Annotated in this window: 210 protein-coding genes, 3 pseudogenes and 2 riboswitches (1 of these 215 cut by a window edge); of the genes and pseudogenes, 96 read left to right on the plus strand and 117 right to left on the minus strand. The window is 54.7% G+C overall.

Annotated elements, in window-relative coordinates; genetic code table 11:
- The 10 genes from ACXKZD_RS21970 to ACXKZD_RS22015 form a co-directional block, all read right to left on the minus strand.
- Positions 1–445: the 5' end (the start) of a putative FMN-dependent luciferase-like monooxygenase gene (locus ACXKZD_RS21970; protein WP_033787062.1), read on the minus strand. It extends 563 nt beyond the left edge of the window; only the first 445 of its 1008 coding nucleotides appear in the window; the start codon lies at positions 443–445; its stop codon lies off the left edge, out of view.
- Positions 442–2061, minus strand: a complete 1620-nt coding sequence (locus ACXKZD_RS21975; RefSeq protein ID WP_033787060.1) for a dipeptide ABC transporter ATP-binding protein — start codon at positions 2059–2061, stop codon at positions 442–444. Before ACXKZD_RS21975 ends, ACXKZD_RS21970 begins: the two co-directional genes overlap by 4 nt.
- Positions 2058–2909 (minus strand): ABC transporter permease, encoded by an 852-nt coding sequence (locus ACXKZD_RS21980; RefSeq protein ID WP_033768940.1) that lies wholly within the window; start codon positions 2907–2909, stop codon positions 2058–2060. Before ACXKZD_RS21980 ends, ACXKZD_RS21975 begins: the two co-directional genes overlap by 4 nt.
- The gene (locus tag ACXKZD_RS21985) at positions 2906–3847 is read right to left on the minus strand and encodes an ABC transporter permease (protein ID WP_052270707.1); all 942 of its coding nucleotides are present in this window, start codon (positions 3845–3847) and stop codon (positions 2906–2908) included. Before ACXKZD_RS21985 ends, ACXKZD_RS21980 begins: the two co-directional genes overlap by 4 nt.
- A gap of 12 nt (positions 3848–3859) precedes the next feature.
- Positions 3860–5494 carry a TIGR04028 family ABC transporter substrate-binding protein gene (locus tag ACXKZD_RS21990; protein ID WP_052270706.1) on the minus strand — a complete coding sequence of 545 codons (1635 nt, stop codon included), beginning with the start codon at positions 5492–5494 and terminating at the stop codon, positions 3860–3862.
- Positions 5495–5841: 347 nt separating this feature from the next.
- Positions 5842–6267, minus strand: coding sequence for a nucleoside triphosphatase NudI (gene nudI / locus ACXKZD_RS21995; protein ID WP_022624355.1), 426 nt, complete (start codon positions 6265–6267; stop codon positions 5842–5844).
- Positions 6268–6585: 318 nt separating this feature from the next.
- Positions 6586–7812: an MFS transporter gene (locus tag ACXKZD_RS22000; protein WP_488982330.1), complete on the minus strand. Its 1227-nt coding sequence runs from the start codon at positions 7810–7812 to the stop codon at positions 6586–6588.
- Positions 7813–7889: 77 nt separating this feature from the next.
- Positions 7890–10244, minus strand: a complete 2355-nt coding sequence (locus ACXKZD_RS22005) for a GNAT family N-acetyltransferase (protein WP_488982331.1) — start codon at positions 10242–10244, stop codon at positions 7890–7892.
- 1 nt (position 10245) lies between these two features.
- Entirely contained in the window at positions 10246–11538 is a 1293-nt protein-coding gene (locus tag ACXKZD_RS22010) for a lysine N(6)-hydroxylase/L-ornithine N(5)-oxygenase family protein (protein ID WP_010247061.1), read from the minus strand.
- Positions 11539–11548: 10 nt separating this feature from the next.
- The gene (locus ACXKZD_RS22015) at positions 11549–13102 is read right to left on the minus strand and encodes a pyridoxal phosphate-dependent decarboxylase family protein (RefSeq protein ID WP_488982332.1); all 1554 of its coding nucleotides are present in this window, start codon (positions 13100–13102) and stop codon (positions 11549–11551) included.
- A gap of 440 nt (positions 13103–13542) precedes the next feature.
- Between ACXKZD_RS22015 and ACXKZD_RS22020 the strand changes: the two genes are divergently transcribed.
- On the plus strand, positions 13543–13854 hold the full coding sequence (locus tag ACXKZD_RS22020) for a type II toxin-antitoxin system HigB family toxin (protein ID WP_010247063.1): 312 nt from the start codon (positions 13543–13545) through the stop codon (positions 13852–13854).
- Positions 13851–14264, plus strand: coding sequence for a helix-turn-helix domain-containing protein (locus tag ACXKZD_RS22025; protein ID WP_010247064.1), 414 nt, complete (start codon positions 13851–13853; stop codon positions 14262–14264). Before ACXKZD_RS22020 ends, ACXKZD_RS22025 begins: the two co-directional genes overlap by 4 nt.
- A gap of 115 nt (positions 14265–14379) precedes the next feature.
- Here ACXKZD_RS22025 and ulaA read toward each other — a convergent pair whose 3' ends face one another.
- The 4 genes from ulaA to ACXKZD_RS22045 are packed head-to-tail and all read right to left on the minus strand — an operon-like array spanning position 14380 to position 16838.
- Complete coding sequence (gene ulaA / locus ACXKZD_RS22030; protein WP_033760509.1) at positions 14380–15753, minus strand: PTS ascorbate transporter subunit IIC; 1374 nt, start codon at positions 15751–15753, stop codon at positions 14380–14382.
- A 39-nt stretch (positions 15754–15792) separates the two neighbouring features.
- Complete coding sequence (locus tag ACXKZD_RS22035; protein WP_010247066.1) at positions 15793–16065, minus strand: PTS sugar transporter subunit IIB; 273 nt, start codon at positions 16063–16065, stop codon at positions 15793–15795.
- A gap of 48 nt (positions 16066–16113) precedes the next feature.
- Positions 16114–16563 (minus strand): PTS sugar transporter subunit IIA, encoded by a 450-nt coding sequence (locus ACXKZD_RS22040; RefSeq protein ID WP_010247067.1) that lies wholly within the window; start codon positions 16561–16563, stop codon positions 16114–16116.
- A 35-nt stretch (positions 16564–16598) separates the two neighbouring features.
- Positions 16599–16838 (minus strand): hypothetical protein, encoded by a 240-nt coding sequence (locus ACXKZD_RS22045; RefSeq protein ID WP_139016400.1) that lies wholly within the window; start codon positions 16836–16838, stop codon positions 16599–16601.
- Positions 16839–17138: 300 nt separating this feature from the next.
- Here ACXKZD_RS22045 and ACXKZD_RS22050 point away from each other — a divergent pair, with 300 nt between their 5' ends.
- The 15 genes from ACXKZD_RS22050 to ACXKZD_RS22120 all read left to right on the plus strand — a co-directional run bounded on the left by ACXKZD_RS22050 (position 17139) and on the right by ACXKZD_RS22120 (position 32953).
- Positions 17139–17873 carry a GntR family transcriptional regulator gene (locus tag ACXKZD_RS22050; protein WP_010247068.1) on the plus strand — a complete coding sequence of 245 codons (735 nt, stop codon included), beginning with the start codon at positions 17139–17141 and terminating at the stop codon, positions 17871–17873.
- 553 nt (positions 17874–18426) lie between these two features.
- Positions 18427–19425 carry an MsnO8 family LLM class oxidoreductase gene (locus tag ACXKZD_RS22055; RefSeq protein WP_033780263.1) on the plus strand — a complete coding sequence of 333 codons (999 nt, stop codon included), beginning with the start codon at positions 18427–18429 and terminating at the stop codon, positions 19423–19425.
- Between the two features lie 23 nt (positions 19426–19448).
- Positions 19449–20600 (plus strand): amidohydrolase, encoded by a 1152-nt coding sequence (locus ACXKZD_RS22060; RefSeq protein ID WP_488982333.1) that lies wholly within the window; start codon positions 19449–19451, stop codon positions 20598–20600.
- Between the two features lie 80 nt (positions 20601–20680).
- The gene (locus ACXKZD_RS22065) at positions 20681–21994 is read left to right on the plus strand and encodes an LLM class flavin-dependent oxidoreductase (RefSeq protein ID WP_022624348.1); all 1314 of its coding nucleotides are present in this window, start codon (positions 20681–20683) and stop codon (positions 21992–21994) included.
- A gap of 11 nt (positions 21995–22005) precedes the next feature.
- A complete protein-coding gene (locus ACXKZD_RS22070; RefSeq protein WP_488982334.1) occupies positions 22006–22947 on the plus strand; it encodes an ABC transporter substrate-binding protein in 942 nt (313 codons plus the stop codon).
- Positions 22948–22957: 10 nt separating this feature from the next.
- The gene (locus ACXKZD_RS22075) at positions 22958–23476 is read left to right on the plus strand and encodes a GNAT family N-acetyltransferase (RefSeq protein WP_010247073.1); all 519 of its coding nucleotides are present in this window, start codon (positions 22958–22960) and stop codon (positions 23474–23476) included.
- Positions 23477–23485: 9 nt separating this feature from the next.
- Positions 23486–24412 (plus strand): amino acid ABC transporter permease, encoded by a 927-nt coding sequence (locus ACXKZD_RS22080; protein WP_010247074.1) that lies wholly within the window; start codon positions 23486–23488, stop codon positions 24410–24412.
- The gene (locus ACXKZD_RS22085; RefSeq protein ID WP_010247075.1) at positions 24396–25190 is read left to right on the plus strand and encodes an amino acid ABC transporter ATP-binding protein; all 795 of its coding nucleotides are present in this window, start codon (positions 24396–24398) and stop codon (positions 25188–25190) included. The genes ACXKZD_RS22080 and ACXKZD_RS22085 overlap by 17 nt, the downstream gene beginning before the upstream one ends.
- Positions 25187–26086, plus strand: coding sequence for an ABC transporter substrate-binding protein (locus ACXKZD_RS22090; RefSeq protein WP_488982335.1), 900 nt, complete (start codon positions 25187–25189; stop codon positions 26084–26086). The genes ACXKZD_RS22085 and ACXKZD_RS22090 overlap by 4 nt, the downstream gene beginning before the upstream one ends.
- Before the next feature lie 156 nt (positions 26087–26242).
- Positions 26243–26803, plus strand: coding sequence for a non-canonical purine NTP pyrophosphatase (locus tag ACXKZD_RS22095; RefSeq protein WP_010247077.1), 561 nt, complete (start codon positions 26243–26245; stop codon positions 26801–26803).
- Complete coding sequence (locus ACXKZD_RS22100) at positions 26800–27594, plus strand: SIR2 family protein (RefSeq protein WP_010247078.1); 795 nt, start codon at positions 26800–26802, stop codon at positions 27592–27594. Before ACXKZD_RS22095 ends, ACXKZD_RS22100 begins: the two co-directional genes overlap by 4 nt.
- 158 nt (positions 27595–27752) lie before the next feature.
- On the plus strand, positions 27753–28097 hold the full coding sequence (locus ACXKZD_RS22105) for a YebG family protein (RefSeq protein WP_022624344.1): 345 nt from the start codon (positions 27753–27755) through the stop codon (positions 28095–28097).
- Positions 28098–28712: 615 nt separating this feature from the next.
- A complete protein-coding gene (gene licT / locus ACXKZD_RS22110; protein ID WP_158132327.1) occupies positions 28713–29546 on the plus strand; it encodes a BglG family transcription antiterminator LicT in 834 nt (277 codons plus the stop codon).
- A gap of 137 nt (positions 29547–29683) precedes the next feature.
- Positions 29684–31546 carry a PTS beta-glucoside transporter subunit IIABC gene (bglF, locus tag ACXKZD_RS22115; protein WP_488982336.1) on the plus strand — a complete coding sequence of 621 codons (1863 nt, stop codon included), beginning with the start codon at positions 29684–29686 and terminating at the stop codon, positions 31544–31546.
- 12 nt (positions 31547–31558) lie between these two features.
- On the plus strand, positions 31559–32953 hold the full coding sequence (locus ACXKZD_RS22120; RefSeq protein WP_488982337.1) for a glycoside hydrolase family 1 protein: 1395 nt from the start codon (positions 31559–31561) through the stop codon (positions 32951–32953).
- Positions 32954–33021: 68 nt separating this feature from the next.
- Here the strand turns inward: ACXKZD_RS22120 and ACXKZD_RS22125 are convergent, their stop codons facing one another.
- Entirely contained in the window at positions 33022–34149 is a 1128-nt protein-coding gene (locus ACXKZD_RS22125) for a Fic family protein (RefSeq protein ID WP_250328182.1), read from the minus strand.
- Positions 34150–34671: 522 nt separating this feature from the next.
- Here ACXKZD_RS22125 and ACXKZD_RS22130 point away from each other — a divergent pair.
- Entirely contained in the window at positions 34672–36612 is a 1941-nt protein-coding gene (locus ACXKZD_RS22130) for a methyl-accepting chemotaxis protein (RefSeq protein WP_163799892.1), read from the plus strand.
- A gap of 330 nt (positions 36613–36942) precedes the next feature.
- On the opposite strand, the gene ACXKZD_RS22135 is transcribed toward ACXKZD_RS22130, so the two are convergent.
- From ACXKZD_RS22135 to ACXKZD_RS22155, 5 genes are read right to left on the minus strand one after another with little or no spacing between them, the layout of a single operon-like run.
- Positions 36943–38025, minus strand: coding sequence for an ABC transporter ATP-binding protein (locus ACXKZD_RS22135; RefSeq protein ID WP_033760468.1), 1083 nt, complete (start codon positions 38023–38025; stop codon positions 36943–36945).
- Positions 38026–38027: 2 nt separating this feature from the next.
- Entirely contained in the window at positions 38028–38975 is a 948-nt protein-coding gene (locus tag ACXKZD_RS22140) for a carbohydrate kinase family protein (protein WP_488982338.1), read from the minus strand.
- Between the two features lie 2 nt (positions 38976–38977).
- Entirely contained in the window at positions 38978–39817 is an 840-nt protein-coding gene (locus ACXKZD_RS22145; protein ID WP_033760458.1) for a carbohydrate ABC transporter permease, read from the minus strand.
- A complete protein-coding gene (locus tag ACXKZD_RS22150) occupies positions 39807–40715 on the minus strand; it encodes a carbohydrate ABC transporter permease (protein WP_061703478.1) in 909 nt (302 codons plus the stop codon). The genes ACXKZD_RS22145 and ACXKZD_RS22150 overlap by 11 nt, the downstream gene beginning before the upstream one ends.
- Positions 40716–40724: 9 nt before the next feature.
- Complete coding sequence (locus ACXKZD_RS22155; RefSeq protein ID WP_346546017.1) at positions 40725–41972, minus strand: extracellular solute-binding protein; 1248 nt, start codon at positions 41970–41972, stop codon at positions 40725–40727.
- A 297-nt stretch (positions 41973–42269) separates the two neighbouring features.
- Here ACXKZD_RS22155 and ACXKZD_RS22160 point away from each other — a divergent pair, with 297 nt between their 5' ends.
- Positions 42270–43439, plus strand: a complete 1170-nt coding sequence (locus tag ACXKZD_RS22160; RefSeq protein WP_033787030.1) for an ROK family transcriptional regulator — start codon at positions 42270–42272, stop codon at positions 43437–43439.
- Positions 43440–43481: 42 nt separating this feature from the next.
- Here the strand turns inward: ACXKZD_RS22160 and ACXKZD_RS22165 are convergent, their stop codons facing one another.
- The 3 genes from ACXKZD_RS22165 to ACXKZD_RS22175 all read right to left on the minus strand — a co-directional run bounded on the left by ACXKZD_RS22165 (position 43482) and on the right by ACXKZD_RS22175 (position 46504).
- Positions 43482–44756, minus strand: a complete 1275-nt coding sequence (locus tag ACXKZD_RS22165) for a Glu/Leu/Phe/Val family dehydrogenase (protein ID WP_010247095.1) — start codon at positions 44754–44756, stop codon at positions 43482–43484.
- Positions 44757–45221: 465 nt separating this feature from the next.
- Positions 45222–45611, minus strand: a complete 390-nt coding sequence (locus ACXKZD_RS22170) for a DUF1090 domain-containing protein (RefSeq protein WP_010247098.1) — start codon at positions 45609–45611, stop codon at positions 45222–45224.
- 122 nt (positions 45612–45733) lie between these two features.
- Positions 45734–46504 (minus strand): MerR family transcriptional regulator, encoded by a 771-nt coding sequence (locus tag ACXKZD_RS22175; protein WP_488982339.1) that lies wholly within the window; start codon positions 46502–46504, stop codon positions 45734–45736.
- Positions 46505–46865: 361 nt separating this feature from the next.
- Here ACXKZD_RS22175 and ACXKZD_RS22180 point away from each other — a divergent pair, with 361 nt between their 5' ends.
- Entirely contained in the window at positions 46866–47261 is a 396-nt protein-coding gene (locus ACXKZD_RS22180; RefSeq protein ID WP_010247102.1) for a hypothetical protein, read from the plus strand.
- Positions 47262–47306: 45 nt separating this feature from the next.
- Here the strand turns inward: ACXKZD_RS22180 and ACXKZD_RS22185 are convergent, their stop codons facing one another.
- Both ACXKZD_RS22185 and ACXKZD_RS22190 read right to left on the minus strand, forming a co-directional pair.
- Positions 47307–47780 carry a nuclear transport factor 2 family protein gene (locus ACXKZD_RS22185; protein WP_022624329.1) on the minus strand — a complete coding sequence of 158 codons (474 nt, stop codon included), beginning with the start codon at positions 47778–47780 and terminating at the stop codon, positions 47307–47309.
- 55 nt (positions 47781–47835) lie between these two features.
- Positions 47836–48270 (minus strand): 6,7-dimethyl-8-ribityllumazine synthase, encoded by a 435-nt coding sequence (locus ACXKZD_RS22190; protein ID WP_010247107.1) that lies wholly within the window; start codon positions 48268–48270, stop codon positions 47836–47838.
- A gap of 389 nt (positions 48271–48659) precedes the next feature.
- Between ACXKZD_RS22190 and ACXKZD_RS22195 the strand changes: the two genes are divergently transcribed.
- On the plus strand, positions 48660–49367 hold the full coding sequence (locus ACXKZD_RS22195; RefSeq protein WP_010247108.1) for a phage antirepressor KilAC domain-containing protein: 708 nt from the start codon (positions 48660–48662) through the stop codon (positions 49365–49367).
- Between the two features lie 132 nt (positions 49368–49499).
- Here the strand turns inward: ACXKZD_RS22195 and ACXKZD_RS22200 are convergent, their stop codons facing one another.
- The gene (locus ACXKZD_RS22200) at positions 49500–50297 is read right to left on the minus strand and encodes a MetQ/NlpA family ABC transporter substrate-binding protein (RefSeq protein ID WP_010247110.1); all 798 of its coding nucleotides are present in this window, start codon (positions 50295–50297) and stop codon (positions 49500–49502) included.
- Positions 50298–50581: 284 nt separating this feature from the next.
- Between ACXKZD_RS22200 and ACXKZD_RS22205 the strand changes: the two genes are divergently transcribed.
- Positions 50582–50965, plus strand: coding sequence for a cupin domain-containing protein (locus ACXKZD_RS22205; RefSeq protein WP_010247112.1), 384 nt, complete (start codon positions 50582–50584; stop codon positions 50963–50965).
- A 151-nt stretch (positions 50966–51116) separates the two neighbouring features.
- Positions 51117–51698, plus strand: coding sequence for a DJ-1/PfpI family protein (locus tag ACXKZD_RS22210; protein ID WP_022624327.1), 582 nt, complete (start codon positions 51117–51119; stop codon positions 51696–51698).
- Between the two features lie 70 nt (positions 51699–51768).
- Here the strand turns inward: ACXKZD_RS22210 and ACXKZD_RS22215 are convergent, their stop codons facing one another.
- Entirely contained in the window at positions 51769–52455 is a 687-nt protein-coding gene (locus ACXKZD_RS22215; protein WP_425031243.1) for a molybdate ABC transporter substrate-binding protein, read from the minus strand.
- A complete protein-coding gene (locus ACXKZD_RS22220; RefSeq protein WP_488982340.1) occupies positions 52455–53504 on the minus strand; it encodes an ABC transporter substrate-binding protein in 1050 nt (349 codons plus the stop codon). Before ACXKZD_RS22220 ends, ACXKZD_RS22215 begins: the two co-directional genes overlap by 1 nt.
- 274 nt (positions 53505–53778) lie before the next feature.
- Between ACXKZD_RS22220 and ACXKZD_RS22225 the strand changes: the two genes are divergently transcribed.
- The 8 genes from ACXKZD_RS22225 to uca all read left to right on the plus strand — a co-directional run bounded on the left by ACXKZD_RS22225 (position 53779) and on the right by uca (position 64996).
- Complete coding sequence (locus tag ACXKZD_RS22225) at positions 53779–56022, plus strand: M23 family metallopeptidase (protein ID WP_192033756.1); 2244 nt, start codon at positions 53779–53781, stop codon at positions 56020–56022.
- The gene (locus ACXKZD_RS22230; RefSeq protein WP_033760429.1) at positions 56022–56690 is read left to right on the plus strand and encodes a hypothetical protein; all 669 of its coding nucleotides are present in this window, start codon (positions 56022–56024) and stop codon (positions 56688–56690) included. Before ACXKZD_RS22225 ends, ACXKZD_RS22230 begins: the two co-directional genes overlap by 1 nt.
- 322 nt (positions 56691–57012) lie before the next feature.
- A riboswitch (guanidine-I (ykkC/yxkD leader) is annotated at positions 57013–57111 on the plus strand.
- A gap of 60 nt (positions 57112–57171) precedes the next feature.
- Entirely contained in the window at positions 57172–58227 is a 1056-nt protein-coding gene (locus tag ACXKZD_RS22235) for a putative urea ABC transporter substrate-binding protein (RefSeq protein WP_488982341.1), read from the plus strand.
- Between the two features lie 24 nt (positions 58228–58251).
- Complete coding sequence (locus tag ACXKZD_RS22240) at positions 58252–59067, plus strand: ABC transporter permease (protein WP_010247123.1); 816 nt, start codon at positions 58252–58254, stop codon at positions 59065–59067.
- Positions 59064–59849, plus strand: coding sequence for an ABC transporter ATP-binding protein (locus ACXKZD_RS22245; RefSeq protein WP_033760427.1), 786 nt, complete (start codon positions 59064–59066; stop codon positions 59847–59849). Before ACXKZD_RS22240 ends, ACXKZD_RS22245 begins: the two co-directional genes overlap by 4 nt.
- Complete coding sequence (locus tag ACXKZD_RS22250; RefSeq protein ID WP_033760420.1) at positions 59846–60574, plus strand: urea amidolyase associated protein UAAP1; 729 nt, start codon at positions 59846–59848, stop codon at positions 60572–60574. The genes ACXKZD_RS22245 and ACXKZD_RS22250 overlap by 4 nt, the downstream gene beginning before the upstream one ends.
- Before the next feature lie 10 nt (positions 60575–60584).
- Entirely contained in the window at positions 60585–61220 is a 636-nt protein-coding gene (locus tag ACXKZD_RS22255) for an urea amidolyase associated protein UAAP2 (RefSeq protein WP_033760417.1), read from the plus strand.
- Between the two features lie 164 nt (positions 61221–61384).
- Positions 61385–64996 carry an urea carboxylase gene (uca, locus tag ACXKZD_RS22260; RefSeq protein ID WP_488982342.1) on the plus strand — a complete coding sequence of 1204 codons (3612 nt, stop codon included), beginning with the start codon at positions 61385–61387 and terminating at the stop codon, positions 64994–64996.
- 98 nt (positions 64997–65094) lie between these two features.
- On the opposite strand, the gene ACXKZD_RS22265 is transcribed toward uca, so the two are convergent.
- Positions 65095–66003, minus strand: coding sequence for a LysR substrate-binding domain-containing protein (locus ACXKZD_RS22265; RefSeq protein WP_400369056.1), 909 nt, complete (start codon positions 66001–66003; stop codon positions 65095–65097).
- Between the two features lie 99 nt (positions 66004–66102).
- On the opposite strand from ACXKZD_RS22265, the gene ACXKZD_RS22270 reads away from it, so the two are divergent.
- A complete protein-coding gene (locus ACXKZD_RS22270; protein WP_033760407.1) occupies positions 66103–66876 on the plus strand; it encodes a HalD/BesD family halogenase in 774 nt (257 codons plus the stop codon).
- Between the two features lie 2 nt (positions 66877–66878).
- Here the strand turns inward: ACXKZD_RS22270 and ACXKZD_RS22275 are convergent, their stop codons facing one another.
- From ACXKZD_RS22275 to ACXKZD_RS22295, 5 genes and pseudogenes are all read right to left on the minus strand, one after another.
- Positions 66879–67733 (minus strand): DUF2817 domain-containing protein, encoded by an 855-nt coding sequence (locus ACXKZD_RS22275; RefSeq protein ID WP_244638581.1) that lies wholly within the window; start codon positions 67731–67733, stop codon positions 66879–66881.
- An 841-nt stretch (positions 67734–68574) separates the two neighbouring features.
- Positions 68575–69084: a hypothetical protein gene (locus tag ACXKZD_RS22280; RefSeq protein ID WP_033760404.1), complete on the minus strand. Its 510-nt coding sequence runs from the start codon at positions 69082–69084 to the stop codon at positions 68575–68577.
- A complete protein-coding gene (locus tag ACXKZD_RS22285) occupies positions 69081–69440 on the minus strand; it encodes a tlde1 domain-containing protein (protein ID WP_072014617.1) in 360 nt (119 codons plus the stop codon). Before ACXKZD_RS22285 ends, ACXKZD_RS22280 begins: the two co-directional genes overlap by 4 nt.
- A gap of 16 nt (positions 69441–69456) precedes the next feature.
- Positions 69457–69945, minus strand: a complete 489-nt coding sequence (gene tssD, locus ACXKZD_RS22290) for a type VI secretion system tube protein TssD (protein WP_033760401.1) — start codon at positions 69943–69945, stop codon at positions 69457–69459.
- A gap of 204 nt (positions 69946–70149) precedes the next feature.
- Positions 70150–70350 (minus strand): annotated as a pseudogene (locus ACXKZD_RS22295) (recombinase family protein); the annotation flags it as partial.
- Between ACXKZD_RS22295 and ACXKZD_RS22300 the strand changes: the two are divergent.
- Positions 70343–70480, plus strand: a pseudogene (locus tag ACXKZD_RS22300) (DUF4158 domain-containing protein); the annotation flags it as partial. The pseudogenes ACXKZD_RS22295 and ACXKZD_RS22300 overlap by 8 nt on opposite strands.
- 29 nt (positions 70481–70509) lie before the next feature.
- On the opposite strand, the pseudogene ACXKZD_RS22305 reads toward ACXKZD_RS22300, so the two are convergent.
- From ACXKZD_RS22305 to ACXKZD_RS22315, 3 genes and pseudogenes are all read right to left on the minus strand, one after another.
- Positions 70510–70704: pseudogene (locus ACXKZD_RS22305) on the minus strand (type II toxin-antitoxin system RelE/ParE family toxin); the annotation flags it as partial.
- The gene (locus tag ACXKZD_RS22310) at positions 70704–70964 is read right to left on the minus strand and encodes a type II toxin-antitoxin system ParD family antitoxin (protein WP_010670343.1); all 261 of its coding nucleotides are present in this window, start codon (positions 70962–70964) and stop codon (positions 70704–70706) included. The gene ACXKZD_RS22310 and the pseudogene ACXKZD_RS22305, both read right to left, overlap by 1 nt.
- 272 nt (positions 70965–71236) lie before the next feature.
- Positions 71237–72445, minus strand: coding sequence for an aldose 1-epimerase family protein (locus ACXKZD_RS22315; protein WP_033760398.1), 1209 nt, complete (start codon positions 72443–72445; stop codon positions 71237–71239).
- A gap of 366 nt (positions 72446–72811) precedes the next feature.
- Here ACXKZD_RS22315 and ACXKZD_RS22320 point away from each other — a divergent pair, with 366 nt between their 5' ends.
- From ACXKZD_RS22320 to ACXKZD_RS22335, 4 genes are all read left to right on the plus strand, one after another.
- Positions 72812–73369 carry a peroxiredoxin gene (locus ACXKZD_RS22320; RefSeq protein WP_010247149.1) on the plus strand — a complete coding sequence of 186 codons (558 nt, stop codon included), beginning with the start codon at positions 72812–72814 and terminating at the stop codon, positions 73367–73369.
- Between the two features lie 24 nt (positions 73370–73393).
- Positions 73394–74635, plus strand: a complete 1242-nt coding sequence (locus ACXKZD_RS22325; protein ID WP_061902190.1) for a protein-disulfide reductase DsbD family protein — start codon at positions 73394–73396, stop codon at positions 74633–74635.
- 71 nt (positions 74636–74706) lie between these two features.
- Positions 74707–75261 (plus strand): sigma-70 family RNA polymerase sigma factor, encoded by a 555-nt coding sequence (locus ACXKZD_RS22330; protein ID WP_022624309.1) that lies wholly within the window; start codon positions 74707–74709, stop codon positions 75259–75261.
- Entirely contained in the window at positions 75248–75889 is a 642-nt protein-coding gene (locus ACXKZD_RS22335; protein WP_010247152.1) for an NrsF family protein, read from the plus strand. Before ACXKZD_RS22330 ends, ACXKZD_RS22335 begins: the two co-directional genes overlap by 14 nt.
- An 82-nt stretch (positions 75890–75971) precedes the next feature.
- On the opposite strand, the gene ACXKZD_RS22340 is transcribed toward ACXKZD_RS22335, so the two are convergent.
- Positions 75972–77123, minus strand: coding sequence for an MFS transporter (locus ACXKZD_RS22340; protein ID WP_182505388.1), 1152 nt, complete (start codon positions 77121–77123; stop codon positions 75972–75974).
- Positions 77124–77243: 120 nt separating this feature from the next.
- On the opposite strand from ACXKZD_RS22340, the gene ACXKZD_RS22345 reads away from it, so the two are divergent.
- Together ACXKZD_RS22345 and ACXKZD_RS22350 are read left to right on the plus strand one after the other, a co-directional pair.
- Positions 77244–78014: a DeoR/GlpR family DNA-binding transcription regulator gene (locus ACXKZD_RS22345; RefSeq protein ID WP_488982343.1), complete on the plus strand. Its 771-nt coding sequence runs from the start codon at positions 77244–77246 to the stop codon at positions 78012–78014.
- Positions 78015–78170: 156 nt separating this feature from the next.
- Positions 78171–78581 carry a GFA family protein gene (locus ACXKZD_RS22350; protein WP_157353072.1) on the plus strand — a complete coding sequence of 137 codons (411 nt, stop codon included), beginning with the start codon at positions 78171–78173 and terminating at the stop codon, positions 78579–78581.
- 16 nt (positions 78582–78597) lie between these two features.
- Here ACXKZD_RS22350 and ACXKZD_RS22355 read toward each other — a convergent pair whose 3' ends face one another.
- Entirely contained in the window at positions 78598–79083 is a 486-nt protein-coding gene (locus ACXKZD_RS22355; RefSeq protein ID WP_488982344.1) for a helical membrane plugin domain-containing protein, read from the minus strand.
- Positions 79083–82055 (minus strand): formate dehydrogenase subunit alpha, encoded by a 2973-nt coding sequence (gene fdhF, locus ACXKZD_RS22360; RefSeq protein WP_488982345.1) that lies wholly within the window; start codon positions 82053–82055, stop codon positions 79083–79085. The genes ACXKZD_RS22355 and fdhF overlap by 1 nt, the downstream gene beginning before the upstream one ends.
- A gap of 821 nt (positions 82056–82876) precedes the next feature.
- Between fdhF and ACXKZD_RS22365 the strand changes: the two genes are divergently transcribed.
- Positions 82877–83497: a response regulator transcription factor gene (locus ACXKZD_RS22365; protein WP_033760375.1), complete on the plus strand. Its 621-nt coding sequence runs from the start codon at positions 82877–82879 to the stop codon at positions 83495–83497.
- A 29-nt stretch (positions 83498–83526) separates the two neighbouring features.
- Here ACXKZD_RS22365 and ACXKZD_RS22370 read toward each other — a convergent pair whose 3' ends face one another.
- The 5 genes from ACXKZD_RS22370 to ACXKZD_RS22390 are packed head-to-tail and all read right to left on the minus strand — an operon-like array spanning position 83527 to position 90724.
- Positions 83527–89067 carry an AAA family ATPase gene (locus ACXKZD_RS22370; protein WP_488982346.1) on the minus strand — a complete coding sequence of 1847 codons (5541 nt, stop codon included), beginning with the start codon at positions 89065–89067 and terminating at the stop codon, positions 83527–83529.
- The gene (locus ACXKZD_RS22375) at positions 89067–89450 is read right to left on the minus strand and encodes a response regulator transcription factor (RefSeq protein ID WP_010670332.1); all 384 of its coding nucleotides are present in this window, start codon (positions 89448–89450) and stop codon (positions 89067–89069) included. Before ACXKZD_RS22375 ends, ACXKZD_RS22370 begins: the two co-directional genes overlap by 1 nt.
- A 43-nt stretch (positions 89451–89493) precedes the next feature.
- A complete protein-coding gene (locus ACXKZD_RS22380) occupies positions 89494–89748 on the minus strand; it encodes a XapX domain-containing protein (RefSeq protein WP_010247172.1) in 255 nt (84 codons plus the stop codon).
- A gap of 2 nt (positions 89749–89750) precedes the next feature.
- A complete protein-coding gene (locus ACXKZD_RS22385; protein WP_033773924.1) occupies positions 89751–89972 on the minus strand; it encodes a XapX domain-containing protein in 222 nt (73 codons plus the stop codon).
- A gap of 59 nt (positions 89973–90031) precedes the next feature.
- Positions 90032–90724 carry a hydrolase gene (locus tag ACXKZD_RS22390; protein ID WP_010247179.1) on the minus strand — a complete coding sequence of 231 codons (693 nt, stop codon included), beginning with the start codon at positions 90722–90724 and terminating at the stop codon, positions 90032–90034.
- A gap of 287 nt (positions 90725–91011) precedes the next feature.
- Between ACXKZD_RS22390 and ACXKZD_RS22395 the strand changes: the two genes are divergently transcribed.
- Genes ACXKZD_RS22395 through ACXKZD_RS22410 form a run of 4 tightly spaced genes read left to right on the plus strand, consistent with a single transcriptional unit; the run spans position 91012 to position 95798 of the window.
- Positions 91012–92889 carry an amidohydrolase gene (locus tag ACXKZD_RS22395; RefSeq protein ID WP_163638737.1) on the plus strand — a complete coding sequence of 626 codons (1878 nt, stop codon included), beginning with the start codon at positions 91012–91014 and terminating at the stop codon, positions 92887–92889.
- A gap of 2 nt (positions 92890–92891) precedes the next feature.
- Positions 92892–93314, plus strand: coding sequence for a DoxX family protein (locus ACXKZD_RS22400; RefSeq protein ID WP_010670329.1), 423 nt, complete (start codon positions 92892–92894; stop codon positions 93312–93314).
- A complete protein-coding gene (locus ACXKZD_RS22405; protein WP_488982347.1) occupies positions 93301–94929 on the plus strand; it encodes an MFS transporter in 1629 nt (542 codons plus the stop codon). The genes ACXKZD_RS22400 and ACXKZD_RS22405 overlap by 14 nt, the downstream gene beginning before the upstream one ends.
- 47 nt (positions 94930–94976) lie before the next feature.
- Positions 94977–95798 carry an alpha/beta fold hydrolase gene (locus tag ACXKZD_RS22410; RefSeq protein ID WP_010247190.1) on the plus strand — a complete coding sequence of 274 codons (822 nt, stop codon included), beginning with the start codon at positions 94977–94979 and terminating at the stop codon, positions 95796–95798.
- A gap of 40 nt (positions 95799–95838) precedes the next feature.
- Here the strand turns inward: ACXKZD_RS22410 and ACXKZD_RS22415 are convergent, their stop codons facing one another.
- The 5 genes from ACXKZD_RS22415 to ACXKZD_RS22435 all read right to left on the minus strand — a co-directional run bounded on the left by ACXKZD_RS22415 (position 95839) and on the right by ACXKZD_RS22435 (position 101138).
- Positions 95839–96564, minus strand: coding sequence for a pirin family protein (locus ACXKZD_RS22415; RefSeq protein WP_050679368.1), 726 nt, complete (start codon positions 96562–96564; stop codon positions 95839–95841).
- Positions 96565–96728: 164 nt separating this feature from the next.
- On the minus strand, positions 96729–97709 hold the full coding sequence (locus ACXKZD_RS22420) for a LacI family DNA-binding transcriptional regulator (RefSeq protein WP_422882162.1): 981 nt from the start codon (positions 97707–97709) through the stop codon (positions 96729–96731).
- A gap of 55 nt (positions 97710–97764) precedes the next feature.
- The gene (locus tag ACXKZD_RS22425; protein ID WP_307595127.1) at positions 97765–98826 is read right to left on the minus strand and encodes a sugar phosphate isomerase/epimerase family protein; all 1062 of its coding nucleotides are present in this window, start codon (positions 98824–98826) and stop codon (positions 97765–97767) included.
- Positions 98827–98852: 26 nt separating this feature from the next.
- Complete coding sequence (locus ACXKZD_RS22430) at positions 98853–100082, minus strand: MFS transporter (protein ID WP_192073100.1); 1230 nt, start codon at positions 100080–100082, stop codon at positions 98853–98855.
- Between the two features lie 144 nt (positions 100083–100226).
- The gene (locus ACXKZD_RS22435; protein WP_191914101.1) at positions 100227–101138 is read right to left on the minus strand and encodes a DMT family transporter; all 912 of its coding nucleotides are present in this window, start codon (positions 101136–101138) and stop codon (positions 100227–100229) included.
- A 231-nt stretch (positions 101139–101369) separates the two neighbouring features.
- Here ACXKZD_RS22435 and lplA point away from each other — a divergent pair, with 231 nt between their 5' ends.
- The gene (lplA, locus tag ACXKZD_RS22440) at positions 101370–102386 is read left to right on the plus strand and encodes a lipoate--protein ligase (RefSeq protein ID WP_061703449.1); all 1017 of its coding nucleotides are present in this window, start codon (positions 101370–101372) and stop codon (positions 102384–102386) included.
- Positions 102387–102565: 179 nt separating this feature from the next.
- On the opposite strand, the gene cspE is transcribed toward lplA, so the two are convergent.
- Together cspE and ACXKZD_RS22450 are read right to left on the minus strand one after the other, a co-directional pair.
- Positions 102566–102778 carry a transcription antiterminator/RNA stability regulator CspE gene (gene cspE / locus ACXKZD_RS22445; RefSeq protein ID WP_003855207.1) on the minus strand — a complete coding sequence of 71 codons (213 nt, stop codon included), beginning with the start codon at positions 102776–102778 and terminating at the stop codon, positions 102566–102568.
- A gap of 424 nt (positions 102779–103202) precedes the next feature.
- Positions 103203–104399 (minus strand): MFS transporter, encoded by a 1197-nt coding sequence (locus ACXKZD_RS22450; protein WP_033760352.1) that lies wholly within the window; start codon positions 104397–104399, stop codon positions 103203–103205.
- A 293-nt stretch (positions 104400–104692) separates the two neighbouring features.
- On the opposite strand from ACXKZD_RS22450, the gene ACXKZD_RS22455 reads away from it, so the two are divergent.
- Positions 104693–105442: an NAD-dependent epimerase/dehydratase family protein gene (locus ACXKZD_RS22455; protein WP_033760350.1), complete on the plus strand. Its 750-nt coding sequence runs from the start codon at positions 104693–104695 to the stop codon at positions 105440–105442.
- Positions 105443–105583: 141 nt separating this feature from the next.
- Here ACXKZD_RS22455 and ACXKZD_RS22460 read toward each other — a convergent pair whose 3' ends face one another.
- On the minus strand, positions 105584–106477 hold the full coding sequence (locus ACXKZD_RS22460) for an ABC transporter six-transmembrane domain-containing protein (RefSeq protein WP_033760348.1): 894 nt from the start codon (positions 106475–106477) through the stop codon (positions 105584–105586).
- A gap of 104 nt (positions 106478–106581) precedes the next feature.
- Between ACXKZD_RS22460 and ACXKZD_RS22465 the strand changes: the two genes are divergently transcribed.
- The 3 genes from ACXKZD_RS22465 (at position 106582) to ACXKZD_RS22475 (ending at position 110496) form a co-directional block, all read left to right on the plus strand.
- Positions 106582–107157 carry a TetR/AcrR family transcriptional regulator gene (locus tag ACXKZD_RS22465; protein WP_010670320.1) on the plus strand — a complete coding sequence of 192 codons (576 nt, stop codon included), beginning with the start codon at positions 106582–106584 and terminating at the stop codon, positions 107155–107157.
- Positions 107158–107629: 472 nt separating this feature from the next.
- Complete coding sequence (locus ACXKZD_RS22470) at positions 107630–109015, plus strand: diaminobutyrate--2-oxoglutarate transaminase (RefSeq protein WP_010247239.1); 1386 nt, start codon at positions 107630–107632, stop codon at positions 109013–109015.
- Positions 109016–109029: 14 nt separating this feature from the next.
- A complete protein-coding gene (locus ACXKZD_RS22475; RefSeq protein ID WP_050679376.1) occupies positions 109030–110496 on the plus strand; it encodes a pyridoxal phosphate-dependent decarboxylase family protein in 1467 nt (488 codons plus the stop codon).
- A gap of 143 nt (positions 110497–110639) precedes the next feature.
- On the opposite strand, the gene ACXKZD_RS22480 is transcribed toward ACXKZD_RS22475, so the two are convergent.
- Positions 110640–111515: a LysR family transcriptional regulator gene (locus ACXKZD_RS22480; RefSeq protein WP_052271584.1), complete on the minus strand. Its 876-nt coding sequence runs from the start codon at positions 111513–111515 to the stop codon at positions 110640–110642.
- Positions 111516–111683: 168 nt separating this feature from the next.
- Here ACXKZD_RS22480 and ACXKZD_RS22485 point away from each other — a divergent pair, with 168 nt between their 5' ends.
- Positions 111684–112688, plus strand: coding sequence for an NAD(P)H-dependent flavin oxidoreductase (locus ACXKZD_RS22485; protein WP_488982252.1), 1005 nt, complete (start codon positions 111684–111686; stop codon positions 112686–112688).
- A 389-nt stretch (positions 112689–113077) separates the two neighbouring features.
- Positions 113078–113212, plus strand: a complete 135-nt coding sequence (locus ACXKZD_RS22490; RefSeq protein ID WP_488982253.1) for a hypothetical protein — start codon at positions 113078–113080, stop codon at positions 113210–113212.
- Positions 113213–113489: 277 nt separating this feature from the next.
- Here the strand turns inward: ACXKZD_RS22490 and ACXKZD_RS22495 are convergent, their stop codons facing one another.
- The gene (locus ACXKZD_RS22495) at positions 113490–114803 is read right to left on the minus strand and encodes an MFS transporter (protein WP_010247251.1); all 1314 of its coding nucleotides are present in this window, start codon (positions 114801–114803) and stop codon (positions 113490–113492) included.
- 207 nt (positions 114804–115010) lie between these two features.
- Here ACXKZD_RS22495 and ACXKZD_RS22500 point away from each other — a divergent pair, with 207 nt between their 5' ends.
- Positions 115011–115322, plus strand: coding sequence for a VF530 family protein (locus ACXKZD_RS22500; protein WP_033761066.1), 312 nt, complete (start codon positions 115011–115013; stop codon positions 115320–115322).
- Between the two features lie 73 nt (positions 115323–115395).
- Here ACXKZD_RS22500 and mqo read toward each other — a convergent pair whose 3' ends face one another.
- On the minus strand, positions 115396–117045 hold the full coding sequence (mqo, locus tag ACXKZD_RS22505) for a malate dehydrogenase (quinone) (protein ID WP_033760335.1): 1650 nt from the start codon (positions 117043–117045) through the stop codon (positions 115396–115398).
- Between the two features lie 306 nt (positions 117046–117351).
- Between mqo and ACXKZD_RS22510 the strand changes: the two genes are divergently transcribed.
- Positions 117352–118986 (plus strand): sensor histidine kinase, encoded by a 1635-nt coding sequence (locus tag ACXKZD_RS22510; RefSeq protein WP_029519181.1) that lies wholly within the window; start codon positions 117352–117354, stop codon positions 118984–118986.
- Complete coding sequence (gene dcuR / locus ACXKZD_RS22515; RefSeq protein WP_009093030.1) at positions 118983–119702, plus strand: two-component system response regulator DcuR; 720 nt, start codon at positions 118983–118985, stop codon at positions 119700–119702. Before ACXKZD_RS22510 ends, dcuR begins: the two co-directional genes overlap by 4 nt.
- On the opposite strand, the gene ACXKZD_RS22520 is transcribed toward dcuR, so the two are convergent.
- Together ACXKZD_RS22520 and ACXKZD_RS22525 are read right to left on the minus strand one after the other, a co-directional pair.
- The gene (locus tag ACXKZD_RS22520) at positions 119696–120658 is read right to left on the minus strand and encodes an FAD:protein FMN transferase (protein WP_488982254.1); all 963 of its coding nucleotides are present in this window, start codon (positions 120656–120658) and stop codon (positions 119696–119698) included. The genes dcuR and ACXKZD_RS22520 overlap by 7 nt on opposite strands.
- Positions 120659–120721: 63 nt before the next feature.
- Entirely contained in the window at positions 120722–123502 is a 2781-nt protein-coding gene (locus ACXKZD_RS22525) for a flavocytochrome c (protein WP_031592419.1), read from the minus strand.
- Positions 123503–124090: 588 nt separating this feature from the next.
- On the opposite strand from ACXKZD_RS22525, the gene ACXKZD_RS22530 reads away from it, so the two are divergent.
- A complete protein-coding gene (locus tag ACXKZD_RS22530; RefSeq protein WP_010247273.1) occupies positions 124091–125599 on the plus strand; it encodes an anion permease in 1509 nt (502 codons plus the stop codon).
- A gap of 156 nt (positions 125600–125755) precedes the next feature.
- Positions 125756–127402, plus strand: a complete 1647-nt coding sequence (gene fumA, locus ACXKZD_RS22535) for a class I fumarate hydratase FumA (protein WP_010670309.1) — start codon at positions 125756–125758, stop codon at positions 127400–127402.
- 154 nt (positions 127403–127556) lie between these two features.
- Here fumA and ACXKZD_RS22540 read toward each other — a convergent pair whose 3' ends face one another.
- The 5 genes from ACXKZD_RS22540 to ACXKZD_RS22560 all read right to left on the minus strand — a co-directional run bounded on the left by ACXKZD_RS22540 (position 127557) and on the right by ACXKZD_RS22560 (position 131665).
- Positions 127557–127988 (minus strand): hypothetical protein, encoded by a 432-nt coding sequence (locus tag ACXKZD_RS22540; protein WP_050679380.1) that lies wholly within the window; start codon positions 127986–127988, stop codon positions 127557–127559.
- The gene (locus tag ACXKZD_RS22545; protein ID WP_033768483.1) at positions 127985–128353 is read right to left on the minus strand and encodes a DUF2778 domain-containing protein; all 369 of its coding nucleotides are present in this window, start codon (positions 128351–128353) and stop codon (positions 127985–127987) included. Before ACXKZD_RS22545 ends, ACXKZD_RS22540 begins: the two co-directional genes overlap by 4 nt.
- Positions 128354–128363: 10 nt before the next feature.
- The gene (tssD, locus tag ACXKZD_RS22550) at positions 128364–128855 is read right to left on the minus strand and encodes a type VI secretion system tube protein TssD (protein ID WP_050679381.1); all 492 of its coding nucleotides are present in this window, start codon (positions 128853–128855) and stop codon (positions 128364–128366) included.
- Between the two features lie 997 nt (positions 128856–129852).
- A complete protein-coding gene (locus ACXKZD_RS22555; protein WP_488982255.1) occupies positions 129853–130509 on the minus strand; it encodes an NAD(P)H-binding protein in 657 nt (218 codons plus the stop codon).
- Between the two features lie 88 nt (positions 130510–130597).
- The gene (locus ACXKZD_RS22560; RefSeq protein WP_050679383.1) at positions 130598–131665 is read right to left on the minus strand and encodes an SDR family oxidoreductase; all 1068 of its coding nucleotides are present in this window, start codon (positions 131663–131665) and stop codon (positions 130598–130600) included.
- Positions 131666–131765: 100 nt separating this feature from the next.
- On the opposite strand from ACXKZD_RS22560, the gene ACXKZD_RS22565 reads away from it, so the two are divergent.
- From ACXKZD_RS22565 to iolG, 4 genes are all read left to right on the plus strand, one after another.
- A complete protein-coding gene (locus ACXKZD_RS22565; protein WP_287060670.1) occupies positions 131766–132668 on the plus strand; it encodes a LysR family transcriptional regulator in 903 nt (300 codons plus the stop codon).
- A gap of 321 nt (positions 132669–132989) precedes the next feature.
- Positions 132990–134438 carry a sugar porter family MFS transporter gene (locus tag ACXKZD_RS22570; protein ID WP_010670306.1) on the plus strand — a complete coding sequence of 483 codons (1449 nt, stop codon included), beginning with the start codon at positions 132990–132992 and terminating at the stop codon, positions 134436–134438.
- A 99-nt stretch (positions 134439–134537) separates the two neighbouring features.
- Positions 134538–135365: a TIM barrel protein gene (locus ACXKZD_RS22575; RefSeq protein WP_488982256.1), complete on the plus strand. Its 828-nt coding sequence runs from the start codon at positions 134538–134540 to the stop codon at positions 135363–135365.
- A gap of 9 nt (positions 135366–135374) precedes the next feature.
- The gene (iolG, locus tag ACXKZD_RS22580; protein ID WP_010247281.1) at positions 135375–136385 is read left to right on the plus strand and encodes a bifunctional inositol 2-dehydrogenase/D-chiro-inositol 1-dehydrogenase; all 1011 of its coding nucleotides are present in this window, start codon (positions 135375–135377) and stop codon (positions 136383–136385) included.
- Positions 136386–136543: 158 nt separating this feature from the next.
- Here the strand turns inward: iolG and yfiB are convergent, their stop codons facing one another.
- The 4 genes from yfiB to ACXKZD_RS22600 all read right to left on the minus strand — a co-directional run bounded on the left by yfiB (position 136544) and on the right by ACXKZD_RS22600 (position 139843).
- The gene (gene yfiB, locus ACXKZD_RS22585) at positions 136544–137017 is read right to left on the minus strand and encodes an outer membrane lipoprotein YfiB (RefSeq protein ID WP_050679385.1); all 474 of its coding nucleotides are present in this window, start codon (positions 137015–137017) and stop codon (positions 136544–136546) included.
- Between the two features lie 2 nt (positions 137018–137019).
- Complete coding sequence (dgcN, locus tag ACXKZD_RS22590) at positions 137020–138228, minus strand: diguanylate cyclase DgcN/YfiN (protein ID WP_488982257.1); 1209 nt, start codon at positions 138226–138228, stop codon at positions 137020–137022.
- 1 nt (position 138229) lies between these two features.
- Positions 138230–138790, minus strand: coding sequence for a regulatory sequestration protein YfiR (yfiR, locus tag ACXKZD_RS22595; RefSeq protein WP_010670301.1), 561 nt, complete (start codon positions 138788–138790; stop codon positions 138230–138232).
- Between the two features lie 147 nt (positions 138791–138937).
- A complete protein-coding gene (locus ACXKZD_RS22600; RefSeq protein ID WP_050679387.1) occupies positions 138938–139843 on the minus strand; it encodes a LysR family transcriptional regulator in 906 nt (301 codons plus the stop codon).
- A 379-nt stretch (positions 139844–140222) separates the two neighbouring features.
- On the opposite strand from ACXKZD_RS22600, the gene ACXKZD_RS22605 reads away from it, so the two are divergent.
- Entirely contained in the window at positions 140223–140516 is a 294-nt protein-coding gene (locus ACXKZD_RS22605) for a DUF1330 domain-containing protein (RefSeq protein ID WP_010670299.1), read from the plus strand.
- 252 nt (positions 140517–140768) lie between these two features.
- Here ACXKZD_RS22605 and ACXKZD_RS22610 read toward each other — a convergent pair whose 3' ends face one another.
- Both ACXKZD_RS22610 and hprR read right to left on the minus strand, forming a co-directional pair.
- Positions 140769–142127: a heavy metal sensor histidine kinase gene (locus tag ACXKZD_RS22610; protein WP_340278745.1), complete on the minus strand. Its 1359-nt coding sequence runs from the start codon at positions 142125–142127 to the stop codon at positions 140769–140771.
- Positions 142120–142800 (minus strand): response regulator transcription factor HprR, encoded by a 681-nt coding sequence (hprR, locus tag ACXKZD_RS22615; RefSeq protein WP_488982258.1) that lies wholly within the window; start codon positions 142798–142800, stop codon positions 142120–142122. Before hprR ends, ACXKZD_RS22610 begins: the two co-directional genes overlap by 8 nt.
- Positions 142801–142936: 136 nt before the next feature.
- On the opposite strand from hprR, the gene uraH reads away from it, so the two are divergent.
- Positions 142937–143347, plus strand: coding sequence for a hydroxyisourate hydrolase (gene uraH, locus ACXKZD_RS22620; protein WP_061703437.1), 411 nt, complete (start codon positions 142937–142939; stop codon positions 143345–143347).
- A 5-nt stretch (positions 143348–143352) separates the two neighbouring features.
- A complete protein-coding gene (locus tag ACXKZD_RS22625) occupies positions 143353–143844 on the plus strand; it encodes a GlcG/HbpS family heme-binding protein (protein ID WP_061703436.1) in 492 nt (163 codons plus the stop codon).
- Positions 143845–144032: 188 nt separating this feature from the next.
- Here the strand turns inward: ACXKZD_RS22625 and ACXKZD_RS22630 are convergent, their stop codons facing one another.
- Positions 144033–144950 carry an AraC family transcriptional regulator gene (locus tag ACXKZD_RS22630; RefSeq protein ID WP_061703435.1) on the minus strand — a complete coding sequence of 306 codons (918 nt, stop codon included), beginning with the start codon at positions 144948–144950 and terminating at the stop codon, positions 144033–144035.
- 98 nt (positions 144951–145048) lie between these two features.
- Here ACXKZD_RS22630 and ACXKZD_RS22635 point away from each other — a divergent pair, with 98 nt between their 5' ends.
- Both ACXKZD_RS22635 and ACXKZD_RS22640 read left to right on the plus strand, forming a co-directional pair.
- The gene (locus ACXKZD_RS22635) at positions 145049–146116 is read left to right on the plus strand and encodes an aldo/keto reductase (RefSeq protein ID WP_488982349.1); all 1068 of its coding nucleotides are present in this window, start codon (positions 145049–145051) and stop codon (positions 146114–146116) included.
- Between the two features lie 709 nt (positions 146117–146825).
- Positions 146826–147845 carry a LacI family DNA-binding transcriptional regulator gene (locus ACXKZD_RS22640; RefSeq protein WP_033760284.1) on the plus strand — a complete coding sequence of 340 codons (1020 nt, stop codon included), beginning with the start codon at positions 146826–146828 and terminating at the stop codon, positions 147843–147845.
- Positions 147846–148709: 864 nt separating this feature from the next.
- On the opposite strand, the gene ACXKZD_RS22645 is transcribed toward ACXKZD_RS22640, so the two are convergent.
- Both ACXKZD_RS22645 and ACXKZD_RS22650 read right to left on the minus strand, forming a co-directional pair.
- On the minus strand, positions 148710–150647 hold the full coding sequence (locus ACXKZD_RS22645; protein ID WP_172609052.1) for a methyl-accepting chemotaxis protein: 1938 nt from the start codon (positions 150645–150647) through the stop codon (positions 148710–148712).
- A gap of 345 nt (positions 150648–150992) precedes the next feature.
- Positions 150993–151883 carry a LysR family transcriptional regulator gene (locus ACXKZD_RS22650; RefSeq protein ID WP_400369008.1) on the minus strand — a complete coding sequence of 297 codons (891 nt, stop codon included), beginning with the start codon at positions 151881–151883 and terminating at the stop codon, positions 150993–150995.
- Positions 151884–152003: 120 nt separating this feature from the next.
- On the opposite strand from ACXKZD_RS22650, the gene ACXKZD_RS22655 reads away from it, so the two are divergent.
- Positions 152004–153545, plus strand: coding sequence for an MFS transporter (locus ACXKZD_RS22655; protein WP_400369006.1), 1542 nt, complete (start codon positions 152004–152006; stop codon positions 153543–153545).
- A 146-nt stretch (positions 153546–153691) separates the two neighbouring features.
- Here the strand turns inward: ACXKZD_RS22655 and arsH are convergent, their stop codons facing one another.
- On the minus strand, positions 153692–154390 hold the full coding sequence (arsH, locus tag ACXKZD_RS22660) for an arsenical resistance protein ArsH (RefSeq protein WP_033760278.1): 699 nt from the start codon (positions 154388–154390) through the stop codon (positions 153692–153694).
- 86 nt (positions 154391–154476) lie between these two features.
- Between arsH and ACXKZD_RS22665 the strand changes: the two genes are divergently transcribed.
- From ACXKZD_RS22665 to arsC, 3 genes are read left to right on the plus strand one after another with little or no spacing between them, the layout of a single operon-like run.
- The gene (locus tag ACXKZD_RS22665; protein ID WP_022624488.1) at positions 154477–154797 is read left to right on the plus strand and encodes a transcriptional regulator; all 321 of its coding nucleotides are present in this window, start codon (positions 154477–154479) and stop codon (positions 154795–154797) included.
- Between the two features lie 45 nt (positions 154798–154842).
- Positions 154843–156132 carry an arsenic transporter gene (locus ACXKZD_RS22670; RefSeq protein ID WP_033786925.1) on the plus strand — a complete coding sequence of 430 codons (1290 nt, stop codon included), beginning with the start codon at positions 154843–154845 and terminating at the stop codon, positions 156130–156132.
- 12 nt (positions 156133–156144) lie between these two features.
- Entirely contained in the window at positions 156145–156570 is a 426-nt protein-coding gene (gene arsC, locus ACXKZD_RS22675; RefSeq protein WP_033786923.1) for a glutaredoxin-dependent arsenate reductase, read from the plus strand.
- Between the two features lie 113 nt (positions 156571–156683).
- Here arsC and ACXKZD_RS22680 read toward each other — a convergent pair whose 3' ends face one another.
- Entirely contained in the window at positions 156684–157124 is a 441-nt protein-coding gene (locus ACXKZD_RS22680) for a GNAT family N-acetyltransferase (RefSeq protein WP_033760268.1), read from the minus strand.
- A 253-nt stretch (positions 157125–157377) separates the two neighbouring features.
- Entirely contained in the window at positions 157378–158604 is a 1227-nt protein-coding gene (locus tag ACXKZD_RS22685; protein WP_033760266.1) for an MFS transporter, read from the minus strand.
- 108 nt (positions 158605–158712) lie between these two features.
- Between ACXKZD_RS22685 and ACXKZD_RS22690 the strand changes: the two genes are divergently transcribed.
- On the plus strand, positions 158713–159663 hold the full coding sequence (locus tag ACXKZD_RS22690; RefSeq protein WP_201500556.1) for an AraC family transcriptional regulator: 951 nt from the start codon (positions 158713–158715) through the stop codon (positions 159661–159663).
- Positions 159664–159851: 188 nt separating this feature from the next.
- Here the strand turns inward: ACXKZD_RS22690 and ACXKZD_RS22695 are convergent, their stop codons facing one another.
- From ACXKZD_RS22695 to malT, 7 genes are all read right to left on the minus strand, one after another.
- A complete protein-coding gene (locus tag ACXKZD_RS22695) occupies positions 159852–160337 on the minus strand; it encodes a GNAT family N-acetyltransferase (RefSeq protein ID WP_223565892.1) in 486 nt (161 codons plus the stop codon).
- 331 nt (positions 160338–160668) lie between these two features.
- Positions 160669–161076: a hypothetical protein gene (locus ACXKZD_RS22700; protein ID WP_457183234.1), complete on the minus strand. Its 408-nt coding sequence runs from the start codon at positions 161074–161076 to the stop codon at positions 160669–160671.
- A 612-nt stretch (positions 161077–161688) separates the two neighbouring features.
- A complete protein-coding gene (locus ACXKZD_RS22705; RefSeq protein WP_488982259.1) occupies positions 161689–161934 on the minus strand; it encodes a hypothetical protein in 246 nt (81 codons plus the stop codon).
- 152 nt (positions 161935–162086) lie between these two features.
- On the minus strand, positions 162087–162326 hold the full coding sequence (locus ACXKZD_RS22710) for a hypothetical protein (protein WP_192073112.1): 240 nt from the start codon (positions 162324–162326) through the stop codon (positions 162087–162089).
- Positions 162327–162442: 116 nt separating this feature from the next.
- Positions 162443–162865 carry a hypothetical protein gene (locus tag ACXKZD_RS22715; protein WP_010247334.1) on the minus strand — a complete coding sequence of 141 codons (423 nt, stop codon included), beginning with the start codon at positions 162863–162865 and terminating at the stop codon, positions 162443–162445.
- A gap of 48 nt (positions 162866–162913) precedes the next feature.
- Positions 162914–163066, minus strand: a complete 153-nt coding sequence (locus ACXKZD_RS22720; RefSeq protein ID WP_223564369.1) for a hypothetical protein — start codon at positions 163064–163066, stop codon at positions 162914–162916.
- Positions 163067–163985: 919 nt separating this feature from the next.
- Entirely contained in the window at positions 163986–166688 is a 2703-nt protein-coding gene (malT, locus tag ACXKZD_RS22725) for an HTH-type transcriptional regulator MalT (RefSeq protein ID WP_033760251.1), read from the minus strand.
- A gap of 282 nt (positions 166689–166970) precedes the next feature.
- On the opposite strand from malT, the gene malP reads away from it, so the two are divergent.
- Both malP and malQ read left to right on the plus strand, forming a co-directional pair.
- Positions 166971–169373, plus strand: a complete 2403-nt coding sequence (malP, locus tag ACXKZD_RS22730; RefSeq protein ID WP_488982260.1) for a maltodextrin phosphorylase — start codon at positions 166971–166973, stop codon at positions 169371–169373.
- 8 nt (positions 169374–169381) lie between these two features.
- Positions 169382–171457: a 4-alpha-glucanotransferase gene (malQ, locus tag ACXKZD_RS22735; protein WP_488982261.1), complete on the plus strand. Its 2076-nt coding sequence runs from the start codon at positions 169382–169384 to the stop codon at positions 171455–171457.
- Between the two features lie 189 nt (positions 171458–171646).
- Here the strand turns inward: malQ and ACXKZD_RS22740 are convergent, their stop codons facing one another.
- The 6 genes from ACXKZD_RS22740 to malK all read right to left on the minus strand — a co-directional run bounded on the left by ACXKZD_RS22740 (position 171647) and on the right by malK (position 176467).
- The gene (locus tag ACXKZD_RS22740; RefSeq protein ID WP_064690735.1) at positions 171647–172117 is read right to left on the minus strand and encodes a type II toxin-antitoxin system YhaV family toxin; all 471 of its coding nucleotides are present in this window, start codon (positions 172115–172117) and stop codon (positions 171647–171649) included.
- A 6-nt stretch (positions 172118–172123) separates the two neighbouring features.
- Entirely contained in the window at positions 172124–172468 is a 345-nt protein-coding gene (locus ACXKZD_RS22745) for a type II toxin-antitoxin system PrlF family antitoxin (RefSeq protein WP_033773852.1), read from the minus strand.
- A gap of 99 nt (positions 172469–172567) precedes the next feature.
- A complete protein-coding gene (locus ACXKZD_RS22750) occupies positions 172568–172783 on the minus strand; it encodes a type II toxin-antitoxin system Phd/YefM family antitoxin (protein ID WP_488982262.1) in 216 nt (71 codons plus the stop codon).
- A gap of 188 nt (positions 172784–172971) precedes the next feature.
- The gene (gene malM, locus ACXKZD_RS22755; RefSeq protein ID WP_488982263.1) at positions 172972–173910 is read right to left on the minus strand and encodes a maltose operon protein MalM; all 939 of its coding nucleotides are present in this window, start codon (positions 173908–173910) and stop codon (positions 172972–172974) included.
- 102 nt (positions 173911–174012) lie between these two features.
- A complete protein-coding gene (locus ACXKZD_RS22760) occupies positions 174013–175314 on the minus strand; it encodes a maltoporin (RefSeq protein ID WP_033760237.1) in 1302 nt (433 codons plus the stop codon).
- Between the two features lie 43 nt (positions 175315–175357).
- The gene (malK, locus tag ACXKZD_RS22765) at positions 175358–176467 is read right to left on the minus strand and encodes a maltose/maltodextrin ABC transporter ATP-binding protein MalK (protein WP_010247360.1); all 1110 of its coding nucleotides are present in this window, start codon (positions 176465–176467) and stop codon (positions 175358–175360) included.
- A 362-nt stretch (positions 176468–176829) separates the two neighbouring features.
- Between malK and malE the strand changes: the two genes are divergently transcribed.
- The 3 genes from malE to malG all read left to right on the plus strand — a co-directional run bounded on the left by malE (position 176830) and on the right by malG (position 180642).
- Entirely contained in the window at positions 176830–178020 is a 1191-nt protein-coding gene (gene malE / locus ACXKZD_RS22770) for a maltose/maltodextrin ABC transporter substrate-binding protein MalE (RefSeq protein ID WP_010247363.1), read from the plus strand.
- Positions 178021–178077: 57 nt separating this feature from the next.
- On the plus strand, positions 178078–179601 hold the full coding sequence (gene malF, locus ACXKZD_RS22775) for a maltose ABC transporter permease MalF (RefSeq protein WP_033760231.1): 1524 nt from the start codon (positions 178078–178080) through the stop codon (positions 179599–179601).
- A 150-nt stretch (positions 179602–179751) separates the two neighbouring features.
- Positions 179752–180642 (plus strand): maltose ABC transporter permease MalG, encoded by an 891-nt coding sequence (gene malG, locus ACXKZD_RS22780; RefSeq protein WP_010247369.1) that lies wholly within the window; start codon positions 179752–179754, stop codon positions 180640–180642.
- 86 nt (positions 180643–180728) lie between these two features.
- Here malG and ACXKZD_RS22785 read toward each other — a convergent pair whose 3' ends face one another.
- The 11 genes from ACXKZD_RS22785 to ACXKZD_RS22835 all read right to left on the minus strand — a co-directional run bounded on the left by ACXKZD_RS22785 (position 180729) and on the right by ACXKZD_RS22835 (position 191335).
- On the minus strand, positions 180729–181337 hold the full coding sequence (locus ACXKZD_RS22785; protein WP_033760229.1) for a TetR/AcrR family transcriptional regulator: 609 nt from the start codon (positions 181335–181337) through the stop codon (positions 180729–180731).
- Complete coding sequence (locus tag ACXKZD_RS22790; protein ID WP_033760228.1) at positions 181327–181929, minus strand: NAD(P)H-dependent oxidoreductase; 603 nt, start codon at positions 181927–181929, stop codon at positions 181327–181329. The genes ACXKZD_RS22785 and ACXKZD_RS22790 overlap by 11 nt, the downstream gene beginning before the upstream one ends.
- A gap of 97 nt (positions 181930–182026) precedes the next feature.
- On the minus strand, positions 182027–183097 hold the full coding sequence (locus tag ACXKZD_RS22795) for an iron-containing alcohol dehydrogenase family protein (protein ID WP_033760226.1): 1071 nt from the start codon (positions 183095–183097) through the stop codon (positions 182027–182029).
- 9 nt (positions 183098–183106) lie between these two features.
- Positions 183107–183775 carry a methionine ABC transporter permease gene (locus ACXKZD_RS22800; RefSeq protein WP_022624728.1) on the minus strand — a complete coding sequence of 223 codons (669 nt, stop codon included), beginning with the start codon at positions 183773–183775 and terminating at the stop codon, positions 183107–183109.
- Positions 183763–184551, minus strand: a complete 789-nt coding sequence (locus tag ACXKZD_RS22805) for a methionine ABC transporter ATP-binding protein (RefSeq protein ID WP_050498567.1) — start codon at positions 184549–184551, stop codon at positions 183763–183765. The genes ACXKZD_RS22800 and ACXKZD_RS22805 overlap by 13 nt, the downstream gene beginning before the upstream one ends.
- On the minus strand, positions 184544–185347 hold the full coding sequence (locus ACXKZD_RS22810; RefSeq protein ID WP_010670746.1) for a MetQ/NlpA family ABC transporter substrate-binding protein: 804 nt from the start codon (positions 185345–185347) through the stop codon (positions 184544–184546). Before ACXKZD_RS22810 ends, ACXKZD_RS22805 begins: the two co-directional genes overlap by 8 nt.
- A gap of 22 nt (positions 185348–185369) precedes the next feature.
- Complete coding sequence (locus ACXKZD_RS22815) at positions 185370–186389, minus strand: isopenicillin N synthase family dioxygenase (RefSeq protein WP_033760224.1); 1020 nt, start codon at positions 186387–186389, stop codon at positions 185370–185372.
- Between the two features lie 131 nt (positions 186390–186520).
- Complete coding sequence (locus ACXKZD_RS22820) at positions 186521–188836, minus strand: molybdopterin-dependent oxidoreductase (RefSeq protein WP_488982264.1); 2316 nt, start codon at positions 188834–188836, stop codon at positions 186521–186523.
- Positions 188837–188839: 3 nt separating this feature from the next.
- Positions 188840–189508 carry a methionine ABC transporter permease gene (locus tag ACXKZD_RS22825; protein WP_427053021.1) on the minus strand — a complete coding sequence of 223 codons (669 nt, stop codon included), beginning with the start codon at positions 189506–189508 and terminating at the stop codon, positions 188840–188842.
- Positions 189492–190526: a methionine ABC transporter ATP-binding protein gene (locus tag ACXKZD_RS22830; RefSeq protein WP_010670742.1), complete on the minus strand. Its 1035-nt coding sequence runs from the start codon at positions 190524–190526 to the stop codon at positions 189492–189494. The genes ACXKZD_RS22825 and ACXKZD_RS22830 overlap by 17 nt, the downstream gene beginning before the upstream one ends.
- Positions 190523–191335 carry a MetQ/NlpA family ABC transporter substrate-binding protein gene (locus ACXKZD_RS22835; RefSeq protein WP_064690725.1) on the minus strand — a complete coding sequence of 271 codons (813 nt, stop codon included), beginning with the start codon at positions 191333–191335 and terminating at the stop codon, positions 190523–190525. The genes ACXKZD_RS22830 and ACXKZD_RS22835 overlap by 4 nt, the downstream gene beginning before the upstream one ends.
- Before the next feature lie 219 nt (positions 191336–191554).
- Here ACXKZD_RS22835 and ACXKZD_RS22840 point away from each other — a divergent pair, with 219 nt between their 5' ends.
- Complete coding sequence (locus tag ACXKZD_RS22840; RefSeq protein WP_488982265.1) at positions 191555–192733, plus strand: aminotransferase class I/II-fold pyridoxal phosphate-dependent enzyme; 1179 nt, start codon at positions 191555–191557, stop codon at positions 192731–192733.
- A 309-nt stretch (positions 192734–193042) separates the two neighbouring features.
- Positions 193043–194509, plus strand: a complete 1467-nt coding sequence (gene proP, locus ACXKZD_RS22845; protein WP_010670739.1) for a glycine betaine/L-proline transporter ProP — start codon at positions 193043–193045, stop codon at positions 194507–194509.
- Between the two features lie 53 nt (positions 194510–194562).
- On the opposite strand, the gene ACXKZD_RS22850 is transcribed toward proP, so the two are convergent.
- Complete coding sequence (locus ACXKZD_RS22850) at positions 194563–195150, minus strand: CGNR zinc finger domain-containing protein (RefSeq protein ID WP_010670738.1); 588 nt, start codon at positions 195148–195150, stop codon at positions 194563–194565.
- A 176-nt stretch (positions 195151–195326) separates the two neighbouring features.
- On the opposite strand from ACXKZD_RS22850, the gene ACXKZD_RS22855 reads away from it, so the two are divergent.
- Positions 195327–196193 (plus strand): alpha/beta fold hydrolase, encoded by an 867-nt coding sequence (locus tag ACXKZD_RS22855; protein WP_010247407.1) that lies wholly within the window; start codon positions 195327–195329, stop codon positions 196191–196193.
- 52 nt (positions 196194–196245) lie between these two features.
- On the opposite strand, the gene ACXKZD_RS22860 is transcribed toward ACXKZD_RS22855, so the two are convergent.
- The gene (locus ACXKZD_RS22860; RefSeq protein WP_010247409.1) at positions 196246–196794 is read right to left on the minus strand and encodes a YbhB/YbcL family Raf kinase inhibitor-like protein; all 549 of its coding nucleotides are present in this window, start codon (positions 196792–196794) and stop codon (positions 196246–196248) included.
- A 257-nt stretch (positions 196795–197051) separates the two neighbouring features.
- Between ACXKZD_RS22860 and ACXKZD_RS22865 the strand changes: the two genes are divergently transcribed.
- Positions 197052–197930 (plus strand): LysR family transcriptional regulator, encoded by an 879-nt coding sequence (locus tag ACXKZD_RS22865; protein ID WP_488982266.1) that lies wholly within the window; start codon positions 197052–197054, stop codon positions 197928–197930.
- A 5-nt stretch (positions 197931–197935) separates the two neighbouring features.
- On the opposite strand, the gene ACXKZD_RS22870 is transcribed toward ACXKZD_RS22865, so the two are convergent.
- Positions 197936–199573 carry a dihydroxyacetone kinase subunit DhaK gene (locus tag ACXKZD_RS22870; RefSeq protein ID WP_033760207.1) on the minus strand — a complete coding sequence of 546 codons (1638 nt, stop codon included), beginning with the start codon at positions 199571–199573 and terminating at the stop codon, positions 197936–197938.
- A 258-nt stretch (positions 199574–199831) separates the two neighbouring features.
- Here ACXKZD_RS22870 and fucO point away from each other — a divergent pair, with 258 nt between their 5' ends.
- The 5 genes from fucO to glsB all read left to right on the plus strand — a co-directional run bounded on the left by fucO (position 199832) and on the right by glsB (position 204133).
- Positions 199832–200980 carry a lactaldehyde reductase gene (gene fucO / locus ACXKZD_RS22875; protein ID WP_022624719.1) on the plus strand — a complete coding sequence of 383 codons (1149 nt, stop codon included), beginning with the start codon at positions 199832–199834 and terminating at the stop codon, positions 200978–200980.
- A 320-nt stretch (positions 200981–201300) separates the two neighbouring features.
- Complete coding sequence (locus ACXKZD_RS22880; protein ID WP_010247416.1) at positions 201301–201474, plus strand: GhoT/OrtT family toxin; 174 nt, start codon at positions 201301–201303, stop codon at positions 201472–201474.
- A 104-nt stretch (positions 201475–201578) separates the two neighbouring features.
- Positions 201579–201749, plus strand: a complete 171-nt coding sequence (locus tag ACXKZD_RS22885; protein ID WP_010247418.1) for a YdgH/BhsA/McbA family protein — start codon at positions 201579–201581, stop codon at positions 201747–201749.
- Positions 201750–201924: 175 nt separating this feature from the next.
- Positions 201925–203124 (plus strand): CynX/NimT family MFS transporter, encoded by a 1200-nt coding sequence (locus ACXKZD_RS22890; protein WP_033761055.1) that lies wholly within the window; start codon positions 201925–201927, stop codon positions 203122–203124.
- Positions 203125–203206: 82 nt separating this feature from the next.
- Positions 203207–204133: a glutaminase B gene (glsB, locus tag ACXKZD_RS22895; protein ID WP_033760203.1), complete on the plus strand. Its 927-nt coding sequence runs from the start codon at positions 203207–203209 to the stop codon at positions 204131–204133.
- A 138-nt stretch (positions 204134–204271) separates the two neighbouring features.
- On the opposite strand, the gene ACXKZD_RS22900 is transcribed toward glsB, so the two are convergent.
- Both ACXKZD_RS22900 and ACXKZD_RS22905 read right to left on the minus strand, forming a co-directional pair.
- Positions 204272–205189: an Rpn family recombination-promoting nuclease/putative transposase gene (locus ACXKZD_RS22900; protein ID WP_033760200.1), complete on the minus strand. Its 918-nt coding sequence runs from the start codon at positions 205187–205189 to the stop codon at positions 204272–204274.
- Positions 205190–205403: 214 nt separating this feature from the next.
- Positions 205404–206342, minus strand: coding sequence for a D-2-hydroxyacid dehydrogenase (locus tag ACXKZD_RS22905; RefSeq protein ID WP_033760196.1), 939 nt, complete (start codon positions 206340–206342; stop codon positions 205404–205406).
- A 221-nt stretch (positions 206343–206563) separates the two neighbouring features.
- Here ACXKZD_RS22905 and ACXKZD_RS22910 point away from each other — a divergent pair, with 221 nt between their 5' ends.
- From ACXKZD_RS22910 to ACXKZD_RS22920, 3 genes are all read left to right on the plus strand, one after another.
- Positions 206564–206983: a DUF2946 domain-containing protein gene (locus tag ACXKZD_RS22910; RefSeq protein ID WP_033760193.1), complete on the plus strand. Its 420-nt coding sequence runs from the start codon at positions 206564–206566 to the stop codon at positions 206981–206983.
- A gap of 45 nt (positions 206984–207028) precedes the next feature.
- Positions 207029–208759 (plus strand): DUF2534 family protein, encoded by a 1731-nt coding sequence (locus ACXKZD_RS22915; RefSeq protein WP_033760190.1) that lies wholly within the window; start codon positions 207029–207031, stop codon positions 208757–208759.
- Positions 208760–208885: 126 nt separating this feature from the next.
- Positions 208886–209563 (plus strand): pirin family protein, encoded by a 678-nt coding sequence (locus tag ACXKZD_RS22920; protein ID WP_488982267.1) that lies wholly within the window; start codon positions 208886–208888, stop codon positions 209561–209563.
- 45 nt (positions 209564–209608) lie between these two features.
- Here ACXKZD_RS22920 and ACXKZD_RS22925 read toward each other — a convergent pair whose 3' ends face one another.
- A complete protein-coding gene (locus ACXKZD_RS22925) occupies positions 209609–209836 on the minus strand; it encodes a hypothetical protein (protein WP_010247439.1) in 228 nt (75 codons plus the stop codon).
- Between the two features lie 172 nt (positions 209837–210008).
- Between ACXKZD_RS22925 and ACXKZD_RS22930 the strand changes: the two genes are divergently transcribed.
- The 6 genes from ACXKZD_RS22930 to crtB all read left to right on the plus strand — a co-directional run bounded on the left by ACXKZD_RS22930 (position 210009) and on the right by crtB (position 216519).
- A complete protein-coding gene (locus ACXKZD_RS22930; protein WP_010247442.1) occupies positions 210009–210539 on the plus strand; it encodes a YtfJ family protein in 531 nt (176 codons plus the stop codon).
- Positions 210540–210757: 218 nt separating this feature from the next.
- Positions 210758–211666, plus strand: a complete 909-nt coding sequence (locus tag ACXKZD_RS22935) for a polyprenyl synthetase family protein (protein ID WP_010247444.1) — start codon at positions 210758–210760, stop codon at positions 211664–211666.
- Between the two features lie 9 nt (positions 211667–211675).
- Positions 211676–212971, plus strand: a complete 1296-nt coding sequence (locus ACXKZD_RS22940; RefSeq protein ID WP_488982268.1) for a glycosyltransferase — start codon at positions 211676–211678, stop codon at positions 212969–212971.
- On the plus strand, positions 212958–214118 hold the full coding sequence (gene crtY / locus ACXKZD_RS22945; protein WP_111534358.1) for a lycopene beta-cyclase CrtY: 1161 nt from the start codon (positions 212958–212960) through the stop codon (positions 214116–214118). The genes ACXKZD_RS22940 and crtY overlap by 14 nt, the downstream gene beginning before the upstream one ends.
- Positions 214115–215593, plus strand: a complete 1479-nt coding sequence (locus ACXKZD_RS22950) for a phytoene desaturase (protein ID WP_124890518.1) — start codon at positions 214115–214117, stop codon at positions 215591–215593. The genes crtY and ACXKZD_RS22950 overlap by 4 nt, the downstream gene beginning before the upstream one ends.
- Complete coding sequence (crtB, locus tag ACXKZD_RS22955; RefSeq protein WP_033760174.1) at positions 215590–216519, plus strand: 15-cis-phytoene synthase CrtB; 930 nt, start codon at positions 215590–215592, stop codon at positions 216517–216519. Before ACXKZD_RS22950 ends, crtB begins: the two co-directional genes overlap by 4 nt.
- Here crtB and ACXKZD_RS22960 read toward each other — a convergent pair.
- Together ACXKZD_RS22960 and ACXKZD_RS22965 are read right to left on the minus strand one after the other, a co-directional pair.
- Complete coding sequence (locus tag ACXKZD_RS22960) at positions 216458–216985, minus strand: sterol desaturase family protein (protein WP_488982269.1); 528 nt, start codon at positions 216983–216985, stop codon at positions 216458–216460. The genes crtB and ACXKZD_RS22960 overlap by 62 nt on opposite strands.
- A 148-nt stretch (positions 216986–217133) precedes the next feature.
- Positions 217134–217403 (minus strand): hypothetical protein, encoded by a 270-nt coding sequence (locus tag ACXKZD_RS22965; protein WP_010247470.1) that lies wholly within the window; start codon positions 217401–217403, stop codon positions 217134–217136.
- 317 nt (positions 217404–217720) lie between these two features.
- On the opposite strand from ACXKZD_RS22965, the gene ACXKZD_RS22970 reads away from it, so the two are divergent.
- Entirely contained in the window at positions 217721–218263 is a 543-nt protein-coding gene (locus ACXKZD_RS22970) for a DsbA family protein (RefSeq protein ID WP_033768581.1), read from the plus strand.
- A gap of 252 nt (positions 218264–218515) precedes the next feature.
- A complete protein-coding gene (locus ACXKZD_RS22975; RefSeq protein ID WP_010670725.1) occupies positions 218516–218929 on the plus strand; it encodes an ASCH domain-containing protein in 414 nt (137 codons plus the stop codon).
- Between the two features lie 9 nt (positions 218930–218938).
- Here the strand turns inward: ACXKZD_RS22975 and ACXKZD_RS22980 are convergent, their stop codons facing one another.
- The 8 genes from ACXKZD_RS22980 to ACXKZD_RS23015 form a co-directional block, all read right to left on the minus strand.
- Positions 218939–219907, minus strand: a complete 969-nt coding sequence (locus ACXKZD_RS22980) for a HesA/MoeB/ThiF family protein (protein WP_187484523.1) — start codon at positions 219905–219907, stop codon at positions 218939–218941.
- 9 nt (positions 219908–219916) lie between these two features.
- Complete coding sequence (locus tag ACXKZD_RS22985) at positions 219917–220675, minus strand: thiazole synthase (protein WP_010247482.1); 759 nt, start codon at positions 220673–220675, stop codon at positions 219917–219919.
- Between the two features lie 2 nt (positions 220676–220677).
- Entirely contained in the window at positions 220678–220875 is a 198-nt protein-coding gene (thiS, locus tag ACXKZD_RS22990) for a sulfur carrier protein ThiS (RefSeq protein ID WP_187484524.1), read from the minus strand.
- Positions 220865–221803 carry an FAD-dependent oxidoreductase gene (locus ACXKZD_RS22995; RefSeq protein WP_167433109.1) on the minus strand — a complete coding sequence of 313 codons (939 nt, stop codon included), beginning with the start codon at positions 221801–221803 and terminating at the stop codon, positions 220865–220867. Before ACXKZD_RS22995 ends, thiS begins: the two co-directional genes overlap by 11 nt.
- A gap of 131 nt (positions 221804–221934) precedes the next feature.
- Positions 221935–222054, minus strand: a riboswitch (TPP riboswitch).
- Positions 222055–222117: 63 nt separating this feature from the next.
- A complete protein-coding gene (locus ACXKZD_RS23000; protein WP_167433110.1) occupies positions 222118–222663 on the minus strand; it encodes a cysteine hydrolase family protein in 546 nt (181 codons plus the stop codon).
- A gap of 244 nt (positions 222664–222907) precedes the next feature.
- On the minus strand, positions 222908–223222 hold the full coding sequence (locus tag ACXKZD_RS23005; RefSeq protein WP_010247494.1) for an ArsR/SmtB family transcription factor: 315 nt from the start codon (positions 223220–223222) through the stop codon (positions 222908–222910).
- 16 nt (positions 223223–223238) lie between these two features.
- A complete protein-coding gene (locus ACXKZD_RS23010; protein WP_488982270.1) occupies positions 223239–224357 on the minus strand; it encodes an alkene reductase in 1119 nt (372 codons plus the stop codon).
- A gap of 268 nt (positions 224358–224625) precedes the next feature.
- Positions 224626–225513 (minus strand): hypothetical protein, encoded by an 888-nt coding sequence (locus ACXKZD_RS23015; RefSeq protein ID WP_223564357.1) that lies wholly within the window; start codon positions 225511–225513, stop codon positions 224626–224628.
- Positions 225514–225788: 275 nt separating this feature from the next.
- On the opposite strand from ACXKZD_RS23015, the gene ACXKZD_RS23020 reads away from it, so the two are divergent.
- Positions 225789–226343 (plus strand): P-loop NTPase family protein, encoded by a 555-nt coding sequence (locus ACXKZD_RS23020; protein WP_223565868.1) that lies wholly within the window; start codon positions 225789–225791, stop codon positions 226341–226343.
- An 89-nt stretch (positions 226344–226432) separates the two neighbouring features.
- Here ACXKZD_RS23020 and ACXKZD_RS23025 read toward each other — a convergent pair whose 3' ends face one another.
- Complete coding sequence (locus ACXKZD_RS23025) at positions 226433–226861, minus strand: GFA family protein (RefSeq protein WP_072101266.1); 429 nt, start codon at positions 226859–226861, stop codon at positions 226433–226435.
- A 185-nt stretch (positions 226862–227046) separates the two neighbouring features.
- Complete coding sequence (locus tag ACXKZD_RS23030) at positions 227047–227676, minus strand: LysE family translocator (RefSeq protein WP_045140173.1); 630 nt, start codon at positions 227674–227676, stop codon at positions 227047–227049.
- Positions 227677–227757 lie beyond the last annotated feature (81 nt).

The raw sequence follows: 227757 nt of genomic DNA on the forward strand, positions 1-227757 counted from the left end.
CAGGATGCCCCAGTGAATCCCCGCGCCAGGCGCTGAGCAGCGTATGCAGATGGTCGGCAAAAGCGGCACCGCGCTCGGCAAAGGTCAGACCAAACGGCAAAAACGAATCCGGCGTGCCACCGGAGCCCAGCCCTATCTCCAGCCGCCCATCTGCCAGCAGATCCAGTACTGCGGCATCTTCAGCCACCCGCAGCGCATTTTCCATTGGCAGGGTGATGATGGCGGTGCCGAGCCGGATGGTGCGGGTCTGCGCGGCGACATGCGCCAGGAAGAGCAGCGGCGACGGCAGACCACCCTCATCCTGATGAAAATGGTGCTGAGCAATCCACGCATTATCAAATCCGCAGCGTTCGGCATGCTGGATCTGTTCGGTGGCCAGCTGATAGCGCTGTTTCGCCGGCACCTTATCCAGCAGCCGGGTAAAAAATCCGAGACGTCGGCTCATGCTGACTCCTTGTGGGTTAAGGGAATAAGCGGAGGAATGGCAGCCATCAATTCCCGGGTATAAGGATGCTGTGGCGCACTGAAAATCGTGACAACGTCACCTTGCTCTGCGACTTCGCCCGCTTTTAACACCGTGACGCTGTCGGCAATCTGTCGCACCGTCGCCAGGTCGTGCGTGATAAACAGATAGGTCAGACCCAGTTCGGCCTGGAGCTGTTGCAACAGGTCGAGGATTTGCGCCTGCACCGTGACATCCAGCGCCGAGGTCGCCTCATCCAGTACCAGAATCTCCGGCTTGCAGATCAGTGCCCGGGCAAGAGCCACACGCTGCCGCTGACCGCCGGAAAGTTCGTGAGGATGACGTGACAGAAGAGAGAGCGGCAGCGCCACCCGCGTGGTCATCGCTTCTACGCGCTCACGGCGCTGACTGCGGCTCAGCCGCTCAAAATTACGCAGTGGCTCTTCAATAATTGCATATAGCGTCTGACGCGGATCGAGCGAGGCAAATGGGTTCTGATAGACAAACTGGATCTTCCGCCGCAGCTGACGCAGCGCCTCGCCGCGTAATCCGTTGACCACGATGCCATCCAGCGTCACCTCGCCGCTGTCTGCGGTTTCAAAACCCATAACGATGCGCGCCAGCGTGGTTTTGCCTGAGCCGGATTCGCCTACCAGTGCATGCGTAGTGCCGCGCGCAACCTGAAAGCTGACCTGGTTCAGCGCCTGCAAACGCTGCTGTTTGCCCAGCGAAAAGCTTTTCATCACGCCGGTTGCCCGGATGGCGGGGGCAGAAAAACGGGCGGTTGCAGATTTAACTCTGGCGGGTCGCTGCGGTGCCGCATCATTCAGTAACTGACGGGTATAAGGATGAGCAGGCGCGCTGATAACCTGTTCAGTGCGGCCCGATTCCTGAATCTCGCCGTGACGAAACACGATAATACGATCTGCGCGTTGCGCCGCCAGCGCCAGGTCGTGGGTGACAAACAGCACGGCGGTGCGGGATTCCTGCCGCAGGTTGTCCAGCAGATCGAGAATGCGCTTTTGCACCGTGACATCCAGCGCGCTGGTCGGCTCATCCGCAATAATGATCTCCGGCTGCAGGGCGAGGGCAATGGCGATCAATACCCGCTGCTTCATGCCGCCCGACAGCTGATGCGGATACTGCTTAACCCGCTGTTCCGGATGGCTAAGTCCGACGCGATTCAGCAGGTCAATCACCCGCTGCTGGCGCTGCGCTGACGGTAATTTCAGGTGCAGTCGCAGGATCTCTTCCACCTGTTCGCCGACCGTTTTCACCGGGTTCAGGGAATTACCGGGATCCTGCGGTACCAGACTGATGCGCGCCCCGCGCAGCGTATCGAAACGCTTTTGCGACCACTGACTGATATCCACGCCGTTGAGCAGGATCTCTCCCCCTTCGCGACGGCCATTTTCCGCCATCAGACCCATTATCGCCTGTGCGGTGGTGGTTTTACCGGAGCCGGACTCCCCGACCAGCGCCACCATCTCACCGGGCTGCAGCTCGAAGCTGACGTTATGTACCACCGGCTGCCAACGGTTGCCGCTGCGATAGCTTAGCGTCAGATTGTTGACCGCGAGTAACGGCTGAGCGCTCATCGGCGTCCTCCTGAAAGTTGCTGGCTGATGCGGTTGGCTGCGAGCACCACAGCGACCACCACCACACCAGGAAAAGTGGTCAGCCACCAGGCGGTAGCCAGATAATTACGCCCTTCAGCGATTAACAGACCCCATTCCGGCACCGGCGGTGGGGTGCCGTAGCCGAGGAAGCTCAGAGTCGACAGCGCCAGAATCGCCTGACCAAATTGCAGGGCGGCATAGGCGATCACCGGCGTCAGCGCATTGGGCAGAATGTGACGCCACAGCACGCTGAAAAAGCGGCCGCCACTGCCGTAAGCCGCTTCGACATACTCGCTGTGACGGATGCGTACCACTTCGGCGCGTGCCAGTCGGGCGAAGCTGGCGATGGAGGCAATGCCCACTGCTAATGCGGCATTCAGGGTGCCGAAGCCGAGTAAAATCAGTACGCTCAGAGAGAGCAGCAACGCCGGAATCGCCAGCAGGACATCCACTGCGCGCATCACAATTGATTCAGTTTTGCCGCCGATAGCTCCTGCCACCAGACCCAGCGCGGTACCTGCCAGCAGTCCGATCGCCACCGCCATGACGGCGGCGGAGAGCGAATGGGACGCGCCGTAAACGATGCGGGCAAAAAGATCGCGGCCAAGCTGATCGGTGCCGAGCCAGTGTCCGGCCTGCGGTGCGAGTCGCTGTGCACCCGCAATTCCTTCAATCGGGCTGGCCTGGGTAAAGAGGGCCGGGAACAGGGCTGCCAGTACGGCCAGCAGCATGACTGAAACGGCGAGCCACAGGCCCGGCGAAAACTGTAAAGTGCGCCTCTTTGCCGCCACGGGTTGCCGCGCAGCAGCGTAATCAACCAGACTCATGTTGCACCTCGTAACAGCTGTAAGCGCGGGTCAAACAGCGGCATCAGCAGATCCACCAGCAGGTTGATCACCACAAAACCCAGCGCAGAGATCATCACCACCGCCTGCAACACCGCCACATCCTGATTGTTCACCGCCTGCTGCGTCAGCTGTCCCAGACCGCCCAGGCCAAACACCGTTTCGGTGATCAGCGCACCGGCAATCAGTTCTCCCAGCAGCAGGCCCGCCACGGTGAGCACCGGCAGCATGGCGTTGCGCAGGATGTGCCGCCACAGCACAGAGTGCTCGCTGGCCCCTTTGGCGCGCGCCACCGCCACAAAAGGCCGGGTTGAAACCTCATCGATGCTGCGCAACAGAATCTGAGCCAGCGGCGCTGAGATCGGCACGGCGACCGTAATAATGGGCAGAATCAGTCCCTGCCACGGTGAGGGATTGATTACCGGGATCCAGCGCAGCTGGAATGAGAAGAGCTGAATCAGGGCTATGCCGAGCCAGAAGGTCGGCACTGAGATAAACAGCGCGGGCAGTGACTGCAGCAGATTACGCAGGCCGCGCAGGGCAGGCAGCCGCGACAGTGTCGCCAGCACGAATGCCAGCAGTGTCGCCAGCAAAAAGCCGCACAGGGCCAGTCGCAGCGTGCCAGGCAGATTGCTGGTCAGCAGTTCACTGACCGGCACGCCCGCCTGCACCGAATAGCCGAAGTCGCCGTGCAGCATCGCCGCCAGCGTGTGCAGATATTGCTGCCACAGCGGGCTGTCCGCGCCATAGGCCTGACGCATCTCAGCAATCTGCTGCGGACTCAGGCCGAGATCCGGATTCTGAAACTTGATCAGGACCGCATCGCCTGGCAGCACCTGTAGCAGCACAAACGACAGGGTAAACGCGGCCCACAGGACCAATACACCCAGGCCAGCACGTTGCAGCAGATAATGACGCATCCTCACCTCCGGTTACTGTTTTTCCAGCCAGGCGCCATAGAGTGCCGGACGGCCTACCGCTTCAAAACTGACCCCTTTCAGCCAGGGCGCACCGGCATAGACCTGCGGCTCTTCGAAGATCGGAATCACATAGGCCTGATCCAACAGATACCGCTGAACGTCACCGGTCAGCTGTAACCGTTTTGCCGGGTCAACTTCAGCGGAGATGGCGACCAGCAGCTGGTTCAGTTTGTCATCGCGGAAGTTTTTCACTTTGTCGCTGGAGCCGCCTTTCTGCAGCAGGTTGTCGCGGTTAGCCGGGTAGAAACTGCTTTTGATCACGTCGGGATCGGCACGGCCGACTTCGGTGACGTTCAGCGGGGTCTTAAGGGGGTCGAGGTTATCCAGCGTTTTGCTGCCGGCATCGCCCGCTTTAACGCTGAGGGCGACGCCCGCCTGGCGCCACTGCTGTGCCACCAGTTGCAGCACCTCTTTGTTTTGCGGCTGCGGCAGTGATTCATAGACGGTTAGCGCCAGTCGCTGGCCTGCTTTTTCACGGATGCCATCGGCACCCGGTTGCCAGCCCGCCTGGTCCAGCAATGCCTTCGCTTTTGCCAGATCAAAAGTGAGTTTGTCCGCCAGATTGACGTAGCCGGCGGCGGTGGTCGCCACGACCGAAGTTGCCTGCGGATAGTTCGGCGAGAAGAGCGTCTCAACCACCTGTTTGGCATTGGTGGCGTGCAGCAGCGCCTGACGCACCCGGATATCGCTGACCAGCGGATTATCCGGACGGAAGCTGAGGCTGTCGTTTACACCACGGGTCGGCGCGGCATAAACCGGGAAGTTCTGATCTTTAGCCTGCTTCTCATCGTAGGCCTGTACCTGACGGATCAGGCCTGCCTGGCCCGCCAGCAGTGCACCGATACGCACGCTGTCTTCCGGCGTCACGATCACTTTTATCGCATCCAGATTGGCCGGACCTTGCTGCTGAATGTTTTTCGGTCCCCACTGATAATCTTTACGCGCTACCAGATCCACCTCCCGACCGAGTTTCTCATCACTGACCACAAACGGGCCGGAGCCGATGATGTGACGGGCATCGCCCAGCTGATCGAAACTGCGCGCCAGGGTACTCAGCGAGACCAGGCCAGAGCCAATGGTGGCGGTGCCCTGCAAAAATCCGGGTGAGGGTTTTTTGAAATAGAATTTCACCGTCAGCGGGTCGATCACTTCGCTGCGTTCATAGTTATTAATCACTTCCGATACCGGCAGGCGCAGCGCTTTATTTCCCAGCCCGTAGGTATCAAAGTTTTTCGCCACCGCGTTCGCATCTAATGGTGTGCCATCGGAAAAAGTCACGCCAGGCCGTAATTTAAAGGTGTATTCGGTTTTGTCGGCGTTGGTGGTCCAGCTTTCCGCAATCCAGGGTTCAACCTGCAGCGTTTCGGGATTCTGCCAGGTTAATTTATCGGTGATCTGATTGAGAATGCCGCCATTAGGGTAAAAGCCGCCGGCAGGCGGATAGAGGTTGGTATGTGCCTGCTGTTCAAGATAAATCAGCGTACCGCCTTTGACCGGTGCAGCCACCGCGTTAAAGGTCAGAGTCCCGGCAAGTAAAGTAAAAACCAGCGTTTGTGCGCGTGGTTTAAGGGGAAATAACGTCTTCATGGTGAATTCCTTTGTTATCAATTGCCTCAGCAGGCGGAATCATCATCGAATGACGCAACACACAGATAAAGTAACGATTTGGTCAAAGCTTATCTGAAAAAAATAAATGCGGGATTGGGTGGTTGATATTAGTCTGAATGGGATGACCTAAGATAAACGTTCAAAGTGTAAATCGGCATCCATTGCCAGAGCAGGGAACCCATGAATAGAGTGTAAGATGAGGCAGTGTTGAAACACTGGACATGCCAGAAAACGCTGAAGTTTTCCATTGCATAAGCACTGCCCCGTTTAGCTAAAATCGTACTTAAGTTATCGATAGACTTTTAAGGAGTTCCTGCAATGCATATTCAGATAAGTCCTTTTTGGCTAAACGTAATCCGGGTGGCTTCATTCAGATCAATGTTTTTTAAAGCCTCAGGTTCTACCCAGATAATCTCCTGAAACTCTTCATTGAAGGTTATTGTTCGGTTTGCGCTCAGACAATCAAAGATAAGATAGATCATATAAATTTCTTCAGTCATTCCATCAGAATAGGTTTTGATTCTGACATCATCCCGAAACGTCCAGGGTGTGATATTTGTTATCTTGAGCGCCTCGCCTAATTCTTCCCTGATTTCCCGCTTTAATGCTTCTTCGATTGTTTCACCTGGCTCCATTCCGCCGCCTGGCAAAGCCCACTGTCCAGGAAAAACACCCCTGTCAGATGCCATTTTACATAGCAAATATTTACCCTCATTTTGAATGACTGGGCACACAATGACTCTCTGTCGCATTACTTCTCCTTATTGATGTTAAAAATTCCAGATCTGAAATGGGCGGTTCAGAAGGCCGATAGTTGTTTTGTCATTTTTCTGGTCATACTTACCGCTCAACAGCTTAGCGAGACAATGCTTCTGACACCGATGTCACAAAAGTGGCATTCCTGTTATAAAAACCAGGAAGCACTCTTAAGAATCCTCAAATCAGAAAGATTATAACCATGGGAATTGTAAGGGTATGGTGCGGCGATCACGCTTTAATGATGCCGTAATCGGATTCTTTATGGTTAGCAGTGCGGGCAAGTACTATATCGCACTGCTAAATATATTCGATTATTCCGTGCACAATTTCCGCTGGCCTGCACGCAGAAAAGCGCTGACCAGAACCAGCCACAGCAGACCGCAGATCAGGTTCACCACACTGAAGCCGCCGGTGCCGTAACTAAAATAGGCGGTTTTGGCTGCTTCAATGCCCAGCGCAATAATCAGAATACTCACCATGCCGAGCATCGCCGCCACGCTGCCTTTTCCGGCGCTGCTGGAAAAAAGCGTCATGCGATAGAGTCCGGCGCTGACCAGCCCGGCACCGAAGCCGTAGAGGCTAATTCCGGCAGTCAGCCACAGATAGCTTTGCGGATTTAGCACGGTAGCGGTTACTGCGATTGCCAGCCCGCAGACCACCGGCCAGGCACCGAGCCGTAACGGCTGTTCAATGGGCAGACGGCTGGATAAGCGTCCCAGCGTCAGGTTGCCCGCAATCATGGCGGCGAAGACCGGCAGCTGTAACAACGCATAGCCGATGCGGCTGAGTCCCGCATCGTGGATTAATATCACCGGCGACAATGCGACCCATGCGATGCAGGGCACAGTGACCAGTCCGATGGCCAGCGAGCCGCGCATCACCTGACGATCCTTCAGCAACGCCGCGTAACCGCTGATAATCGATCGCAGCGACAGCGGTTTCTGCCGGTCGCCTGCGGTTTCGGGCATCGCATACCACAGACCCGCCAGCGCCAGCGCCGCGACAGCGCCAATCAGCCAGAACAGGGTGCGCCATTCACCTACGGTAAGAAAAGCCGCGCCCGCCAGCGGACCGGCCAGCGGGGCCAGCAGGGCGACGTTGGCCATCAGCGCCATCATTTTGATGCTGAGCGATTCCGTAAACGCCTCCTGCACCGCCGCGTAGCCTACCGCGCCAATAAAACAGAGGCTGACGCCCTGCAGAAAACGCAGCAGGACGAACTGCTCAATGCTTTGCACCCAGTGCGTCGCCACACACGAGAGCATAAAAAAGGCCACGCCGCTAAGTAGCACCGGACGCCGCCCGATACGGTCAGAGAGGGGGCCAAGCAGCCATTGCAGCATAATGCCACCGGCCAGATAGGCGGTGAGCGAAGTAGAGACCCACTCCGGCCCGACCTTAAATTCCTGAGTCACCAGCAGCATGCCGGGCTGGATCATGTCGTGAGCGATATAGGTAGCGAACTCAAACAACACCAGCGACAGCGGAAAAATCAGATGTCGTCGGGTCAGTTGCGCGACCGGTTCGAAAGAAACCATTACGGATACCTGCGATAAAGCCATTAAAAAAGCGGCCACCAGGGTGACCGCATAATTTCAGCGTGACGGTGTAACGCTTATCGCCAGCGGGCGATCGGGTTGTTCAGCGTTCCGGCGAACTTGAGGTTCTCAGCGGGATCGGCGAGGTTTATCATCTGCTGGTTATTCGCCAGCTGCAGGCGGTTCAGACAGGAGCGGGTAAACTCCGGCGCGAACATGTCATAGCGCGCGAACTTAGTGGCATGCTCCGGGTGCGCCTGCTGGTAATCCTTCACGCACTGCGCCACCGCCTGCCAGAACTCTTCCTCCGGCAGCGTTCCTGACTGATGCAGGATCGCGCTGATAAAGCGGAAGATGCAGTCAAACACATCGGTGAAGATTGAGAGCAGCTTCAGGTTCTCCGGCACATCCACCGCCAGACGCTGCACGCCTTCCGGCAGCACCGCATCCGGATTCATCACGGCGATCTCTTCGCCGATATCCTTCATGTATGCACTGACCGGCACGTTGTTCTCCAGCAGCATGATGAGGTTTTCACCGTGCGGCATAAACACCAGGTCATGCTGATAGAAGCAGTGCAGCAGCGGGCTGAGATAGCAGGTCAGGTAGCGTTCTATCCACTGCTTCGCGGGCAAACCAGAATCCGCTATCAGCGCAGGCAGCAATGCCTGCTGATGGTGATCGACGTGCAGGAAAGAGGCCATGGTCATCAGACGCTGGCCGGGTTGCAGGCTGGCCGCAGGATTATCCCGCCACAGCGCTGCGAACATCTTTTTATAGGCGGAGTCGCCTTTGATCGCCTGCTCATAGTAGCGGTTGTGATAGCCGACCGCCGCGACTTCGCGCAGGATGCGGAAATCACAGCGATTCAGCCACGCATCGCCAGCAACCAGTTGTTCCAGCCAGCCGTTTATCGCAGGCGTTGTCGCCATATAGTAGGGGGACAGTCCGCGCATAAAGCCCATGTTCAGCACCGACAGGGCGGTTTTCACGTAGCGCTTCGCGGGCTGGCTGCGGTTAAAGAAGGTGCGGATCGACTGCTGCGCCTGGTAAGCATCGTCTCCGGTGCCGAGATAAACAATATCGTGACTGGCGATGTCTGCCGCAAACACGGTCAGCAGCTTGTTCTGCCACTGCCACGGATGCACCGGCATCAGGATATACTCCTCAACCGCCAGCCCTTTATTCACCAGCTGCGCAGTAAACTGCTCCAGGGTGGTGTCGCCCAGTTCATCACGCATCAACTGCTCATAGCTCAGCTCGCTGAGGCTGGAGAAATGGGCGTTGCGGCGATGGACCGCGACCCAGATGAGGTGAACGGGCGCGGCGGCCTCGGGCGCATACGCCAGATAATCATGGGCATCAAAGCCAATACGCCCGTTGTTGGCAACAAAGCAGGGATGGCCTTCGGTCATCGCCGCTTCCACCGTCTGGAAATCGGCTGAGACCAGCGCCTGGCTGTCAGGATTATTCTTCTGCAGCTTATAAACGCTGCTGCACAGCGTGCTGCTGATCTCTTCCATGTAGGTCGCCAGCAGTGCCTGTGTAATACCGATCTCCCCGTTAAACTCCACGATAAATTTCAGCGCATCCAGCGGCAGATCACGACCGTTCTCCTGCTTGCGCAGTGAGCCGGCGTCGATTTCCCAGTGATCCAGCGCCAGCCGCGACGCCCGGAAATGGTAGCTCGCTTCACCGCCTGGCACCGCAAGCTGATAGCTGCCGTCGCCCGACTCCTGTGGCGTAATGATTTTCTCATGCGCGAACTCGGCAATCGCTTTCCGGATCAGCATGCGGTTTGCCTGCGCCCAGTGGTCGCCCGTCAGATGTGTACCGTTCATCAGCGAAGAGGGGGTGTTCATAGTCTGCGACTCCTGCAGTAACGCGTGTTGATAATCTTCCCGCTGACAAAAGGCCAGCCAGGCGGTTTTATGACCCATGTCGATGGTGTGCTGATAGCGGAACCCGGCACGCTTATTCAGCACGTGAATCTTCTCATTGCGCACATCTGGCTCTACCACCACGCGGCGCACCTCGGGGCGGCTGAACATATAGTCCATCACCAGCGTGAAGACCTGCCAGCTGAAGGCTCTGATCGGCTGGCTGGCGGGGGCAATCAGGATATGCATGCCGTAATCATCGGGTGCGGCAGGATAAAATTTGCCGACCTCGTCGTCGCAGGCGCGATAGCACTCAATCAGGCAGACCGGCTGGTCGTTGCAGCAGCCAATCAGCGCAGCATGGGGATCGGCAGCGGTCAGTGTCTGATAGAACTCAGCGACCTGATTCAGGCTCTGCTGCTGCATACCCCAGAAGCGGGCGTAATCGCGGGTGACCCAGCGATGAATCAGCGGCGCATCGCTGGCGAGCATGGGCCTCAGGGTGAACTGGCCTGCGGGGCGGGCGGCGCTGAACAGTGTTTGTGAACTCATCTCAGTGCTCCGATTTAGCCGGGAAGGTCTGGAAGGCAATCTGACGCTCGATCGGGTAGACCTCGCGTCCGGTCAGTTCGCGCAGCAGCACCGAGTTGCGGTAGCAGGCCATACCGAGATCCGGCGTAACAAAGCCGTGGGTGTGCAGTTCGGCGTTCTGCACGAAGATCTGATTGTGATAATCGATGCTGTAGTTGCGCTGCACGTCGTAGCGGCCTTTGTCATCCCAGCGCAGGCGGGCGTTGATGCCCTCTAAAAACATCGGTGGCTGGTAGTGATAGCCGGTCGCCATCACCAGTCCTTCGGTGCGACGAGTGAAGGTGCAATCCTGCTCCTCCTGATGCAGCGTCAGCTCGAACTCTCCCTGTGGCAGCCAGCGCATAGCGGTCAGCGCCGAGTGAGTAAACAGGTTAACGTTCAGATCGCCATCGAGCTGTTTGACATACATCAGGTCATAAATGTCGTTTATCAGGCTGCTGTTGATGCCTTTGTAGAGATTCTTGTGGCGCGCATTCAGTTCGTCCCGGGTGCTGGCGGGCAGCGCGTGGAAATAGTCGACCCACTCCGGCGAGGTCATCTCCAGCGTGAGCTTGGTGTACTCCAGCGGATAGAAGCGCGGCGCGCGGGTGATCCAGTTGAGCTGATAGCCAAAGCGGTCGATATCGGTCAGCAGGTCGTAGTAGATTTCTGCCGCGCTCTGGCCGCTGCCCAGCACGGTGATGGAACGCTTCTGCTGCAGTTCCGCTTTGTTGACCAGATAGTGGCTTGAGTGCGTCAGGCGCTGGCGGTGCGGCTGGCTGCACTCCGGCATCCAGGCTTTAGGCCCGGTGCCGAGGATCAGATGTCGTGCCAGATAGTTCTGTTTCTGACCATTCCGGGTGTCGGTCACCTGGAGTTGATAGACGCCAGCCGCCTCATCGTAGCTGACATACTCAACGTGGCTGTTCCAGCGCAGATTAGAGAGCCGCGAACTGGCCCACTGGCAGTACTGATTATACTCTTTGCGCATCAGGAAGAAGTCTTCACGGATATAAAAAGAGTATAATTTCCCCTTTTCCTTCATGTAGTTAAGCAGGCTGTAAGGGCTGGTCGGATCGGCGAGCGTCACCAGATCGGCCATAAACGGCGTCTGCAGATGGGCATTTTCCAGCATCATGCCGGTGTGCCAGTCAAAGCCCGGGTTCTCATCCAGGAAAAGACCGTTCAGTCCCTCAACCGGCTCACTCAGACAGGCCAGACTCAGGTTGAAAGGGCCGATACCGATACCAATAAAATCGTAAACGGAATTATTCATTTCAGAGCTCTCACTGTTTCGCCGCGTTCAGCGCAGACGCACGTACCTGCTCGCGGCCATAGTGCGCAATCAGGCTCAGCACATCTTCGATGTCGGCGATGGTCGTGGTGGGATTTAACAGGGTGAATTTCAGGTACTGACGCCCATCGACTTTGGTTCCGGCAATCACTGCGTTGCCGGAGCGGAAGAGCGCTTTACGGATAGCGGCGTTGATTTCGTCGATCTGTGCGTCGCTGGCGTTTTTGCCGGGCACGTAGCGGAAAATCTGGGTGGTCAGCTCAGGCGCGTGCAGCACTTCGATAGCAGGATGCGCAGTTAACCGCTCATGAGCCGCCTGTGTCAGCTCTATCAGCGTATCGAAAGCGTCACCCAGCGCCGCCGGACCCATCACGCGCAGGGTCAGCCACATTTTTAACGCATCAAATCGGCGGGTGGTCTGAATGCTTTTGTTGACCAGATTCGGTGTGCCTTCCTGCTGGGCGCTGAGCGGATTCAGGTAATCTGCATGGTGCGTGACATGCTTCAGATTGTGGCTGTCCCGCACAAAGAACGCACCGCAGCTGACGGTCTGGAAGAAAGATTTGTGATAATCGACGGTGACGGAATCAGCCCGTTCAATGCCATTCAGGCGTGAGCGATGATTTTCTGAGACCAGTAGCCCACAGCCGTAAGCGGCGTCAACGTGCATCCACAAACCATAATTGTCACAAAGACGGGCAATCTCCGGCAGCGGATCGATGCTGCCAAAGTCCGTGGTGCCGCTGGTGGCAACCACAGCAATCGGGATCAGCCCTTCACTGCGACATTTCTCGATCTCCTTAGCCAGGCACGCTGCGTCCATACGGTAGTGGGCGTCGTGATCAACGGCGATAACTGCGTCATAGCCCAGCCCTAAAATCGCCATCGATTTCTGGATGCTGAAGTGGCTGAGTTTGGAGGTAAACACTCGCCATTTCGACGCGGTCTCAGGCAGGCCGCGATGTTTAATCAGATGCCCCGGATGATGTGCCGCGCACCAGCTATCACGCGCCAGCAGCATTGCCATCAGGTTGGATTGGGTGCCGCCGCTGGTGAAGATCCCATCAGATCCGGCAGGCAGACCGATGCGGCCAAGCGTCCAGTCGATCACCTTCTGCTCAATCAGCGTACCGCCTGCGCTCTGATCCCAGGTGTCGACCGAGCTATTCACCGCCGCCATAATCTGCTCAGCCATCAGAGAGGGCAGCACGACCGGGCAGTTCAGGTGCGCCAGATATTTAGGGTGGTGAAACCACACGGCGTCACGCAGATAGAGCTGACTCAGCTCTGTCAGGGCGTCATCGTTGTTACCCAGCGGACGATCGAGATCGACCTCACTGAATTCCGCCGCCAGTTCATGGGGCAGGATACCGCTGAAAGGCTTCTCAACGCCGGTAACGGTACGGGTCATCAGCGCCAGCACCTCCTGAGTCTGCTGCGACCAGGCCGTCAGTTGCTGATCGTTAAAAATAGCCGTTTCGGCACCGCTGGCATTGGATGCTGGCGCGAGATCCTGTGCCGCCTGAGTGGATGAGCGTAAAAGCATGTTCAGTTCCTGTGCGTTAATACCAGTGACCCTGCCGACGTAAGGTCAGCAGCGTTGGATGTCCGCTCAACAACTCCAGTAAACATAAAACTAACTAACCAGATAAAAACCCTGACCATTAAATGGATTAGTGTTTTCACCTTAAAAAGAGTAAATACCGCATATTATTTGTGGATTTGGCAGCGTTAAACGCTTTGTTATATGCGGATGAGAGTGTAAATGTTAATCATTATCATTCAAATGTTTTGTTGTTAAATTTTATTTATTAGTATGTCTAATGTTGAAAGTGTGATGTTGATCACTTTTCTGGATCGGAATAGTCCTTTTTTTATGAGGTTTAGCGCCAGCAATTCATTCAGAACTCATCTGCGTGTGTTCCATGTTGGAAACATTAGCTTTGTGGGTTAGAATGTTTCCAACATGGAAAGTTTGAGAGAAAAATGCATATCATCTCAAGAGGGCCGTTCAGGGAAGCGGCAATAATTTATCCAAATCATGCCTCCGCACTGGATGCGGCTTATCTGGTCCTAAGGGACGAAAACTTTGCCACGCCAGATGCGCTGAAAATTCGCTTTCAGAGCCTTGACCGCATGAAGTACCGGGAAAAGTGGTGGGTAATCGATGTGGGCGGAAACAGCCTGAGAATCATGTTTTATGCTGACTTTGATCGCGGCAAAATTTTTATCAAACACATCGTGACGCATGCGGAATATGACAAGCTGGTGAAGAAGTACCGGGAGAGTAAAGAATGATTACCGAAGCAATCCAGGCGACCAATGACCTGGTCAGAATTGTTCCCTTTCTGGGAGGCAGTACCGATAAAAGGGACTACGAGCAGGCGCTGGAACTGGTTGAATATCTGGTTGAGCACCAGCCGGACAGCCCGTTAGTAGAGATACTGTCTGATAAGGTCGCCCGATACGAAAACAGCGCCCCTGAGTTCGCTGCGTTTAACGCGCGTACTGATGCTATTCCGCGCGGAGTGGCACTTTTGCGAGTCATCATGGATCAGCACGGCCTGACTCAATCCTCTTTTGCGGATGAAATAGGGCAGCGCTCTTATGTCAGTCGTATCCTGCGTGGTGATCGTCCTTTGACGGATAAACATAAAGCCCGACTGGCAGCGCGTTTTAACCTGCCGTTTGAAGCATTCGCTGAATAACTTAGCCTGAACTTATATGAGTGCGGTTTTTTTTCTGGAAACTGAATGATGAAGGTATTCCGCAAACAACCAGAAAGCGCTCATTGCCCTTTCTGGTTGCCATTAAGCGTTCTGATTACCCTGCATTTGTTTCTACAGGTGTCTTCTTTTTAGCCGTAAAGTTATAAATCACTAACAAGCCAAAAATGCCGGTGATAATCATGGTGATGGTTCCCTTATCCATAAAGTGAGCCATATTACCCAGCAGGATGCCGGTGACGCCGAAGTCGGTATCCGAGAAGGTGGTGTTGGTCAGCCCTATCTGTCCGAGTACCGGCAGCAGGGCGACAGGCAGGAAGGTAATTAACAGGCCATGAGCAAAGGCACCGCAAATCGCCCCACGCTTGCCGCCGGTCGCATTACCAAACACGCCAGCCGTAGCGCCACAGAAGAAGTGAGGAACCACACCCGGCAGAATCAATACCCAATGCAGCTGACCGAGAACAAACAGCCCCACCAGGCCACCGACAAAGCTGGAGATAAAGCCAACCAGCACCGCATTCGGGGCGTAGGGGAAAACAATCGGGCAATCCAGCGCCGGTCTGGCTTCCGGAACCAGTTTTTCTGAAAAGCCGGTAAAGGCAGGGACAATTTCAGCCAGGATTAAGCGCACACCCTGCAGAATGATAAAGACACCCGCCGCGAAGGTAATGGCCTGGATAAAGGAGTAAACAAGGTAGTTCTGACCATTGCTGAAATTAGCCTCTACATATTCTTTACCGGCAGACACCGACAGGATTAAGTAGATAATCATCATCGTCAGAGAGATCGAGATGGTACTGTCACGCAAAAAACTGAGGTTTTTTGGCATGTTCATCTCTTCGGTGGATTTAGATCCTTTGCCTACCAAAGAGCCGATCCAGCCTGATAAGACATAGCCAATTGTCCCGGTATGCGCCAGCGCGACATGGTCGCCACCAATGATCTTACGCATATAGGGCTGGGCGATCGCCGGGAAGGTGGCCATCAGAATGCCCAACAGCAGTGACCCGGTGTAAATAAGCTGAATACCTTCAAAACCAGCAACCGATAAAATAATCGCGATCATACAGGCCATATAGAACGTCACATGCCCTGAGAGGTAAATATATTTCAGTCGGGTGAAGCGAGCGACAACGATGTTGGCGACCATGCCGAAGGCCATGATCATCGTGGTAGGCGCACCATATTTTGCCAGAGCGATAGAGACCATTGCTTCGTTATTAGGAATGATGCCCTGAACATCAAACGCATGTTTGAAAATGTCGCCCAGTGGCGTCAGTGAACCGACCAGAACGGTCGCACCGCCTGCCAGCACCAGGAAGCCCAGAATAGTTTTTACCGTGCCCTTGATAACATCAGGAAACGGCTTCTTCTGCGCAATCAGTCCGAAAAATGCCACCAGTCCGACTAATATAGAGGGCACTTTCAGCACGTCGACGACGAACTGCAAAAGATTTTGAGTAAACATATTAACCTCGAGGGTAAGGTGTTTATCTAATTATTAGCGTCACTTTTTCTCAAAATACTCACGTATTTTCTGCTCCACTTCTTTCAGGTCAATGATGTTATTAATGATGATGACCTTCTGTTCAGGAAGGTTTGCGCTATAAGCAATGTCTTTGGCCATAACAAAAACATCCGCCACATCGGGGGTGACAGAGCCGAGATCCGAATGTTCCACTTCAGCTTCAACACCGATCGTTTTAAGCACTTTCTTGATGTTCATTTCCATCATGAAGCTGCTGCCTAAACCTGAACCACACACCGCCATAATTTTCATATCAAACCTCATTAACTAATGATTAAAAGTCGCGTTTCAACGGGCAGACTAAACGCCTGATAAAATCGTCATGAGCGCTTCTTTGCTGCTCGCATTGAATATCTGCGCCATGATCTCTTCATCGGACAGCACTTCCGCCAGCTGGGAGATCATTTCGATATGGCTATTACTGTCCGGTGCGGCAAACATGAAAATAGCCTTCACCGGGTCGTTTTCTTCGGAGTCAAATTTCACTGCTGTACCCAGCAGCACAATCGACAACCCCAGTTTGTGTGCGCCTTGTTCCGGGCGTGCGTGGGGCATGGCAATCTGCGGCGCGATGACAAAAAAGGGGCCGATCTCCTCTTTTTGCTGAATAATCGCATCAATATAATCCTGCGATATTGCGCCCTCACTGAGCAGAGGACGTCCCGCAATAACTAACGCTTCCTGCCAGTCAGTCACGCTTTCGACGTACTGGATTTTCTCGTTATTTAACCACTTAGCCAGGTGTGACATCGTCTTACTCCTCCTGTTTAAATGCGCAATAAAATTTAACTAAACGCATAAACCGTGTGGCGTTTGCCTGCTCCCGGTTGCGCATAACCCATCTCATATAAAATTTTCTCAACCGGAACAGGGCCTGTTATGCATTCCGATTTTTCATAAATTCCTGAGTATGTACAGTCAGTTTCCCTCAAAAACCCCGTTATCACTTTTTTAGATAAACTTTTTGTCAGCAGAGCGATACAAAAATCGAATGTAGAAAAGGAGGTAAAATCCTTAAAAGTCATGATTTTCATGGAGTTATTAAAAAAATATTTTCTCATTGTTCAGATGGGGTTATATTTCACAACGGTCATCACATCTGTACATGTTAAAGGTGTCTAGTCATCCTGATGATGTCCTTCGACGTGTACGGACACAACATGTAAAGTTAAAATATTGCTTATCAGGCTTAACATCAGTGCCAATTTGATAAGTTGATCACATATTCAGCTAGCGGAAGTGGTACTCATCCGGCAATGTCAGGCAGAACTGTACTGACACGGATTAGAGGGAGTCTGTCCTTCACTCAAACGGGAAGAAAGCCAATGGTTGATGGCATTACTGAAAAACAAAAAGAGGTTGTTGATTACATCCTCAATAAAATTAAGGATGATGGCCTTCGACCCGGAGAGAAACTGGATACCGAAATATCAATTGCCAAAAGTATCGGCATTACTCGCGCAACGGTGCGTGAAGCCACACGCATTCTGGTGGAGCAGCAGAGAATTTACCGGGTTAAAGGGTCGGGTATTTTTGTCGGTTCCACGGAAATGAGTAGCCAGGCGAACCGATATCATGTGCTTTCACCTTTTGATTATCAGGCGCAAAGAAATGGTCATAAAGGTGTAAGGAAAATCATATCGGTCAGCATAATCAAGGTTCCTTCTGCTGATATCGCTCAGGCGCTGCGTATTAAAAACAGCGATCAGATCTATAAAATTTTACGCCTGATGTGTTTCGATGACATCCCGGTAGCTCTGGAACATATTCACCTGCCGGTTAATATGTTTAGCAGCATGGAGTTCAGCAAGCTGGAACTGTCAAAATATGCCTACATTGAAGAAGTTACCGGTAAGAAAGTGCAGCTAAGGGACCAGCATTTAACGGCCGTCAATCTTACGGATACACAGTCGCTTACACTGCTTAATTTAGCGGAAGGGGATGCTGTCATTCAGCTTAATGAAACTGTTTATCTCGACGACGGCGTTCCATGTGAAGTCAATGTGGCGCTTATCAACACCCGATTTTTCCCGTTGAAACAAAATTCGCAACGGCCTTAGAAAAATAATCTTGTTTCTGGGCTCAATGCTTTGCTGTGCCCGGATATGACCCTATCAGACAGATTCATGCCCGGTTTACACCTCTCATTACAGTAGAGGATCTTAATTCCGGATAATGTATAAGGTCCTGTAAATCATCTGGCAGTTGCAATGAGTTATCTCTGACTCAATTGCATTCTTCATATGCTTATTTATCTATCTGGCGACCCGTGCTTCAACATCCTGTGAAGAATGTATTTCAATGCCATGAATTCAGGCTGTCTGAATTTCTGCAGTCGCGGCTAACAACAGCTGTCATCTCTCCATACGTAAGACGATTTTCTGCAAACCTTTGCCAGTTCGCCGATTTTACTCACCTGAATATCAGGCAACAAATAGCGTTATACGCAAAATATCTGCCTGATTACCTGTTTCAGAGCCCGTTTTCCCTCTTTCACTTCTCACTGTTCTCCATTATGACGAAATCAATAATACATAAAACAATATGATGTTTTACCAATGATCGACTGCGCAGCACACTGGTCTGCAACCGGAATAAACAAGGACCAGGTGAATGGCATATCGATTAAGTCTGTTAGATAAAGCGCCCGTGCTGCAGGGTGAATCACCCACTGCGGCGCTGCAGCGCACGCTGCAGATGGCGCAGCGGGCAGAGGAGTGGGGTTATCACCGCTTCTGGCTGGCGGAACATCACAACACCGCGCAGCTGGCCAGTCCTTCACCTGAGGTATTGATTGCCTGGATCATTGCCCAGACACGACATATTCGCGTCGGATCGGGCGGCGTGATGTTGCAGCACTACAGCCCTTATAAAGTGGCAGAGAATTTTAACCTGCTCGCTTCGCTGGCACCGGGCCGTATTGACCTCGGCGTGGGCAAAGCGCCGGGCGGACTTCCACTCTCCACCCATGCGCTGCAACAGGGTGTTGATGCCGCTAAAAAAGGGAGCTTTGCCGAACAGCTTCAGCTGCTTGATAGCTGGCTGAAGCCCGGTCAGGCTGATCCTGATGACGAGGGTTTAGCCGCCACGCCACTGCCGTCACGTCCGGCGAACCGTTTTCTGCTGGGTGCCAGTGAAGAGAGCGCCCGGCTGGCCGCCAGTCTGGGCTGGCAGTTTGTCTTTGCCGCTCACCTTAATGGCGACCGCCAGTTACTGGAGCATGCGCTGAGTACCTACTCCCGCCTGAGCCAGGGTCAGCGCGCCCTGGTGGCCGTGCAGGTGGTGGTGGCCGACTCACCCGCCGGGGCTGACCTGCTGGTAGCCAATCTTCGTCACTACCATGTAGCGGTGAAAGATGGCCCGAGCGTCAACGTCGCCAGCCTTGAGCAGGCGGAGCGCTATGTGCGTCAGGGTGGATACCGCGATTATCAGATTGAGCCGCGCACGCCGTCACTTCTGAAAGGCACGGCGGCGCAGGTTCATGCCCAGCTGGACGCGCTGCATCATAATTTTGACATTGATGAGTTTGTTATCGACACGCCGATTACCGAGCCGGTTGCACGTCTGCAGTCACTTGAACTGCTGGCCACGCATCATCTGGTCGCAGCCTGAATCCCCGTCAGTGGAGAGTCATCATGAACCCTGAGTCACAACTGATTGAATGGCGACGCGAACTGCACACCTGGCCGGAGCTGTCGGGTCAGGAGTTCGCCACCACCGCGCGACTGCGGGGCTGGTTGCAGGCGGCGGGCATCCGGCTGCTGGACTATCCACTGGAAACCGGCGTGGTGGCAGAAATTGGCAGCGGAGAGACGGTGATCGCGCTGCGCGCCGACATCGATGCGCTGCCGATCCATGAGGCGAGCGGGGTGCGTTTTCACTCCCGCCATCCTGGCGTGATGCACGCCTGCGGCCATGACCTGCACAGCGCGGTGATGCTGGGTGCGGCGTTACAGCTCAACGCACAAGCCGATCGGTTAGCTGGCCGGGTGCGCATCCTGTTCCAGCCCGCTGAAGAGATAGCGCGCGGGGCGCGTCAGTTCATTGAGGCAGGCGTACTGGATAAGGTGCAGGCTATCTTCGGAATGCACAACGAGCCTTCGCTGCCCGTCGGCACCTTTGCCACCCGCAGCGGGGCGTTCTACTCGAATGCTGACAAATTTATTATTCGCGTCACCGGCAAAGGCGCACATGCCGCGTATCCGGAGCAGGGTGTCGACAGCATTGTGACGGCCAGCCAGATTATCCAGGCGTTACAGGGACTCACCAGCCGCAGCTTCAGTGCCCTGGACAGTCTGGTACTGAGCATTACCCGCATCGACGGCGGCAAAAGCTGGAATGTATTACCCGGCGGCGTTGAGTTTGGCGGCACGGCCCGAACCCACGATTTACAGGTGCGCGCCGAACTGGAACAGCGGGTGCGCACGCTGGTTGAGCACTTCGCCGACGCCAATGGCGCGCAGGCAACCCTGAGCTGGCATCCTGGCCCGCCAGTACTGATCAACGATGCGCACTGGGCGACCTTCAGCAGCGAAGTGGCGCAGCAGGCAGGCTATCGGGTGCAGACCGCCGATCTCCATCTGCTGGGTGAGGATTTTGCCTTCTATCTGCAACAGGTGCCGGGGGCGTTTGTCAGCATCGGCAGCGCCAGTGACTTTGGTCTGCACCATGCCAGCTTTACCCCGGATGAGGCGCTGATTGCGCCCGCCGCCGACTACTTCGCCCGACTGGCCCGCCAGGCGCTGCAACATCTTAATGCGCGATGTCGGGAAGCCATTCTGAACTGAATTCATCTGCAACCCGCTACAGCACGACGGTTCTGACCACCGTCGTCGGGCATCGCTACGACTAAAAAAGAGAGAGCATCATGACCACAAGACAACTTCGGCTGGGCACCATTCTGCATGGCGCATCGGGAAACATGTCTGCCTGGCGCCATCCGGCGGCGCAGGCCGATGCCAGTATTAATCTGGATTACGCCAAAAAAATCGCCCGCAAGGCGGAGCAGGGCAAACTCGATTTTCTGTTTGTCGCCGACGGGTTGTTTATTAACGAAAAGTCGATCCCGCACTTTCTGAATCGCTTTGAGCCGCTGACGCTGCTCTCAGCGCTGGCGGGCGTCACTGAACATCTGGGGCTGGTTGGCACGGTATCGACCTCTTACAGCGAGCCCTTCACCGTGGCGCGTCAGTTTGCCAGCCTTGATCATCTCAGCGGCGGGCGTGCGGGCTGGAACGTGGTGACGTCACCGCTGGAAGGCTCGGCCAAAAACTTCTCGCGTCAGCAGCACCCGGAGCACGCATTGCGTTACCGCATTGCCGATGAGTATCTGCAGGTGGTGAAAGGATTGTGGGATTCGTGGGAGCAGGATGCTTTTGTGCGTGATAAGGCGAGCGGACAATTTTTCGATCCGGCGAAGCTGCACACGCTCGATCATCACGGTGATTTCTTCCAGGTACAGGGGCCGCTGAACATCGCCCGCACGCCGCAGGGTCGTCCGATTATCTTCCAGGCGGGCGCGTCCGACGACGGTAAAAAACTGGCGGCGCGTCATGCTGACGCCATCTTCACCCATCAGCCGACGCGTGAAGAGGCGCAGGCATTTTACCAGGATGTGAAACAGCAACTGGTGGCGAATGGCCGTCAGCCAGACGATTTGCACATCTTCCAGGGTGTCAGCGTGATTGTTGGCGATGATGCCGAGGACGTGGAGCGCCAGTATCAGACCACGGCGGCGCTGGTGTCGATTACCGATGCGCTTAACTACCTCGGGCGCTTCTTCGACCATCACGACTTCTCTCAGTATCCGCTGGATCAGCCGTTCCCGGATATCGGTGACATCGGTCAGAACAGCTTCCGCAGCACCACCGACGAGATCAAACGCAAAGCACAGCAGCATGGGCATACCCTGCGCCAGGCCGCGCTGGAAGCGGCAACACCACGCCCGCTGTTTCACGGCACGCCGGAAGAGGTGGCGGATGGCCTGCAGCTCTGGTTTGAAACCCAGGCTACTGACGGCTTCATCATTAATGGCGGCACGCCCGATACCTTTGAACGTTTTGTCGACCGCGTGGTGCCGATTTTGCAGGCTCGCGGCCTGACGCGCCGCGACTATCCGGGCAGCACGCTTCGTGACAGCTTCGCCCTGAAACAACCCGTTAATCAGTTCACCTCACAATAAGAGCACAAGCCATGAACAAAACATCGCGTCTTATCGCCCTGCTTATTCTGGCGGCCAGTGGTCATGCGCTGGCTGAAGATACCAGCGTCTCCTATAACGGCCAGCGCGTCAGCCTTGAAGCTAACAAAGCGCCGATCAATACCGTGAAGAATCCGGAGGCGATCGCGCAACTGCCTGCGGGTCATCGTTTTGTGGTGCCGGGTTCCTTTACCGTGGCAGTCGCAGCGCTGAACTCCCCGCCGTTAACGGTGTTTTCCGATGACAACAAAACCCTGCTTGGCAGCGAAGTGGATATTGCCCGGCTGGTGGCTGACAGCCTGGGATTAAAACTCAACGTGGTGCCAGCTTCATGGGAAGACTGGCCGCTGGGCGTGGCCTCGGGCAAGTATGACGCGGCGATCTCCAACATTACCGTGACCAAAGATCGTAAAGAGAAGTTCGACTTCGCCACCTACCGCAAAGATTCACTGGGTTTTTATGTCAAAACCAGCAGCCCGATAAAGTCACTGACCAAAGCAGAAGATATTGCCGGGCTGAGGATCATTGTGGGATCCGGCACCAATCAGGAGGCGATTCTGCTGGCGTGGGATAAAGAGAATCAGGCAAAGGGACTGAAAGCTTTTACGCCGGTTTATACCAAAGATGATGCCGCACAGACGCTGGCGCTGCAGGCTGGCCGGGCTGATGCCTACTTTGGTCCCAATGTGATTGGTGCCTGGAAAACGGCACTGACCGGTAAAACCCGTCTGGTCGGCAGCGTCGATGGCGGCTGGCCCAAAGCGGCGCACATTGCCGTTACCGTGAAGAAAGGCAGCGGCCTGGCGGAACCGATCAGCACCGCGCTGAACGGCGTGATCGGCAACGGTGACTATCAGAAGGTGCTGAACCGCTGGGGTGAAGGTGTTGAGAAGATCGATCGTTCTGAAATCAATCCCGCCGGGCTGGGCGACTAAGGAGCTGACCATGAGTGAATCCACTTTTCGCGAAGTTTCACCCGACGCGCCGGAATTGCAACCGATCCTGGGCGGCCTGTTTGGCGAATATTCCGCACGCTATGGCGACTATTTTTCCCGTCGTAACGAGCTGGAACAGGAGCTGACCGAATGGTATCTGCCGCCGCAGGGGCTGTTTATCGTGCTGGAGCGTGACGGCGAGATCATCGCGATGGGCGCTTATAAACCCTATGACCCGCAGACCGCCGAGCTGAAGCGCATCTGGACCCGCAGCGATCTGCGGCGTCAGGGGCTGGCGCTGGTGGTGTTACAGGAGCTGGAGCGTCGCGCCTTACAGGCGGGCTATCAGCGGCTGTTTCTCACCACCGGCTTCCGTCAGCCGGAGGCGGTGCGGCTCTATACCGGTCACGGTTATCAGCCACAGTTCGATCTCAGCGGGGATCTGGAGCGTTATGGCCAGCCGCCGCACGACGGACGACTGCGTTTTATCAAAGTGATCGGCGTCTATAACGTCGCCGCGGCAAGTTAAGAGGTGACCATGAGCAAACATCAACATCTGCAGGTGGTGCCGGCACGCTACCCGGCACGCACCGCAGGGGCTATCGTTGCGCTGTTTATTCTGGCAGGCGTGGTGCAGTCAGTGGCCTTTAATCCGCGCTGGGAATGGAGCGTGTTTGCCCGCTGGTTCTTTGACCCGGTGATCCTGCACGGTCTGGGTCAGACGCTGCTGCTGACGCTGCTGGGTACGATATTCAGTCTGTTTCTGGGTGGTCTGCTGGCGCTGGCACGTCTCTCCTCATCGTGGCTGCTGAGCACGCTGGCATGGGGTTATATCTGGCTGTTCAGGTCACTGCCGCTGATTGTGGTGCTGATCATTCTTTATAACTTCTCCTATCTCTACGACACCCTGTCTGTCGGCATTCCGTTTACCGGCCTCTCCTGGGGGGCATATCAGACGATTAACGTGCTGGGGCAGTTTCAGGCAGCCGTTATCGGTCTGACGCTGGTGCAGGCGGCCTACAGCGCGGAAATTATTCGCGGCGGGATCCTCGGCGTCGATCACGGTCAGGTAGAGGCCGCGTCCGCGCTGGGTCTCTCTGCCACACGCCGCACTTTCCGCATCATTCTGCCGCAGGCGCTGCGCGCCATTATCCCCACCGCGTTCAACGAGATCATCAGTCTGGCGAAAGGCACATCCGTGGTTTATGTGCTGGCGATGCCGGAGCTGTTCTACACCATCCAGATGATCTACAACCGCAATCAGGAAGTGATCCCACTGCTGATGGTCGGTGCTGCCTGGTATCTGATTATCACCACCGTGTTGTCCGTGATTCAGTACAACGCCGAACGCTGGATGGCCCGCAGCGTCACCCGTGAACCGCAACCGTCGCGCTGGCGACAATGGCGCAACCGCGTCACGCCACTTCATCCGACCGAGGAGATCAGCCATGTCCGAAGCCATTGATTACCGCACCTCACACACTACCGGTGCCATCAGCATCACCGGCGTCAGTAAACGATTTGGTAAACATAAAGCGCTGGATGATGTATCGCTGTCACTGGCACCGGGGTCCGTCACGGTGATCCTCGGGCCGTCCGGCTCCGGTAAATCCACGCTGCTGCGCACCATCAATCATCTGGAACGGGTCGACGAAGGATTTATTCAGATTGATGGCGACTACATCGGCTATCAGCAGCGCGGCAATAAGCTGTATGAACTGAAAGAGAAGGCGATTCTGCGCCAGCGCATCAACGTCGGCTACGTGTTCCAGAACTTCAACCTGTTCCCACACCTCAGCGTGCTGGATAACCTGATTGAAGCGCCGATTGCCCATCGTCAGTTAACGAAACCGGAAGCGATACAGCGTGCAGGCGAACTGCTGGATATTGTGGGCCTGCGGCATAAAGCCGATGCGTGGCCGCGTCACCTGTCGGGCGGGCAGCAACAGCGCATCGCGATTGCGCGTGCGCTGATGCTCAATCCACGGGTCATGTTGTTCGATGAGCCAACCTCGGCGCTGGATCCTGAACTGGTGGGCGAAGTGCTGGATGTAATTAAAAAGCTGGCGCGTTCCGGCACTACGCTGGTGATTGTGACGCATGAGATCGGCTTTGCCCGTGAAGTGGCGGACAACGTGGTCTTTATGGTGGATGGCCGGATTGTGGAGCAGGGCAGCACCACCCAGGTGCTCAATAATCCGCGTCATGAGCGCACCCGACGCTTTCTGGCGCGCGTGTTATGAGGGCATTAACGTTAACGGTTCTGACGCTGCTTCCGGCGCTGGGCTGTTCTGCGGCTGAGAAGCTCGATGTCCTGCAAAACGAGACGCCGATTCATGCCCCGGCCAATCCGCAGGCTATTGGTAAAATTCCGGCCAATTACCGTTTTATCGAACCGGGCACCCTGACGGTCGCTACCTCGGCGACCAACTCGCCGCCGCTGTCGCTGCTGGCGTCTGATAACGTCACGCGGATCGGCAGCGATCCCGATATCGCCCGACTCCTTGCTGATAGCCTGGGGCTGAAACTCAGGCTGGTTCCGGCTTCCTGGGAGGACTGGCCGCTGGGCATCAGCGCCGGACGCTATGATGTCGCGATGTTCAATATTGCCGTGACCGAAGAGCGCAAGAAGAAGTTCGATTTTGCGACGTATCGCGCCGACAACCACGCTTTTGCGGTGAAAAGCGACAGTCATATCAGCAAGATTAATAGTCCGGCGGATATTGCCGGTAAGCGGATTATCGTCGCCTCGGGCACCAATCAGGAGCGTATTTTACTGAGCTGGGATGAGCAGAACCGGGCTAAAGGTCTGCCTGCGGTAACGCCGATTTACCTGACTGATGATGCCTCCGCGACGCTGACGCTACTGTCGGGACGGGCAGATGCGATGTTTGGCCCTCACTCGATGGCGGCCTGGAAAGTGGCGTCACGCGGACAGACAAAGCTGGTTGGCAGCGGACCGTTTCGCGCCTGGGTCGCCGTGACCACCAAAAAGGGCAATGGCCTGGCACCCGCGCTGCAGGCTGCGCTGGATGGCACCATCGCAGGCGGGCAGTATCAGCAGGTGCTGGCACGCTGGGGCGAACAGGATGAGGCCATCACTCAGTCCACGGTGAATCCACCCGGCATTGTTTACTGAGTCTGCAGAACCGGCTCGCCTGCTGCAGCCGGTTCTGCGCACTTCAACCTGATGAGCACAGAATTGAACTACACTCTCCAGCGTTAGTGATTTATCCTGCCCGCCTGTTTCCGTAAAATCCTCACTGCGTGGCGGAGTAATTGACCTGGAAGCCCCATGAAAATCAGATTCCTTTCTGCCAATGAGCAAAAGCTGGCGGAGGTGCGCAAAATACTCGAACCTGTCGGGGTCGAAGTTCTGCCCATCGCCCGTCGCATCGAAGAAATTCAGACTGAAAACGAACTCGACCTGGTACGCGACAAACTGACCAAAGCCTTTTCGCTGATTGGGCGACCGCTATTTGTAGAGCATACCGGCCTCTATCTGGATGGCCTCAATGGCCTGCCCGCCGGTCTGACCCGCATCTTCTGGAACCGCCTGGACGCTGAGCGCTTTACCGCGCTGGTGCAGGGGCTCGACAGCCAGGCCGTGACGGCCAAAACGGTGCTGGGCTACTGCGATGGTCGCAAAATGTACCAGTTTTCGGGTGAACTGCGCGGCACCATCGCCGCGAAACCTGCCGGAACGCGTGGCTTTCAGTGGGACTGCGTCTTTATTCCTGAAGGCTATGAGCAGACGTTTGCTGAAATGGGCGAACTCAAGAATGAGATCTCGATGCGGCGCATCGCGCTGGATCGCTTCGCCACCTTTTTAAAAACCTCGCGGGGCATGGCATGAAACCTGAACTCAAACGCGCCTATGATTCCGGCAAACTGATTCTGTTTGCCGGTGCCGGTATTTCGCGCAATTTTGGCCTGCCCGAGTGGCATGAACTGATTGCGCATCTTGCTAATGAGCTGGGTTACGATCCAAAAATCTTTAATACCTATGGCACGCACCTGTCGCTGGCGGAGTATTACAAACAGAAAAAAGGTTCGCTTGGCCCGCTGCGCAGCTGGATGGATCGCGAATGGCATCGTCCCGATATTGATGTCCGCTCTTCTGAAATTCATACCATGATTACGCAGGGTAACTTCTCGCGTATCTACACCACCAATTACGATCGCTGGCTGGAAGCGGCGCATGAAGCGCACGGCGTACCCTATTATAAAGTGGCCAACGCCGCGGACCTGGTCTCTCTCACCGAAGATAAGCGTCACATCATCAAGCTGCACGGTGATTTTGATGATGACACCTCAATCGTGCTCGATGAGAGCAGCTATTTTGAACGCCTCTATTTTGATTCGCCGCTCGACATCAAACTGACTCACGATGTGATGGGCAACTCAGTGCTGTTTGTCGGCTACAGCATCAGTGATTTCAATATTCGCCTGCTGTTTTACCGTCTGACCAAGATGTGGGGCCGCACCGGGCTGGCAACCGCCCGGCCAAAATCGTACCTGTTCACTAACCGGAACAACCCGGTGGCCAAAGAGGTGCTGGGGCAGTGGGGGATCGAGGTGATCGTCTCGGAAGAGGACGATCCCCGTAAGGCATTGGCGATGTTTCTTGAAGAGCTGCTGGTGTAGCCGCCGGCCCTCGCGGCGGAGAATGCGTCAGGAAAAATGAAAAAAGCCTGTGCCAGGTTAAGGTTAGCCCGTGCACAACCGATAAACTCTATTCTCTGCTGGCAAAGCAGGATCGGCATGATATACTGTATGTATACACAGTACCTGAGGGCGAAAAGATGGCTGTTGAAACAAAATTTGTAGTAGTCAGAAAGGGTGAAGAGAAGATGACGTTTGCCAATAAGAAAGAGGCCGATGCCTACGACAAAATGCTCGATATGGCCGAAGCCTTCACCGACTGGCTGTTACAGCATCAACCTGCACTGGATGAATCTCAGGCAGAAACGCTGGGCCTGCTGATTGCAGAGCAAAAAGATGCGGTTCAGCATATTCTGCGCACCAGCAAACTGCCGGAAGCGGCAGCAGCACCCGTCTCTCAGCCAGAAGCTGTCTCAGACGATAGCGCGGATGAGCCGCAGGAAGAGCCTGCTGCAAAGAAAGTGCGCGCCGTTAAAGCCGCGTAATCTCAACAGCGCCGGAAGCGAACCTTCCGGCGTTGCTGTTTCTGAATAGCGGTTTGAGCTGTTCTCCTGCTAACTTTTTTACAGATAGTCTTCCTTCCACTCTTTTACCCTGCATAACGGGCTCTGACGCTCAACAGAACGATTTCACACATTAAGGGCTTTTCGTCCGATAAATCAAAACATTGTGATCAATGACAAAAGCGTTCAAAGCGTTGTGTTTTTAATCGCTAAATGGCAGTTAATGAACACTGCAGTCCATTAGTCGATTTTTCAGACGACCTTCCTCGCATGACTATCTTCCTCCCATAACGTGAGTTTTCATTCCACTGAGCGCCATACCCCTTTTGCTGCCCGGAACCGCACCCTGGGCTTTAATACTGGTCTCGTCCGGCGGGTATCGCCACACGCAGGATGCCTGGGTGACTGAACTCAACACGGTAGTCACTTTTTAAGTTAATAAGAGGATTTCGATCGCTGTCACGCTTTTTGCCCTGACAGATTGAGGTCATGACTAAAACTGATAGAGTTCCCGAACTGGATTGTTACTGCTTAGGCAGGCAAAACCTGACTTCTGGCCTCTGTCGGATGTCAGGTTTTTTTGTTTCTGGGGTTCCGATGAAAATCGCCAAAATTCTTAATAACAACGTGGTGATGGTTCAGGATGAGCAGGGACGCGAACAGGTCGTGATGGGGCGTGGACTGGCTTTCCAGAAGCGCATCGGTGACAGTCTCAACGCTGCGCACATTGAGAAGGTATTTGCGCTGCAAAGTGATCTGCTGGTACGTCGTCTGGAGGAGCTGTTACACCAGATCCCTCCTGAAGTGATGACCACCTGCGACCGCATTATTGATCTGGCAACACAACGTCTGGGGACATTGCAGGAGAGCCTGTATATCACATTGACCGACCACTGCTACTTTGCCATTGAAAGGCAGAAAAAAGGTCTGGCAATTAAAAATGTGTTGCTATGGGATATCAAACGCCTCTACCCCAAAGAGTTCGAACTGGGTCAGGAGGCCAGGGCTATCATTTCCCGTCGTCTGAATGTCGAACTGGCGGAGGATGAAGCCGGATTTATCGCGCTACATCTGGTGACGGCGCAGCTCAATAATGAAATGCCGGAAGTCATGCATGTCACCCGGGTTATGCAGGAGATTCTGCAACTGGTGAAGTATCAACTGCAGCTGGAGTACATCGAATCGTCGCTGAGTTACCAGCGTTTTGTCACTCATCTGAAGTTTTTTGCTCAGCGGATGCTGACGCGTACCGTGGTGAACGATGACGATGTATCGCTGCATACAGCAGTAAAAGATAACTATCCCAAAGCCTGGAAATGTGCGGTGAAAATCGCGCAGCATCTGCAACAAAGCTATCAGCGTGATCTGACTGCAGAAGAGATCATGTTTCTCGCCATTAACATCGAACGGGTGAGAAAAGAGGGGCAATAAGCTCTATAAACCGGATTGTTACTGCTTAACGCAGGCAAAACCTGAGCGCGAACTCTGAAAGGAGGACGTTCTCAGGTTTTTTTCATTTTTGGCTCAGTTAACTGATGTCCGCAGGCATCGGTTGTAAGGAAATCGAGATGGAATATCACACGCTGGCACAAGATATCCTCAGCCATATTGGTGGCCGGGAGAACATCGTAAGTCTGGTTCATTGTGCCACCCGGTTGCGCTTCAAACTGAAAGACAACTATAAAGCCGACGCTGAAGGACTAAAGAAAAATCCGGGCGTCATTATGGTCGTTGAAAGCGGCGGGCAGTTTCAGGTGGTGATTGGCAACCACGTTCATGATGTCTGGCAGGCTGTGCGTAGTGAAGCGGGGCTGGCTGATAAGCTTTCTGCAGCAACAGAAGGGGAAAAGACCGGGGGTAATGTTTTCAACCATCTGATCGACATTGTATCAGGCATTTTTACCCCGTTTATCGGCATTCTCGCCGCCTCCGGGATCCTAAAAGGTTTACTGGCGCTGGCCGTGGTCTGTGGCTGGCTTTCTGTTGAAAGTGGAACGTATAAAATCTGGTTTGCAGCCAGTGATGCCCTGTTTTTCTTCTTTCCTCTGGTGCTGGGCTACACCGCGGGCAAAAAATTTGGCGGTAATCCCTTTATTACCATGGTCATTGGCGGGGCGCTGACCCATCCGACGATGATTGCAGCTTTTAATGCCAGCCAGCAGTCCGGTGAAATGACGGACGCGTTTCTCGGCATTCCTGTGACCTGGTTTAATTACAGTGCGTCCGTTATCCCGATTATTCTCGCCGCGTGGGTAAGTTGCTGGCTGGAAAAGCAGAGCAGCCGGCGACTTCCCGCCTCCATGAAAAACTTCTTTGCGCCACTGATCTGTCTGAGCGTCACCGTGCCGCTGACCTTCCTGGTGATTGGCCCACTGGCCACGGGCTTAAGTCAGATACTGGCGAACGGTTACCAGTGGATTTATGCGCTGGCACCCTGGCTGGCTGGTGCCGCCCTGGGCGCGTTGTGGCAGGTCTGTGTGATTTTTGGTTTGCACTGGGGACTGGTGCCACTGATGATCAACAATCTTGCCGTACTGGGGCATGACTCAATGCTGCCCATGCTGTTGCCTGCTGTCATGGGCCAGGTTGGCGCGGCGCTGGGGGTGTTTCTGCGCAGTCGGGATGCACGACAGAAGATGCTGGCGGGTTCATCCGTGACCGCAGGTATCTTTGGTATCACTGAACCGGCTGTCTATGGCGTTAATCTGCCGTTGCGCCGTCCCTTTATCTTTGGCTGCGTGGCGGGCGCTATTGGCGGTGCCATTGTCGGCCTCAGCAGCACCCACGTTTATTCATTTGGTTTTGCCAACATCTTTACCATCGCACAGATGATCCCACCTGGCGGTGTGGATTCCACGTTATGGGGCGGTATTGCCGGGACGCTACTCGCGCTGATACTGGGTTGCGGCATGACGCTGGTAGCGGGCATGCCCCGAAACACGGCGCCAGACGCAGCGCTCCCGATTACCCCTGGCGAAGATGACATTCTGTCACCGATGACGGGCACCGTACTGGCGCTTGATCAGATTCCCGATCCAACCTTCGCCAGCGGCCTGCTTGGACAGGGTGTGGCCATCATCCCTTCCGACAGCAAAGTGATTGCGCCTTTTGCGGGTGAGGTGGCCTCCCTGTTTCAGACCCGACACGCCATAGGGCTGCTGAGTCACAGCGGGATTGAGCTGTTGATCCATGTGGGTATCGATACCGTCAGGCTCGACGGCAAACCTTTCACGGCACATGTAAAAGTGGGCGACGCGTTCAGGGCCGGCGATCTGCTGCTGGAGTTCGATCGTCAGGCCATTCTCGATGCCGGATATGACCTGGCAACACCGATCATTATCACTAACAGCGATGAGTATCCTGAGGTGATGACTGTTGCAGGGACCGCGGTCACTGCAGGTACGCCTTTACTCAGCGTCACTCGTCAATAAAAGGAGAACAGGATGAAAACTTTCCCGGATTCATTTTTATGGGGCGGTGCTGTTGCCGCTAATCAGGTTGAAGGCGCATGGCGAGAAGAGGGCAAAGGCCTCTCAACCTCAGACGTTCAGCCACAGGGAATCTTTGGCCCGGTATCGGAGCGCGTTGAGGGCAGCCAAAGCCTCAAAGACATCGCGATCGACTTTTACCACCGCTATCCGGACGATATCAGGCTGTTTGCAGAGATGGGGTTCAGCTGTCTGCGGGTTTCCATCGCCTGGACGCGCATCTTCCCGAACGGTGACGAGCAACAACCTAATGAGGCCGGTCTGGCCTTTTATGATCGGCTATTCGACGAGCTGGCCGCACACCACATCACCCCACTTGTTACATTGTCACATTATGAGATGCCCTGGCACCTGGTGAAGCAGTATGGTGGCTGGGGTAACCGCCAGGTGATTGGCTTCTTTGAGCATTATGCCCGTACGGTGTTTGCCCGCTACAGGAAGAAAGTCAGACTCTGGCTGACCTTTAACGAAATTAACATGTCGCTTCACGCGCCGATGACCGGGGTGGGTCTGCCGGAAACCAGCAGCAAAGCTGAGGTGTATCAGGCAATTCATCATCAACTGGTCGCCAGTGCGCTGGCGGTGAAAGCCTGTCGCGAGATTAACCCGAATGCCAGCATTGGCAATATGCTGCTGGGAGGGCTGGTCTATCCACTCAGTTGTCAGCCTGATGATGTGCTGGAAGCGCTGCAGGAGAACCGGAAATGGCAATTTTTTGGCGATGTTCAGTGCCGTGGTGTTTATCCGGGCTATATGTTGCGGTTCTTTCGTGAGAATAATATTCAGCTGGATATCACGGATACCGATCGTCAGATACTCCAGTCGACCGTCGATTTTATCTCGTTCAGCTATTACATGTCCGGCTGCGTGACCGCCGATGAAGCACTGAATCAGCAGATGCGGGGTAACATTCTGAGTATGGTGCCAAATCCTCACCTGCAGAGTTCTGAATGGGGCTGGCAGATTGACCCGGTGGGCTTGCGGACCTTACTGAATCTGCTGTGGGATCGTTATCAGAAGCCGCTTTTTATTGTTGAGAACGGACTGGGCGCCAAAGACATACCGGATGCAACGGGCGTCGTGCAGGATGATTATCGCATCAGCTACCTCAACGATCATCTGGTTCAGGTGCGTGAGGCCATTGACGATGGCGTGGAGGTCATGGGTTATACCAGCTGGGGGCCAATCGATCTTGTCAGCGCATCAAAAGCCGAATTGTCTAAGCGTTACGGTTTTATTTATGTTGACCGCGATGATACCGGGGAAGGTTCGCTGGCCCGCAGCCGGAAGAAAAGCTTTTACTGGTATAAAGAGGTCATTGCGACCAACGGGGCTTCACTTAAAGAGTAATTCCCGCACTCAGGAGTACATCACAACGATCGCGATGTACTCCCGGTTAGCAGTTAAAACAGCCCGGTTCAGGGCTTCTCGCGGGTGTTAACCTGATAGCGGGTACTCCTGCCTCCGCCTTCGAGCCGGTAAAGGCAGCCTTTTTCAACCAGATCGGTCAGATGACGGGTCGCGGTGGCTTTACTCACTTTGGCGACCTTCTGGTACTGACTGGCGCTGATCCCCAGTTCGAAACCCTGCTCGCCGCCATCCAGCAGCCGGTTCAACACTTTCACCTGTTCCGGACTCAATCCCATCCCCTGATGCCGCAGCCAGAAACGCGCTTTCATCTGAGTGCGATCGATGACGTTCATCGCCTGTTGCAGACTCTCATCCAGGATATCAAGAAACCACACCAGCCAGTGAGTGATATCCAGGCCGCCTTTCTGCGTCTGCTCAAGGATGCGGTAATAACCGGCACGCTGCGTCAGAATGGCGGGTGACATGGCATACAGCCGGATACTCTGACTGTCGGCCTGAGCCAGCGCCAGATCGGTTAACGCACGCGTGATACGACCATTACCATCATCAAAAGGGTGCAGGGTGACAAACCAGAGGTGGCAGATGGCGGCGCGCAGCAACGGGTCCAGCATCACATCATGCTGACTGCTGTTGAACCACTCAATAAACTGCGCCAGCTGCGGCTCCAGTCCCTGTCGCGGCGGCGCTTCAAAATGCACCGTGGGACGATCGATGCGACCTGAGATGACCTGCATCGGCTCACTGCCGCGCAGCGTGCCGACGCTCAGGCGCTGCACCGTCCACTCATCGGCGGGGAAAAGCCAGCGGTGCCACTGACAGAGACGCTCAGGCGTCAGCGGCTGGCTGCGGTTGTTGATGGCATCCAGCATCATGGCGGCCAGGCCTTCTGAACGATCGGAGACCGGATAGGGTTGCTCTTCCGTCACGCCTAACCGACGCGCCAGCGATGAGCGGACCGATTGCACGTTGACCCGCTCCTCTTCAATCGCGGAAGAGGAGAGGATATTGCTGAGCAGGGTATCCAGCGTCTGGGTTTCACTGTCTGAATGCAGGCTGGCACGTCCCAACAGCAATCCGCGCTGCTGCTGCAGATGGCGCAGGCGCGGTAACAGCACGGCGTCCTGCCACTGAAAATGGGGCCAGTCCGGCTGTTGCCAGATCCAGGTAACGCTCATAATCGGCTCACGCTAAGGGTGGATGAGCCGAATAAAGGAGGTTATTCGGCTCACAGAATGAGTCGATAATAGCGAATATTTGGCTCACAGGCCAACCCGGCTGACGTGAGGGCAAAAAAAAGGACCCGAAGGTCCTGTTTGCTTAGCGGGAGAACTGCATAAAGGTGTCTGAATAATAGTGAACGATCCAGGCGACATACGCCAGCCAGACAACCATCCCGACAGCTAATCCTGATTTACCGATCATTGTTCTATCTCCACTGCGATAAGGGGGCTACAGCAACTGTTGACATAAACTGACAGTAATGGCTGGCACCAGTATTGTTGCAGATCAAAAAAAGGCCGTTCATTCGCAGCGCCATAATCCCTTTGCGATCAACTTCCCGTAATAACGCGCTGTGAGACCCCCATCACGGCGGGGAAATGGCTATTAAAGTTCAAAAAAACGCCGCCGATAGATGATCTCAGGAGCACCATAACTACAAGGAGGTATTGAGCCAGGTAAATTTCAGGGGAAGCACTATGGTCAGTCAGTTAACACATAAGAAAAGAATGAGTACCCGTGCCCAGATGCTGATCATGGGTGGTTTAACGATAGTGCTGGGATTTACCGTGACGATTGGCGTTCTCAGCTGGCAATCCGGTAAAGAGCAGAAGGCGCTGGCCGAACAATATCTGCAGCAGATTGCGCAGAGCCGTGCCTTACAGGTGCAGCAGGAATTGAGCCATGCACGTGATGTCGCGAGTCACCTTGGACAAAGTCTGATTGCCTTGCCCCACGTTGGTATTACCGATCGCAAAGCGGCCGATAAGGTGATGGAGTATGCGCTGCGTGCTAACCCTGACTATCTGTCGATGTCAGTGATATTTGAACAGAATGCGTTTGATGGCCGTGATGCCGAGTTCGCTTCACAGCCGGGTCAGGCACCGCAGGGCCGTTATGCCTTTTTTGTCGATCGTGACGCATCAGGTACTTACTCGATGCATCCGCTGCTCTCCTATCTGACACCGGGTCAGGGTGATTACTATCTGATCCCGCAAAAAACACAAAAAGATACGCTCACAGAACCCTATAGCTATGCCTATAACGGCGTGCCAACATTGCTCACCTCCGTCGCCGCCGCGATTATCGATCAGGGCACCTTAAAGGCGATCGTTACCTCTGACATTTCACTGGCATCACTGCAACAGAAAGTGAATCAGATCAAACCCTGGCAGGGAAGCGGTTATGCGCTGCTGCTTTCTCACGGCGGGAATGTGGTCTCTTCGCCGGTGAAAGATGAAGCCGGGAAGCCCTGGAAAGGCGAAAAAGAGGGTTTTACGTCAAAAGTCGTCCAGCGATTTGATGCCGTGCTGGGTGAAGACGCTTTAGTCACCTGGCAGCCGGTGATGATAGGTAACAGCGACAAACCCTGGTATCTGGGCGTGGTTGCACCGGTCAGTCAGGTGATGGCCGCCTCAAACCGGCAGCTGATGTGGGCGGTGATCCTGATGGTCGTGAGCGTTCTGCTGGTCGGGACGGTGCTGGGCATGCTGTTCAGCCGTAAAGTGTTGCGTCCGATTGGTGGCGAGCCGGCTGAAGCGGCGCATATTGCGCTGGCCGTCGCCGATGGCAAGCTGGATAACGCGATTGTGGTGAAAAACGGCGATCGCAGCAGCCTCTTTTTCGCCCTGGATACCATGCAAAGCCAGCTCCGGCAGATTGTCGGGCAGATTAAAGATTCCAGTGAATCAGTACGCCAGGGGGCGGGTGAAATTGCCAGCGGAAACCTCAATCTGGCGTCACGCACCGAACAACAGGCCGCCGCGCTGGAGCAGACCGCAGCCAGCATGGAGCAGATCAGCGCCACGATTCGCCTGAATGCCGATAACGCGCAGCAGGCGACCAGCCTGACTGAAAACGCTACCCACATCGCCAGTCGGGGTGCCTCGCTGGTGGGTGAGGTGGTGCAGACCATGGCGCAGATCGATGACAGTTCGAAAAAGATCGGCGACATTACCACCATGATCAACAGCATCGCCTTCCAGACCAATATTCTGGCGCTGAACGCGGCGGTGGAGGCTGCACGTGCCGGTGAGCAGGGACGCGGTTTTGCGGTGGTGGCTTCTGAAGTGCGTAATCTGGCCCAGCGCAGCGCGAACGCGGTGAAAGAGATCGGCGCACTGATTGAAGAGTCGAGCGTGCGGGTCGAGAGCGGCGTCCGGCTGGTAAACGATGCCGGTAAAACCATGCAGGAGATGATGCAGGCGGTGAATTCGGTGCAGGGGATTATCGGTGAGATTGTTACAGCATCAAGCGAACAGGCGCGTGGCATCAGTCAGGTAACGATTGCCGTCAATGAAATGGATGGCGTCACCCAGCAGAACGCCGCGCTGGTGCAGCAGATGTCGGCTGCCGCCAGTTCGCTGGAAGATCAGGCGCAGCAGCTGTCACAGACGGTGGAGCAGTTTCATCTGGCGTAAGCAGGCGTATGTTTCCTGAGCCAGCTTCTGCTTCACAAAATAAAAAACCCGCCGCTGGCGCAATGCTGCTCAGTTAAGATTAGATTTGTAAAGGCTGTCACGGTCAAACGTGGCAGCTTTTTTTTGGGCGAGCGAGCCGCAGTACGGGCCAGCGCACCTCTGCTGCTGCCGGGCCGTCCTCGCGCCGCTCACGCGGTACCTTCGGCTTTGACGTCGTGCCGACGAACCGTTCGGGGATCGGCCCTCCCTGGCCAGCCCCTGCCCGGCACCAGACTGCGTTATCACCTGTCGCTTAACTGACTGACATTACCGCTGGCGGGTTTATTTTTATCACTGTTCCGTCAGCCGCATGCCGCTGCTGGCATCAAACAAATGCATTTTATCCGGATTAACGGTCACCGGCAGCGTGCCGCCAGGCACGGCATCGCTGCGGCCGGTCAGTTGCATATGCAGCGGGAAACCCTGCCAGTTCAGATGTAGCAGGGTCGATTCGCCGGTGATCTCAACAATGTTGACCGCCGCCGGTTGCCCGCTGGCATCAAAAATCAGATCGTGGGGTCGTACGCCAAGCGTGACCGGCTGATCGGCCTGCTGCTGTGCCGCACTGTGCCAGCGACGCGGCAGCGGCAGCCACTGCTCGCCACAGCAGACGCCAGGCAGACCATCGCGTGTCTGGAAACGGGCATCCAGCAGATTCATTGGCGGTGAACCGATAAACCGCGCCACGAAGGTGTTTACCGGGCGGTCATAAATCGCCAGCGGCGCACCCTGTTGCACAATGACCCCTTCTTTCATCACTACAATCTGATCCGCCAGCGTCATCGCCTCGACCTGATCGTGGGTAACATAGACCATGGTGGTTTTGAAACGCTGATGCAGCGACTTAATCTCGGCCCGCAGCTCCATGCGTAACTGCGCATCAAGATTAGAAAGCGGCTCATCAAACAGAAACACCTGCGGATTGCGCACCATGGCGCGGCCCATCGCCACGCGCTGCCGCTGTCCACCCGACAACGCTCTTGGATAACGCTGCAACAGCTGATCGATGCCGAGAATGCCGGCAATACGGGCGATTTTGCTTTTTTGCTCCTCGCGCTTCACCTTTTTCACCTGCATGTGAAACGCCAGATTCTCCGCGACGGTGAGATGCGGATAGAGCGCATAGCTCTGAAACACCATGGCGATATCCCGGTCAGCAGGATCGAGATCGTTAATCTGTTTTTTATCCAGCATGATCGCCCCGTCAGAGACGGTATCCAGACCGGCAAGCAGCCGCAGCAGGGTTGATTTGCCGCAGCCGGAGGGGCCAACCAGCACAGTAAAGCTGCCATCAGGGATGGTTAAATCCAGCGGGTGAAGCACGCTCTGTTTACCGTAGCGCTTCGCCACCTGTACAAGTTCAACACTGGCCATGGTCAGCGCACCTCATTTGATAGTTGGAGTTGTTGCCAGCTGGGATAGCGGCGCGGAGAGCTGCTTATCGCCTGTGATGCCACTTCAATGCCCCAGCGCAGCGCCGTGTGCGATGGCTGGTGATAGAGCAGTGCAGTAAGAAAACCGGCATTAAAACTGTCACCGGCACCAATGGTATCTACCACCGTTATCGGCTGGGCAGCAGCATACTGCACAGAGGCGGCAGACCAGAGACGTGCACCCTCTGCGCCACACTTAATCACACAGCCGCCGCGACCACTGAGCCGGGCCGCCAGCTGTTTACCGCTTTGATCCAGCAGTTCTGCGCCCGATAAGCCCAGCGCTTCCACCTCATTCAGCAGCAGCCAGTCACAGTCCGCTAACCAGTTGCCAATCTGTAAGCGAAGCCCATCGCTCCAGCCCGCAGGCGGCCAGCCGGTATCCACGGCGACACAGAAGCCACGCTGTTGCAGTGCGGCCAGCAGCGCCGGGTAGTGATCATAGAGTTCCAGACAGAGAAAGGTGCCGCACAGCAGTACGATGTCGCCCGGCGTCGCCTGCGACGGCAACTGGACCAGCACATCGTCCGCGGTCAGCACGGTAATATGGCCGTGATTGCTGAGAAACGAGCGTTCGTTATCGGGATGGGTCACGCCTACCGTCAGCGAGGTCTCACAGGCATAGCGCGGCCAGTATGCAGCGCTATGAGGAAAGTGACTGGCGAGCCAGTGACTGAAGCCATCGTCGCCCTGATTGGCAATGGCCCGATGCGGCACCTGCATCGCCTCCAGCGCCAGCGCACAGTTACCTGCGGACCCACCGGGACGTAACTCGCTGTGCTGCAGCATCACTTCCGTGCCGCGCTGCGGCCAGTCGCTGAGCGTACTCATGATTAAATCAACATTTATATTGCCCACCACATAGAGGGTGGGCGTGAGGGTAGTGACCATAATTATCCCTTACTTCCGCCGCTGGTGAGACCGCTGACCAGCGTCTTCTGCAACCAGATGGCAATAAACAGTGGCGGCACCGAAGCCAGAATGCCGATAGCCGCGATCAGCCCGTCATCGGTCGCGCGTCCAGCGGTAAAACCGGCAATGGCGACCGGCAGGGTCTGTGCCGAAATATTGCTGGTAAACAGCAGCGCGTAGAAAAACTCATCCCAGGCGAGCAGCCAGCCGAACAGCGCGGCAGCGCCCAGCACCGGCTTTGCCAGCGGCAGCGTAATGCGCAGCAGAACCTGCCAGAAGCGCAGGCCATCAAGCCGTGCTGCCTGTTCGATATCACGTGGCAGTGAGTCGAACTGGTTCTTCAGCATCCAGGTCAGAAACGGCAGGATCAGTGAGCAGTAGACCATCACCAGGCCGGGACGGGTGTTGAGCAGCCCCAGTTGTTGCAGCAGAAAGTAGAGCGGCAGCACAAACGCCACGGGCGGCACCATATAGATTGCCAGAGCGCCGGAAAGCCAGGCATCACGACCACTGTAGCGTGAGAAGCTGAACGCCGCGGGTATCGCCAGCAGCAGCGAGATCGCTGTGGCCACCGTCGCTACCAGCAAACTGTTGCCCAGCGCGTGCAGAAAAACGTTGCCGGGCTGATTCGGTGCCAGCGAAACCAGCCCCTGATAGCGGCTGAAATCCCACTGACGCGGAAGCCACTCCAGCGGCACGCGGGAGAGATCGCTGGCAGAACTGACGCTCATCAGAAACAGCCAGCCCATCGGGGCCAGAATGCTGACGGCGACCAGCAGCGCAGCCCCGTAACGCAGCACCCGTCGCAGTTTAGTTTTCATAAGCGGTACTCCGGCGGCGCTGATGCCATAACATCAGCAGATAGAGCGTGATCAGCAGGGCGCACATCAGGGTCATCAGTATCGCGTAGGCGGCACCGCTGCCGGCACGCAGATAGCTGAACGACTCCTGATAAACGAAAAAGCTCAGGGTTTTGGTGCTGTCCACCGGGCCGCCGCGCGTCATCACGTAGATGATGTCGAAGATTTTAAAGGCATCGATGGTGCGTAACACCAGCGCGACGCCGAGCGGTGCAACAATCGCCGGGAAGGTAATCGCCCGGAAACGCCGCCAGGCGGAGGCACCGTCCAGTCGTGCCGCTTCAAACAGATCCTCGGGGATCGACTGCAGCGCCGCCAGCACCAGCAGGGTGACCAGCGGATAGTTTTTCCAGATATCCGCAAACATCACCGCGTTGAGCGCCGCCTCCGGCGATCCCAGCCAGCTGCGATAGCCGTCAATGATGCCGAGCTGGCTGAGCAGGGCGTTGATGCTGCCGTAATCAGGGTTGAAGTTGAGCCGCCACATCATGGCGTTGACGATGGTCGGCAGCGCCCACGGCAGAATCACCAGCACCCGCAAAACGTTGCGCCCGATGAATTTCTGATTCAGCAGCAGCGCCACCAGCACGCCGATAATTCCTTCAATGGTGACAGACACAAGGGTGAAATAGAGTGTGCGCCAGATCGACGCCCGAAAGTCGGGATCGCTAAGCGCATAGAGATAGTTTTCCAGCCCAATCCAGGCAGGCGTTTCACCACTGCCAATCAGCGCAGCATCGGTAAAGCTGAGCCAGATGGTACGCAGCAGAGGCCAGGCGGTTAACAGCAGCATCACCAGCAACATGGGTGCCAGCAGCACCCATGCCTGACGCTGTTCGCGTTGACGCAAACTCAGCATCGTGACTCCTTAACGCAGCCGGGCGGCGCTTTTATCAACCGTCGCCATCGCGTCCTGCGCCGGGGCTTTACCCAGCAACACCTGCTGTAACTGCTGTTGCAGCTGGTTCGACAGACGGGAATAGTCAGCGGTCTCCGGACGTGACAGCATCACGTTTAGCGATTTGTCCGCCGCGGCAATCAGGCTCTCCTGATCCTTTTTCACTGCTTCATCCTGATAAGAGGATTTCCAGATCGGCAGGCTGAGCTTCGCATACTGATTCTGTACCGGCTGTGAGGTCATGTACTGAATGTACTGCCACGCCTCGTTGGCATGGGTGCTGCCTTTGGTGATCCCCAGCCCCATTGAGCCGTTTACCGCCCCCACTTTTCCTGGCGCATCGCCGGGCGCAGGCATGAGCCCAACGTCGCCCGCCACTTTGCTCTGCTTCGGATCGTTGGCCATGTTGTACATGTAGGTCCAGTTCAGCGCGAAAGCCGCATCGCCATTAGAAAACGATTTACGCACATCCTCTTCCAGATATTCACGCGACGCCGGGTTACTCAGGCCCTCATCAAGCGAGCTTTTCATCAGGTTAAGCGCCTTGAGTGAAGCCGGGCTGGAGAAGTTAAGTTTGCCGTTCTGATAGAACTGACCACCAAAGCCTGAAACAAGCGTGGTGTAGTCACACACCAGTGCCTCAGCCTGGGACCAGCTCCAGACCAGCGGCCAGGTGACAATCTTTTTATCCTTGATGATCTTCGCGTCATCCAGCACCTGCTGCCAGGTCTGTGGCGGCGTGGTGATGCCCGCTTTAGCCAGCATCGCTTTGTTGTAGTAAAGGTATTTGGTGTCGAGAATCCACGGCATACCCAGCGTTTTGCCTTTGTAAACCACGGTGTTCATCGCGCCCGGGAAGACCTTCTCTTTATCCTCTGGCGTAATGCGTGCGCTGACATCCTGCAGCAGATCGAAACGGGCGAATTCCGCCGGCCAGATGGCATCGAACAGCACCACATCATAGCCATTGCCGCCCGCGCCACGCGCCGCCACAATCTTGTCGTGCAGCGCCTCATAAGGAACAAACTCCAGATTGACGCTGACATCCGGGTGCTGCTTCTGAAAATTTTGCGTCATCGCGCGGATATCATTTTCACTATACGCCGCCTGGGTCATAAACAGGGCATTGATCTGGCTGGCCGCCGCCGCGCTGCCTGCGCTTAACATCAGTAAGGCGGCAAAACCGGCTTTTAGTTGGGGTGTGTAACGCTGTGACATGGTCTTCTCCACTGTGCAGCAACAGGCTGTCGGTTAATTAAATCAATTTGATTGATTTAATCGGGGGCGTAATTTTGGTCAGTGGGTGAACTGACCTGTCTGAATCTAAGCAAACGGCGTGCCACAGTGCCGGAGGGCATTGCAACAAAGCCGTAACAACGCTGAAACTCAGACTGCGCTTTTATGGCAAAATTGCCTATCCTGATGCGCGAGAATTGCGTGCAGCATCAAAGATATTGTTTGCCCGAATGCATTCGGAGACCAATACTGTCGGGTCCCGCTGAAATGGAAAACAACATGAAAACCTCGGGTACCAACCTTGAACATGCGCGGGCGCACAACCGACGCGTGGTGATTGAAGCCATTCGCCTGCACGGTGAACTGACCCGTGCCGAACTGGCCCGCATGACGGCGCTGACGCCGCAGACCGTCTCGAATATCGTGGCGGAACTGGAGCAGGCCGAACTGCTGACCAGCCGCCAGCCGCGCCGCAGCGGGCGTGGTCAGCCCTCAATTCCGGTTACGCTCAATCCCACCAGTGCCTGGTCGATCGGCATCCATCTTGATCACCAGACGCTGCTGCTGGTTCTGGTCGATCTCAGCGGCGAAGTGCGTTTCCGCCGCCTCGTTATGGTGCAAAAGCCCCAGCCTGCTGCCACCCTGGCGTGCATTGCCAGCGTGCTGGAGGAGATGCGCGCCTTCCTGGGTACTCAGTGGCAGAAAGTGCTGGGGATTGGCGTGGTGATGCCAGGGCCTTTTGGTGTGGAGGGCATTTCATCAGTGGGGCCGACCACGCTGAACGGCTGGGAGCAGGTCGATATCGAGGCTGAACTCGCCACCATTAGCGGTCTGCCGGTGACGCTGGAAAATGATGCTACGGTCGCCGCCATCGGCGAACGCTTTCACGGCACAGCGCGCCACCTGAACTCCTTTATCTATCTCTATATCGGCACCGGCCTGGGCGCGGGGATCTTCACCGATGGTCATATCTATACCGGCCACGCCCATAATGCGGGCGAAATCGGACACATTGTGGTCGAGCCGGGCGGTCGCGACTGCTACTGCGGAAATCAGGGCTGTCTGGAGCGTTACGTCTCGCTGCAGGCCGCTTATGAATTCTGTGGTCTCGATCCAATGCGGGCGCTGCCCGAAGATCTGTTGCAGATTGAACCCGCGCGTTTTACCGCATGGATTGAGAATGTGACGACGCCTTTGCGTCAGGCAATCAATATTCTGGAGTCGGTGTTTGATGCTGAGGCGGTAATTATTGGCGGGATGATGCCTGCGCCGCTGCTGGAGCAGATGGTGCAGCGATTGCCGCCGCTTTATCAGTCGGTGCGCGGACGTTACCTTAACGATATGCGACTAAAAATTGGCATGACCGGCAGCGATACAGCCGCTCTCGGCGCCGCCGCTTTACCGATTTTCGATGAATTTAATCCGAAGTTTCAGGTGCTGATGAAGTAGTCAGGGAAAAGGGCGCTGCTGCAGGCAACAGCGCCACAGGCATTAACCCGGGTAGATACCGCGATCTTTACGCGCCATCAGAATACGCTCACAGGCCACGATATAGGCCGCGGTGCGCAGCGAGCAATCTTTCTCCTTCGACTTTTCCCAGACGTGTACCATCGCTTCCGTCATGATCTTGTCTGAGCGACGATTGATCTCATCTTCGCTCCAGAAGAAGCTGGCCATGTCCTGAACCCACTCGAAGTAGCTGACGGTCACGCCACCGGCATTACAGACCACGTCCGGCACCACGATAATGCCGCGGGTGGCCAGCATGTCATCGGCATCCGGATAGGTCGGGCCGTTTGCGCCTTCCAGCACGATTTTGCAACTCAGGACTTCAGCACGCTCACGGGTAATCTGACCTTCCAGTGCCGCCGGGATCAGAATATCCATCCCTGTGGTCCAGAACGCCTCTTTATCAATGCTCTGCGCACCAGGGAAACCGGCAATCTGCTTATTGGCGATCTGCCATTCGGTCAGGGCAGCCATGTTGATGCCATCGGCATTAAACAGCGTCGCGGTGTGATCCTGAATCACTACCACACGAGCACCCGCCTCATCAAACAGGCGTGCCGCTTCGCTGCCGACGTTACCGAAGCCCTGGACCGCAACGCGTGCGCCTTCAATTTCAATACCTGCACGGCGTGCCACTTCGCGTCCCGTAATAAACACGCCGCGACCGGTGGCTTTTTCACGCCCCAGTGAACCGCCCAGATGAATCGGTTTGCCCGTGACAACGCCGGTAATCGTTGTGCCGTGGTTCATGGAGTAGGTATCCATCATCCACGCCATCACTTTGCTGTTGGTCCCGACGTCTGGCGCAGGAATATCTTTTTGCGGCCCGATGATGATGCCGATCTCGCTGGTGTAACGGCGGGTCAGTCGCTCAAGTTCACCGTCGGACAGTTTGAACGGATCAACGCGGATACCGCCCTTAGCGCCGCCATAAGGCAGGTTAACCGCCGCACATTTGATGGTCATCCATGCGGAGAGCGCCATCACTTCATTAAGGTCGACATCCGGATGGTAGCGAATACCGCCTTTTCCTGGGCCGCGCGAAAGGTTGTGCTGAACGCGATAGCCTTCGAAATGGCGAATTGAGCCATCATCCATCTGGAGAGGAATATCAACAATCAACGCACGTTTTGGATGACGCAAAGTATCTATCCAACGTGAAAGATCGCCCAGATAGGGCGCAACCCGGTCGATTTGCTGTAAATAGGTGGACCAGGCAGATGTGCTGCTTTCAGACGCATAAGATAACTTATCCATAAAAAACCTTTCTTAATGAAGTTATTTATTGTGTGGAGCCGTGGATGGAGAGCGCATTGCATTGCGCCGACATAATCTAACACTACTGAAACAAATAAGATGTGGCATCAGCCATGACACAACGCAGTAATGCCCTGTTTTGGGGCAGGGTAAGTGAATAGATTAGTATTGCTGGCCCCTTACAGACGAATAAAGATGCGCGTGGAGTGCGTAATTTCTGCATAGGACAGGAAATATCGCTATCTTTCAAATCTTTGAGGGCGTTCAAAAAGTTAAATAATTGATCGTAACCATGTTGACTTTACTGCACCAATTAAGTGCATGAGAATAAGTAATCAAAGGATTACATAAAGTAATGGATTGGACGTTAATAGCGCAGGCTAATCAGGTATTTAGAAAGGAGAGAGGGTCAGGGCTGGGGAAGGGAGAATAACGGGCCAGCGCAGTGGCTGGCCAGAATGAGTTTTACTGATGCAGAGCCTGCTCGGCTTCTTTCAGTTCCTGGCGAGCGTCAGCCAGTTTATCTTCGCGCTTCTGGATCTTGCTGGCGCTGCGGCCTTCTGCTTTCGCTTTAGCCAGTTCCTGTTCGCGTTCCTGTACCTTCAACTTTTTCTCTGCCACTTTTTCCTGACGCTGCTTTAGCAGACTGCTTTCGGTACAGTTCTGATTTACTTCGCTAAGCGCTTTTTCAAGGCCGGCAACCTGATGGGTATTATTGTGCTGGCGGGCAAAAGAGAGCTGGGTCTCAATCTCCTGCTTTTTGGCTGCACAACCGGTCAGGCCAGAGGCCGCGTGAGCAGCAGTAAAAGTGAGTGGTAACAGGAGAAGGCTGAAGGTCAGTAAGGTCTTTTTCATCTTAGTCTCGTCAATGAGTCAGGGTTGTGGCACCAGTATACGGAACCACCTTAAGAGATTCTTAACGAAAAAAATTATTTACTGGCGCGGAAAAACAGGGGTAAAGAAGGCGCTGCCTGCTGTCAGGCAGCGCTGGAGGCGTTGGATTGGGCAAATTGCAGGTTACAATCAGGTCCACTGAGCATTACCGGATGGCCATCCAGACTCTGCTGTTCAAAATAGTCCTGCATCTGCTGGCTGATGCCGGCACCACACCACATCACATGATGCTGATGAAGGTCGGTTTTAACGGCTGGCAGCCCGGTTGCACGCGAGTCAACCTCGACATTAAAGCCCATCGCAGTAAGACGAATGGCTTCAAGCCAGATTTCGGTTTTATCAAGTACGCTCACCGCTTCCAGAAACAGAGGAATAGAAGATTCGTTGCGCGCTGAGGCGCGCATGACTTTATCCGCCTGCTGCTGCACGCTTTGCTCAAAACGGTTGAGGCGACGTGACGCTCCCCGACGGAGATCGGCGTAAAGCCAGGCGCTCAGCGGCCGCAGCAGATTAATGACGAAATCATCACCGCTATAATGGCTGGACATCGTGTGCATCTGGCGTGAAAGCGACAGCGGTGTGCCAAATTCCAGTTGCCAGAGCAGGTCGCCTTTGCGCGCCGCCCAGCCATAGGTGGTGACCGTCGAAGCAGCCTGCTGACCTTGCCAGATTTCGTCGAGCGTCGCGCCAGTCGCTGTTAAGCCAACCAGGGTCTGGATTTCACTGAGGTGATGATCACTCCAGCGTTCCTGATACTGCTGCGGCGTCAGTAATCCCTGCTTCATCCAGCTCTTCAGGTTAGCGGGATGGGTGCCGGTTATGGCGCAAACAGTATCGGTGGTATAAGAATGCATATCGTGCCCTCTGTAGAGGGGAAGGCCGCCGGGATTAACCGGGGATGAACCACCACTATGAACCTTATAACAGTCAATTAATAGAGGCAGAGTTAAGGCAAATCGGCGCTATGTGCCTGTGACGCTACGCTTATTCGTTGTTATTCTCCGATTAAATTTATGCTGATCAGCAGGTTAAAAGCGCTGCGATCAGGCAATAAAAATACTGTGTATTTATTCAGTAAATATTCTTTACGCAAATATACCGGGAAATCGGTACTTTTAAGCCTATTTTAAGAGCATGCCGACTCTTATCCCCCTTACATCCTCCCGCTAAATTGCTAAAATAGCGGATTCTGATGATCAGGAGAAAGAGTGCCCAATGCGTTATCGTTTTAGTCTCGCCGTTGTAACGGTTGCTGCTGTACTGACTGGCTGTGCAAAACATGCCGCCAGCGATGCGCCAGATGAATTTGCTGCTGGCCCGACGCAGATTGATGTCTCACACATCAAGACCCGCGCAGATGATGGCTCCAGTGTATTCCTGACTGTAGATGGTAAAGACGCCGGCAGATTGCCTAACGGCGAAAGCATGCTGCTGCATGTTCCGGCCGGAAAACACCAGGTCGGTGGCTATGTACCCACTCTGTTTGGTATGGGTCGGGTGACCATTGCACCGGTAGAAGTGACCACGTCACCGGAAGATGTTAAAAAAGTGGCTTATACGGTCACACGCAACAAAGCGACCTTTGTTGAGAACAAGGACGAGCAGGGCTGAGTGGATGACGGCGGAGAGCTGCGCTCTCCGCTGGAAGGGCTGGCACTATAAGCCCAGTTCGCTCAGTGAAGCATGGTCGTCAGGGCGTCGGCCCTGCGGCCAGTGAAACAGCCGCTGTTCTTCACTGATTTTCAGATCGTTGATGCTGGCATAACGCTGCTGCATTAAACCCTGCTCATCAAAGGCCCAGTTCTCGTTGCCATATGAGCGATACCACTGCCGTTGCTCGTCATGCCATTCATAGGCGAACCGCACCGCAATCCGGTTCTGGTCAAAACTCCACAACTCTTTAATCAGCCGATACTGCTGCTCCCGCTGCCATTTTTGCTGCAGGAAGGCGATGATTTCTGCCCGGCCGGTCAGAAAGGTATCGCGATTGCGCCATTTACTGTCCGCTGAATAGGCTAGAGCGACTCGCTCCGCATCCCGGCTATTCCAGCCATCCTCAGCCAGCCGGACTTTTTCAATCGCCTGTGCAGCCAGGGTAAATGGCGGTAGAGGCGGACGTGTATTTTCCAACTTTCTCTCCTTAACAGCGCAGGCAAACGCATTGTCAGCATTCGTTACAGTCGTATCAGAGTTCCAGGGCGTGAATCTGGCAGACGGCACGCGCCGCTTCCTGACCTTTTTTCACGAAGTGCTGAGTATAGAAGTCGATAAACTCGGCCGATGGCTGGAAATTATGCGGCGTGAGTGACACCGAGAAGACGGGCACATTGGTTGCCAGCTGTGCCTGCATCAGACCACTTACCACAGCCTGCGCGACGAAATCATGGCGATAGATGCCGCCATCCACCACCAGTGCTGCACAGACAATCGCATCATAGTTGCCGGTCTGCGCCAGGCGTTGCGCCAGCAGCGGCATTTCAAAAGCGCCCGGAACATCCCATGTCTTAATCTCATATGAGGTACCGCGGCTTTCCAGTTCCTGTTCGAATCCTGTCAGAACCTGAGAAACGATTTCGCTGTGCCAGTTAGCTTTAATAAAGGCGACTTTCAACGGCTGCATGACTTACTCCAGTAAAAGGTGACATTCAGTGGTAACGGGCCAGATTTCGCCCCTGCACCCCGAATCAAAATAGTGAGCCCGGCAGGCCAGTAACCTGCTGACAGCCTTCACTATACTGTAATGTAAAGAGTCTGTGTCCATCATTGTGATTATATGTAAATAACTGAGCGATGGATTACCCGCTTATGCTGCCGCAAAAGTCCGCAACGCCTCCTGCAAGGCACTCAACACGCACTCTTCAGCCCGCCAAACCGCCTCACACCCTGTTGTTTGCGTAACAGCTTCCAGTTACGTTATTGCTTAAATAAAATACTGGATATTTGAACAGTTGTTTGTATAATTAATCGACTGCCCGCCGGGTATTGGTAGCGTTAGCGAGGGGTGAACCCATGATGATTTCAACTGAAAGCCTCAAATCTCTGGAACAATCGGTCACAATGAGCAGTCGTGAACTGGCTCAGATGACCGGTATTACACACGGAGAAGTGAAGCGGTTAATCAAAAGTCTGGAGACGGCTCAGCGTCTCTCCCAGCCGCTCAGCGTGAATGAGTATGAGCGGGAAGGGGAAGTGCGTCAGGAGTATCGTCTGTGCAAGCGTGACTCGCTGCTGGCCGTGGCACGCCTGTCGCCAGGCTTCACTGCAGAAGTGCTGGATCGCTGGCAGGACCGCGAGAAGACGACCCATCTGCCTGACTTTACCAATCCGGCTGAAGCCGCTCGCGCCTGGGCTGAGCAGTTTGAACAGCGTCAGGCGGCGGAGCAGCAGCTGGCTCTCTCGGCACCCAAGGCGGCGTTCTTTGATAACTTCGTTGAGGTTGATGACTCGCTGGGCTTTCGGCAGCTCTGCAAAATGCTGAAAGTGAAAGAACCGGAGTTTCGCCAGTTTCTGCTGGAGCGCAACATCATGTATCGCGCAAAAGGCACCCTGACGCCGCAGCACTACCATATGCAGGCCGGCTACTTTACGCTGCATACCGGCACGGGCGAAAATCAGCACGCTTTCTCTCAGGCACGTTTTACGTCTAAAGGGGTGAAATGGGTCGCCAGTCTGTGGGCAGGGCATCTCTCTGCTCAGCCAAAAGGCGCAGCTGCGTAACAGTTCCTGTGATCTTGCGGGCTGGCACGGATGTATAAGTGCTGGCAGATGTGCCTGTAAAAGTGCAGATATAAAAAAGGCCGCAACAGAGTGCGGCCTTTTTTGATCGTTAATGATCGATTATCAGGCGAATTACCAGCCTTTAATCGCATCACCCTTGTAAACTTCTTCGGCTTTGGCCGCGACTTCCGGTGACTGCAGCGCAGACTTCAGCTTCTGAATTTTATCGCTGTCTTTATTATCTTCTCGTGAAACCAGCGCATTGACGTAAGGCGATGAGGCACTTTCCATAAATAAGCCATCGCGGTGCGCTGATAATCCAGCCTGAGCCGAGAAATTAGTATTAATGATCGACAGGGTCACGTTGGGATCGTCTAAGGTGCGGGTCAGCTGTGGGGTGTCCACTTCAACCAGCTTCAGATTTTTTGGATTTTCGATGATATCCAGTGAGGTCGGTAAATAACCCACATCCGGTTTGAGTTTAATCAGACCCTGCGCCTGCAGCAGCAGCAGGCTGCGCCCCAGCGTGGTGGCTTCGTTAGAGATAGTGATAGTGGCACCATTCTGCAGCTCACTGATGTTCTTAATTTTGTGCGAATAGGCAGCAATCGGGAAGACGAACGTTTTACCCACCACCGCAAACTTGTAGCCGCGCTCTTTAGACTGTGATTCCAGATAAGGCAGGCTCTGGAAGGCGTTAGCATCGACTTCTTTGTTATTCAGCGCTTCATTTGGCAGTACATAGTCATTGAAGTTAAGTACTTCGACATCCAGCTTGTATTTATCCTTCGCCACCTGCTTTACCACCTGCCAGATTGCTTCATCAGGCCCGGTATTAATCGCAACTTTAACTTTGTTATCGTCATCTTTTGAGCAGGCGGATAATAGTAGAACAGAACTGGCGAGTAATGCCGTAAACAGACCTTTCATTATCAGAAATCCCTCAGGTGGTTGATGGCTTCAAAGATAATACAGAACTCACAGGTTGCGTACTGACTGAGGAATATATCTTATAACCACAATGCAAATATTGAACATTAATTAATCAGCAATTCAGCCAGTCCGCTAATGGCCGGTTTTCATCCCTCTGTTCGATGGCGGAAAATTCCTGTTAACAGGCTTATTAAAACGCAGGCGGGCATCAACACAGTTTTCTTCTAAGCTTACTTATCGGTCACTACTGGCATTCTATTGATTATTAACAGGGATTAACCATGTCGAAGCAAGATAACGGGATTAACGCGGTTGAAGTGATGCGCAGCAGCCAGGCCTGGAACGGTGACGTTCTTGAGGCCTATCCTACCGGCGAACCTGAGCTGACCGTTATGCGGCTCTCGCTACCTGCCCATACGTCATTGCCCTGGCATACCCATCCAATGCCGAATGCGGCGTTTATTCTTTCCGGCACCCTGATTGTTGAGGATAAAGAGAGCGGCGAACAGCGCACCTTCCATGCGGGTGAAGCCCTCAATGAGACGGTCAACAGTGCGCATCGCGGTTACACACTGGATGAGCCAGCCGAACTGGTGATTACCTATGCCGGTGTAAAGGGGCAGGAACTGACCGAGCCACTGCCGGGCGAGCCGGAAGAGTTTTAAGCGCACCTACTTCATGACGCACCACGGTAGTGTCGCCCGCTGCCATTTAAAAACCCTGCTCAGACTTGATTCGGATCAGTAAAGGGTGCGCCTGCACAGACCAGGATTAAACGCTCTCGGCTTCATCCACACCAATTAAAAAGGAATTTTCATGGATAAGAATGTTGCTCTGCTGCTTGCCCCTGGCTTTGAAGAAGCTGAGGCTATTATCACTCTCGACATCCTCTCACGCCTGGGCGTTCAGGTTACAACCCTGGCCTGTCAGCCCTATCGCGAAGTGAACAGTTATCATCATGTGAAGGTTGTCGCCGATGAGCTGCTGGAGGCGAATCGGGAGCGATTATTTGATGCGGTGATTGTGCCGGGTGGTCCTGACGGCAGCAAAAATCTGGCGGCAAATGCGGCAGTGATAGATTTTATTCGCCGCCATGATGAGGCGGGCCGCCTGGTCTGCCCAATTTGCTCCGCAGCGGCCAGAGTGCTGGCGCCACAGGGTCTTTTAAGGGGGCGTCGCTATGTCAGTTCTGGGACGTCATCAGAAGGTGTCACCGATGGCGTTTACGTTAATGCCTCGGTAGTGAAAGATGGCAATCTGCTGAGTGGACAGGATCTGGGCGCGGCGTTTGATTTCGCCTTCGCGATCGCTTTTATCCTGACTGGCGACGCTGATAGTGCCACCGAGCAGGCTGAACATATCAGTCACAAGCTTAAGGTGGATTTCGCTAAGCTTTAATGAGCGGTGTTTCGCGCCCTTAAAGCGAGATGCTGGCAGGGCGCAAAGTCATCCGCGACAGAAAAGGCATTTACTCCCCGCCAAACCCCGCTTCCCGCAGTACCTTTTTTGCCTGCTCCGATTCTAAAAAATCCGCCAGCCGACGCGCCTCTGGGGTAATGACTGCGCAGGCGTAGCGCGCAACAGAATTGAAAGCCGCAGGGATATCAACGACTGTCAGCCCGGCAATCTGGCTCAGGGCCGCCCGATGGCTGGCATAACCGATAAACAGATCCGCCTGATCCTCCAGGATAATCCATTCTGCCGCCAGCCTGCCTGCGGGAATGGGTGCAGAGTCGCGCCCACCCACCAGTGCCTTTGCGCGCTGGCGCACCGCTTCACCGGCTTTGCCCATCCGGGTGAAAAGGGCCTGCGCGTAGTCGCCAGAGGGATCGGCTGTGGGCGTAGAGGTCGCGATCCGCAGTGTGTCGCGGGTCACTAGCTGATACCAGTCGTCTCCCGCCTGTAGCCGATCGCTGCGAACCGTGATGCAGAGTTTATTAGTTGTGAACGGTATGACTGCCAGCGCTCGCCCAGCGTTCAGCAATTTTTGCGGATGCTCCTCACTGGCTGAAGCAAAGAGATCGCAGGGCTCACCGGCTTCAATCCGTTCGCGAAGCAAACCGGCGGGGCCAAACCGGGTTTCAACTGGCTCAGGAAAGTACGCCATCAGCGCGGGCCAGACCGCTTTCAGGCTGCCCGCCGCCAGTACGCGCATCACTCTGCTCCCTGATAAGCGGTGCGATAGAAGCGCTGATACCACTTATTGGCCAGCTTATTCATGTCCACATCCTGAAATTTCTGCGGATAGAGTTTTTTCGCCATCCACAATTCGCCAATCCCCATCGCTTCCGGCATTGGATAACCCCATGCTTTGGCGTAGTCCGGCATCAGCCAGACGCGATGATTTTTTACCGCGTCGATAGCCTGCCACTGTGGTGAACTGTTGATTTCATTCACGACGGAGGGATAACGGTCCTGCACAAAAATCACCTGTGGATCCCAGGCGATGACCTGCTCCATCGACACGGTTTTAAATCCCTTTACGGTCGCTGCGGCGACATTGACCGCGCCCACATGCAGCATCATCAGGCCGGTATATTTTCCTGAGCCGTAGGTGGTCAGTTCCGGGTTCGCCATATAGGCGCGAATGCGTTTTTCCGCCGGAACATCCTTCAGGCGGTCGCTGACGATTTTGCGGCCCTCATCGGTAGCCGTAATCAGCGCTTTTGCTTCTGCCGGTTTATTGATGATCTCGCCGATAAGCGTAATCCCTTCACGTAGTCCTTTGTCATAGGCCATTTCCTCGTCGCGGATAGAGGGGTTCATTTTTGCCTTTTCACCCGGCTCGTCATGAAGCAGTGAGATAGCCACCACCGGAATGCCCAGCGCGGTAATGCTGTCGATCATCTCCTGCGGTGCGTAGTTGGTCACAAACACCACCTGCGGATGCAGCGCCACCAGTTTTTCGGGGTCAACATGCGTCAGATCCCCCAGTGTCGCTTTCTGGTTCAGCTCAGGAGCCAGGCGGGCATAGCTGTCGCCAAGTTGCTGCTTCCAGTTCGCCATCACACCGACGATTTTATCGGTCGCGTTCATCTGCACCAGCAGGTTCAGCGTCTGATGCTGAAGCACCACAATACGATCAACACGATCAGGAATCGTGACCTGGCGGCCTGTCTGATCGGTTATCTGGCGCGATGCCTGGGAAGAGAGCGGAAGGAGTATCAGTAAACCGAGTGTGCATGCCTGCCAGAAGCGCTTCATTAACTATCCTCAAATACGTTATGCATTGGATTATATAGCGATAAGTGATGGGCTTCACGGTCCGGGGCATTATTTTGGGAAAGCAGGACGAAGGTAAAACATATTGTTACCGATAAGACTCAAGGTAGTTCAGCATTTCAACTCCACGGTCAATAAAGTCCTGAGCGACTCATAATGATTTGCCGCTTTCCCTGTCTGTGATCAACGTTCGTATAAATAAAAGTGCGTTACTCTGCGACCTCTAAGATTTCAGACCTGACAGGAAGTCAACTGCATGATAATCAGCCCGCCGTTTGTCCGTCCCCGGAACACCGGAGAAAATGACCCGTCATGGGTCAGCAGAATGATGCCCGTGGATATCAACCGGGATTTCCCGCTCAACCGGCACGCATCATGGCACGGGGGCGTGCACGTCCTCCACACCGACCGCACTGAGGAAGGCTACGAACGTATTGAGTTTGTCCGCGCGATTGCTGATGGGGAAGTTGTTTCTTTTCGGGCTCCGTCTTCCACAAACAAACGCGATGCTTTCCCGCTGAATTATGATGGCAGAACCGATGATGGGTATGTCCTGCTAAAGCATCAGACCGATATCGGTGAAAACTGCCGTGTCGTTTATTACTCCCTGTACATGCATCTCATGGACCGGCTGGACCCGGTAATCAGAGCCGGAGCAAAAGTCTGGCGCAAGGACCGTATCGGGCAGAGTGGTATGGTTAGCGAAACCAATGCCTTTCACTTTGAGGTATTCTGTGACAACGAGAACATGCTGAAGCTGACCGGACGCACCACACCTGAACTCGATATCACCCGTGACGGCAGAACCGACACGGTTTATGGCGATATCCATTTTTATCTGCCGCCCGGTACACGCTTTTACAAATCGGTGTCTGACACTACCTCACCAGGCACGGACCACCTGAATACCGTTCATACCACCACGGAACCGTTATTCGTCAGCATGACCTTCGAAAAAGGCGACTGCACGATGCTCACCCGCAGGCAGAACACCACCACGGCGGCACGTTTCGACACGGTGGGGGATCCGCTGGTGAATACTGACGTTGATCAAAACGACGATACAGCGAAGTATGAATACAACATGTATTGGACGGCTAAGCGCCTGTACCCGCAGAATCCGTCTGCCGGGCTCGAACTGCTCCATTTCGGGCGGGTCATCAGCACTGAACATGAAACCCTGACGCCTGCTGATGCGCCCTTATGGCGTACTGTCAGCTTCCCCGGCGGAACGGGCATGGTTAACCTGGCTTCACCTGACATCAAAAAATTCAGCGATGCTGATTTCCCGCACTGGACAGGGTGGCGGATGGTGGACGATGACACGGACAACAACAGTCAGTGTAATTCTCCCCTTATCGCCGGATTGCAGGACAGCGGGCATATCAGCGACCTGAGCAGCCGTCTGGTCTGCCATTTTCCGCTGGAGTGGAATGTTGCCACCTTTGACCAGCGCTATGTCTGGCTCAGAACCGGCTCTGACGATGTTCCGGCCATGTCAGAAGAAGACTATGAACGGCTGAAAAGTCATGCCTCAGCGCTGTGCTTTGAGACCGGTGAACATGGCACCGGCAGGCTGTGGCATTTCCATCCATTGGCCTTCATTACCCACTTTCGCAAATGCTGCTGGCTGAGCAAATCAGAGCTGAAGCAGCTTGTTCCACGGAACGCATTAAGAGCGGCCGGGCGAAATGATTACCGCTGGGAGGCCATAAATTACCGGGATGCTGCTGGTAGCATCCCGGACACTATCCGTACGCACATAAACAGGACGATGCAGAAATACCTGATAACTACCCCGCTGCGCATCGCCTGCTTCCTGGGGAACGGCATTCAGGAAACGGGCTGGCTGGGATCGATGGAGGAAGGGCACCGCTATACGGAAGCAGACCCGCGTACGCGTCAGGTCATCCGGCGCTACAACATCTGGTACTACCCGTGGTACGGGCGCGGCCTGTTACAGCTTACTAATCCTGAAAACTACTTAGATTATTTCGGCTTCCGGGGACGGACCTGCCCGGAAAATATCAGGAACACCCTGATAAATGAATACAGTCGTCTGTATTTACACCGCGGCATTCGCTATACCGACAATCACCTGTCTGACACCGAAAACCACGTCCCTGAAAACATTATCCGCTGGCGGAATAACATCAGCAGCGATCTGTATGAGGCGGCCAGTAGCGCAGGATTTTACTGGGTGGCAAGGGGTATGGCACTTTACGCCGACAACCCACATTTACTGGAGCGATGCAGCGTTAACGCTCGTGGGAGCGGAATAAAAGTTTACTATCGCAGCCAGGCCTTCTGGCAGGCCAGCGCCGCCGTTAATCTGCCAAACCAGGTCAATAACGAACACTATCAGGGGCTGAATGGTTTTGAAGCCCGATGTTGTGTCTACGGCAGTGCAATAGCTGTTCTCACTGAGCAGAAATTCCCGGACAGCAATAACAACCCGACCAACGAAAAACCCGAATCAGATCAGTTAAGGAGAGGATAATGGAAAGGTTTTTAATTTTTCTAACTCTGGCATTGTTATCACAAAAATCTGTGGGCTCTATTACTCCAGATATATATATACCCTCTACTTTCAACAAAGACAGGTTTATTAATTATTACAAAGGCATATCCAGTAACAGCGGAAATAGTTCATGCGATAACATTTCATTTAAAAATTTCTACCCGCCCGAATACGCAACATTAAAAATAAAACGACCTCCATTTAATACTTGGTTTTGCCTGTATTCTGCCGATGTCCTACATAATGGGTACGGACCGGGAAGAGTATTACCTGAAAAAGTCTACTTTGATACAAATGAAGGATTATGGAAAAAGAAAAATTACACATTAAGCAAAGAAAGTAGCCAGCGTTCGCTAAACGTTTATGATATTAAAAACCTGAGTGAGTTGCAGCCTGTAAAACTCTATAATATCCAGTCAGTCAATGCCCGTGGCTATGCGGTTATCGACAACAATATACCCCTGCAAGAAAAACAAAAAGGGGTCAAAAAAAACCTGTCATTCTGCCTGATACGTGATGAAGCTGCATTTTGTGGTTCAGGCTCAATGATAAACCTCGTCGACGGTAAGGAAGTCGATTTCACCCCCTATATGCTCAAATCTCTTGAGACCGTCGAAATGGGCGTACCGAAAAAATCAAATAATTGACAGTGATTAAATTCGCCATATGCCTGATTCAAATTCATATAAACAGCTAAGATGCTCACAAGCAAAAGGATCTGATAAGGATTCTTTTGCTTGTCCAGGCCTATCCTGAATTCTTACTCTAAGTTTACATTCCACAAAGTGTCAGCCGCCCTCATAGCTTACACCCGCACAGCACTGATAATGTGCAACGCCCGTTACTGACTCACCATCCCGGTGCCTTCTGGATTCCGCTCTCTCTATTTCTCTGATTTTACTTAAGTTAATTTCTGGCACGCCATTTGCTGAAGTCTGAACAGTAAGCAGCGTTCGACACAATTGATAGCAAATAGCTGGCTAGGGTTCCGGTTCACGCAGGTGAATGTCTGGTCCGAGAGCTGGCGACCTCTGTGAGGTTACACGGCGGGACAAAAGCCCGGGAGACAGCGGCACCAAATGGTGTCTTGCGCTGCTCCCGTTTTTTTGTGCCAACCAGAGGTTAACCATGAAGAAATCACCCCTCCTGACGCTTATTCTGTCGCTGACGCTGCTGGTCAGCGCGCCATCTTTCGCCGCGGTCAAAAAAGAGTTCAATATCTGCTGGACCATCTATGCGGGCTGGATGCCCTGGGGCACCATCAGCAACGAGAAAATCATCGATAAATGGGGCAGCAAATACGGCATCAAAATTCATATCACCCAGCTCAATGACTATATCGAGTCGATCAACCAGTACACCGCGGGTCAGTTCGACGGCTGCACCATGACCAACATGGATGCGCTGACCATTCCTGCTGCGGGGGGCATTGATTCCACGGCGCTGATCACCGGCAGCTTCTCCGATGGTAATGACGGAGTGGTGCTGAAAGGCGCAAACAAAAAACTTAGCGACCTGAAAGGGATGTCTGTCTATCTTCCTGCGCTGTCGGTTTCGCACTACCTGCTGGTTCGCGGTCTGGAGAAGGCCGGTTTACAGGAAAAAGACGTTAAGGTCGTGAACACCTCCGATGCCGATATCGTCTCCGCCTTTGGTACCAAGGGCGTGCAGTCGGCGGTTGCCTGGAATCCGCAGCTTTCAGTGATCAAGAAAACCCCGCAAACCACAGAAGTATTCAGCTCTTCGGCCGTGCCGGGCGAACTGATTGACATGATGGTGGTGAATACAGAAACCCTGAAAGATAACCCCGCGCTGGGTAAGGCACTGACCGGTGCCTGGTTTGAGATGATGGCGAAAATGCAGGCCGGTGATGCGCAGGCGCTGAGCGCGATGGCTGCCGATTCCGGTACTGACCTCGCCGGATACAAGGCGCAGCTGAAAACCACCCACCTGTTCTGGACCCCAGCCGAAACCCAGACATTTGTTTCTTCCCCCGATCTGGCGAAAACCATGCAGCGCGTCGCCGCGTTCTCCTTTGATAAGGGATTACTGGGCGAGGGTGCACAAAGCGCTGACTTCATCGGTATGAGCTTCCCTGGCAACATCACCGTCGGTGATACAGCGAACATCAAACTGCGCTTTGACGACAGCTATCTGAAGATGGCCGCTGCGGGCAAGCTGTAATCACCGATCTCAGGAGTATTTGCCATGCGCCACATCAACCGCTATCCCCGGCAGGGAATGCGCCTGACGCTGATGCTATTACCTTTTGTGCTGCTGATCGCCGTCTGGTTTATCAGTTCGGCGGTGCGTCTTGAAGCCAACCCACACGACAAACTGCTGCCCGGCCTGTCACAGATGATCGCCGCCATTGATCGGATGGCCTTCACGCCGGACAAGCGCAGCGGCGAATATCTGCTGTGGGCGGATACGTGGATTAGCTTAAGCCGTCTGCTGACTGGCCTGGCGATCTCTTCACTGATTGGTCTCTGCATCGGTGTTGCTGCGGGCGTCTTCCCGATGAGTCGCGCGGCGCTGTCACCCTTTATGACCGTGGTGTCGATGATCCCGCCGCTGGCGCTCCTGCCGATGCTGTTTATCGTCTTCGGGCTGGATGAGCTGTCAAAAGTGATGCTGATTGTTATCGGGATTACGCCGATGCTGGCGCGCGACCTTGAACATCGGGCGCGGGAAATCCCCGCAGAGCTGTTTATCAAAGCACAAACCCTGGGGGCGAACAGCTGGACGGTGGTGCTGCGGGTTGTGCTGCCGCAGCTCTTGTCGCGGCTGATCACCTCGCTGCGCCTGTTGCTGGGATCCGCATGGCTCTTTCTGATCTCCGCCGAGGCGATTTCCGCAACCGCCGGACTGGGCTATCGCATTTTCCTGGTTCGTCGCTATATGGCGATGGATGTGATCATTCCCTATGTCATCTGGATCACGCTGCTGGCGTGGCTGATGGATCTCGCGCTGCGTCAATTGCACAAAGCCTGTTTCCCCTGGGCGGAAGGAGGCCGGGAATGAGTTTTATCGATATCAAAAATATCTGGCAGGAGTATGGCGACCACGTGGTGCTGGAACGCATCAATCTGCAGGTCAAAGAAGGTGAATTCTGCTCGCTGGTGGGGGCGTCCGGCTGTGGTAAGTCGACGTTTTTACGCCTGCTGCTGGGTCAGGAAAAGCCGACACGGGGATCGATCACGCTGGATGGCGAACAGCTGCGCGCGGAACCCGATCGCAGCCGTGGCGTGGTGTTTCAGCGTTATTCGGTTTTTCCTCATCTCAACGTGCTGGATAACGTCGCCATTGGCCTCGAACTTCCGGCTTCACCGTTTACTGGCCGGCTGTTTGGCACCCGAAAACGCCATGCCCGTGAGCAGGCAAAACAGATGCTGGAGAAAGTCGGGCTGGGCCATTCGCTCGATAAATATCCGGCGCAGCTTTCGGGAGGGATGCAGCAGCGGCTGGCCATTGCGCAGGCTTTTGTGATGCAGCCGCGCGTACTGCTGCTGGATGAGCCCTTCGGCGCGCTGGACCCCGGCATCCGCAAAGATATGCATGCGCTGCTGCTCCAGCTCTGGAGCGAAACCCGCATGACGGTGTTTATGGTCACTCACGACCTTGCCGAAGGCTTCAATCTTGGCACCCGGCTGCTGGTTTTCGACAAAGTGCGCATCGATCCTCAGGCCCCCAATGCCTGGGGCGCGCGTATCACTTACGACATCCCGCTTAATGAAACGCGGCTGTCGCAGCTGGCAACCCGCAACAAAAACAACATTTATCCCTTCAAGGAGACCGCTCAATGACCGCACTTTTTCATTCAGCTCCGAGCCTGCGCGAAGAGCAGCTGCCTGGCGGAGGGCACACCTCGCTGATTTTGCGCAAAGGGCAAATCCTGCGCCTGACCGACATCGAGGGCGGCGCGAACGTCAGCATGATGATGCTCAATCCCCACGAGAAAAGTGAACGCCTGAATCTGCCGGATACCCTGAAAGGCCAGCATACGGCTCGCCTGACCACCGGGCACTGTTTCTACTCCGACATGGGACGCGTACTGGCCGCGATCGTGGCGGATAGCTGCGGCTGGCACGACCCGTTTGGCGGCGTTCTCAACGCGGCGGAAGCGCGCGATAAGTATGGAGCCGGACGCTATCAGGAGCTGCGCAACGGCTTCTACCGCAACGGCACAGATAATCTGCTGGTTGAGATGGGCAAATGGGATCTGGGCTTGGAGGATCTGCTGATGGTCGTCAACTTTTTCAGCAAGGTCACGGTTGATGAGAAGGGCCGCTTCCGGTTCAGCGCGTGCAACAGCCGCGCCGGCGATTTCACTGAACTGTACGCACCCATGGACGTGCTGATGGTGCTGACCGCGCTGCCACATCCGCAGGATCCCGCCGCTGACTATCTCCCGCGACCGGTTCAGCTGAGCTGGTATCAGGCCGACGATATGCAGGCCGTCAGCGAAGCGATGGTCACGCGCGGTGAAAACCAGCGCGCGCTTCATAACACCCAACTTTTTGCCCTGTAAGGAGGCTGCGATGACCCTTATTAACTCTGATCGTCGTCCTGAAGATGCCGTCTATCGCCACGTGATACCGGCAGGCGAACCGTGGCTGTTCGAAGTGAAAAAAGGGCAGACGCTGGGCCTCCTCGACCTCGAAGGGAATCAGGCAATTGATACCCTGTTTTACAACAGCGATAACCCGCGGGAACGCTACGATCCTCAGCGCACGCTGCGTCGTCAGGGAAACGTCTATCTGACCACCGGCAGCGTGCTCTATTCGAATCTCGGCAATCCGCTGCTGACTATCGTCGCCGACACCTGCGGTCGTCACGATACCCTGGGCGGAGCCTGCTCGCAGGAGAGCAACACCGTGCGCTATGCCCAGGATAAGCGCTACATGCACAGCTGTCGGGATAACTTTCTCTGCGCCTGCCTGCACGATGGCCGCCTTCACAAACGTGATATCGGTGCCAACATCAACTTTTTCATGAACGTTCCGGTCACGCCGGAAGGCGGTCTGACCTTTGAAGACGGGCTATCCGCACCCGGTAAATACGTTGAGCTGGTAGCCGAATGCAATGTGATGGTGCTGATCTCCAACTGCCCGCAGCTGAATAACCCCTGTAACGGCTGGAACCCGACGCCCGCCGAAGTGCTGGTGTGGAACTGAGCCAGCGTTGCCATGGCGACAAGCAGGGCTGAGTTTCTCAGCCTTTTGCGCCAGACCTCTCAACACATCACCGGCGCACGCCTGTTACGTGCCGGTCAGCCCCGGGGACGGCCCCAGGGAATATCGAATTTTGCGGGACGACCCGCATCCCTGAGAGTTCGCTTATGTTTGATACCTTACTGATTGCTAATCGCGGTGCTATCGCCTGTCGCATCCTGCGCACGCTGCGTGCCATGCAGGTGAAAGGGGTCGCCGTTTACTCTGAAGCCGACCTGAGCAGTTTACATATCCGCGAGGCGGATGTGGCGCTAAGCCTTGGCGAAGGCCCGGCTGCACAAACCTATCTGGTAACGGAAAAGATCATCGCCGCCGCGCAGCAGAGCGGGGCGAAAGCGATTCATCCTGGCTACGGTTTCCTTTCGGAAAACGCCGCCTTTGCTGAGGCGTGCGAGGCTGCCGGTCTGATTTTTGTCGGCCCCACACCGCAGCAGTTGCGGACTTTTGGCCTGAAACACACGGCCCGCGCGCTGGCGGAAGCCGAAGGGGTGCCGTTGCTGGAAGGCAGTGAACTGCTGGCGGATATCAGCGAAGCCCGCCGCGCCGCAGAGAGGGTCGGCTATCCGGTAATGCTCAAAAGCACCGCGGGCGGAGGTGGCATCGGTATGCGCGTCTGTCGTGATGCGAATGCGCTGTCAGAGGCGTTTGAAACGGTCCAGCGCCTCGGCCAGAACAACTTCAGCGATGCCGGAGTATTTCTCGAAAAATATATCGAACGCGCCCGTCATCTTGAAGTGCAGATTTTCGGTGACGGCAAGGGCGAGGTAATCGCGCTGGGCGTACGCGACTGCTCGGTACAGCGGCGTAACCAGAAAGTGATCGAAGAGACGCCAGCGCCGAATCTGCCCGCAGGTATGGCGGAGGCTTTATGCGCGGCGGCTATCGCGCTGGGAAAAGCGGTGAACTATCGCAGCGCCGGAACGGTTGAGTTTGTCTATGACAGCGTAGCGCAGCAGTTCTATTTTCTTGAAGTGAATACCCGGCTGCAGGTTGAACATGGCGTCACGGAGCAGGTGTGGGGTGTTGACCTGGTGCAGTGGATGATTGAGCTGGCAGCAGGCGATCTTCCTCCGCTTCACGCGTTAGCCGCCGCGCTGAATCCTCAGGGCCATGCCGTGCAGGCGCGAATTTATGCGGAAGATCCGGGGCGGCAGTTCCAGCCTTCGCCAGGGCTGTTAACCCAAGTCCTCTTTCCGGCAGCCGACGGTAAAACCCTGCGTATTGACCGCTGGGTGGAAGCCGGCTGTGAAGTCCCGCCATTCTTCGACCCGATGCTGGCAAAAGTTATCACCTGGCGCCCCACTCGCGAGGAAGCCATCGCCACCCTGGCACAGGCGCTGGCGGAGACCCGTTTCTATGGCGTCGAAACCAATCGCCTCTATCTGTTGCAGATTCTGGCCTTCTCGCCTTTTACGGCTGGCGAACCCTGGACCCGCTGCCTGGAGCAACTCGCCTATCAGGCGGCAACGGTTGAAGTGGTGAGTGCCGGAACCCAGACCAGCGTTCAGGACTATCCCGGACGTCTGGGATACTGGGCGGTAGGCGTGCCGCCATCGGGGCCGATGGACGATCGCGCACTGCGTCTGGGCAACCGTCTGCTGGGCAATGAGGAGGGTGACGCCGCGCTGGAAATCACCCTGAATGGACCCACCCTGAAATTTAACACTGAGATTCAGGCGGTGATCTCTGGCGCGCCGCTCACTGTCACATTGGATGGCGTCGGACAGTCAATGAATTCTGTTTTTACCATTCCGGCCGGGGCAACGCTGAAGCTGGGCGCGATAAGTGGCGCGGGCGTCAGAAGTTATCTCTGTCTGAGCGGCGGCATTCAGGTGCCGGACTATTTAGGCAGCAAAAGCACCTTTACCCTTGGTCAGTTTGGCGGACATGCCGGACGGGCACTGCGTAGCGGTGACGTGCTGCATCTCGCTCCGCGTTCTGCGAGCGCAACCGGATCGGAACTGCCCGTCGGACTGCAAACAGAGCTTGCCACGGTGCGCACGCTGCGCGTCATTTATGGTCCGCACGGTGCGCCTGAGTTTTTTGCGCCGGAGTATATCGAGACGTTTTTTGCCACAGAATGGGAAGTGCATTTTAACTCCAGCCGCACCGGCGTTCGCCTGATCGGGCCAAAGCCAATCTGGACCCGCGATAGCGGTGGTGAAGCAGGGCTGCACCCCTCAAACATTCATGACAACCCGTACGCGATCGGCGCGGTCGATTTTACCGGTGATATGCCGGTGATTCTGGGGCCGGATGGCCCGAGCCTTGGCGGGTTCGTCTGCCCGGTGACGGTAATCGAGGCGGACCTCTGGCAACTGGGACAGCTCAAAGCCGGTGACAAAGTACAGTTTGTCGCGGTGGATATCCCCACCGCCCGCCGACTGGCAGAGGGCCGACGCACCGAGCTGACCACGCTCCAGCCACAGGAAACAGACTGGCAGCCTGCGCCGCTGATTTCGCCCATCGTGATGACCTGCGGCGCAGAGGATAAACGCCTGGTGGCGCGCCTCTCTGGCGATACCCATCTGCTGCTGGAGGCTGGCGAGCCGGAATTGGATCTGGTGTTACGTTTTCGCATTCATGCGTTGATGCAGGCGCTGGAAGCGCAATCCCGCAACGGCATTATTGATATCACGCCGGGGATCCGCTCGCTGCAAATCCACTTTCAGCCGGAGACGCTGACGCCCGACGTGCTGCTGATGTGGGTGCGCGGTGAGTGGGAGAGGGTCTGCATGAGTGATGACCTTCAGGTTCCCACACGCGTGGTGCATCTGCCGCTCTCCTGGGACGATCCGGCCTGTCAGAAGGCCATCGAAAAATATATGACCACCGTGCGGCAGGATGCGCCGTGGTGCCCGAGTAATCTTGAATTTATCCGCCGTATAAACGATCTGCCGGATGAGCAGGCTGTCTGGAACACGGTCTTTGAAGCCAGCTATCTGGTGATGGGGCTGGGCGATGTCTACCTCGGCGCGCCGGTCGCCACGCCGCTGGATCCCCGTCATCGGCTGGTGACGACAAAATATAATCCGGCCCGCACCTGGACGGCGGAAAACTCGGTTGGCATCGGCGGTGCCTATCTGTGTGTGTATGGCATGGAGGGGCCAGGCGGCTATCAGTTTGTCGGCCGCACGCTGCAGATGTGGAACCGGTATCATGAAGTCGCTGATTTTGGCGGTAAACCCTGGCTGCTGCGCTTTTTCGATCAGATTCGTTTTTATCCGGTCCCGGCCAGTGAGCTGTTGCAGATTCGCCGCGATTTTCCCCTCGGTCGCTATCCGCTGCGCATCGAGCACAGCACGCTGCGGCTGGCGGAATATCAGGATTTCCTCGCCCGTGAAGCGCAGAGTATCGGTCGGTTTCGCGATCACCAGCAAGCCGCATTCAATGCGGAACGTGACCGCTGGATCGCCAGCGGGCAGGCCCATTTCGACAGCCAGGAAAGTGTGGCCGATGAAGGCGGCGACGCGCCGCTGCAGCCGGGCGAGCAGGGGGTTGAAAGCCCGGTTTCCGGCAATTTATGGCAGGTGCAGGCGACGGCGGGCAGCCGGGTGCGGGAAGGCGATACACTGGTGGTGCTGGAGTCGATGAAGATGGAGATCCCTCTTCTGGCGCCGTGCGACGGCATTGTTCAGCAGGTCAGCGTGCAGCCAGGCAGCGCTGTACGTGCAGGGCAACGCGTGGCGGTGATTGTTGAGGATAATGCGGAAAGATGATGACACCTGATCGCCTGGTGGCGCAGTGATAATCTGACCCTGTGCCCGCTGATGGTTTCAGACTGGCGGACGCAGGCGAGTCCGATCACGGCGAAGGGCTATTCGCAGCTCGCGCCCAGTTGGCTTAACCAGCTGATCATCGCCTCACTGCCTGGCTGGCTCAGGGTGCGTTGCGGCCAGACAAGGTAATAGGGTTTGCTCAGCGGCAGGCAAAAATCATCCACTACCACCAGATCGCCCCGTGCCAGTTCCGCCGCGATAAGGCGTCGCTGCCCCAGCAGCACACCAGCTCCCGCGACAGCCGCATCAATCGCCAGCGAGGTCAGATTAAAGCTGAACGCGGGCTGCGGCAGAGGTTCGTCCATGCCTTTAGCCTGAAACCAGCTTCGCCAGTCCGGCAGAAAGCGGCCTTCATTACCCCAGTCGAGGTGGATCAGCGGCGCCTGGCTTAAGATTGTTTCCGGCGTAAAGCGATGTAACAGAGCAGGACTGGCCACCGGCAGTACGTCATCATGAAACAACTTCAGCTTATCTGACTGCGGGTAACGATCCTCACCAAAGCAGATCACAAAATCGGCGGGCATCGCGGTGAAATCGACCTGAGAATGCGTACCGTGTAACGAGAGATCGATATTCGGGCAATGGTCGCGCCAGCTCGCCAGCTGGGGCAACAGCCATTTGGACGCCAGCGCCGGTAATGTGTAAACGGTGAGTTTTGGCGCGCTGGCCGCATGGCGGATGTTTTGCTGACCGAGATGCAGAATATCAAACGCCTCAGTGACATAGCGCAGATACTCTTTTCCGGTTTCGGTCAGCATCACGCCGCTCTGCGTACGTAAAAACAGGGCGCTGCCGAGTTGCTCCTCCAGCTGGCGAATCTGCTGACTGACTGCCGCCGGGGTTAAGGCCAGTTGAGCGGCCGCTTTTGCCAGGCTGCCCAGTTCGGCAGCCACTTTAAATGACTGTATGACACTGATCTTTGGCAACCTTGGCAATTGGGCAGGCATTAACTCTTCCTTATCAGGGCATTAAGTTTTTATCGTTACGCGGCGTTGCAGGCGACCGGTAGAGTAACATCACACCTGCTCATCATGAGAATTGTTGCTATGTCTGGTTCCCTTGTCCGTCTCGATCTTCATCCACTGGCCGATCATGGCTGGCGTCAACGTTGTCGTGAGCAGTTAAACCAGTCCGGCGCGCTGGTACTGCGTCAGTTTTTAAAACCACACGCTTTAGAGGCGATCATCGAAGAGGGCAATGCACAACGTCACCAGGCTTATCACACCCGCAGCAAGCACAATGTCTATCTGATGAAACCTGATCACGCTTTCAGTGCTGAGCATCCGCGTAACAGGGATGTGATCAGCACCAAAGGCTGCATCACTGATGATGTTATCGCTGCCGACTCGCCGCTGCGCCAGCTTTATAATGATGAGCTGTTCAAACATTTCCTGTGCGATGTGCTGGGTGAAAAAGCGCTCTATCCCTATGCTGACCCGCTTTCCTCGATCAACCTGCACTATGCATCACACGGCCAGGAGCTGGGCTGGCACTTCGACAACTCCTCATTTGCCATCACCTTACTGGTGCAGAAACCGCTGGCGGGCGGCGTGTTTCAGTATGTGAAAGATCTGCGGGATGCCGATGCCGGTGAGATGAACTTTGCCGGTGTCGACGCAGTGCTGGAAGAACGCCAGACCGTTGACGCGCTGGAGATAGATGCCGGGGATCTGGTGCTGTTTCGCGGCCGTAATTCCCTGCACCGTGTGACCCCAACTGAAGGCGAGGTCACCCGTATGCTGGCCGTGCTGGCTTACAATACGCAGCCGGATATTGCGTTGTCAGAAACCGCGCGTATGACCTTTTACGGCAGACTATGACATCATGGCGTGTCTGCAAGGGCACGCCAGCCGCGCAGAAAGATTTGCTGCGTGCGGAAAGCCACCAATGCACGCCAGTCCGCATCTTCTGGCCAGAACCCCTCGACCAGTTGCTGCTTTATCACATGGCCGCCCTCACTGGCAGGATCGCCATAGAGGTGCAGCCAGTGATCTTCACGCACCCGCTGATGCATATCCTGACCCTCGTAAGTCCCGCATTCCACCACCAGAGGCAAAATCCGGGTGTCAGCCAGCGACGTCAGCAGATAGTGCGACAGATAGCCGGTTGCCGTTGCTGTCACACCAGTTACGCTGTCACGTCCGGCGCCAGTAAATAATAAGGTCAGCCACTCACCGTAAATGACTTTGCCCCAGTCATGCGCCGGATAACGCTGCTCCGCAATAGAGAGCAGCATCGGATGCCCCCATGCGCCAGCCCCGGTATGAAGGTCAAAGCTGATGATGGTTTTCGCTACAGAGAGATGCTGGTCAACGATCGCCGCCATCGTAAGGTGTGACCAGCAGGGCTTCTCACCGCCGAAAAAAAAGCCGTCAGCAAAAGTATACTGTCCGGCTTCTGTGACACGTTTAACCGCCTGCCAGCCTGCGCCCTCGAGTGCGTCGGCCAGTTGCCGATCGGCGCTGGCACGGTCGCCATGATAAATACCGTGCCACTGTGCATAATCCGGGTTAGCAGGAGGTGGCTGACTGAAATCGATAAAGTTACGGTTCAGATCAATATTGTCTTCGTTCACGCGCCGTAAATGCGCCGCGCCCCATGGATTGAGCAGATGAATCAGCAACAGCGCGGTATCAGCGGGCAACGCTTTTTCATCCAGCGTCTCTGATGCTGGCAAGGTTTTGTGGCGACATCTGCACGAGACTTCATTGCCGCAGTGATAGAGGCTGTCGATTCGCAGTTTGTCAGGGCGCGACGGGTTGAGAGCAACAGCGTGCAGGCTGAACCGCGTTTCTTAAACCAGCGATGATCGCCGCTGTCTATCCTGAACCGATCGCCGTGAGAGATACAGTGGTGGTGAGGCGACGGCTTTATTGATCGTGAAAATTCATCACCAGAGGCCGTCATACTCATACAAGGGGCTTCAGCAGGTTGTCTGAAGCGCCCGGATAAGGTTAGATTAGAGCTTTAGCCTCTATGTTACCGCCTTGCCTTAAGTGCGCATAATCTATCTTATGTTAAATAACGTATCACACATGTACTCAGGTAGCCTAAGTAATCTCAATTCACCCTCCTTCGGATTTTCACTTCAGACACAGGAGGATGTATCGCAACTAATCTGCAAGATTATTTATTGGATGATTACTACGGACGGCACGCTCTGACGTGTACGGGAGCACCCTGCTCAGCGAGAGCTTCCCGACGCCTCCTGTTCAGAGCACAGCGTGATAATATCCCGCGAACCATGTAGCAACCTCTCTATACGGACTTGGGGTTTAACGGTCAATGATGTAAAAACCAAGTTAATGAAGTAACTGACTGATATATATAAATATGTACGGTTGGCTCTCGCCCCCCTCTGATCGGGGTTAGCTCTTCTCTCGTTCAGTCGTGGGAATAGGGGTTAAGAACTCCGGCAGGTGCGGCGTTGAAGCTGTTGCGCGTCATCGACGCGTAAACCTGAGTTTGTTCATAAACTACGTGAAGCGTAATACGAAAGCCCCTTTTGGGGCTTTTATTCAATCAAAAACGTATTTATCAACACCCCATTTCATTTTACCCTGTTTTTCTTCGTAGGTTATTTCCTCTACTGACGAATTCATTAAATCAAGACAGGACTTACCTTTACCACCAATTTTTTCAAGATTTAACCTGGCTTTTGAATAATATTTAAAAAATGACTCTCTATCATATTTGTTACTATCAATAACATAAGAACAAATAGAGTCAGTTCCGAACTTATCCCTTAAAAAAGAATGACCTTTTTCAGAAATATTTTTATCAATTACATTCAAAGCATCAAGTGTTTCAGGTGTGGATATGATAAGTGAATGAGAAAGCGCATTTCTTAAATCATTGCTTTTTTCGATGCTAATTTTTTCAGTTAATGATGGGACATCATTTAACGCTTTATGATCACCTCTACTAACACTATTAATAACAATATCTAAATTCAAAGGGTTCGTCGCCATAGCATGGCTGGCAAATGAAAATAATAATGCTAATGTAGCAGTATTAAAGCGCCTCATCTTACCACTTCCAGACGAGTATCATTTGAGTCAAGGATGCGTCTACGTGTTCCCGGCCCCATGATGATACAACCTTCAGAAGCCCACCCCGGAACACCATGAACTCTTTCACCGTGTATACGGAAAGCGCTTCTACCAAAAGTGTTACCGAATGTTTGAACAAGTATAATAGTCATTGGGCCTTTGGATCTCGATTGTCCTGAAATACGATAAGTTCCTTGAGGTAATGGTCCCAATCCTTTCACTTGTTGACGATCTGGATTATTTTTATTAGTCATGCGACCAGAATAACCCTTTTCAATAAAAGAACCATTATGAAAAAGTTCACCTGTACTTTGTTTATAAGTCCATGTCATAGCTAACTCCTTTTATTTACGCTGCTCTTTCTTTCCAGCTATCAGAGTGAATAATATTACCATCGGTGTAATGCCATGTGATTTTTTCATACCCTAAATCAACGCATTCAAGATGATTTTTGTTTTCACCGTAATTATCTTTAATATCATACATTAGAGATGTAATGGATTCGACTTTAACCTTTTCTAAAATAATAGAGAAATAGTGTTCTTCTTGACCAGAATTATTAATGCGGTAATATTTAAACTCTGCTAACTTTAGATTTTTACCAGTAGTTAATGCTTTATATAAATAAGTTGAAGAAGAGTCTATTTCTTTATCAAAACTAATTGGCTCATGAACTCTTGTTCCAGTAATTTTCCCAGTGTTATTATCAGTTGGTAGTTCTATCATATGACGCAAAGCAACAGTTTCAATGCTATGCTCACGACCAGAAACATCAACAGAACCTTTTATCAGATTTCCGGCATCATCATAGAGCCAAAGATAAACGGGTATAGCCATATAAAAACTCCTCTTAATTTAAATCCCATTAGTTATTATATGGGATAAGAGGATATGGTAAAGGAATTTGGTGCCCAACGGTATGTAACTGTACGCTAAGTGTGTTTTTTGAGCAGATCAGGCGAGTAAAGAAAACGAGGGTTTTGTTTACTCTTTCCGTTGATGCCAGTAGCCATTTTCAATATTTTCAGTTGTAAACCGTCGTGTTCGTTCCAGAATACGTTCCCGCTCGGCCTCTGCCACGGCGGCCAGAATCTGAATGACCATTTTCCTCATCGTTCCTTCCGTACTGAGGCCATTCTCCAGAAACCGGATGGCGATCCCTTTTTTATGGCAGGCGTCAACGATATGGATCATGTCAGCGGTATTGCGCCCGAGTCTATCCATTTTGGTACAAATGATGATGGGTTGTTATGCCGCCGAGCCAAATGAGGTTCAGCTGGCGAGGTATTTTCATCTTGATGAGCGCGATCTGGATTTTGTTAATCAGCGCCGGGGCAGACATAACCGCCTTGGAATTGCCCTTAAGCTCACTGATATGCTGATCCTGGACATCGCCCAGCACCCGTAAGTACAACTTCTGACGCTCTGTCCCAGTTCCGGTCTTTCTTTGTAGATAACCGGCGACTCGGCTATCAGCAAGCATTGCTGGTATAGTTCTTACGTAAAGCTCACCGCGCGCACCGGGTTATCCTGCGCGATATAATCACCGATGGCCTCCATATCCTGTTCTGCCAGAGGCGAAATACCCAGTTTCATTACGCTTTACCACCTTCGGCCTGCCGCCGATATTTTTGCGACAGGCGACCAAATACCTCTTCCGCGTTTTTGCTTTCGCCGCTGTTTATACCTGCGCTGACCGCTGTTTGCAGAGCATCAAGTTTCATCTGCTGCTCCCGTTCTTCCAGTGCCCTGAGGCCCGCACGGATCACTTCACTGGTGTTGTTATATCGCCCGCTTTCAATCTGTTCGCGGATGAACGCTTCGAAATAAGGACTGAGTGCTACGCTGGTTGGCATGATTCCTCTCCCGCTGAATTACTATCAGTTATTAACTGTTAGTATTTCAGAGTTACTCTTCTCTATCAACTTTCGGCTTAACACCCTTCCACAGGTTTGCCGGATGTTTACCTGCGTGTAACTTTGCGTTGACCAACCCCGCGACCTTATAGCATCGCCAGTATCCTGCGCAGATCTTTGCCTCTTTCCCGCATTTGTGTTGTCATCCCGTGACGGAACGCTGACCTGTAAACTAAAAACCCCAACAATTTAGCTGGGGTTATGATGGGTCGTTACTCTTTCGCTATCGGCGTCTCGCTTACATCAATCTTGGTGTCGCCCTGAATGCCCTTAATGCGTTTCTCAACGTCATTAACCTGCTCGCTGCTGTGCAGCAAGGTGTAAGTCAGATCAAATGCCGTACTGGCACCCGGTTGCAGCTGCTTCACGCGTTTTTGTTCACGTTCAATGGTGACCGGATAGGCATAACTGGTACCAGGTTCGATACCGGTCACGTAGCCCTGTTTCAGGGTGTCGGTATTTTTCCATAAGGTCAGCATCGGGAGCTGACGCGTATCGAACTGAATGGATGCGCCGCTGTTGCCCGCTTTATTTATCACCGCAGCGACGGTCTGATGATTGCTGTCTGAAAGTGGCTTGATGTTGAACACCATCTCATCGAAGTCTTTGGTCGGACCTTTATAGGTCTGCCACTCTTTTAACCCGGCTTTCGCGTAGTCATTGAACGGGCTGATGCCGGACATCGGCGCCAGGAAGCGTGCGCCCTCTTCCAGAATCGGTTTGCCGAAGTTGCTGTGATAAATGATCTGGTAATCGTGCGGATAGTCGGCGTGGTTGGTTAACACATCATGCAGGCTGAAACTGTTGCTGCCTGGCACATAACGCAGTTCGGTCATGGTCTGCAAATCAGCTTTCTTAAAGGTGCTCTCTTTAATCAGGCCGCGAATACGAATTTCGTGTGGTGCCGCATCTGCCACTTCAACTTCCAGCTGAGAAACCGGCGTATTCCCCGCTTTACCGTGCAGCGTATAGATTCGGCCTTCATCGGTGACCGGATGACCGGTCCATTCGTAGCCGCAACGCACCATCATCTCGTTGAAACCATCCAGCCAGCCCAGACCGTTGCGGCTCTCAAGATTGATGTAGGCAGGATTGACGACCTCTTTAACTGGTGAATCCCAGCCCATGCGGGTGCCAAAGCCTTCAACACGCAGTAAGTTCATGCCACGTGTCGGGCTTAGCGTAATCGTCAGGCCATCCTCACTGCGGATCGTCAGAATTTTACTGCCTTCCTGCTTGCCGCCATGCAGGACTTTCTGCTCGATGCTGAACGGTTTGCCCTGAAACTTCAGCTCACTGCTGGAAATCTTCCAGTTTCCTTGCTCAGTGCCCTGTTCAGCACTCGTCAGCACCCAGGTTTTCGCCGCTGCAGAGCCTGAAACCAGCACTGCCAGTACCGTTAACGCCAGTTTAATCTTCATAAGTCATCCCATTGGCTGAATCGTTTTTTCATTCCGTAAGGGAAATTTACTTAATGGGACTGAAGATAAACGTGATGATGCTCACCTGTTGAGAAAAGGCAGTGAGTTAGCCCTATTATTGTGGGCCAAATCACAGTGATTACGGCCAGAGAGGAATAACTACAGCGAACCAGGTGAAATTTGCTGACATTAGCTTTATACGATTCAGCTCAAAATGAGGGTTCTGATAAAGGACGGCTGGTGAAGCACCATAAAAAAAACACGAAAAAAATTCCTCAACCGCGCAACTTTTTCCATTTTTAAACGAACCTGTTATCAGGGACGTCAGACAACTCCGTCTGTTCGTCAATGGAGAGAGTAAAGCCAATGAAAAACACCCTGAAAAACCTGGCCGTCGCTACGCTGCTGGCACTGAGTGTTCCGGCAACATCTGCTTTTGCAGCGTTACAGGTCGGTGAAAAAGCGCCGGACTTTAAACTGGAAGCCGCGCTGGCCGGTAAATCGACCACCTTCTCATTGCAACAGGCGCTGCAGAAAGGCCCGGTTGTCCTCTACTTCTTCCCTGCTGCTTTCAGTGCAGGCTGTACGCTGGAAGCACACGATTTTGCTGAAGCGACCGATGAATTTAAAAAGCAGGGTGCGACCGTCATTGGCGTGACGGCGGGCAATACCGATCAGATTGCGAAATTCTCGCAGCTTGAATGCCGTGACAAATTTACCGTCGCAGCCGATCCCGGTGCCAAAGTGGCGGCAGAATATAAGAGCACTATGGAGATGAAAGGTCAGAAACTCTCAGACCGTACCTCTTACGTGATTGCGCCCGATGGCAAAATCCTGCTGAGCTTCACCGATAAAAATCCTGATACGCATATCCAGAAAGCGATGGATGCCGTTAAAAAATACCGCCAGGCCAATCCGGCATAACTTCATCTTCAGAGCAGGTACATCATGCTGACTGCGATTGCAGCCGCCTTCCTGGGCGGCATTATTCTGAACCTCATGCCCTGCGTGTTTCCGGTGATCTCGCTGAAAGCACTGAGCCTGATCCGCCATCACGAATCACCTTCCCACGCCAGAGCCGAAGGCCTGGCCTTTTTGCTGGGCGTAGTCGTGACGATGGTCGCTCTGACCGCGGTTCTGTTGCTGGCCAGGGCGGGCGGTGCCTCGGTGGGCTGGGGATTCCAGCTGCAATCGCCGCTGGTCATCGCCGCGCTGATTCTGGTGATGCTTGGGTCGGCACTGAACCTGCTCGGTCTGTTTGAAGTAGGATTATCAGTACAGCGGGTTGGCGAAGTGGGAGGCGATCGCGGTGGTTTAGTCGGTTCAGCTCTGACTGGCGCGCTGGCCATCATTGTCGCCACGCCCTGCAGCGCGCCCTTTATGGCCAGCGCGGTAGGCTATGCGCTTACCCAGCCTCCGCTAATCAGTCTGGTGATCTTTATTTCACTGGCGCTGGGCTTTGCTGCGCCCTTCACTCTCATCTCATTCTTCCCGGTGCTGGCGCGAATTTTGCCAAAACCGGGTGCCTGGATGATCACGTTAAAGCAGGGGCTGGCGTTTCCCATGCTGGGCGCGGTGGGCTGGCTGATCTGGGTACTTGAACGTCAGGCGGGATCGGCGGCGCTGGCTGCCATTCTGGCCTGCTGTTTACTGTTTAGTTTCGCCGCCTGGCTGTATGGCATGGCGCAGAAACGCCGTATGATGGGACAGCGTCATTGGGTGCTGCATGTGGCGACCGCATTCTTCCTGGCGCTGGTCGTGGCGCCGTTACTGAACCTGAACAGGTTTGCCGAGGCTCCGGCTGAAACAGCAACAGCCTCACAGGCTGCCGCCGCTGTGGCGTGGTCGCCTCAGAACGTTGATGCCATCAAAGGTCAGGGCAAGCCAATACTGGTGAACTTTACCGCATCATGGTGTATTACCTGCCAGGTTAACGATCGTACTTCACTTTCAACGCAGGCGGTAAAAGCGGCGATGGCGCGAACCAACACCATTTATATGGTCGCGGATTCCACCAAATATAATCCCGATGTTGAACAGGCGCTGAGCGATTTCGGACGCGGTGGATTACCGCTCTACGTGGTCTATCCGGCAGACGGCGGTAAACCTGAGGTACTGCCGCAGGTGCTGACGCCTGGCATTGTGATTTCAGCGCTGGATCAGGCAACAGAAAAAGGAAATAAATCCTGAGATTACTGATGAAACGATGGCCTGGCGCGTGGTCAGGGCGCGGCGACAGCGTGCTGAACTGCTGATGATCGATGCCAGAAACTGATCAACGCGCACAGCAGTGGCCAGCATTAATGGCCAGGGCGCAGGCGGGTGACAGAGCTGCCTATAACCAGTTACTGAAAGCGATGGTTCCGGCCATCCGGGCATTGGTATGCAAAAAAATACGTGATGAGGGACTGGTTGAGGATGTCATTCAGGAGACGCTGCTGGCGATTCATCGGGTGCGGCATACTTACGATCCGCAGCGTCCGATACTCCCCTGGGTTGCTGCCATCGCCTCTGCCCGGGCCATTGATGCGCTGCGCCATCGCGGCCGTCGCCAGGAAGTACAGGATGAGGAAGAGCTGCAACGACAACCCGCTGCAAGTGCAGAGTCCTCAGCCGATACGGATATCCTCTCCGGTTATCTGGATAACCTTCCGCAGCGCCAGCGGGAGATCGTCGAATCCGTGCATCTGCGTGAGCAGAGCCTGGCGCAGGCAGCAGCTGAAACCAATCAGTCGCTCTCTGCGGTTAAATCTCTGTTGCATCGCGCAATGGTCAACCTTCGTAAATATGGGCGGGGTCATCATGAGAAATCATGACCAGTTAATTAATCAGCTCAGCGCGTCTGCCCAGCCGGTGCAGCGCGTCTGGCCCACCGCCTGGCGCGTTGCGGGCTGGATTGCCCTTGCCCTGCCCTGTGGCGCGCTGACCAGCTGGGCATTTCACAGCCGTTTCACTGACTGGTCGCAGCCTGGCGCGTTTTTCGCGCTGGTTGCCCTGCTGCTGTCACTCATCATCGCGGGCAGCACGCTGGCGGCAGCCTTTACGCTGAGTATTGCAGGCAGAAAACCGATCAGCCTGCGCTGGCCGCTGCTGATGGCGATGATGTGGCTGGTTCTGAATCTGATCAATATGTCATCTTCAGCACCGCCATCGGGCGCGAACCGGTTGGGTGAAGGGATGCACTGCTATCTGTTTATGCTGTCGGCCAGTGTCCCGATGATGCTGATGTCCGTGTTCGCCCTGCAGCGCACCCGATCCCTCTATCCGGCGCGCAGTCTGGCGCTGAGCGGCTGCGGCAGTGCGTTTACCTCATCGATGCTGCTGTCGTTGTGCCACGATACCCATCTGCACGCCATCGATTTTTCTATGCATCTGGCTGCGGGCATCACCATCGTGGCGCTGACGGTGCTGGCAGGCCGCCGCTGGGTCAGGCTGGGAGAGTAATGGCACGCCGCTTCCGTTCCTCCTGAAGATGACTCCGCGCCCCGTTCAATGAAATTCTGTCAGGAGCGCGGACTGGGTAATTTTATGCATTCTCCCCCGCGCGGCTACGGCCCAGATCCAGGGTCAGAGAGACCGCACCGACAACCAGCATCAGCGCCATAATCAGTGAAAACGAGAAAGCGAGATGCGTGTAATGCGCCACGTAGCCAATCACGGCTGGCCCGCTCAGTACCCCCAGGTAACCCAGAGTAGTAATGGCAGGCACGGCGACCGCCTGCGGCATCACCGTCTGACGTCCGGCGGCGGAGAACATTACCGGCACGATATTGGCGCAGCCTGCGCCGATAAGGGTGTAGCCCAGCAACGCCAGCGGCCAGGAGGCGATAAAGGTCACCATTGCCATGCCAGCCGCGGCAACCAGTGCGCCGCCCAGCACAACCGGTAAACGTCCCAGCGATGAGATAATCCGGTCCCCGGTCAGACGCGCCACCGTCATCGCAATGGCAAAGCAGGTATAGCCCAGCCCACCCAGTGACGCCGGAATGGCCCGGACGTCGGTCAGATAGACAGCACTCCAGTCCAGCACGGTGCCTTCGGTCAGGAAGACGGCAAAGCAGATGATGCCGATAATCAGTACGCTGCCGCGCGGAACAGCAAATACCGGGCCTTCAGCGGGGTTCGCGTAGGTCAGTAAGCCCGGTGCGCTGACCAGCGTCATGATAATCACCGCCGCGACCGCCAGCAAACAGCCGGTCAGCACGCTAAAACCCATCGCCAGCAGCAGCGTCATAAAGCCCGCCCCGGCAATCCCGCCCACGCTGTACATGCCGTGAAAGCCTGACATGACTGGCTTTGCCGCCTGCTTCTCCACCAGAATCGCCTGGATGTTCATGGCGCAGTCGGTCACACCGATGCCGACGCCAAAAACCAGCAACGCCAGCGCCAGCAACAGCGGGTCGCTGAGCACCGACAGCCATGGCGTACTGATGATGACCAGCGCGACAGCGACCAGAATCACCCGGCGGCAGCCAAAGCGGCTGGTCAGCCAGCCCGTCACCGGCATCGCAATCAGCGCACCGACGCCAAGACAAAGCAGCAAGGTGCCGAGTTGCGCCTCATTAACGCCGGTATTCCCGCGGGCGAAAGGCACAATCACCGCCCAGGTCGCGGTTATAAATCCGGCTATAAAAAAGATGATGCGTGTTGCCAGCGTGGAAGAGACGTTATTAGCCATTGCATTCCTTTGAGGGATGTCGTGGAGAGCTGACAGGACTGAGAGATCGCTATTGACTCCCTGCCCGGCAGTGAACGATTATGCTCACTATAGCTCGATTGTGAATATTTTGAGGTTTATATGCTCGATTATGCAGCTTTCCCGCAGCAGCGACAAGCGCTGATTCGTGAGATATTGCAGGACAAAGGACGGGTGGTCTGCGCTGACCTTGCAAGGCAATTGGCCGTGTCAGAGCACACAATCCGCCGCGATCTCCATGAACTCAGTAAAGAGGGTTTATGTAAAAAGGTCTATGGCGGTGCGGTGTTACAGCTGCACGAAGCGGGCAGTTTTGTCAGTCGCAAATCTCACGATCACGCAGCAAAAGCCCTGATCGCGCAGCGCTGTGCCAGCCTGGTGAAAGCCAATAGCTGCATCTTTATTGATGCCGGTACAACCAATCTGGCGCTGGCACAGGCGCTATCACCAGATTTGAATATCACCGTCGTCACCAATGCACCCGATATTGCTGCGCTACTGATCAACCATCCTGCTGCGGAGGTGATTATGCTGGGCGGGCAGATACAGAAGAGCACCGGCGGCGCGGTCGGGCAAACCGCGATCAACCAGATCCAGGGGATTCTGTTTGATCAGGCGTTTATTGGCGGCTGTGCCATGAGTCCGGAGGCCGGTCTGACCGGTTTTAACTATGCGGATTGCGAATTCAAGAAAGTTGCCATGGCGCAAAGCAATCAGGTCATTGTCGGGCTGACAGCGGATAAAATCCCTGCCGTAGCGCGATTCAGCGTGGCGAAATGCCGTGAAATTTCAACGCTCGTCGTGGAAGAGAAGCTCGATAAAGAACTGCTTGAGGCGTTTGAAGCGGAAGAGATGACGCTTATTACTGTCTGATACGGGGTGATTAAATAAATCGTGTCGCAGACGAACCCGATGAACGCACCCTGCCCTGGCTGTGCTAATGGTCGACAAATCCGCACCCGATGCTGCCAAATCCCAGGCTTTGGCGTAGGCTGAAAGCTGGCTGGTTTCACTACACAGGAGATCACGATGCAAAATGAAATGACAGCACAATGCCACTGTGGCGCGGTGGCGTACCGGGTGACGCTGAAGGATGGATTTAATACGGTGCGCCGCTGCAACTGCTCGTTTTGCCGGATGCGCGGCGCGGTGGTGGTATTTGCGACAAAAGTGGAGCTGACCCGCGGTGAAGCGCAGCTCACAGAGTATCGTTTCAACAGCAAAGAGGTGGGCCACTACTTCTGTTCCGTTTGCGGCATTTACACCTTTCATCAGAGCCGCTCACAGCCCGATCAGTTCGGGGTGAATGTCGCCTGCCTTGAGGGGATTTCGCCGTTTGATTTCACCGATGTCCCGGTATCCGATGGTATCAATCATCCAAAAGATGGCGGCGCGGGCGGTGTAGCCGGTCATCTGATCTACACCCCCACGCAATCCTGAACGATCGCAGGCTGAACTACTCCCGTGTGGGCTTGCCACTGAAGCGGGTAATCGGCTTCTGCTCTTCACGGTCAATCTGTTGTGAGAAGACTTCAAGCGCCGCGAAGATGGGGCGAAGTCCGCGCCACAGATCCTCATCATTGAGTAACCGGATAATGCCGCGGATGCCCGGCGCGGCTTTATCCTGACGGGCCCCATCGCGCGCTGGTTTAACGGCCATCGCGGCATCGCGAACGGCCAACAGCAGATGATTAAACCGTTCTGGCGGCACGCTGCCCAGCGTCATCATCAGTAGCGAGAGATTCTGTAGCGCGTTCTGCGTACCCGGCTGATTAAGGCCTGAGACCAGGATTTTCCCCACCTCGCTATTTGATTTAACCAAGTCGTTCGCCAGCCGCAGAAAACCGTGCTGGTGAAGATTTTCGATTAGCTCATCCATCGCCTCCCGGGCGGTCGGCTCAGTGCGTGTTGGCGGGACCTGATATTTCATCCGTTCTGCCATTAGAATTTCTCCGGTTTTTCGACATGTTCAGGCGGTTCCCGATAGCCTGCCTGCTGCCATTTTTGCTCTATCGGCAGGTGATCCAGTGGCGTACGACTGCCGTGACGGAAATTGTGTAGTGGCACCGGATTAGGCTGAGACCGGCGATCGACACGCTTCATATTTACGGCAATCTCTTTATAAGCCGGTGTGTTGACGTCGGGATCGTGATGTTCGCCGGTCAGGGCGTTGACGCCATCTTTGCCATGATGAATCGGCATAAACAGCACGTTGCCTGCCACACGCTCAGTGATCACAACAGGCACATCCAGCGATCCGCGCCGCGAGGTAATGCGTACCCACTCTCCTTCGTTCAGCGCGCGCTCGGCGGCCAGCTCCGGTGAGATCTCAACAAAGGCATTAGGCGACAGCGACATCATGCGGCCACCCTGCCCGGTCTGATTTATCGACTGGAAATGCTCCAGCATCCGGCCATTATTCAGCAGCAGATTATACTGTGAATCCTCCTGCTCCGCGGGCGGTTGCCAGCTCAGCGGATAGAGTCGCGCTTTGCCATCCGGGAAATTAAATCGTTCTGTATAGAGAAGCGGCGTGCTTTCGCCTGCGGCGCTGACGGGCCAGAGCTGGGACTGCCAGCCGACCAGTTGCTCATAGCTGACACCCGCGAAAATCTCTGCGATGCCTGCCGCTTCCGCCATAATCGCGCCTGGGTTCGGGTAATGCCACGGATGACCGAGACGGGCGGCGAGATCGGTAAAGATCTCCCAGTCGGGCCGACAATCACCCAGCGGCTTCATAGCGGGTGAAAAGTGCTGTATCCGCCGCTCGGTGTTCACAAACGTACCCTCTTTCTCCACGCTGGGCGCACCGGGCAGCACCACATCGGCAAATTCGGCAGTGCGTGACATGAAAATGTCCTGTACCACCATAAATTCCAGCTTGCTGAAGGCGGAATGCACCGAAGTGGCATCGGCATCCGCAAACGCTGTCTCTTCACCGGTGATATACATCGCACGAATTTTGCCTTCACCGGCCTGCTGCACCATTTTAAAATTATCTGCACCAGGCTGATCGGAAAGCGCTTCAGGCGAGACGCCCCAGGCGCGCGCCCATTTTTCGCGCACCGCTGGGTCAGTGACTTTTTCATAGCCGGGATAGAGATTACTGAGGCAGCCAAAGTCGCTGGCGCCCTGTACGTTGTTGTGTCCGCGCATCGGATAACCGCCGGTGCCAGGCCGGCCATAGTTGCCGGTGACCAGCAGCAGGTTCGACAGCGCCGTACTGGTGTCTGCCCCGTGGCTGTGCTGGGTAATTCCCATCGCCCACAACACACAGGCGCTGCCCGCCTGGCCGATCATTTCCGCTGCTTCAATCAGTTCTGATTCACTCAGTCCACATGTCTCACTGGCAAAGGCCAGCGTAAAGGGAGCGAGTGAGGCGCGGTACTCATCAACCTGGTTGACCCGCTGGGCCAGAAAAGCCTCATCCGCATAACCGTGATCGAACATATATTTTGCCATCGCCGAGGCCCAGACCAGGTCAGTACCCGGTCGGATGCGCAGATAGCAGTCAGCACGTTCCGCCATTTCATGACGGCGCGGATCAACGACCAGAAGTTTCTGACCGCGATGTTTGTGGCTTTGTTTGATGTGAGAAGCAATGACCGGATGGTTCTCAGCAAGGTTGCTACCGACCAGCACAATCAAATCGGTCTGCTGCAGATCCTCAATCGTCCCGGCATCTCCGCCGTAGCCCACCGTGCGGAACAGCCCTTCTGTGGCCGGGTTCTGACAATAACGCGAGGAGTTATCAACGTTGTTGGTGCCGAAAATTAAACGGGCGATTTTTTGGGTCAGATAGGCTTCTTCATTGCTGGCCTTGCTGGAGCCGATAAAGCCAATCGCATCGCCTCCATAATTCTGAGCGATACCCTGTAATCCTTCGGCTACCCGCTGCAAAGCTTCATCCCAGCTGGCGGGCCGGAAACGACCATGCTCGCGGATCAACGGCGTAGTCAGGCGCTCCGGGCTGTTGACGAAGTCCCAGCCGAACTTACCTTTAACGCAGGTCGAGATGCCGTTGGCTGGGGCTTCGGCGACCGGCTGAACTTTCAGGATATGGCGGTCGCGGGTCCAGATCTCAAAGCTGCAGCCCACACCGCAATAGGTGCAGACGGTTTTGGTGCGTTTGATCTCAGACTGGCGCAGCGCCACATCGATTTTCGAAACGCCGGTAATCGGCTCCATGCCGATGCTGTTTTCAAGCGTTTTAACAAAGTCGATCAGCGGACGCTTCAGCCCTTCATCCATCGCAGTGAACGGACCCGCATCGGGCTGCATGGTTTTTTCGAGCAGCGCATTGCACGGGCAAACTGTGACGCAATGTCCGCAGCTGACGCAACTGGAACCGGCGATTTCCGTTCCGCCATCCCAGAGCACGCGAGGATGCGTCTGGGTGTAGTCAATCGACAGCGTCTCATTGACCTCGACATTCTGACACGCTTCGACACAGCGACCGCATAAGATGCACTGGTCAGGATCGTAGGTGTAAAACGGATTGGAATGATCTTTTGCGTAGGGCTTGGGCTCATGAGGATAGTACTGAATCGGAATGTGCATATCAGCCACGGCATTATGCAGCGTGCAGTCACCGGTATTGTGTTCACAGACGGTACAGTAAAGCTCATGACGATTGAGCAGCCGATCCATTCCCTCCTGCTGCGCGGCCTTAAGCGCACTGCCTTCACTCTGCACCTCCAGCCCCTCTTCAGTGCGGAGCGTGCAGCCGCGAACCCGCTCGCCGTTGGCATCTACCCAGCAGACATCACAACTTTGCAGTGGCGGCAACGCCGGGTGGTAACAGACATGAGGTAGTTTTTTCCCTTGAGCATCCAGAAAATCGATTAGCGGTTGATCAGCTAACCCTTTTAACCGTTCACCATTGTAGATAATGGTGCAGTAATTTTGACTCATATAAGCCTCATGACGACATTGCGACGAGCTACCGAATGGAATATCTCCCTCTATTTAAAGGGTTGCTTCACAAGCTTAGTGAGGATTAACAGCCACGCCATGAATACCGCTACGCTTATTAAGGTTACTCGCTGACAGGTAAGGCTTTTTTAAATGTAATGACTTCTTACCGGGTAAAAACGGGTCAGGTTTTACCCGGCTAATCGTCAGAATCTGGCACAGAGGCTTCGCGTTGATAAGCATTGGCCGCACAATTGTGAAGTTTGGGGTTAATAACCAAACACAATGTATGTTGTAACTATATAATCAACTAGCTTATTTCGCTATAAGACGCAGGGTAAAGATCGGCACGCTTATCAATCCGTCGTTTTGCCCTCAGGCAAATTAATTATCAGGACCGCCGCGAGTTGACAGACTACTCCCGAATTAATTACGTACCGCCACTAATTTATTCCAGTACATATCAGGCTGAAACGATTTAATCTGGATAACGGGTTTATGGATTATTTTAGCTATTAAACGGGACTATTCTCCTGCCCGTGAGTGAGCGAACAATTTATGGCATAGCTATGTCGATCAAATGACAGTTATCAGCATTGACGCCCAGAACAGTTGCGCTCCACCCCAGAGTTGACGCTCACATTTTAGTCATACCTATCAGCCATTTATCTTAATTTTAACAAGCTGATAATTATAAGATGATAATGATAACTGTTATGGTAATATCCTGTTAACCCTGCCCGACACTTTCTCATCAGGGCCTCTTTACGCGTCATGCTTAATTAAATTATCAGTAAATACCTGGCTGAAATGAGGTCCCTATGAATCCCATCGTTTATATCGTTGACGACGACGCTGCTGTGACTGCTGCACTGCGTAATCTGCTCACTGCCGACGATTACACGGTTATCTCTTTTTCTTCGGCTGATGATTTCCTGGCTCACGCTTTTACTCCCCTTCCCTGTTGCCTGATTCTGGATATTAATCTGCCTGGTGCAGATGGATTTGATGTCGCACAGGCATTGATCGATCGTGGCTACGCCATCCCCACTATCTTCTTAACCGGCTTCGGGACTATTCCGGTCACAGTGCGGGCGATGAAAACCGGTGCTTATGAGTTTCTGACTAAACCTGTCGATCCCGATCGTATTTTGCAGGCGGTTGCAGAAGCCTTACAGATCGCCGGGCAGAATATGGCCTCTTCCGAGGAGCGAAGGGAGATACTGGAGCGACATCAGACCCTGACACCGCGTGAAAGCGAGGTCATGCTGCTGGCGATTAGCGGCCTGCTGAATAAGCAGATTGCCGCCGAAATGGGCGTCAGTGAGATCACGGCAAAAGTCCACAAGCGGCGGGTGATGGAGAAGATGAAGGCACGGTCGCTCACCGATCTGGTGCGGGCGGCAGAGCGGCTCAATATTGATCATACCCGACGCCGCTAAGGCCAGGCAGACACCTGTCCTCAATACGATTATCCCAGTGGCAGAGTGAACCAGAAACGGCTGCCGCCTTCCGCCCTGTTCTCTGCGCCTAACTCACCACAATGCTTTTTGATAATCCCTTTGCTGATGGTTAATCCCATGCCCATGCCACTTTTCTTCGTGGTGTAGAACGACTCAAAAATCCGTTCACGCACGCCATCAGGTAAGCCGCAACCGCTGTCCAGCACCTCAAAACGCAGCGTGTCCGGCGTCGGGTTCTCTGACGTCAGCCGCAAAAGCGCCGCGCGTGGTAAATCGTCGGACATGGCATCGATGGCATTGATCACCAGATTCAGGAGCACCTGCTGAATCTGAACGCGGTCGCAATAAATATCCGCCTTTCCGGCCCTTAGTTTCAGCTCCAGCGAAATTCCGCGTCGCTCCAGCTCCACCCGGGAGAGTGCCAGAATATCGCGGGCGATCAGATGGAGGTTTTCCGAGGCAAAGCTTGATTCATGATTGCGGGTGAGCGCCTGCAGGCCACGAATTATCTCTCCGGCACGTTTTCCCTCTTTGATAATTTCATCCAGACTGCTGCTGGCATTCTCCAGCATCACTGGTTCACGCTTTAACCAGCGCAGACTGGCACCAGCATTGGCCACGATCGACATCAGTGGCTGGTTAATTTCGTGCGCGATTGAGGCAGTCAGTTGCCCGACTGTGGTGGCGCGGGTTACACGGGCCAGATCCGCCTGGGCCATGCGCGCGGCATCTTCTGCCTGGCGCTGCGATGTGATATCGGAAATGGTGCCGAAATACTCTTTCACCTCGGGGAAGTTTTCTACCGGCTCTCCGATGCCTTTGATATAACGGCATTCACCATCCGGCCTGAGCACACGGAACTCAGCCTGCATACTGCGCCCCTGACTGACGCTGTGGGTCACCAGTTCGCTGATGCACTCATAGTCATCGGGATGAACGCGGGTCAGAAAATCTGCCATCGACAACCCTTTTTGATGGGCTGGCAGGCCCAGAATACGGCCATACTCTTCAGACACCATCATCATGTCCTCTGCCACTTCCCAGCGCCAGGTGCCGGTATGGCTGATCTTTTCGCCGAGCATCAGCGAGGTTTTGCTGGCGCGTAGCTGCTTCTCAACCCGTCGCCGATGGTTGTTCTCCTCCAGCAGTTCAGCGTAGAGGCGCGCCGTCTCCAGCGAAACTGCCGCCTGAGCACTCAACGTTTTAACAATGTGGGAGTGCTCAGCCGTGAACGCATCGGGCATCAGGCGATTCTCCAGATAGAGCACCCCAACCATATTGGCCTGCCTGAACATAGGAACACATAACACCGCAGCGCCCGAGGCCACCAGGTAAGGATCCTGACTGAACGGACTGAACTCTTCCGGCTTGCCAGTACGTATCTCCTGACCGGTACGGATCACCGCGGCCAGTACCGATAGCGGCAGGTCAGTTGCGACGGGGCGCTCTTTGACAATCTGCACCCGCACGCCATCAGCCGTGCTTTCTGCCCAGGCCTGCGTTTCCGGAAGCGTACCATCCAGAATCCGGATAAGCCGACAGCGCTGGGCACCGGCCCGCTCCAGCAGGATGCGCATCAGGGTATGAATCAACCGATCAAGGTTGATCTCCTCCGTCAGGGCGCGCACGGCGGTCAGCACACTCTCCAGGTCGTAGAACGAGGCATCCTGCGTAAAGGGAATGGTCGCCACTGCACTGTTTTGCATCGGCGTGGTCAGATGCGGATAGTGCTGCTCAAGCTGGCGCACCATCGCCAGCGCGCCCCAGCTCTCCCAGCTTCTCATCGACGCTTTAACGTAGGCATCGGCGGCGGTATCTAGCTGTAATGCTTTGCAGTAGCGGCCAGCCAGCTGATTCGCCAGCGCATGAATGTGCAGATATCCCCCCTGGCGGGAGAGACAGATCGCATTTTCATACTGTTTCAGCGCCTCGCCCGTGTTGCCCGCAAGACGGGCACACTCTGCCCTGAGCAGGGCATATTTATCAGCAAAGAGTCCGGGATTGAGGTCGGCCCAGCCCGCAAATTTGTCCAGATCGCAGCGCAGCGTGTTGCTGTCAGCCGCACCGGGCTGCAGACTCAGCGATAGTGCGCTGTAAAAATGCATATCCATCAGGTAGATGTAAGCGGGCACTGCGCTGGTCAGCGGACGAATTTCTGCAAAACAGCGCAGCGCCTCCCGGTATTCTGCCGCAAAGAAATGCGCCATTCCCCGATACAACCCCGCCCAGAACAGCACCATCGCTTTTGGGCCAGAGATCACGCCCGGCTCGCTGCCCGCCACCATCGGCAAAGCGCCATCGCGATCGCCTGCCCTGAACCCGTTGCTGTTCCGCAGTTGCATCACCAGCTGCTTCTGCATGACCAGCACGTTCTCAACATCGGGATAAAAGGTTTTGCGGGTAAAAGCGAGTCCGCGCTCAATGGAGGTCATGACCGACTCCAGATGATCGCCGCGTGTCAGCGTGTTCATGATCTGATGACGCAACGAGAGGCAGGCAAAGGAACGGTCTCCGTGCATCACCGCGACGCGAAAACTTTCACGGGCACTTTCTACGGCGACATCCAGCGGCTGCGTCCAGATCCCCAGCTGATCCAGAGGCAGCAGCGTGCGGGCTTTATAGCGGGTAAAGTCATGCCGCTCCACCAGCTCACGGGCCACCCGACCACAGGCATAGCCAAAATGCCAGGCCTGATAGCGTTCGCTGATCAGCACGCTGAACCAGGCGAGACCAAACGCAGAGGCACCGGTCACGCCGTGATCCAGCGTCATCTCCAGCATCCGGCAGACCAGTAACAGATGCAGCTGCGGGCAGTCGTAGGCGGAGACAAAGATGGTGCTGGCCATCAGGTTCAGCACCGACTCAGTTTCCTGATCGGTGTTGCGTGGCAGTCGGGAAAAAGCCGCTTGCGGGGAATCACCAATCCGCGCCCTGATCGCCTGCCAGGCGGCGTCAATCTCCGCGTCGTCCGGATCACGCCTGAGATGCACACCAAATACTGCCAGCCAGGCGAGCGCAGTTTCCAGCGCCAGATGGTTGTCGGACTGACGCATATGAATTTCAGCAGAGAGACAGGCTGCCATCGATTTTTCACTGAGCGTGCCTGGCTCACTCAGCAGTCGGGTACAGAGCTTTTGCGCGGTCGTGAGATTACCGTGCAGAAATTCGCACTCCGCCTCATCGATGCCCAGCATAAAGTCATTGCCGGTCACCATCCGCTGGCTGAGTTGCTGGGCGCTGCGCAGATAGCGCAGCGCCGAGAGATAATCTCCGGCACGTTTCGCTCCCTGCGCAGCACGTAAACAGAGGGGATAATAGCGTTCACGATCTGCGACACTAAGCGGCAGTTCAGCAATCATGCCGATGTGATAAGCCGCGCGGAATAGAGTCTCACTGTGATCGGCATTTACCACTGCGGCCGACAGCCATGCCGCCGCCTGTTGATGAAGAGAGTGTTGCTGCCGGAGGTCGAGCAGTAAAAACGCCGCGTTATGCACCCGGTCATGGGTAAAGGCGTAGTTCCCGCCAGTCAGGGTTATAAAACGGCCGCTGACGGCAGGCTCAAGCTGCTGCTGAATCCGCGATACGGACGTCGCGTTGATATGACTTAATAAAGACAGCTCGCCGCTGGCCCCCAGGCAGGCCAGCGAACCCAGCAGCTGACGTGTTGCCTCCGGCATCCGCGCCAGCTGATTTAATACCAGCGTCGCCACATTGTCGGTGTACTGACGCGCAATCAGCGCCTGGCTGTCGTAATGCCACTTCAGCGGGTTCTGACGATAGACAATCACCCCATCATCCACCGCCTGACGGAAGAACTCCTGCATCGAGAGCGGATTACCACCGGTTTTCTCAAAGATAATCTGTGCCAGCTCACGATTGCCGCCGGGACGGGTATGCAGCATTCCCGCCAGCCAGCGGGTGATGCTTTTAACACTGAGCGGCTGCGGCGTCAGCGCCACGACACGTGCCGCTGATGCTCTGAGGCGCAGCAGAAACCCGGCAATCATCGGACAGGGCATCGACTCACCCTCCCGGAAGGCGAGCACCAGCATAAAAGGCAGATGCTCATTACGGGTAATCAGATTTTCCAGCAGTTGCAGCGTGGCATTGTCTGCCCAGTGAACATCATCAATCAGCATCACCAGCGGACGGCCCGGCGTGGCAAAGGCCTGGATAAGCGCAGACGCCATCTGATTAAACTGCTCGCGGGCGTCCGGAGCATGGCGCACCACCGGCTGCACTGTCCGGATATTCAGCAGCTGTTTTAGTTCAGGCACCAGTTCAATGGCTAAATCGGTATAGCCACCCAGCAAGCGCAACAGGCGAACCCGCCATTTGCTTAGCTCCAGGGCTGACAATCCCAGCAGATAAAGCGTGACTGTGCGAAACGCTGAGGCGACGGCGGAATAAGGTGCGGCAGGCGAATGTTGATCGGCCTTGCTGGCGGCCAGCAGAATCTGTCGGTGCTGCAGGGTTTTCAGGGCGGAAGCGATAATGGCGGACTTACCCGAGCCGGGCACACCGCTCAGCATCACCAGGCTCTGCGTGCCGGTACGGTTGACCGCATCCAGCGTCGTCAGCAGCACGCGAGCCTGCGGATGTTGCGTGAACAGTGTCTCGGGCCGGAAACTGGTGCTGAACCGCTCCTGCAGACCGGGCGTGAACGGCGCAATGGTGTTTTCTGCGGTCAGCGTCGCCTGACAGCGGCGTAAATCAGCCATCAGCCCCTGCACGGTCTGATACCCGTCAGCAGGTGACTTTGCCAGCAGACGCAGCAGAATCACAGAGAGCATCGGCGGCACATCCTCTCTGACCTGTCCGGCTGGCCGGGGTGCACTGGCGATGTGATGATGAATCCACTCCGCCTCCCCCGCATCCGGTGAGCCAAACGGCAACTTACCGGTGAGATATTCATACAGCACGACACCCAGACTGTAGAGATCGCTGAGGCTACTGACCGGATGCGGCGTGCGGCCGGTATGTTCAGGTGACATATAGGCCAGCGTACCGCCTGAGACGCGCAGGCTGTTTTTTTCCGCCGACTGCGCCGCCAGCGAGGCGAGACCAAACCCGCCCAGCCGGAACCGGCCCTCGTCGCTGATAAAAAAATGGCCCGGCTTGATATCCCCATGCACGATGCCCTGATGATGCGCCTGGCCGAGCGTGTAGCAAAGCTGCAATGCAACCTGCAGGAAGTCAGCGATTTTATCGGGAGGGGTCGCGAGGTTATTCGCCAGGCTGCGAAACGGAAACGTGGGGTAGATCAGCGCATAGCGGTTGAGGTAACGGGTGGTGCCCGTCGCGGTGATGGCCCAGCGGGGCGAAAGATAAGCGGCCAGCGCGCGCTCATTTTTCAACCGCTGCGTCGCCTGAAACGTGACGTCGTCACTCTGTCCGGTGGCGATTATCAGCGACTCACCTGAGTGACGGCGCGCCAGCATCCAGAGCAGGCAGCCATCCTGCGCCAGCGGCGTCAGCGTGTCGAAATCTTCAATCGCGATCCCTGCGTCGTCACTCTCCTGAAAATTAACCGAAAGCATGCTCATCAGCGCACCTTTCCCTGAGATAACTCGCAACGGATCAGTGTCAGCAGCGTATCAACATCAATCGGCTTACGCAAAAAAGTCACGGCACCCAAGGCAATGGCATACCACAGGGTGGTCTCTTCCAGATCTGCTGAGATAAAAATCACCGGTGGCAGACCTGCCCGCTGTTTCAAAATAGTGAACAGCTCAAAGCCGGACATGCCCTTGAGTCCGACATCAATGATCAGCATGCCCACCTCTGAAAGCGCATCGTCATCGCTCAGCAGCGCCTCACCTGACTCAAATAATCGGGTCGAATAGCCGTCTGAATGCAACAGATTGCTGAGTCCACTGCGGACCGCGCGTTCATCATCCACAATGACAATACGCTGTGACAGCGCCATGCAGTTATCCTCTGAAACGCCTCATCGTACGGCACGCGAGGACTTAAGGGTGGTCATCGCCATCGGGTGGCGGTGTCCCACTGATTTTTGGCACACACTCATGGCGAAACCACTTCAGCGTCACCGGCTGCCGGCGGAACAGACGCGTACCCAGCGGGATCAACTGCTCGCCCACCAGCATGCCAAACAGTCCCACTAAAGCAATAACCGGCGGTGCCGGAGAGTTCACGTTGATCAGGGCATAGATTACCCCGGCAAGCAGCCCCACCGTGAGAGAAATAATGTAGGATTTCAACATGTTCAGCTTACCCGCGAAACAGGTGTAACAAACGGCGCATCCGATCGCTGCAGGGTGGTCGTATGCTCTGCGGGCAAGACTGCGTGCACCAGCGCCCCACCCAGCAACATCCCCAGCAGCCCCACCAGCGCAATCGCGGGCGGAGCCGGTGAACGCACCTTTAGCAGGCCGTAAAGCAGGCCAATCAATACCCCTGCAGCCAGAGAAAGTAGTAAAGGATTCATAACCGGACTCCTGTTATGCCTGCTGACCGGCAGACGTAAGCCGATCAGCAGGACGCCCCTTAGCGGACCGGTGCGTGAACCGGTGCCAGGGTACGGTGTTCACTTTTCTGACGTGACGGCGCTTTGTGTACCATGGTGTAGGCATAATCCACACCAATGCCATAGGCACCTGAATGCTCTTTGGCGATGTTCATCACCGCATCGTAAGTGTCACGGTTGGCCCAGTCACGCTGCCACTCCAGCATGACCTGCTGCCAGGTGACCGGCACCACACCCGCCTGAATCATGCGCTGCATCGCGTAGTCGTGCGCTTCTTTGGTGGTGCCGCCTGACGCATCCGCCACCATATAGATCTCGTAATCCCCTTCCAGCATTGCGCACAGCGCAAAGCTGTTGTTACACACTTCCGTCCAGAGACCGGACACCACCACTTTTTTCTTGCCGTTCGCGGCCAGCGCATCACGCACTTTCTGGTCATCCCAGGAGTTCATTGAGCTGCGCTCCAGAATGTCCTGACCCGGAAACACATCCAGCAGTTCAGGATAGGTGTGGCCCGAGAAGCTTTCGGTTTCGACGGTGGTAATGATGGCAGGGATATTGAAGACTTTCGCCGCCTTCGCCAGCGCAACGGTGTTGTTTTTCAGCACCTGGCGGTCAATCGACTGCACGCCAAAGGCCATCTGCGGCTGCTGGTCGATGAAAATAATCTGGCTGTTATGTGGTGTGAGGACTTCAAGCTTAGCGTTGGACATGCGTTCACCCATAGAGGTTATGTAACGGAATTTTCGCCAATTGGCGCGGAGCAAAAGGACGGTCAGTGCAGGTTTAACGTCCTGCTGCTGGCTGTCTGGTCGCAGTGTAGGGCGACGGGCGAAGGCAAACTATTATCTCTGCGTATAACTATACGAAGGTATAGGTATCCCTCTGTATAACTAGACGACGCATTAACCCGCTCACCATAATCCGGCTTATTCGTGCCCTGTTATCTGCGGCACTTCCTGTCCCGCACTACGTCGGACAACCCCGTTGAGGAGGATCTATGGTTACGCTGGGTAAAGCAGAACTGATACTGACCCATGGCAAATTTCATACTGTTGACCGCAGCAATCCGGTGGCAGAAGCGGTTGCGATTCGTGATGGCAAATTCGTTGCGGTAGGCACACTGGCAGAGGCGATGGAGTATCACTGCGACGGCACCAAAGTGATCGATCTTAAAGGTCACACCGCCGTACCGGGCCTGAACGATTCCCACCTGCACCTGATACGTGGTGGTCTGAACTACAACCTTGAGCTGCGCTGGGAAGGGGTTCCGTCGGTTGCCGATGCGCTGCGAATGCTGAAAGAGCAGGCGCTGCGCACGCCGTCACCGCAGTGGGTGCGTGTGGTAGGCGGCTGGACCGAGTTCCAGTTTGCCGAGCGACGGATGCCCACGCTGGATGAGATCAACGAAGCTGCCCCCGACACGCCGGTCTTCGTGCTGCATCTTTATGACCGCGCCCTGCTCAACCGCGCAGCGCTGAAAGTCGTCGGCTACACCAAAGAGACACCGAACCCGCCGGGTGGCGAAATCCAGCGCGACAGCAACGGCAATCCCACCGGCCTGCTGATCGCCCGTCCCAATGCGATGATCCTCTACGCCACCCTGGCCAAAGGACCGAAACTGCCGCTGGAACAGCAGATCAACTCGACCCGTCAGTTTATGCGCGAGCTGAATCGACTGGGTCTGACCAGCGCCATTGATGCGGGCGGCGGCTTCCAGAACTATCCCGAAGATTACGAAGTGATCGCTGAACTGCATCAGAAAAAGCAGATGACGCTGCGTATCGCCTACAACCTCTTCACTCAGCGTCCGGGGCATGAACTGGAAGATTTTGAGAAGTGGACGGATATGCTGACGCCAGGCCAGGGCAGCGACTATTTCCGTCACAACGGCGCAGGCGAAATGCTGGTGTTCTCGGCCGCCGATTTCGAAGATTTTCTGGAGCCACGTCCGGACTTAGCGCCTGGCATGGAGGATGAACTGGAGCGCGTGGTGCGTCATCTGGTGGAACATCGCTGGCCTTTCCGTCTGCATGCAACCTATGACGAGTCGATCAGCCGGATGCTGGATGTCTTTGAGAAGGTCAACCGCGATATCCCGTTTAATGGTCTGCACTGGTTCTTTGACCACGCGGAAACCATCACTCAGCGCAATATCGATCGTATCAAAGAGCTGGGCGGTGGTATTGCGGTGCAGCATCGCATGGCATTCCAGGGCGAATACTTTGCCGAACGCTACGGCATTGAAGCCACCCGCCATACCCCACCGGTTCAGAAAATGCTGGAAACCGGCGTCCCGGTCGGACTCGGCACCGATGCAACCCGCGTCGCCAGTTATAACCCCTGGACCGCACTCTACTGGCTGGTTTCCGGTCGCACCGTGGGTGGCATGCAGATGTATGACGTCAATGCCCGCCTTGACCGTGAAACGGCGCTGATGCTCTGGACGCAGGGCAGCGCCTGGTTCTCCAGCGAACAAAATAAAAAAGGTCGGATTCAGGTAGGTCTTCTGGCAGATCTGGCCGTGCTGAGCAAAGATTTCTTCAGCGTGCCGGAAGAGGAAATTAAAGGCATTGAGTCAGTGCTGACGGTGGTGGATGGCAATATTGTCTATGCCGCCGGATCGTTCAGCGCGGATGCGCCGCCCGCTATTCCGGTTCTGCCAGAGTGGTCACCGGTGGTGAATGTGCCAGGTCACTATCGCAGCGCCCCGCCGGTTGCGCAGAGCCGTGCGGGTATGATGCCCGCCGTGCACCACTGCAGCGGCCCCTGCGGTGTTCATCGCCACTCGCATGAGATCGCCCGTGGTTCCAGCGTTCCGGTCGCCGAAGATAACGCCTTCTGGGGCGCGCTCGGCTGCAGCTGCTTCGCGTTTTAATCATGAATAACGCTATCACTCAATCGCCCCGCATCAACGCGGGGCTGTTCTTCCTGCGCCTGACCGGCAGTCTGCTGCTGTTACAGGTGCATGGACTGCCGAAAATTCTGCATTTCAGCGAAGAACTGACGCGTATAGAAGACCCGTTTGGTCTGGGACCGATGATGAGCCTGCTGCCAGCGATAGTGGCAGAAGTCATCTGCCCGATCTTTATTATTCTCGGCTGGGGTAGCCGGATTGCCTGCCTGCCGATCATCGCGGTGCTGCTGGTCGCGATGCTGGTGGTACACCCTGGCTGGTCACTGGCGGAAGGCCAGTTTGGCTGGCTGCTGCTGATTATCTTTACCACGCTGGCGCTGACCGGGCCTGGCGGCTGGCGAATCGGCGCGGTGAAACATCAGGGGGTTCGTCATGGCGCAGGTTAATGATATCCACCAGCTGGAGCAGAAGCAGCCTGAGGTCCAGGCCGCTGGCGAGATTTCGCCGTTACAGCCGCTACGCAGGCCGGTGTTCCGCATGCTGTGGATCGCCACCGTCGTCTCCAATATCGGTTCATGGATGAACGATGTGGGTGTGAACTGGAGCATGCTGACGCTGAGTGCCGATCCGCTGGCCGTGGCGCTGGTGCAGGCGGCCAGCAGTTTGCCGATGTTCCTGTTCGCGCTGCCCTCAGGCGTGATGGCGGATATCGTTGACCGCCGCAAATATCTGCTGTTTTCCCAGCTATGGACCTTTATCGCCGCCTGTGGGCTGACGGTACTCGCCTGGACCGGCCATGTCACTCCCGAGGTGCTGCTGGTGGCAGCCTTCTTGCTGAGCGCCGGTGCCGCCATGAGTTCACCGCCATTTCAGGCGGTGGTGCCGGATCTGGTGTCGAAACCGGAGCTGGGCGCGGCCATTGCCCTTAACTCACTGGGCATTAATATCAGTCGTGCCATCGGCCCGGCGCTGGGTGGCCTGATCCTCTCTTTCACTGGTCCCTGGATGGTTTTCCTGCTCAATGCGCTCTCAGTGCTGGGCGTCACCTGGGTGCTCTGGCGCTGGAAGGCGGAGCCAAGCGTGCAGCGCCTCCCGCCCGAGCACTTCTTTCCGGCGGTGCGTGCCGGACTCCGCTACGTTCACGCGGCACCGGTGTTACGTAATGTGCTGGTGCGAACCTTTGCCTTCTTCCTGTTTGGCAGCGCGGGCTGGGCATTGCTGCCGCTGGTGGCGCGTCGTGAACTCGGCCTGGGCCCTGGCGGCTACGGCATCATGCTGGCCTGTATCGGTGTTGGCGCGATTACCGGCGCGGTGCTGCTGCCACGCCTGCGTCGTCGCCTGAGCTCCGATCGCCTGATGGTACTCGCCAGTCTTGTTTTCGCCCTGACCATGCTGGCTCTGGCTTTTGTACGCCACTTCTGGCTACTGAATGCGTTTGAATTTTTTACCGGATTTGCCTGGATTGCCGTGCTCTCGACGCTGAATCTCGGCGCACAGCGCAGCGCCGCGAAATGGGTAAAAGCTCGCGCGCTGGCGGTCTATCTGACGGTGTTCTTCGGCTCCATGACCGCTGGCAGCGCACTCTGGGGACAGCTCGCCTCGCACTTCAGCATTCCGCTGTCGCTCTGCATCGCCGCACTGGGCATGGTGCTGGCCAGCAGCACCGTCTGGCGCTGGCGGCTCGACCAGGATCCCGACCTCAATCTCGATATGATTGGTGATGGCGTCAACGCGCCCGCACTGGATATTCGTCACGAACGCGGCCCGGTGATGGTGAATTACGAATACCGGATTACTATTGATGATGCACATGCCTTTACCGTCTGCATGCAGGATATGCGGCGGGTCAGGCGTCGCGGTGGCGCCATCAACTGGTCACTGTATGAAGATATTCTGCAGCCCGGCATTTTCGTTGAGACCTTTGTCGTCGGCTCCTGGGTCGAGCATCTGCGTCAGAAAGAGCGCTACACCATCAACGACAAAAAGATAGAGCGACGGGTTTTCGCTTTTCATCAGGGTGAACATTCACCCGAGGTTCGCTATCTGGTGGCGCCAGCGTGACTGGCACACCATCTTTTCATCCATCACGTCATACAGAGGGCAATACCATGAGCACCTTTAAAACGACCGACGGCACACAGATCTACTTTAAAGACTGGGGCACCGGTAAGCCGGTTCTGTTCAGCCACGGCTGGCCGCTGGATGCCGATATGTGGGACAGCCAGATGAACTTCCTGGCGGAGCACGGTTATCGGGTTATCGCCTTTGACCGTCGTGGATTTGGTCGTTCTGATCAGCCCTGGACCGGTAATAACTACGATACCTTTGCTTCTGACATCAACGATTTGATCACCCATCTTGACCTGCAGAATGTGACGCTGGTGGGTTTCTCAATGGGTGGCGGCGACGTCACGCGCTATATCGGCAGCTATGGCAGCGATCGCGTCGCGGCACTGGTGCTGCTGGGTGCCGTCACGCCAATCTTTGGCAAAACGGCAGACTACCCGCAGGGTGTCGATATGTCGGTGTTTGAAGGGATTCGTGATGGCCTGCTTAAGGATCGCGCGCAGTTTATCAAAGAGTTCGCTACGCCGTTTTATGGTACCAATGCCGGACAGACCGTTTCTGATGGCGTCATGACGCAGACGCTGAACATCGCGCTGCTCGCTTCGCTGAAGAGCACCGTTGATTGCGTCACCGCTTTTGCTGAGACCGATTTCCGTGCTGACGTAGCGAAAGTGAATGTGCCGACGCTGGTGATTCATGGCAGCAACGACCAGATCGTTCCGTTTGAATCCACCGGCAAAGTGGCGGCGGAGATGATTGAGGGTGCTGAACTCAAGGTTTATGACAATGCGCCGCACGGTTTTGCGGTGACGCATCAGGATCAACTGAATCAGGATCTGCTGGCGTTTCTTAACGCGCAGTGATGCAAAAAAACTGCGCGGTGGAAGCCGCGCAGTTTTCATTTTAACGGGTTGGATGATTCACTTCGTTGGGACGCAGATCGAATAACAACACCTCCGCTCCTTCACCGTGACTGAACGACAGCGTTTTCTCATCGCGAACCCGCGCACCGTCTCCGGCATTAAATTGCAGGCCATTTACCCTGACACTGCCGCGCGCCACATGAATATACGCATAGCGGTCGTCCGGCAGAGTGATTGTCTGCTGCTCATCCCCCTGGAACAGTCCCGCATAGATGCGAATATCCTGGCGCACCCGCAATGCCCCGTTTTCACCTTCAGGCGAAATAATCAGTCGCAGATTACCGCGTTTATCCGCTTCGCTGACGGAGACCTGCTGGTAGCCTGGCGGACTATTTTTCTCTGCCGGCACCACCCAGATTTGCAGAAAGTGAACACCCTCGGTACCCGAGTGGTTGAACTCACTGTGAGTCACACCGCTACCGGCACTCATCAACTGCACATCCCCGGGAACAATCACAGAGCCGGTGCCCATAGAGTCTTTATGCTCCAGCGCGCCCTCCAGGACATAGGAGATAATCTCCATGTTGCTGTGAGGATGGGCGCCAAAACCGCGACCTTTAGCTACCCGGTCATCATTGATCACCAGCAGATCTGAAAAGCCCGCCTGCTTTGGATCCCAGTAATTTGCAAAAGAGAAGGTGTGACGTGAATTCAGCCAGCCGTGATCGCCCACGCCGCGTTGCTCTGACAATCTTTGCTCAATCATATTCTGCCCCTTCGTTGATTCGGGAAGTGCGAATGCCCTTCGATGGAAACAGCATATAAGTAAACCAGGTAGTCACACAATGGCGTGAACTGGCAATGACTGTCGCGTTTTAGTAGACAATAAAGACGAGGTTATAGCGGGGCCAGGTTTTGCGGATTAATCCTTCAGCTACTGGCTCGCACCACCAGCTCACCCTGCATGATCACACATTGTGGCGGAGAGTCGGGCCGGATGATTTTTTGCAGCACCAGCTCACAGGCACGACGGCCAATCTCTCTGGAGGGCTGAGCCAGAGTTGTCAGCGGCGGCGATACCATGTCGGCCAGTTCACTGCCGTCAAAACCCACCACGGCAATCTCCTGAGGTATCCGCAGACCCGCCTGCTGTATCGCCGCCATGGCACCCGCTGCCAGCGTATCGGAAACCGCAAACACGGCGTCAGGTCGTGTCTCGCCCGCCAGCAGCTGATTCATCGCGGCTTTTCCGGCGCTGAAGCTTAACTCACTGGCGTAAGCGATGGCCTGCCATGCGAGTTGTTGCTCTTTGAGTTGATATGCGTAGCCCTGCTGACGCAGGCGGGCATATCGGTAGCGGAGGTCGTGATTGATCAGCGCAATGCGCTGACGTCCCTGTCCGGCCAGATAGTGCACCACTGACTGCGCAGCGACGTCATCATCAATCCCGACGCAGGAGATCTGGCCATTATCATCATGTTCGGCGCACTGAACCCAGGGTGCCGTGCCTATCAGCTGGCTCAGCTCCGGCAGCTTGCTGAATGCATCCATGGTGATAATGCCATCCACCATCTTGCCGGAGAGCAGTTGCAGGCTGGATCGCGAACGGGCAATATCGGCGCCCGAGTTACACAACAGGATGCGATAGCCATTTTTCTCCGCCTGCTCCTCAATGCCTTTGACCACCTCTGCGCAGAACGGGTTAGAGATATCGGAAACCAGAACCAGAATCATTGAGCTGCGCGCCGTGCGCAGCTGGCGCGCCAGCAGGTTAGGCTGATAGTTGCTCTCTTCGATTGCCTCAAGGACTTTCTGCCGGTTAGCCGGTTTTACGCTGTCGCTGTTATTCAACACACGGGAAACGGTGGCAACCGAAACACCCGCCATCCGGGCGATTTTCTGAATAGACATAGCGATCCCTCTGTTTTAAAACTCACCCACAGAAAACCTTTGAATCCATGCCGCCTCAGACGTCGCGATCCAGACCCAGCTGATGGCGCACCGAAGGGGCGTTCTCTGATAAAGCAAAATCATCAAAAGCGCGGTCAGCTACCGGGATGATATGCCGGCGGATAAATTCCGCCCCTTCACGCGCCCCGGTCTCGCCATCCTTCAGACAGCACTCCCACTCCAGCACCGCCCAGCCGTCATAGTCATACTGGGCCAGTTTGCTGAAAATGCGGCTGAAGTCGATCTGGCCATCGCCCGGCGAGCGAAAGCGTCCGGCGCGCGTCAGCCACGGCTGATAACCGCCATACACTCCGCTGCGTCCATTTAACTGGTACTCCGCATCCTTAACGTGAAAGGCTTTGATACGCGGATGATAGAGGTCGATGAACTGCAGATAGTCGATGTGTTGCAGAAGAAGATGGCTGGGATCGAACAGGATATTGCAGCGCGGGTGGTGATTCACCTCTGACAAAAAGCGCTCAAACGTGACACCGTCATGCAGGTCTTCGCCGGGATGTATCTCATAGCAGAGGTCCACACCGTGATGGTCAAAGCTGTCCAGCACCGGCAGCCAGCGGCGCGCCAGCTCAGCAAACGCCTCATTAAACAAGGCTTCATGGTGTGGCGGCCAGGGATAGAACCAGGGCCAGGCGAGCGAGCCGGAAAAGGTGGCATGTGCGCGCAGGCCGAGTTTTTCAGAAGCAGCAGCCGCATGCTTTAGCGTAGCGATGGCCCAGTCGGTGCGCCGGGCGGGATCGCCTCGCAGCGCGGCAGGCGCAAAATTATCAAAAGCGAGATCGTATGCGGGGTTCACGGCAACCAGTTGCCCTTCCAGATGCGTTGAAAGCTCACTGATCTCCAGCCCGAAACCGGCCAGTGTTCCCCGCACCTCGTCGCAGTAAGTCTGGCTGACCGCTGCCTGCTTAAGGTCGAAAATAGCGGGCTGGTGGCAGGGGATCTGCAATGCCCGGTATCCCAGCCCGGCGGCCCACTCCGCCAGCCCCGTCAGCGAGTTAAAAGGCGGCTGGGTGGTAATGAATTGAGACAGGAAGATGCCGGGTCCCTTAACTGTTTTCATCTGTGACTCCTGATTTCAGTTACCGCTTAATCACGGTATTTGAATGAGAAGAAGAAAATAATCGCAATCACCGCAGCAGCCACGGCAGGGATCCACCAGAATATCGCCCAGCTCTCTGCGCTGGCGTTACCCGCCACCAGCTGATTGTAGAGCGCACCGGAGATTTGCGATCCCAGCAGCATGCCGATGCCGTAGGTGAACATCACCACCATGCTCTGCGCCTGCCCCTTGACCTTTTCACCGGCGATCCGATCGGTGTAGATGAATCCCACCACAAAGAAGAAGTCATAGCAGACGCCATGCAGCAGAATGCCAAGGTAAATCAGCGTGCGCGTCTCATCACTCATGCCCAGCGCAAACAGTGCATAGCGGACAAACCACGCTGTCATGCCAATCAGCAGCATGACTTTCACGCCAAGACGGCGGAACAGCAGTGGAATGATCAGCATGAAAACAATTTCAGACATCTGACCAAGTGACATCAGGGTGCTGACTTCCCGGATACCGGCATCCGCCAGCCAGGAGGCGGTAAAAGCGTAGTAGGTGCCGAGCGGAATAGAGATTAGGGTGGCACACAGCGCAAAGACCAGGAAATGACGCAGTCGCAGCAGTGCGAAGGCATCGGCGCAGAAGAGATCGCGAACTTTTAACGGCAATCCTTTGGCCGGAGCCGGCGTATGTGGCAGCGTCAGGCTGTAGATCGCCAGCAGTACCGAACAGAGCGCCGCCAGCTGGAACACTGCCACGCTGTCAGCAATGCCCGTTACACCGATAAAGATCCCCGCCACGATCCAGCCGATGGTGCCGAAAACTCTGACAATGGGAAAGCTTTTCTCGCTGCTGGCGAGGCTGTGAAAGGCGATGTTATTTGAAAGCGCCAGCGTCGGCATAAAGCAGAGCGTATAGCCAAATAACAGAGCGATTAGTTGCGCCCCGTTCTCCGCGATTAGCGCCTGGGGCACGAACCAGAGAATCGCTGCGCCCGCCAGGTTCATCACCGCCATTACTTTCTGCGAGGGAAAAAAGCGATCCACAAGCATGCCGAGCACAAACGGCGAGAGAATTGAGGCGATGGGCCCGGCCGAAAACGCATCCCCAATCAGCAACGGCATGTTGTGACGAGTCATTACCAGCCCCAGCGTCACCGACCAGCTGCCCCAGATAAAGAACTGCATAAACATCATCAGAGAGAGGCGCGGCACCAGCAGCTTATGCTGCATCTGCTGGCCTGCTGTCTCCTGCACTGTTGCAATCATGGGAACCTCACGAATAAGTAATCGATTACATTCTGATTGCTCACAACGTAAACGAATGCAGCCCTCGGTTCCTTCGCCGCGATCACAAATTATTAACTCTGCGTTATCACTCTGTAAATAACAAGACGATGCCGGGCGGGCCGATCAGCGACTGGCATTAACGACCCGCGCTTTACGGAAGCGGTAACGCTCATACAGCACCGAGTAAAGGCCGCCTGCCACCACCAGAATCGCACCCATTACCGTAGTGGAGGTTGGCAGATTGCCGAGCAGCAGATAACCCACCGCCACTGACCAGAGTAAGGTGGTGTAGTCGAACGGGGCCAGCAACGACGCTTCAGCATAGCGCAGGCTCAGAGTCATCAGAATCTGAGTAATACCGCCCAGCAGCCCACATCCCACCAGTAACGCCAGTTGATTGCCATGCGGCACTTTCCAGCCGCCTGGCAGCGTGACCAGCGACGTTAAGGCCGTGGTGATAGCGAACCAGAAAGCGATGGCGCCCGGCTTCTCTTTGCCGTTAAGAAAGCGGATCTGCACCAGCGCACAGGCCGTACAGAAGGCTGCCATCAACGCCAGCAGAATACCCGCCGATGCAGAAAGGGAAAATGTTGCCTGGCGCGTCAGTGTGAGATGCCCGGAGAACATCACCAGAATGCCACTGAAACCGGTAAAGACCGCGACCCAGCGATGGTGACGCACTTTTTCGCGCAGAAATAGCGCCGCCAGCAGCACGGTAAACAGCGGCGCGGCATAGTTGATAGCCGTGGCGTCGGTCAGAGAAATGTAGAGCAGCGACAGATAACTGAAATAGAGACCACCGGTTCCGGCCAGCCCGCGCACAAAATGCCCGCGGATATTGCGGGTGCGAATGCCATCCAGCACGCTACCCTGCAAGCGCAACCAGATTAACAGCGGAACCAGTGCCAGCAGCGAGCGAAAAAATATTACTTCGCCGACTGGTATCGCCCCATCGAGTTCTTTTACACAGGCCAGCATCAGCGTGCTACTTAATGCAGCGGTGATCTTCATCGCTATGCCAGCGGAAGCGTTCATACGATTTTTGTTCTCTCAAAGGGAAAATAAGCAGGGGACTCAGCACACTCCTCATTCATATTGTCATAATGTCGTATACCAATCTGCCGCGATTACTCTGCAGACGGCATTTTATCTTTTTTTGCCGCAGCATCACGGCATGAAGAGGCATGTGGGCCCGCTTCACGGCTGGTACACTCTGCCTTCTGCCCTGCTTTATGGGCCTCTTCTCTTAAGGAACGGGAGTCACCGATGTCCACGCTGCGTTTACTGTTATCTGAATCCAACGATCCCTGGTTTAACCTGGCGGTAGAAGAGTGTATTTTCCGCCAGATGCCGGCCACCCAGCGGGTGCTGTTTTTGTGGCGTAATGCGGAAACGGTGGTGATCGGGCGGGCACAGAATCCGTGGAAAGAGTGCAATACCCGACGCATGGCGGAAGATGGCATCCGGCTGGCACGTCGCAGCAGCGGCGGTGGCGCGGTGTTTCACGATCTCGGCAATTGCTGTTTTACCTTTATGGCCGGCAAGCCGGAGTATGATAAAAGCGTCTCGACTGAGATCATCCTGCGCGCACTGACTTCGCTTGGCGTACCCGCGGAGGCTTCTGGCCGTAATGACTTAGTGGTGAACACCGCTGACGGGCTGCGCAAAATATCCGGTTCAGCCTACCGTGAAACGCCGGATCGCGGTTTCCATCACGGCACTATTCTGATGGATGCCGACCTCTCTCGCCTGGCGGATTACCTTAATCCGGATGTGAAGAAATTGCAGGCGAAGGGGATTACCTCAGTGCGCGCCAGAGTGACCAACCTGGCGGAGTTAACGCCGGGTATCAGCTATCAGGCGATCTGCACCGCGGTGACGGACGCATTTTTCAACTATTACGGTGAGCGCTGTGAGCCAGAGAGGATCTCTCCCGACGCCCTGCCCGATCTGCCGGGTTTCAGAGAGCAGTTCGCAAAGCAGAGTAGCTGGGAGTGGAATTTCGGTCAGGCACCCGATTTCTCGCACCTGCTGGACCAGCGTTTTGTCTGGGGCGGTGTGGAGATTCATTTCGATGTAGAACGCGGCGTGATCAGCCGCTGTCAGATTTTCAGCGACAGCCTCAACCCTGCGCCGCTAGAAGCGCTGGCGCAGCGGTTGCAGGGTGTGACCTATCGGCCCGATGCCCTTGAACCGGTGCTGAATCAGCTTATTGCGGATTTCCCTGAGCAACGCGCGGAGCTGACGGAATTGCAGCAGTGGCTGGTCGCCAGCGTGCGCTGAACATTTTTTTACTGGCCCGCGCGGATATCTGGCGCGGGCAAAAAACATCGCGTAAGCATCCGGCAAACCATAAACGCAAAAAACCCGCACAAGGCGGGTTTTAATTAATTATCAATATCAGGCTTATCTGCTCAGGCTATTGCCATAACGCGTTGATAAGCACTATTGATAATTAAGGCTTACATAGGGACAACGTTTGCCGCTGAAGGACCTTTAGCGCCGTTTTCAATAGTGAATTCGACCTGCTGACCTTCGTCCAGAGTTTTATAATCGTTGCTCTGAATTGCAGAGAAATGTACGAATACATCTTTGCTGCCATCCTGAGGAGAGATAAAACCGAAACCTTTACCAGCGTCAAACCATTTTACTAAACCAGTCATTTTATTAGACATCGATAATTCCTTAATTTATGAGCCACAAAGTGGCGAAGATGGCCTGTCTTTCAGAAGGTAACTTACCAGGCTTTTAGGAGGAGACTCATGAATAAGGGTATCTTGTGATATCGCTTGCACTGAGGACTGCTTTACTAAAACTGCTTTGATAAGGTCTGTGTTCCAAACCGATGACGCTATTAAGCCACGCCTCGCCGACATTAGCAAACATTATTTTAATTTACTTTTAACATCCAGACGTCCGGAGCGCCCTTGTTGATTTTCCGAGCATTTTGAAATATCAGGGCTGACAGAATGATAATTTTCGCTGAACGGTCAGAGAGTAAATAATAATGCGGTTAATTATTGCTGAAAAATAATACGGCGGCCCTGTACTAATAAAGCGCAGCGATAAACAGTATCGCTGCGCCCTGCTTTATAGAACTCAGGCCAGTTGAGTCTGCTGACGGGCAGCATGTCGCGCCGTGAGCACAAACACCATCAGACCGGCCACGCCCAGCGCAACACCCACCCACGCTGTTGAGATCCAGCCATAGCCCAGCGACACCGTCAGGCCCCCAAGATAAGCGCCCATCGCATTGGCAATGTTCAACGCCGAGTGATTCATCGCAGCCGCCAGGGTTTGCGACTCATTGGCGACATCCATCAGGCGAATCTGCAATGACGGCAGCAGCACTGAGCAGGTGCCGATCAGGAACGTAGCCAGCAGGCCGGTTGCCACATGCTGAACCAGCACCGGGAAGGCCAGCATCACCAGCACGTTCCATAACAGCGTCCAGCCAATAATATTCAGCACCGGGCCATCAGCCAGACGGCCACCCACCAGATTACCGATGATCATTCCCAGCCCAAACGCCACCATCGCCCAGGGGATCAGCGAGGGGGAGATGCCAGCAATGTTAATCAGCGTCGGCGCGATATAACTGAAGATGGCGAACATCCCGCCAAATCCTACCGCCCCCACCAGCAGGGTCAGCAGCACCTGTGCGTTTTTCAGCGCGCCCAGTTCCCGCAGCGGATGCGCATCCACATCGCCAGGCGTGTAAGGAACATAGCGGCCAATCAGCAGGCAGGTCAGCAGTCCTATTGCGCCCACAAAGGTGAACACCACGTGCCAGCTAAATAATTGACCTATCCAGGAGCCCAGCGGCACACCAATCAGGGTCGCCACCGTCAGTCCCAGCATCAGTGACGCCAGCGCGCGGCCACGACGTTCAATCGGCACCAGCGAGGCGGCTACCAGCGACGCCACACCAAAGTAGGCGCCGTGAGGCAGCCCGGTCAGAAAACGCGCCACGAGCAGGCCGTGATAGCTGTCGGCCATCGCGCTGGCAACATTACCGATACTGAACAGCGCCATCAGGATTAGCAGCAGCGATTTACGTGCCATTCGCGCCGCCAGCACCGCAATAAACGGCGCACCGACCACCACGCCCAGTGCGTAACTGGCGATGGCGTTGCCCGCCTGCGGCTCGGTAATCGCAAGGGAGCGTGAAACATCTGGCAGCAGGCCCATCATGATGAACTCACCGGTACCGATGCCAAATCCGCCCAGCGCGAGGGCCAGTAATGCCCAGCGGACAAAACCGGCATCGTCGGTTTTATGATTTTTTCTTAACAAAATTGATTCCCAATGGCCAGAACTGAAAAAACTGAAGTGAGGCGGAGAGAGAAAGCAGAGCGTGTTCCCGTCCGGTTGAAGCGGGCAGACTATAAAAAGTCAGGCTGCGCTTAGCAACCCATTTATGTGATCTGGCGCACAGTGAAGGCTGCGGTAACATGGGTCTTTATCCGTGCAACTCTGGCGCATAGCGACCTGTTTAAGATCACAATCCGGAAAGCTACGCAGGCCTGAGTCGTGAATCTCTGTTTAACTGACCTCTCAGCGCTTCTTTTGCATAACAGGATCAGCAGATGACGACCAGAGTTATCCTTCTTACCGGTGCCAGCGGGCGAATCGGGCGCACTTTCTTTGCGGCCAGCCAGAACAACTACCGTTTTATCCTGACCGATTTACGTGAGCCGGATTACGCGATACCCGCACCCCATCGTTTTATTGTGGCGGATCTGTCACAACCAGGTGCAGCGGAGAAATTACTGGCTGAAGAGCCTGTCGATACCGTCATCCACCTCGCCGGTATCCCGGATGCGCAGGCCAGTTTCGACGATCTGCTGCCCGCCAATATTCTCTCTACGACCTGGATACTCAGGGCAGCAGCTGAGCACCGCTGTCGTCGTCTGGTCTTTGCCAGCAGTGCGCAGACCATTGAGGGCTACCCGGCGGATGTCCAGATACATCCTGGCATGGCTGTCTCTCCCGCGAATCTGTATGGCGTCACCAAATGTTATGGTGAAGCACTTTGCGCCTTCTATGCCAGCCAGCACGGCTTGAGCTGTGTGGCATTAAGAATCGGGGCGTTTGAACCTGCACTGGATAACAGCCTGCATAATGCACGGGATTACAGCGCATGGCTGAGTCCGGAAGATGCCGTCAGATTGCTGACTGGCGCTGTCGAGGCAGAGAAGATCACCTTCTTTATTGGCTACGGCATTTCCGATAACCGCTTTAAGCGCTTTGATCTGACACAGACGCGAGAAGTGCTGGGCTATACGCCATCTGATAACGCATTCAGAGCATTTGCGCCAGGTGAGCTGGATTATTAGCCCCTCCCCTGAGCCGTGATCGCTTTCGGTCCCGAGTCGGCTCGTTATTCTTCACCTCCGTTGCCGCCGGTCCCTCCGGCGGCTGCTTGAGCCCTCAACTGAGACAACGCCCAAAAGAAGGCAGCGGCTGAATCGGCCAAATCAGTGTGTGCCGGTATTCACCCGGCGACCTATGTCTTTCAGCTGGGAATATTTTTCCAGCAGCTGTGGGCCATCATCCAGGCTCATGGCAAACATCCACATATAGGTCATCACCGAATAGATGTGACCCGCATTGGTCCCGCTACGGTTCGACATTACCGCAATGGTGACAGCAAATAGCAGCGCTGCCACGCTACCGATGGCCAGATAACCCCAGGCTTCCCGATCGGAGAGACGGATCCGCAGGCTGGCCAGCACGCCATAATGACGGTCCAGTGACGCAGCGTTAGCGTTGCTGACAAAGCTCACCTCTTTCTCCAGCCGGTTATTCAGACGACCAAACAGCACATCGTTTTTGCGGGTAAATCCCGGCAGGAAACAGGCGAAGAACAGCAGGATCGCCAGACAGCCCGCGCCGGTCCAGAACTCGATAGCCAGCAGCATCACCGCGGCGCCGGTCATAGAGGCCAGCGAGGTAATCAGCACCGGCAGATGTTTCTCAAAAAAGTCGACAAACTCGCGTGACAAGGCCACCCGCGCGGCAATGGTTGACGCGCTCTGGTTTTCGCTACGCTGTGCCACAATCACCGGCACGGCCAGCCCGGCGTAAATACGGGCAAAGGTGCGGGTATCGACGCTGCGTCGTGCCGCTCCGATGGCCCACATGGTAAACACCATCACCGCATAGAGCACCGCATGCCAGGTCCTGCCGGAGAGAATCGCATTAATAGCGAAGCCCGCCAGCAGCGGATAGAGGAGATACATGACATTTTCCGCCACCACCAGCAGCAGCGTGAGGAACAGCTTGCGGCTATGGCGACGGCCGAGCATTTTTAATGTCAGAATAGCGCTGCGGGGTTTTGCTACCGGCAGGATCGTTTTTGAGGAATGCATAGTTTCTGTTTCTGATATCATGAGTCTTGAGCGGTTGCTCAAGAACGAAAAGCAGTCTATTTGAGCAGTTGCTCAAAGTCAACGTGACACTCATTGAGAGAAAGATGAAAGAGTCAGCTGAAGCACTGAGAACCAAAATCCTGGATGCCGCGATAGTGTTATTTATCGAGAAAGGGATCGAAAAAGTGACCACTCGGGAACTCACTGAGTCGGTGGGCATTTCACGCAGTCATATTTATCACTATTTCAGCAACTGGCAGACGCTCTGCCTGGCAGCGCTTGAACGCTTTATGCACGTGGATTTAGAAAATTTTGCTGACTCCCTGACTCTACTCACACCCCGCCAGAGGTTGCTGACGCTGTTCGAAAGTCATCTGCCGAGCGCACCGGATGCAACCTGGCAACTTTATGCTTCATTCTGGCAGATGGCTGCGCATCACGAAGCCTATGCCGCGCTGGCAGAACAAATGACGGCAGCGTGGCAGGCGCTGGTGGAGGAGATAATTCGTGACGGCGTCACAGATGGAACGCTGCGTTGTGCCGATATACCGCGCACCGCCCGGCAAATCAGTGCGATGCTTAACGGCTATGCCGATTTGCTGACCATCAATCCGTCGGAGAAAAAGGCAAGCGAAGGGATGGCTGACTTAACGCAGTTTATTGATCATCTCCTGTCGTAACGTGGATCTGACGCGTTATAAAGGCTTTAACAACGCCAGATTTTAATTAAATGTTAATAAAAGGTTTATTATTTTAATTGGTCTGCGCTTTTAACCCGCTATAAATGCAGCTTCTTCAGTCAAACTGACTTATGCTTTTTCCATCTGAAAAGGCCCCTTTTTGATAGCGTTTTGCCCCGGAAACAGCTATTTACACAGATTATTATCATTGACTTAGCACGCTCCGCGCCGGGTAAGCTGGTGTTTTTACGCCACTTATTAACAACGGACTAGCGAAGCGGCAATAATGTATACGTTCACAAACTCACCAAATGATTGATTCCTATAGCAAAGAATCTGTTATCTGCCGATAAAATTAAACATTGAGTCGGACCTTAAAAACACCTATATTGGCCGCGCTTAAAACACATACCCCAATTTAAATACATTTATTCAACTGCGACGCTACGCCCGTCCCGGTTGTAGGAGAGATATGATGACGGATAAAGTCCGTATTGATAGTTTGAATGCACAGAACTTAAACGCAACCAATGAAACCTATTTAGCCCGTCAGGCTGAATTTGAATCAAACGTTCGAAGTTATCCTCGCAAATTGCCGTTCGCGATTGCGAAAGCACAGGGTGTCTGGATCACAGACGTCGAGAATAATCAGTATCTCGACTGTCTTGCAGGTGCCGGAACGCTGGCATTGGGTCATAACCATCCAGACGTTCTGCAGAGCATTCAAAATGTCATTACCAGCGGCTTGCCGTTACATACTCTTGATTTAACCACGCCGTTAAAAGACGAGTTTTCTGAGTACCTGCTCTCGTTATTACCGGGTCAGGGCAAAGAGTACTGCCTGCAGTTTACCGGCCCGTCGGGCGCGGATGCCGTTGAAGCGGCGCTGAAACTGGCGAAAAAACATACCGGTCGTTCCGGCATCATCAGCTTCTCTGGTGCGTATCACGGCATGACCCACGGCGCGCTGTCTGTTACCGGCAACCTGTCACCGAAAGAAGCGGTCGACGGCTTGATGCCGGAAGTGCAGTTCATGCCTTATCCGCACCTCTACCGCTGCCCGCTGGGCATTGGCGGTGAAGCGGGCGTGAAAGCGCTGACCTACTACTTCGAAAACCTGATCAACGACGTTGAGAGCGGCGTTCGCAAACCGGCAGCCGTCATTCTGGAAGCGGTTCAGGGCGAAGGCGGTGTTAACCCGGCTCCGGCTGAGTGGCTGCAGCGCATCCGTAAAGTGACCAAAGAGCATGGCATTCTGCTGATCATCGACGAAGTGCAGGCGGGCATTGCCCGTACCGGTAAATTCTTCGCCTTTGAGCACGCCGGTATTGAGCCGGACATCATCGTGATGTCAAAAGCGGTCGGCGGCGGTCTGCCACTGGCGGTACTGGGCATTAAGAAAGAGTTCGACGCCTGGTCTCCTGGCCACCACACCGGCACCTTCCGTGGCAACCAGCTCGCAATGGCGACCGGCCTGACTACGCTGAAACTGCTGAAAGATAACAACATCGCTGACAAAGTTGCTGCACAGGGCGAATGGCTGAAAGGCAAACTGGGCGAGCTGCAGCAGCGCTACCCGGTAATCGGCAACGTGCGTGGTCTGGGCCTGATGATCGGCATTGAGCTGGTGAAACCTGACGAAGCCGCTGATCACATGGGCAGCTTCCCGGCAGACGGCGAGCTCTCCGCGCTGGTACAGAAAAAATGTTTTGAGAACGGCCTGATTCTGGAGCGTGGCGGACGTCACGGCAGCGTATTACGTCTGCTGCCTTCCCTGCTGATCACAGATGCAGAACTGGACGTGTTTATGGATAAATTTGAAAACGCCCTGCTGTCAGCTGGCGTGAAACCAGTTTGAGTGGAGTGAATGCAATGTCCCGGTTAAACCCGATTCTGGCGGCCTCAGCACAGAGTACCGAGGCCTACCAGCAGGCGATTGCCCAGAGTAGCGCGGCCGTCGTGAAGTGGCTGGAACAACCTGAGATGTATCAGGGAAAAACCGTCGCAGAGCTGCGCGAGCGCATTAAGCTGGACTTCAATCCTCAGGGCCTGGGCAACCAGGCCGCGATTGAACGCGCCATTGAGTACTTCCTCAAAGACAGCCTGTCGGTTCATCACCCGCAGTGTGTGGCGCATCTGCACTGCCCGAGCCTGGTTATCAGCCAGGCGGCGGAAGTGCTGATTAACGCCACCAACCAGAGTATGGATTCGTGGGACCAGGCACCTTCAGCCACCCTGATTGAGATGAAGCTGATCGAGTGGCTGCGCACCCAGGTCGGTTATCAGTCCGGCGACGCGGGTGTCTTCACCAGCGGCGGCACCCAGAGCAACCTGATGGGTCTGATGCTGGCGCGTGATGCCTGGTTTGCCCGCCAGGGTCATTCTGTTCAGCAGGATGGTTTAACCGGCGATCTGAAGAAGATTAAAGTCTTCTGTTCAGAGAATGCGCACTTCTCGGTTCAGAAGAACATGGCGCTGCTGGGTCTGGGCTATCAATCCGTGACGCAGGTGAAATGCGATCGCTTTGCCCGCATGGATATGGATGACCTGCGCCACAAGCTGGCAGCCTCCAAAGCCAACGGTGAAAACATTCTGGCGATTGTTGCCACGGCGGGTACTACCGATGCCGGTGCGATCGATCCCCTGCGTGAAATCGCGGCGCTGGCGGCCGAAGAGAACATCTGGGTGCACGTCGATGCGGCCTGGGGCGGCGCGCTGCTGCTCTCAGAAAAGTATCGTGACTATCTGGATGGCATTGAGCTGGTCGATTCCATTACCCTGGACTTCCATAAGCAGTTCTTCCAGACCATCAGCTGTGGTGCTTTCCTGCTGAAGGAAGCACGCCACTATGAGCTGATGCGCTACCAGGCGGCCTATCTGAACTCTGAGTTTGATGAAGCGCAGGGTGTGCCGAATCTGGTGTCCAAATCGCTTCAGACCACCCGCCGTTTTGATGCACTGAAACTGTGGATGGGTCTGGAAGCGCTGGGTCAGAAACAGTATGCCGAAATCATCGATCACGGTGTGACACTAGCACAGCAGGTTGCACAGTACGTTGATGAGCAGCCTGCGCTGGAGCTGGTGATGAAACCGCAGCTGGCCAGCGTGCTGTTCCGCTATCGTCCGGCGCATCTGGCGCACCTCAGCAGTGCGGATATTGCGTTGCTGAATCAGCGCATCGGTGATGCCCTGCTGGAATCGGGCCGCGCCAACGTTGGCGTGACCGAGTTCGATGGCGTGACCTGCCTGAAGATGACCCTGCTGAATCCGACAGTGACGCTGGAAGATATCAAAGTGTTGCTGACATTGGTGGAAACCACGGCACAGCAGCTGGTGTAAATAGTGGCGTCAGGATCACTATCAGAGGCGCCTCCGGGCGCCTTTTCTTTTTATGTTTTTATCCCTTTCATTCATCGGTGAGGCCACAGCGCCTGTGCGCTGGTTTGCCGGACATCTTCGCCTCTGCCCCTTTTGTGTAGCCCCTAGCCGATCTTGTATTGACTTACCCATTCAGCACAAAAATCCAGATACGCGAGTGTGATGGCTGAAGGATGTTTGTGCCGGACATAGACCAGATGTAAGGGCATCGAGTGAGTCGGATAACTGGGCAGCAGCCGCACCAGCTTCCCGCTCTCCACATCAGGTTTAACTAAAAAATCAAACAACAGCGATACCCCGGCACCGCTCAGTGCATAGTGGCGCAGGCCCTGCGTGTTGTTAGAGGAAAAAAACGGCTCAAACTTTACCTTCTCGTCTCCGGATACCCACTCAAAGGAACCACTGTTAAGCCCTTCCCAGCTGGCTATCGGACACGTCGCCAGCGCCGCGAGCGTCTGCGGATGTCCAAAGCGTTCAGCCAGTTCAGGCGTGGCAACAAACCATGCCTCGACATTCATAACCGGTTTCGCAATTACATCCTCGGTATGCAACTCGCCCAGCCTGAGTGCCACGTCAATGCCATCTTCAAACAGATCCACCACTCTTTCCCCTGAGTGGCAAAACACTTTGATATCAGGATAGCGTTGCTGAAACGCATGCAGCAATTCCCACCAGATGGTGAAGTCAGGCGGCACCGATATTCGCAGCTTGCCCGCCAGTTTGTGCGCAGACCTGACCGTTTTGGTGGCCTCTTCCAGCAATTCCAGGCCAGGTCGCGATTGCTCAAAGAACTGTTGTCCTTTGTAGGTCGGCCTGACCCCTTTCTTTGATCGCTCCAGTAACTGCACACCCAGTGCCTGCTCCAGTTCGTTCACTTTCCGCACCAGCGTAGAGATGGGGATAGCCGTTCTCTCGCTTGCCGCTGAAAAGCTGCCTGCCTGAACGACTGCAATAAAGAGTTTTGTCGCGTTGAGATCCATTATCTTTCCATATCTGGCAAACACGTACCCAATTCTGACCGTTTACTTCTTATTTTCAACTATTAAACTCCCTGTTTTGGCTAAGAGAATAAAAATAAAACGGCCCGTAAAAAATTCTTATTTCTAACGAATAAGTCTGGCTACACAGTATCCGGATAAGGAAAAACCATGAAAAACCGTGTGACAGAAATTCTGAATATTCGCTATCCCATTATTCAGGCACCCATGTACTTTCTGACCAATGCAACGTTTGTTGCCGCAGTATCAAACGCAGGCGGATTAGGCATAATTGGCCCCAACGCCGGGCAGGATACAGTGCCGGACTCTCGTTTCATGGCGCTGGAGCGCATGCGTGAGCAAATCAGAAAAACCAAACAGCTGACGGATAAACCTTTTGGGGCAACCCTGATCAATGGGCCCGATATGAGTTTCTGGCGTCCAACAGCTGAAATGTTTGTTGAAGAGAAGGTAGAGGTCGTTTTAGTTAATGAAGTGCTTGATGCCGAAATATTCGATTTTCTGAAACAACATCGCATCAAAATCCTTTATCGTGCGCTGACGCCTGACGTAGCGAATTCTCAGCAGGCTGAAAAGCTTGGCGCCGATATCATTGTCGCCACCGGATTTGATGAAGGCGGCACCGTGCCATCACGCATTATCGGAACGTTCAGCATCGTGCCTATGATCGCTGACAGTGTGAAAATTCCGGTGCTGGCGGCAGGCGGCATTGGGGATGTGCGTGGCGTGCGTGCAGCCATGGCGTTAGGTGCAGAAGGCGTCTGGATAGGCAGCCTATTTTTAACCGCGCAGGAGAACCCGGCGGATGAGAAGGTTAAGCAGCTGATTGTTTCATCGAGCGCAGAAGATTTGCTACTTTTCCGCACCCTGCCCGCTTATTACCGGACATTGCCAACGCCGCTCAGCCCCAGGCTGGCAGAACTTGATGCACAGGGCGCTGACCGTGAAACGCTGTTCACTGCAATGAATGGCTACCACTCATTATGGCAGGCGATGCGACTGGGCAATTTTGACAAAGGCGTCGTTTCGACAGGCACCGGCATCTCGATGATTAAATCGGTGCGAACCGTTGCAGCCATCGTCGCCGATCTGGCACAGGATTTCATCACTCAGCCGGAGAAACAGAAATCTGACGACACCGTTCTCAGTCTGTAATCTGTTTAAAGTTAGTGATGTGACCGCCACCCTCGGGATCCGGTTGTCGGATGAGTCGTCCGGACCGGATCCAGCACGCTGCACGCTGTGTTCAACTGTGGGCCTTTATTCAGCTTTTCCTCTTCGCAGCCTGAAGCCATACAGGTTCAACTCTTTTCAGTCAAACAGACAGCAGGGAAATTAACAGATTTTATTCCCTCATTTAGATTTCGTTTATTTCATAATTTGCATGACGCCTTTATTTCAGCAGAGTCTGAAAAACCGCATCGCGATCAATATATAAAAATCTTACTTCAGCCATAATTAATCAACGCTCACGTTAAGTCACTGATAAAAGTGAATAACATATTACAGATAAGAATAGTTTAATCCCACAGGAATTAACGCTTATGCTCCTGCGTAAATTAGTTATCATTTTTCTCGGTCTGATTATGGCTGCTGTCATCGTTATTGCCGACAACCATGCTCATAAAGTTAATTGCCGTGATCAGGTTTTTAGTTTGCCATCATCGCAAAGTGAATGACCTTGTCTGAATCCTTCTCTCCAGCATCCTCTTTGACTTCAGACCTGTTGGCGGTGTTGATGACGCGAGAAGGTCAGAGACTTTGACCTGGCTGAATCGCTTACGGAATAAAACCCTGTTACATCGGCCTGAACAGAGCAGCACGTTACGCCGGTGATATTACAACTGCATTTCTGATAAGCAGGCTGGTTTGTTGCCCTTCCCGGCAGACCTGTCAAAAAAAGGCTGCATGGCACTTATGCAGCCTGAATTTTCCGCTCAGCTTGCTTGCCGACACTTAGCGCGACGGTGGCTCATCCAGCAGCCGCAGATGGTCATCTTTGTTCAGGGTCATCAACGCAACAATACTGACCAGCGCAGTCGCCATCACATACCAGGCGGGGATATCGGGATTACCGGTCTGTTTAATCAACCCGGTGATGATCAATCCGGCACAGCCGGAAAACACCGCGTTAGAAAGCGAATAGGCCAGACCCAGTCCGGTATAACGCACCCGCGTCGGGAACATCTCTGCCAGCATTGCAGGCCCCGGTCCGGCCAGCAACCCGACCACTCCGCCCGCGATAAACACCACCAGCGCTTTCAGCAGCAGTCCGGTGCTCTCTGCCTGAAGTATGTTAAGCAGCGGCAGAGAGAGCACCAGCAGCAATACCGCCGCTGTCACCATCACCGCACGGCGGCCAATCCTGTCACTCAGCATGCCGGCCGGGATGATGGTGGCAGCAAAGCCCAGGTTCGATATCACCGCAATCAGCAACGCCTGGTTAAAACCGGTGTGCAGCGATGCCTGCAGGTACGTCGGCATAATCACCAGCCAGGTGTAACCGGCCGCCGACCAGACCATCAGCCGACAGATACCGAGCAGGATCGTTTTCAGCGTATCGCCAAGGCTGGCGTCAACTTTTACAACGGGTTTTGCCTGCTGCTGAATAAACGCCGGGGTCTCCTCCATCTGAACCCGCAGCCAGAGCGCGATGACACCCAGCGGCAGGGCAATGAAGAACGGGATGCGCCAGCCCCAGCTCAGCATCTGCTCCGGCGACAGCAGCAGTGAGAGCAGCGCTACGATGCCCGCGCCAGCCAGTAATCCCAGCGCCACAGTAAAAGATTGCCACGCCCCATAAAGGCCCCGCTTACCGCGCGGTGCAAACTCGGTCATCAGCGATACCGCCCCGCCATACTCACCCCCCGCGAACAGGCCCTGCAGAATACGCAGACCGGTCACGATCAGCGGCGCCAGGATGCCCAACTGGGCATAGGTGGGCACCAGGCCGATAGCCGCCGTCGCCAGCGTCATCATGATCAACACAAAAATCAGCGTGGGTTTGCGCCCGATGCGATCACCCATCCGGCCGAAAATGATTGCACCGAGTGGACGGAAGAAAAAGGCGATGGCGAATGATGCATAGGTCAGCAGAAGCCCGGTCAGCGCTGACTCCCCTTCCAGCCGGAAAAAGTTCTGCGCTATCACGGTGGCAAGAAAGCCATAGACGGCAAACTCATACCATTCAATGAAATTACCTACCGAACCGGCTATCAGAGCACGTTTACGGCTGGCGGAGCTGAGCAGATTATCGACGGGCACAGACATGGCAGGGGATCCTTTTTGAGCATCATCAGTCGCTTATGATTAGCACAATCGCCGCACGCCTGCGCACTCTTCTGCCTGTCACGTTAACTCAGACACATAAATCTGCGCTTAACGCGCCACGGCATGCCCTTTTTCACCTTCACGCCTTGCACAACGGCTTTACGATTGTCAGGATGTGCGGCATTGAATGAATCAGGCGGATAGATGATGAACGCACAAACCTCAAAAGATCCTCTGCATGGCGTAACGCTGGAGATGCAGATAAACAGTTTAGTCGCGCAGTATGGCTGGGCGGAGCTGGGAAAACGGATCAACATTAACTGCTTTAAAAGCGATCCGAGTGTTAAATCAAGCCTGAAGTTTTTGCGGCGCACGCCCTGGGCGCGGGCTGAAGTCGAAGCGCTTTATCTCGCCTCGTTAAAAGAGAAACCGGCCTCCCGCGAAGCACCGTCTGAAGAGGCGGATCAAGCACCCGCAGAAGATCCCTGGGGCAACTGGCGCGGTAACCAGCCGGAGTAACGGGCAGACAACGCGGCAATAAAAAAGCCCGCGCAGGATAACCTGTGCGGGCTTTTTTTATGTCAGGTCGCTGTTACAGCGCCATGTCATGCTTCGCTGAAGGCGCTGCCTGCTCAGGCTGTGCTGCTGGCGCCTCGGCTGCTTTGCCATCCATGTTGATAACCGGCGGTGTGGTCAGCTGCAGAGTCGCAGCGGTGTCATTCCATACCTGCTGGAGCATCGGCACGTTGTCATTCAGTTTCTGACCGTAGCCTGGGATCATCTTGTGGATTTTGGCCTGCCATTCCGCTGACTTAAACTCTTCCGGGAACAGTTTCTGCATCACGCTTAACGCGATAGGCGCAGCGGTCGATGCACCAGGAGAAGCACCCAGCAGTGCCGCCACGGTTTTCTGCTGATCGGTCACAATTTCTGTACCCAGTTTCAGCACGCCACCTTTGTCAGCATCTTTCTTGATGATCTGTACGCGCTGACCGGCCTGAATCAGTTTCCAGTCCTCTTTCTTCGCGTCCGGGTAGTACTCTTTCAGCGCTTCGAAGCGATCTTCTTCTGTCAGCATCACCTGGCCAACCAGGTATTTCACCAGGTCGAAGTTATCCATACCCACATCGGTCATTGGCACGATGTTATGGGTAGTGGTGGTGCTCAGCAGGTCAAACAGTGAACCATTTTTCAGGAACTTGGTTGAGAAGGTCGCGAACGGTCCAAACAGCACGACGCGTTTGCCATCCAGATAACGGGTATCCAGATGCGGAACGGACATCGGTGGTGCACCGGTAGACGCCTGACCGTAGACTTTCGCCAGGTGACGATCGGCAATCGCCTTGTTTTCGGTTACCAGGAATGAACCGCCGACCGGGAAGCCTGCATAGTTTTCCGCTTCCGGAATGCCGGTTTTCTGCAGTAATTTCAGCGCGCCGCCGCCAGCACCAATAAAGACATATTTCGCGTCAACTGCACGCTCGTTGCCGTTTTTGGCATCTTTAATGGTGACGTGCCATGAGTTATCACCGTTACGTTTGAAATCGGTGACTTCAGACGAGGTTTCCAGACGGAAGTTGTCATTCTTCTTCAGGCTGCCGATTAGCTGACGGGTAATTTCACCGTAGTTTACGTCGGTGCCAACTGGCGTCCAGGTTGCGGCCACTTTCTGCTGGGGATCACGACCTTCCATCACCAGCGGTGCCCACTGCTCGATCTGCTTGTGATCGGTAGAGAACTTCATGCCCTGGAACAGCGCGGTTTTCTGTAACGCCGCATAGCGTTTAGTCAGGAAGTCGACGTTGTCGCCCCAGACGAAGCTCATGTGTGGCGTTGAGTTGATGAAAGAGCGCGGATCGTGCATCACGCCCTCTTTGACCTGCGAACTCCAGAACTGGCGTGAAACCATGAAGGCTTCGTTGATTTCCAGCGCTTTCGTCACGTCGATCGAGCCGTCTTTACGCTCTGGCGTATAGTTCAGCTCCATATTGGCAGAGTGACCGGTACCGGCGTTGTTCCAGCCGTTAGAGGATTCCAGTGCCACACCATCCAGCTTCTCAACCATGATCTGTTTCCAGCCAGGCTGCAGCTCTTCCAGCATGGTGCCCATTGAGGCGCTCATGATGCCGCCACCAATTAACAGGACGTCGGTTTTTTCTGGTGAAGTTTCAGCATGCAGTGCTGAAGAAACTAACAAGGCCGCGAGGGAAAGAGTGGGGATAACTTTCTTTGAATTCATCATTTTAATCTACAGCTCAGACGGTACTGGTTAAAAAAAGTCCTTAAAGTTTAAAATAATGTTATTTGTGAGTTAATGTGAAAATAGTTATAAAATTAAAAATAGCAATTTAGCCTTAATTTAATTACAAAAGGCTTACCGAATTGCTCACATATTTTAACCACACATTAAGGGTGTCCTTTGAATTATACAATCCCCTAACACAAATATTGTTCTCCGGCGATTGCCCGCGCGCAGACCGCTAAAACTGTACTGATGCGGTCAGTTAGCGTATGTTTCCGGGCGATCTCCCACCCGTGCTGAACGCCAATGACAAGCCAACCACAGAACCGACATGCCGTGACTAAACGACCCATGAAACTCAGTACCCTGACCACCCTGATGATGACCGCGGTTATCGTCACCGTGCTGCTCGCTGTCCATCTGCTCTATTTTGTGCAGATCGATAACTTTGCTCAGTCGCATCTTAAAGATAAGGCGATGGCAGTGGCACGCACTCTGGCAGACAGCCCTGAAGTGCAGCGTGGGTTACTGTTACCGGATGGCAGCAGCCAGATTCAGCCACTGGCTGAAGCCGCGCGCAAACGCAACGGCCTGCTGTTTGTGGTGGTGACGGATATGCGTGGCATTCGCTTTTCACACCCGAACGCGGCGGTGATTGGCAAACATTTTGTCGGCAACGATATCTATCCGGCCCTCAGCGGGCGGGAAAATGTGGCGGTAAATCACGGCGTGCTGGTAGAGGCACTGCGGGTATTTACCCCGGTCTATAACGCAGAGCATCAGCAGATTGGCGTGGTGGCAATCGGCATCGCACTAAATGATGTGGCGGCGCAGATTGCCAAAAGCCGCTGGAACATTGTCTGGACTGTCTTATTTGGCGGCCTGGTGGGTCTGCTGGGGATTCTTATTCTGGTCAGGCGCCTGAAGAGCATATTGCTCGGGCTGGAGCCGCACGAAATTTCCAGCCTGTTCGAGCAGCGTCAGGCGATCCTCAATTCTATTAAAGAGGGTGTGATTGCGGTCGATGATGAGTCACGCGTCAGCCTGATTAACCACGCGGCACAGCAGCTACTGCATGAGACCACCCGCAAGATGCCATTAAGCGGCGATCTGATTGCTGAAGAGAGCGTAATGCACCGCCATCAGCAGGATGCGCTGCATGCGGGCAAAGCCTGGCACGATCAGGAGCTGACGCTGGGTAATCGCATCCTGATCAGCAATACCGTGCCGGTTCGCAGTCGTGACCGCATTATCGGCGCGGTGACCACCTTCAGGGACAAGACCGAGATCAGCCAGCTGATGCAGCGTCTGGACGGCATGGTAAACTATGTAGACGCGTTACGTGAACGGTCCCATGAGTTCATGAATAAGCTGCATGTCATTCTGGGCCTGCTGCATATGAAAAACTATGCGCAGATGGAAGAGTACATCCTGAAAACCGCCAACGCCTATCAGACGGAGATTGGTTCGCTGCTGCAAAAGATCAAATCGCCCATCATTGCGGGTTTCCTGCTCAGCAAAATCAACCGGGTGACCGATGAAGGCCATCAGCTGATTATCGATGAGGCGAGTTTTCTGCCCGACTGCGGCAGCGAGGAGCAGAGCGCGGTACTGATTACGGTGCTGGGCAATTTAATTGAAAATGCGCTTGAGGCGCTGGATCCGGAAACCGAAGGGGAGATCCACCTCATGCTGCATTATCAGAATGGCTGGTTAGCCTGTGAAGTGAGTGATGACGGACCCGGGATCGACGGTACGCAGCTCAGCGCCATTTTTGAGCGTGGCGTCTCGTCAAAAGGCGAAGATCGCGGTGTCGGATTGTTTCTGGTTAAGCAGCAGACCGAAAGCCTGGGCGGCAGTGTCAGTGTCGAGTCGGAACCGGGTGTATTCACCCAATTCTTAGTACAACTTCCGTGGGAGAGAGGAATGATTACCCAATGATCAATGTGTTAGTTGTCGATGATGACGCCATGGTAGCCGAGCTGAATCGCTGTTATATCGGGCAGATCCCAGGCTTTACCTGCTGCGGCACCGCCTCAACCTTACAGCAGGCCAAAGAGCGGCTGGCGCAGGCCGAACCTCAGGTTGATCTGATCCTGCTGGATATCTATATGCAGCAGGAGAACGGTCTCGACCTGTTGCCGGAACTGCGCAGCGCAGGACGTCCGGTTGACGTGATTATTATCTCGTCAGCAGCAGATGCCGCCACCATCAAAACCTCACTCAACTACGGTGTGGTGGATTATCTGATCAAGCCTTTCCAGTTTGCCCGCTTTGAAGAGGCGCTGACTGGCTGGCGACAGAAAAAATCGCTGATGGATAATCATCAGTTCTATCAGCAGTCGGACGTTGATCAGTTGTTGCATGGCAATCCGCCGGGGGCCAGCGAGCAGAAGCGACTGCCGAAAGGATTAACACCGCAGACCTTGCGCACCCTGTGTCTGTGGATCGACGCCCACCCGGGTACCGAGTTCTCCACCGACGAACTGGCAACCGAGGTGAATATCTCCCGCGTCTCCTGCCGCAAGTATCTGATCTGGCTGGCGCAGATTAATATCCTGTTCACCAGTATTCATTATGGGGTTACGGGCCGTCCGGTTTATCGCTATCGCCTGCAGCCGGAGTATCACACTTTACTCAAACAATATTGTCAGTGAACCAGCCGGTAATCGGTGTCCAGTAACTGAAAAGAAAAGTGACGTTGTGACGAGCAGATCACCTGCCTGTCACGGGTCACAAACATCGCTTCAATGCCCGGTTGCTCCGCCAGGCAGGCAATGCCCTGTTCAACGCCGAGGCCGTAAAGCAGCGTGGTGTAGATGTCGCCATCCAGTGAACGGTCAGAGATCACGGTGACGCTCAGCAGGTCGTTATCCAGCGGATAACCGCTACGCGGGTCGAGGATGTGGTGATAACAGACGCCATCCAGCTCGAAATAACGCTCATAGATACCGGATGTCACCACCGAGCGATTATTCACCCCGATCACCCCGATCAGCTCATCGGCCTCACCAAATGGTTTTTTCAGGCCGATTGCCCAGCCCGCCTCTTCTGGCGGCGCACCCACCGTCTGCACATTTCCGCCCAGATTAATCAGCGCACTGCTGACCTGCTGCTGGCGCAAGAATGCCTGCACAACATCGGCGATATAGCCCTTGGCGATGGCGCCCAGATCAATCTCCATCCCCGGCCGGGCCAGCATGACACTGCGGCTTGCGTTATCAAGAATAACGTCATGCGGATTCGTCAGCGCCATGCGCGCCTGAAGTTCTGTCTCTGATGGAACACGGTGGCCCTGAAAGCCGATTTTCCAGCACTTCACCAGCGGGCCGATAGCCAGATTAAACAGGCTGTCGGGCAGCAGGCTCACCGCATGCGCGCAGGCGATCAGGTCAAACACCGGCTGACTCACGACCACCGGATGCTGCCCTGCCGCGTGATTAATCGCCATCACTTCCGACGCCCCGCGGTTAACCGTGAAGAGATTCTCCTGCTGTTTAATCAGGCGGAAGACCTGTCCGGCCAGGGTCTGATTATCGTCGAAGAGTTTGAGCAGGATGGGTGAACCCATTAAGACAGCGGAGTAAGCATAGACACGCGCATCAGTTAACATAGGCGACTCTGCTTGAAAAAGAAAAGAGCGGCATCCGCAGAGCGCGGATGCCGGAGACGACCCTTAACGTCGGGCGTAAGCGGCGGCGTTACCACCGGCCAGAATGCCGAAGATAATGATATCGGCGACTGCGTTACCGCCGATGCGGTTCGCGCCGTGAATGCCGCCAACCACTTCGCCACAGGCCCAGGCGCCGTTAATCACCTGTTTCTGGCTGTCCAGCACCGCGGTGGTGGTGTCAATGGTGACGCCGCCCATGGTGTGGTGTACGCCCGGTGCAACACGAATCGCGTAGAATGGCGCTTCACTCAGAGGATGACGCAGCGCGGTCTGGCGACCGAAGTCTTCATCTTTCTGCATGATAACGAAGTTGTTGTAACGGGCCAGCGTGGCTTCCAGCGTATGATGCTCACTCATGTTGAGCTTCACCGCCAGTTCCGCCACGGTTGGCGCGCTGACCACAAAGCCTTTGGCGATATATTCGTCAGCCGCTTTGTTATTCATCCGCACCTGCTCGTCAAACACAATCCAGGCACTCTTCTCTGGCAAGGCGATAATCTGCGCCGAGACTTTATCGCGGGTTTCCATTTCGTTGTAGAAGCGCTCACCCGCCTGACTGACCAGGATAGCACCGCCGCCACGAATGGATTCGGAGACCAGATAAGAGGTGGTCTGTTCAACCGTTGGGTGAATCTGGATTTCGCCCATATCCACGGTACCGGCACCAATTTTTTCCAGCATGGCAATACCGCTGCCGGTGGCGCCTTTGTGGTTGGTGGTGACAAAGCCATCGAGTTCAGGGCGATATTTCACTACCAGTTCACGGTTCGCACTGAATCCGCCGGTCGCCACAATCACGCTTTTCGCGTTCAGGATACGGCTGTCGTTGTACTCATCGACCACTCTCACACCCGCTACCGCGCCGTTCTCATAGAGGATTTCTGAGACTGAGGTTTCAAGCAGGACTTCGATGTTGCGGCTGTTGATGTTTTTAACCAGACCGCTGATCAGGAAGCCACCCACCGCTGAACGATCCGCCGGACGGTGGGTACGATCGATGCTCATCCCGCCGGTGATGGTGATGTCGTTAAGCTCAATGCCGTGATTCGCCAGCCACTCAATCGCCTCCGGCGCCAGCTCTACAAACTCACGCAGCAGCACCGGATTATTTTTAAACTGACCGCCTTTCAGCGTCTCCTCGTAGAACAGCTCTTTGCTGTCTTCGATGCCTTTGAGTTTCTGGAAACGGGTTTCCGCGGCGTTCATGCCCACTGAAGCTTTAATGGTGTTACCGCCGATGGTCGGCATCTTCTCGATGATGACCACGCGCGCACCTTCATCGTGCGCCTGAATCGCCGCCGCAAGACCGGCGCCGCCGCTGCCCACAATTACCACATCGTAATTCTGCGGTGCGTTAGGGTTGCCGCCCTCTTCAATCACATGCTCTTTGCTGGAGGTGGTCAGCGCGCGTGAAACCGCTTTTTTCAGCGCCTCACTCTGGGTAGTCGCCCCGGTAATCGCATCGACGTGTGGGCTGTTGGCTACCAGGATGCGGCTACGCAGGCTTTCAAAGGTGGTGGTGAAGTCCACATCCAGGGTGTCATCCGGCACCAGCGAGATGTCGGTGATACGGTCAGTATCCAGCGTGACGTTGATTTTCAGTTTCAGCGCTTCGGCTTCGACTTTTTCCTGATAGACGCCCGCTTTGTATTTACGGCCCGATTCACTCATGTCGCGGATCATCGCATCGACCAGGGAGAAGCGCCACAGCGGTTCCGGGATCTGCAGCTCTTCACGTTTGTTGCTGTCGATGTAGAGATCGAGGTGTTCGTTATTGATGATGCGGTCAGCCCAGTTCGGGTAAGCGATGCAGGCTTTACCAATCGCCACCAGATCGTAGCCTTTCTCCAACGCCAGCTCGGCATCGGCTTTATTGACGACGCCGCCAACGCCAATCACCGGCACTTTTGCCAGCACAGGCGAACGCATCGCGACGAATTTCTCAATCAGCGGCGTCGGGTCCTGGGTATCGACAATTGACGGACGCAGCAGCTGGCCTACTGAGAAATGGACGTAATCGAGTCCGCGCGCCGCCAGTTTTTCCAGCAGATAGAGCGTGTCGTCAAAGCGAATGCCGGGCACTTCGATCTCTTCCGGCGAGAAGCGATAGCCGATGATGAAAGAGTTATGGGCGAAGCGCTCGGCCATCTTGTGGGTGATTTCCAGCACTTCCAGCGGGAAGCGTGCGCGGTTATCGCGGCTGCCGCCCCACTTGTCATCGCGCTGGTTAGAGTTCGGCGAATAGAACTGCTGAATCAGGTAGGTGTTAGCACCATGAATTTCGACGCCATCGAAACCGGCCTTGATAGCGCGGTTCACCGCATCACCAAATTTGGTGATCATGGTTTCAACTTCTTCGGCGCTCAGCGCCAGGGGTTTGGTTGCCCCTTCACGCGGCGCTGCGATGGCGCTTGGCGCAACCGGCGTTTTGCCGCCAATCAGCTCCGGCTCCACCATACGGCCGCCGTGATAGATCTGCAAAATGGCCGTAGAGCCTTCAGATTTAATCGCGTCCGCAATGCGTTTCAGACCAGGGATTTTGTTGTCGCTGTCGATAGCAATGGCACCCGGAAATGCCGGGCCACGGTTGTCAATGAAGCAGCATTCAACGATCACGGTTCCGATGCTGCCTGCACGTGCGCGATAGTACTCGACCAGCTCACTGGTGACCGTACCGTCATAAAAGCCGGTACAGGTGGTCATCGGTGCCATTACCAGTCGGTTTTTCAACACAGCGCCATTAGGCAGGGTCAGTGGATTAAGGATAGGGGTGAGAGATTTCATTGCGATAAACTCCAAGATTTAAAAGTCTGGAAATTTTTTAGCGGACGCAAATTATCGCTTAATTAAGTGGTCCGATGTCATGAGACTAATATACCCTTTTCTTTGCTTTCATAAGCGATAAATTTACTTTTTTAACTTTTAAATGATTTAGAGTTTTTATTTGCCGAATGCATAAAGTGAAGTTATATTAATTGTTAACCATGGGTAACCAAAAATCAACCATTCGTTTACATAAAAAATAAATCGTTTATCATCATGCAATTAAAGCAAGGCATTCAGTTTACGTGAGCTGGTGATTTGTCGACCAGCTTCACAGAACCGTCAAAATTTCGATGCCGTAAATATAAATAAAAAATAAATGTTAAAAATGGGGAATAATGAATTAATTTCTTTGATCTGGATCAAAATCTATATTTGCAAAAATCGCATCATATTTACATGGATTTAAAAATGCAGCTCAATAGCTAAGCAGTCGATTAAAAAATCAGTGCATCGCGGTTTATTCACACTATTAAGAATAAGAAAGAAAGTCATCAGTGAAGGTCCGGGGCGCAAATCGCATTCTTCTTAACTTGCAGATAAAATACTATGAAACCACTCTCAGCTGTAACTGAACCCCCAAAAGTCGCACCTGCGGCGCCGGGTAAAAAGAAAGCTATCATGCTTGCTCTGCCGGTACTCGTTGCCGTGTTGCTGTTGCTGGTGCCCACACCAGCCGGACTCGAACCCTACGCCTGGCACTTCTTCGCCATCTTCGTCGGCGTGATTGTCGGATTGATCTTTGAACCCCTGCCAGGCGCGGTGATCGGCCTGACCGGCGTGGTAGTCATCGCGCTGTTCAGCCAGTTTCTGCTCTTCAGCCCGGCTGAACTGGCTAACCCGAAATTCAAAGTCGCCAGTGAGTCGTTCAAATGGGCGGTCAGTGGGTTCGGCAACTCCACGGTCTGGCTGATCTTCGGTGCCTTTATGTTCGCCGCAGGTTATGACAAAACCCAGTTTGGTCGCCGCCTGGCCCTGATTCTGGTGAAGTATCTGGGTCGCCGCAGTCTGACGCTGGGTTATGCTATTACCTTTGCTGACCTGCTTCTTGCGCCCTTTACGCCGTCAAACACCGCGCGCAGTGGCGGTACCATCTACCCGATTATCGCCAACCTGCCGCCGCTTTACGGCTCTAAACCTAACGACCCGAGCGCCCGAAAAATCGGTTCCTATCTGATGTGGGTAGCGATTACCGCGGCCTGTATTACCAGTTCCATGTTCCTCTCTGCGCTGGCACCTAACCTGCTGGCACTGGCACTGGTAAAAAGCATCGTCGGTTTTGATATCTCATGGGGCATGTGGTTCCTGGCCTTCCTGCCGCTGGGTGTGCTGCTGATTCTGACCATGCCGCTGCTGGCTTACTGGTTCTATCCACCTGAAGTTAAAATCAATGATGAAGTGCCGAAATGGGCCATCGCTGAACTGGAAAAACTGGGCAGACTGACCCGCAATGAAATCCTGCTGCTGGTGTTTGTGGTCTGCGCCCTGCTGATGTGGATTTTCGCCACCTCGTGGATCGAACCTGCCATGGCGGCGCTGCTGGTGGTCGTTCTGATGTTGTGGACCGGCGTACTGACCTGGAATGACATCACCAGTAATAAACCGGCCTGGAACACCTTTGCCTGGTTCGCCACCCTGGTGGCACTGGCCGATGGTCTGGCCCGCGTCGGCTTTATTACCTGGTTAGGTAAAGAGGGTGGCATGCTGCTGCAGGGTTATGACCCGCAGGTTTCGGCCGTGGTGCTGTTAATCGCCTTCTTCCTGCTGCACTACCTGTTTGCCAGTACAACCGCACACACCACCGCGCTGTTACCGGCCATGCTGACCATTGCAGCCTCCATTCCGGGCATCAATATGCCGGTCTTCTGCCTGATGTTATGTACCTCCCTGGGTGTGATGGGCATCATCACACCATACGGCACTGGTCCAAGCCCGATTTACTACGGCAGCGGTTATCTGCCTACCAAAGACTACTGGCGTCTGGGAACCATCTTCGGTGCCATCTTCTTAGGCTCCATGATGCTGATTGCCTATCCGTGGATGGTGTGGTTGTTCTGACGGATACAACATGCAGATCAACGCGTTATAAGATACCATTCCTGCACTTCCCCACCGCATCCGCGGTGGGGAAGCATAATAAACAATTAATTCGCCTATGATGTTGCGCCCCGCAGCCTGTCCGCGGAGGTTCAGCCGGTCATTAAGTGAGAAAAAATGTCGAACAAGCCTTTTGTCTATCAGAACCCTTTCCCGCTGTCCCACGAAGATACCGAATACTATCTGCTGAGTCGTGAGCATGTCTCCGTCTCCGAGTTTGAGGGTCAGGAGATCCTTAAAGTCGATCCGCAGGCACTAACGTTACTGAGCCAGCAGGCGTTCCACGACGCCTCTTTTATGCTGCGTCCGGCCCACCAGCAGCAGGTCGCCTCCATCCTTGATGACCCGGAAGCCAGCGACAATGATAAATATGTCGCCCTGCAGTTTTTAAGGAACTCTGAAATTGCCGCCAAAGGCGTGCTGCCAACCTGTCAGGATACCGGCACCGCGATCATCATGGGCAAAAAGGGCCAGCGCGTCTGGACCGGCGGCGGTGATGAAGCTGCGCTGTCACAGGGTATCTACAACACCTATATCGAAGATAACCTGCGCTATTCGCAGAATGCAGCCCTGGATATGTATAAAGAGGTGAATACCGGCACTAACCTGCCAGCGCAGATCGACCTCTACAGCGTGGATGGCGATGAGTACAAGTTCCTCTGTATCGCCAAAGGTGGCGGTTCCGCCAATAAAACCTATCTCTATCAGGAAACCAAAGCGCTGCTGAGTCCGGGCAAGCTGAAAAATTACCTGGTAGATAAGATGCGTACCCTCGGCACCGCGGCCTGTCCGCCCTACCATATTGCGTTTGTCATTGGCGGCACCTCGGCAGAAAGCACACTGAAAACCGTGAAGCTCGCCTCAACTCACTATTACGACGGGCTGCCCACTGAAGGCAACGAGCACGGTCAGGCGTTCCGCGACGTTCAGCTGGAGCAGGAACTGCTGGAAGCGGCGCAGCAGCTCGGTCTGGGTGCGCAGTTTGGCGGCAAATATTTTGCGCACGATATCCGCGTGGTGCGTCTTCCACGTCACGGCGCCTCCTGCCCGATCGGCATGGGCGTCTCCTGCTCGGCTGACCGTAACATCAAAGCGAAGATTAACCGTGAAGGTATCTGGATTGAGAAACTGGAAGCCAACCCAGGCCGCCTGATCCCGGAAGCACTGCGTCAGCAGGGCGAAGGTGAAGCGTTGCAGGTTGATCTCAACCGCCCAATGGAAGAGATTCTGGCGCAACTGTCTGCTTATCCGGTTTCAACCCGCCTGTCACTGACCGGCACTATTATCGTGGCGCGCGATATTGCACATGCAAAACTCAAAGAGCGCATCGATAACGGCGAAGGATTACCACAGTACATCAAAGATCATCCGGTCTATTACGCTGGCCCGGCGAAGACGCCTGACGGTTATGCTTCTGGTTCACTCGGCCCGACCACTGCCGGTCGTATGGATTCCTACGTGGATCTGCTTCAGGCACACGGCGGAAGTAAGATCATGCTGGCCAAGGGCAATCGCAGCCAGCAGGTGACGGATGCCTGTCATAAACATGGCGGCTTCTATCTCGGCAGCATTGGTGGACCGGCAGCGGTGCTGGCGCAGCAGAGCATTAAAAGTCTGGAATGCGTGGAGTATCCCGAGCTGGGAATGGAAGCGATCTGGAAAATCGAGGTGGAGAACTTCCCTGCCTTTATCCTGGTCGATGACAAAGGTAACGATTTCTTCCAGCACATTGAGCGCGCGCACTGCGCGAAATGCGTTAAGTAACGAAAAAGACCTTTAATCGAACAGCCTCCGAAAGGCAGGACGCAGGAGATTTTAAAAATTTCCCCGGCTAATCAATTTCAGGTTGGCCGGGGAACCCAACATAAATTCGCAACTCTTTTATCTGACAACTTATCCCGGGATAGCTAACCCCCCTTCAGAACTCACGGGAAAGTGTCAAATATCCGTTGAATCGGACAGAGCACTCATCGTTATTTAGTATACTGGAGACAATATATACATTTTTTGCGCCTTTCAGGTTGGTATAGGTGTATTTAACCGTCAGGTTCATTGCGCCGTTATTGTGGTAAATATCGAAGTAATCTTTGAGCAAGAGACCTTTACCTGTTTTAGCGTCTTTATGCGCAAACTGATGCGCTAACGCATCAGAAACGAGGGAAAGATTTAGCACTTCAACTATTGTTTTATCTCGCTCAATCCCATTAACACCTTCTTTGGTTATAGCAGATAAGAGCATCTCCTCGGCATAATGACCCCGAGCGGCGCATTCACTGCCAGGTGTATCTGCTGTGTAACCAGCGAACGGTAACAGGGCCAGGGCCAGACTCAGCACATAATGATTAATCACCGCACCACCTCCAGAATTGCGCCGTAATCTTTACTAACCAGTAAGCGTGTTGATGGTCCCATAATTATGCAGCCAGCAGAGGCAAAACCTCTGATGCCGTGGCGTTTGTCTCCGTGCATCCTGAATGTACCCATATCACGATCATAAGCGTTGACGCTGAGCGGAACCAGGGTAATTGTGAGCGGGCCTTTGCTGGTTCCGGCACTGCCGATTCTCCAGGTTCCTCGCGGGATTGGACCCATACCACGAACCTGCTCGCGGTCAGGATTATTTTTGTTTGTAAGAATACCAGAGTAGCCTGTTTCAATTAACTTGCCATCGCGATATAACTCACCCGTACTTTGTTTATAAATCCATTTAGCCATTGTGATTTCCTTATGCTGTTTTCTGCTCTTCCAGGCTATCGGTGTATTTAATATTGCCGTCTGTATAATGCCAGTCTATTAGTTCATAACGCAGCCCGACATGCTCTACGTGACCGTGCCTTTCAAAATCCGGGTCTTTGGTATCGAACATAACCGTCACGACGTGACAAACCTTCACATTCTCGAGTTTCGTTACGAAATACTTCTCTTCCTGACCGTTGTAATTGATGCGGTAGAAGCTGAACACCGCTTTTGCTAGCGTTTCCCCTGTTGTTAGCGCTTTATACAATTGCGGCGATGCGCTATCAATAGTTTTTTCAAAAGTATAAGCCTCATGTTGCCGCGTGCCTGTCACTGCACCTGTTGTGTCGTCCGTGGGAATAAATAAATTATGCTGCATCCCAGTTACCTCAATGCTTCCTTCGCGTTCAGTGACATCGACAGAGCCTTTTATTAACTTCCCTTCTTCATCGTAAAGCCACAGATATACTGGTATAGCCATTTAACACACTCCTTTGTCATATGAAGAGTGATAGTATCCTCCGCCTGCACTCCCATTATGAAATGCTGAATGATATTTAATTAATGGCAATCAATAAAAACGCATATATTTCTCCCTTTTCGGTCTGCTCACGCATCCTATCTTTGCCCTCAGGACACCCTCTTTTATTGTAATCTGAACTTAACCGGGCTGAAGCTAATGAGACGCAGACTGATGCGTTCAGAGTTATAGTGGGGAGCCCAGTGTCTATGACCTTCCTCTGCACAACTAATACTATCTGACTCCTCCAGAATGAAGTCCAGGGATTAAAGCGTGACGAAAAAGCTTTCAGCTATCGCGTTATTAAAGCAGTTTCACTTACACGAAGGACTCTGCACCACATATGCTGACCGAAGCTTTTAATGATAAGTTGTCATCTGGATCTGCAACCGCAGATTGATATGAAGCACAGGTGAATCAGCCGCTGATAGCCGCGTAAATGCCTTGACTGACATTTATTAACTCGCGCCCTGGCGGGAATTTCTGAACGACTTTCGGACATGACTTCAGTACTGAAGGGGTAAATTATCGGAGAGAGTTGACGCTTTTCGCCGCTAACATAAAATACAGCTACCTCATTGCCCTCTTTTGATTAACGCTGCCACCGGTGCAGTCACGCTGTAAAATGCCTACGACCGGCCATTTTCATGAGCGATATTTTCAGACGGGATAACTACATGGCGTATCATCGGCGTTCAGCCTTCAATTTGGCATTTGGCTGTTTTTCAGATAAATAATTGATGAGTAACGGCGTGGGATTAACAGGCTAATAATGAGCAGAGATTCGGCGACCAACAACCTTGCGCCAACGCCATAACGGGCAGCAGTTTCACGTTAGCCATCCCTCTTATTCCGGGTAATGTCTGACTACCGTAAAACGTAATTCAGGAAAAGAGCCTGACCTCTTCCCTGAACTGCATATGAATAAGTTGAGTTTCCAACTTTTTGAGGCAGATTTTTAGCCCCGCTGCAACCGCTGCAACGCCACATCAATCTGCACATCACCTTTGGTGAGTTCGATGATCTGATACTTAATTGCCGGATTTTCAATCAGGCCGACCAGTGTCGCCGCCACATCTTCGCGCGGGATCTCACCATACGGAATCGCCAGATCGGCATGAACCCGACCGGTACCGCCTTCATCGGTCAGCGTACCCGGTCGCAGGATCACCCACTCCAGCTTACTCGCTACCAGCTCCGCATCCGCCAGACGCTTCACCCGCATGTAATTCTCAAATCCCTCTGAGGGAGTTTTACCGCGGCCCGCATCCGGGAAAGCGGAAACCAGCATAAAGCGTGATACTCCCGCCTGCTCTGCTGCGGCAACCGCCAGCTTCAGCCCTTCTCCGTCAATGGCATTGGTCAGCTCGATCCCGGCACCGCCCGCACCCGCCGTGAAGGCAGCCACATCGTGACCGGTCATCAGATCTGCCAGTGCCGTCACGCTCAGCTGCTGAATATCGCCAGCCACTGGTTTGGAACCTGCGGCCTGCAGCGTCTCTGCCTGTTCCGGTTTGCGATGCAGCGCCGTTACTGTATGGCCTTTACTGCTCAGCTGACGGGTCAGCTTTTGGCCCACTTTGCCCGCTGCGCCGATAATGAAACATGTCGCCATAGAATCCAATCCTCCATTTACTGATTGAGTGCCAGAGTATAGCTAGCAGCCTGAAACAAAACAGGCGCCTGATGCGGCGCCTGCTGGGTTATTGCGGGATCACTTTTTCCGCTTTCAGCTTATCAAACAGCTGAGTAAAGGAGTCAAGCGTGCTGCGATAGCCGGTGAAGCCCGCTTTACGGCTCTTACTCATATCGGTAAAGGCTTCCATCGGACGTCCCAGGTCGGCATCGGTATGCCACCAGGAAGCCAGTCTGGTGACATCAGATTCACGCAACTGATGCTGCTCTGCAATCGCCTGCCATGCACTGGCGGCTTCCTGCATGCGATCTTCCAGCGGCATCATCTGCGCCGGGTATTCCGCTGCTTCAATGCCGAAATAGTCAGCCAGTTTTGGCCACATCCAGTTCCAGCGGAACACATCGCCGTTTACCGCATTGAAATCCTGATTAGCGGCATTAGGTGAGGTCGCCGCCCAGTGCAGCTGCTCAGCCAGCAGGCCCGCATCGGTCATATCAACGACACCGTTCCACTGCTCGGGTGAGCCAGGGAAGATAAACGGCCAGCCTTTCTCTTTACACAGCGTTGCGTAGACCGCCAGCGTCTGACCCATATTCATCGCATTGCCCACGGCATAACCGATGATGGTGTGCGGGCGATGCACACTCCAGCGGTAGTCATACTTCTCTGCACCAGCGAACACTTCATCTTCCTGCGCGTAGTAGAAGTTATCGACTGGCTGACGGCCCTGCTCTTCACGGAACGGCGTGACTGGCACAGCGCCTTTGCCGTAAGCTTCAAACGGACCCAGGTAGTGCTTCAGTCCGGTTACCAGCGCCACGTGCGAACCCTGTAAACGGTCGCCGAGTGCTTCAATCACATTCCGCACCATGCCGCCGTTAACTCGGATATTCTCTTTTTCATTTTCCTGACGCGCCCAGACGCTAAAGAACAGCGCATCCGGTTTCACTGTTTTCAGCGCGTCACGGACGGCATCCGCATCGGTCAGATCGGCCGTCAGGCTGGTAACACCTTCAGGTACCGCGCCACGTCCACGTGACAGACCGCTGACCTGCCAGCCTTCCTGCTGTAATTTATCTGCCAGTGCGCGACCAATAACGCCACTGATGCCCACAATCAAAGCATGCTTTTTCATTTGATTTCTCCTCGTTTTGCGTAATGCTAAGCCTAATAGAGAATTCAGTTCTTATCACTGGCATTTATTCACAGCATTCTCAACCTGAGTTCATTAATCGATGCACGATCATCGCCTCAAAGATATTCTGCCGTTTGTTGCCAGCGTAGAGTCTGGCAGTTTTACCGCCGCTGCGGAGCGTCTGCACGTGACGGGATCGGCGGTCAGTAAAAGCGTCAGCCGCCTGGAGACGCGATTAGGTTCGCGACTGCTGGAGCGCACCACACGGAGCCTGCACCTCACCGACGCGGGCAGCGCCTATTACCAGACCTGCCTGCGCATTCTGGAGGATCTGGCCGAAGCCGAAGCGGTGCTGGCGGCACAGCGAACCATTCCTTCCGGTCGCCTGCGCCTGGCGGTGCCCACCACCTATGGCCGCCTCAATGTGATGCCGCTGCTGATGCCCTTTTGTCAGCAACACCCGGAACTGGCTCTGAGCCTGAGTTTTTCTGACCGCTTTGTTGACCTGTTTGAAGAGGGCGTGGATGTGGCGGTACGGATCGGCGGCGCGCCCGACCTGCCTGCTTCGCTGGGCTGGCGTAATATGGGCCGCGAGCAGATGCAGTTCTGTGCCTCACCCGCTTATCTGGCACGTGAAGGACGACCTGAAGATGAGGTGGCGCTGCTGAACCACCGCGCCATCCTTTATGAGCGTGTAGACGGCAGCACCAAACCCTGGCTGTTCACCACCGAAGATGGTCAGCCGCACTGGCGCGAGGTGCCGTACCGGCTGGCACTGGGCGACGTTGATGCCCAGCTGCAGGCTGTCATCGCCGGGCTGGGCGTGGCACAAATGCCCTCGTGGCTGATTCAGCATGCCGTGAAACAGGGCGACCTGGAGATAATTTTGCCGCAGTTGCAGCCCGAGGGGCTGACGCTGAGCGTGGTGTGGCCACGCCGTAAACAGTTCCTGCCTAAGGTCGATGCGCTGTTATCGGCGCTCACCGCGCTGGAAATCCGCTAACCCGCCCTGCTATCTGTTTATCGCGGTTGGGATGTTTCATCCTGACCGCGATCATTTACTCTTTCCAGCCGCTGATTTCCCGCTGTTCCGCCCTGCCTGAACCGCCGGTAACTTATCAACCTCACCTATAACCCGCTTAAATTTAATGTTTTTATTTTTGCTCTGATGGAATCCCATCAAAATAAAAATGGCGGAAGGGTTGAGCTCACATAATGAAAACTAAGTTTCAAATATAATTTAACCCGAAATAAAAATATCAGTAGGGTGATGTCTTCTTCATGTTCTGACGTTTTGTCTTTGCCGTTATTACCAGGAGTATTCATGGAAAAAGAACTTTATATCTCGTCGAACCCGGCATCCGGTCCAAATAGCACCACCCGCACCGAGCCTTTTGTGAAGATTATTGCGCTGGTCGCCACCCTGGGTGGATTGCTGTTTGGTTATGACACCGGTGTAGTCTCAGGCGCATTACTGTTTATGCGCGGCGATTTGCATCTCACCCCATTTACTACCGGGCTGGTCACCAGCTCCCTGCTGTTTGGTGCAGCCTTCGGCGCGCTGGCAGCCGGTCATCTGGCGGATGGCCTCGGCAGACGACGCATTATCATTGCGCTGGCGCTTATCTTCGCTTTTGGCGCTGTCGGCTCGGCGCTGGCGCCTGATGTCACCTGGATGATCGCTTCTCGCCTGTTCCTGGGCTTTGCCGTGGGGGGTGCTGCCGCGACCGTGCCGGTCTACATCGCAGAAATCGCCCCCGCCAACAAACGTGGCCAACTGGTCACACTACAGGAGCTGATGATCGTCAGCGGTCAGCTGCTGGCGTACATCTCCAACGCCACCTTTAACGATATCTGGGGCGGCGAAAATACCTGGCGCTGGATGCTGGCGCTGTCGATTGTCCCTGCTGTTCTGCTCTGGATCGGCATGATTTTTATGCCTGAAACCCCGCGCTGGCACGTAATGAAAGGCCGCAGTCAGGCAGCGCGCGAGGTCCTGGAAAAAACCCGTGCCGCCGAAGATGTCGAGTGGGAGCTGGAAGAGATTGAGGAAACCATTGAAGAGAACCGTCAGCGTGGCAAAGGCCGCCTGCGCGATCTCGCCACACCCTGGCTGATGAAAATCTTCCTGCTGGGCGTGGGTATTGCCGCCATCCAGCAGCTGACCGGGGTGAATACCATTATGTATTACGCCCCCACCATGCTGACCGCCGCCGGACTGAGCAACGATGCCGCGCTGTTCGCCACCATCGCCAATGGCGTGATCTCCGTGGTGATGACGCTGGCGGGTATCTGGCTAATCGGCAAAGTGGGACGCCGTCCGCTGGTGTTAATCGGACAGATGGGCTGCACCTGCTGCCTGTTCTTTATCGGGCTGGTCTGCTGGTTGATGCCGGAATACCTCAACGGCACGGTCAACCTGCTGCGGGCTTATCTGGTGCTGGCGGGAATGCTGATGTTTCTCTGCTTCCAGCAGGGCGCATTGTCACCCGTTACCTGGCTGCTGCTGTCGGAAATCTTCCCCGCCCGGATGCGTGGCATCTGTATGGGTGGCGCTGTCTTCTCACTGTGGATCGCCAATTTCGCCATCTCCATGGCCTTCCCGCTGTTATTAGCCGCATTTGGTCTGGCCGGAGCCTTCTTTATATTCGCGGCTATCGGCATCGGCGGTTCTGTTTTTGTTGTGAAGTTTATTCCCGAGACCCGGGGAAGAAGTCTTGAGCAGGTCGAGCACTATTTCTATGCGCTTTATAACGGCAACGGCAAAAAATAGTGCCTGAAACGTCCGTATTGAATAACTCACGGCCAGTGTCATTACGCTGACTACCCGATTGCTATTAACACTGTACCCCCTACATTCAAGGAAATTATTATGAGCCTGAATATTCCCAACGCGCGCTTTTGCATCAACCGTAAAATTGCGCCCAGCCTCACCCTTCCGCAGTTCTTTAAACTGGTCAGCCAGCTCGGTATCCATAATGTCGAACTGCGTAATGATATGCCCAGCGGCCGCGTCACCGACGATCTCAGCGGCGACGAGGTAAAAGCTCTGGCGCGTGAGTCAGGCATCCGGATTGTGACCATCAATGCGCTCTATCCCTTTAATCAGCTGAATGAAGAGGTGCTGCAACGCACCCGCCAGCTGTTAAGTGATGCGCAGGCGGTCGGCGCTGAATCGCTGGTGCTCTGCCCGCTTAATGACGGCACGCCAATCAGCGCTGACGACACCGTAAGCGCGCTGAAAACCCTGGCCCCGCTGTTCGCTGAGGCAGGTATTCAGGGGCTGGTGGAACCGCTGGGCTTCCCACAAAGCTCGCTGCGTTCAGCAACTCAGGCTCAGACGCTGATCCATGAAGCGGGTGTGCCATTCAGATTGCTGATCGATACCTTCCATCATCATCTGTTTGAAGATGCGGAACAGACTTTCGAACAGGAGATCGATATTCAGCAGATCGGTCTGGTTCACCTTTCCGGCGTCACCGACCCGCGCCCGGTTAATCAGCTAACCGACGAAGAACGCATCATGCTCAGCGCGGACGACCGCTTGCGCAGCAAGCAGCAGGTCGAGCGACTGGAGAAAATGGGTTACACCGGCCTTTACGCCTTTGAGCCGTTCTCCTCAGTGATGAACAGCTGGCAGGAAGCGGACATTGCCCGCGAAATTCGCGACAGCATCCAGCTGTTAAACCACTCAGCTTAAGGAATTATCATGACTATTAATATTGGCGTCATCGGCACCGGCGCAATCGGTCGCGAACACATCCGCCGTTGCAGCACCGTGTTACAGAATGCGCGCGTGGTGGCGCTTAACGATATCAACCGTGAAAACTGCCAGCAAATCGTTAACGAGCTGACGCCGGAAGCGCGTATTTATGACAATGCTATCGATCTGATTAACGATCCGCAGGTCAATGCGGTGCTGGTCACCTCCTGGGGCCCGACGCATGAAGCCTTTGTGCTGGCCTGCATTGAGGCGGGTAAAGCGGTGTTCTGCGAAAAACCGCTGGCGGTCACCGCGCAGGGCTGCATGAACATTGTGGAAGCAGAAATTAAGGCAGGACGTCAGCTGGTGCAGGTCGGGTTTATGCGCCCTTATGACAGCGGCTATCGCGCGCTAAAAGCGGTGATCGACAGCGGCGAAATTGGCGAGCCTTTGATGCTGCACTGCGCACACCGCAACCCGGAAGTGGGCGACAGCTACACCACCGACATGGCGATCACCGACACCCTGATCCACGAACTCGATGTGCTGCGCTGGCTGCTGGATGATGATTATGCCAGCGTGCAGGTGATCTTCCCGCGTAAAACCCGTAAGGCGTCGTCACATCTGCGCGATCCGCAAATCGTGCTGCTTGAGACGACCAAAGGGGCGCGCATTGATGTCGAAATCTTCGTGAACTGTGAATATGGTTACGACATTCAGTGTGAAGTGGTGGGTGAAAGCGGCATTGCTCGTCTGCCGGAGCCAGTCTCTGTGCAGCTACGCAGCGCGGCTAAGCTCTCCACCACCATTCTGACTGACTGGAAAAAGCGTTTTATCGATGCGTATGACGTGGAGTTGCAGGCATTTATCAACAACGTCATCAGCGGTGAGATGACCGGTCCCTCCGCCTGGGATGGTTACGCCGCCGCGGTGGCCGCTGATGCCTGCGTCGCGGCCCAGACTTCCGGTGAAATTGTGCCGGTCAGTATGCCAGCAAGACCGGCGTTTTATCGCTGATAGCAACACTGCACGGCGGCTTCCGCCGTGCATTTTCCTCTGCGTTTCATCTTTTCCAGCGGCTCTTCACGCATCATCGGTAACCGGATAAAGCCCCCAGGCAGGATATTGAGTCATACCGGCCTGAGCGTGCAGCACTGCTCACTGCTAACTCATTATCACGGCGCAGTAATCACAATTGCCACACGCCGATTTTGCGCGCGTCCCTGTGCACTATTGTTACTGGTAACCGGTGCACTCATGCCTAATCCACGTGTGATAATATTTTCGCGCGGTATAGCAGCCCCTTCCGCCCACTGTGACGCGACTGCGTTAGCTCTTTTTAGCGACAGCTGTTGGTTATAATCCGGTTTGCCGTAATTATCGGTGTGCCCGTCAATTCGCACATGCTTAATACCGGTCGACGCCAGGTTTTTTGCCATCCCCTGAATGTTACTTTTGCTGGAGGGTGTAAGTTCTGATTCGTTTACACCAAACAGGATCTTGTCTGATAAGCCTAATCCCCAGCCTTCCATATTTTGAGTGAATCCCGCACGCTTCATCGCTGCGATCTGCGCCTCACTAAAACGTTCTTTAGACTGACAACCGACCAGCGCCAAAATAAGCAGCATCAGGGAAATATTTTTTTTCATCTTTAAGCCTTATTTGTTCGCTTATTTTTGTACATATTCATGTCAGCGCGTTCGAGAATAGACTCAACCGTATCGCCGCGTTGTGACCAGGCGTAGCCAATGGTAACCGAGGTATTTATCGGCGTACCTTCTGCAAGGATGATTTTTTCCATGATGAGGTCATGGATGTCCTGCATGAGTTGCTGTAATTGCTCCTCACTGACCTGACTGCTCACCAGCATGGCAAATTCATCCCCACCTAACCGGGCGACTAGATCCTGTTCAGATGCCAGTGATAACAGCCGTGCTGCTATCGCTTTTAATACCTCATCCCCGGCGGCATGGCCCCAGTTATCGTTGATGCTTTTAAAGCGATCGCCATCAAGAAAGAGTAAGGCAAAACGCTCCTCAGCATATTGCTGGTCGAGAAGCCGCGAAAGGTGAGCAGCAAACGCGCTGCGGTTTGCAAGACCGGTTAACGGGTCCTCCAGCGCTTTGGCTGCCAGCGAGCGATTATCCCGCATAAGCGAAGCCTTCAGCGATTGCATTTCCCTCAGCAACGAATTCAGATCATCTGAAAATAGCTGAAACTCACTCGTCGTGCTCTCCGGTATACGCAAGGAAAAATCACCGGAATGAATCACATAGTGAATCGAGCTGGTAATGTTGCGCAGTGTAGCGAGCATACCCCGATGCAGAAATTCACTCAGCAAAAGGGAGATAATCAGTATACATAGCATACCGCTGGTCAGAATCATGAAGGAGTATCGAATGAAACTCACCGCGCCGGTCACGGTGCCTTCCAGCGTTAATGTACCGACAGCAACGTCAGAGTGAATGATACTGACGTTAAGCGGTTTAAGATAAATCCACTCACGTAATAACCGCGAATACCAGCCCGTCTGCTCCTGCTGAGCATGCCAGTTGACCAGAACAATTTGATCTTTAGTGACCAGTTTCGCAGACGCGTACATCCCTTCATTGCCGAGCCGTGCAATTTTATTGTGCGCATCGTAACTGTCGGAAAAAACGGTCGCAGCGGTTAGCGTGGTGCTGAGGGTTGCGCCGATTAATTCAAGGTTTCGCTTCTCGTAATTTTTAATAAATAGCAGCGACGTCGAGGAGAGCAACAGCCAGCACAACAGTAATATCACCGCAGCGTTGATGGTGCTTATTTTTCGCAGTTTATTGCGTATCGATGATTTGTCATTTCTTATTTTATCGAATTTCATTTTATTCGCTTCTCTCGCGGGACAGCAAAAGCACGTCCGGACTCACCCTGACACCGCTTCTGGCAAGCGAATCAAGGTTAACGGAAAAAAGCGTGTGGCCCGGATGAAAAATCAGGCAAAACGCGGCGCCCCGCGTGCAATCCGCATTGTTCTCCGCGAGGGTAAGGACGGCTCTGCCCTTAAACTGCTGAATCAGGTCCACCTGCTGTTGTGACGTTTGATCGCCGAAATAGACGGCGTCGCATCTGTGCGACGGCAGGTCGCCTGCGCTGGCAAGATAAACAACGGTGAATGTGGCTGCCGCAGAGGAGGCATTGTCCGGCAAGGAGAGATGCCGGGCTGAAGAAAAAATACATAATTGAGGCGGTTGTTTTAAGCCCGTCCACTGGGTGAAGCTGATAATACCACTGACGATATCATTGGCTTTGCCATCTTTTATTTCGGCACTGGCAATATGAGGAATAAGCAGCAGCAAAATAAGTCCCGTATAAACGAGTTTGCAGATGTGGCGTATGAAAAGCAGCACATCGACGTCATGATGAATTTGATATTTATCGATCATACTGCGTTCCCAAAAATTCTACGCATGGCAGGACGCTTTAATAAGCGCGGAAATATTAGCATAGCGGTGATTAAATTTGTACTTCTGGTTTGGTTTGCCACATACCCTGTTGTTGTACTTTTATCTGGCGTAAGAATCACTGTGCTATCAGTCAAAATAAGGTTTTAAAATTTCTTCGGTCCAGTGCATAAAGGCTCTGACACGCCGCGACAGATTTCGTCGGTGCGCGACAACAAAAGAGGCACTGAGCGGCTCAGGACACAGATCGGTAAGGACTTCAACCAGCGCACCGCGCTCAATATAGGGCGCCAGCGTGGAGTAACCGCCCTGAATCAAGCCCAGCCCGGCCAGTCCCGCCTCATGATAGGCCGGTACGCTATTTACCCTTATGGCGCCGGGTAACATCAGCAATTGATAGCCGTCATCCGCCGGATACTCCCAGCCATCTGGCTTCGAACCAAAGCTCCGCTGGTAATGGACCATCTGGTGTCCCTGACTGAGAAGGTCATCAATCGTCTGCGGTATCCCAAAGCGCGCCAGATAGCTGGGACTGGCGGCATTAATCATGCGTAGTTTCCCCAGCGGGCGAGCAATAAGCGTGTCATCAACGATTGGCCCCAGACGAATAACACAATCAAACCCTTCATGAACTAAATCAACGCGCCGATCGGTACTTGAAAGCTCGATCTCCAGTTCAGGGTGTGCCTCCAGCAACTGAGGCAGCGCGGGGATCACCACGCCTTGTGCCAGCACGGCTGGCATATCAACGCGTATTCTTCCCCGCAGTGACATCCCCTCGTGAGAGAACATGGACTGTAACTCTTCGGCTTCCGATAGCAGATCGCGTGCGCGTGAATAAAAAGCCCGTCCATCTTCCGTTAATTGCACTGTTCGCGTGGTGCGATGCAGAAGCGTCGCGCCTGTCTCCCTTTCGAGTTCGCGCACCACTAATGAGGCGCGTCCTTTCTGAATACCCAGGCTTTCAGCTGCCTGAGTAAAACTCTTCATTTCCGCCACGCGTGCAAAAATAATCAGCGCCTCAAGGTTTTTCATTGTTCCCCTTAGGAGTAACAGTGCGTTAATTCTTACGTTATTTATCACCATATTAATGGGTAATAGACTGCTTTCACACCGCGGATATTGCAGAACGCGATCTGAACGTTATGACGGGGAATCGTCTCTCTGAAGGCTTAACGCCGTTGCGAACTGCCATGCAGGTTTATGTACATAAGCACCGGCTCAGATCACTGCCGATTCCGCGGCAAACATGGCTCAGAGTACCGGGAAGCACTCAGTGAAAAGGTGGTTACTCACCACTCAATCCGTTGACCCGAAGGAAGAGTTGAAAGCTTAACCCCCATTCCGGGTTTGGTGCACGCCAGTCGCGCTGCCTTACGCTGGATTTTACCCCCTGTCAGGAAGGAAAAGAGAAATGAACAAAGGTTATTTAATCGCTCACGTGACCGTATCGGACCCTGTCGCATACGCTGACTATGCCAGAGCTGCAGGCGAAGCCATGCAGGCGTTTAATCCGAAGATCGTTGCCTGGTCAGGGCAGTATGAAAATCTGGAGGGAGAGGCGCATGAACGGCATGTGGTATTTGAGTTCGAATCTTTTGCCGAAGCCAAAGGTTTTTATGAAAGCCCTGCGTATCAGGCTGCCAGGCTGTTGCGTGCAGGGGCTGCGCACGGGACGTTTGTGCTGGTTGAAGGGGCAAGCCTTTAAACACTTCACCGTCATGTGCCGATGCTGACTCCAGCGAACCAGGCTCCCGCAGGATGTCATCAGCATGCAAAGTGGTGCCTGAATTAACCGGAGAACGCGGCGTTTAATGTTCTGTGAATTGATGCTATGCCGGTAAGGTAACGTGCAACAGGCAAGGGGGTGACTGTGTCTGACTTTATGACTTCCGCAGATCGCTTCCATCCTCTTCTGCTTTCATTAAAGCAGCACGGATGAGGTTTTTCTTACAGACGCTCACTTTCGGGGCAGGCGCAGGCCAAAGATATTGTGCCCGTTCTCATGCCGGTAGTAAGCACTTCCGCCATGTAAAGCGGCGATGGCGCGTACCAGCGACAGTCCCAGCCCGGTTCCGACCGTATGACGGACGTTATCGCCCCGCCAGAAGCGTTCAAATAATTTTTCAGGCTCCTCCAGCGCTTCGCCCGCGTTCAACACCTCAATCTCAACGTAGTCAGCGTGATGACAGGTACTGACCTGAATCGTGTCTTTTTCTGGCGAATAACGAATGGCATTGATCAACAGATTACTCATCGCACGCTGGAACAGCATTTTATCCGCGGTGAGGCTGCCTTCGGCGCTCAGCTCAATGAGCTTCTCCTGCTCTTCCGCAACCGGTTCAAGAAAGTCGATCAGCACTTCCAGCGCGTCCTGCAGCAGGAAGTCCTGTTTATTGAGTCTGATATTGTGGTGCGTGGCGCGAGCCAGAAAGAGAATGTTTTCAGTGAGACGCGACAGACTCTCCAGCTCTTCAATGTTGCCTTCGAGCAGCGTCTGATATTCAGCGGCTGAGCGTTCATGACCCAGCGCGACCTGATTCTGGCCCAGTAACACATTAATGGGCGTGCGGATTTCGTGGGCCAGATCGTCGGCAAACTGGGTCAGACGGATAAAGTCCGTGGATAAGCGCTGACGCATAGCGTTAAGCGCATTGCCAATCGGTAGGAGCTCCTGCGGGATAGCCTGAAGCGGCACGGCCTGATTTAACCGGTCACTGGCCGTTTCTGCCACGATCTTACTTAACCGGCCGATCGCCCTTAGCCCTCTGCGAATCAACAGCGGACTGACTGCGGCGCACAGCAATATGGCCGCCAGTGAAACCAGAATGCTTTGCTGGCGATAACGCTCCAGCATCAGTGCTCGCTCCCGCGCGACCCGGGCAAGCGTAATGGTTACCGGCCCGAGCGAGGAGTTTGCCTGCAGGCTTAACGCCGACGCTTCCGTCTTGTCCGCATTGATCCAGCGGTGCAGCTGTTTCTCACTGGGTGGCGTACTGACCGGCGTGGGCGAGATCGCGGGCAACGTTATCCCGGTATGATTAATACTGACGTTTTGCTCATGCTGCGAGCGGATGCTGAGAATGTCCTGATGGATATCGACCATCCGATTGAAGTAGAGCGGCAGCGAGCTGGGATGGGCACCATCTTCAAGCAGTTGTCTTAACTGCGCCGCCCGATTAATCAGCGTTTGATCGTCCCGCCAGACCAGTTCACTGCGTAACGCTTTATACAGAATCAGGCTGATGCCGCCACAGGCCATCGCCATGATCAGCGTAAAAATTGCCGTCAGCCGCAGCGTCAGAGAAGGGCTAGTCACCCTCGCCTCCTTTTTCTGACAGGCAATATCCCATGCCCCTTACCGTAGTGATGAGCTTTTTAGGAAAGGGGTCGTCGACTTTACGGCGCAGGCGGCGGATAGCAACATCGACGATATTGGTTTCACTGTCGAAATTAACGCCCCATATTTCGCTGGCCAGCAGCGTCCGCGGCAGAATCTCACCGTGACGGCTGGCGAGCAGCCATAACAGCATGAACTCTTTGCGCGTCAGTGCAAGAGTGACACCGTCACGCAGAACCTGAAAGCGCGCTGAGTCCAGCACCAGATCGCCCACCCGTAGTACGCTACTCTGCGGCTGCTGCTGCCGTAGCTGATTTCTTACCCGAGCAAGCAACTCCGCAAAAGAGAACGGCTTAACCAGGTAATCATTGGCCCCCAGTTCCAGCCCTTTCACCCGATCATCCACCGAGTCTCTGGCGGTCAGGCAAATCACCGGAATCTGACTGGCGGTACGCAGGGTTTTCAGCACCTGCCACCCATCCATCCCCGGCAGCATAATATCCAGTATCACCAGGCTGTAGGGATGTGACAGCCCCAGATGCAGGCCATCCCGGCCGTCTGCGGCGTAATCCACGATATAGCCCGCTTCTTCCAGCCCCTTACGCACCCAGGCGCTCGCCTTCTGGTTATCTTCGATCAGCAATAGTTTCATCGGCGCAGTTTGCCATGAAATTTATGACCGCCCCAGTGTTTCAGCGCCAGATGACAATATGGTCATCTTTCTGACAGGCAGAACGAACAACCGTACAGGTATAACTGCGGGGTGATTAACACCGGAGTATTAAAAAATGAAAAAGAGTCTCACTGCCCTGGCCCTCACCACGCTGCTTGCCGTTCCCACGGTCACCTTAGCGGCCAGTAAAAATCCGCTGAGCGTTCACGTGCTGAACCAGCAGACCGGGCTGCCAGCCTCAGAGGTTGAGGTAATGCTTGAGCAGAAACAGGGAGAAAGCTGGAAAGTACTGAATACCGCCAATACTAACCAGCAGGGTCGGATAGATGCCCTGTGGCCAGCAAAGCCCTTTGAGGCGGGTGACTATCGGGTGATTTTTAAAACCGGTCACTATTTTGCGGCACATCAACAGCAGAGTTTCTTCCCCGAAATCCCGGTGGAGTTCCATATCACCAATACCACGACCACCTATCACATTCCGTTGCTGCTGAGCCAGTACGGTTATTCCACCTATCGCGGGAGCTGAAATAAATGAAACGTTTACTGCTGGCATTGATGCTGACTACCGGACCTGCCGTGGCGCTCGCTGCTGAGCCAGCCTCCGTCTATGACATGACGCAGGCGCTGAGTAATCAACTGGCAACGGAGGCCTTGTCCGTCTGCCATAACATGAATCGTCAGGGCGTGGTTGCCGTGGTGGATCGGGGTGGAAATCTGGTCACGCTGATGCGGGATGACAACGTGGGGCCGCACAATACCCAGGCGGCATGGCGTAAAGCGTTTACTGCGCTCTCCACCAAAACGCCGACCAGACAATTGACCATAAAGGCGCAATCCTCACCGGAAAGCGTCAATCTGAATACGGTTAATGAGCTATTGCTGCTTGGCGGCGGCGTGCCGGTGCAATATCGCGGCCAGTGGATCGGCGCTATCGGCATGGCGGGCACCGGCGGCGCGGAATCCGACGATCAATGTGGGACCGAAGCGATTAACAAAGTGCTGGGTAACAGCAAGCAACCGTAATCATGATGAACGCGCGGCGGGTATATTTCTGCCATACATGGGCAATAAACTGTTCCCCATGTTGTTTAGATAAGTCGCCGCCAGAACGGCTGCTTTGTGCCAGAAGCGGACATTGTATATTTGAATACTGCGGTAAATTTTTGATAATTATGCATATGCATTAAAAAGACAATTATCGGAGTGGCCTGTTAACAGTTCTTATGCAGATTACGATAGCCTCCTGGCGTTCTTCCGGTATGACGTTTGAAGGCCAGAGAAAAAGAGGGAACAGATTTATATCCGGTTAATCTGGCTATCTCAGTAATACTTAAGTGATGCTTTCTGAGTTCAGCGCATGCCAGCTCCATTCGCCATGACGTCAGATAATTCCCGGGCGTTGAACCGGTAAGCTGATGAAACCTACTGGCGAACGCACTGCGGGACATAGCCGATTTTGCAGACAGACTTGCCAGCGTCCAGTCTGCAGATGGAGAAGAATGTATCAGTGTCAGTGCGGGTCCTATTTTCCTGTCACCGAGGGCATTCAGCCAGGATGTCCCTTTCTGATTAATCTCTAAGTATTCCCTCAGCATCTGCACCAGAACAAGTATTGCCATGCTACTGGCCACAATGTCGTGTCCGGGACGAAGCGCTGATGTTTCATGCGAAAGCAAAGTGATAAGGGCGGTGAGTGCAGGAGAAGAACTTTCCTCTCGTCGTGAAACCAGCACCTGAGGCAGATGTTTTAAAAGCAGCGGGCTGGAAGCCTCCTCAAATACGAATCTCCCCCCAATCCCCTCACTGATAAGTTCTCCCTGTCCGTAGCGGACCACACCATCCGCTTCACGGTGAGAAGAGAAAATCTGCCGTCCGTCACTTACCATCAATGCCGGACTTGAGCCACAGCAGTAAGCGTCACCCGAAGTCAGAAGATAGAAGTCCCCTTTTTCAAGCAGCAGAGGCTGTATTCCGTCCATCCAAAGCCAGAATTTCCCCTCAAGCACAGTGCCGAACTTAATGTGTTTATAAGAGGGAAACCGCATTGCCCAGGGGCCACGTGCTTCCATACGGGCCGTAAGGATGGCCTCTGCCTTCAGAAGTGAAAGAATATCAGACAACGGATCCATAACTTCCTGGACGAATGAATAATAAAAAAGGGATTTCTATAATAAAAGAAAGCGTTTGTCTGCGTCATTATCATTTGAAGCTTAACGGAGAAAACAAAATGAAATACGCAGAACTGGGTAAAACTGGGATTTATGTTTCACGCATTTGTCTCGGGACGATGACATTTGGCGGGGCGGATAATGCCGCCGGTAATGCCATCGGCCGCCTGACGGGCAAAGAGGCGGACATTATCGTTGGTGAGGCGCTGGACGCCGGCATCAATTTTATTGATACCGCGGATATCTACGGTATGGGGGGCTCTGAAAGCGTGCTGGGCGAAGTGCTGGCACAGCGACGCAGTCAGGTTTTTCTTGCAACAAAAGCGCACAGCAGAATGAATGCGGGCGCAAACGATGCAGGGCAGTCGCGCTATCACCTTATGCAGGCGCTGGAAGCCAGCCTTAAAAGGCTTAAGACCGATCACATTGACCTTTATCAGGTCCACAATTTTGATACCGTAACACCGATTGAAGAGGTTCTGCGGACACTGGACGACATGGTGCGTCAGGGCAAGGTTCACTATATAGGCTGTTCGAATTATGCCGGCTGGCAGATTGCCAAAGCTTTGGGTATTTCAGGTGAACATAAGCTGGAGAAATTTGCCAGCGTACAGTCTTTTTATTCACTGGCCTGCCGCGACATTGAACATGAACTCCTTCCGGCAATTAAGGATAGCCAAACCGGACTGTTATGCTGGAGCCCTCTTGCAGGAGGCCTGCTTTCAGGCAAATTTGACCGCAGTGGTAGTCATGAGGCCTCTGCAAGACGCGCAAAAATTGAATTTCCACCCGTTGATAAAAGCCTGGCATGGGACATCGTGGATGTTCTCAAAACAATTTCTGAAAAACACCGCACTACTCCTGCCAGCATCGCAATAGCCTGGCTGCTGTCTTCTAAGCAGGTGACGAGCGTCATAGCGGGTGTGCGCAATGTGCATCAGCTCAGAGATAACCTTAGCGCGCTGTCTGTTAATCTCAGCGAGGAGGAAAAAGAAATGCTGGACAAGGTCAGTCATCCGGGTACACGTTATCCCGGATGGATTCAGTCATATAATGCCGCGAGCCGCTATCCGGCAGGCTTTCCTGATACCGGGCCTAACTGGATATTAGGTGAATCCCCTGTTTAACACGGGCTCAGAGCTATAAAAATAACTAAGCTTTTAATAACTTTGCTGAGTCCGGGTTCCTGACGGGCTCTGCTGACTCAGGCAGTGAACATTATGGTTAGCATCTATTGCTGTTAACATCTTCAATTTAACTCACTCATGCTGTTAGTTCCTTACGCCGGCTGAAAACTTTCGTAGAGAGTAAAATTTTATCCTATCAAACTATTATTAAGTATAATCTAATATAAAAGCTGATTGACATGGTAAGGCTGAATATTAATGTTCTTCATATGCATCTATTTGTTGCATGAAAAAAGGGTCTATATTTAAATCGCGTCAAAAATCCAGAGTAAATAATACTTTAAATATTGCCATTATTTATTGTGGCAAATAATTCTACTCATTGTTTAATGATATGATTCTGTTAAAAATTAAATGCCATTTTGGTCAAACTTAGAGTCGGCTGATTTGTTCGTAAGGAATGCGATGTCTCGCAGCGTTGCTTTTGAAAAAGTTCTATAAGTTCAAGTTAATTTTTATGCGAGTAAGTTTTATGTATTTCTTAAAGTAGAGTTTTGTTGGAGTGTTACTCTTAATTTTAAGTGAAATTTATTTGTCTTTTATGTGAAAAGAATATAAATTGAAGTTAAGATTGTAACGCTGGCAGTGTTATAGATTACTTACTATAGTTTGATAGTGACGAAACCTGTTAAAGTAAATATGATAAAATATGAAAAAATTAACTATTACTGAGTTTGCAAAGAAAATAGGTGTAGGTGTTGCAACAGTTGATCGGGTGCTTAATGATCGGGGTGGAGTATCGCCGGCCATGGAGAATCTAATACTCAAGGCCGCCCGTGATGCGGGACTTAAGCGTATTCTGCCGGAAAAGCATAGACCCTCCTGGCAGCTTGAGGTCCTGTTGAGCAGTAATAAATCTTTTTTTTTCGAACAGCTTGCTAAAGATTTTTCCATGCTGGCGGATAACTTAGGCTATCGCAGAATAACACTTCATAAAACTTTATTCTCTGAAGCTTCTCCGGAAAAAATGGCAAAACACATTGAAGCCAGCAGTAAAAAAATGGACGCTTTGATTATATTTGCACATGAGAGCCCACTTATTTATGAAATGCTGACCCTGTGTAAATCTCGCGGTGTCCCGGTAATAACCCTTGTGGCAGATTTACCAGGATCTGATAGATTGTGCCACGTAGGAATTGATCAATATAGCGCAGGCCGTACATCAGGCTTTGTACTTGGTGGTATGCTACCATCACATGGGGACGTGGTGATAATTAGCGGCCGTACGCAATACGCAGTCCATCGTCAGCGTGTCGATGGCTTTATTTCAGTAATGCAGAAATTTTATCCTAAAATCAATGTGCGCGAACCTATTTACAGTCAGGATGAACGGGAGCTTATCAGTCTTTTATTAAACCGAACCCTTGCATCTGATAAAGATATTGTCGGAATTTATAATACAGGCATGGGTAACACTCAGGTTAGTGAGATTTTGAATGATTATAATCTTAGAGGTAAAGTAGTTTACGTCACTCATGAACTTTACAATACAACACGGCAATTACTCGAACAACGAGTGCTGACATTGACCATAGATCAAAATACGTTGAGGCATGCTCAGCTGGCAATAACACTGGCGCTACATTATCTTGAAATGGGTGAGCAGCCTGATGAATACAAGTCAGGAAAGGTTGATTTTATGCTGTACACTCCTGAAAATTATAGGTGATATAAAATTGGTTACGATTGATTCAGAATAATGGCCCCCTCATTAGTACTCTTAATCTTCCGCTGGTTGGTAAAACCCCTATAACTCTGAATGTCGGACCGCAACGAGCTGTCGCAGATACAATATGTTGTAGTTTTCTAAGCTACTATCGATACTACACATAGTAGATTCAAGATAAGCGGCAAGCCAACACCAGGCCAGGGATTCAGGAGTTTTCAGCCACTGCACGTCTTCGGCCCCCTGCGGTTTTTTTTTGCCTAAAGCGGGTTATTTATCCTACAAATACCGTGGGATCCGTCCGGAACGCGGCCCGAGATACGCTTGCTATCTTGCCGATGCCTTTTATCATTAAGCTCAAACGGCGGCTGCTCCGACCGGCCACGATAAGAGCAAAAGCCACTGAATACCTCTTTGAACCGCCTGCACGGCGGTTTTTTTATTCTTCTCTCGGCGTTACGTGATCGGCAGCACATGGTTTGTGCCGTTCGCTTTTTTTTAGCAAGGCTTACAGGTGACAGCGTTCGCTGAACGCCGGATTTTCCGGGATGCATAACCTTTTCTCCCCGGCTGCTTCCGCAGCTGACCCACTCAGATGGCGGTTTTTTGCCTGTCGCCTGCATGTGCGATAGGTATGTTATGTCTATTTTGGCAAAACTACACTGTCATCGTACATTTGACGGCCGCTTTTCGCTCAAAGCGGACCTTGCAGCACGTATGTCCGCTTTGTGCCAAAGTTACGTAAGGAAGGAATTAAGCCATCCCGTAGGATGGCTTATGAGATACTGTTACTGAGATGACAGACCTCAGAAATGCGCCGACAGCACGCCGTTTACAGACATATAAAAGAAGCACTTAACGGAAATTTTAACCAGCGTTTGTGCGGAACACGCTAACAGCGTCCCTCAGATTAGCGGCTCGACTTGCAAGTTCATCAGCAGACGATGCTGACTCTTCAACGAGCACGGCATTCTGCTGTGTGACCTGATCCATCTGAGTAACGGCAATATTTATCTGCGATACGCCTGCACTTTGCTCTTCTGAAGAAGATGAAATTTCTCTCACCAGCTGTGCTGTCTGTTCAATCGCATCCATACTCTCCTTCACTTTTTCACCTGCATCCCGGGCCATCGAAATGCCCTGCTCAGCATTCTCCACAGACTTTTCGATCAGTCCTTTAATTTCTTTCGCCGCGCCAGCCGAGCGCTGTGCCAGCGACCTGACTTCCGCCGCAACAACGGCAAAGCCTTTACCGTGCTCACCGGCCCGGGCAGCTTCAACAGCCGCGTTTAACGCGAGAATATTCGTCTGAAACGCAATCCCATCAATGACAGAAATGATTTCCTTAATCTGCCCTGCACTGCTGCTGATTTTCTCCATGGAACCCAGCACTGATTCCATTGCCTGACCGCCACGCAATGCCGCGCTGGTAGCCGAGCTGGCCATTTCTGCAGCATGGCGGGTGTTTTCAGCATTGTTGCCGATGATCGAAGAGAGCTGTTCCATACTGGCGGCTGTTTCAGCCAGTGATGCAGCCTGTTCTTCCGTCCTCGCAGAAAGATCGCCGTTACCGCGGGCAATCTCCTCAGATGAGGTGGCAATGGTGACGGCATTAGATTTAATGTTTTCTACCGTCACCGTCAGGCGCTGACTCATCTGCAGTAATGCCTTAAGCAGACCGGCTGTTTCATTGCGTCCTGTCACGGAAAAAGATGCTGTCAGATCGCCTTCTGCTACTTCAAGCGCAAGCTTTGACGCGGCACCGATAGGTCGTGTAACAGAACGGATAATGATCAATGCGAAAAAGACAGAAAGCAGGACCATAAAGAGAAGAACGCTCAGCAAACCATACTGTGCATTCCGGTGGTCCGTAATCTGCTGGTTCAGCATGTCATTCAGTTCATTACCGCCCGCAATCGCGTAGGTACTGAATCTGTTAATCGCGCTGGTAAAAATTGCGGCATAGTCCTGAGGATTCTGATTCGTCATACTGCGGCTAATAAATAACGCCCCTGCAGTTTTCAGGGCATTTTGGGCTTCCTGCACGGCCGCGTCTGCATCGGCACTGAATTTCTGCTTCAGCCCTGTATCAGACGAAAAAAGCTTCTCTGAGTCCTGAGCAAACATATCCAGATTATAGGCACCCGTGCTGATTAATGATTCCATACGGACAGAGTCAGCCTCACTAACGGCTTCTTTCCTGGCAAGCAGTGAAGTCCCGAACGCACGAATTTTACCCAGACTTTCGGTAAGCTCAGGCAATGATGAGAAATTGCTGATAATCAGGCGGTACGTACTGATATCTGAATCAAGCGACAAACCGTAAAAATCCAGCACGTCGCGGTTTGTGTTAAGAAGTTTGCGGATGAGTTGCGCATGTGCGTCAAGACTGGTCGTTTGATTCAGTTTCGAAGCATCAATGTCCTGCTGCAGCGCGTCCCACTGTGCACGCACCCCATTGATTTTTTCGATTAAACCCGCACTGCCTTCTGTCTGCGCCATCTCTTTCTTGATGGCATCGGTGATAGTAACAATGTCATCTCTAACACTTAGACGCGATGAGGTGGCAGGATTTTTTTGCGCAATAGCGAGGGCTGTTTCAGCGCGATGGCGCTGTATCAGATTCAACAGGGCAAGGATTTTGTTTTCAGCAGGCACTCCTGTTACTTCTTTCTGCTTGTCCTGAATATATTTATTACCTTCTGACACAAAAAGCACGGTAGGAACTGAAAAAAGAACAAGGCAAAACAAGCCCATAATTGCAAACTTAGCGGTAAGATTAATATTGTTAAGAATATTACTCATTTTTACACCCTGCTGAATTAATTTTTATAAGAACACAAATAATGCAGATTAAAAGCATCTTAATCATCATTATCGGTTAACTATTCTTTAACTTTATAGCAGGCGTAAGAAAGAGAATATTTAGGTTGAATCGCAACAAGGTCTAACCTGTTACCCAGTAATTAGACAATACTGATGTTAACAATTACCTCATAAGAGGTAGGAAAGATTGTTAATATCAACTTCTCTCTTAACGAATTTTATACATGATTCATGTCCACTTTGTGCCAGGAGCGGACGTTCATGATTTTGAGATAAGCATAAAAGTGCATACGATTTCAGAAAGCATTAACTGCCTGGTACAGATTACAGAGACAGGCCGGACTCACCAATAAAATCGACAAAGCAGCGTATTCTCGGTGAAAGATACCGGCTAGCCGGCCAGAGTGCCGAGAAAACCCCCTGCCTGGTACAGCTACCTGGCAATACCTCTTTCAGTTGCCCCGTGTTCAAAGATTCGCGAACGACAAAACCGGGCACATAGCAAATCCCCATACCTGACAGGCTCAGGCGAACAGAAGCCTCTATATTATTTACGGTCAGTACAGGGGCTGTCCTCAAGTCAGTACCCGGGCACATACCGCGCAGTTCCCAGGGCTGGAGCAGCCCAGTTGAAGGAAAACGTAAAGAAATGCACCTGTGCATCGTTAAATCCGCTGGCGAGCCGGGCACGCCATACTCATTCAAATAGTCAGGGCTGGCGCAGAGCACAAAACGAAAATCACCAACCTTTTTAGATTTCAGTCGGGAGTCCGTCAGTTCACCGCTTCGTATGGCTATATCAAATCCTTCATCAATGATGTTTACCAGCCGGTCGCTGAAATCGAGATCGAGTTCTACATGAGGATAACGGCGGGAAAAGTCCGGCAGAATAGGAAGGATCAACCTGTAGCCAATGACAGGAAGTGAAACCCTGAGCCTCCCGGCAGGCTGCGCTAAGCTGCTCGTCAGTTCTGACTCCGCCTCCTGTAATTGCTCAAGGATATGCTGGCAGCGGATTAATAAAGCAGCCCCCTCCGCTGTCAGACTCACGTTTCTTGTACTGCGGTATAAGAGACGTACGCCCAGTTTATGCTCAAGTCTGGCGACATTCTTCCCGACCGCTGAGGCAGAAATCCCAAGCAACCTTGCGGCCTGTACAAAACTTAGCGTCTCCGCTGTCCGGACAAACGAAGTAAGAGAGGTCAGACTGTCCATTGATTATAAACTTAATGTCCGTTAATAAGAGATTTTCAGTGTATTTATTCACTCTGATGTCTGCAATAACATTACTGAAGTTGTTAACCCATCCGCTTTTCGGAAACATAAGGTCACCCAATGGCAACTTCAGCCAGAACACCCAGTCCATATGCCAGGAATATGGCAGCCTTTTCTGTCTATCTGGCAGCTATATTGCTGCCGTTAAGCTTTACCGGTGGTGTAATCTCCACGCCGGCAATACAACAGGCGCTTGGCGGCTCGCCTGCCGCGCTGTCATGGCTGACGAATGGATTTATGCTGACTTTCGGCAGTTTTTTGTTGTCAGCCGGTGTTGCTGCGGATGTTACTGGCAGAAAGCGCATTTTTACCGCAGGCTCAGCCCTGTTTTGCCTGAGCAGCGTTATGATCTGCCTGACACAGGATATCTTTATGGCTGGGTTGTTCAGGTCACTGCAGGGTCTTGCGGCGGCCTTGATATTGGCCAGCGGCAGCGCCGCACTGGCCCGTCTCTATGAAGGTCCGGACAGGACTCGGGCCTTCAGCGTACTTGGCACTATGTTTGGCGTGGGCCTGGCGTTCGGCCCTGTGTTGATGGGTTTCATTACGGATGCTTTGGGCTGGAGATGGTTGTATGCCATGTTAGCTCTGCTTTCAGGCATTGTAATTTTGACTGGTGCTGCGTTTCTGCCAGCATCAGAGGAGAGCGGACATCAGAAACCAGACGGCACAGGATTAATCATGTTTACTGCAGCCCTGATGTTATTTACATCAGCGGTGATGCTTATACCTGCCTTTGGGTTTTTATCGTTTCCCACACTCGCCCTTTTCATTTCCGCCATGCTGCTTTTCAGCGGGTTTGTAGTGCGTTGCCTGGGGGTTGAAAATCCTGTTCTGGATATCTCTCTGCTGCTGCGCCCGCGCTTTGCCGGCGTTCTGCTACTGCCGATAGCAACATGCTATTGCTATGTTGTGCTGCTGATTATTATTCCGCTGCATTTTATGGGCGGTGACGGGATGAGTGAGTCCCGGAGCGCTTTTTATCTTATGGCGCTGACGTCTCCAATGCTGGTTTTCCCTTCCATTGCCGCACTGCTGACAAGGTGGTTTTCTCCAGGAACCGTTTCAGCTGCAGGACTTATTATTGCATCAGTCGGGCTGCTTTTCCTCGGATACGCACTACCGGGTAACAGCAGTAATTTTCTTGTGCTTTCACTGATTATGACCGGTACCGGCGCTGCGCTTCCATGGGGACTGATGGATGGTCTGGCACTTTCAGCTGTATCTGTGGAGAAAGCGGGCATGGCCGCAGGCCTCTTTAATACCGTTCGCGTTGCCGGAGAAGGGATCGCTCTGGCGATGGCGTCAGCATTTTTAAAAGAAATGAATGATTTGAATCTGAAAAACACCGTTCACGGGTATGCGCCAGAGGTCATTCACCAGGCTGCCGCATGGCTGGGGGGCGGCAGTACTGAGCAGGCCGCTGCGATGTTACCCGGTATTTCACGATTATTGCTTCAGGACAGTTATGACACTGCGTATACGTTTCTTTTTAGAGTTCTGGCTGCTGTCACGCTGATTTGCGCGCTGATGGTCTGGATCACGCTGGGTCGGCAGAGGCAAGGCTGTGCTGCAGGCAATACGCTGGCCAGAGATGAGTGAAAAATCGTGATCGAATAAGGTCGTAAGCGTTCATTTCATCGCATCCGCTTTTCGCTCATAGCGCGCATTATCCGATGTCAGACCACTCTATGCCAGGAGCGGACGTTGTTGAGTTCACACAGCATGAATTCATGAAAACAGGAACGTCATATTTTGTCTTGATTAACGCGGGATGAAAGCTCCTCATGGCTCTCTTTTCGTTCACTGTAGCGATCGGCAAGGTAACCGGTCTGTCCCTTGAGTATAAGGGTGATTTTAAACAACTCTTCGGCGACATCGACGATACGATCATACCAGGACGAGGGTTTCATTCTCCCGTTCTCATCAAATTCCTGCCATGCTTTGGCCACTGAAGACTGGTTGGGGATCGTAAACATCCGCATCCAACGTCCCAGAATTCGCATCTGGTTCACGGCATTGAAAGATTGCGAACCGCCGCATACCTGCATGACCGCCAGAGTTTTTCCCTGGGATGGGCGAACGGCCCCTTCGCTTAAGGGAATCCAGTCGATTTGTGCCTTCATCACGGCACTCATTGCCCCATGCCGCTCCGGGGAACTCCACACCATCCCGTCACACCACCTGACCAACCCGCGCAACTCGGTGACTTTTGGGTGCGTATCCGGGGCGTCGTCCGGCAGGGGTAAACCTGAAGGGTTAAACAGTCTGACCTCCGCTCCCATCGCCTCCAGCAGGCGACCTGCTTCCTCTGCTGTAAAACGACTGTAAGAACGCTCTCTTACCGAGCCATACAGAATCAGAATGCGTGGCGGCTCATGGAGCTGCAGACGTTCAGCAATATGATGATCGAAGCAATCAGCGTTCAGGGCAGGAAAGTGCTCCATTTTTTCTCCTTCGGGTGGCTCTGGTGATTTCAAAATAAACACATATGATTTAACATATATGTATTCTAAAGGGAATGGAGTAATAAATGCTACAGCCTGTTCAGCTTTTTAAGATCCTGTCGGATGAAACCCGGCTCGCAATTGTCATGCTTCTCCGGGAATCGGGCGAACTGTGCGTATGCGATATATGTGCGGCTACCACTGAATCACAGCCTAAAATTTCCCGTCACATGGCTATCCTGCGTGAGGCTGAACTGGTACTGGACCGTCGGGAAGGGAAATGGATTCACTACCGTCTCTCACCCCACATGCCCGCATGGGCCGGCGAGACGATAACGACGGCATGGCACTGCCTGCGCGATGATGTGCGTGAACGACTGGAAAAATCCGCATGTACTTCCTGCTGACAAGCTTAATCACATACACATAAGCATATATAAAGGAGTCGGAAAATGTTTCTGGCAGGAAGTATCTTTATACTCACGCTGGTCCTGGTCATCTGGCAGCCCAGAGGCCTCAGCATTGGCTGGAGCGCAAGTATCGGAGCCGTGCTGGCGCTGGGAATGGGAGTCATCCACTTTGAAGATATCCCTGTCGTCTGGAATATCGTCTGGAATGCAACAGCGGCGTTCATTGCGGTAATCGTCATCAGCCTGCTGCTTGATGAGTCTGGGTTCTTTGAATGGGCCGCACTGCATGTTTCCCGCTGGGGTAACGGGCGCGGTCGCCTGTTGTTTACGTGGATAGTACTGCTTGGCGCTGCTGTTGCTGCGCTGTTTGCTAACGACGGTGCAGCACTGATACTGACACCGATTGTGATTGCGATGCTGCTCGCTCTGGGGTTCAGCCAGGGAACGACACTGGCATTTGTCATGGCTGCAGGATTCATCGCTGATACCGCCAGCCTGCCGCTGATTGTCTCTAACCTGGTAAATATTGTCTCGGCGGATTTCTTTGGCCTGGGCTTTACGCAGTACGCCTCCGTGATGGTTCCTGTGAATCTGGCAGCCGTTGCTGCCACGCTGGTCATGCTGCATCTCTTCTTCCGCCGCGATATCCCTGCCAGATATGACGTCTCACTGCTGAAGATTCCTGGCAGTGCGATTAAGGATCCTGCGACGTTCAGGGCTGGCTGGATTGTTCTGCTGTTCCTGCTGGTCGGTTTCTTTGTTCTTGAGCCGCTGGGGATCCCTGTCAGCGCTATAGCAGCAGTTGGCGCAGCGGTGCTGTTCGTGGTGGCAAAGAGGGGCCAGGCCATTAATACCGGGAAAGTGCTTCGCGGTGCGCCCTGGCAGATCGTGATTTTCTCGCTGGGTATGTATCTGGTCGTCTATGGCCTGCGTAATGCCGGACTCACTGAGTATCTTTCTGCCGTACTCAATATGCTGGCAGACAACGGTTTATGGGCTGCCACGTTCGGCACCGGCTTCCTGACTGCCTTCATGTCGTCGGTGATGAACAATATGCCGACGGTGCTGATTGGTGCGCTGTCCATTGAAGGGAGCACTGCGACTGGCGTCGTCAGAGAAGCAATGATTTACGCCAATGTGATTGGCTGCGATTTAGGTCCCAAAATTACCCCAATCGGGAGTCTGGCAACCCTGCTGTGGCTGCATGTACTGGCACAGAAAAACATGAGCATTACCTGGGGATATTACTTCCGGACAGGCATAATTATGACCCTGCCCGTGCTGTTCGTTACTCTGGCCGCGCTGGTATGGCGGCTCTCTGTCACTTTGTAATGAGATACTGATATGAGCAATATTACCATCTATCATAACCCGGCCTGTGGCACCTCACGTAACACGCTGGAGATGATCCGTAACAGCGGCAACGAACCAACAATTATTTATTATCTCGATACGCCACCGACACGAGAAGAGCTTACCAGGCTGATTTCAGAAATGGGGATTTCTGTACGTGCATTGCTGCGTAAGAATGTTGAGCCTTATGAGCGATTGGGTCTGGATGAAGATAAATTTTCTGATGCGCAGTTGATCGATTTTATGCTTCAGCACCCGATCCTGATTAACAGGCCGGTAGTAGTGTCACCATTAGGGACACGACTTTGCCGTCCCTCAGAAATTGTGCTGGATATTCTCCCTGAAGGTCAGAAAGATTCTTTCACCAAAGAGGATGGAGAAAAGGTGACTGATGAGGCAGGGAGACGGTTTAAGTAACCTGGCGAGTTCACATTAGCGGACACCGGGCGTCCGCTTCCCGCTCATAGCGGCCCTTCCAGAGCGCAGGTCTTCTGCGTGCAAAAGCGGAACTCGATGAGAGATGAAGAAGATCAACTATCACGTTGCTTTTCTAACCGGATGAAAGTGCCATCCAGATTTGCTTTATTACCCCAGCCGAGTTGCATGTAAAATTTTGCCGCACGGCTGTTTTCATCGGTTTCCAGCCAGGCAATTTCGTGATGTCTGAATAACTCCTGTTCCGCAAGCATAGTGAGTCTGCGACCTATACCTCTGCTTTCGTATTCAGGAAGAACAAAAAGACCATAAAGGCAGCCTTTATCCTTTAAAATCATTGAAAAACCGATAATTTCGTCATTATCACAGGCAACCCATGCACAATGGTCGTTTTTGATCATATCGCCCACGACGCTTTCTGTGATCCCCATTCTTCGCATTTCTTCGCGGCTCAGATGATTCTCCGTAACAGATGTTCGGACTGAGAAAATTCCATCAACATCAGAAAGTTGTGCTGGCCTTATACCTATACTCATAAGACTTACTCCATGTATGACAAAGCTAAATCCTGATGATAATGAATTCAGATCCTCTTAGGAGCCACAGAACCGTCAATGAGATGCCTGCTATTTATTTTCCGTTCCTCGCTCAAAACGCATTTTAACCAGCTTCTGCAGTTAACCCGCCCCTTTGCCAACAGACTCAGCCAGCAGGCCCGGAACGCTGTGCGGTCCGGGGATGTTAAGCTGTTCGATTGAGGTGTCCCAACATATTAAAATGCCACTGAAATTATATGCTTTGCGTTCCTTCAGCTGATGGCGAGACCCTGACCCGGAATGCAATAACCAGCGCGGCAGTAAGCATGATACAGGCAGCTGTAATGAATACCCCCGTCACCCCGTTGAGGCCATATATCAGGCCACCTATTGCTGCACCCGCGGCAATGGAGGATTGGACGGCGGCGACCACCATACCCCCTGCGCTCTCGGCCTCATCGGGAAGAGTCCGGGCGACCCAACCTGACCACGCCACCGGTATGCCACCAAATGCCAGCCCCCACAGCATGACCAGCGCTGTAAGCCCGGCGATTGATAACGGCAGAGTGATCATACCCAGTGCCGCTGCTCCAACCAGAGCAGGCATAATAATCAGCGTAAAACGCAGGCTGCGTTCCATCAGCCACCCTGCCGACAGTGTCCCGATAAAGTTAGCAACGCCAAACACCAGAAGTATTAATGCCAGCCCTTTTGCGTCTATGTGTGCGAGTCCTTCCAGCGCAGGCCGTATATAGGTAAACAGCGCATACTGGCCGGTGTGTGCAAGCACGCACCCCAGCATGCCCACGCTCACGCCCGGCCTCTGGAGCAGAGAAAATACGGATGCCGTCCTGGTCCTGACTACCGGCGGCATTCCGGGCAGCGTCAGCCACTGAAAAATAAAAGAGAGTGCGCCAACCGCAGCAGCGGCAATAAACGCGCTACGCCAGCCAGACATCTCGCCCAGATAACTTCCCAGCGGTACGGCAACAACAGTACCTACCGCGATTCCACTAAAAATGATCGACAGCGCCCGCGGTACCAGCCTCTCCGGCACTAGCCTCATCGCAACCGCCGCTGCCATACTCCAGAATCCACCCAACGCGATACCCAGCAGGATGCGCATTGCCAGCAGCATGACAATACCTGAAGAGAGCGCCACGAGCAGATTTGAGAAGATCATAAGGGCGGTAAAGCTCAACAACACGACGCGCCGGTCCAGCGCACGCGTTAATCGCGGTATCAGTAATCCGGCAAATAACGCAATCACCGCCGTCACTGTTACGGCCTGTCCTGCAAGAGATTCTGACACACCCAAATCCCGTGCAATAGGCGTTAATAAGCTGGCAGGCAGGTACTCTGCGGTGAGCAGGCCAAAAACACCCATGGTTAACGAAAAAACCGCAAGCCAGGCTGGCTGGATTTTCTCATCTCTTTGCACTCTTTCTTTGTGAACCCTGATAGAAGTTTCATCCGTCATTTCTAAGTCTCCTGGAAAGTCGTTTCAGGAGAAGAAGTCTATTCAGGCGCAGCTGGATGATCTATGCTCTAAAACCCTCACTTTTTTACCCAAAACCCGAAAAGGCATATGACTTCATCCTTCGCTCTGTCATCAGAACTCATCAGCGAGCTGCTTTCCGGTCTACGGCTATACGGCGTGCGATATCAGCGTATCCAGACGGGAGATACGTTTGGCCTGAACTTCGCAAGCAGGCCCGGTCATGCTTATCTGCACTACGTCGCTGTAGGGGAGATGGTGCTTCATAGTGCAAACGGCGAAGTTCTTACGCTTTCAGCCGGAGAGGCTGTATTTCTTCCCCACGGCGAACGGCATCAGCTTTTGTCGGCAACAGCCGCCGACGTGCTGGATATCGACAATATTGAAACGGCACCACTCGATGAAAAAGTGAGTGGGATTGATACCTGCCCGAGTACTCAGGAAACGCCAGGTGCTGTGCTGTTTTTTGGTTGTATGAAAATCGATCTGGGAAGCATGCAGCGGCTGGCGGATGTGCTGCCTGAAATTATGCATGCCAATGCAAAGGGGATTCAGTGGCCGGGACTCATGCATATCCTTGATGCGATGAAGCGTGAGATATGCTCCGGACGCGTGGGCTATGCAGGTATTCTCGCCAGGCTTGCCGATGTGGCTGGAGCGATGTTTATCAGAGGATGGGTGGAAGACGGTTGCGGCAATAGCCCTGGCCTGGCTGCAGCACTGCGCGATCCGCGTCTGGCTCAGGCCATCCTGGCGATTCATCGCGAACCGGGCCGCGACTGGAGCGTGGCAGAACTCGCCGCCGAATCGCATATATCCCGCTCCGCATTCGCCGAAAGGTTTCAGACCACCATCGGCGTCCCACCGCTACGGTATGTAACGGAAGTAAAGATGCATCTCGCTGTCCGCTGGCTGTCGTCAGAAAACATTACTGTCGACACCGCATCGCAACGGTTAGGATACTCCTCTCAGGCTGCTTTCAGCCGGGCTTTTAAGCGTGTAACGGGCAAGTCTCCAGGCGCGGTTCGTTTGCTTAGCTAATGGTGTTTTATCCCTGGCGGGGCTAGCAGTAATCGCGACGTAGTTTGACTTCCTTTGTGCTCCAGCAAAGGCAGCATCAAATAAATAAATCACATTAAAAACAGTATCCGCTTTTGGCATATACCGGTCATCAGCCCGATGACAGTTTACTTTGTGACAGGAGCAGACGTCAGTTCCAATTAATATAGTCAGCGCAATGCCTTTGAGAAACAGATAGCTTCTGTCCTGCCTATATATGGGCCGTAATTCTCAATAGGGACATAACCATTTTTCATGTAGAAATTTACAGCACGATAGTTGATGTGGCGGGTTTCCAGCCTAACTTCGATATATCCCATCTCTTTTGCTGATTTTTCAAGGAAAGTGAGTAAAGCACCACCAATCCCTGACTCACTTCGGTCTGAAAACATTCTTTTAAGCTCGGCTATATTTTGGGTAAAAGGCCGTATAGCACCGCATCCCACAGCTCTGCCTTGAGAATTCTTTGCTAATGCCCATAAAGCTTTGTCATCACTCATTGCTTGGGTGGTGAAATTGCTTTTGCCGTTATCACCAGTAATAGCGGCAAGTTCTGCTGATAGCATTTCGATTAAACGATGGGTTTCTGAAGAGAATGGATCAGATTTTTCTACTTTTATCATGGTTATACCCTGCAGGATGAGTGTGACCAACATAAAGCATCCTGCTAAGAAAAGCATCAGCTCAAAACGGGTAAAGGGATATCACCTATTTAAACCATCCCTGGGGTCATGGTTGCTCCTCACTCATAGCGGACATAAATCTGAACTTAGTCTGGCCCGCCTCATTGCAGCTGCCAGAAATTAATACAAAGGTAATACAGTTTGAACGTTAAACTGGAAGGCATACGGACATGATAGCAGTTTAAATTGCTCATCGGCCGGATAGGTGACAGCAATTGTCGAAGCATTTTAATCATAACATGGCTGCAAAGATATGAGGTTCACTATCAAGTTAATATAGTAAACAGGGACTTTTAAAACACAATTAATTTAAAAGCCATCCTATACTAATGCTTAAAGCATCAGCGGAAAAAATATTAGTTTTTTTGCAGTTTCTCATTTTATAAAAGAAGCCGGAATGCGCATTTTCGATGATAAAACGATCATCGTAATTAGGACGTCTTACGAAGGTTATTCCGTTAACAGTAGCCTGCTGTTTAATACCACCTATGACACTTTCAAGCGCTGGGGATGTTACCTCATTACCCAGCATTTTCACTTTGTAGTTACTTCCATTGTCTTCAACGACAGCAGCTTTTGGCAAAAGCTGCGTCTCTGTATGAGAGCTGGTTATCCGGACATCACATAAATATGTCCCCAAGCCTAAATCTTCAGCTGCGGAACATAAACCGGAAAAACACAAAGCAATCATACAATAAACAAATTTATTCATATCTGTCTTCCAGGACTTTGGATCGTTAAAAAATCGTTATCGGCAAAATATTTTGTGACTTGAGGAGTTGGTGATGTCATACGTGGATAGAGCTGATTTATGGATATTAATTTTTGTTTTGGGTAAGGTTAGATGAGCCGGGTGCTATGTTGGATGCAATGGTAACAGTCAGTCATTAAGAACGGAACGTCCGCTCCTTGCTCATTACGGACGTTCACCGCCTGTATCTTCTTTTTATGTTGCGATCCTTAATATCCTGGCATGATACGAACGGCTTTCAGCTCTAATGCAACATAATATCTGTGACCAGCATGCCGCGATTCAACCCGTTCCCCTGCAGAAGAGGCCGGGCGGGAAATGGATCGTTGGTGGTGCCGGATAAACTGCCATCACTCAGGCTGACACTATGCGATGTCTTTTAAGGAAGATCGGGATTTACTGGTGCCGGTAAAAACGACTGATATGACTTTACCGGCTTTCGCAGTTCAGGCCTGGCAACTCGGTGTCTCCGCATTGCCTTGCTGTCTGCTTAGTCTGTATGCATGAAGTCGCCGGGGTAATTAACCTCCGGCAGACCACGTTAACGGCATAGGGATAACTATTTAGCTCCACTCATCCCGGGAGAACCATCATGTCCTCCCTCATTCCCGCCACTGCCACCCTGCCCGCCGACGCCGCCATGACCCGCATCGCCTCCGTTTCCGCCATTACCTGATCCGTCACCATTACCGCCGTTCCCTCCATTTCCTCCGTTTTCACCACCATTACCGCCGTCGCCGCCATTTCCGTTGCTGCCAGAACCAGCATTCCCTCCGTCTCCCCCGTTTCCGTCACCGCCACCGTCACCACCGTCGCCACCGTCGCCGTCTGCCCATGCCGCAGTGCTGAATATTCCGGCCGCCAGAGAAGAGGTTACCGTGAGTACGACCATGAAAGGTCTCAGTAATGCTGAGGTGAGAATAATGAGATATACAGCTTTCATGAGAAGGTTTTTCATATCATCCTCTGCGCTATGACTTATATGCCGCCGCCGCTATCACCGCCATCACCACCATCACCACCATCACCACCATCACCACCGGATGAGTTGTTCCCGCTTCCTCCGTTGCCACCATCCCCTCCATCGGCTCCGTTAGTGCCGCCATTTCCGCCATCTCCGCCATTTGAGTTGGAGCCTGTACCAGCATTACCGCCGTTACCGCCATCCCCTCCGTTTTCGCCCGGACCACCGTCCCCGCCGTTTCCACCATCAGAAATCAGTGATAAGGAATCAGGAAAAGGAATCGGGGAGGCCGGAGAGGCATAACCGCAGTGTGTAAAAATCACCAGTATCAGAGTGGAGCACCTTAGTAGGGTACGGTATCGTTTACAGATGTTCTGACTGGTCATTGTTACCTCCATCACCGCCAGCACCTCCGGGCGCATTGTCAGTTGAACCACCATCACCCCCGTTGCCACCATTGGCGCTACCCTGTCCATTTTTATGATGTTTGTGGTGTTTATGGTAGGGTTCAGTCGCGGCGCCTGCCCCATTCCCCCCATTTCCGCCGTTACCACCTGTAGCAGAACCGTTACCGCCGTTACCTCCGTTCAGACAGCCTGTACCGGGCACGCCGTCTTTACCACTTTCTCCATCAGGCGAACTGCCGTTCCCATCTTGTCCGTTCAGGCTCTCACAGGCAGACAGCTGAATAGTGTCCTGCGGGAGTGTCTGACTGAATACCGGCAGGGAAAGGAGCAGCCCTGCAGATAGTGGAAAAAAAATCAGCGTGTTGTGTAGCTTTGACATAGAAGTTTCATCCTTTAATTAATGGCCGCCTTCATGAGGCGACCATTTTTAGTTAGATTCTGCAGCCTGATTACGCACCGCCGCCATCACCACCACCACCATCGCCACCGCTGTCACCACCATCACCGCCGCCGTCACCGTCTCCGGAACCATTACCGTTAGCGGAGCCGTTGCCAGTGCCGTTATCATTACCGCTGCCATTCCCGTTACCGCTGGCGCTGTTATTTCCTCCATCGCCGCCAGGGCCACCAGGAGAATTAGAACCAGAACCCCCGTTGCCGCCGTCACCTCCATTAGCATCGCCGACAAGTAAGAAGGTCTGTGGGGAGTGATTCGTAAACGGTTGGTTATGTAACGGTGCAGCGACTGCAAGTCGCGCCGCAGAGAGGACAAAAACAGCCAAAGCAAGCGTTAATTTTTTATGTCTCATAATCCATCCTTAAAGATAATAAATACATGAGATAATCGCTGGCCCACCCCATAGCTAATGAGCTATTTCATTAAAAGTAAATTATCTAAAAAATAAAAACTATGGAGTGTAATGAAACGTTTTTCGTTGTTTTATAATGTTTTCGTTTAATTTTAAAAAAAATTTTCGGGGATGCTATTTTTTAACTAACTAGTTAATAGCTAATGACATTAAAGGCTAATAATTACTCTGCTAACAATTTACTCTTTTCATGAAATAATACATATTACATTTTTATTAAGGCACTTTTTTCATAAGCAGGGAATGACAATCCTGAACTCAAAAAAAAGCAAAAGCATATATCATTTTCTATAATTCATCTGACTTTTAAGAGGTATGGTAAGGGGACACTGTTTAACCACTCAGAATTAATTTTCCTGAACCTCAGAAATCCGTAATTTCAGGAAGCACTACCCTAACTGCTGCAGGCGGGACCTCGCGGGGCTGAATAAAGGTGAAGCCCGTAACGCGCTGATGCATGCGATATTTATGCACCGGCTGGAAGAAATCAGGGCCCGAAATCCGGCAAATCAGAGCTGCATGTTGCGCAGTAAAGTAACTGCCCCGCTTCCCATTGATACAGACCGCCTGTTTCGACGGTGTGCTGACATGCGGCAGAGCGGGCTAAAGCCGCCCTGTAAACGCCTGTCGTCAGACATATCCCATCATTTTCAGCAGCGACTGCACCTGATTCATCGCTTCGCTGCGATGGGTGACGCCCAGCTTCTGATAGAGATTGCGGATGTGGGTTTTGATGGTGGTGGAGGCCACCGCCAGCTCACCGGCGATTTGATCGTTGCTGTAGCCCGAATAGATCAATCCCAGCACCTGCCATTCACGCTGCGTCAGCGGACTGGTTCGGATCAGCTCCGGCACGTCAGGATGGTTAAGCAAACGGCTGACAAAGCCTTCATCGAAATGGGCGAATTTGTGACGGTGATATTTATTGATCTCCAGCAGGATGCGCCGGGCGCGGTGGCTGTCCAGCTCATTCAGGGTATTCAGCTGAATCAATTGCCGCAGCTGCTGCGCCATCATCTCGCCTTCAATCACAAAATGGCTGATAAAACCGGTGCTGCGCGCCAGTTTCAGCGCCTCTATCAGGACACGCTGCGCCTCCGCTTTACGGTCGGTCTGCCAGTAGATCTGATTCAGCAGCAGCAGATTACGGTTTAAATCGCTCATCAGGCGCAGGGCACGGGCATTCTCATTCAGCTCCTCCAGCACCACTTCCGCCTGGCTGACATCACCCAGCAGGATCTGCGCGCGGGCGATGTTCCGCCATTGTCCCTGCAGAAAATGGTTATTGGCGAAGGCGGGTTTAGGCGTCTGCCGCATCCAGTCACGGGCGTTCTGGCTGTCGCCGGTCAACTGCCAGTAAATGACCCGGACTTTGTCGGCATTGGCTATCCAGTCGCTGTGCCAGTTGCCATTGTTCAGCAGGTTTTCCAGCCGGTTCAGGTAGCTGCGGGCGTTATCCAGATTGCCACGTGCCAGTGAGCACTGCACCAGCAATCCCAGACACTGAATCTGCTGCTGCGGCTGGAAACCGTTCAGTACCTTGATGCCTTCCCGGGCCGCTTGCTCCGCCTCTTCCAGTCGTCCCCAGGCCCACAGCAACTGAGCGCGAATGCGCAGCAGAAACTCATGCAGCGGGAACTGAGCCAGGTGCTGCTCGTCGACCAGCACAAAGGCGCGGCTCTGGATCTCATAGGCTGCCTGCAAAAAGCCCTGAGCAAACAGAATCTCGCTCTGCTGAATCAGGCTCCAGAGGGCGTAGTGCCACACTTCATCGCGCCGCGCCATCTGTTCGGTCTGCCGCATCAGCTTGAGTGAATCATCCAGCTCGCCTTTGCAGTGCATCACTTCACCATGCACTGAGGTTGCCACAATGCGGCTGTAGTGACGGCTCGCTGGCAGAGTGTCAAGCGCCACTTTCGCCAGCCGCTCCGCTTCGTCGGTATTGCCATCGTTAATCGCCACCTGGGCGCGCAACGCATTAAATTCACCACGCAGTGCTGCATCGATCTCGCAGCGGCTGGCCTGTTCAAAACGCGCCAGCAGACTGTCGACTTCGGAGAAGCGATGCTGACTCTGCATCAGCCACGCCTGCAGCAGCACCAGCATTGGATTTTCCAGCATCATCTCCCACGGCAGTGCTTTCAGGGAGTTCTCCAGCAGCGGCAACTCGCTCTGATTAAACAGCGTCCAGGCGTGCTTCAGCAGCACGTCCCGCAGCATAGTGGCGTCGCCAGAGGCGAGCGCATGATGAATCGCCTCGCCGGGAAAGCCCTGCGCCATCCAGCTCTCTGCCGCAGCCCGATGCAGCGCGGGCAGCTCCGCCGCCAGTTCCCACTGGCAGCGCTGACGCAGGAAGTTACCAAACAGCGGATGGTAGCTGAACCAGCAGCCGGAATCGTCCATGCGCTGCAGAAACAGACCCTGACGCTCAATCTCTTCCAGCCGCATCTGGCCGTTCTCTTCGCGGGTGACACAGGCGATCAGTTCATCGTTCATTGAACGCAGCAGCGCGGTTTTCAGTAAGAAATGACGGGTAGGCAGATCGACGTTATCCAGGACTTCTTCAACAAGATAATCGGAGAGGTGGCTGGCATTAATGCCAGAGAGACGCCGGGCGGAATGCTGAGCCGAACTGGCCCCCTGTCGCGCCGACAGTACGATCAGTTGCAGCGCCGTAGCCCAGCCCGCTACATCATCACAGAGTCGGCTGCTCTCTTCGCTTTCCAGCGGGGCCGCCAGTCGGCAGTCAAAAAACTGTCGTGCCTCCTGGTGGGTAAAAGCCAGCTGCTGGCTGCCCAGCTCAATCAGTTGCTCACGCACCCGCAGGTTGGCGATACCGAGTTGCGGCAGGTTGCGTGACATCAGAATCAGCGTCAGATTTTCAGGCTGATGGCGCAGGAAAAAGCGCATCGCGTCGTGGATCACCGGATTGGTAATCAGATGGTAGTCATCAACGATCAGCCACAGCGGCTGCTGCCACTCCACCAGCTCGATAAAGAGCTGAGAAAACAGGGCGTTGAGATTCACATACTGCCGCTTCTGCGCCAGCAGTTCACTGCGCGGACAGCCACCGTGGGTGGCCTGTTGCAGTGCAGCGATCAGGTAATCGGCAAAGCGCTCCGGCTGATTATCGCCCTCATCTAAAGAAACCCACCCCAGATCGCTTTTCCCTGCCGCCCACTGCGACACCAGTGTGGTTTTACCGTAGCCCGCCGGACTGGTGACCAGCACCAGCCGATAGTTACCTGCAGCGGTGAGCTTTTGCAGCAATCTCTCCCGAATCACAGTGCCTTCAAGACGCACCGGGCGGCTGAGTTTAGCGGGTATTAACATGGGCGCGCGTTTCTCCATTTGTCGAGCGCATCATTATTTTACGCTTCGTAATTATTCCTTACACAGGTTCAGCATTTCGTCAGATGAATGCAAGCAAACCCATTAATTAAACTTTACAAAAGCGTGCGCAATCACACTCCTTCAATGATTTCGGATTAGCCTCATCCTCTCCACCCTCCCCATCCTCCTCCGCTAATTCTTTGCAGGAGGATGAGCGAGGGTTTCCGCGCGGGCAGACTGTCGCCACATTGATCCATTTTCCGTTTTCACAGGACATCAACCATGACACAGCCCGATTTCAACCCGATTCAGTTCAATGCTGCCCTGACCCGTCAGTGGCAGCGTTTTGGCCTGCGCGATGCGCAGGAGATGACCACGACACAGTGGTGGCAGGCACTCAGCGGTGCGCTGGCCGATATGCTGGCCGCGCAGCCTGCTCCCCCAGCCCCGACAGAACTGCGCCATGTTAACTATCTGTCGATGGAGTTTTTGATCGGTCGCCTGACCGGCAACAACCTGCTGAACCTGGGCTGGTATGACGCGGTCAACGAGGCCCTGGCCGCCTGGGATATCTCACTCACTGACGTGCTGGAAACCGAAACGGATCCGGCGCTGGGTAATGGCGGCCTGGGTCGTCTGGCAGCCTGTTTCCTGGATTCCATGGCGAATGTGGGTCAGCCCGCTACGGGCTACGGTCTGAACTATCAGTACGGTCTGTTCCGCCAGCGCTTCGAACAGGGCGCGCAGATTGAAGGCCCGGATGACTGGCAGCGCGACCGCTATCCGTGGTTTAACCACAACGCCGCGCTTAACGTGCGGGTCGGGCTGGGCGGTAAAGTGGTGACGGTTGCGGGTCAGCCACAGTGGCAACCGGCGTTTGAACTGCTCGGCGAAGCCTGGGATCTGCCGGTGGTGGGTTATCAGAATGGTATCAGCCAGCCACTGCGTCTTTGGCAGGCGAAACATGCCCAGCCGTTTAACCTTGATCGCTTCAACGACGGCGACTTTCTGCGCGCGGAGCAACAGGGTATTGATGCTGAAAAACTGACTAAAGTGCTCTACCCCAATGACAATCATCAGAACGGTAAAAAACTGCGTCTGATGCAGCAATATTTTCAGTGCGCCTGTGCGCTGGCAGACATTCTGCGTCGCCATCATCGGGCCGGACGCAGCATCGAAACCCTGGCCGATCATGAAGTGATCCAGCTTAATGACACCCATCCGACGCTGGCCATCCCGGAGCTGATGCGTCTGCTGCTGGATGAGCATCAGCTGAGCTGGGATCGCGCCTGGCAGATCACACAGCACACTTTTGCCTACACCAATCACACCCTGATGCCGGAAGCGCTGGAGTGCTGGGATGTGCGTCTGGTGCGCAGTCTGCTGCCGCGCCATATGATGATCATCAATACCCTGAACGCGCAGCTAAAAACGGCTGTCACCGCGCGCTGGCCGGACGATGAAGCGAAGTGGGCCAGACTGGCACTGGTGCATAATAACCAGCTGCGGATGGCGAACCTCTGCGTGACCAGCGGGTTCGCGGTCAACGGTGTGGCGGCGCTGCACTCGAAACTGGTGGTGCAGGATCTCTTCCCGGAATATCACCAGATGTGGCCAGAGAAATTTCACAACGTGACCAACGGCATTACGCCGCGCCGCTGGATCAATCAGTGCAACCCGGCGCTGAGTGCCCTGATCACCCGGACATTGCAAAAACCCTGGCTGAACGATCTCGATGCCTTGCAGGGGCTGGAAGCCTTTGCGGATGACGCCGCCTTCTGCGCGGAATATCGCGCCATCAAGCAGCGGAACAAAGTCTCGCTGGCGCACTGGGTGAAACAGCGGACCGGCATTGAGATTGACCCCACCGCGCTGTTTGACGTGCAGATCAAACGACTGCATGAGTACAAACGCCAGCATCTGAGCCTGCTGCACATCATTGCGCTGTGGCAGACGCTGGTCACCGATCCGCAGGCTAACCGGACGCCGCGCGTGGTGCTGTTTGGTGCCAAAGCCGCGCCCGGCTATGCACTGGCGAAAAACATCATCTATGCCATCAACAAAGTGGCCGAGGTGATCAATCAGGATCCCCGTATCGGTGACCGGCTGAAAGTCGTGTTTATTCCCGATTACAACGTCTCCGTCGCCGAGCGGCTGATTCCCGCCGCCGACCTTTCCGAGCAGATCTCCACTGCCGGTAAAGAAGCGTCCGGCACCGGTAATATGAAGCTGGCGCTGAATGGCGCACTGACCATCGGCACACTGGATGGAGCGAACGTTGAGATCGCTGAGCAGGTTGGCAGCGAGAACATCTTTATCTTCGGGCATACCGTGGAACAGGTGGTGGCGTTAAAAGCAGACGGTTATGCCCCGGCGCAGTGGCGCAAGAAAGATTCGCAGCTCAATCAGGTCTTACTGGCGCTGGAAGATGGCACCTTCAGCCAGGGCGACTGCCACGCCTTTGATGCGATGTTGCAGAGTCTCGGCCCGGAAGGCGGTGATCCCTATCTGGTACTGGCTGACTTCCAGCCCTACCTTGACGCACAGGCGCAGGTAGAAGCGCTGTGGAGCGATCAGGAGGCCTGGACACGTGCCACCATCCTCAATACCGCACGCTGTGGCATGTTCAGCTCCGATCGCGCTATCCGCGATTACCAGCAGCGCATCTGGCAAGCGAAACGCTAAGGAACGCCATGAAAACAGATCCGGTTATGGACGATTTCTCCCGGGCGGGCATCGCCGCTGAGTATATCAATGCTCACGGCAAGCCACAGGCGATCCCGACCCTGACCCGCCAGCGTTTGCTGGCGGTGATGCAGCCTTCCCATCCGCTGAGCACGCCGCTGCCACCGGTGGTGATTTTTCGCAGCGGCGATCTTCTGAGCCTGTCGCCACAGCTCGCTGACGATGCCCACTGGCATCTCACCAGTGAAGCGGGTGAAATCAGCTCAGGTCGCTGCCAGCCCGCTCAGCCGCTGCATCTGCCGCCGCTGCCTGAAGGCTATCATGAGCTGACGCTGCAACAGGGTGCGCAGCAGTGGTCGTGCCGGATAATAATTGCCCCGGCCCGCTGTTATGAACCCCCGGCCCTGCTGGCAGGTGAGTCAATATGGGGCGCCTGCGTGCAGCTCTATACCCTGCGCTCGGCGGAGAACTGGGGAATCGGCGACTTTGGCGATCTGCGCCGGATGCTGCCGGAGGTGGCCGCACGCGGCGGCGCGTTTATCGGTCTTAACCCTATCCATGCGCTGTTTCCCTCCAGCCCGGAGAGTGCCAGCCCTTACAGCCCCTCGTCCCGGCGCTGGCTTAATGTGCTCTACATCGATGTGGGCGCAGTCGCTGATTTCCGGCAGAGCACTGCCGCTCAGGCCTGGCGGCAACGTCCGGAAACAGAACAGGCGCTGGAACAGGCTCGTGCAGCAGATTGGGTGGATTATGCGGCGGTGACCCGGCTGAAAATTGACGCGCTGAGACTGGCGTGGCCGCAGTTTACTCAGCGCGACGCCAGCGATCCCGAGGTGCAGGCGTTTAATAGATTTATACGTGAAGGAGGCGAGAGTCTTCAGCATCAGGCGCTGTTTGATGCGCTGCACGCCGATCAGATAGCACAGGATAGTGATCGCTGGGGCTGGCCGGTGTGGCCGGAGGCGTTGCAGGATCCCGGCAGTCCGGCCGTGCAGGCCTTCCTGCAACAGCACGCCGATCAGGTGCGCTTCTGGCTCTGGCTGCAGTGGCTGGCCGCGAAGCAGTTTGCCGACTGCTGGGACATCTGCCAGCAGCAGCAGATGCCGATTGGACTTTACCGCGATCTGGCGGTGGGTGTTGCGCAGGGTGGTGCAGAGACCTGGAGCGAGCGCGATCTCTACTGCATGGATGCCAGCATCGGTGCGCCGCCCGATATTCTCGGCCCGCGCGGCCAGGACTGGGGATTGCCGCCCATGGATCCGCAGGTGATGCGTCAGCGCGCCTGGGAGCCGTGGATCGCCCTGCTGCGCGCTAACATGCGGCACTGCGGCGCACTGCGCATTGACCATGTGATGGCGCTAATGCGGCTGTGGTGGATTCCGGCCGGTGATAGCGCGATGCACGGTGCCTACGTGCACTATCCCATCGACGATCTGCTGGCGATTCTGGCGCTGGAAAGTCAGCGTCATCGCTGCATGGTCATTGGCGAAGATCTCGGTACGGTGCCGGAAGCGATTGTCGATAAGCTGCGTGATGGCGGGGTCTACTCCTATAAGGTGCTCTATTTTGAGCAGGAGTCAGCCCACAGTTTTCGTCCGCCCGCCGAATGGCCACGACAGGCAATGGCGGTCGCGACCACTCACGATCTTCCGACGCTGCGTGGCTGGTGGCAGAGCGATGATTTGACCACCGGCGCACAACTCGGCCTCTATCCCGACAAGGTGGTGCTGGCCGGGCTATATCAGGATCGGCTGCGAGCGAAGCAGGCGCTGCTGCAGAGTCTGCATCGGGTTGGTGCCCTGCCGAAACGTGCCGGACGCGATGCACCTCGCACCGGCATGAGCAAGGCATTAAACCGGGCGATGCAGCGCTATCTGGCTGACAGTCACAGCGCCCTGCTGGGACTGCAACCGGAGGACTGGCTGGATATGGCGGTGCCGGTCAATATTCCGGGCACCAGCGATGAATATCCGAACTGGCGACGCAAGCTCAGCGCCACGCTGGAAACGCTGTTCAGCGATCCTGCCACTGACACGCTGCTGCGTGATCTGACGGCACGCCGGAAGCGACTACTGCGCAATTGAAGGTCAACGCGCGACTCAGACTCGTCTCTGACGCAGCCTGTTTTACATAATTTTCAGTTATTACAACGTGCGGGCCGGCAACGGCTCGCACTCTGCTACTGTAATCAGCGCCTCTCAACAGTGATAAGATCACCCTGAGCACGAGCGTCTGAAAAAAGCACACCGGATTCTGTTCAGGATTTAATGAACTTAAGAATTTATCTTCGCCCAATCCTGAGATTGCTTTAACAGCAATGCCCAGTCGTCAGGTGGATAGCCGTTATGCAACATTCCTGAAAATACTTTATAGGCGTCACGCTTACTGCCATAAGCACGTTTGGTCTCAGCGTCATTCATCCATGCAAGGATGATGGTTTTATGTTGCTCGCTGAATCTAAAGAACAAACGATACTGCATCAAAAACTTTGCACGGAACCAATGCTTATTTTGTTCTCCCAGCGTATCGCCCTGGCGAAACTTTGCCTGATGTGGATCGGCGCAAATCTCACTATTGATAACTTTAAACACAGCGGCTAAAAGCTTAGTCGTCGCTTTTCGCTGGTAACTTTCAGGATATTTAGCCCTGAGTAACTCCACTTCATTGGTCAGCGCAATCAGCTGCGATTCAAAACAGGGATGAACATAAACGTGCCATCCATTTATAACCGTGCTGTCTTCCATACTTAATTACTCATCGTCCATGAGTGGAGCATCCAAATCAACGTCCATACCTTCGGTCAACGATGTAATGCGAGTTAATAATCCTCGATCCAGCGTTTTAATATTTGCAGGTGTGTTGCGTATGTCAGCAGCAAGAAAACTCAGAAAGCTCGCCATCACTGGATCATCATCAGTCACCGTTTCCTGACGGGTAATAAGGACTTTGCCGCCCGGCAGAACAGCGTATTCGATATTCTCACCAGGCTGCAGATTCATCGCATCACGAACTGCGGCAGGGATAGTGGTCTGGCTGCGCGCTGTCAGTTTTGATGAAGCACGCAGAGAGATGTTTGCATGAGTCAGAGTTCCCATTGCGGATTCTCACTAGAAAAAAACAAGATAGCGCAACAGTAATGCAAGTGCATTGGCAATGCAAATGCATTGATCGCGATAAGAGCGAATGTTTTGTTACTAAGTCTTCATTAAAAGTTTCTGATTACGCTTTTCCGTATCGACTGAAAAATTGGCACCCTGTTTTATTTCCTGCCAGACATCAAACTCTTCGCGACTGATAAGCACAGCAGCAGAGCCGCCCCGGCGGGTGATAATCACAGACTCACCCGCCCTCACGATATCCATGATTTCAGCAAGATATTTTCGGGCCTGTGTTGTCGTGTAACTTCGCATATAGCCTCCAGAAAAGTCATCCCTGAAACAGCTTAGTTAGCCTATATTCATCAAACGCTATTGCCCACAGCATGACTTACGCAATGCGTAAAACCACGCAAAAAAATCATGCAATCAGGATCTCTGCAACAAAAAAAGGTGCGCCGCAGCGCACCAGATGGAACAACATCAGTATTGTCGGGGCAGCTTCACCCCTTGCCTTTAACACTACTGATAAAGGTCTGCCGTGCAGAGGTGGAACCCAGCCGCTCGGCTTCATCCAGCAGTTTCAGCGCCTTATCGATATTACCGCTGTTCACTGCCTGTCTGATCTTCTGGTTAAAGTAACTCTCGGTGTCGCTCATGATCGGTTCCGCACGGGCTTTTGGCGCGGGCGCTGCGGCGGGTGCAGGCGCCGGTGCTGCGCTGTACGCTGCCGCAGGTGCGGTATTGCCGACGGTCACCGCGCTCGGGCCGGATGAACCAAACAGCGGCCCGACCAGAATGGATGAGCCGGAACTGGTCTGCATCTTCAGCTTGATCGTGCCTTTCCGGCTGTGGCGGGCGACGGGATCGGGAATATCCGGTACCGCATGACCGGTGCCCTGGGCGTAGGCCTTGGCCGGGTCAAGCAGCGTGGTGGTTTGTGTCAGATCGCTGTCGGTGGTGAACACCAGCAGGTAGATTTTTTGCTGACCCAGCGCCGGGGTTAATTTCATCACCCCTTCCAGCCGATCTGCCGCCATCACGCCCGGCTTCTGATAGGTAAAGTAGCGGCTGGGAAACCAGGCCGCAGGACGCAGGTTTTCATCCAGCACCAGCACGTTCGGTGCGAAAACCTGACCGTTCGCCACTTCACTGCTCAGCGTCAGCGTCAGTTCGCCGATATTGGCGGGCAGACTGTAGGCCGCGACCGGACCGGCAATGTGTGGCGCATTCAGCGTCTGTCCGCTGTTAGCGAGTTTTGTGGTCTGTGTCTGAGAAGCAGCCAGCGGTTGCCAGCTCAGGCGTTGCAGTGTTTCGGGTGCCACGACCGGTGCGGACGAGAGATCCTGCGGCACCAGATTGACATCCGCCAGGGCGGGAAGCGCATGTCCTGTCAGTAACACCGCACTCAGGCAGAGTGCAGCCAGTTTTTTCATTTTCATTATGTCTACCTTATTGCAGGTCGCGGCGTGAACCAGGCAATGGCACACCGCGACCAAAGAGATCCATCAGGCGCAGGCGCGCCTGTCAGAAAAGGTGCTGGTTTACCACCAGATTTCCATCTGCGCGCCGAAGGTCACTTCATCGTCTTTACCACGGCTGTTAGTCAGGATGCCGTTACCGCTGGTGTCCGCAGAGGCGAAGGTGGTGAGATCGCCTGAGTTATCTTTGTTGTAGCCCCACTTTTCATCCCATTTAGCGTAGGTCGCGAACAGACGCAGAGCCGGACGTGACCAGATGCTGTCGCCCGCCTGCCACTGCTGCGCCAGCGTCACTTTGTACTGGCCGTTGCGTTCGTTAGCCTGCTGCGATTTGACGTTGTCGTAGCCCAGTTCCAGCAACGTGCTCATAATCGGCGTCCATTTGTACATCGGGCGCACACCCACGGTGTACCACTCGGTGCCACGGTTGTTGTCCAGATCGATATTCTGGTACATGGCGACGTACATCAGATCCCAGCGTTCCGCCAGCGAGATCGCACCGTGGTCGAGGATGCGGTACATGTCACCATTGTTGTTGAGGCTGGTGCCCTGCGGCACGCCTTTGCCCTGAGAGGTCAGCGCATCGGTGGCATACTGCAGTACGAATTTGTTATAGCCCTTCAGCATGCTCTGGGTATGTTCAGCAGTGAACATCCAGCCATCTTTAGAGGCCCCCTCTTCCAGACGGTAGTCGTCACGGGCATTAGCGCGACCGTAGTCGACACCCAGCTCCAGCACGCCGTTGGTGTTGGTTTCCAGACCGGCCAGACGCACATCAAACACGTCGTTGGCAGTACTGGTGGCGAAGTCACGGATACGATCGCTGGAGAAGGTGTAAGAGCCGCCCGCTTCAGATGAACGGGTTGCGGCGAAAGAGAGTTTACCGAAGCCGAGATCGACATCTTCCAGACCGGCACCCGGACCGGAAATATCCCAGTAGTAGAAGTCGATCATATGGACGTCATGACGCTGATAGAAACGCTTACCGGCCCAGATGGTAGAGCCTGGCAGCGCGTCGATCAGGTTTTTACCTTTTACGTTGGCTTCACGGAAGGCGGGCGATGTGGCTTCCCAGTCATTCTGCTGTGCCACGGAGTAAGCCACGTTGGTGTCGAAATAGAAGCTTTTGTCGCCCTCTTTCCACACTTCCTGGCCTAATTTCAGTTCGGCGTAGGTTTCACATTCGTTGCCCAGACGGTATTTACTTTGGGCACCGGTGGCCTGGAAACATTGCTGTTCACCACCGCTGCCGGTCCAGCCAATGCCGGAACGGGCGTAACCGGTAAAATCAACCGCCATCGTCGGGGCGGAGAGGGTTCCCACCGCGACGGCAACGGCGATGGGAAGTTTGCGCAGAGTTAACATTTTCTATCTCCTGAGGTCATTGCTTTTATTGTTTTTGGCAGGGCTATACACCCGGCTCCTGATACAGCCTGCGGCACGCGCTCCCGTCCTCGCGGAACAGGTGACAACGCTCGGGCGGCAGGCCAATACCGAGGATGGCGCCCTCTTTTACCAGCACGACGTCCTCCTGGCGGTAAACCAGGTTCTGACGGATAGCGGGAATCTCGATGTGGATCTGTGTTTCATGCCCCAGCTGTTCCACCACCTGCACTTCCCCTTCCAGGGTGACGTCGGCGATATCGCTGGAGAGCAGATGTTCCGGGCGAATACCCAGTGACATGTTGCTGCCGACCTGCACACCGGCGCTGTCAACCGGCAGCCAGACCAGCTGCTGATTCGGCAGCCGCACCTGAACCTGATCGATGGCGGTGGCGGTCACTTTGACCGGCAGGAAATTCATTTTTGGTGAGCCGATAAATCCGGCGACAAAGCGGTTGGCGGGATAGTGGTAGAGCTCAAGCGGCTTGCCGACCTGCGCAATGCGTCCGGCATCCAGCACCACGATTTTGTCGGCCAGCGTCATCGCTTCGATCTGATCGTGGGTCACGTAAATCATGGTGCGCTTCAGGCGCTTATGCAGACGGGAGATCTCAATGCGCATCTGAACGCGCAGCGCGGCGTCAAGGTTCGACAGTGGTTCATCCAGCAGGAAGACGCGCGGTTCCGCCACCAGCGTGCGGCCAATCGCCACGCGCTGACGCTGCCCGCCAGAGAGGGCTTTAGGACGGCGATCGAGCAGATGCGCCAGTTGCAGAATCTCCGCCACCTGATTAACCCGCTGCTGGATCTCCGCTTTTTTCACCCCGGCCAGTTTGAGGCCAAAAGACATGTTCTCCGCCACCGACAGATGGGGATAGAGCGCATAGGACTGAAACACCATGCCGATGCCGCGTTCGGCGGGTGGCACTTCATTCATGCGCCGGTCGCCGATTAACAGCTCGCCGCTGGTGATGGTCTCCAGTCCGGCAATCATGCGCAGCAGCGTCGATTTGCCACAGCCTGATGGGCCGACGAAAACAACAAATTCCCCTTCACGAATAGTGAGATCGATATCTTTCGACACCACCGTATCGCCCCAGGCTTTCGTGACATTGCGTAACACAACGCTCGCCATGATCCCTTCCCTCTTAGCTGCATAGTCGTGTCTGCCCAGCGGCAGACGAGTTCCGGGGCTCACTATGCGAGAGGAAACTGACGGTAACATCCTCCACCGCAATGCATTCCGCTGGGGGAGGAGGCGGGAGGAGGAGAAACGCAGGCTGACGCCGCGGCCCGCACGCTGCCGCGCTTTTTTGTGATCGCTAACGCAGACCCGCAGGAATTTTTGTCGCGTAAGCGCCCGCTTAAGGGGCTTTTTGCCAGCGCGATCACAGCGGCAGGCCGAGGGGCGTAGAGCAGAGGAGGATGAGAAGCCCTGGCGGATAAGCACAATGATGCCGGTAAAGCATTCACCACTTCCGCTAACAGGATGGATTTATGACGATGAAAACCGGAGCAAGAATTCTGGCCCTTTCTGCCCTCTCTGCCGTGCTCTTTTCGGCAAGCGCGATGGCAAAAATTGAGGAAGGTAAACTGGTCATCTGGATCAACGGTGACAAGGGCTACAACGGCCTTGCCGAAGTGGGTAAGAAATTTGAGCAGGAGACCGGCATCAAAGTTACGGTCGAACATCCTGACAAAATGGAAGAGAAGTATCCGCAGGTCGCAGCGACCGGCGATGGCCCGGATATTATCTTCTGGGCACATGACCGTTTCGGCGGCTACGCGCAGTCCGGCCTGCTGGCTGAGATCACGCCGGATGCCAGCTTCCGCGAGAAGATTTTCCCGTTCACCTGGGACGCGGTGCGCTTTGACGGCAAGCTGATTGGCTATCCGATTTCCGTTGAGTCGCTGTCACTGATCTACAACAAGAAGCTGCTGCCGAACCCGCCAAAAACCTGGGAAGAGATCGCCGGTCTCGACAAGCAACTGCGCGCCAAAGGCAAAAGCGCCATCATGTTTAACCTGCAGGAACCCTACTTCACCTGGCCGCTGCTGGCCGCAGGCGGGGCTTACGCCTTTAAGCTCACCGACGGACATTATGACGTGAAGGATGTCGGCGTCGATAACGCCGGTGCTAAAGCGGGCATGCAGTTCCTGGTCGATCAGGTTAAAGCCAAAACCCTGAATGCGGACACCGATTATTCGATTGCTGAGGCCGCCTTTAACAAGGGCGAAACCGCCATGACCATTAATGGTCCGTGGGCGTGGGGCAACCTCGACAAGAGCGGCATCGACTATGGCGTCACCGAATTGCCAACCCTGAACGGTAAACCGTCGAAAGCTTTTGTCGGCGTGCTGAGTGCCGGGATCAACGCCGCCAGTCCTAACAAAGAGCTGGCGAAAGAGTTCCTGGAGAATTATCTGCTGACTGACACCGGTCTGGATGCGGTCAACAAAGATAAGCCGCTGGGTGCCGTGGCGCTGAAATCTTTCCAGCAGACGCTGGAAAAAGATTCGCGTATCGCCGCCACCATGAACAATGCCCGTCAGGGTGACATCATGCCAAATATCCCGCAGATGGCGGCATTCTGGTATGCGATGCGCACCGCTACCCTGAACGCGCTGGGCGGTCGTCAGAGCGTCGACGCCGCACTGAAAGATGCTCAGGCCCGTCTGAAGAAGTAATTCTCCCCTTGCAGCCGGGGCAACCCGGCTTGAGTGACCGTTAAGGAAAACCGCATCATGTCAGGAAAACCGAAAACGCGCAGTGTGCTGTTGAAAAGCGTTCTCATCGGGATCTGCTGTCTGCTGGTCGGCTATCTGCTGGTGCTGATGTACGCGCAGGGCGAATATCTGTTTGCGCTGCTGACGCTGATCCTCAGTGCGACCGGACTGTGGATTTTTGCTAACCGTCGCGCCTATGCGTGGCGTTATGTCTATCCCGGCGTGGCGGGAATGGCGCTGTTTGTACTGTTTCCCCTTGCCTGCACGATTGCCATTGCCTTTACCAACTACAGCAGCAGCAACCAGCTCACCTTTGAACGGGCGCAGCAGGTTTTGCTGGGCCGCACCTTCCAGTCGGGTGAAGCAGTCAGTTTTTCTCTGTTCCCGGCCGGCGATCGCTGGCAGCTGGTGCTGAATGATGGCAAAGACTATGTTTCGCCGCCGTTTCAGTTTGGCGCTGAACAGACGCTGAAAATGGCCCCTGCCGCACCACCGTCAGGTGAACGGGCGAACTTCAGAGCGATCACGACCCATCGTCAGGCGCTGAGCCAGATCCGGGCTGAACTGCCGGATGGTCGTCAGTTGCGGATGAGTTCGCTGCGCCAGTTCTCCGGCACCCAGCCGCTCTATCGGGTGGGTGCGCAGGATGAGCTGATCAATCAGCAGAGCAACGCGCGCTATCGCGCTAATCCGCAGACCGGTTTCTATCAGGCGATTAACGCCGACGGCAGTTGGGCGAACGAAACCCTGAGCCCCGGCTTTACCGTGAATACCGGCTGGAAAAACTTCGTGCGGGTGTTTACTGACGAAGGGATTCAGAAGCCGTTCCTGGCGATATTTGGCTGGACGCTACTCTTCTCGCTGATCACCGTGGTGCTGACCGTCGCGGTGGGTATGGTGCTGGCGTGTCTGGTGCAGTGGGAGGCGTTGCGCGGCAAAGCGGTCTATCGGGTGATGCTGATTCTGCCCTATGCCGTGCCGGCGTTTATCTCGATCCTGATTTTCAAGGGGTTGTTCAACCAGAGCTTTGGTGAAATCAACGTGATGCTCAGCGCGCTGTTTGGCGTGAAGCCGGCCTGGTTCAGCGACCCGACGCTGGCGCGCACCATGCTAATTATCGTCAATACCTGGCTCGGCTACCCCTACATGATGATCCTCTGCATGGGCCTGCTGAAGGCGATTCCGGACGATCTCTATGAAGCCTCGGCGATGGACGGTGCAGGACCGCTGCAGAACTTCTTCCTGATAACTCTGCCGCTGCTGCTGAAACCACTGATGCCGCTGATGATCGCCAGCTTTGCCTTTAACTTTAATAACTTTGTGCTGGTGCAGTTACTCACCAACGGCGGGCCGGATCGCCTCGGCACCACCACGCCAGCCGGTTACACCGATTTGCTGGTGAACTACACCTGGCGCATCGCCTTTGAAGGCGGCGGCGGGCAGGACTTTGGGCTGGCCGCCGCTATCGCCACGCTGATCTTCCTGCTGGTGGGTGCGCTGGCGGTGATTAACCTGAAAGCCTCGCGGATGAAATTCGACTAAGCGTCTGGCCCGACAGGCGTCATGGTTGCAGGCAGTCCGGACGCGAAGAGCGTGGAACAACCGGAACCTGGGAGGTGAGGATTGTGAGCACTGCCCGGGTTCAGACTGACAAATAAAATAGCCTGATGGACCAGGCTCTGAGGAGTTGTTATGGCTATGGTACAACCGAAATCGCAACGGCTGCGTCTGTTCACCACGCATCTGCTGCTGCTGTTATTTATCGCGGCGATTCTCTTTCCCCTGCTGATGGTGATTGCGATTTCGCTGCGTGCCGGGAACTTCGCCACCGGCAGCCTGATCCCGGAGCAGATCTCGTGGGAGCACTGGCGGCTGGCGCTGGGTTTCAGCGTGGAACATGCGGATGGCCGGGTGACACCGCCGCCCTTCCCGGTGCTGCTCTGGTTATGGAACTCGATCAAGATTGCGGCAATCAGTGCGCTGGGCATCGTGGCGCTCTCTACCACCTGCGCCTATGCCTTTGCCCGTATGCGCTTTACCGGCCGTGCCAGCCTGCTGAAAGGGATGCTGATATTCCAGATGTTCCCGGCGGTGCTGTCGCTGGTGGCGCTCTATGCCCTGTTTGATCGTCTCGGCCAGTATCTGCCCTTTATCGGGCTGAATACCCACGGTGGGGTGATCTTCGCCTATCTGGGCGGTATCGCGCTGCATGTCTGGACCATCAAAGGCTATTTCGAGACTATCGACGGGTCACTGGAAGAGGCGGCCGCGCTGGATGGCGCAACGCCGTGGCAGGCGTTCCGGCTGGTGCTGCTGCCGCTGTCGGTGCCGATTCTGGCGGTGGTGTTTATTCTGGCGTTTATCGCCGCGGTGACTGAAGTGCCGGTCGCCTCGCTGCTGCTGCGCGATGTAAACAGCTACACCCTGGCGGTCGGAATGCAGCAGTACCTCAATCCGCAGAACTATCTGTGGGGCGATTTCGCCGCTGCGGCGGTGCTCTCCGCGATTCCGATCACCCTGGTTTTCCTGCTGGCGCAGCGCTGGCTGGTGAGCGGTTTAACCGCAGGCGGGGTGAAAGGCTAAAACGATCATCATTGTACGTTGCCACTACTTACACAACGCCTGTTGTGGTTGAAGGATTCGGCGGCCTGCGGGCCGCCTTTTTTATGCTAATCCGATTCCGACGCACGGCTGCCTGCCACCAGCGCCACGACCATGGCAGTGATCGCCTGCTCTCCTTCCCGTTTGCTGACATCGCCGCGTGCCACCGCACCTGCGATGGCATCCGCGCCCCCCAGCAAGCCCCACATGCCTGCTTCCGGAATACCGCTGCTGCCTGCCAGAGGGGCAAACCAGCGCTGACAGCGGGCGATGAAATCGAGCTGATAGTGGCGTTTGACGGCAGCCAGTTCCGGTGAGGTGCTGAGCGCTGACAGCAACTCCGGAATCTCACGCCCCTCCGTCATCACACAATCCACATAACAGGCCGCAAGCACTTCCGCTTTTTGTTGCATCACCATCGGTGCGGCATTCATCGCCGCTTCCATCTTTTCGGTCTGGCGACGATCAAAATCGTCATACAACGCCGCCAGCAATCCATGACGGGTGGTGAAGTGGTCATAAACCACCGGTTTACTGACCCCCGCCGCGTCGCCGACTCTGGCCAGCGTCAGTGCCTCGCTGCCTTCGGTTTGCATTATCTGCCACGCGACGTCTGACAACTGCCTGCGTCGTGCTTCGCGTGACAGACGCTTACGGGGTGTTTTTTCAACGGTCATGCTTTTCCTGATGGGTGAACAGACGCTGGCCCAGTTGATGCGCCAGCTGATAGTGTGACTCAGGATAACCTTCATCGCCGCTAAGCAACAGTTCACTGGCCCCCACCGGCGCACCGCAATAGTCAAAGATGCCGTGATCGATCTGATTCCGCATGCTGGCGAAATAGCCGCGCCGCAGAAAGGTTCGGGTGTCAGCCGCGCCAATCGCAAGCAGATGCACGGGAAGATGGCCGAGGCGTTTTACGATATGGCCATCCTGCTCATCAAAGGCCCAGCCCGCGATGAAGACGCGGTCTATCCAGCCTTTAAGCTGTGCCGGAAATGACCACCAGTAGACCGGATAGACCAGCACCAGCGCATCGGCACGATCCAGCCGCTGCTGTTCTGCCAGCACATCGGGCGGCGTCGGCGCCAGACCGTTGAAATGTCTGTGATCGCTGAGCGTAAAACGTGGATCAAACCCTTCTGCCGCCAGATCGGCCTGTTCAGCCGTATGATGGCCTGTCGCGAAAATGCCCTGCGCCAGCTGGTCCGCCACGCGGTGGGTGTGAGCGTCCTGATTGGGATGGGAAGTCACTATTAATGCATGCATCGTCGTCACCTTACCTGTTTAGCCATTAAGCTACTAAAGGTAAGTTACTATTGGTAGGTTAGCAAGCGGCGACCACTGATCGATTCGCTGACCGCACTTACTGTTTAAACGCAGAAGTCGCCAGCAAGGCCTGCTCCAGCAGAGGATGATCGAACGTAAAGGGAAGGTGCGCCAGGCTGGCGGAGGGGAAATGGATCTGCTGCGCAATCTGTCTCATCCTGTCCGCGTTAATCGCCGCAGGCAGCGTCAGGGGAGAGTGGAAACGGCGCAGCAGCGCCAGCAGTTCAGGCTCCACCTGCTTACCCTGCTGTTCAATCCAGGATTGTACCAGCAAGCTAAAGCCGACCTTTTCACCATGCAGCCAGTTATGCAGCTCTGGCTGGTGAGTCAGGCGATCGTGGATGATATGGGCAAAACCGGGGGTTGCCATCTCATCCTGAATACTGTTAGCCAGCCCCGCCAGCACAATGTTGGCTTCAATCACTTTCTCCAGCGCCGGGGTGACCTGCTGCCTGATGTTATCGGCCACTGCCGTGTCTCCCCAGCGTTTCAGCACCGTCACCGCCTGCCAGGCGGCTGCGACTTTAAGATCCAGCGCCAGCTGGTGCGGCGTCTGTCGCTGATAAGGCTCAAATTCAAACCATTTGGCCAGCGCATCCACGATCCCGGCCCGCAGATAACGTACCTCGCTGCGGGCGATGACCTCGCTGTCCACCAGAATCCGCTCCGGCATGGCATTCAGTGGCTGGCTGCGCAGATGGCCGCCGCGCTCATCATAGATAATCGCCAGCGGAGACCAGGCGGCACAGGTGGCGGCCAGCGTGGCGAAGTTAACCAGCCGGATATCCGGCAGCGCGTCGTTGACCGCTTTGGCACAGTCCAGCACCCGCCCGCCACCCACAGCCAGAATCAGGGTAGCGCCATGCGTCTGCACCTGCTGTTGCAGCGCAGCAATCGCCGCATCGGTACACTCACCGGTCAGGGTGTCGAGCTGCCAGCGGATCCCCGCCCGTTCCAGACTTATGCTCATGTCAGGATTCACCGCCTGCCAGGCCCGCGGCGAGGTGAGGATGTGAATATGCGAGGCAAGCGGCCAGATAATTTCTCCCACCCCGGCCCGCAGCCCTGGCCGTTGCAGATAGCCTTTCGGCGACATCACGCGAAACATGGTTGCTCCTTATCGACGATAAGCCAGCGAGCGTACCAGCCGGTCGCCGAGTTTCTGAATAAGCATCACAAGCGCCAGCAGCACCACAATGGTGGCCGCCATGATTTGGTTATCGAAACGCTGATAACCGTAGCGAATCGCCAGATCGCCCAGCCCGCCACCGCCAACCACGCCCGCCATCGCCGAGAAGCCAATCAACATCACAATCGTCAGGGTAACGCCCGCCACCAGCGCGGGAAGCGCTTCCGGCAGCAGCACACGGCTGACGATATGCCACAGGGTACCGCCCATTGATACCACCGCTTCTATGCGGCCGCGGTCGACCTCATCCAGCGCGTTCTCCACGATGCGGGCAAAGAAGGGAAATGCCCCCAGCGTAATCGGCACAATGGCGGCAGTGCTGCCCAGCGTGGTGCCGACCAGCAGACGGGTAAAGGGGATCAGCGCAATCAGCAGCACCACAAACGGCAAGGCGCGTCCGGTATTTACCAGCGTATTCAGCAGCAGTGAAATCGCGCGATTGGGCAGAATGCCTTTTGGCCGGGTCAGAAACAGCAGCACGCCTACCGGCAGCCCTATCGCGACCGTGAAAAGGGCCGCCAGCAACACCATATACAGTGTTTCGCCAGTGGCGTTCAGCAGCAGTTCCTGAAACCGCTCACTACTCATGCTACGCATCGGGTTAACGCCTCGTGCTGATATTTTTCGATAAACGCCCGGTCTGCTTCGCCATCCTTCAGCAGCATTTTGCGCAGGCGTCCCTCTTCACGTCCCATGATCTGGCTCAGGCTGCCGCTCTCAACCAGCTGGCCATTCTCAAGCAGCGCCGCCCCGTCACAAATCCGCTTCACCACCGCCATTTCATGGGTGATCAATACAATGGTGATATTGAGCTGCTGCTGAATATCGGCCAGCAGATCGAGAATCGAAGTAGTGGTTTCGGGATCCAGCGCGCTGGTCGCCTCATCGCACAGCAGATAACGGGGTCGGGCGGCCAGCGCGCGGGCGATGCCGACGCGCTGTTTCTGTCCACCGGAGAGCTGCGACGGCCAGGCCGCCGCAAAGGAGGCCAGCCCCACCAGTTTCAGCAGCGATGCGACCCGCTCGCGGCGTTCAGCCGCAGGCACACCGGCAATCTCCAGCGCCAGATCGACGTTGTCCTGCACGTTGCGCGAATGCAGCAGATTGAAGTGCTGGAAGATCATCCCCATCTGCTGTCGCTGCTGACGCAGTTGCGCCAGGCTCATCGCAGCGAGATCCTGCCCGTCAATTTCAATCAGGCCGCTGGTGGGACTCTCCAGCCGATTGAGGCAGCGCAATAGTGTACTTTTTCCCGCTCCGCTCCGACCGAGGATGCCAAAGATGGTCCCTTCTTCGATGGTGAGTGAGATGTCGTCTAACGCTGGCGCAGATGCGCCAGGATACTGTTTGCTGAGATGACTGAGTTTAATCATGCTGCTGGTCCGCAACCGGAATCACTGAGCCCTGATAATTTTTACGGATAAACTCCGCTACCTGCGGCGAGCGCAGATCTTTCGCCAGCTGTAACACGCGGGGATCTTTCGCCAGTTCTGGCGTCGTTACCAGCAGGTTGGCGTAGGGATTATGTGCTGCAGACTCCAGTCCCAGCGCATCTTTCGCCGGGGTCAGACCTGCTTCCAGCGCGTAGTTGCCGTTGATAATTGCGGCATCCACATCATCCAGCGAGCGTGGCAGCTGCGGCGACTCAATCTCAACGATCTTAATTTTCTTCGGGTTTTCACTGATATCTTTTGGCGTCACCAGCGTCGAACCCGTTTCACCCTGCGCGTTGAGTTTGATCACCCCTTTGTCCTGCAGCAGCCAGAGTGCGCGGCTCAGGTTAGTGGTATTGTTCGGTACCGCAATGCTGGCCCCTTCAGGTAGCGCCGCTAAACTTTTCACTTTCCGCGAATAGATACCCAGCGGCTCGATGTGAACACTGGCGGCCACGGCAAAGGTTTTCCCCAGCGCCTTCTCCTGATCTTTCAGGTAAGGCAGATGCTGGAAGTAGTTGGCATCCACATCCCCGGCGGCCAGCAGCTCATTGGCATTCACGCCCCCGCTCAGCTCAACAATTTTGAGATCCAGTTTCGGATCCAGGGTTTTGACATACTCCAGGATTTCCGCATGGGGCAGCGGATCGGCCGCTACGCGCAGCGGCGCGGCCTGTAAACTCTGGGCAATCAGCAGTGAAAGACCGGCCAGGGCCAGAAAGCGCTTTTTAATCATCATCATTTATCTCTTATCGTTATCAGTGGGTGTTGTGTTCGGGGTAGAAACGCCGGGCAACTTCCGGATGCGAACGCAGCCGGCCTTTAAGGTAGTTCCAGCCCACTTCGCGCAGCAGCGGATTAAGCGGATCGCTGCTCGGTCCCTGTGCCAGTTCAGCCAGCTGAGGAGGCAGTTGATAGATCGGCACCACGGCGTCGAGTTGCGCGCCAAGGAAAAAGGCGATGGATAAGCGCTCGCTGCTCTGCGGTGGCGACACCACACGATGCACCGTCGCGCGCAGATAACCGTTGGTCGCCAGCTCCAGCAGCTCGCCAATGTTCACCACAAACGCGCCCGGCAGTGGTGAGGCATCGATCCAGTTGTCCGGCGTCACTTCCACCTGTAAGCCCGGCTGATCGTCCTGCAGTAACATCGTCAGGAAGCCTGAATCTTTGTGCGCGCCAACACCCTGGCGTGATTCGCCCTCCGTGCGGCCCGGATAACGGATCAGTTTGATATGTTCGTTGGGATAGTCGCCATAGAGGTTATCGAAGGCGTTGCGCGGCAGATTCAGTGCCCCGGCAAAGGCGCGCAGCAGCTCCAGCGCCACCGCTGTCATCTGCTGCTGCCAGCGGGTGACCACCGTTTGCAGTTCAGGTAAGGCTTCAGGCCACTGATTCGGCCCCTGCATCCGTTGCCAGGTGGGTGAATCGGCGGTAACGGGCAGCGCTTCCCGTTCCGCACCAATATCAAACTGCTCGCGATAGTCAGGCTGGCTGCGGGTTATTTCAACCCCCGCCAGGTTATAGCCGCGAAAATGCGGCGAGTTCGCCATCGCCACTGCGGATTTATCCGCCTGTGGCAGGGCAAAAAATTTCCGCGCGACGTGCTGAACCTCATCTAATAGTTCACGGTCGATGCCGTGATTGATTAAATAGAAGAAACCGACATCACGCGCGGCCTGGCTTAATTTTTCCAGGACCTGTTGCTGCTGCTGTTGATTACCTGACAATAATGCGAAATCAATTACCGGCAATTCTGCTGTGGTTAACGCGCTCATGATTGACACTCTGTTGGCATGGAATCGCTTTACACTGCCATTTCATTTATGCGTTAACTACCAACTAATCCTGCTATGTATATGCGACGGATGGGAATATCCCACCACGCCGCGGGCTTTAAACCCGCAGATTACTCTGCGCTCCACGCCACGAATGCCGGCGGTAACCATGCCGTAATCTCAGGCAAAGGCTGTTGATAAAGCGCAATCTCGACAAAACAGGTCTGCGCACTGCACCCCTGGCCGAGTCGTGAACTGCCGCTATCCTGGGTCAGCACATTGGGATTGCCGTGTTTATCCAGCGGCTGGCCCTCCTGCTGATCGAGCGGGTCATACCAGGCGCCGGTCGACATCTGTACGACACCCGGCAGGATATCCTGCGTCAGATGCACACCCGCCAGCAGCGCGCCGCGTCCGTTAAAGACTTTTACGATGCTGTTCTCCTCAATGCCGCGCGCAGCAGCATCTTCAGGATGCATCCAGAGTGGCTCACGCCCGGCAATTTTGGTGGCCCGGCTGACCCGTCCATGATCGTACTGACTATGCAACCGGGTCCGTGGCTGGCTGGAGAGCAGATGCAACGGCCACTGCTGCTTTTCCTGCTGTTGCGCCTGGTATTCCGGCGCATACCAGCAGGCAAATCCGGGCGCTTCGTCATACCCGAAATCGGCCACTTGCTGAGAAAAAAGCTCGATTTTCCCCGACGGCGTGCTGAGCGGGGCTGACTCCGGGTTATCGCGAAACGCTTTTAGCAGGATCTGCGGCGTCTCTGGCGCGGGATACTCCACCACTCCCTGTGACCAGAACGCCTCAAAGGGCGGCAGTTCGATGCCATGCGCTGCCGCGCGTGGCCGGGAATCTTCAAAGAGTGACTGAAGCCACTGGCGCTCATCACGCCCCTGCGTAAAGGCGTCAGCAAAACCGAGCCGCTGCGACAGAGCGGCAAAAATTGCGTAATCCGATTTTGCAGCTGCAAACGGCGGCAGATGCTGCGGCATGGCGATGATAAAACCGTCGTTGCTGGCGCTGCCAATATCTTCACGCTCCAGCGACGTGGTCGCAGGCAGCACGATGTCGGCAAATTTTGCCTGCGCCGTCCAGAACTGCTCATGCACAATTACAGTGTCCGGCCGCTGCCAGGCGCGTATCAGCTTGTTGATATCCTGATGATGATGAAAGACATTGCCGCCCGCCCAGTAGACCAGCCGGATGTCGGGATAGACCCGCTGTTGCCCATCAAACTCATAGTGCCCTCCGGGATTGAGCAACATGTCGGCGATGCGTGCCACCGGAATCGTCTCCTGAACCGGATTATGACCGGCGGGCAGACGAGGCCCGGAAAACTGTCGCCGGGCGGCACCGGCCAGATTGGTTGAGGCGTAACCAAAGCCCAGCCCGCCGCCGGGCGTGCCGATCTGACCCAGCAGAGCGCTAGTCGCAACGGTGGCCCAGAAAGCCTGCTCGCCCTGCCGCGCCCGCTGCACTGACCACGCAATATTCACCATCGTTTTATGCGCCGCCATCTGCCGTGCCAACGCACGGATTTCCGCGGCCGCCAGCCCGGTCAGCGGAGCGGCCCATTCTGGCGTTTTAGCTATACCGTCGCGTTCACCCAGCAGGTAGGCGGCATAGTGGTCAAAGCCCACCGTGTAACGTTCTGTGAATGACGCATCGTAAAGAGATTCAGTAATTAACACCTGCCCGATTGCCAGTAACAGCGCCGTATCGGAGCCGGGCTGTATCGCCAGCCACTCCGCATCCGCCACCCCAGCGAGATCGTTTCTGACCGGACTGATGTTGATAAACCGGGTGCCATTCTGCCGTAGCGTGGTTAACCAATGAGAAAGCGCATGGTCATTAGCCCCGCCGCCATTGACCTGCGCATTGCGCAGCGGCAACCCCCCGATAGCCACAAACAGTTCGCAATGCTCTGCCAGAACCGGCCAGTGGGTATGGTGACGTTGTAACTCATCGAGGTTGCCGATGATGTGCGGCAGCGTGCGTTCTCCGGCCGCAATGCTGTAGGTGTTGGTGCTGGCGATATAGCCGCCATAGTGGTTAAAGAAACGATGAAGCTGGCTCTGGGCATGATGGAAACGTCCGGCACTCGACCAGCCGTAAGAGCCGGCGTAGATCGCCTGATTGCCGTGCTCTGTTTTGACACGCTCCAGCTCCTCCGCCACCAGCTGCAATGCAACATCCCAGCTCACTTCCACAAACGGCTCTTTGCCGCGCCCGTTGCGGGATGCGCTTCTGTTCTGGAGATAACCGAGCCTGACGGCCGGATTTTTGACCCGGGTTTCGCTTTGCACCGCGCCCGGTAACGACTGCCCGATCGCAGAGGGATTACGGTCCCACGCCACCGGCCTGACCGACGTCAGCATGTCCCCTTCGGTGGTGACGTGATACGTGCCCCAGTGCATAACAGCTAAATCATTCTTTTTCATGGCTCACTCGCGTCGGATACGGCACGAGAGACGCGTACCCAGGGTTTGCAGTAGCTGGACAATGACAATCAGCACCAGCGCAGTCGAAATCGTGGCAAAGGCATCAAAGCGCTGATAGCCGTAAGTAATGGCGAGGTCGCCAATGCCGCCGCCGCCCACCGTGCCCGCCATCGCCGTCGCACCCAGCAGGCCGATAGTGGCGGTGGTCAGGGCTAACACCAGCGACGAGGCGGCTTCCGGTATCATGAAATACCAGATGGTCTGCAGCGTGGTGGCACCCATCGCATTGGCTGACTCCAGAATGCCCTCATCCACCTCCAGCAGGGCATTCTCCACCAGCCGTGAAATATAGGGCGCGATAAATATCACCAGTGGCACAATGGCCCCCGCCGTACCGATGGTGGTGTTCACCAGCAGGCGCGTCAGCGGCAGAATAGTGATCAGCAGAATAATAAACGGCAGTGAACGGATGATATTCACTATCGGGTTCAGCAACTGATGTACCAGTCGATTCGGCTGTATCCCACCCGGACGACAGATCACCAGCACAATGCCAAGCGGCAGGCCCAGCAGCGAACCAAAGCCCAGAGATAGCGCCACCATGATCAGCGTGTCCTGCATCGCCGTCAGGAACTGATCGCCGGTAACGGCGGTTTCAAAGAGTTCTGACATCACTGATTTTCACTCCGGTCGCGATGAGAAACTGGATGGCCGCCTCGCGTCTTGCGGGCTCGCCTTTGATCTGCACAATCATGAAACCCAGAATGGTACGCTGTACTTCCGTCATGCTGGCGAACAGGATATTCACTTCAACCTCATGTTCACGGATCAGGCGATTGATGATCGGCTGTTGTGCCGTGCTGCCGACAAACTCCAGCCGCAACACGTCGACAGCCGGATGCTGGCTTAACAGCGCAAGGGTCTGCTGTGGCAGGCGATCGTGGATAACGGACTGCACAAAGCTGGCGCTCACCGACTGTTGCGGTTCAGCAAACAGCGACAGGACATCGCCCTGTTCAACGATACGGCCCTGCTCCATCACCGCCATCCGGTTGCAGATCTTCTGGACCACCGACATCTCATGGGTGATCAGGACAATGGTGATGCCGTAACGCTGATTAATCTCCTGTAACAGCAGCAGAATCTGTACCGTGGTCTGGGGATCCAGCGCGGAGGTTGCCTCATCACACAACAGAATCGCGGGATTGGTTGCCAGCGCGCGGGCAATTCCGACGCGCTGTTTTTGTCCGCCGGAGAGTTCATCCGGGTAGCTGTGGGCTTTGTCGCTGAGGTTAACAAACGCCAGCAGCTCCGCTACACGGGTGGCGATAAAATCTTTATCCCGGCCCTGTAAAATCAGTGGGATGGCGACGTTGTGAAACACCGTTCTGGCATTGAGCAGATTGAAGTGCTGGAAGATCATGCCAATCTGCTTTTTGACCTGAATTAAGCGCTTTTTGCTGATCCCTTGTAACGCTTCACCCTGCACCTCAACCGAGCCGGTTGTGGGGGTCTCCAGGTGATTAATCAGGCGCAGCAGCGTACTTTTTCCGGCTCCACTGGTGCCGATGACGCCAAAGATGTCACCCTGGTTGATGCGCAGATTAATCTCCTTCAGCGCCTGCACTTCTGCACCGTTACGCGCAAATGTTTTGCTGACATGGCGAAACGCAATGGCTACCTGACTCATTTGAAATAATCTGGCAGCAGATAGCCCGCATACTGCGCATTACCGGTGATATAGCTTTTAAATTCTGCTGAGTGGTAGCCGGCAATAATGTCACGGGCAAACTGAGCCTGCTTATTTTTACCGGCAACCGTCACCACGTTAATAAACTGGCTGGTTGCCGCTTCCAGTTTCAGTGCCGAATTGAGTTTCATGCCACTGGATACCGCGAAGTTGCCCTGAATGACTCCATAGTCAACGTCGGGAAGTGCACGCACCTGCTGGGCGTTATCCATCTCTTTGAGCACGATTTTGTAGGGGTTTTCCGTGATATTTTTCTGCGAAAAAGTGGCAGCATCGCTATCGGGGCTGATTTTGAGCCAGCCGATGCTCTGGAGTAACAGCGCCGCCCGATACTCATTTGAGGGCTGGTTGGGCACAGAGACCGTGCTGCCTGGTGCGGGTTGAGTCAGCGTTTTCACGCGCCCAGAGTAGAGCCCCATTGGCGGGGTCGGCACCTGCACAATCCCAACGTTATCAATGCCAAGCCGCTCATTAACCGACTTAAGATAGACGGGATGCTGCATGATATTGGCGTCAATCGTCCCGCGATGAACAGCATCATTAACCTGAATTCCATCACTGAAATCTTTATACTCCAGAGTATACCCCTGCCTGATTAATAAGGGCGCGACGCCTTTTTCAAATTGCTCTTTATAAGGCCCTGGATTAAATCCAATCCGTATTTTCTTCTGGTCGGCTGCCTGAGCGGCAGAAATAAAAAGGCTGGCGGTGGTCAGCGCCAGAATAATTCCCCGGGATGTGATCTGCATTGTTTGCCCTGATTCATTATTGTGAGAGCGATCGATTTAATCACAGCCATCGCGGAGAGGAACAGGCAAAACCCAGCCCCGACTTTGGCTTATTTATGCTAACGATAGTCACATGCTGGATATTCGAATCCTTGCAAAGAACAGCGTTATTTCTGCTAAAGATTTTAATGTCAGCTGTGTCATCCTTCCTCGCTTAACACTGTTTATTGCGGGAGAGATATGGCGGAGTTTGCAGCTTCAGAGATGGTCGCAGGGCTGGAAGAGAACCTCTTCAGCATGCTGGAAAAGCAGGCAGCACAACTGGATGATGCGCTGTTACCGCTGATCGATCTCTCCTCCGGCAGTCCACGTCAGCCAACGCCGCCCGCGGTAATCACTTCATTACAGGCTGCGGCAGCGAAACCGGAGAACCATGAGTATCCCTCGTTCTGGGGCAAACCCGCGCTGCGCCGTGCTATCGCAGCCTTCTACCAGCATCACTACGGCGTCACGCTCGATCCTGAAACTGAAGTGGCGCTGTTCCAGGGCGCGCACATTGGCGTCAACGGTTTTCCCCGCGCCCTGCTCAATCCGGGGCAGGTGTTGATCTCTACCGATCCCTGCTATCCGCTCTACCGCTCAGCGGCCCGTCAGGCAGGTGCCGATTTTTATGGCATTCCGCTGGAGGCGCGCAATGCTTTCCTGCCCGATTTCACCCAGGTGCCGGACGATATCGCGGCGCGTGCCGGTCTGCTGCTGCTCAATTATCCCCATAATCCCACTGGCGCACTGGCGACAGCCGCGCTGTTCGCCGACGCGCTGGCCTTCGCCCGCCAGCATCATGTTCCGCTGATTCATGACTTCGCCTATGCCACGCTGGGCAGTGAGTCGGGCGAACAGCCGCTGAGTCTGCTGGCACAGCCCGATGGCAAAGCCTGGGGCGTGGAAATCTACACGCTGTCAAAAAGCGCACTCATGGCAGGCTGGCGGGTGGGATTTGCGGTGGGAAACGCCTCGATGATTGCAGCATTTAAAAAACTTCATACTCATAGCTACAGCACGGTGTATGGCGCGGTGCAGGATGCCGCCATCACCGCGTTGTCGCTGCCCGCTGAACAACTCAGCTTGCTGGCAGAGCATTACCATCAGCGGCGCAGAGTGATTTTAGCCAGGCTGGCAGCAATGCACTGGCCGGTACGCGCCCGTCAGGGCACCTTTTTCCTCTGGCTGGCAGCGCCAGCTGGTTTCACCGGGGAGCAATTCGTCGCCCTGCTACTGGCCCAGTGTCATCTGCTGGTGGCACCGGGTAACGGGTTTGGCGCAGCGGGTCGTGATTATATTCGCATCAGCCTGACAACCGGGACGGAGCAATTACTGCAGGCGCTGGATCGCATCGACGAACTGAAACTGTTTAAGTAGCGCATCAGCACCGGGAAAACCAGTTCCAGTTATAACCAGAGCGCCAGCCGCAAGTTATTACCAAATGTTCAGACCCGTAAGCAGGCGTGAATAAGTTCACTATGCTGGGTTTGTCAGTAAATGCAGTTATTTCGGCTGAAAACTTGCAAAAACTTACAATCGTAGTCTAGAGTTTACCGGCTGCGGTTTCTGCCGCTTCACTTAAAAATTATTCGGCTTCTTATAGCTTTCATTTCCACGGTTTCTTCTGAACATTGTTTGCGGCTGCGAAAGCTATAAGACTCCTTCATTGATGCACCTGAGGAGAATATGGACACCAGAAACTCATCGTCTGAACACCCAAAGAAACATTTCTGGAACAGGAAGCCAAAAGAGCTGACTGTTGACGACATTACCGTAATCGACAACGACATGCTTAAGCGTGCAGTTGGCGCAGCTGCGTTAGGTAATGCGATGGAATGGTTCGACTTTGGCGTATACAGCTATCTCGCCGTGATCATCGGCAAAGTCTTCTTCCCGGATGCCAACAACGCGGTACAGCTAATCGCCACCTTTGGTACGTTTGCCGCGGCCTTCCTGGTACGTCCGATTGGCGGCCTGGTATTTGGCCCGCTGGGTGACCGCATCGGACGGCAGAAAGTGCTGGCGATGACGATGATCATGATGTCGATTGGTACGTTCTGTATCGGTCTGATCCCGGCTTACTCTTCAATAGGCATCATGGCACCGATTCTGCTGCTGGTGGCACGTCTGATCCAGGGCTTCTCAACCGGTGGTGAATATGGCGGCGCAGCGACCTTTATCGCGGAGTACTCTACCGATAAACGCCGGGGCTTTATGGGCAGCTTCCTGGAATTCGGCACCATCGGCGGTTACCTGCTGGGTGCCAGCCTGGTCACGGTGATGACCACCGTGATGTCGAATGAGGCGATGATGTCCTGGGGCTGGCGCGTGCCGTTCTTTATCGCCGCGCCGCTGGGCCTGTTTGGTCTCTATGTGCGACTGAAGCTGGAAGAGACTCCGGCTTTCCAGCAGCACATGGAAAAACAGGAAGCACTGGAGCAAAGCAAGCCGCGTCTGACGCTGATGCAGATGCTGAGCAAATACCGCGCACCGATGATGAAATGTATCGGTCTGGTGCTGCTGTTTAACGTCTCTAACTACATGCTGACCTCGTACATGCCGAGCTATCTGACCGGCGTGCTGGGTCTGCCAGAGTTAAGTGGCCTGCTGCTGGTGATGGTGGCGATGTTCGTGATGATGCCGCTGACGCTGCTGTGGGGTCGCTGGACTGACCGCATCGGTCGTCGTCCGGTGATTGCCTTTGGTGCGGTGGGTCTGATCCTGCTCGCCATCCCGAGCTTTATGCTGATCGGGTCCGGTAATATGTGGGCGGTATTTGGCGGCCTGATGATTCTGGGTGTACTGCACACCTGCTTCAGCGGCACTATGCCTTCGACGCTGCCTGCGCTGTTTACTACCGATATCCGTTACAGTGCGCTGGCCATCGGCTTCAACCTGTCGGTATCGCTGTTTGGGGGTACGACACCGCTGATTACCGCGTGGCTGGTGGATACCACTAAAAACAATATGATGCCGGCTTACTACATGATGGGCGCGGGCGTGATTGGCCTGCTCACCATTCTGACGGTACGTGAAACAGCCCGTCAACCGCTGACCGGTTCATCCCCTGCGGTAGCGACCAAAGCGGAAGCGCATCGCCTGATCGACAAGCTGCGCAAGCGGCACAAGCCATCAGCGACCACCGCGAAATAACTGTTCTGACACCCTGCTCTGCAGGGTGTTTTTTTATCTGCCGTCCGAACTATTTACCCAGCTGATTTAACTGCCCTGAAACGCGCCACTTTCGCCCGATTGCCACACAGCGCCATGCTGCACCAGCGGCGGCGATGCGCTTTGGTGCGATCGTAAAACCACAGTGTACAGGCGGGATGTTCACAGCCACGGACTCTGCTGAAGTCCTCCTGCGCCAGCAACATCGCGGTCTGTTCCGCAACCTGTCCCAGCCGCTGCATCACACTCTGGCCCGCATAGACCCGCCTGATTTTTAAGGCACCCGGCTCCCCGGTCATTTGCAGATGGCTGGTCGCTTCACCCAGCCAGGCGTTCAGCGCCTGAATATCAACGCCCTCTCCCGCTTTGTGCTGCTGCACGTTATCACGAATGATCTGACGTAAGTGACGCGCTGCTTCCAACAGCGCACCCGGTTCATGCTGCGGAGCCGGGGCGTCTGGTGCCAGTCCGGCCTGGTGTAGCCAGGCTTCAACATCCTGATCGGTTTGCCAGAAGTCGTGCGGCTGGCCTTCCACGATGGCCAGGGTATTGATGAAATCCAGCGCCGGATGATCGGCCAGAAACCACGGTCCCTGGGCGGTGTGTGATTGCGTTTCCGCCATGATATTGCCTCCCTTGTTAACTCTACTGATGCCACTGTAACCGACAAAGGATTATTTGAATAGTTACACCGCCCTTATTGTAACCGTTATAAATTGATTTGACAGGTTACATTCTGGCTGCATAATGACTCTTAGTAACCCCATAAATACCACTTAACCAGTTACAGGAGTTCAGCATGCGTGATCAATCCATTTCGTACCGTTACCAGCAGGCCGATGGCGTCAATATTTTCTATCGCGAAGCGGGCGATCCTTCCCTGCCGGTACTGCTGCTGTTGCATGGCTTTCCCACCTCTTCACATCAGTTCCGCAATCTGATCCCGCTTCTGGCCGATAAATTTCATCTCATCGCACCCGATATGCCGGGCTTTGGCTTCACTGAAGTGCCTGCTGAGCGCAACTATTCCTGGACCTTCGACGCGCTGGGCCAGACGCTGACCGCCTTTGTCGATGCACTGGGGCTGGAACGTTATGCGATGTATGTTTTCGACTATGGCGCACCTGCCGGTCTGCGACTGGCACTGGCTTACCCCGATCGCGTCAGTGGACTGATATCACAAAACGGTAACGCCTATCTGGAGGGATTAGGAGAGGCCTGGGCGCCGGTCCGCGCCTACTGGGACGATCCCAGCGAAGCAAATGGTCAGGTGATCCGTGACGCCATCCTGACGCTGGAAGGGGTGAAGTGGCAGTATCTGCATGGGGTGAGCGATCCGCAGCAGATCGCCCCGGAAACCTATACCCTGGATACTCTGCTGATGGAGCGCCCCGGTAACAAAGATATTCAGCAGGCCCTGTTTCTCAATTACGCCAGTAATCTGAAACGTTATCCGGAATTTCAGGCGTTCTTTCGCCAGCAGCAGGTGCCAACGCTGGTGATCTGGGGCAAGCACGATCCGTTCTTTATTCCACCGGGCGCAGTGGCCTGGCAGCGGGATAATCCACAGGCGGTGGTCGAGATGCTGGATAGCGGCCACTTCGCGCTGGAGACACACACGCATCACATTGCGTCGCGCATCCGCGAGATGTTCAGTGGCGACTAATCCGCTGCGCGCAGAGGCAGGCTGTTCAGCGCTGCCTCTGCAAGCGTGCAGGTCACTCATTGCTAAAGCGGCCAACGGTGCTGGCCGCGCCCAGCGCATGGCCTTTCAGCTGTGCAACCAGCTCTGCCTGGGTTAACCCCGCTTTCAACTGACCCACCGGCAAATCGGTGGCGATCAGCACAAAGTTATAGTGATGCAGCCCACTGCCTGCAGGCGGACAAGGGCCATAATAGTGCAGCGTCCCTGGGGTATTTTTTCCGCCGGTGTAGTCCTTGCCCTTTGTCAGAGCCCCCTGCGCAAATGACGAGCGGCTGGCGGGAATGTTATAGGCCACCATGTGGGTAACGCCGAGCCCTTTGGCCCCGACCGGATCGGTCATCAGAAGAGCCAGACTGCGGGTGCCCGCCGGAATCGCAGACCAGTTCAATTCGGGAGAGATATTCTCACCGGTACAGGAAGGATTACTTTTATTCGCACCGGCAAACTTTTTATCCAGTAGCGCATTATCGCTGAAGTCCTGTGATTGCAGCGTAAATACCGACGCCGCCAGCGTGGTCATTGGCAAAACGGCCAGCACCGTCGCGCAGAGTAATTTTTTCACCAGCCACTCCTTATCAGATTACTTAAGAGATTATGTTCCGTATGGATTGCGTCACTGCCTGATTACTATAACGGCTTTAACGCGATTGACCCGACTGACCGCCTGTTCAGGGGTAAGGAAACGGCAAATCTATGATCTCCGTCGCGCTGGCTGAGAGAGCTGACGCGTTGCCCTGTGACGCATTACCCGATATAAGTAAACGCGTCTGGCTGAAGTTTCGCCTGAATCATCGTCACTGTCACCGATAAGTGGACACTATGCAGATTGAAGATCTCCGGATTTACGTTGCCGTAATGCATGCTGGCAACTTTACTGCAGCAGCTGAGCATCTGATGCTATCGAAACAGTATGTCAGCCGCCGCATGGCTGCGCTGGAGGCATCATTAGGGGTACGACTGCTGATCCGTAACACCCGTAAGCTGTCTGTAACGGATGCAGGTTTAGTGTTCGCGCAACATGCTCAGCGCATTCTGGATGAGATTCAGGAAGCGCAACTGGCGGTGTCAGAGCAGCAGCAGGCGCTGCGCGGCACCTTCCGAATCAATCTGCCGATGTCCTTTGGCATGAGCCACCTCTCCCCCCTGATTGCCGAATTTCTGAGCCACCATCCGTCATTGCAGTTTCATATTGAGCTGGCTGACCGCTATGCCGATGTGATTGGCGAAGGCGTTGATATGGCGATTCGCATCGGTACGCTGGCTGATTCCACACTGATTGCCCGTCCGCTCGGCGAGCTGAAGCGGGTTATCTGCTGCAGCCCCCGCTATCTGGAACGGGCAGGCGTGCCGCAGCAGCCAGAAGCCTTGCTGCAACATGCCTGTCTGCGCTACGGACGTGAAGGTCAGAATGGCTGGGAACTGCAGGTCAATGGTAAACCCAAGTGGCTGGCGGTTCAGGGACCGATGGTGAGTAACAATGGCGAGGTCCTGCGTGATGCCGCACTGGCAGGCTTAGGACTGGTATTGTTACCCGCCTTTATCGTTGAGACAGCCCTGCAACGCGGTGAGCTGGTGACCGTGCTGGACGACTATCTGCCGCCCGCACTCTCTCTGAATGCGGTTTACCCGCAGCACCGTCAGCGCAGCGAAGTAAACCGCCAGTTACTGGCCTTTCTCCAGGCGCGTTTAGCGTCGTGACAGGATTAAAGTTTTTTTAATGCCGCAAAGACCCTGGCGACAGCAACGGCACCCGGATCAGACACGCCGTTGAGGTTAGCACTGTTGAGATAAGATGATCGGCCCGCTTTTGCTTTCCCCATGCTGGCGGTTGCATCACTGCCCTGCTGTGCCGCATCAGCCGTCTCTGCCAGCGATTTACCCGCCACCAACGCCTCGATTGCCGGTTGCAGCGCATCAATCAGCGTGCGATCTCCTGGTTGTGCCCCGCCATACTGCTTCATCTTCTCCAGACCCTGTTGCAGGGCCGCGGGCAGCGCATCGCCTTCGGCCAGCTGCTGCGCAGCAGCAGTGAAAAAGATCGCCATCAGTACGCCGCTGGAGCCGCCCATCACCGTAGCCAGTCGCTCACCCGTCACCGCGAGCAGATCGGGCAAGGCATTTAACGGCAGCTGATTATCTGCACATTCGCGTTGGATCTGGCGTGCGCCAGCAGCAAAGGTCGAACCGGTATCGCCATCACCGACCTGCGCATCCAGTTTGTTCAGCTCGCTTTCGCTGGCGATCAGGGTTTCACAGATGCTGTTAACAAACGCAGCGACGGTCGGGTTATCTGAGGGTTGCGCCGGATGCGCTGTTGCCTCTTTTGTCGCGTTTACCGGCTGCAGCGGTGCGATTTTAACCGCCTGAACCCAGCCGGTGACCTCAACCGGCGCACAGATCGCCTCATCGAACAACGGCGTCAGCGTCATGGAGGTGACGGAAAAGCCCTTCATGTCCAGCGCGGTCATCAGCGGAGCCGGGCCAATCAGATAATCACTGCCCCGGCTGAGCGGCGACTCAATCAGGTCGCGTGTGACCAGACTCATCTCCAGCGCGGACATGCCGCCAAGATTATTGATTAACAGCGCGCGTGGCTGATCGTTGTCCGGCATCACTTTCTCCAGCAGATGCTGCACAATCTGCTGACTGTTTTGCGTCTGCATGACGTCAACACCCGGTTCGCCATGAATCCCCAGCCCCATTTCAACGCTGCCGTCTGGCACCCGCTGGCCGGTCTGTTCATCCGGCAGATGGCAGCTTGAGAGCGCAACGCCCATGGTGGCGATAGCACGACTGGCTGCCTCTGCTGCCTCGGTCACCGCCGCCAGGTCATCACCCCGCTCTGCGACGAAGCCCGCCACTTTATGCACCAGCAACGTGCCCGCGACGCCGCGTGGCTGAGGGTTATCGGGCAACGCAACATCATCACCGACAATCACCATATTGACGCTGAATCCCGCTTTGCGCGCTTTTTCTGCCGCCAGACCGAAGTTGAGGCGATCTCCGGTGTAGTTTTTCACAATCAGCAGACATCCCGCCTCACCGGTAATATTGATGATGGCGTTGTAAACCGCGTCAACGCTGGGGGAAGCAAAAACATCGCCACAGACGGCAGCCGTCAGCATCCCTTTGCCGATAAAGCCGACATGGGCCGGTTCATGGCCTGAACCACCACCGGAAATCAGCGCGACCTGCTGTTTTTGCCAGTCATTACGCATCACGATGCGAATGCGCGGATCGACCTGCAACCGGACCAGATTGCGCCACGGGCTTGCGTAAATCATGCCATCTAACGCGCTGTCGACGAGATCATCCTTTTTATTCATTACGAATCGGGTCATGTCTTCTTTCCTCATAGGCATGCGGGTTTGCTGATGACCCAGTGTTACATACCACTGACGACAGTGAGAAATCCATCAACAGGTCAGTAGCCTGATTTCAGACATACCGCACGAAAACCAGCTGACACAGGCGCAGTGATTTTTACTAATTGATTGATTTTTATCAAATGTCTTTACCTGAAAGTGAGAGGTTCTGCGCAGAACATGAACCGGGGATCACGGATGGTAAAAATTCATTTGTTAACAGAGGATGTTTTAATGACCCAACGTATGATTCTCAATGAAACCGCCTGGTTTGGTGCTGGTGCTTTGCGCCATTTGCCGGAAGAGGTACAACGTCGCGGGATGCGAAAAGCACTGATCGTCACTGACAAAGCGCTGGTCGCGGCGGGTGCGCTGAAGCGGGTGACCGATCTGCTGGCGCAACATCAGCTTGACTGGGCGGTGTATGATGAGGTGGTGCCGAATCCTACCATTCGGGTTGTGCAGCAGGGTGTTGCGGTGTTCAGAGAGTCAGGTGCCGACTACCTGATCGCCATTGGCGGCGGCTCACCACAGGATACCAGCAAGGCGATCGGCATTATTATTAATAACCCTGAGTTTGAAGATGTCCGCAGCCTGGAAGGCGTCAGCCCCACCCGTCATCCGTGCGTGCCGATCATCGCTATCCCGACCACGGCAGGCACCGCCGCAGAAGTGACGATTAATTACGTCATTACCGATGAAGAGAATCGCCGTAAGTTTGTCTGTGTCGATCCCCATGACATACCGAAAGTGGCGATCATTGATGCGGAGATGATGGCGAGCATGCCAGCGTCGCTGAAGGCTGCGACCGGTATTGATGCCCTTACTCATGCCATTGAAGGCTACATCACGCGCGGAGCCTGGACCCTGACCGATATGCTGCACCTCAAAGCCATTGAGATTATCAGCCAGTCACTGCGCGGATCGGTGGCAGGAAATATTGAGGCGGTTGAGCAGATGGCGCTGGGACAATATGTGGCCGGTATGGGTTTCTCTAATGTCGGCCTTGGTCTGGTGCATGGCATGGCACACCCGCTGGGCGCCTTTTACAATGTCCCGCACGGCGTAGCCAATGCCATTTTGCTGCCGCAGGTGATGGCGTGGAATGCCTCAGGCACTGGCGAAAAATATCGCGACATTGCCCGCGCAATGGGTGTGAAACAGGTTGAGTCATTGTCGCTGGATCAGGCGCGGGAAGCGGCGGTCGCCGCGGTGCGTCAGCTCTGTCGCGATGTGGGTATTCCCCGCTCGCTGCGTGAAGTGGGCTTAAAAGAAGCGGATATCCCTGCACTGGCACAGGCCGCGCTGGATGATGTCTGTACCGGCGGCAACCCACGTACGCCGGACCTGGAGGACGTGATGGCGTTATACCGCCAGAGTTAAAGCGCATATCCTGTAGTGATGCACTGCCGATAACAGGCCCGTCCTCGCTGGCGGGCTTTTTTACGTCATGGCAACGCTTAATCCGGGAGCCTTCGCCAGAGGTTGTTGAGTCTGGCTGACGGCATCAGCCAAGGTTTAAGCCGCGTTTATCCTGCCTGGTTTCAGCCTGAAATCGCCCGCTGTTACGGTGAAGTTCAGCGAGCGAACCAACTGCCCCTACCCATGATTTCTTTAGATGCTAAACCCTGATTCACTTGATCTGGATCACAAAAATCCGCATCATGCGCAGCGAAAACCTTAATGACGCTGCGGAGATATCAATGACACTGTACCAGGGTATGCTAATTTTCTATGCCGTTGTTGCATTGATCGCTACGCTGATCACGTTCTTCATCGCCAAAGATAAGCTGAGCATCAAACTGCTGAGCGCCTTTCTGGTGGGGGCCACCTGGCCGATGAGTTTTCCTGTCGCGCTGATGTTTGCTCTGTTTTAATTGACATTATCCCCTTAGATACCACACTCAGGTAAGACGTCCCTGACCTGCAAACCGCCGATCACCGACGTGGCCTTGTTCATGACGGTTAATAAGGAGCGGATATGCGCGTTATCAGTGTGATGATTCTGGTTTCTCTTCTCAGTGCCTGTAGTGCCCCATGGCACGCTGAAAAACCGGTTCCGGCGGCCGAAACCCGCCAACAGACCTGCCAGCCAGGCTCCAATCCCAGCCAGAACGACTGCGGTCATTTCCCTGAACCTGAATTCCATTGATCCTGTCACAAGGCGATCGCTGCTGTGAGATCTCAATTACGCTATTTCATCGCATAACAAGGCTTTACACGCTGCTAACCGGTCAGTAAAGTAGCGCCCAGACATCAATTCTGATGCGTAAGCGTTAACGTCAACCAACGCCCCCGCAGCACTGCTGCATGTGATGATCCCTGCCATGATGCCTGTACAACACCCAGCTAAACCTCTCGCTGCGTATTCCAGCGCCACATTTTTTTTGTTCGTCCTGCTGCTGACCGCGGCTAATCTTCGTGCGCCCATTACTGTCATCGGCCCGGTACTACAGGATATCCGCCAGACCTTTGGCCTGAGTGTCGGTGAAGCGGGCCTGTTTAACTTTATTCCACTGATGCTGTTTGCCCTGCTCGCCCCACTGGCCGCCTGGCTGGGAAATCGCGTCGGGCTTGAGCGCAGTTTATGGGGCGCGCTATGCCTGATCACTGCCGGTTCGCTGTTGCGCTGGCAGCCTGCTGAAGCGGCGCTGTGGAGCGGAACGCTGTTGCTCAGCGCAGGTATTGCCGCCGCCAACGTGCTGCTGCCGCCACTGATTAAACGCGATTTCACCGCCCACACCGCTAAATATATTGGCCTTTATGCCGCCACCATGTCGATTACTGCCAGCCTGGCATCTGGCATTGCCGTTCCGCTGAGCCAGCTTTCAGCGGCAGGCTGGCGACTCTCGCTGGTTGTCTGGGCGCTACCGGGGCTGATTGCGCTACTCGTCTGGCTGCCGCTGTTACGTCAACGGCGGTCAACCGCAGCGTCCGCCGACGCGCCCGTTACATATCGCCATCCGTGGCGAACGCCCGGCGGCTGGCAAATCGCCCTGTTTATGGCGCTGCAATCGCTGGCGTTTTATACCCTGATTGACTGGTTTACGCTGTTTGCCCAGGATAACGCCTTCAGTCAGGCCCACGCAGGCTGGCTGCTGTTCTGGTATCAGGCAATTGCGATCGTCGCCAACCTGGGCTGCATGGTGGCGCTGAAGCGGGTAAAAGATGCCCGGCTTACCGCGTTCATTGCTTCATCAGGCATTTTCCTCGGCATGCTGGGCCTATTGCTCAATCCGCAGTGGGCCGTCATCTGGCTGACACTGGCCGGACTGGGCGCAGGCGCATCACTGGTGCTCTGCCTCTCACTGTTTAATCTGCGAGCCACTCATCACCGTCAGGCGTCACAGCTGTCGGGCATGGCACAGTGTGTCGGGTATGCGCTGGCGGCACTCGGCCCTTTGTTCTTTGGCGTGCTCCATGAGCAGAGCGGTAACTGGACGCTGCCCTTCAGCGTGCTGGCAATGCTGAGCCTGTTACAGATGCTGCTGGCTCCGCTGGCAGCGCAGTCAAAACCCATTAGCTGAAAATGCGGCGGAGCCGTTAACAATAAATGACTCGCCGATCGCGGATGCTTAGCATCACGGGTCGGCGGGAATCGACGGGAGAATGTGCGTGTCTGAACTGAATAATGCTCTGCTGCAGGAGATCCTGGATCAGGTGCGTCCGCTGATCCATCAGGGAAAGGTGGCTGACTATATCCCTGCGCTGGCGGATGTGGCTGCCGATCATCTGGCAATAGCGGTTTGCCTGCGTGATGGCACCCTCTTTCAGGCGGGCGATGCTGAGATGCGCTTTTCGATTCAGTCGATCTCCAAGGCACTCTCTCTGACCGTAGCACTGACCCGCTATGAGGACAGCGAAATCTGGCAGCGGGTCGGCAAAGAGCCTTCTGGCCAGCCATTTAATTCATTGGTTCAGCTGGAGCTGGAACAGGGCAAGCCGCGTAATCCGTTTATTAATGCCGGTGCGCTGGTGATTTGCGATCTGCTGGAAACCCGACTGACCGCCCCGCGTCAGCGAATGCTGGAAATTGTGCGCCAGCTGAGTCAGCAGTCCGATATCAATTATGATCGCCACGTTGCCCGCTCTGAGTTCGAACACTCGGCCCGCAATGCAGCGATCGCCTGGCTGATGAAGTCGTTTGGTAATTTCGATAACGATGTCACCAGCGTGATGCAGACCTATTTCCACTACTGTTCGCTGTCGATGAACTGCATTGAGCTGGCCCGCACGTTTATCTATCTGGCGAATCAGGGCAAAACGCTGGATGGCAGCCAGATGATTACTCCACGTCAGGCGCGGCAGATTAACGCACTGATGATCACCAGCGGGATGTATGACGGCGCAGGCGAATTCGCGTGGCGGGTCGGGATGCCCGCAAAATCGGGCGTGGGTGGCGGGATTATTGCCATTATCCCAGGTGAGATGAGCATTGCCGTCTGGTCGCCTGGGCTGGATAGCGCGGGCAATTCTCTGGCTGGTACCGCAGTGCTGGAATTGCTGACCGAGAAGCTGGGGCGATCGATATTCTGAGTCTGAGCGCGCAAGTCACAGGCTCGCCGTGGTGAAATGCGACGGGGTTCCCTTGATTTCAGGAAGCTGATTTTGCATTTTCCGTGTAGTCCGCTGGCGATTTGAGTCGTCAGCGATAATCAGAACTCAAAAAACTAATTAGTGCGAAATCAGCGCCAGATCGTCTTCATTCAGACCAGTCATCTGCATAACGGTATTGCGATCCATTCCACTCTCTAGCATGGTTCGGGCAATTCTGAGGCTTGCTCCACGACTACCTTCTGTCCGTCCCTGTTCAATACCTTTTTCAAGCCCTATCTGCTCAAGCTGTTGTGCGATAGTCATAAGTGCGTTCTCGTGTTGGGGCACACGCTGTGCCAGCTCCCGTACAAAGGCTTTGGCGTCCGATGTTTCACCCGCCTGTAAAATGTAGTGTACCAGCGTTATCATCTGTGATGAAGAGTGATAGCCAGCCTGCAAAATGGTTACCAGCCTGTCCATCATTTCAGCCAGATCACGCTGCCGGATATGCTTCTGCAACAGGGTCAGAGCCGCCATGCTGCGATGTTGCATGATCTCATCGTCAGGAATCACCGTGACATCGACCAGCGGAAAACTACGGCTGTAAAGCCTGTCCGCCAGCGCCGGGTCGTCGAACTCATCCAGCCACCGGGTCGAATAGGGATAGGGAGTGCGTCTGCCAGTGTAAAACAGGACGGGAATCACCAGCGGCAACCGCTTATGGCCTGCTTCAAGATGGCGTTGCATGGCAGCCACTGCATAACGCATCAGCCGAAATGCCATATGTTTGTCTGGCACAGACTGATGCTCAATGAGTACATGGATATATCCATCGCCAGCGGTTGTTTTAAGACTGTAAAGCACGTCGCTGAAGTACTGCCGGAGGTCATCCTCGACAAACGACCCCGACTCCAGTTTCAGCGTGCTGAGATCACAGCATATGCGCAGCTCTGGCGGCAAATGCAGCTCCATGAAATCCCGGGCAATATCCGGCTGAGTCAGAAATTGCCGGAATGTGGCATCATGAGGCACAGGCGTGCTGTTCTTCTTTTTCACTGACCAGAATCCTTTCTGTTCCTGAAGCGCTTACATCGGCTGATTCAGCCAGTAAAAGGCGCTAATTCCTGTAGCGCACGAACGTTTAAAGTCCTGATGGAAATAACGAAATTAATACCCTGATGACTAAACCGCGTAAAACGCTTTTCCTGAAATCTACGAGGTTGCTCTGAATATCAACCCATGTTGGGCATTAAAAACTATTCCATCTGACTCAGCTCACCACATTAATTGGCTCGCCCTGAATAAAGGCCGCGATATTGGCCATCACGCCAGCCACCAGATTCTCCACGCCGCTGCGACTTGCCCAGGCGATGTGCGGCGTCAGCAGCAGAGTTGGCAGATCCGCCAGCAGCGGATTATCCGGAGCGGGCGGCTCGCTGCTCAGCACATCCAGCGCCGCACCACCAATCTGCCCCTGCTTTAACGCGGCAGCAAGATCGGCCTCGTTAATCAGTCCGCCACGAGCCGTGTTTATCAGCAGCGCCTGTGGCTTCATTTTATCCAGCGCCTCGCGATCAATCATCTGGCGGGTGCTGTCACTCAGCGGGCAGTGCAGCGAAATGATGTCGCTGGTCGCCAGCATCTGCTCAAAGCTGACATAACCGTCACGCACCCTTTCACTGCCTTTGCGCTCGGCGTACTGCACCTGCATTCCCAGCGCCTGGGCCAGCCTGCCGACCGCCTGGCCGATGTCGCCTTTGCCCGCGATGCCCAGCGTGGCCCCGCCAATATCCCCTATCGGCTGATGATGCACACAGAAGTGCTTAGCCTGGGGCCAGTCGATGCGGGTATTGCTGGCATAAGCCATCAGCTGACGGCGCAGGGCAAAAATTGCGGCTATCACCGCCTCTGAAACGCTCTGAGTTGAATAGCCTGGAACATTACTAACCACGATGCCGCGTGCGCGGCAGGCATCAAGATCGATACAGTCATAGCCCGTCGCTGCGACACAGATAAAACGCAGTTCAGGCAGTTGTTGCAGTGTGTCAGCCCGCAACGGCACCTTATTGGTAATAGCGACCGTTGCGCCCGCCAGCGAAGACACAATGTCATCAGCCTTGGTCTGCGCGCGAATCTCCCAGTCAGCCTGCTGTTGACCGGTCGGCAGGGGTACCGGCAGCGTGTCACCATCCAGCATTACAATTTTCATTTTTTATTCCTTCATTGGGTTTGGTTAAACCGCAGGCGAATGATTAATGTTATTTGTATGTGCACCGCGAGTAACAACTAAGTTAAATGATGCTGAAATTAAAGTGAAAATGTTCAAAGAGTGCGAATTTTTTCGGAACAGATGCCACTTTATTTAACCCTTTTATTCCCTTCGCGTTACACTGCCGCCCTGAATTCTGACCTCATACGACCGTTGAAATCATGCCGGGATCTTCACTCAGACAACGACTCACCGCCGGTATTGCGATACTGGCCGTGCTGCTGTTGTTTGTTGCACCGATGATCTCAAAGAATCTCGCTGAACATCATGCCAGGATGCAAGGCGCTTCGATCATGAGCGCAGAGATGCCGATGATGGATCATCACAGCGAGATGTCGATGGCGGATCACGGGATGATGATGGGACCGGGCTTTGCCTGTGGCTACTGCGATCTGCTGGTGCATGTTCCGCTGATGCTCTGGGTTTTTATCCCGTTTATCTGGTTGATGTGCCTGATCAGCCGCGCCCCGCCGCCAGCGGCTATCAATCCACCCCAATGGCAACGGCTGTTGCGTCTTCATCGACCGCGCGCGCCACCCTTTATCGCGTCACACTCACTGCTTACTAATCCGATTGCGTGACAACGTCACCTGATCGTCTTTGTCTTTTGAAAAGTGTGGAATGCTATGTCCTCTTCTCAGGAAATGTCCCCTGCACCGCGCGGCACGGTGTTTAATCTCTTTCGCCGCCTGCATTTTTATATCGGCCTGTTTATTGCGCCGTTTATTTTTGTCGCGGCACTCACCGGCACGCTCTACGTTCTGACGCCGCAACTGGAACAGGCTATCTACAATGATGCCCTGACCACCGATGCCCAGGGTGAGGCCCAACCGTTGTCCGCCCAGATTGCCGCTGCGCGAGCCCGTGCCGGTGAATCAGCACGCATTTACGCTGTGCGTCCGGCACCCGGCCGGCAGGATACGACCCGCGTGCAGTTTGCCGAGCCACAGCTTGGCCCATCGGAATCACGATCGCTGTTTATTGATCCCTACACCCTGCAGGTGAAAGGCGATATGACGGTGTATGGCACCAGCGGTGTGCTGCCGCTGCGCATGTGGCTGGATCAGCTGCATCGCGGCCTGTTGCTGGGTGATTTTGGCCGAAACTACAGTGAACTGGCAGCCTCCTGGCTGTGGGTCGCCGCGCTGGGTGGGATCGTCTTATGGTCTGGCACCCGGCCACCGCGCACCCGTAGTAAAGCACGGAGCGGCTTCGCGGCAACCCGTCACTGGCATGTCACGCTGGGGCTGCTGCTGACAATCGGACTGGTGTTCTTTTCAGTAACCGGACTGACCTGGTCACAGTGGGCGGGCAATAATATTGAAAAGATGCGCAGCGACTTTGGCTGGAAAACGCCGCAGGTTAATACCGCGCTAAACGGTAACGCGCCCGCTGAAGCCGCCGATCCCCATGCTGACCATCGCGGTGCGATGGAAGGGATGACGATGTCCGGAATGACCATGCCGGCCAAAACCGCTGCGCCTGTGATTCTCAATCAGCCGGATGCCAGCTGGGATCAGGCGCTGGCAGCGGCGCGTCAGGCCGGACTGCACGCAGCGAAACTGGAACTACGTCAGCCTAAGAACGCTGAACAGGCGTGGACGGTTTCGGAGATTGACCGCAGCTGGCCAAGCCAGGTCGATGCGGTTTCAATTAATCCGACTGATTTTAGCGTGGTCGACCGCGTTGAGTTTGCCAGCTTCCCGCTGGTGGCGAAACTGACCCGCTGGGGCGTGGATGCGCATATGGGCGTGCTGTTTGGCCTGCCTAATCAGCTGATTCTGGCGCTGTCTGGCTTTGGACTCTGCACAATGATTGTGCTGGGCTACCGCATGTGGTGGATTCGTCGCCCGGCTGTTCCGCAGCTCAACCCCTCGCAGACGCTGTTATCCGCCTGGCTGGCGCTGCCGCGCTATGCGCAGGGCACCAGCCTGATAGTGATGCTGGCACTGGGATATGCCCTGCCCGTTATGGGAATCAGCCTGCTGGTACTGGTGCTGCTGGATATTCAGCGCTGGCGCAGCGCACAGCGCGCCGCGGTCGTCCGCGTGGATGTCGCTCCGGACAAGCAGTCACCGCTGGCCATCGTCCAGTCGCGTTTTGCCGGGAAGCGCAAAGAGATGCGCTATTTTCTGCGCAGCGTGACGGTGCTGGCGCTGATTGTCATTACGGTGATGGCGAATGCGATGATTGGCGGAGTGATTGATCAGTATCAGATCCCCTTCAGTCACTGGTCGCTGACCATGTATATCACTCAGGCGATGATGATCCTGCTCTACTCCACGGTCTTTACCGGACTGTTGTCGATTCCACTCTGGTATTTCTTCCTCGGTGAGAGCGACGAACAGGGCAAGTAAGCTGGCAAGACACCCTAAACTCTGTTATTCAAAATAACTGACGAAGCCGGGCAAAACTCCCGGCTTCTCAATTTCCGCCTGAGGTCTATGATCGTTGTTATGAGTCACTTTATTTGAGAGCAAATCATGAACATTGTGCGAGCTAATCCTGAACAACTGTTTGAGTACGGTCCTTTTACCGTCCGTCGCCAGCGTCCTGGCGAGGCGTTAAGCCCGCTGATCAGTGTTGATCTGATGTCGCTAAAACTCGATGCCCGTATTCCGATGCAGCAGCATCAGGATGAAGAAGTTTTCACCTACCTGTGGCGTGGTTCTATGCAGCATCAGGACAGTAATGGCGAACGTACCCAGCTCTCTGCAAAACGCGTGATGGTGGTGAACGCGGGTGATGGCGTTCAATACGAAGAGTCGGTGCCGTTATATGAAGCGGAGCTGTTACAGGCGGTTATCCGGCCTGCACAGCAGGGCGGTGAAGCGATGACCCAGGTGCTGGAGCGCGATCAGGGCATTATGACCAATGGCTGGACCGAACTGGCCGGGCCGGAAGAGTCTGATGCGCCGCTGGAACTGCGCCAGGAAGTCTACATCTTCGACACACTGCTTGAGCGCAACCATACGCTGGACGTGCCGTCGATACCGGGCTTTGTCGCTTATCTTACCGTACTTGAAGGGATTATTCGCGTCGGCGATCAGCGACTGAGTCGCGGTGATGCCGTCAGCGGGCTGGATTCCAGCGTCGAGATCGTGGGCGATCGGGATGCCAATCTGGTCTGCTTCCTGATAAAGCCCGATAATTTTGCATAAAAAAGCGCGGGAACTTTCCCGCGCTCACGTCTTGTTTAACGCAGATTAAAGCGTGCTACGTTGCTGCATCGCCTGAACCCGTTTATAGGCATGATCGAACTGACGTACATCATCGCGAAGCCAGTGGCGTTGCGTCAGCGGTGCATCATCCAGCGCCTGCGGCAGCGGCACACCCGCCAGCGATCCCCGGCAGCAAAAGGCGCGCGCCAGCGTTGGGGTGGCAATGCCGATATAACGGGCAAATTCAGGTAATGTCATCAATGCTGTACTCATTTCCCACCTCCTGTAAACACATTCTCCCCTGCATTTTCAGGCCAAATCCTGAATGCTTTTATTGATCTGAAACATAGATGTGGTACTAATCTTCTGCCTGCTAATGAGAGCGTTCACCGCGTCTGACGCAAACCGAGAAAGAAGTGAGGAACCCGTGCGCCATTATGGATTGATGATTGCCCTGCTGTTTTCCGGCTTTGCCACCGCTCACACCCTGACCCCTGGTCAGCCTGTACCACCTGTCTTCGTTGCCGATAAAGGCGAAATGGTGCTGAATCAGGGCGACATAAATTATCAGCGCTGGAACAGTCAGACTCTGACCGGAAAAGTGCGTCTGGTGATTCATGTGGCGGGTCGTCTCTCAGCGAAGGATCAGAGTGCACGATTAATCGAAGCCATTCAGCAGGCCAGCCTGCCGCGTGACCGTTTTCAGACCACCACCATTGTGAATACTGACGATGCGCTGCCTGGCAGTGCCATTTTTGTGGTGCGCAGCATCGCTTCCAGTAAAAAAGCGGCACCGTGGCAGCAATTCATTATCGACAGCAGTGGCGTAACCGCGCACAGCTGGCATCTTAAGCCGGAAAGCGCGTCCGTGGTGGTGATTGATCCGGCAGGCATTGTGCGCTTTGCTAAAGATGGCGCATTATCTGCGGAGGATGTCGCCAGCGTGATGAAACAGCTGCGCGCATTACTGGGTTAATTCACGCATAATGCCCTTCCGGCTATCGCCGCAAAACGCGGAAGGCTGCTGAATTCTCCGACATTTTTATTATCGTGAACTACTCTTAGTTGTAATGGATTAACCCGCCGTTCTTTGAAAACCTGCCAACTATGCTATGGCAGTCGGGGACGATTATTGAAGATGGCATCGAATCATTCGACCTGCTGTGACTTCCTCTGTAGATAAGGACAGCCATGATGACGGTCTGTGCAGAACAACACGTCAATTTCATACACAGCGATGCAGCCAGCCTGTTGAACGACATTGAGCAACGGCTTGATCAGCTTTTACCGGTTGAAAGCGAACGTGACTTAGTGGGCGCTGCCATGCGCGACGGTGCGCTGGCACCAGGAAAGCGTATCCGTCCACTGCTGTTGTTGCTGGCAGCGCGCGATCTGGGCTGCAACGCCACGCCTGCCGGCCTGCTCGATCTCGCCTGCGCGGTAGAGATGGTGCATGCCGCATCACTGATTCTGGATGACATGCCCTGCATGGATGATGCGCAACTGCGTCGCGGACGTCCGACCATTCATTGCCAGTATGGTGAACATGTCGCGATTCTGGCCGCGGTGGCCCTGCTGAGTAAGGCATTCGGCGTGGTTGCTGCGGCAGAAGGCTTAACGGCAACCGCCAGAGCCGACGCTGTGGCAGAATTATCCCACGCAGTCGGCATGCAGGGGCTGGTACAGGGGCAGTTTAAGGATCTCTCCGAAGGTGACAAGCCACGCAGTGCTGACGCCATTCTGATGACCAATCACTATAAAACCAGCACCCTGTTCTGCGCCTCCATGCAGATGGCCTCTATCGTGGCTGAAGCCTCAGGTGAAGCCCGCGAACAGCTGCACCGTTTTTCGCTTAATCTTGGTCAGGCTTTCCAGCTACTGGACGATCTCACTGACGGCATGGCCGACACAGGTAAAGATGCCCATCAGGATGACGGGAAATCAACGCTGGTGAATCTGCTGGGACCACAGGCGGTTGAAACGCGACTGCGCGATCATCTGCGCTGCGCCAGCGAGCATCTGTTATCGGCCTGCCAGGACGGTTATGCCACACACCATTTTGTTCAGGCCTGGTTTGAGAAAAAACTCGCTGCCGTCAGTTAAGGATGCTGCATGAGCCACTTTGCGGTCATTGCACCGCCTTTCTATAGCCATGTGCAGGCGCTTCAGCATCTTAGCCAGGCCTTAATCGCACGCGGACACCAGATCACTTTCATCCAGCAGACGGACGTTGGCGCGCTACTCACCGATAGCCGGATCGGCTTTTTCCCGCTGGGTTTAGCCTCGCATCCGGCGGGCAGTCTGGCACACACCCTGCAACTGGCGGCGCATCCTCTCGGCCCCTCAATGCTGAAACTGATCAATGAGATGGCCCGCAGCACCGATATGCTCTGTCGTGAACTGCCCGTGGTGCTGAGCACCCTGGCGATTGATGGCGTGATCGTCGATCAGATGGAGCCTGCCGGTGCACTGGCGGCAGAAGCGCTGAACCTGCCTTATGTTTCGGTTGCCTGTGCGCTGCCACTTAACCGTGAAGCGGATTTCCCGCTGGCCGTGATGCCGTTTGACTATGCCAGGACCGATCAGGCACGGGAACGCTATCGCACCAGTGAAAAAATCTATGACTGGCTGATGCGACGTCACGATCGGGTGATCGCCCGCAACGCTCATGCGATGGGATTAGCGCCACGGGAAAAACTGCATCACTGTTTTTCACCGCTGGCGCAGATCAGCCAGCTGATTCCGGAACTGGATTTTCCCCGCCAGGCGTTGCCCGATCATTTCCATTCGGTTGGCCCGCTGCGTACCACTGAACCGGCATCCGCCGCATCTCAGCCTCGCTACTTCCCGCATGGCGACAGACCGCGCATTTTTGCTTCCCTCGGCACGCTGCAGGGACATCGCTACGGCCTGTTTAAAACCATCGTCCGCGCCTGCCAGGAGCTCGATGCTCATTTATTGCTGGCGCACTGCGGTCGGTTGTCACCTTTCCAGGCGGAGAAACTGGCGCAGGCCAGCCATGTTCAGGTGGTCGATTTTGCCGACCAGGCGGCTGCACTGGCGCAGGCCGATCTTGCCATTACGCACGGCGGCATGAATACGGTGCTGGATGGGATTAACCATCTGACGCCGCTGCTGACGATCCCGCTGGCCTTTGATCAGCCGGGTGTGGCTGCCAGAGTGGTCTGGCACGGTATCGGACGTCGCGCCTCACGCTTTACCACCAGCCACTCCATGGCGCGTCAGCTCCAGACCTTACTGGCTGATGAAAGCTACGTTCAGCAGATGAAAACGCTGCGTAACGCACTTCGTCAGGCGGGCGGAACCACCCTGGCGGCGGACATTGTCGAACAGGCGATGCTGACCCGCCAGCCGGTCCTCACCAGGAGAGACTATGCCGCGGTATGATCTGATTCTGGTGGGCGCGGGACTGGCCAACGGGCTGATCGCCCTGCGCCTGAGACAGCAGCGGCCCTCCCTGCGCATTCTGCTGATTGACGCCGAACGTGAACCGGGTGCCAATCATACCTGGTCGTTTCATGCGGAAGATCTCACCGAAACGCAGCATCGCTGGATCGCTCCGCTGGTAGTACATCACTGGCATGGCTATGAGGTCCGCTTTCCCCAACGCAGTCGTAGTCTGAACAGTGGCTATTTTTGCGTGACTGCGGAGCGCTTCGCGCAGGTCATCCGCGACAGGTTTGCGCCGGATCTGCTGCTGAATACCCGGGTTGCGGGCATCGCTTCACGCACGGTTACGCTGGACGATGGCCGGGTGCTGGAGAGTGACGCAGTGATTGATGGCCGTGGCTACCAGCCCGATGCCGCGCTGTGCATGGGCTTCCAGTCGTTTGTCGGACAGGAGTGGCAGCTCAGCGAGCCACATGGCCTGACCGCGCCGATCATCATGGATGCCACGGTAGATCAGCAGGCAGGCTATCGCTTTGTCTACAGCCTGCCCTTTTCTGCAGACACCTTGCTGATTGAAGATACCCACTACATTGATAACGCCACGCTGGAAGGCGATCGCGCCCGTCAGAATATCCGCGACTATGCCGCGCAGCAGGGGTGGCAATTAGACCGCCTGCTACGCGAAGAGCAAGGCGCGTTACCCATTACGCTGACTGGCGACGTGGCCGCCTTCTGGCAGAACCGCGATTTGCCCTGCAGCGGTTTGCGTGCCGGGTTATTCCATCCCACTACCGGCTATTCTCTGCCGCTGGCGGTTGCTCTGGCTGACCGGCTGGCGCAGATGCAGACGTTTACCTCTGAGACCCTGCACGCCACCATTCAGCAATTCGCCAGTCAGGCCTGGCAGCAACAGCGCTTCTTCCGCATGCTGAACCGTATGCTGTTTCTGGCGGGTCCGGCTGACCAGCGCTGGCAGGTTATGCAACGTTTTTACGGCCTTCCCGAAGGTCTGATCGCCCGTTTTTATGCGGGAAAACTCACTTTGCCTGATCGGCTGCGCATCTTAAGCGGCAAGCCCCCGGTCCCCGTTCTGGCGGCGTTACAGGCTATTATGACTCCTCACCGTCAACAGGCGATGCAATGAATAGAACTACAGTAATTGGCGCAGGCTTTGGTGGTCTGGCCCTGGCCATTCGCCTTCAGGCGTCAGGCGTTCCCACCCGACTGCTGGAGCAGCGTGACAAGCCGGGCGGCCGGGCTTATGTCTATCAGGATCAGGGCTTCACGTTTGATGCCGGCCCCACGGTAATCACCGATCCCAGCGCTATTGAAGAGCTGTTCACCCTCGCGGGTAAAAAGCTCTCTGACTATGTCGAGCTGATGCCGGTGAAGCCGTTTTATCGCCTCTGCTGGGAGTCCGGCAAGGTGTTCAGTTATGACAACGATCAGCCCGCGCTGGAAGCGCAGATTGCCGCGTTTAATCCGCGTGACGTTGAAGGATATCGTCGCTTTCTGGCCTATTCCCGAGCGGTGTTTGCTGAAGGCTATCTGAAGCTTGGCACCGTGCCGTTTCTGTCATTCCGCGACATGCTGCGGGCCGCGCCTCAGCTGGCAAAACTTCAGGCATGGCGCAGCGTTTACAGCAAAGTGGCGAGCTACATTGAAGATGAGCATCTGCGTCAGGCCTTCTCTTTCCACTCACTGCTGGTGGGCGGGAATCCGTTTGCCACTTCCTCAATCTATACCCTGATTCATGCGCTGGAACGTGAATGGGGCGTCTGGTTCCCGCGCGGTGGCACGGGCGCGCTGGTGCAGGGCATGGTGAAACTGTTTGAAGATCTGGGCGGCGAAGTGGAGCTCAATGCCAGCGTTGCCCGGCTGGAGACCCAGGAAAACAGGATTACCGCGGTGCACCTGAAAGATGGCCGGGTCTTCCCAACCCGCGCGGTTGCCTCCAACGCAGATGTGGTTCACACCTACCGCGAACTGCTGAGCCAGCATCCCGCTTCGCAGGCGCAGGGACGATCACTGCAAAACAAACGCATGAGCAACTCACTGTTTGTGATCTATTTTGGCCTGAATCATCATCACGATCAGCTGGCGCACCACACGGTCTGCTTTGGTCCGCGCTATCGTGAGTTGATTGATGAAATCTTTAACAAAGATGGCCTGGCAGAGGACTTCTCGCTCTATCTGCATGCGCCCTGCGTGACCGATCCCTCACTGGCACCGGAGGGCTGCGGCAGCTACTACGTGCTGGCGCCAGTACCGCACCTCGGCACCGCCGATATCGACTGGGCCGTTGAAGGTCCGCGCCTGTGCGATCGCATTTTCGACTATCTGGAACAGCATTACATGCCGGGCCTGCGTAGCCAGTTGGTCACGCATCGCATCTTCACGCCGTTTGATTTCCGCGATGAGCTGAATGCGTATCAGGGCTCGGCCTTCTCGGTGGAGCCGATCCTGACGCAAAGCGCCTGGTTCCGGCCTCACAACCGCGATAAAAATATTAATAATCTCTATCTGGTCGGTGCTGGTACCCATCCTGGCGCGGGTATTCCAGGGGTGATTGGCTCGGCCAAGGCTACCGCAGGATTGATGCTGGAGGATCTGGCTTGAATAGTCCGTCACTGCTTGATCATGCCGTAGACACCATGGAGGTGGGATCGAAAAGCTTTGCCACCGCGTCAAAACTGTTTGATGCCAAAACCCGACGCAGCGTGCTGATGCTCTACGCCTGGTGCCGTCACTGTGATGATGTGATTGACGATCAGGTCCTGGGATTCAGCAACGATACGCCATCGCTGCAATCCGCCGAACAGCGCCTGGCGCAGCTGGAGATGAAAACGCGTCAGGCCTATGCCGGGTCCCAGATGCATGAGCCCGCCTTTGCGGCCTTTCAGGAGGTGGCAATGGCGCACGATATTCTGCCTGCTTACGCTTTTGATCATCTGGCGGGATTTGCGATGGACGTGCATGAGACACGCTATCAGACGCTGGATGATACGCTGCGTTACTGTTACCACGTTGCGGGAGTGGTTGGCCTGATGATGGCGCAGATTATGGGCGTACGCGACAACGCCACGCTGGATCGCGCCTGCGATCTCGGTCTGGCGTTTCAGCTGACCAATATTGCGCGCGATATCGTTGAAGATGCTGAAGCGGGACGCTGCTATCTGCCCGCTGCGTGGCTGGCTGAAGAGGGGCTGACCCGAGAGAATCTGGCCGAACCGCAAAATCGCCAGGCACTCAGCCGCGTCGCCCGTCGGCTGGTGGAAACAGCGGAGCCCTATTATCGATCGGCGTCGGCTGGCCTGCCGGGTTTACCGCTGCGTTCAGCGTGGGCGATTGCTACCGCGCAGCAGGTCTATCGTAAAATCGGTATGAAGGTGGTTCAGGCGGGTTCACAGGCGTGGGAGCAACGCCAGTCCACCAGCACGCCAGAGAAACTGGCACTGCTGGTGGCGGCATCGGGTCAGGCGGTTACTTCCCGGGTGGCGCGTCACGCTCCACGCTCCGCTGATCTCTGGCAGCGCCCCGTTTAACGCCATGACGTTCTCGCAGCGTCGCCTGCAGTTTTGACAGCGGCGGCGCGTAAAGAAAGCCAAACGAGACACAGCCCTCTTTGCCTCGTACCGCATGATGCATGCGGTGCGCCATATAAAGCCTGCGTAAATAACCCCGGCGCGGAACATAGCGGAATGGCCAGCGCTGATGCACCAGGCCGTCATGCACAATAAAATAGAGCAGGCCGTAGAGCGTCATACCCGCGCCGATCCACTGCAAGGGCCAGACACCCGTTCTGCCCAGATAAATGAGCAAAATCGACAGAGCGGCAAATACTACGGCATAGAGGTCGTTAACCTCAAACCAGCCTTTATGCGGTTCATGATGTGACAGATGCCAGCCCCAACCCCAGCCATGCATAATGTATCTGTGCGCCAGTGCAGCCGTTATCTCCATTCCGATAACAGTGACCAGAACAATCAGGGCATTCCAAATCCACAACATAGTTTCTCCCGAACATGCATCCTGCAAAGTGGCGCAGAGGTTCAATTTTAACAGAGATTGGGGAAAACAGTGTTCAGGAGAAAAATAAGGGAACACGCTGTTGAAGCTTGAGTGAGGACCATCCTGATATTTGTGTAGGACGCAGCCTTTAAAGCAGATCGTGATTCAGCGGGGTACGAAAAGCGTGGCGTGCCGCGGTCATTAACTGACTGGCTGTGACGGTCGTGGGTAATCGCATCAGAATTTTGCTGGCCTGCCAGTAACAGAGCAGCATGACCTCATCCTCCTCTTTTTCAGCCAGTTCATGCAGGCGGGCGCGCAGTGATAACACATCAATGGTCTGCTGCTCGTCAAGCATGTCAGAGATCGTCTGATTGATGACGTGATGGAGAGTTTTCCAGGTGAGATCGGTATGCAAAATTAACCTCTTCTAACGCTTATCAGCTCCGGGCAAACAAACAGCAGTGAAACAGCTTAAATGGCTGCATCCTGCAAAAGATTGCACACTGCTGACAACTATAGCTGTTCGTGGGCGGCTACGCCGTGCCAGCAGTTGAAAATGCCAAAGTTGGCAATTCTAACGACTAATGGACCTGCCTGTCGCGTATTACACGCGACTCATCAGCTGATTGCTGTTTTTTGTAACAATTGCAGCTGATTCTTAACTGGCTGATGTCAGAGGGATTTGCCAGGGTAAACAGGTTTCCCGTCTCGTTAATGTTCAAGGAGTTGTCGATGAGTCAGCACGCTGATGTACTGGTATGGGGCCACGGCCCTGAGATATTTGAAGTCTTTCTGGAACCCACCTGTCCTTTTTCGGTGCGCGCCTTCAATAAATTCGACGCGTTACTGGCGCACGCGGGTGAAGAGAACATCACCCTGAAGATCCGTCTGCAATCACAGCCGTGGCACCTCTATTCCGGGCTGATAGTGCGCTATATCCTTGCCGCCGCCTGCGAAAGTAAAGAGGCCGCGAAAAAGGTGATGCAGGCGGTGGCCGATCATCGTGAAGAGTTTGAGTTCACCGATCACTGTACCGGTCCGAACCGCGATGCCACGCCGAATCAGATCCTCGCCCGCCTTAAAGATTACAGCGGCGTGAATGCCAGCGCCGCGTTTGATCAGCCCGACCTGCAGAACGCCATTAAATGGCACTGCAAGTATGCCCGTCAGAACGGCATTCACGTTTCACCAACCTTTATGGTTAACGGTCTGGTACAGCCCGAAATCAGCAGCGGTGACGATATAGCGCACTGGGCAAGCTTTCTGATTCGTTAATCTTAGTGCGCGGCTGTGCCTGGCCGCGCCAGACTGAGTCTCTCCTTTGCGACCCCACTCACGCGCAAACTCAATATCCTGATAATTAAGCCTGTTTTCCCATGTGGAGGCCGGTTAAGCTGTACCGCTATCAGCAGCAGACGGTGGGAATAAAGCCGCTACTGTTGTTCATTTTAACGGCACCGCTGGCCTGCATGGCGATAACCTGACGTTACGCCGGGCCAGCACGCCTAATTCATTGAGGATTTGCTGATGACGATGACGCTGCAACAACTGCAGGACAAATATCCGGGTGCCTTCACAGATGCATTTGGTGACTCCCCGGAATTAGCCAGCGAGCTCGCAACGCTGATTATTGCCGGTAAGAAAGTGGCCACCTGCGGGTCGTTGCGGAGCTGGCAGGATCAGGAAGCATTGCCTCAACCGGGCGGTTACAGCATTGTTCTCAACGGCGAACAGCAGCCCGTCTGCGTGATCCGCACTACCGGCTTGTTCCTGACGCGCTTTGATCGCGTCACGCCAGAGATGGCGATGCTGGAGGGTGAAGGCGATCTGAGCCTCGACCACTGGCGTCAGGAACATCAGCGCTACTTCGAGCGCGCTGGCTATTTTCACAGCGAAATGGAGCTGATCTTCGAGACGTTCCAGCTGGTCGAGGTAGTCTAAACCGGCACGTTACAGCGTGTTTGCCGCCATCAGCGCAAGCCGCGCAATCCCCCGCGCGGCAAGGTTATCAGCCGCCTGGGCTGCGCGCATGCCACTGGCACACACCAGTACCACACGCTGATTGACCGGCGGTTGCCAGGCCGCTATCTGCTGCGGCAGAATTCGCACCACCCGCTCGGCCACACTGACCGGTGCCTCTTCCAGGCTGCGCAACTCCACTATGCAATCATCCTCCATCAGCATGGCCCGATCGATAAAGGGCGTGCCGGGCGCGTCAGGTTCAGGTGCGTCATCAAAACGAAACTGCCTGATATGCCAGTCAACAAAGTCACAGTGGATCATGCAGCCGAGCGGTGATGGCGTCAGTTTTAACAATACGCTCAGCGCCATCTGTGCCTGCATTGCGCCCAGCGTCGCTACCGCCGGTCCCATTACGCCTGCCGTATTGCAGTTACCCGAGGCCGTGGGCAGCTGCGGGAACAGCGCGCGATAGCCAGGCGCACCGCCACAGAATCCGCCAACATAGCCTTTGCGTCCCAGCACCGAAGCGCAGATCAGCGGCAGGCCTGCCGGATAACAGACATCGGAGAGCTGATAAGTAATAGCGAAGTTATCCGCCGCATCCACCACCAGATCGATTCCCTCCAGCGCCTGCGGCAGTTGACTGGCGCTTAGCGCGTGTGGATGCGCCTCAACGCGACAGTCAGGATTGCGCTGCGCCAGCGCACGCTGAGCGCAGATTGCTTTGGACTGACCAACATCGGCGACGCCAAACAGCGTCTGCCGGTGGAGGTTGTGCAGTTCAACCCGATCGCCATCGTAAAGACGGATAAATCCCACACCCGCGCCTGCCAGTAACGGCAGCAGCGTTGCACTAAGCCCGCCCGCCCCCACCACCAGCACCCTTGCCCTGCTCAGCCGCTGCTGCCCCGCTTCACCAATCTCAGGCAACATCGTCTGTCGCTGATAACGCTCCATCGCTGCTCCTTAACTGAATTGTGCCAGACCAAAAATAGGCGTAGAAGCAGACGCCATGTCGCGCTGCTCCATCAATCCCGCCTGAAACGCCTCGTGTCCGCCGTGGATTGCAGCAGCAAAGGCTCCCGCCATACGCACCGGATCGCGCGCTTTTGCCACCGCCGTGTTGAGCAGCACGCCATCGAAACCCATCTCCATTGCCTGAGCCGCCTGGCCAGGCGCGCCAATGCCCGCATCAATAATCAGCGGCACATCTTTAAACCACGCACGCATAGCGCGCAGTCCCTCGATATTACGCAGCCCCTGGCCGGAGCCGATCGGCGCGCCCCAGGGCATCAGCACTTCACAGCCCGCTTCCAGCAATTTTTCGCCGACAATCAGATCTTCCGTAGTGTAGGGAAACACCTGGAACCCGTCAGCGCAGAGAATCCGCGCGGCTTCAACCAGCGCAAAAGGATCGGGCTGCAGCGTGTCGGCATGGCCAATCACCTCCAGCTTGATCCACGGTGTGTCGAACAGTTCACGCGCCATCTGCGCCGTCGTCACCGCCTCTTTCACCGTGTGGCAGCCTGCCGTATTCGGCAGAATACGTTTGTTGAGCTGTTGCAGCAGCGTGCGGAAAGCGCCGCCTTCACTGCCTTCCCGTCGCAGGCTGACGGTAATAATCTCCGCGCCTGACGCGTTGATCGCCTGATGCAGAATGTCCGGTGACGGATAACCGGCCGTGCCGAGCAGAAATCGGGATTGCGGAGTAAATTGATAGAACATGGTTAACCTCCCTGCATCGGTGACAGGATTTCGAGCTGGTTGCCCGCCTCAAGTTGCTGGCCGGCATAGCGGCTACGCGGTACAAACTCCCCGTTCAGCGCGGTGGCGACGGTCCGCGGATCGATCTCCTGCTCCGCCATAAGCTCCGCCAGCGTCGTTGCGCTGGTTTCAATCGTGCGTCCATTCAGTTCAACGCGCATGAGTCATCTCCTGAGTCAGTTGCAGCATAAGTTTTTCAGCCATGATCGGGGCCAGCAAAAAGCCGTGGCGGTAGAGGCCGTTAAGTGAGAAACGCCCATTTTCGTAGCGGACTTCCGGCAGGTTCTGCCGGTAAGCAGGACGCAGACCGGTGCCGCTCTCCACGATCCGCGCTTCGGCCAGTGCCGGATGCAGGCTGTAAGCGGCGCTGAGCAATTCCATCATCGCCCGGGCGCTGATCGGGCTGCTGTCGTGGCTTTCCACCATAGTGGCACCCAGCATGAAGTGGCCTCCGGCACGCGGCACCAGATAGCAGGGAAAGCGCGGGTGCAGCAGCCGGACAGGACGGGAGAGTTGTACGTCGGATGTGTGCAGGATCACCATTTCGCCCCGCACGGCGCGCAGGGCTGGCTGCCGATCGGAGGCGTGGATGCCACGGCAGTCGATGATTTTGCCGCCGGGTTTACCGCTGTGAAAGAGGACGCCAGCCTGTTGCAGTTTTTCGCGCAGTTGCTGCAAGGCGCGGCGCGGTTCGAGATGCGCCTCTGCGGCGAAAAACAGGCCGCGGGCAAAGCGGTTTTCCAGTGCGGGTTCAATGTCACCGGGAGAGACCCACTGATGCTGCTGCGTCATGCTGGCGAAGCGCGTCAGTTCGCGGCTGTCACGCGGCGGAGCAACCACCAGCGTGCCCTGCTGTTCCACGCCATCAACGCGTTTCGCCCACCAGCTGGCCGCGTGCTGGCCCCATTCGATCACCTGTGGCGGTGCGCTTTCTGCTTCACACCAGGGCGCGAGCATGCCGCCCGCCCAGTGCGAGGCCGCACGGCAGTCAGGCTGAGTAATAACTTCGACCGTTTCTCCCCGCTCCAGCAGCAGCGTGGCGACACAAAGCCCGGCAACGCCGCTGCCGAGCACCGACCAGCGGCTCATGGTATCCACCGGACAGGAAAAGAAAGATTCAGGATGAGATTTTTCAATTTGGCCTCGTTATCAGTTAACGAAGACCCGTGATACAGAGGGAAAAGGCAGGAACGTTGCGAATGCGCCCCTGCGGCAAGTATCTGATGAGATACCCGTCTTCCTACGCCAGTATCAACTGGGTCAGGTTCTAAGGGTCGCTAAGCCGCGCGGTGCGCTATTAGCCTCTCAGTCTCTCTGGCGAGACTCCCCTGACGGGTTTAGTTGTAAGTTAAGCAGACAGCTTCGTCAAGCAGACTGCATGGAACCGGGTCAGAAAATCGGACTTAACCGGCAGAACCGAAATGCCAGTCAGTTGCGGTTGCCAGCGTCACAAAGGGGCCCGCCAGCGTCTGGTTGTGATGCGCAATAATCTTCTCCGCAGAGAGGTGGGGATTATCGACGGTGGTGTGCGCATCGGAAATCAGTACGACGTTAAAACCCAGCTCCGGGGCTGCCCGACAGGTAGTATCAACGCAGAACTCCGTTTTCATCCCCGCAATCACCAGTTGCTTAATGCCCTTTTGCTTCAGCTGAAGCTGCAGGCCAGTATCCCTGAAACAGCTGGGATATCTTTTGGTGAAGACGACATCACTCTGCGGGTTAGCCTGCAATTCCGGGATCAGGCGCGTCAGCGGGCTTTGCTCGTTAAAAGGGGAATCATCCGGGCCGATATGTCGTGCGAAAAAGAGGGGGACGGCAGAAGCCCGGGCTTTAGTAATCAGAAGTGAGATGTTCGACAAGATCGAATTTGCGGCGAAGGGAGCCTCGGGACCATTAAAAAGGCCCTGCTGCATGTCGATAATTAAAAGTGCACTTACAGATGTAACCATGACGTGTCTCCATTCAGTTTTAAGAACGGAGAACAGCTCCCCGTCCGGTTCGGCGGGGAGTGAGAATCAGTTGTGTCAGGTGCCTGTCACAGAGTCGCTCACGCCGCCGCCAGAGGCGGTGGTGGTGACGGTTGTGAAAGACAGAACTGACATAAACATTTTCTGACCCTGAGTTAATGCGTTCGGTGAAGTCACCCTCAGAAGGATGGCGCTGACATCTACATTACCCTGTACGCCGTCGCTTTTAAAGCGCCTGCAGCGATTGGGTTACCGCATCGGTTATTTCACGAATGCGCGGTTCGGCGCGGCGATAGTAAGTCCATTTCCCGACTTTGCTGGCTTCAACCAGCCCCGCATTGTGAAGTGCTTTCAGGCATAACGAGGTGGCGGGCTGTGATAAGCCCGCCTTGTCCTGTATGAGGCTGGCACAGACGCCATACTGATCGAAGGGATAGAGCTGGGTATAGCCCGCAAACGCTTCGTCAGGATTTTTAAGCCACTTCAGCACTGCCACTCTGGTCGGGTTGGACAGTAACTTCAGGGCATTTTCGGGGGACATGCCGCCTCACAGAATATCAGGATGGATAAAATGGATAGTCAGTATAGCCTTTCTCAGTGCCGCCATACAGGGAGGCGTGATCGACCTCATTCAGCGGATATCCTGATTTAATCCGCGCGGGCAGATCGGGATTAGCGATAAATGAGCGGCCAAAACCAAACAGGTCGCCCCAGCCTTTTTCCAGCACATGCTGCGCTTTATCAGCCGTGTAGCGACCCGAATAGATGATCGGAGAGCGGAATGTTTTCCGCAGTGTGATCCGGAAGCTCTCTGGCATCTCCGGGCTGTTGTCCCAGTCGGCTTCAGCAATGGAGAGATAGCCAACTTCCAGCTCGTTCAGCAGTGCTGCTGCGCGGATGTAGGTCGCGTGTGGATCACTTTCAACCAGGCCGAGATAGACGCGCTCTTCGTCGGTACTGGTAAACAGAGGCGCAAATCTGACGCCAACGCGGTGGCTGCCAAATACCGAGCTGACCGCCTCAACGACTTCTCGCAGGAAGCGCAGACGATTCTCAGCAGAGCCGCCATATTCATCCGTACGGAAGTTGGTGTGCTCAGAAATAAACTGGTTAATCAGATACCCGTTGGCGGAATGGAGTTCCACACCGTCGAAACCGGCCGCTTTGGCATTCTCCGCCGCGCGTCGGTAAAGCTCTACGATCTCTTTAACTTCCGATGTAGTCAGTGCGCGTGGCTCGCTGGGTGCGGTCAATATGCCGGCGCCAGGCCCGGTTTCAATAAATACCCGGACGTTATCGGCTGCGATGGCTGAAGGGGCAACGGGTGCCTGCTTGCCCGGCTGCAGTTCATTATGCGACACGCGGCCAACATGCCAGAGCTGGCAGAAAATCGTGGCCCCTTGCTGATGTACTGCCTCTGTAACCTTTTTCCAGCCGGCGATCTGCGCTTCGCTGTGGATCCCCGGCGTCCATGCATAGCCCTGCCCGCGAGGCTCAATCTGGGTGCCTTCGGTGATCATCAGTCCCGCGCTGGAACGCTGGCGGTAGTACTCCACCATCATCTCGCCGGGAATGTTGCCCGGTTGTTCACTACGGCAGCGCGTCAGCGGCGGCAGTACAATGCGGTTACGAAGCTGAAGGTCGCCCAGACTCAAGGGGGTAAAAAGTGACGGCATGACAAAAAATCCTCTGATGTGTGAAGAGGCGACATTATATTTACACATTTAAATTTGTAAATGTGTAATCTGTGCTTTTTGTCCAGGGCGGTATCGGTGGTTTCTGGCAGAGGGTCACTATCTGGGTGGAGTGCTGACAGCGCGTGGGATTAACAATCTCTCAGCGCAGCGCCTGACTGCGTAAAGTCAGGAGGTGATCCTGCAGACGCCGCTTTCAGGCAAATTGCTTCGCCGGGACGGAGGTGCTGCCTGCAGGATCATAAGAACATTAAGAAGCGTATTTTTCAGTGAACGCCTGCCACTGCTGACGATAAACCTCCAGTTGACTGAGTGCGCCATCAATGGAGGGCTGTGCTTTGTTGTCAGGATTCGGCGTGGCACGAATCAAATCGGCAAAGGTGCTGAAGACAGAGTCCATATCACGGCCCGATTTCATGGCTTCCATCATCCCGGCCAGCTCCACCTGTGGCCGTGCGGTTGCGCTCTTAACCTGGCTGAGATAGTCACGTGCGCTCTCCTGCATGTCGCGTGTTCCATGACGTATGGCTAACGCCAGCGTATCCTGTGCTCCCAGCAACGTCTGACGTTCACGAATGGCGACTTTGACGCTTATCATCTCATCAGCAATCTCATTCGCCTGCTTCTGGTTATCGCCGGAGACATATTTTTCTATCAGTTTATGGAGCTTAGACTGCGTCAGGGTCAGCGCCATGGCTTCCGAGGTATCCGAATTATCATACTGATTACGGCCCACCTGGCCTTCAGCCAGCACCTCATGGAGTGCAGCGGCAAACTCATCCATAGCGGTCTGCGTATTAGCAGCCGTCATACTCAGAAGCGGAGTAAATGTTCTGGCGTCCCAGCTGGTGTAGGGATCGTTGAATAACGCATATCCGAGGTTAACGGACGGTCCCTGACCGGATGACTTTGTCTTTGCCAGTTCCTCTGAATTTTTCGCCTGCTGCTCTGCCGTAATGGGCTCAGCGATAGCCTGCACCAGGCGCGCTCTTGCCTCGGGTGAGATCACCACCACACTGGCAGGTAATTCTTTTCCGGTAATAGTTTCTTTAGTCGTGTTCTCAGATCTGTTTGTTACGGTGAGCGTGGCTAAATATCCTCTTGCCACCTCTGTTGTCACGCCATTGATTAACCCCATAATGCCCTCTACGGTTTGATTGGTTGAACAATTTATCGGCAAAATGTAACCAATCTTTACCGAAATATTGTTGCTGCGTAGATTAAGACGGCTCACGGCAAGTCTGGCTATCATCGCCGCTGCGGCCTGACTTTGATCCAGAAAAGGTTCAGAATCCCCAGGCTGACCAGCCAACGGCTCCCGGCAGCGTTTAAGACTTTGCGGGGTGCACAGGAAAGTTTCAGAGCAGTACGCATTTATCCATTTTCAGACAGGGTTAATTCAGAGGAAACGTTGTGAATAGTGCACTTCCATTAGACGCGCTTGGGCCACGCATTTGTATTATGGGTCCATCGAACAGCGGAAAATCGACCTTAGCTGAGGCCATTGCTCGCAAAACAGATCTACCAGCAGTTCATCTGGATCAGCTTCACCATATTCCGGACAGTCAATGGGTGCCCAGAGCACCGGCAGAATTTCTTCGTTTGCATGCTGAGGCGGTGAGTCAGGAAAGATGGGTGATGGAGGGTAATTACACCAAATGCATTGAAGAACGATTCGCGCGTGCCACAGGCTTAATTCTGCTGGATGTAAAAGTGACAGTGGCACTTCTGCGCTACATTCGCAGATGTTATTCATCCACGCCGCGTATTGGCGGCCTGGGGATGGGCAGAGAGCCGATGAGCCTGGAGATGCTGAAATATATTATCCGTACTGCCCCGCAAAATCGAAAGCACCATAAAAAGCTTTACGACCAGGTCAGACTGCCAAAACTTCTGCTTCCTTCTCCCCGCGATGTTAAAGCCTGTTCTGACTACTGGGGATTAAAGCTAACGAATAATGATCGATGAACACAGGCTGCAGGAATAACGTCTGTTTTCCGTTAATGGGGTCGTTCTGACTCAGTGACTTTTTGAATAACAAAGAAGCACCACTGCCATCAATCAAAAAGCATTAAGCTCGTCAGAAGAGAGTCCAGCGATTCTACCGGCCCGGCATGATTTGTCTCGGAACGAATTGTGTCCCAGGGCATGGCGTCATCAGTACAATAATCACCTGTGCACTGCATATCGGCAGGCTCACTGAGTAAACCAACCGGAAGCCAGATATAAGGTCTGCCAAGCAACCGGTTAGGCACTGTGGAGCCACAGCTGGCGCAAAAATCGTTGCGATAACCGGTGAGTTTGCGCCATGACGCGATCTGGCTCTCACCGGAAACCCAGCTGAAGTCACTCTCTTTTACGATCGTTGCCAGGTTATAGCCGGTTCCGCTCTGTTTTCTGCACAAAGAACAGTGACAACGGTAATAGCGCGTGGGGGTTACTGATATTTCGAAAGCAACGGTTTCACACAGACATGCGCCTTTCATTTCATCATCCTGTTCACTCAGATTCCTGGTTTGTCTGACTACTTGCCTGATCATAGTGGTGTTTAAGTAAGGGGCTGCAGTAGCGCTACCGGAATCCTGTCATTTTAATGCCGCTCCGGCTCATTGCATGATCTTTTGCGGATTTGAGCCAGAAGCGGATACCCCCTCGTACACCTTCATCAGTATTAACTGCGGCTGAATACCAGTTTCAGCCCTGCCAGCGCAAAGCAGCAGGCTAATAGCGCATCGAGTCCGCGACGAATGCGACGGTAAAATGCGCTCATCACAGCGGTTGAGAACAGCAGAGCATAGCCGCCGAACACAACCACGCAAATCACCGCACAGCCGCAGATGATTATCGGCAGCGTGGCGGCGATCACATCCGGCTTCAGTGCAAACGACATAATGGCCACCCAGGTAAGAATCGCTTTGGGGTTGCCGATATGCATCAGTATCCCCTGACGAAACAGTCTGCCATACGCGACCCGCTCATCGCTGGCTTTAAAATCGCTGGCCTCAGTGCGGCGTAACGCAGATTTGCCGGCTTTAAACGCCAGCCATAACAGATATAACCCTCCGCCAATTTTTAACACGATCAGCAACTGAGCGAAGGTGGCCAGCACAGTCAGCACACCGCAGGCGGCCAGCAGCGCCCAGAGCATCGAACCACTCACGACACCCGCAGCCAGCGCCAGTGCGGCACCTCTGCCCTTTTTCATTGCCGTTCCCATTATCGCCATATTACTTGGCCCGGGACTGGCTGTAGCTACAAAGTAGGTGGTGAAGATCAGGATTAATTCGTGCGAAAGCGCCATGATGTCCTCTGCGATGGGTTGTTATTTATCTGTTATATCGGCTGACGTGCAAATTTGCTATCTCCTGGTTCGCTGCGGCTT

The organism is Pantoea sp. ABR1s (assembly GCF_057812235.1).

What these genes read in the sequence shown, in the direction of transcription:
- ACXKZD_RS21975 (WP_033787060.1), bottom strand. Translation starts at nt 2,061, where the DNA reads ATGAGCGCTCAGCCGTTACTCGCGGTCAACAATCTGACGCTAAGCTAT.
- ACXKZD_RS21980 (WP_033768940.1), bottom strand. Translation starts at nt 2,909, where the DNA reads ATGAGTCTGGTTGATTACGCTGCTGCGCGGCAACCCGTGGCGGCAAAG.
- ACXKZD_RS21985 (WP_052270707.1), bottom strand. Translation starts at nt 3,847, where the DNA reads ATGCGTCATTATCTGCTGCAACGTGCTGGCCTGGGTGTATTGGTCCTG.
- ACXKZD_RS21990 (WP_052270706.1), bottom strand. Translation starts at nt 5,494, where the DNA reads ATGAAGACGTTATTTCCCCTTAAACCACGCGCACAAACGCTGGTTTTT.
- nudI (WP_022624355.1), bottom strand. Translation starts at nt 6,267, where the DNA reads ATGCGACAGAGAGTCATTGTGTGCCCAGTCATTCAAAATGAGGGTAAA.
- ACXKZD_RS22000 (WP_488982330.1), bottom strand. Translation starts at nt 7,812, where the DNA reads ATGGTTTCTTTCGAACCGGTCGCGCAACTGACCCGACGACATCTGATT.
- ACXKZD_RS22005 (WP_488982331.1), bottom strand. Translation starts at nt 10,244, where the DNA reads ATGAGTTCACAAACACTGTTCAGCGCCGCCCGCCCCGCAGGCCAGTTC.
- ACXKZD_RS22010 (WP_010247061.1), bottom strand. Translation starts at nt 11,538, where the DNA reads ATGAATAATTCCGTTTACGATTTTATTGGTATCGGTATCGGCCCTTTC.
- ACXKZD_RS22015 (WP_488982332.1), bottom strand. Translation starts at nt 13,102, where the DNA reads ATGCTTTTACGCTCATCCACTCAGGCGGCACAGGATCTCGCGCCAGCA.
- ACXKZD_RS22020 (WP_010247063.1), top strand. Translation starts at nt 13,543, where the DNA reads ATGCATATCATCTCAAGAGGGCCGTTCAGGGAAGCGGCAATAATTTAT.
- ACXKZD_RS22025 (WP_010247064.1), top strand. Translation starts at nt 13,851, where the DNA reads ATGATTACCGAAGCAATCCAGGCGACCAATGACCTGGTCAGAATTGTT.
- ulaA (WP_033760509.1), bottom strand. Translation starts at nt 15,753, where the DNA reads ATGTTTACTCAAAATCTTTTGCAGTTCGTCGTCGACGTGCTGAAAGTG.
- ACXKZD_RS22035 (WP_010247066.1), bottom strand. Translation starts at nt 16,065, where the DNA reads ATGAAAATTATGGCGGTGTGTGGTTCAGGTTTAGGCAGCAGCTTCATG.
- ACXKZD_RS22040 (WP_010247067.1), bottom strand. Translation starts at nt 16,563, where the DNA reads ATGTCACACCTGGCTAAGTGGTTAAATAACGAGAAAATCCAGTACGTC.
- ACXKZD_RS22045 (WP_139016400.1), bottom strand. Translation starts at nt 16,838, where the DNA reads ATGACTTTTAAGGATTTTACCTCCTTTTCTACATTCGATTTTTGTATC.
- ACXKZD_RS22050 (WP_010247068.1), top strand. Translation starts at nt 17,139, where the DNA reads ATGGTTGATGGCATTACTGAAAAACAAAAAGAGGTTGTTGATTACATC.
- ACXKZD_RS22055 (WP_033780263.1), top strand. Translation starts at nt 18,427, where the DNA reads ATGGCATATCGATTAAGTCTGTTAGATAAAGCGCCCGTGCTGCAGGGT.
- ACXKZD_RS22060 (WP_488982333.1), top strand. Translation starts at nt 19,449, where the DNA reads ATGAACCCTGAGTCACAACTGATTGAATGGCGACGCGAACTGCACACC.
- ACXKZD_RS22065 (WP_022624348.1), top strand. Translation starts at nt 20,681, where the DNA reads ATGACCACAAGACAACTTCGGCTGGGCACCATTCTGCATGGCGCATCG.
- ACXKZD_RS22070 (WP_488982334.1), top strand. Translation starts at nt 22,006, where the DNA reads ATGAACAAAACATCGCGTCTTATCGCCCTGCTTATTCTGGCGGCCAGT.
- ACXKZD_RS22075 (WP_010247073.1), top strand. Translation starts at nt 22,958, where the DNA reads ATGAGTGAATCCACTTTTCGCGAAGTTTCACCCGACGCGCCGGAATTG.
- ACXKZD_RS22080 (WP_010247074.1), top strand. Translation starts at nt 23,486, where the DNA reads ATGAGCAAACATCAACATCTGCAGGTGGTGCCGGCACGCTACCCGGCA.
- ACXKZD_RS22085 (WP_010247075.1), top strand. Translation starts at nt 24,396, where the DNA reads ATGTCCGAAGCCATTGATTACCGCACCTCACACACTACCGGTGCCATC.
- ACXKZD_RS22090 (WP_488982335.1), top strand. Translation starts at nt 25,187, where the DNA reads ATGAGGGCATTAACGTTAACGGTTCTGACGCTGCTTCCGGCGCTGGGC.
- ACXKZD_RS22095 (WP_010247077.1), top strand. Translation starts at nt 26,243, where the DNA reads ATGAAAATCAGATTCCTTTCTGCCAATGAGCAAAAGCTGGCGGAGGTG.
- ACXKZD_RS22100 (WP_010247078.1), top strand. Translation starts at nt 26,800, where the DNA reads ATGAAACCTGAACTCAAACGCGCCTATGATTCCGGCAAACTGATTCTG.
- ACXKZD_RS22105 (WP_022624344.1), top strand. Translation starts at nt 27,753, where the DNA reads ATGGCTGTTGAAACAAAATTTGTAGTAGTCAGAAAGGGTGAAGAGAAG.
- licT (WP_158132327.1), top strand. Translation starts at nt 28,713, where the DNA reads ATGAAAATCGCCAAAATTCTTAATAACAACGTGGTGATGGTTCAGGAT.
- bglF (WP_488982336.1), top strand. Translation starts at nt 29,684, where the DNA reads ATGGAATATCACACGCTGGCACAAGATATCCTCAGCCATATTGGTGGC.
- ACXKZD_RS22120 (WP_488982337.1), top strand. Translation starts at nt 31,559, where the DNA reads ATGAAAACTTTCCCGGATTCATTTTTATGGGGCGGTGCTGTTGCCGCT.
- ACXKZD_RS22125 (WP_250328182.1), bottom strand. Translation starts at nt 34,149, where the DNA reads ATGAGCGTTACCTGGATCTGGCAACAGCCGGACTGGCCCCATTTTCAG.
- ACXKZD_RS22130 (WP_163799892.1), top strand. Translation starts at nt 34,672, where the DNA reads ATGGTCAGTCAGTTAACACATAAGAAAAGAATGAGTACCCGTGCCCAG.
- ACXKZD_RS22135 (WP_033760468.1), bottom strand. Translation starts at nt 38,025, where the DNA reads ATGGCCAGTGTTGAACTTGTACAGGTGGCGAAGCGCTACGGTAAACAG.
- ACXKZD_RS22140 (WP_488982338.1), bottom strand. Translation starts at nt 38,975, where the DNA reads ATGGTCACTACCCTCACGCCCACCCTCTATGTGGTGGGCAATATAAAT.
- ACXKZD_RS22145 (WP_033760458.1), bottom strand. Translation starts at nt 39,817, where the DNA reads ATGAAAACTAAACTGCGACGGGTGCTGCGTTACGGGGCTGCGCTGCTG.
- ACXKZD_RS22150 (WP_061703478.1), bottom strand. Translation starts at nt 40,715, where the DNA reads ATGCTGAGTTTGCGTCAACGCGAACAGCGTCAGGCATGGGTGCTGCTG.
- ACXKZD_RS22155 (WP_346546017.1), bottom strand. Translation starts at nt 41,972, where the DNA reads ATGTCACAGCGTTACACACCCCAACTAAAAGCCGGTTTTGCCGCCTTA.
- ACXKZD_RS22160 (WP_033787030.1), top strand. Translation starts at nt 42,270, where the DNA reads ATGAAAACCTCGGGTACCAACCTTGAACATGCGCGGGCGCACAACCGA.
- ACXKZD_RS22165 (WP_010247095.1), bottom strand. Translation starts at nt 44,756, where the DNA reads ATGGATAAGTTATCTTATGCGTCTGAAAGCAGCACATCTGCCTGGTCC.
- ACXKZD_RS22170 (WP_010247098.1), bottom strand. Translation starts at nt 45,611, where the DNA reads ATGAAAAAGACCTTACTGACCTTCAGCCTTCTCCTGTTACCACTCACT.
- ACXKZD_RS22175 (WP_488982339.1), bottom strand. Translation starts at nt 46,504, where the DNA reads ATGCATTCTTATACCACCGATACTGTTTGCGCCATAACCGGCACCCAT.
- ACXKZD_RS22180 (WP_010247102.1), top strand. Translation starts at nt 46,866, where the DNA reads ATGCGTTATCGTTTTAGTCTCGCCGTTGTAACGGTTGCTGCTGTACTG.
- ACXKZD_RS22190 (WP_010247107.1), bottom strand. Translation starts at nt 48,270, where the DNA reads ATGCAGCCGTTGAAAGTCGCCTTTATTAAAGCTAACTGGCACAGCGAA.
- ACXKZD_RS22195 (WP_010247108.1), top strand. Translation starts at nt 48,660, where the DNA reads ATGATGATTTCAACTGAAAGCCTCAAATCTCTGGAACAATCGGTCACA.
- ACXKZD_RS22200 (WP_010247110.1), bottom strand. Translation starts at nt 50,297, where the DNA reads ATGAAAGGTCTGTTTACGGCATTACTCGCCAGTTCTGTTCTACTATTA.
- ACXKZD_RS22205 (WP_010247112.1), top strand. Translation starts at nt 50,582, where the DNA reads ATGTCGAAGCAAGATAACGGGATTAACGCGGTTGAAGTGATGCGCAGC.
- ACXKZD_RS22210 (WP_022624327.1), top strand. Translation starts at nt 51,117, where the DNA reads ATGGATAAGAATGTTGCTCTGCTGCTTGCCCCTGGCTTTGAAGAAGCT.
- ACXKZD_RS22215 (WP_425031243.1), bottom strand. Translation starts at nt 52,455, where the DNA reads ATGCGCGTACTGGCGGCGGGCAGCCTGAAAGCGGTCTGGCCCGCGCTG.
- ACXKZD_RS22220 (WP_488982340.1), bottom strand. Translation starts at nt 53,504, where the DNA reads ATGAAGCGCTTCTGGCAGGCATGCACACTCGGTTTACTGATACTCCTT.
- ACXKZD_RS22225 (WP_192033756.1), top strand. Translation starts at nt 53,779, where the DNA reads ATGATAATCAGCCCGCCGTTTGTCCGTCCCCGGAACACCGGAGAAAAT.
- ACXKZD_RS22230 (WP_033760429.1), top strand. Translation starts at nt 56,022, where the DNA reads ATGGAAAGGTTTTTAATTTTTCTAACTCTGGCATTGTTATCACAAAAA.
- ACXKZD_RS22235 (WP_488982341.1), top strand. Translation starts at nt 57,172, where the DNA reads ATGAAGAAATCACCCCTCCTGACGCTTATTCTGTCGCTGACGCTGCTG.
- ACXKZD_RS22240 (WP_010247123.1), top strand. Translation starts at nt 58,252, where the DNA reads ATGCGCCACATCAACCGCTATCCCCGGCAGGGAATGCGCCTGACGCTG.
- ACXKZD_RS22245 (WP_033760427.1), top strand. Translation starts at nt 59,064, where the DNA reads ATGAGTTTTATCGATATCAAAAATATCTGGCAGGAGTATGGCGACCAC.
- ACXKZD_RS22250 (WP_033760420.1), top strand. Translation starts at nt 59,846, where the DNA reads ATGACCGCACTTTTTCATTCAGCTCCGAGCCTGCGCGAAGAGCAGCTG.
- ACXKZD_RS22255 (WP_033760417.1), top strand. Translation starts at nt 60,585, where the DNA reads ATGACCCTTATTAACTCTGATCGTCGTCCTGAAGATGCCGTCTATCGC.
- uca (WP_488982342.1), top strand. Translation starts at nt 61,385, where the DNA reads ATGTTTGATACCTTACTGATTGCTAATCGCGGTGCTATCGCCTGTCGC.
- ACXKZD_RS22265 (WP_400369056.1), bottom strand. Translation starts at nt 66,003, where the DNA reads ATGCCTGCCCAATTGCCAAGGTTGCCAAAGATCAGTGTCATACAGTCA.
- ACXKZD_RS22270 (WP_033760407.1), top strand. Translation starts at nt 66,103, where the DNA reads ATGTCTGGTTCCCTTGTCCGTCTCGATCTTCATCCACTGGCCGATCAT.
- ACXKZD_RS22280 (WP_033760404.1), bottom strand. Translation starts at nt 69,084, where the DNA reads ATGAGGCGCTTTAATACTGCTACATTAGCATTATTATTTTCATTTGCC.
- ACXKZD_RS22285 (WP_072014617.1), bottom strand. Translation starts at nt 69,440, where the DNA reads ATGACATGGACTTATAAACAAAGTACAGGTGAACTTTTTCATAATGGT.
- tssD (WP_033760401.1), bottom strand. Translation starts at nt 69,945, where the DNA reads ATGGCTATACCCGTTTATCTTTGGCTCTATGATGATGCCGGAAATCTG.
- ACXKZD_RS22310 (WP_010670343.1), bottom strand. Translation starts at nt 70,964, where the DNA reads ATGCCAACCAGCGTAGCACTCAGTCCTTATTTCGAAGCGTTCATCCGC.
- ACXKZD_RS22315 (WP_033760398.1), bottom strand. Translation starts at nt 72,445, where the DNA reads ATGAAGATTAAACTGGCGTTAACGGTACTGGCAGTGCTGGTTTCAGGC.
- ACXKZD_RS22320 (WP_010247149.1), top strand. Translation starts at nt 72,812, where the DNA reads ATGAAAAACACCCTGAAAAACCTGGCCGTCGCTACGCTGCTGGCACTG.
- ACXKZD_RS22325 (WP_061902190.1), top strand. Translation starts at nt 73,394, where the DNA reads ATGCTGACTGCGATTGCAGCCGCCTTCCTGGGCGGCATTATTCTGAAC.
- ACXKZD_RS22330 (WP_022624309.1), top strand. Translation starts at nt 74,707, where the DNA reads ATGCCAGAAACTGATCAACGCGCACAGCAGTGGCCAGCATTAATGGCC.
- ACXKZD_RS22335 (WP_010247152.1), top strand. Translation starts at nt 75,248, where the DNA reads ATGAGAAATCATGACCAGTTAATTAATCAGCTCAGCGCGTCTGCCCAG.
- ACXKZD_RS22340 (WP_182505388.1), bottom strand. Translation starts at nt 77,123, where the DNA reads ATGGCTAATAACGTCTCTTCCACGCTGGCAACACGCATCATCTTTTTT.
- ACXKZD_RS22345 (WP_488982343.1), top strand. Translation starts at nt 77,244, where the DNA reads ATGCTCGATTATGCAGCTTTCCCGCAGCAGCGACAAGCGCTGATTCGT.
- ACXKZD_RS22350 (WP_157353072.1), top strand. Translation starts at nt 78,171, where the DNA reads ATGCAAAATGAAATGACAGCACAATGCCACTGTGGCGCGGTGGCGTAC.
- ACXKZD_RS22355 (WP_488982344.1), bottom strand. Translation starts at nt 79,083, where the DNA reads ATGGCAGAACGGATGAAATATCAGGTCCCGCCAACACGCACTGAGCCG.
- fdhF (WP_488982345.1), bottom strand. Translation starts at nt 82,055, where the DNA reads ATGAGTCAAAATTACTGCACCATTATCTACAATGGTGAACGGTTAAAA.
- ACXKZD_RS22365 (WP_033760375.1), top strand. Translation starts at nt 82,877, where the DNA reads ATGAATCCCATCGTTTATATCGTTGACGACGACGCTGCTGTGACTGCT.
- ACXKZD_RS22370 (WP_488982346.1), bottom strand. Translation starts at nt 89,067, where the DNA reads ATGAGCATGCTTTCGGTTAATTTTCAGGAGAGTGACGACGCAGGGATC.
- ACXKZD_RS22375 (WP_010670332.1), bottom strand. Translation starts at nt 89,450, where the DNA reads ATGGCGCTGTCACAGCGTATTGTCATTGTGGATGATGAACGCGCGGTC.
- ACXKZD_RS22380 (WP_010247172.1), bottom strand. Translation starts at nt 89,748, where the DNA reads ATGTTGAAATCCTACATTATTTCTCTCACGGTGGGGCTGCTTGCCGGG.
- ACXKZD_RS22385 (WP_033773924.1), bottom strand. Translation starts at nt 89,972, where the DNA reads ATGAATCCTTTACTACTTTCTCTGGCTGCAGGGGTATTGATTGGCCTG.
- ACXKZD_RS22390 (WP_010247179.1), bottom strand. Translation starts at nt 90,724, where the DNA reads ATGTCCAACGCTAAGCTTGAAGTCCTCACACCACATAACAGCCAGATT.
- ACXKZD_RS22395 (WP_163638737.1), top strand. Translation starts at nt 91,012, where the DNA reads ATGGTTACGCTGGGTAAAGCAGAACTGATACTGACCCATGGCAAATTT.
- ACXKZD_RS22400 (WP_010670329.1), top strand. Translation starts at nt 92,892, where the DNA reads ATGAATAACGCTATCACTCAATCGCCCCGCATCAACGCGGGGCTGTTC.
- ACXKZD_RS22405 (WP_488982347.1), top strand. Translation starts at nt 93,301, where the DNA reads ATGGCGCAGGTTAATGATATCCACCAGCTGGAGCAGAAGCAGCCTGAG.
- ACXKZD_RS22410 (WP_010247190.1), top strand. Translation starts at nt 94,977, where the DNA reads ATGAGCACCTTTAAAACGACCGACGGCACACAGATCTACTTTAAAGAC.
- ACXKZD_RS22415 (WP_050679368.1), bottom strand. Translation starts at nt 96,564, where the DNA reads ATGATTGAGCAAAGATTGTCAGAGCAACGCGGCGTGGGCGATCACGGC.
- ACXKZD_RS22420 (WP_422882162.1), bottom strand. Translation starts at nt 97,709, where the DNA reads ATGTCTATTCAGAAAATCGCCCGGATGGCGGGTGTTTCGGTTGCCACC.
- ACXKZD_RS22425 (WP_307595127.1), bottom strand. Translation starts at nt 98,826, where the DNA reads ATGAAAACAGTTAAGGGACCCGGCATCTTCCTGTCTCAATTCATTACC.
- ACXKZD_RS22430 (WP_192073100.1), bottom strand. Translation starts at nt 100,082, where the DNA reads ATGATTGCAACAGTGCAGGAGACAGCAGGCCAGCAGATGCAGCATAAG.
- ACXKZD_RS22435 (WP_191914101.1), bottom strand. Translation starts at nt 101,138, where the DNA reads ATGAACGCTTCCGCTGGCATAGCGATGAAGATCACCGCTGCATTAAGT.
- lplA (WP_061703449.1), top strand. Translation starts at nt 101,370, where the DNA reads ATGTCCACGCTGCGTTTACTGTTATCTGAATCCAACGATCCCTGGTTT.
- cspE (WP_003855207.1), bottom strand. Translation starts at nt 102,778, where the DNA reads ATGTCTAATAAAATGACTGGTTTAGTAAAATGGTTTGACGCTGGTAAA.
- ACXKZD_RS22455 (WP_033760350.1), top strand. Translation starts at nt 104,693, where the DNA reads ATGACGACCAGAGTTATCCTTCTTACCGGTGCCAGCGGGCGAATCGGG.
- ACXKZD_RS22460 (WP_033760348.1), bottom strand. Translation starts at nt 106,477, where the DNA reads ATGCATTCCTCAAAAACGATCCTGCCGGTAGCAAAACCCCGCAGCGCT.
- ACXKZD_RS22465 (WP_010670320.1), top strand. Translation starts at nt 106,582, where the DNA reads ATGAAAGAGTCAGCTGAAGCACTGAGAACCAAAATCCTGGATGCCGCG.
- ACXKZD_RS22470 (WP_010247239.1), top strand. Translation starts at nt 107,630, where the DNA reads ATGATGACGGATAAAGTCCGTATTGATAGTTTGAATGCACAGAACTTA.
- ACXKZD_RS22475 (WP_050679376.1), top strand. Translation starts at nt 109,030, where the DNA reads ATGTCCCGGTTAAACCCGATTCTGGCGGCCTCAGCACAGAGTACCGAG.
- ACXKZD_RS22480 (WP_052271584.1), bottom strand. Translation starts at nt 111,515, where the DNA reads ATGGATCTCAACGCGACAAAACTCTTTATTGCAGTCGTTCAGGCAGGC.
- ACXKZD_RS22485 (WP_488982252.1), top strand. Translation starts at nt 111,684, where the DNA reads ATGAAAAACCGTGTGACAGAAATTCTGAATATTCGCTATCCCATTATT.
- ACXKZD_RS22490 (WP_488982253.1), top strand. Translation starts at nt 113,078, where the DNA reads ATGCTCCTGCGTAAATTAGTTATCATTTTTCTCGGTCTGATTATGGCT.
- ACXKZD_RS22495 (WP_010247251.1), bottom strand. Translation starts at nt 114,803, where the DNA reads ATGTCTGTGCCCGTCGATAATCTGCTCAGCTCCGCCAGCCGTAAACGT.
- ACXKZD_RS22500 (WP_033761066.1), top strand. Translation starts at nt 115,011, where the DNA reads ATGAACGCACAAACCTCAAAAGATCCTCTGCATGGCGTAACGCTGGAG.
- mqo (WP_033760335.1), bottom strand. Translation starts at nt 117,045, where the DNA reads ATGATGAATTCAAAGAAAGTTATCCCCACTCTTTCCCTCGCGGCCTTG.
- ACXKZD_RS22510 (WP_029519181.1), top strand. Translation starts at nt 117,352, where the DNA reads ATGACAAGCCAACCACAGAACCGACATGCCGTGACTAAACGACCCATG.
- dcuR (WP_009093030.1), top strand. Translation starts at nt 118,983, where the DNA reads ATGATCAATGTGTTAGTTGTCGATGATGACGCCATGGTAGCCGAGCTG.
- ACXKZD_RS22520 (WP_488982254.1), bottom strand. Translation starts at nt 120,658, where the DNA reads ATGTTAACTGATGCGCGTGTCTATGCTTACTCCGCTGTCTTAATGGGT.
- ACXKZD_RS22525 (WP_031592419.1), bottom strand. Translation starts at nt 123,502, where the DNA reads ATGAAATCTCTCACCCCTATCCTTAATCCACTGACCCTGCCTAATGGC.
- ACXKZD_RS22530 (WP_010247273.1), top strand. Translation starts at nt 124,091, where the DNA reads ATGAAACCACTCTCAGCTGTAACTGAACCCCCAAAAGTCGCACCTGCG.
- fumA (WP_010670309.1), top strand. Translation starts at nt 125,756, where the DNA reads ATGTCGAACAAGCCTTTTGTCTATCAGAACCCTTTCCCGCTGTCCCAC.
- ACXKZD_RS22545 (WP_033768483.1), bottom strand. Translation starts at nt 128,353, where the DNA reads ATGGCTAAATGGATTTATAAACAAAGTACGGGTGAGTTATATCGCGAT.
- tssD (WP_050679381.1), bottom strand. Translation starts at nt 128,855, where the DNA reads ATGGCTATACCAGTATATCTGTGGCTTTACGATGAAGAAGGGAAGTTA.
- ACXKZD_RS22555 (WP_488982255.1), bottom strand. Translation starts at nt 130,509, where the DNA reads ATGGCGACATGTTTCATTATCGGCGCAGCGGGCAAAGTGGGCCAAAAG.
- ACXKZD_RS22560 (WP_050679383.1), bottom strand. Translation starts at nt 131,665, where the DNA reads ATGAAAAAGCATGCTTTGATTGTGGGCATCAGTGGCGTTATTGGTCGC.
- ACXKZD_RS22565 (WP_287060670.1), top strand. Translation starts at nt 131,766, where the DNA reads ATGCACGATCATCGCCTCAAAGATATTCTGCCGTTTGTTGCCAGCGTA.
- ACXKZD_RS22570 (WP_010670306.1), top strand. Translation starts at nt 132,990, where the DNA reads ATGGAAAAAGAACTTTATATCTCGTCGAACCCGGCATCCGGTCCAAAT.
- ACXKZD_RS22575 (WP_488982256.1), top strand. Translation starts at nt 134,538, where the DNA reads ATGAGCCTGAATATTCCCAACGCGCGCTTTTGCATCAACCGTAAAATT.
- iolG (WP_010247281.1), top strand. Translation starts at nt 135,375, where the DNA reads ATGACTATTAATATTGGCGTCATCGGCACCGGCGCAATCGGTCGCGAA.
- yfiB (WP_050679385.1), bottom strand. Translation starts at nt 137,017, where the DNA reads ATGAAAAAAAATATTTCCCTGATGCTGCTTATTTTGGCGCTGGTCGGT.
- dgcN (WP_488982257.1), bottom strand. Translation starts at nt 138,228, where the DNA reads ATGAAATTCGATAAAATAAGAAATGACAAATCATCGATACGCAATAAA.
- yfiR (WP_010670301.1), bottom strand. Translation starts at nt 138,790, where the DNA reads ATGATCGATAAATATCAAATTCATCATGACGTCGATGTGCTGCTTTTC.
- ACXKZD_RS22600 (WP_050679387.1), bottom strand. Translation starts at nt 139,843, where the DNA reads ATGAAAAACCTTGAGGCGCTGATTATTTTTGCACGCGTGGCGGAAATG.
- ACXKZD_RS22605 (WP_010670299.1), top strand. Translation starts at nt 140,223, where the DNA reads ATGAACAAAGGTTATTTAATCGCTCACGTGACCGTATCGGACCCTGTC.
- hprR (WP_488982258.1), bottom strand. Translation starts at nt 142,800, where the DNA reads ATGAAACTATTGCTGATCGAAGATAACCAGAAGGCGAGCGCCTGGGTG.
- uraH (WP_061703437.1), top strand. Translation starts at nt 142,937, where the DNA reads ATGAAAAAGAGTCTCACTGCCCTGGCCCTCACCACGCTGCTTGCCGTT.
- ACXKZD_RS22625 (WP_061703436.1), top strand. Translation starts at nt 143,353, where the DNA reads ATGAAACGTTTACTGCTGGCATTGATGCTGACTACCGGACCTGCCGTG.
- ACXKZD_RS22630 (WP_061703435.1), bottom strand. Translation starts at nt 144,950, where the DNA reads ATGGATCCGTTGTCTGATATTCTTTCACTTCTGAAGGCAGAGGCCATC.
- ACXKZD_RS22635 (WP_488982349.1), top strand. Translation starts at nt 145,049, where the DNA reads ATGAAATACGCAGAACTGGGTAAAACTGGGATTTATGTTTCACGCATT.
- ACXKZD_RS22640 (WP_033760284.1), top strand. Translation starts at nt 146,826, where the DNA reads ATGAAAAAATTAACTATTACTGAGTTTGCAAAGAAAATAGGTGTAGGT.
- ACXKZD_RS22645 (WP_172609052.1), bottom strand. Translation starts at nt 150,647, where the DNA reads ATGAGTAATATTCTTAACAATATTAATCTTACCGCTAAGTTTGCAATT.
- ACXKZD_RS22650 (WP_400369008.1), bottom strand. Translation starts at nt 151,883, where the DNA reads ATGGACAGTCTGACCTCTCTTACTTCGTTTGTCCGGACAGCGGAGACG.
- ACXKZD_RS22655 (WP_400369006.1), top strand. Translation starts at nt 152,004, where the DNA reads ATGGCAACTTCAGCCAGAACACCCAGTCCATATGCCAGGAATATGGCA.
- arsH (WP_033760278.1), bottom strand. Translation starts at nt 154,390, where the DNA reads ATGGAGCACTTTCCTGCCCTGAACGCTGATTGCTTCGATCATCATATT.
- ACXKZD_RS22665 (WP_022624488.1), top strand. Translation starts at nt 154,477, where the DNA reads ATGCTACAGCCTGTTCAGCTTTTTAAGATCCTGTCGGATGAAACCCGG.
- ACXKZD_RS22670 (WP_033786925.1), top strand. Translation starts at nt 154,843, where the DNA reads ATGTTTCTGGCAGGAAGTATCTTTATACTCACGCTGGTCCTGGTCATC.
- arsC (WP_033786923.1), top strand. Translation starts at nt 156,145, where the DNA reads ATGAGCAATATTACCATCTATCATAACCCGGCCTGTGGCACCTCACGT.
- ACXKZD_RS22680 (WP_033760268.1), bottom strand. Translation starts at nt 157,124, where the DNA reads ATGAGTATAGGTATAAGGCCAGCACAACTTTCTGATGTTGATGGAATT.
- ACXKZD_RS22685 (WP_033760266.1), bottom strand. Translation starts at nt 158,604, where the DNA reads ATGACGGATGAAACTTCTATCAGGGTTCACAAAGAAAGAGTGCAAAGA.
- ACXKZD_RS22690 (WP_201500556.1), top strand. Translation starts at nt 158,713, where the DNA reads ATGACTTCATCCTTCGCTCTGTCATCAGAACTCATCAGCGAGCTGCTT.
- ACXKZD_RS22695 (WP_223565892.1), bottom strand. Translation starts at nt 160,337, where the DNA reads ATGTTGGTCACACTCATCCTGCAGGGTATAACCATGATAAAAGTAGAA.
- ACXKZD_RS22700 (WP_457183234.1), bottom strand. Translation starts at nt 161,076, where the DNA reads ATGAATAAATTTGTTTATTGTATGATTGCTTTGTGTTTTTCCGGTTTA.
- ACXKZD_RS22710 (WP_192073112.1), bottom strand. Translation starts at nt 162,326, where the DNA reads ATGGTGGAAACGGCGGGGACGGTGGTCCGGGCGAAAACGGAGGGGATG.
- ACXKZD_RS22715 (WP_010247334.1), bottom strand. Translation starts at nt 162,865, where the DNA reads ATGTCAAAGCTACACAACACGCTGATTTTTTTTCCACTATCTGCAGGG.
- ACXKZD_RS22720 (WP_223564369.1), bottom strand. Translation starts at nt 163,066, where the DNA reads ATGGCAGCGGTAATGATAACGGCACTGGCAACGGCTCCGCTAACGGTA.
- malT (WP_033760251.1), bottom strand. Translation starts at nt 166,688, where the DNA reads ATGTTAATACCCGCTAAACTCAGCCGCCCGGTGCGTCTTGAAGGCACT.
- malP (WP_488982260.1), top strand. Translation starts at nt 166,971, where the DNA reads ATGACACAGCCCGATTTCAACCCGATTCAGTTCAATGCTGCCCTGACC.
- malQ (WP_488982261.1), top strand. Translation starts at nt 169,382, where the DNA reads ATGAAAACAGATCCGGTTATGGACGATTTCTCCCGGGCGGGCATCGCC.
- ACXKZD_RS22740 (WP_064690735.1), bottom strand. Translation starts at nt 172,117, where the DNA reads ATGGAAGACAGCACGGTTATAAATGGATGGCACGTTTATGTTCATCCC.
- ACXKZD_RS22745 (WP_033773852.1), bottom strand. Translation starts at nt 172,468, where the DNA reads ATGGGAACTCTGACTCATGCAAACATCTCTCTGCGTGCTTCATCAAAA.
- ACXKZD_RS22750 (WP_488982262.1), bottom strand. Translation starts at nt 172,783, where the DNA reads ATGCGAAGTTACACGACAACACAGGCCCGAAAATATCTTGCTGAAATC.
- malM (WP_488982263.1), bottom strand. Translation starts at nt 173,910, where the DNA reads ATGAAAATGAAAAAACTGGCTGCACTCTGCCTGAGTGCGGTGTTACTG.
- ACXKZD_RS22760 (WP_033760237.1), bottom strand. Translation starts at nt 175,314, where the DNA reads ATGTTAACTCTGCGCAAACTTCCCATCGCCGTTGCCGTCGCGGTGGGA.
- malK (WP_010247360.1), bottom strand. Translation starts at nt 176,467, where the DNA reads ATGGCGAGCGTTGTGTTACGCAATGTCACGAAAGCCTGGGGCGATACG.
- malE (WP_010247363.1), top strand. Translation starts at nt 176,830, where the DNA reads ATGACGATGAAAACCGGAGCAAGAATTCTGGCCCTTTCTGCCCTCTCT.
- malF (WP_033760231.1), top strand. Translation starts at nt 178,078, where the DNA reads ATGTCAGGAAAACCGAAAACGCGCAGTGTGCTGTTGAAAAGCGTTCTC.
- malG (WP_010247369.1), top strand. Translation starts at nt 179,752, where the DNA reads ATGGCTATGGTACAACCGAAATCGCAACGGCTGCGTCTGTTCACCACG.
- ACXKZD_RS22785 (WP_033760229.1), bottom strand. Translation starts at nt 181,337, where the DNA reads ATGACCGTTGAAAAAACACCCCGTAAGCGTCTGTCACGCGAAGCACGA.
- ACXKZD_RS22790 (WP_033760228.1), bottom strand. Translation starts at nt 181,929, where the DNA reads ATGCATGCATTAATAGTGACTTCCCATCCCAATCAGGACGCTCACACC.
- ACXKZD_RS22795 (WP_033760226.1), bottom strand. Translation starts at nt 183,097, where the DNA reads ATGTTTCGCGTGATGTCGCCGAAAGGCTATCTGCAACGGCCAGGGCTG.
- ACXKZD_RS22800 (WP_022624728.1), bottom strand. Translation starts at nt 183,775, where the DNA reads ATGCGTAGCATGAGTAGTGAGCGGTTTCAGGAACTGCTGCTGAACGCC.
- ACXKZD_RS22805 (WP_050498567.1), bottom strand. Translation starts at nt 184,551, where the DNA reads ATGATTAAACTCAGTCATCTCAGCAAACAGTATCCTGGCGCATCTGCG.
- ACXKZD_RS22810 (WP_010670746.1), bottom strand. Translation starts at nt 185,347, where the DNA reads ATGATTAAAAAGCGCTTTCTGGCCCTGGCCGGTCTTTCACTGCTGATT.
- ACXKZD_RS22815 (WP_033760224.1), bottom strand. Translation starts at nt 186,389, where the DNA reads ATGAGCGCGTTAACCACAGCAGAATTGCCGGTAATTGATTTCGCATTA.
- ACXKZD_RS22820 (WP_488982264.1), bottom strand. Translation starts at nt 188,836, where the DNA reads ATGAAAAAGAATGATTTAGCTGTTATGCACTGGGGCACGTATCACGTC.
- ACXKZD_RS22825 (WP_427053021.1), bottom strand. Translation starts at nt 189,508, where the DNA reads ATGTCAGAACTCTTTGAAACCGCCGTTACCGGCGATCAGTTCCTGACG.
- ACXKZD_RS22830 (WP_010670742.1), bottom strand. Translation starts at nt 190,526, where the DNA reads ATGAGTCAGGTAGCCATTGCGTTTCGCCATGTCAGCAAAACATTTGCG.
- ACXKZD_RS22835 (WP_064690725.1), bottom strand. Translation starts at nt 191,335, where the DNA reads ATGCAGATCACATCCCGGGGAATTATTCTGGCGCTGACCACCGCCAGC.
- ACXKZD_RS22840 (WP_488982265.1), top strand. Translation starts at nt 191,555, where the DNA reads ATGGCGGAGTTTGCAGCTTCAGAGATGGTCGCAGGGCTGGAAGAGAAC.
- proP (WP_010670739.1), top strand. Translation starts at nt 193,043, where the DNA reads ATGGACACCAGAAACTCATCGTCTGAACACCCAAAGAAACATTTCTGG.
- ACXKZD_RS22850 (WP_010670738.1), bottom strand. Translation starts at nt 195,150, where the DNA reads ATGGCGGAAACGCAATCACACACCGCCCAGGGACCGTGGTTTCTGGCC.
- ACXKZD_RS22855 (WP_010247407.1), top strand. Translation starts at nt 195,327, where the DNA reads ATGCGTGATCAATCCATTTCGTACCGTTACCAGCAGGCCGATGGCGTC.
- ACXKZD_RS22865 (WP_488982266.1), top strand. Translation starts at nt 197,052, where the DNA reads ATGCAGATTGAAGATCTCCGGATTTACGTTGCCGTAATGCATGCTGGC.
- ACXKZD_RS22870 (WP_033760207.1), bottom strand. Translation starts at nt 199,573, where the DNA reads ATGACCCGATTCGTAATGAATAAAAAGGATGATCTCGTCGACAGCGCG.
- fucO (WP_022624719.1), top strand. Translation starts at nt 199,832, where the DNA reads ATGACCCAACGTATGATTCTCAATGAAACCGCCTGGTTTGGTGCTGGT.
- ACXKZD_RS22880 (WP_010247416.1), top strand. Translation starts at nt 201,301, where the DNA reads ATGACACTGTACCAGGGTATGCTAATTTTCTATGCCGTTGTTGCATTG.
- ACXKZD_RS22885 (WP_010247418.1), top strand. Translation starts at nt 201,579, where the DNA reads ATGCGCGTTATCAGTGTGATGATTCTGGTTTCTCTTCTCAGTGCCTGT.
- ACXKZD_RS22890 (WP_033761055.1), top strand. Translation starts at nt 201,925, where the DNA reads ATGATGCCTGTACAACACCCAGCTAAACCTCTCGCTGCGTATTCCAGC.
- glsB (WP_033760203.1), top strand. Translation starts at nt 203,207, where the DNA reads ATGTGCGTGTCTGAACTGAATAATGCTCTGCTGCAGGAGATCCTGGAT.
- ACXKZD_RS22905 (WP_033760196.1), bottom strand. Translation starts at nt 206,342, where the DNA reads ATGAAAATTGTAATGCTGGATGGTGACACGCTGCCGGTACCCCTGCCG.
- ACXKZD_RS22910 (WP_033760193.1), top strand. Translation starts at nt 206,564, where the DNA reads ATGCCGGGATCTTCACTCAGACAACGACTCACCGCCGGTATTGCGATA.
- ACXKZD_RS22915 (WP_033760190.1), top strand. Translation starts at nt 207,029, where the DNA reads ATGTCCTCTTCTCAGGAAATGTCCCCTGCACCGCGCGGCACGGTGTTT.
- ACXKZD_RS22920 (WP_488982267.1), top strand. Translation starts at nt 208,886, where the DNA reads ATGAACATTGTGCGAGCTAATCCTGAACAACTGTTTGAGTACGGTCCT.
- ACXKZD_RS22925 (WP_010247439.1), bottom strand. Translation starts at nt 209,836, where the DNA reads ATGAGTACAGCATTGATGACATTACCTGAATTTGCCCGTTATATCGGC.
- ACXKZD_RS22930 (WP_010247442.1), top strand. Translation starts at nt 210,009, where the DNA reads ATGATTGCCCTGCTGTTTTCCGGCTTTGCCACCGCTCACACCCTGACC.
- ACXKZD_RS22935 (WP_010247444.1), top strand. Translation starts at nt 210,758, where the DNA reads ATGACGGTCTGTGCAGAACAACACGTCAATTTCATACACAGCGATGCA.
- ACXKZD_RS22940 (WP_488982268.1), top strand. Translation starts at nt 211,676, where the DNA reads ATGAGCCACTTTGCGGTCATTGCACCGCCTTTCTATAGCCATGTGCAG.
- crtY (WP_111534358.1), top strand. Translation starts at nt 212,958, where the DNA reads ATGCCGCGGTATGATCTGATTCTGGTGGGCGCGGGACTGGCCAACGGG.
- ACXKZD_RS22950 (WP_124890518.1), top strand. Translation starts at nt 214,115, where the DNA reads ATGAATAGAACTACAGTAATTGGCGCAGGCTTTGGTGGTCTGGCCCTG.
- ACXKZD_RS22960 (WP_488982269.1), bottom strand. Translation starts at nt 216,985, where the DNA reads ATGTTGTGGATTTGGAATGCCCTGATTGTTCTGGTCACTGTTATCGGA.
- ACXKZD_RS22970 (WP_033768581.1), top strand. Translation starts at nt 217,721, where the DNA reads ATGAGTCAGCACGCTGATGTACTGGTATGGGGCCACGGCCCTGAGATA.
- ACXKZD_RS22975 (WP_010670725.1), top strand. Translation starts at nt 218,516, where the DNA reads ATGACGATGACGCTGCAACAACTGCAGGACAAATATCCGGGTGCCTTC.
- ACXKZD_RS22980 (WP_187484523.1), bottom strand. Translation starts at nt 219,907, where the DNA reads ATGGAGCGTTATCAGCGACAGACGATGTTGCCTGAGATTGGTGAAGCG.
- ACXKZD_RS22985 (WP_010247482.1), bottom strand. Translation starts at nt 220,675, where the DNA reads ATGTTCTATCAATTTACTCCGCAATCCCGATTTCTGCTCGGCACGGCC.
- thiS (WP_187484524.1), bottom strand. Translation starts at nt 220,875, where the DNA reads ATGCGCGTTGAACTGAATGGACGCACGATTGAAACCAGCGCAACGACG.
- ACXKZD_RS22995 (WP_167433109.1), bottom strand. Translation starts at nt 221,803, where the DNA reads ATGAGCCGCTGGTCGGTGCTCGGCAGCGGCGTTGCCGGGCTTTGTGTC.
- ACXKZD_RS23000 (WP_167433110.1), bottom strand. Translation starts at nt 222,663, where the DNA reads ATGGTTACATCTGTAAGTGCACTTTTAATTATCGACATGCAGCAGGGC.
- ACXKZD_RS23005 (WP_010247494.1), bottom strand. Translation starts at nt 223,222, where the DNA reads ATGTCCCCCGAAAATGCCCTGAAGTTACTGTCCAACCCGACCAGAGTG.
- ACXKZD_RS23010 (WP_488982270.1), bottom strand. Translation starts at nt 224,357, where the DNA reads ATGCCGTCACTTTTTACCCCCTTGAGTCTGGGCGACCTTCAGCTTCGT.
- ACXKZD_RS23015 (WP_223564357.1), bottom strand. Translation starts at nt 225,513, where the DNA reads ATGGGGTTAATCAATGGCGTGACAACAGAGGTGGCAAGAGGATATTTA.
- ACXKZD_RS23025 (WP_072101266.1), bottom strand. Translation starts at nt 226,861, where the DNA reads ATGAAAGGCGCATGTCTGTGTGAAACCGTTGCTTTCGAAATATCAGTA.
- ACXKZD_RS23030 (WP_045140173.1), bottom strand. Translation starts at nt 227,676, where the DNA reads ATGGCGCTTTCGCACGAATTAATCCTGATCTTCACCACCTACTTTGTA.